Here is a 223,854-nt window from a genome sequence, read left to right as displayed (position 1 = left end):
CGAGTACGCCGCCGGCTCGACCCGCCACATCCGGTGCCGCTCCGGCCCGTAGAGCTCCCCGTCGGCGCTGCACCAGAACTCCGTGCCGCTGACCGTCACCGTCCGCGCCCGGAGCGTGACGACGTCGTCGTGCTCGCCGTGGGACCCGAACGGCAGGCGCGCGGCGTACGCCAGTCGCGCCGTCCGGCTCCTCGGGAACGCGATCATCAGGTCGATCTGGCCGTCCCCCGGGTCGGCGTCGGGCGTCAGCTCCAGTCCGCCGCCGACGGTCGCGCCGTTGCCGAGCGCCACCATCAGCACCGGGTGGTCGACGTCGGTGACGACCTCGCCGTCGGCCTCGACGCGCAGGCGGAGCACGGTCGGGTCGAGGGCGGAGAGGACGGCGCCGATCGGGTAGCCCAGCCGGCCGAGGTTGACCGGGCCGACCCCGATGCTGCCCAGGCGCTCCTTCCACGGCTTGCCCCGGCGGCCGGCCTCGGCGCCGGCGCCGAGGTGGACCTGGTTGACCACGATCTGGCCGACCTCGTCGATCAGCAGGTCCATCGGCCGGACGACACCGTCGACGAGCGCCTGAGCGGCCTCCACCGGGTCGAGCGGGATCCCGAGGGTGCGCGCGAAGTCGTTGCCGGTGCCGAGCGGGAGCAGCCCCAGCACCCGATCGGGTCCGAGCTCGTGCCGCCGGTGGAGGGCGGAGACGACCGCGTGCAGGCTGCCGTCGCCGCCGGCGACCACGACCCGGCGTGATCCGGCGCGGTGCAGCGCCCCGTCGAGCTCGCCGGGAGCCGAGGTCTGGCAGACCTCGACCGACGCCGCAGAGCGCAGAACACCGAGCGCGGCGAGCAGCGCCGTCTCGTCGGCGGTCCCGGCGTCGGCGTTGGTGATCACCAGGAGTGGCTCGGCTGTGGACACGTCCCCACCCTAGGTCTGCCCTGGAGTGGTTGGATCTCGGGCCATGGGGACGAGCCGACGACTGACCGCGCACGAGCTGATCGACCTGGTGCTCGACGACGGCTCCTACGAGTCGTGGGACGAGCCGGTCGACATCAGCAGCCACCCCGCGCCCTACCAGGACGAGCTCCGCGCCGCGGCGGAGAAGGCGGGGACCGACGAGTCGGTGCTCACCGGCCGCGGCACCGTCAACGGGCGGCCGGTGGCGCTGATCGTCAACGAGTTCCGGTTCCTCGCCGGGTCGATCGGCGTCGCCGCCGCCGAGCGGATCGCGGGCGCCGTACGCCGGGCGACCGATGCCGGCATCCCGGTCGTCGCCAGCACGGCCTCGGGCGGCACCCGCATGCAGGAGGGAACCCGCGCCTTCGTCCGGATGGTCGACATCTCGCGGGCGCTGATGGACCACCGTGCCGCCGGCCTGCCCTACATCGTCCACCTGCGGCACCCCACCACCGGCGGCGTCTTCGCCTCGTGGGGGTCGCTCGGGCACGTCACCGTCGCGGAGCCCGGAGCCCTGGTCGGGTTCCTCGGCCCGAAGGTCTACGAGGCGCTCAACGGCCACCCCTTCCCCGAGGGGGTGCAGTCGGCCGAGAACCTCGCTGCGAAGGGCGTCATCGACGCGGTCGCCGCGTCCGAGGACCTCCGCTGGCTCCTCGACCAGGCGCTCGCGGTGCTCGCCGACTCACCGTCCGAGGGCCGGCTGGAGCGTCGGTCGCCGCTGCCGGCCGGCACCGAGGCGCCCGCCGCCTGGGACTCGATCACGCGCACCCGCGCCGAGGGGAGGGTGAGCGTCCGCGACCTGCTCAAGTACGGCGCCGAGGGCACCCTCCGGCTCCGCGGCACCGACGAGGGCGAGCGCGACGAGACGGTGATCGTGGCCCTCACCCGGCTCGACGGCGTCCCGTGCGTCCTCGTCGGTCAGGACCACACCCGGCAGACGGCAGCCACCCCGATGGGGCCGGCCGCGCTGCGCGAGGCCCGGCGTGCGATGCGGCTCGCCGAGGAGCTACGGCTGCCCCTGGTGACGGTCGTCGACACCCCCGGCGCCGAGCTCTCGCAGCGCGCCGAGGAGGGCGCGATCGCCGGCGAGATCGCCCGCTGCATCGCCACCCTGGTGACGATGCAGGTCCCCACCGTGTCGGTGATCCTCGGCCAGGGCTGCGGCGGCGGCGCGCTCGCGCTCATGCCGGCGACGACAGTCCTCGCCACCCAGCACGCCTGGCTCTCGCCGCTGCCGCCGGAGGGCGCGAGCGTCATCGTCCACGGCACCGTCGACCGCGCAGCCGAGATGGCCACCGCCCAGGGGGTCCGCGCTCTCGACCTGCTCGCCGGGGGAGAGGTCCACGCCGTCGTACCCGAGCACGACGACGACACCCCCGCCGACCTCGCCCGTGCCGTCGCCGCCGAGATCGCCCACCACCTCCGCTCCTGAGGTCGCGGAGATGCCCGTCAGGGTCTGTTGTTTGGTAGCGTTGCGTCGCAAGAGCCCCGGTCTTGCACCGGGGTTTTTGCGTTGAGAACCGAGAGAAGTGGTGCGTCGAGCAGCCGGCTTGCCGGAGGGACTCCGTTCCCGTAGCGAAGGAGCACACAGATGCCAGCGATCGTGATCGTCGGCGCCCAGTGGGGCGACGAGGGCAAGGGCAAGGCGACCGACCACCTGGGCAGCCGGGTCGACTACGTGGTGAAGTTCAACGGCGGCAACAACGCGGGGCACACCGTCGTCATCGGTGACGAGAAGTACGCCCTCCACCTGCTGCCGAGCGGCATCCTCACCCCGGGCTGCACCCCGGTCATCGGCAACGGCGTCGTCGTCGACCTCGACGTTCTCTTCCACGAGATCGACGGGCTCGAGGCCCGAGGCACCGACACCAGCCGGCTCAAGGTCAGCGCCAACGCGCACGTCATCGCCGACTACAACCGCACCCTCGACAAGGTCGCCGAGCGGTTCCTCGGCAGCCGCAAGATCGGCACGACCGGGCGCGGCATCGGTCCGACGTACGCCGACAAGATGAACCGGATCGGCATCCGGATCCAGGACCTGTTCGACGAGAAGATCCTGGCCCAGAAGGTCGAGGGCGCCCTCGAGCTGAAGACCCAGATCCTCACCAAGGTCTACAACCGCCGCGCGCCCTCGGTCGACCAGACCGTCGAGGAGCTGCTGTCCCACGCCGACCGGCTGGCGCCGTACGTCTGCGACACGACGCTGCTGCTCGGCGAGGCCCTCGACCGAGGCGAGACCGTGCTGCTCGAGGCCGGCCAGGCGACGCTCCTCGACGTCGACCACGGCACCTATCCGTTCGTGACGTCCAGCAGCGCGACCGCCGGCGGCGCCTGCACCGGCTCCGGCATCCCGCCGACCCGGATCGACCAGGTGATCGCGATCGTGAAGGCCTACACGACCCGCGTCGGCGAGGGGCCGTTCCCGACCGAGCTGCACGACGAGTCCGGCGACTTCCTGCGCAACACCGGCGCCGAGTTCGGCACGACGACGGGCCGGCCGCGCCGCTGCGGTTGGTACGACGCCGTCATCGCCCGCTACGCCGCCCGCGTCAACGGCGTCACCGACTTCGTGCTGACCAAGCTCGACGTGCTCACCGGTCTCGAGCAGATCCCGGTCTGCGTCGCCTACGACGTCGACGGGGAGCGGTACGACGAGATGCCGGCCAACCAGAGCGCGTTCCACCACGCGGTGCCGGTCTACGAGTACTTCCCGGGCTGGTCCGAGGACATCAGCGGCGCCCGCGCGCTCGCCGACCTGCCGGCCAACGCCCAGGCCTACGTCAAGGCGCTCGAGGAGATCTCGGGGGCGCGGATGTCGGTCGTCGGGGTGGGTCCGGAGCGCGAGCAGGCGGTCGTGCTGCACCCGCTGCGCTGACACCGACGCCGACGCCGAGGGCGAGGGCGAGCGCGGCCAGCGTGTAGGCGTTGCCGGCCAGGTGGTCGGCGGCTCCCCAGCCGAGCTCGCGGCCCTCGCCCCACGGCGGCCACACCACCGGTCGGGCCACGAAGACGGCCGTCCAGGCGGTCGCCGCCCACCGGGTGCGCTCCCACAGCGCGACCGCCACCGGCACCGCCCACACCCAGTGGTGCGACCACGAGACGGGGGAGGCCAGCAGCATCGCCAGCGCGGCGAGGCAGGTGCCGAGCACGCGGTCGCCGCGGCGCCAGCAGAGAGCGCCGACGCCGAGCACGGCGAGGGCGAGAGGCGCCGCGACCGTCACCCACACCAGGGTCGACGGCGGGCCGTCGAGCAGCCGGGTGAGCGCCCCGAACAACGACTGGTTGTGGGCCAGGGCGGGCGGCCCGACCCGGCCGGCGTCGAGCAGGCCGTCGGTCCAGTACGACGTCGCGCCGGCCGGCATCGCGGCGTACCCGATTGCGACGGTCGCCGCGAACGCCAGCGCGGCGCGGCACGCCGCCGTCCGGCGGCCGACCAGGACGAGCAGCGCCACGAACACCAGCGGGGTGAGCTTGATGCCCGCCGCGATCCCGACCAGCACGCCCGACCACCGTCGCTCCGGACGGACGACGTCGACCAGGATCGCCAGCATCAGCACGGTGTTGACCTGGCCGAAGGACAGGCTCTGCCACACCGGCTCGAGGCCGAGGGCGACGAGCGCGAGCAGCGCCACCAGCCAGCCGGGAGCACGGCGACCGCTCGCCCGGAGGGCGACGAGGACGGACCCCGCGAGGCAGGCCGCGCTGGCGCCGGTCCACAGGCTGGCGGCGAGCCAGCCGGGGAGGAGCGCGAGGGGCACCATCAGGACCGCGGCGAAGGGCGGGTACGTGAACGGCAGGCCGGTGACCGGGTCGTCCGCGTCGTAGGCCGACGCACCGTCGAGGACGGCCTGCCCGGCGTACCGGTAGACGTGCAGGTCGGTGAACCCGCCCTCCCAGGCTCCGACCACCGCAGCGCCGACCGCCAGCGCGAGGACCCAGGCCACGTAGGATCGGCGCTCGTGTCCGGCGAACCCAGAGAGCCCAGACAGCCCCGGCAGATCAGCGTCCTCGTGATCGGCACCGGCGGGCGCGAGCACGCGCTCGCCCTCGCCCTGGCGAAGGACCCCGCGGTCTCGGCGCTGCATGCTGCGCCCGGCAATCCCGGCATGGCGGCCGTGGCGACCGTGCATGAGGTCGACCCTATGTCCGGCCCGGCGGTCGCGGACCTCGCCGAGCGGATCGGGGCCGACCTGGTCGTGGTCGGCCCGGAGGCGCCGCTGGTGGCAGGGGTCGCCGATGCGGTCCGGGAGCGCGGGATCGCCGTGTTCGGCCCGTCCGGCGCTGCCGCGCAGATCGAGGGCTCGAAGGCGTTCTCCAAGGAGGTCATGGCGGCGGCCGGCGTGCCGACCGCGCGCTCACAGACGTGCACCACGCCGGAGGAGGCCGAGGCGGCGCTCGACGAGCTCGGCGCGCCCTATGTCGTCAAGGACGACGCGCTCGCCGCCGGCAAGGGGGTCGTCGTCACCCGCGACCGCGCCGAGGCGCTGGCCCACGCCGCTGCCTGCGGCCGGGTGGTGGTCGAGGAGTTCCTCGACGGCCCGGAGGTCTCGCTGTTCGCCGTGTGCGACGGGCGTACGGCGTACCCGCTCCAGCCCGCGCAGGACTTCAAGCGGATCTTCGACGGCGGCCGCGGGCCCAACACCGGCGGTATGGGCTCCTACACGCCGCTGACCTGGGCGCAGCCCGACCTGGCGCAGGTCGTCATGGAGACCGTGGTGCAGCCGACCCTCGACGAGATGGTCCGCCGCGGGGCGCCGTTCGTCGGCTGTCTCTACGTCGGACTGGCGCTGACCGCCGCCGGCCCGCGGGTGATCGAGTTCAACTGCCGCTTCGGGGACCCCGACATCCAGCCGGTGCTCGCCGTCCTCGAGTCGCCGCTCGGCACGCTGCTCCACGCCGCTGCCGAGGGACGGCTGGGCGACGTACCTCCGCCGACCTTCCGCGACGCCGCCGCCGTGACGGTCGTGCTCGCCTCGGCCGGCTACCCCGAGTCCTCCTCGAAGGGTGACGTGATCCGCGGCGTCGGCGCGGCCAACGGCGTCAACGACGTCGACGTCATCCACGCCGGCACCGCGATCGTCGACGCGCCAGAGCCGGGCGACCCGGGGCACCGGCACCTGGTCACCGCCGGCGGCCGGGTGCTCGCCGTACGCGCCGTCGGCTACGACGTCGCCGACGCCCGCTCCCGCGCCTACGCCGCAGCCGACCTGATCAGCTTCGACGGCCTGCAGCGCCGCTCCGACATCGCTGCCGAGCCCCTGGGCGTCGTCGAGGGCGCCTCGCTCAAGGAGTCCTGACGCCCCCCACCGTTGAATCGGGACCTGTGGTGGGTCGAGTCCCCACCACAACCCCCGATGCGCGCCACCACGAGACCCGAATCAACGCCATGGGACAATCAGGGACGTGACTGTCCCGAACGTCCTCGCCACCCGGTACGCCGGCGCCGACCTCGCCGAGATCTGGTCGCCCGAGCACAAGATCGTGCTGGAGCGGCGGCTCTGGATCGCCGTGCTCAAGGCGCAGCGCGACCTGGGGATCGAGGTGCCGGACGGGGTCGTGGAGGCCTATGAGGACGTCGTCGAGAAGGTCGACCTGGCGTCCATCGCAGCGCGGGAGCGGGTGACCCGGCACGACGTGAAGGCGCGGATCGAGGAGTTCTCCGCGCTCGCCGGGCACGAGCACATCCACAAGGGGATGACCTCGCGCGACCTCACCGAGAACGTCGAGCAGCTGCAGGTGAAGCAGTCCCTCGAGCTGCTCCGCGACCGCACGGTGGCCACCCTCGCCCGGCTGGCCCGGCTCGCGGCCGAGCACGAGGCGACCGTGATGGCGGGCCGCTCCCACAACGTGGCGGCGCAGGCGACGACGCTGGGCAAGCGGTTCGCGACCGTCGCCGACGAGCTGCTCATCGCGCTCGACCGGGTCGAGGACCTCCAGGCGCGCTACCCCCTGCGCGGCATCAAGGGCCCGATGGGCACGGCCCAGGACATGCTCGACCTCCTCGGCGGCGAGGAGGGCAGGCTGGCCGACCTCGAGCAGCGGGTGGCGGGCCACCTCGGGTTCGAGCGGGTGCTGACCAGCGTCGGCCAGGTCTACCCCCGCAGCCTCGACTTCGACGTCCTGTCCGCCCTGGTCCAGCTGACCGCCGCCCCGTCCAACCTCGCCACCACGATCCGGCTGATGGCCGGCAACGAGCTGGTCACCGAGGGCTTCCAGGAGGGCCAGGTCGGCTCGTCCGCCATGCCCCACAAGATGAACACCCGGTCCTGCGAGCGGGTCAACGGGCTGGCCGTCGTCACCCGGGGCTACCTCTCGATGGTCGGCGAGCTCGCGGGCGACCAGTGGAACGAGGGCGACGTCTCCTGCTCCGTCGTACGACGCGTGGCCCTTCCCGACGCGTTCTTCGCCGTCGACGGCCTGTTCCAGACGTTCCTCACGGTGCTCGACGAGTTCGGGGCCTTCCCCGCGGTGATCCAGCGCGAGCTCGACCGCTATCTGCCGTTCCTCGCCACCACCAAGGTGCTGATGGCAGCGGTGCGCAACGGCGTCGGCCGCGAGACCGCGCACGAGGCGATCAAGGAGGCGGCCGTCGGCACCGCCCTGGCGATGCGCAAGGGCCAGGCCGACAACGACGTCTTCGCGAAGCTCGCCGCCGACGACCGGCTCGGCCTCACCGCCGACCAGCTGGCGACCCTCGTCGCCGACCCCATCACGTTCACCGGCGCCGCGGTCGCGCAGACCCAGGCGGTCTGCCGTCGCGTGGCCGAGGTCGTCGAGCGCTACCCGGCCGCGGCGTCGTACTCGCCGGGGGCGATCCTGTAGGACACTCGGGCCATGAGCGGGTACTTCGACGAACGCTCGATGGTCGTCCGGGCGCTGCGCCAGCGGGCCGTCGGCCTGACCTACGGTCAGCGCGCGCTGGTCGTCGGCGCCCTGCACCCGCGCCTGTTCGTCGGGACCGCGCAACACACGACCCACCGCGTCTCGCCGTACACCCGGCTCGGCCTCACCGCGCGGCTCTTCGAGGCCGTCTTCCTCGGCTCCATGGAGGAGGCGGACCGGGCGCTCGCGTTCGCCGCGAAGCGCCACGCCTCGGTGCGCGGCACCATGTCGGTCGACGGCGGCCGAGCGCATCCCGCGGGCTCGCCCTACAGCGCGGCTGACCCCGGGCTGATGTGGTGGACCGCCGCGTTCGCCCTCGACTCCGTCGAGTTCATGTACGACGCGCTCGTCCGCCGGCTGCGTGACCCCGAGCGCGAGGAGCTCTTCGAGGGGTTCGTCGCCTGGGCCGGGCTGTTCGGCATGCCGGAGTCCGGCGCGCCGTCGTCGTACGACGAGTTCCGCACGACCTTCGACACCTGGCTGGCCTCCGACGAGCCGCACCTGGTGCCGGAGGCGCGCATCGTCGGACGCCACATCGCGGGCGTCTCGGGCTACGGCCTCCCGCTGCGGCTCGTCACCTCGCCGGCCCTGGCCACCGTTGTCCAGGGCAGCCTGCCGCCGGTCGTGCGTCACCACTACGGGATCCCGTGGGGAATCCGCGAGGAGGCCGCCTGGCAGGCGACCAGCCGGGCCAGCCGGCTGGCCCACAGCCGGGTGCCACTGCTGGCGAGGACGCCGATCCTCCGGGGCCGCAGTGCGGAGTTCTACAAGGTCGTCCAGCGGGGCGAGAAGGCGCTGCTGGCCCGCGGCGGCGTGAGCATCCCGGGCGTCTCCGACGCCGACCCGCCGTACGGCCCGGTCCCGGCCTGAGGTGTGACGCTCGATGCCGAGGCGGACATGGAAGGGCATGACCCATGTCTGCGCGGCCGACGAGCACGACCCGGAGCAGCAGTTCCGGGCGCTGTACGACGGCAACTTCGCCGCCGTCCTCGGCTACACCCTGCGGCGGGTCGAGCAGCCGGCGGACGCGGCCGACGTCGTGAGCGAGGTCTTCCTCGTGGCGTGGCGACGGCTCGACGAGGCGCCGCCGGGGGACGGGAGGCCGTGGCTCTTCGGGATCGCGCGGAACGTCCTCGCGAACTACCACCGCGGCCTGCGGCGGCGGCACCGCCTCGGCAGCAGGCTGCGTGACAGCCTCACCCGCGACGTGGAGCCCGACCCGGCGGTCGGGGTCGCCGAGTGGGACCGGGTCAGGTCCGTGCTCCTGCGGCTCCGACCCGACGACCGGGAGCTGCTCATGCTGGTCGGCTGGGACGGGCTGACGCCGACCGAGGCGGCCCGCGTCGTCGGCATCGCTGCGGGCACCGCCCGCATGCGGCTGGCGCGCGCTCGGCAGCGGTTCCGCGAGCTCGCGGAGGCTGCGGGTGACGCTCCGGCGGCGGCCGGACATGTCCTGGCAGTCCCGTTCGAGCACGCGACCGGGGAGCGCCGATGACCGACTTCCATGCCGACCCGGGTCCCGACCCGCTGGCCGGGAGGGACCCGCACCCGCGGGAGCAGATCGACCTCTGGCCGCTCCACGACGCGCGCCAGGAGCTCCTGGAGGAGATCGTGTCCCAGCCCGGCCCCGGCAGCACTGCCGGTCGCACCAAGGTCCTGCTGTCCGTCGTCGGCATCGCCGCGGCCCTCGTCCTCGTGGTCGGAGGTGCCTGGGCGGTCACCCGCGACGACTCGGGCGGAAGTGACCGTGACGACCAGCTCGTCGCGTCGTCGGAGGAGCCGACGAGCGAGGCGACCACCGACTCCGCGGAGGAGCCGACGAAGGACCGTCAGCGCGACGAGCGACCCGACGTCCGTGTCAACGGCGTCGAGATCGGCAGCGTCGAGAGCCTCGACAGGTGCCTGCGCGTGCTGCGCCGGCTCGACGCCGAGGACCTCGAGTCCCTCCGGGTCCGCAAGGATGCCCGGCGCAAGCGTGGCGACTTCGTGGTCTACCTGGCCGAGAAGAACACGCGCTACATCGCCGTCGACCACCGGTGCCGGATCATGAAGGTCGGTCCGAGGGAGCGCAGGCCGCGCTGAAGGGCGGTCAGGCCGGCTTGACGTCCAGCACGACCTCGAACTCCAGCAGGTCGGCGCCGGTCGCGACCGGCTTCTTCTGCTCCTCGCCCGGCTTGGTGGCGTGGGCGGCCTTCCCGTCGCCCTCCCGCCAGGCGTCGAACGAGGCCTGGTCCTCCCAGTGGGTGACGACGAAGTAGCGGTCCTCACCGGCGACGGGCCGCAGCAGCTGGAAGCCGAGGAAGCCGGGCGAACCCTCGACCGCTCCCGCCCGGGCGGCGAACCGCTCCTCGAGGTGGGCGCCGGCGCCGGCGGGGACGTGGATGGCGTTGATCTTCACGACGGACATGACCCGAGCCTAGGAGACGGGGGTCAGCACGCGTGCTGAGGCGCTCAGGCCCGGGCGTCGCCGCCCCAGTTCGCGAGCTTGGTCGCGACGGTGTGCAGGTCCGCGCGCCACACGTCCGCGGACCCGGGCGGGATGATGTCGTTCCACTCGGCAGCGGGGGAGCCGAGCACGGGCATGAGGCCCTTCGTCCGTGCGAAGTACCAGACGTGGAAGTGCGACCCGCCGTCTCCCCAGCGGCTGACGTGGACCCGCCCGATGTTCGGGAGGTGCTCGATGATCCGCACCAGCCGGTTGCTGATCCGCCCGAACTGCGAGGCGAGCTCGTCGTCGAGCTGGCCGAAGTCCTCGTGCTCGCGGGTGTGCAGCATCAGCACGAGCGGCAGACCCGTCGGCGCGCCCGGGTGGGTGAGCACCCAGTGCTCGTCCTCCCACACGATCTTCTCCGGGTCGAGGCCTGTGCACTGGCCGCAGGGCTTCTCCGGGTCCTCGCCGTAGCGTCCCGGCTCGTCGCCCGGGGGCGGCACGACCTTCGGCGCGAGAGCACCGTCGACGACCTCCCACGGGAAGATGTCCCACTCGCCCGACGGCGGCATCGGCAGGCGGCCCCCGTCGCCCGTGGTGGCGATGATCCGCTGATAGACCTCTTCGGCAGACTCCGGCATGGCGGACACTGTGCCAGCCCGGTCACGCGCGGACCCGCTCACCCCCTCTCCTAGGCTGTCGCCCGTGACGCTCGCGAACATCCCGCCCGCCCCCGCGCTCCCCGGAGCACGCCACGTCCACTCGGGCAAGGTGCGCGACCTCTACGAGCTGACCGAGGGCCCGCACGCCGGGAAGCTGCTGATGGTCGCGAGCGACCGGCTGTCGATCTTCGACTTCGTGCTCGAGACGACGATCCCCGACAAGGGCGAGATCCTGACCCGGACGTCGCTGTGGTGGTTCGAGCAGCTGGCCGACCTGGTGCCGAACCACATCGTGTCGACCGACGTCCCCGCCGAGGTCGCCGGCCGGGCGGTGATCTGCGACAACCTCGCGATGTACCCCGTGGAGTGCGTCGCCCGGGGCTACCTGACCGGCTCCGGCCTGCTGGACTACAACCAGACGGGCCCCGACCACTCCGTGTGTGGCATCCCGCTGCCGCCCGGTCTCGTCGACGGGAGCCGGCTCCCCGAGCCGATCTTCACGCCGGCGACGAAGGCCGAGCTCGGCGACCACGACGAGAACGTCTCGTACGACGCCGTGGTGGCCACGGTCGGCGCCGACCTCGCCGCCCAGCTGCGCGACCTCACCCTCGCCGTCTACGGCCGGGCCGAGGAGATCGCCCGGGAGCGGGGGATCATCCTGGCCGACACGAAGCTCGAGTTCGGCGCCCGCGGGGAGACCCTCGTGCTCGCCGACGAGGTGCTCACGCCCGACTCCTCCCGCTACTGGCCCGCCGCCGAGTGGGAGCCCGGGCGCGCGCAGCCGTCGTACGACAAGCAGATCGTGCGCAACTGGGCGCTCTCGCCCGAGTCCGGCTGGGACCGGTCCTCCGGCGAGGCCCCGCCGCCGCTGCCGCCGGAGGTCGTCGAGCGCACCCGCAGCCGCTACATCGAGGCCTATGAGCTGCTGACCGGGGAGACCTTCTAGACTTCGGGCGTGGCCCGAGTCGTCGTAGCCGTCATGCCGAAGCCCGAGATCCTCGACCCGCAGGGGAAGGCGGTGCTGGGGGCTCTTCCCCGGCTCGGCTTCAGCGGCGTGAGCGACGTCCGCCAGGGCAAGCGCTTCGAGCTCGAGTTCGACGGTGAGGTCACGCCCGACGTCCTCGCCGAGGTCGAGAGGATGGCCGAGACGCTGCTCTCCAACCCGGTGATCGAGAACTACGCCGTGACGGTCGAGCAGTGAAGGTCGGCGTCGTCACCTTCCCCGGCTCCCTCGACGACGTCGACGCGCAGCGCGCGGTCCGGATCGGCGGCAACGAGGCCGTCGCCCTCTGGCACGCCGACGCCGACCTCAAGGGCGTCGACGCGGTGGTGCTCCCCGGCGGGTTCTCGTACGGCGACTACCTGCGTTGCGGTGCCATCTCCCGCTTCGCCCCCGTGATGGCGGAGGTGGTCCGCGCCGCCGGCAACGGCATGCCGGTGCTCGGCATCTGCAACGGCTTCCAGATCCTGTGCGAGTCCCACCTGCTGCCGGGCGCGCTGATCCGCAACGACCACCGCAAGTTCGTCTGCCGTGACCAGAAGCTGCGGATCGAGAACAACCGCACCCCGTGGACGGCCGCCTACGAGCAGGGCGCGGAGATCACGATCGTGCTGAAGAACGGCGAGGGCGGCTTCGTCGCCGACGCCGACACGCTGGCGCGGATCGAGGGGGAGGGGCAGGTCGTCGCCCGCTACCTCGAGGTCAACCCCAACGGGTCGCTCGACGACATCGCGGGCATCGCCAACGAGCGCGGCAACGTCGTCGGCCTGATGCCCCACCCCGAGCACGCGGTCGAGGAGCTCACCGGCTCCGGCACCGACGGGCTCGGGTTCTTCACCTCGCTCGCCGCGGCGACCTTCGCCTGACCGGCCGCATGACTCCCCGCAACGTCTTCCGCACGCTCGCCGTCGCCGAGGCCATCACCTGGCTCGGCCTGCTGGCCGGGATGTTCGTGAAGTACGTCGTCGGCACGACCGAGGTCGGCGTGCAGGTCGCCGGGCCGATCCACGGCGTCGCGTTCATCAGCTATTGCCTCGTGACCCTGGTGGTCGCCGTCGACCAGCAGTGGTCGCGCGGCCGGACCGTGCTCGGCCTGCTGTCGTCCGTGCCGCCGCTGATGACGGTGTGGTTCGACCGCCACGTCGAGAGCCGCGGCGGCCTCGACGACCACTGGCACTCCCGCCACGACAGCGAGACCGCCGGCCGGCGTGCGGTGTGCTGGCTGCTCCGCCATCACCGCCAGGCGATCGTCGGCTTCGTCGTCGCGGTCGCCGCGCTGACCGGGCTGGCGCTGGTGGCCGGTCCGCCGGTCGGCTGAGCCCGGGCGTCCTCAGCCGCGCCCGGCGCGGAGCTTCGCCCAGGTGGCCGGGTTGACGATGCCGGTGACCTTGAGGTCGACCCGCCGCTGGTAGGAGCGGACGTCCCGCTTGGTCCGGGAGCTGTAGATCCCGTTGATGGTCCGCTCGAGGTCGGGGTTCGCGGCGTTGAGCGCGCGCTGCACCCGGCGCACGTGGACGCCGGTCGAGCCGACCTTCTGCGCGTAGTCACGGCCTTGGGCGAACGCACCGATCCAGTTGGCCGGGCTCCAGGTCGTGCTCACCGGGTAGCCGCGGTCCGCCTGCCACGCCTGCACGGCCTCGATGGTCGCCGGGCTGTAGCTGCCGGACAGCTTGCCGTCGTACAGGCCGCGCTCCTGGAGCAGGCACTGGAGCGCCCGGACCTTGTTGGCCGGCGGGGCGTGGCTGCCGCTCGGCTCCCGCAGCGCCGGGTAGCGGGCGAAGTCGAGGTTGACGCCGCCGCAGTGCCGCTCCGGCGGGGCGTAGCGGCCGCGGCCGAGGTCGAGGAAGTTGCGGTCGATGTTGATCGTGACGCCGCCCCAGGTCTCGTTGTGACCGCCCTGGTACTGCTTCACCCGGCCGCCGGGAATCCAGCCGTCGGGACGGACGTACGACGTGGACGTGTTCGCGACGCCGTCCCAGCGCGCGATCCAGATCATGTCCGGCATCGTGTAGGCGCCCGGCCGCTGGACCCGGGCGTCGTCGAGCACCTTGATGCCGGAGCCTGCGCTCGAGTACACGCCGGAGACGTAGTCGAGGTCGTGGAGCTTGTTGGTCCAGGCACTGAGGAACGACAGCGCCGACTCCCGGCAGTGGCGGTTGGTGTGGTCGAAGGCCTCGAGGTCGTACCAGAGCGTGCTCCGCGGCACGATGCCGAGCGCCTTCGCGGCGTCGACGGCCTTGATGGCCTCGGCGCGCCCCTGGCGGCGCGCGGCGGGGTAGTTGTCGTTGCGGCCGGGACGCCCGTTGATCCGGGGATCGTCGTCGTAGCGCGGGAAGGCGTCGTTGCACGACGCCTGCGGTCCGAGCGTGATCGGGAGCAGCCGCCAGCCCTTGCGCAGCTGGGTGCCGATCCACCGCGGCGTCAGGTTCGGCTGGCTCCGGCACCAGCGCGAGTTGCCCGAGATGTAGATGCCGACCGCCAGGAACGGCGAGTGGTCGAGCCAGGTGTCCATGGCCCGCTGCGTCGGCGCGAGGCACTGGTCGAAGCCGTAGCCGCGGAAGTCGCCGGGCGTGACCGGGTTCGGCTCGGCGGCGGCGGGTCGGAACGGGACGAGGGCCATCGCGAACGCCAGGAAGGCGGCAGCGGCGGTGGACCGGGCAGACATTTCAGCTCCAGAGCGTTCTCGGGGTCGCCGGGGATGGGCCGGCGAGTCACGATAACCACAACTTTCACACCAGTTACAGGGATCACCTGGAACTACAGATCTGTAATTCACGAGCAGCCGCTACCGTCAGGACGTGCCCAGGGTCGTCGTTCCGCTCGTCGCGGCAGCGGCCGGCACCGCCTGGCTGATCGCCCTGTTCGTCCCCTGGACGGCGAGGGGCGCGCTCTCCTCGGCGTCGCTCCTGGACGCCGTCGAGCTGATCCGCCGTGGCGCCGTCGACGCGATCGTGCCGCCGGGCGCCGCCGTCCTGCTGCTGGTCCCCGCGATCGCCGGGATCGCGCTGATCGGACTGGTCGGGCTCACCGGCCGGGTGGCGGCCGTCGTACGCGTCGGCGCGCTCGTCCTCGGGACCGCCGGCACGCTCGGCCTGGCCGGGGTGCTGACCGGGTTCGACCCGGCCGCGGCGGGACCGGGCGTCTGGGTCGCGGCGGCCGGCGTCGTCGCCGCGCTCGTCGTCGCCGTGCTGGCGGTGAGCGGGCTCCGCCGGCCCTCCCCGATTACGCCCCCGGCGGGACATCCCCCGAACTAGGATGCGCTTCCACTGCCGCGAGGAATGGCTGTGTGGATCGCGGACCAAAGGGGTGGCTTGATGGGGTTCTGTACGTCGTGCGGAGCGCACCGGACGAGCGAGGCAGACCGCTTCTGCAGGTCCTGCGGCAACCCGCACGAGCCGGTCGCTCCTCCCGAGACCGCTCCCATCGCCGCCCTACCGCCGCATGGACCGCCGCCTACCGGACCGCCGCCCAGCGGACCGCCGCCGAGCTGGCGTCCGCCCCCGCCGCCCAGCTGGCCCCCGCCCCCGCCGCCGACCCGGTGGCAGGCGGGCCCGCCGTCAGTGCCGTACCCCGCTCCGTCCGCTGGGGGCGGGGCCCCGGTCGGCAGGATCCTGGCGGTCGTCGGCCTCGTTGTGGCCGTCATCGCGGCCGGCTTCGTCGCCTGGCACTTCTTCTGGCCGCGCGGCGGCGCCGGCTCGCCGGAGGCGGCTGCCGAGAACCTCGTGCTCGCCGCCGCCGAGCAGGACCCGGTGGGGATGCTCGACATGGTCAGCCCGGCGGAGGTGGAGGGCTTCGACGACGTCTACGACGCCGCGCTCGAGCGCGCCGAGGACGAGGACCTGGTCGAGGGCGACGAGGAGGGGATCACCGACGCGATCGAGGTCGAGCTGACCGACCTGGAGTTCGAGGTCGACGAGCTGGGTGACGACCTCGCCCGGGTCACCCTCACCGGCGGCAGGTACGACGTCAGCTGGGACCCGGACGAGCTGCCCGAGCGCCTGTCGTTCCTGGCCGAGGAGAGCGAGGCGGAGTCCGAGTCCGGCGACCTGGAGGACGCCTTCGACGGAGAGGAGCCGTCGGTCGTCGTCGTCAGGGAGGGCGGCCGGTGGTACGTCACCCTGGTCGGCACGATCGCCGACCACGCCTACCAGGAGGGCGAGCAGGACGCCGACGAGGACGGGTTCGAGCTGGAGGAGCCCGACTACGACCTCGCCTCCGAGGAGCTCGACCCGATCGTCGGCGACGACCCGGAGGAGGTGGTCGAGAACCTGGTCGAAGCCGTCAACGCCGGCGATGCGGAGGAGCTCCTCGCCAACCTGCCGGCGGACCTGGCCCGCCCGCTGCGTCCCTACGTGCCGGTCGTGGAGGGCCTCCAGGACGAGGCTGACTGGGGTGACGAGATCGGCCTGAGCGTCACTGTCGAGGACCTCGAGCTGTCGACCGAGGAGCTCGACGACGGCAAGGTCAAGGTCGCCGTCGAGGAGGGCACGTTCACCGCCAGCACGTGGGAGGACTACGACGACTTCGACTACGGCTCCGCCGAGGTCGACGGTGACTGCATCACCACCGACGAGGGCTTCGGCCCCGAGACCGCGTGCCTCAGCGAGGAGGAGACCGCGGCGGACCTCGGTCTCGACGAGATCTTCTTCGTGGTCTCGGAGGTCGATCACGGCTACCAGCTCGACCCGACGGCCACCTGGGTGGAGTACGCCTCGCTCGTGGTCGAGAACCTCGACGACGACGTCGTCGACGAGATCCTCGACAACATCGAGTCCGAGGTGAACGGCGAGTTCGACTACTGAACGGATCGACGATGAGCCAGTGCCCCCAGTGCGGAACCGCCGCCGTCGGCGACGACCAGCGGTTCTGCGCGCAGTGCGGCACCGAGCTGGTCGCCGGCGGCGCCCAGCAGGTCCCGCCGCCCGCGCCCGGCCCCGCGCCCGGCCCTGTCTCCGCCGTCGAGCCGCCGCCGGCCTACGGTCACCCGCCGCGGGTCACCGGGCCGCTGTTCGCCGACGACGCCCCGCCGACCGTCGCGACCCCGCCGGCCGCGCCGACGCCGGTCCACGCCCAGCCGCCCGTGCCCGGCCCCCGGCCGGCGGCGTACGACGACGGGAGCGGCCGGCGTCGTACGACGATCCTGCTGCTCGTGGTCGCCGCCGTGCTCGCCGCCCTCCTGGGCGCGGGCGGGGTGGTCCTCCTGCTCGGAAGCGAGGACGAGTCGCCCTCGGACACGACCGTGGACGACCGGCGTGACGACGTGGACACGACGCCGGACACCGGGGCCACCCCCACCACGACCTCGACGACGCCGACCACGAGCTCGTCGGAGACCGGGGCGACCGAGCAGCAGGCCGTCCAGTGCTGGGACGGCGAGTCCGTGGCGAGCCTCGACAGCTGCTCGCCTCCGAGTGGCGTGGAGGGGATGGCGTGGGTGTTCCCGTCGTCCACCGGCTCCAGCTGCTCCGCCGAACCGGGGGTGCAGCGCCTGACGGAGGCGGACTGCACGCCGACGGTCGCCGGCGAGACGGTGCGGATGCACTACAGCGAGTGGCGCAGCCGCACCGAGCTGGAGAGCTACTACGGAGGGCTCACGATCGGCACCCTCGACCCGCCGGACGGGCGCGACGACCTGGCCGCCCGCGAGGTGGTCTCGCGCGACCCCGACGTCGGCTACAAGGTCGCGATCTACTACACCTCCGCCTCGGGACTGTGGTCGGTCACGGTCTACGCCGCGGACGAGGCGCAGTACCTCGCAGCGCTCGGCGAGCTCGAGATCCGGCCGTTCGGCCAGCTCCAGGGTCGGCCGGGCTGAGGCCGCGAGCGCCTACTCGACGTCGAGTTCGTGGCCGGCGTCGAACTCGCTGCCGGGCACCGGCCCGAGGCCGAGCAGGTCGGTGACGAGGTTGGCGACGTCGCCGTTGCGGACCGGCGGCGGCTCGTCGTACGCCGGCTGCCCGGTGCCGGGGTCCTCGTAGTCGGGGTTGAGGGTGTACAGGTCGCCGGCCTGGATCCCGGGGCCCCAGACGACGAACGGGATCGTGTAATTCACCGGCCTCGACGTGTCGCTGTGGCCGGCGGTGCCCGGCAGGCCGCCGTGGTCGGCCGTGACGACGAGGACCACGTCCTCGGCGAGGTCGTCGTCGCCGAGGATCGCGGACACCACGCGCTCGACGTCGGCATCCGCGCGGGTGACCGCGTCGACGTACGACGGGCTGCCCCACCCGGAGTCGTGGCCCGCCGAGTCGGGGCCCGCCAGGTGCAGGAGGACGAGGTCGTGGTGGTCGTCGTTGCGCAGCTCTCGGATCGCGGCGGTGACGAGCGCCGGCTGGCGCTTCTTGATCACCAGCTCGTCGATGGCGCCGGGCCAAGCGCGGCCCCACATCTCGAACTTCGCCTTGCCCGCGAACACGGCGCTGGTGCCGTCCGCCTCGTCGATCACGGTGAACACCGACTCGGTGCCGGGGGCCACCGACCCGGACGACGTGTGGTTCCAGGTCACGCCGTGGCCGCCCGAGGCGGCGTCGACCCGCCGGCCGGTGACCATGCCCGTGTGGTTGGGGAGGGTCACCGTCTTCTCGACCGCCGTGCGGGCGTTCAGCGTGCCCGCGCCCTGGGCGAGCAGGGTGGCGAGCGTCGGCGTCGACTCCTGGCTGACCCACGGTGAGCCGAGCCCGTCGACCGAGATGACGACGACCCGCGGGTCGTCCGGGAAGTCCTGGGCCGCGATGTCCTCGGCACGTTCGCCGAGCGCGGCATCGGCCTCGGAGCCGTCGGTGCCGTCGCCCTCGGACCCTTCGCCCCCGGAGCGGTTGCCGTCCGAGCCGTCGCCGCGGCCGCCCTCCTCGTCGTCCGGGCGGCTGCCGTCCTGCCGGGGTTGCGAGACGCCACTCTTGCGGTCCTCGAAGACGGCGGTGGGACCGTCGTCCTGGCGCAGCCACCACAGCCCGCCGACGGCGACCGCGACGACCAGCGCGACCACGGCCAGCGTGGCCGTCGTCGTGCCCCGCCTGCCCGGCGACGTGTGCGACATGGTCGCAAACCTAGTCGCCGCGGGGTCGGGCCGGACCGCGGTCGCTCCGGCCGATAGCCGGCCGATAGATTGAGGCCGTGCTGGACACCGTCTCTGTCGCATCGTCCGACCCCGACCGCGAGCAGCCGTGGGCCGACCTCGGGCTCAAGGAGGACGAGTACCAGCGGATCCGCGAGATCCTCGGTCGCCGCCCGACGAGCTCGGAGCTCGCGATGTACTCCGTCATGTGGAGCGAGCACTGCTCCTACAAGTCGTCGAAGGTGCACCTGAAGCAGTTCGGCGAGATCCCGCAGGAGACGCCGGTCGGCAAGATGCTGGCGGGCATCGGCGAGAACGCCGGCGTCATCGACATCGGCCAGGGCTACGCCGTCACGTTCAAGGTCGAGTCGCACAACCACCCGTCGTACGTCGAGCCCTACCAGGGCGCCGCGACCGGTGTCGGCGGCATCGTCCGCGACATCCTCGCCATGGGCGCCCGACCGGTCGCCGTCATGGACCCGCTGCGGTTCGGCCCGCTCGACGCCGAGGACACCCACCGGGTGCTCCCGGGGATCGTCGCGGGCGTCGGCGGCTACGGCAACTGCCTCGGTCTCCCCAACATCGGCGGCGAGGCCGTCTTCGACCCGACCTACCTCGGCAACCCGCTCGTCAACGCCCTCTGCGTGGGCGTGCTCCGGCACGAGGACCTCCACCTGGCCAAGGCGTCCGGCACCGGCAACAAGGTGATCCTGTACGGCGCCCGCACCGGCGGCGACGGCATCGGCGGCGTCTCGGTGCTGGCCTCCGAGACGTTCCAATCAAGCACCGCGGATGGGCCGGCTGGTCCATCGAAACGCCCGAGCGTGCAGGTCGGCGACCCGTTCATGGAGAAGCTGCTCATCGAGTGCACGCTCGAGCTTTTCCAGGCCGGTGTGGTCGCCGGCATCCAGGACCTCGGTGGCGCGGGGCTGTCCTGCGCCACCTCCGAGCTCGCCTCGGCGGGTGACGGCGGCATGACCGTCGAGCTCGACCGGGTGCCGCTGCGCGACTCGACGCTCGCTCCCGAGGAGATCCTCATGAGCGAGAGCCAGGAGCGGATGATGGCGGTCGTCGAGCCCGGCGACGTCGACGCCTTCATGGAGATCTGCCGGAAGTGGGACGTCGAGGCCGTCGTCATCGGCGAGGTCACCGATAGCGGCCGGCTCGAGATCACCTGGCACGGCGAGCTCGTCGTCGACGTCCCCCCGCGGACCGTCGCGCACGACGGCCCCGTCTACGAGCGCCCCTACCAGCGGCCGGCCTGGCAGGACGCGCTCCAGGCCGACGCCGCCGAGGCGCTTCCGCGGCCGACCTCGGGCGACGAGCTGCGCAAGACACTGCTGACGCTGGTGGCCAGCCCGAACCTCTGCGACAAGTCCTGGATCACCGACCAGTACGACCGCTACGTGCAGGGCAACACCGTCCTCGCGCAGCCGGCCGACAGCGGCATGATCCGCGTCGACGAGGACACCCACCTCGGCGTCTCCGTCGCCACCGACTGCAACGGTCGCTTCGCCAAGCTCGACCCCTACGCCGGCGCCCAGCTCGCGCTCGCCGAGGCCTACCGCAACGTCGCCACGGGCGGCGCGCGGCCGCTCGCGGTCAGCGACTGCCTCAACTTCGGCTCTCCCGAGGACCCGGGCGTGATGTGGCAGTTCGCCGAGGCCTGCCGGGGCCTCAAGGACGCGTGCGTGGAGCTCGGCATCCCGGTGACCGGCGGCAACGTCAGCCTCTACAACCAGACCGGAGAGACGGCGATCCTGCCGACCCCGGTGGTCGCGGTGCTCGGCGTGGTCGACGACGTACGACGCCGTACCCCGTCGTCGTTCCCGGCGGCCGACGAGCGGATCGTGCTGCTCGGCGAGACCCGTGAGGAGCTGTCGGGCAGCGAGTGGGCGCACGTCGTGCACGGGCACCTCGGCGGACGCCCGCCGCAGGTCGACTTGGCCGCCGAGCGCGACCTGGCGCGGCTGCTCGCCGACCTGGTCGGCGTGGCGACCAGCGCTCACGACCTGTCCGACGGTGGCCTGGCCCAGGCGCTCGTCGAGGCCGGCCTGGTCGGAGGCGTCGGGGCGACGGTGGCGCTCTCGGACGTGGCGGACGACGCGTTCGTCGCCCTGTTCGCGGAGTCCGCCGCCCGCGCGATCGTCACGGTGCCGGACGCGGACCTCGACGAGCTGCATGCGCTCTGCGCCCGCCACGACGTGCCGATGACCGAGATCGGCACGACCGGGGGAGACGCGCTGGTCGTGGAGGGTGCGTTCGACGTACCCCTCGACGAGCTGCGGGCCGCCTGGCAGGCGACCCTTCCGGACGCCCTCGGGGCCTGAGCGAGCGCGGTCGCTCCTCCGGTCGGACGGCGCTCTAGTACCTACGGGCCAGGACCCTCGAATCCTTCGGTCGGACTTCGGTCCCGGGTCTCGTCAACTGGTTGAAATGCTCACAACATGGTTGCTGGCACCCGACCGGGTGCCGCGACTTTGCAAGGAGCATTCCCATGGGGCATCCCTCATCCCGGACCAGCCGGATCGCCGTCGCCGCAGCGACGCCGGTCGCGATCGTCGCGGCCGCTGCGATGATCTGGCAGTCCTCCAACGCTGCGTTCACGGGGTCGACCCGGAACTCCGGCAACAACTGGGCCGCCGGTGCGGTCGCGCTCACTGACGACGACAACGGATCGGCGCGGTTCCAGGTGCAGAACATGGTGCCGGGCCAGACCGACTCGAAGTGTCTCAAGGTCACGGCGAACGCCAGCGTGCCGGGCACGGTGAAGGGCTACGCGGTCAACCCCACGTCCTCCGTCCACGGCCTGGAGAGCCGCATCAAGATCGCGATCCAGGCGGGGACCGGCGGCGGCTTCGGCTCCTGCGACGGCTTCACGTCCGAGGAGACGCTGATCTCCGGGGTGACCCTCGGCCAGCTCGCGACGGTCGACACCTACGAGGAGGGCATCGGCGGCTGGGACGTCACGGCCGGCACGCACTCGCGCACCTACCGCGTCACCTGGACGTTCGACACCACGGGCATGACGCAGAACCAGATCGACCAGCTGCAGGGTGCCCAGACCGGCATCGACATGCAGTGGGAGCTGCGGAGCAACTGACCCGGTGACGACGGGGACGGTGGCCACAGCGACACCGGGACCGGCGGTGGGAACCGCGGGCTCCGGTGCGCGGGGTGCCCTCCTCGGGTGGGCCACCATCGTCGCCCTCGTCATCTGCCGTGCGGGCGTCGCCTTCTTCGGGACGCTCGTCGTCGCCGCGCTCCTGCCGGTGGCGACCAGCTGGCAGGGGTACGCCGTCACCAGCGGCTCGATGGAGCCCCACGTCTCCGTGGGTGACGTCGTGCTCGGACGCCCGATGGCGCCCGCCGACGACGTGGCCCTCGGTCGGGTGTTCGTCTTCGAGGACCCGGCCGACCCCAGCGCCAGCCGGCTGCTGGTGCACCGCGTGGTCGATCGTCATCAGGGGGGACGATGGGTCACTGCGGGCGACGCCAACGCCGACTTCGACGTGGAGCCGGCGCCCCGCGCTGCCTTCCTCGCCCGCGCCGTCGTGCTCGTGCCGCTGGTCGGGCACCCGGTCAACTGGTGGCGGGACGGACGGCTCGGGCCGCTCGTCGTGGGGGGCGTCGCGGGCGGGGTGGCGCTGGGGATCGCCCTCACCGTCCGTCCGCCCGGCACGGGCGGCGGCGGTGGGGGTTCCGTGCGCCATGGGCGTCGGCGTCGTACGACCTCGCTGCGGCGCAGCGCCGCCGCCCTGCCGATGGTCGCGCTGGCGGTCACCCTGGTGACCGCCCCGGCGCTGGCCACCGCCTCGAGCGCGTTCACCGCCAACACCCGCAACCCGGGGAACAGCTGGGCGGTCGGGGACGTCGGGCTGCAGCCCTACAACAGCGCCGTGGTCGCCGACACCCCGTACCTCTACTACTACCTCGACGAGGCGAGCGGGCCGGCGCTCGCAGACTCCTCGGGCAACGGCCGCCACGGCACGGCGGCCGCGGTGGCCGGCTACCGGCGGGCGGGTGCGCTCCCGAACAACCCGGGCTACTCGGTCGACCTGGCCGGTGGCGGCCGGGTCGTCTCCGGCGGAACCGCGTGGGCCAACCCGACGACCTTCAGCCTCGAGCTGTGGTTCCGGACCACGAGCACGGCCGGCGGCAAGCTGATCGGGTTCGAGTCGGGCACCGGCAGCAGCTCGGTGAGCTACGACCGGCACGTCACCATCAACACCGCTGGCCGGCTCGTGTTCGGCGACTGGACCGCGTCGCCGTACCGCACGATCACCAGCCCGAACCGCTACAACGACGGGGCGTGGCACCACCTGGTGCTGGCTGCCGTGCCGCAGGGCTCGTCGCAGCTCGGCGCCTCCATGTACGTCGACGGGCAGCTGGTCGCGTCGGGCGTGAGTAGCCGCGTGGCGTCGTACTCCGGCTGGTGGCGCGTGGGCCAGGGCAGGACCGCCTCGGGCCTCGTCACGGGCTTCCCCGGCGGGGTCGACCAGGTCGCCGTTTACAGCAGCGCGCTCCCGGCCGGCCGGGTGCAGGCGCACTACGCCGCCCGGTGACCGGGGGATACGTTGAGCCCCGTGCGGCACTCCTACGGTCCCGACGCGCACCAGCTCGGTGAGCTGCGGGTCCCCGACGGGGACGCCCGCGGCGTCGTCGTCGTGATCCACGGCGGCTTCTGGCGGGCGGCGTACGACCTCTCGCTCGGGACCCCGCTGGCCGTCGACCTCACCGCGCGGGGCTGGGTGACCTGGAACCTGGAGTACCGCCGGGTCGGGAACGGCGGCGGCGTGCCGGCCACGCTGGACGACGTGGCAGCCGGCGTCGACCACCTCGCCACCCTCGCTGACGACGGCCTGGTGCCTCCGGGGAGCCTCGACCGCGTCGTCGTCCTCGGCCACTCCGCCGGCGGCCACCTCGCGGCCTGGGCCGGCGGGAGGGGCAGTGCGCGGGTCCCGGTCACGCACGTCGTCGCGCAGGCCGGTGTGCTCGATCTCGACGGGGCACTCCGGGCACGGCTCGGCGACGGGGCGGTCGAGGCGTTCCTCGGCGGCTCCGGCCCGCCCGACGCCCGCGTCGACCCCTTGCAGCAGGTGCCCCTCGACGTCCCGGTGTGGTGCGTGCACGCTCCTGACGACGACACGGTCCCGATCGAGCAGTCGCGGGCGTATGTCGACCGCGCCACCGCCGTCGGCGGCACCGCCACCCTGGTCGAGGTCACCGGCGGCCACTTCGGCGTGGTCGACGTGGCCCACGACGCCTGGGCGCGGATCCGCGGGTTGGTGGAGGGGATACGGTGAGGCGGTGTCGAAGCAGGAGGGTTACCGGCCGCTCGAGCCGGGTGTGCGCACGGATTTCACGCAGGAGCTGGACTACGCCGGCTACCTGGACCTCGACACGCTGCTCTCGGCGCAGCACCCGCTGAGCGATCCGGAGCACCCCGACGAGCTGCTGTTCGTCATCCAGCACCAGACCACCGAGCTGTGGCTCAAGCTGATGGTGCACGAGCTGGTGGGCGCGCGCGGCTACCTCGACGTCGACGACCTCTCCCGCGCCCGCAAGAGCCTCGCCCGGGTCAAGCACATCCTGCGCACGATCACGGAGCAGTGGTCGGTGCTGGCGACGCTGACCCCGAGCGAGTACGCCGAGTTCCGGCACGTGCTGGGGCCGGCCTCCGGATTCCAGTCGGTGCAGTACCGCGCGGTGGAGTTCCTCCTCGGCAACAAGAACCCGCAGATGCTCAAGGTCTTCTCCGGCAACCCCAACGCCCACGCCTTCCTGTCGGAGGCGCTCGAGAGCCCGACCGTCTACGACGCGTTCCTCCGCCTCGTGGCGCGCCGTGGGCTGCCGGTGCCGGCCACGGTGCTCGGACGTGACGTCAGCCGGCCGTGGGTCGAGGAGCCCGGGCTGGTCCCGGTGTTCCGCGAGGTCTACGAGGACCCCACTCGCTACTGGGACCTCTACGAGACCTCGGAGGACCTGGTCGATGTGGAGGACGCGTTCCAACAGTGGCGGTTCCGCCACCTGCGGACCGTGCAGCGCACGATCGGGTTCAAGCACGGCACGGGCGGCTCGTCGGGGGTGGCGTTCCTGAAGCGCGCGCTCGACCTCACCTTCTTCCCCGAGCTGATCACCGTCCGCACGGAGATCGGGCAGTCGTGAGCGTCCTGGACGACGTCGCCTCCCGGGCGGCCGAGCTCGACGCCGCGGACCCGCTGGCGTCGTACCGCGACGAGTTCGTCACGACCGACGGCGTGGTCGCCTACCTCGACGGCAACTCGCTCGGCCGGCCGCTCCACGCGACCCGCGAGCGGCTCGCCGGGTTCGTCGACGACGCGTGGGGAGACCGGCTGATCCGGGCCTGGGACGAGCAGTGGATGCATGCGCCGACCGAGCTCGGCGACACCATCGCCAGGGCCTGCCTGGGCGCCGTACCCGGCCAGACGGTCGTCGCGGACTCCACGACGGTGCTGCTCTACAAGCTGGTCCGGGCGGCGGTCGACAGCCAGGCGGGGCGGACCGAGATCGTGGCGGACACCGACAACTTCCCGACCGACCGGTTCGTCGTCGAGGGGGTTGCGGCCGAGCGCGGCCTGGAGGTGCGGTGGATCCGGCCCGAGGCCGGCACCGGGGTGACCCCCGAGCAGGTGCGCGCCGCCGTGTCGGACCGCACCGCGCTGGTGCTGCTCAGCCACGTCGACTACCGCTCCGGCCGGATCGCCGACCTCCCGGCGATCACCGGGATCGTGCACGCCGCCGGCGCCCTCGTGCTCTGGGACCTCTGCCACTCGGCGGGCGCCGTCGAGCTCGCCGTCGACGACCACGAGGTCGACCTCGCCGTCGGCTGCACCTACAAGTACCTCAACGGCGGTCCCGGAGCGCCCGCCTTCGCCTACCTCGCGCGGCGCCACCACGGCCGGCTCCAGCAGCCGGTCCAGGGCTGGATGGGAGCGGCCGACCCGTTCGCGATGGGTGACCGCTACCAGCCGGCGGCCGGTGTGCGGCAGCTCGTCAGCGGCACCCCGCCGATCGTCGGCATGCTGCCGATGCGCGACATGCTGGCGCTCATCGAGAGAGCCGGCATGGCCGAGCTCCGCCGCAAGTCGACGGCGCTGACCGGCTTCGCGATCGAGGTCGCCGACGAGCTCCTGGCGCCGTACGACGTCCGCCTGGCCTCGCCTCGCGACGACCGGGTGCGGGGCAGTCACATCACGCTCGAGCACCCCGAGTTCCGGGCGGTGACGGCCGAGCTGTGGCGACGGGGCGTGATCCCCGACTTCCGCCCGCCGAACGGCCTGCGGATCGGGCTGTCGCCGCTGAGCACCTCGTTCGCCGAGGTCGCCGCCGGGCTGTCGGCCGTCGCGGAGCTGCTCAGTCCATCCAGATCTTGAGGGTCTCCTCCGCGCTGGCCCGCTGCCGCCTCGGCGGGTCCCAGTTGCCCCACGAGTTGTTGAGGACCAGCCGGTAGGTCACCTCGAGGTCCAGCGGTCCCTGCTCGGGGTCGTCCTCCGGCACCTCGAAGAGGAGGTGCTTGCTCCAGCCGCAGGTGTACTTCGACCTGATGGGGCAGACGTCGGCGTCGTCCTCGGTCGAGAGCTCGAGGTCGGGGCGCTCGCCGTCGATCTCCGGTCTCACCTTGACGTCGGTCGCCAGGTAGCGGGCGCCGGTGCCGAAGAGGTTGGTCTCGCCGTAGATCCGCATCTCGGTCGACAGGGTCACCGCCAGCCAGAGGCTGCCGTCCGGTGCCCACTCGCCTGCTGCGTACGGCGTCAGGACCGGGCCGATCAGGGCGCAGCTGAACTCGGCGCTGACGGTGCGGCTCTCGAACCAGGTCTCCTTGGAGCAGTCCTTCTTGCGGAGCCGTTCCTCGTCGATGTCGTAGAGGGCGGCCGCCCTGCCCTCCTCGCGGTCGCCGGTCACGAGGTCGAGCGTCTGGGTCTCGCCGTCGAAGTCGATCTCGAGCGAGCGCTCCTCCGCCTTGCCCGCCACGACGACGTAGAACGACTCGCCGCCCACGGCGTCCTGGTCGGGCGGCGGCAGGCGGTAGCGCCCGTCCTCGGTCACGAGGTCGACGTGGGGGGTGTCCCTGGTGTCGACGATCCCGCCCAAGCGGTCGGAGCCCCAGGTGTCCCACTGCCAGGTGATCGGCACCAGGACGCTGCCGGACGGGGCCGAGACGGCCTCCCGGCTGCGGGTCTCGTCGGCAGCCGCCTCGTCGACGGGCTTCGGGGCCCGGACGAGCAGCTGGCCGATCGGCAGCGTGATGGTCGTCCGCCGGCCGCTGGTGAACTGGTCGTCGGCGCGCGCCCTGACGACGTCGCCGTCGGCGATCTCCGCCGCCTCGTCGCCGCAGGCGGCGAGCGACGGCGTCAGCACGACGAGGATCGACGCGAGGGCGATGCGGGCGAGCATGGGCCTCATTGTGTCCGATGCGGGTTTGTAGGCTCGCCCCGTGCCCTCCCGACTCCGCCGCGCCGACCCGCACGCGGTCGAGGCGGCGCTCGCGCGGGTGACGGACGGCACCCGGGAGCAGGCGGACCTCCGGCTGCTCACGAAGCACTTCCTCGCCCTGCTCGAGGAGCAGGCGCCCGGCCGCTCGGTCGAGGTCCGGGTGCCGCCCTATGCGGCCGTCCAGGTGGTGGAGGGCGTGCGGCATACGCGCGGCACCCCTCCCGCCGTCATCGAGACCGACGCCGACACCTGGATCGCGCTCGCGACCGGTGAGGTCGGCTGGGCCGACGCCCTCGCCGGCGGCCGCGTGCACGCCAGTGGCGAGCGCACCGACCTGTCGCCGTACCTCCCGCTCGGGTGACGTAGGTTTCCTGCATGACGATGGCGAGTGAGGAGATCAAGGCCAGGATCGCGAGCGTGCTCCCGGGCGTCCGCAAGGACCTCGAGGACCTGGTCCGCATCCAGTCCGTGAGTGCCGACCCCGAGCGGCTGACCGAGGTCGAGCGCAGCGCCGAGGCGACCGCTGCGCTGTTCCGCGCCGAGGGTGTCGACGCCCGCATCGTCCGCGCGTACGACGGCGCCCCGCCCGCCGTGATCGGCGAGAAGCGCGGCCCCGAGGGTGCGCCCGTCGTGCTCCTCTACGCCCACCACGACGTGCAGCCCGAGAACGACCCCGCCGACTGGGACAGCCCGCCGTGGGAGCCGACCGAGCGGAACGGTCGTCTCTACGGCCGCGGCGCTGCCGACGACAAGGCCGGCATCATGACCCACGTCGCGGCGCTCCGGGTCTTCGGCGACGACCTCCCCGTGACGGTCCGGCTCTTCATCGAGGGCGAGGAGGAGGTCGCGAGCGCGACCCTCCCGCAGCTGCTGCAGCAGTACCTGGAAGACCTGCGCGCCGACGTCATCGTCATCGCCGACTCCGGCAACTGGGACATCGGCGTGCCGGCCCTGACCACGAGCCTGCGCGGCCTGGTGCGGGTCAACGTCGAGGTCCGCACCCTGACCCACGCCGTTCACCAGGGCATGTGGGGCGGTCTGGTGCCGGACGCGGTGATGACCCTCGCCCGGCTGATCGCCTCGCTCCACGACGACGACGGCAACCTCGCCGTCGAGGGCCTGGTCAGCGGCCCCGCCGCCGACGTCGACTACCCGGAGGACCGGCTGCGCGCGGAGTCCGGCGTCGCGCCCGGCGTCGAGTGGATCGGATCCGGCCCGAAGGTCGAGCGGCTCTGGACCCAGCCGGCGCTCTCGGTCATCGGCCTCGACGCGCCGAAGGTCGACGGCTCCTCCAACACACTGATCCCCGCCGCCCGCGCCCGGCTCGCGCTCCGCACCGCCCCCGGCGAGACGTCGGCCAACGCCGTGGCCTGCCTCCAGCAGCACCTCGAGAAGCACGTCCCGTGGGGCGCCCAGCTGTCGATCCACGTCGTCGACACCGGCGAGCCGATCGCGCTCGACGTCGCCGGCCCGGCCTACGACGCCGCCCGCTCGGCGTTCACCGAGGCCTGGGGCGGAACCGAGCCGGTCGACATGGGCGTCGGCGGCTCGATCCCGTTCATCGCCGAGTTCCTCGAGGCCATGCCGGGCGCCAGCGTGCTCGTGACCGGTGTCGAGGACCCCGACACCCGCGCCCATGGCGCCAACGAGGGGCTCCACCTGGCCGAGTTCGAGAAGGTCCTCGTCGCCGAGGCGCTCCTGCTGCGGAACCTCGGGGTCTGAGCGGCGGCGCGGCGGTGCTGTAACTACGTGTTATGGCACCTACCACGGTGGTCGACCACCCTGGTAGTAGCCATAACACGTAGTTACAGGTCCCGCCGGCCGCCCGTGGCCCATCCCACGCCCGCGCCGAATCAGGTCTGAGGCCCTCCGGCCGTTAGACTCGCACTCGTGTGCGGCGTATTCGGCGTCTGGGCCCCCGGTGAGGACGTCGCGAAGCTCACCTACTTCGGGCTCTACGCGCTCCAGCACCGGGGTCAGGAGTCGGCCGGCATCTCGGTGAGCAACGGCCGCCAGATCCTCGTCTACAAGGACATGGGCCTCGTCTCCCAGGTCTTCGACGAGACCACCCTCGACTCGTTCCAGGGTCACCTCGCCGTCGGTCACTGCCGCTACTCCACCACCGGCGCGAGCACCTGGCAGAACGCCCAGCCGACCTTCCGCCCGACCGCCCACGGCTCGATCGCGCTCGGCCACAACGGCAACCTCATCAACACCGCCGATCTCGCCGAGCTGGTCGCGGACCTGCCGAGCGACGAGGACGAGCTCGACATCCACGCCCGCAACCTCGAGGCCGAGACCAACGACACCGGGCTGGTCACCGCGCTCCTCGCCCACCACCCCGACCAGTCGCTGGAGGCTCGCGCGCTCGAGCTGCTGCCGCAGGTCAAGGGCGCCTTCTGCTTCGTCTTCATGAACGAGGACACGCTGTACGCCGCGCGCGACCCCGAGGGGATCCGGCCGCTGGTCCTCGGCCGTCTCGACCGCGGCTGGGTGGTCGCGAGCGAGAGCGCCGCGCTGGCCACGATCGGCGCCAGCGTCGTCCGCGAGGTCGAGCCGGGGGAGCTGCTCGTCATCGACGAGGGCGGGCTCCGCTCCCACAAGTTCTCCGAACCCAAGCGCAAGGGCTGCGTCTTCGAGTACGTCTACCTCGCCCGGCCCGACGCCAGCATCGCCGGCCGCAGCGTCCACGAGGCGCGCGTCGAGATGGGTCGCCGGCTGGCCCGTGAGTTCCCGGTCGAGGCCGACCTGGTGATCCCGGTGCCCGAGTCCGGCACCCCGGCCGCCTCCGGCTACGCGCTGGAGAGCGGCATCCCGTTCGGTCAGGGCTTCGTGAAGAACGCCTACGTCGGACGCACCTTCATCCAGCCCAGCCAGACGCTCCGCCAGCTCGGCATCCGGCTCAAGCTCAACGCGCTCGAGCACATGATCCGCGGCAAGCGGATCGTCGTCGTCGACGACTCGATCGTCCGCGGCAACACCCAGCGGGCGCAGATCCGGATGCTGCGCGAGGCCGGGGCGACCGAGGTCCACGTCCGGATCTCGAGCCCGCCGGTGAAGTGGCCGTGCTTCTACGGCATCGACTTCGCGACCCGCGCCGAGCTCATCGCCAACGGCCTCGAGGTCGACGAGATCGCCGCGAGCGTCGGCGCCGACAGCCTCGGCTACATCTCGCTCGAGGGCATGGTCGAGGCGACCGGGCAGCCGCAGACGAGCCTGTGCACCGCCTGCTTCACGGGCGACTACCCGATCCCGCTGCCCGATGAGAGCCTGCTCGGCAAGCACCTCCTGGAGGCGACGCTCACCTCGCCGGTCCACGGCGAGGCGCTGCCCGTCTTCAACAACCCCTAGAAGGAAGCGTCGCCTTGCCCGACCACGCCGATCAGTCCAGCGCCGATCCGTCCAGCCAGGGGGCCTACGCCCGCGCCGGCGTCGACATCGACGCCGCCGACAAGGCCGTCGACCTGATGAAGGTCTGGGTCGAGAAGGCCCGGCGGCCGGAGATGATCGGCGGGCTCGGCGGTTTCGCGGGGCTGTTCGACGCGAGCGCGCTGACGTCGTACAAGCGGCCGCTGCTCGCCACCTCCACCGACGGCGTCGGCACCAAGGTCGCCGTCGCGCAGATGATGGACAAGCACGACACGATCGGCTTCGACCTGGTCGGCATGGTCGTCGACGACCTGGTCGTGTGTGGGGCCGAGCCGCTGTTCATGACCGACTACATCGCGACCGGAAAGGTCGTGCCGGAGCGGATCGCCGCGATCGTCAAGGGCATCGCCGAGGCGTGCGTCGAGGCCGGCTGCGCGCTGGTCGGCGGCGAGACCGCCGAGCACCCCGGGCTGCTCGCCCCGGACGAGTACGACGTCGCGGGCGCCACCACCGGGGTGGTCGAGGCCGACGCGTTGCTCGGCCCGGGTCGGGTGCGACCGGGCGACGTCGTGATCGCAATGGCAGCCAGCGGCCTCCACTCCAACGGCTACTCGCTGGCGCGGCACGTGTTCTTCACGCAGGCCGGGTGGACCGTCGACCGCCAGGTCGAGGAGTTCGGCCGTACCCTCGGCGAGGAGCTCCTCGAGCCCACCCGGATCTACACCAAGGCCGGCCTGGCGCTCGCCCGCGAGACCCAGACCCACGCGATGGCCCACGTCACGGGCGGGGGACTCGCCAACAACCTCGCCCGGGTGATGCCGCCCGAGCTGCGGGCCACGCTCGACCGCGCCAGCTGGCAGCCGGCGCCGGTCTTCGACGTCGTCCGCCGGCTGGGCGACGTCTCCCAGCCCGACCTCGAGGCCACGCTCAACTGCGGCGTCGGCATGGTCGCGCTGACCCACCCCGACTCGGCCGACGCGGCGCTCGGCCGCCTCGCGGAGCTCGGCATCGACGCGTGGGTGGCCGGTGAGGTCGACGTCGATCCCGATCAGTTGGGCACGGTCCGACTCGTCGGCCAGCACCCCGGCTGGTGATCTCAGCGACTTTCGGCCCCGGAAGGGCATCTCGGTGTGCGGGAACACCCACCGAGCAGGTAGCGTTGGAGTCACGAGACTATGTATCAGTAGTCCGGGGCGCTTGGTCGCCCCGGCCAAGTGTGCGAGGGGGCTGGACCCTATGGGCCGCGGCCGAGCTAAAGCGAAGCAGACGAAGGTCGCGCGCGACCTCAAGTACCGCACTCACGAGACTGACCTCAGTGCCCTGGCGCGAGAGCTCCACGGTGATGAGGGCGAGTCCGACGTGGGCGTGGTCGAAGACCTCGACAAGTGGTCGGACTACGCCGACCCCCAGCGCGACTGACGCACTAGTCCCGCGCGAGCGTGTCGCACGTCGTGCGGCACCGCCCGGAGCCGAGCGAGCTCGGTCCGGGGGCACCCCACGAGTGCTCGGTCAGCGCAGCCAGATCCCGCGCAGCCGTCCGACCTCGAGCATCCGCTGCTCGGCCATCCGGTCGGCCGCGGTGGCGGTCGGGACACCGTCGCTCTTGGCGCGCTCGAGGACCAGCCGCGTGGTGTCGTAGATCCGTGCCGCCTGCCCCTTGGCGCGCTCGAAGTTGAAGCCCTCGAACTCGTCGGCGACCTGGATCAGCCCGCCCGCATTCACGACGTAGTCGGGTGCGTAGACGATCCCGCGGTCCTCGACGAGCTTCTCCACCCCGGGGTGGGCGAGCTGGTTGTTGGCGGCGCCACAGACGATGCGGGCCGTGAGCTCGCCGACGACCGTGTCGGTGAGTGCCCCTCCGAGCGCGCACGGCGCGTAGACGTCGAGCTCTCCGGCGACCAGCGCCTCGGTGGACTCCACGACGCGGACCGTCGGGTGCTCGTCGCGCACCCGGGCGACGGCGGCGGGGGAGACGTCGGTGATGACCACGTGGGCGCCTGCGTCGACCAGGTGGCGGACCAGGTGGCGGCCGACCTTGCCGACGCCGGCCACGCCCACGGTGCGGCCCGCGAGGACGGCGCCGGGGTCGGCGTCGCCCCAGACCGACTCCGCCGCAGCGCGGAGGCCGCAGAAGACGCCGTACGCCGTCAGCACGCTGCTGTCGCCCGCTCCGCCGTGCGCCTCGGTGCGTCCGGTGACGTGGGAGCACTCCCGGGCGACCAGGTCCATGTCCTCGCTGTAGGTCCCCACGTCGCACGCCGTGATGTAGCGGCCGCCGAGCGACTCGACGAACCGTCCGTAGGCGCGCAGCAGCGCCTCGGTCTTCTGCGTGGCCGGGTCCCCGATGATGACGGCCTTGCCGCCGCCCAGGTCGAGCCCGGCGAGCGACGCCTTGTAGGACATGCCGCGGGAGAGCGCGAGCACGTCCGCCAGCGCGGCCGCGGTGGACGGGTACGGGTGGAAGCGGGTGCCGCCGAGGGCCGGTCCGAGCGCCGTGGAGTGGATCGCGATGATCGCCCGGAGGCCGCTGGCGGGATCGTTGGCGACGACGACCTGCTCGTGCTCGAGGTCGTGCTCGAGGAGGTCGGTCGCGGATACGACGGGATCCGGACGGCTGCTGGTGTGCTCCGACATGGTGATGTCGCTTTCTGTTCAGCCACGGGGGTGGTGTGGCGTGGTGTGGCCGGCGCGCGGGGGTGGTGCGGCCGGTGATGTCCACGATAGGACGACGTGGCGGCGATCACCACGACCGGGCCACCTCACGGGGATCGGGGACGAAAGCCCGGGCCGGCACGCAACCGAAACGGGGTCGCCGGACGTCGTACTGTCGTGCGCTCGATCCGTCATCTCCTCGCCGTCGTGCTGACGGCTCTCGCCGCGTCGATCACCGTCTTCACCGGCGGGGTGGCCGCCACGGCGGACGTTCGGGGCGACGGCGCGTCCCCGGACGGGGACACCGCCGTGGTCGAGCCGGCTGAGCGGGCGGACGACTCGGCATCGGACCGGAACGTCCTCCTGGCGATCGCCGGGGGGTCCGGCGTCGTCATCCTCGGCGCTCTGGTCGTCGGCGCCGCGCGCGTCCGCCGCGCGTCCGGGACCCTCTGAGACAAGGGCCGGACGAGCCGCTCCCCCATGGCGCAGGCCCGTCCGGCCACCTGGACAACGAGTCCCGGGCGGAAGGGGTACGTCAGGCTCGGCGCAGCGTCGAGCGGACCCGGTCGTGGAGAAGCGCGGCGCGAGCGGCGTTGTTGCCGCACGCCCCGTGCACGCCGCCCCCGGGGTGGGCCGCGGACGACGCGAGGTAGAGGCCGGGCACGCCGGTCTCCGGCCGCCCGCGCAGCGCGGGGATCGGGCGGAAGACGAGCTGCTGCTGGAGCTGGCTGGTGCCGCCGCCGATCGCGCCGCCGATCAGGTTGGCGTTGCGGGACTCCAGCTCGAGCGGGCCGAGCACCCGCCGGGCGCGGACCAGCGCGCCGAAGCCGGGAGCGCGGCGCTCGAACTGCGCCTGGATCCGGTCCGCCATCCGCTCGAGGTCGTCGTGGTCCCACCGGCCGGCGATCTCCTCGCCCGCGTCGCCCACGAGGTCGCCGGGCTGCGGCACGTGCGTGTAGGCCCAGACGGACTCCGTGCCGGGAGGCGAGCGGGTCGGGTCGGCGGTCGTCATCCGGCCGGCGACGAGGAACGGCTTCGTCGGCACGACGCCGGCCGTGACCTGGTCGAACGCGATCGCCAGGTCCTCCAGCGAGTCGGCGAGGTGGATGGTTCCCGGTGCGACGACGGGTGGCTCCGCCCACGGGACCGGCCCCGCGAGTGCCCAGTCCACCTTGACGGTCCCCGGGTCCGGACGGAACCGCCGCATGCCGGCGTGCACCCGCGCCGGGACGTCCGCGGGCGCGAGCAGCCGCCCGAAGAGCGCCGGCGCCGAGACGTCGGCCAGCACGGCACGGCGTACGGCGATCCGCTCGCCGTCCGCCGTCCTGACCGCAGCCACCCGCCCGTCGGCGGTCTCGATGCCGACCACCTCGGTGTCGCAGCGGATCTCCCCGCCCGCGGCGGTCAGCCGCGCGGCGAGCGCGGCGCTCAGCCGGCCGGCGCCGCCCTCGGGCACGGGGAAGCCGACCGTCTGCCCCAGCATCGCCAGCATCACCCCGAGCAGCCCGGAGCCGGGGGCGGTGAGCGGGATGTCGGAGTGCGCGGCGTTGCCGGCGAGCAGCAGACGGGCGCGCGGCCCGGCGAAGCGTTCGCGGGCGAGCTCCAGGACCGGGCTGAGGAGCGTGCGCACGAGGTCGAGGCCTCCCGCCCGTGCGACGCGGGGCATCGCCCTGAGGCCGGTCCGGACCGGCGGGAACGGCGAGAGCACGGCGGACAGGACGTCGTCACCGATCCGGTCCCAGGTGGCCACGAGTTCGAGCCAGGCGGCCCCGTCGCCGCCGTGGGCCTCGTCCAGGAGGCGGGCCGTGAGCTCCCGGTCGCGGTGCAGGAGCGCCCAGCCGTCGTCGGTGGGGTGGCCGAGCGCCGCCGGCGCGTGCCGCCACCGCAGCCCGTGCCGCTCGAGCTGGAGAGCCCGGAGCGCCGGCGACGCGACGCCGAGGGGGTAGAACGCGCTGAAGGTGTCGTGGACGAACTGCGGGTCGAGCTCGCGGTCGCTGCGCACGGCGCCGCCCACCTCCGGCTGCGCCTCCAGGAGCAGCACCGACCACCCCGCGTCCGCGAGCCGGTTGGCAGCGACCAGCCCGTTCGGACCGGCGCCGACGACGACCGCGTCAGGAAGCGTCATGCCGTGGCGCGACCCTCCACCAGGAAGGCCAGCCGGCGCAGCGTCTCGGTGTTCCGCCACTTGAGCAGCGGGCTGCGCACGGGCTTGGGGATGAGCAGGGCCGGGCCCTTGGAGGCGTCCTCCTCGATCACCACGTCGGTGTCGGGGCCGTGCGGCTCGAGGCGGAACGTCACCCGCGCCTCGCCGGTCGGCCACGCGCGGGCGAGCAGGGTCAGCCGGGTCGGCGGGTCGCACTCCAGGACCGTGGTCCGGTCGTCGATCAGCGCCGGCCAGGTGCCCACGGAGTGGTGCAGCTCGGAGCCGGGCGCGGGCCAGTCGGCGTCGACGTCGCGCATCCGGGAGGCACCGACGACGAAGAGCGGGTAGAGCCAGCCGTCGCAGAGCACCTTCCAGACCTGGTCGGCGCTGGCGTGGACGGTACGTCGGTGGGTGCTCATCGGCGGCTCCTCGCTCGCGGGGGCGTCGGGCCGAGGGGGTACCCGTGCCCGGTGCTCACATACCGACGCTACCGGGCACTGGGCGACCGGACCCTGGGTACTGCCGGGAGCGTGATCTCGAGCGGTGACGTCGTCCTGGTGACCGGAGCCTCGGGCGGGATCGGGCGGGAGATCGTCCGGCCGGTCGCCGCCCGGGGAGCGGCCGTCGTACTGGTGGCCCGCGGCGAGCAGCGGCTCCGAGAGGTGGAGAGCGTCGCGCAGGACGCGGGGGCCCGGTCGACCTACGTGCTGCCGGCCGACGTCGGTGACCAGGCGGCGGTGACGGCCGTGGTCGAGGAGACGCTGGAGCGGTACGGCCGGATCGACGCAGTCGTCAACGCCGCCGGCGTCTTCGCCTGTGGTCCGGTGGCCCGGGTTCCCGCCGAGGTCTTCGACGCCGTGGTGCGGATCAACCTGCTCGGGTCCGCCAACGTGGCGCGCGCGACCCTGCCGGTCCTCGCGAGGCAGGAGCGCGGGTCGCTCCTGCTGTTCGGCTCGCTGCTGGGCCACGTGACCGCGCAGTACCTCGCGCCGTACGCCGTGAGCAAGTGGGGCGTGCGAGCGCTCGCCCGGACGCTGGAGGCGGAGTACGCCGACACTGCCGTCCGGATCGGCTATGTCGCTCCCAGCGGCGTGGACACCCCGATCTACCGGCGTGCGGCCAACTACGTCGGCCATCCGCTGCGTCCGCCGCCGCCCTTGGTGCCCCCCTCGTTCGTGGCGCGCGACGTCGTCGACTTCCTCGACGGGCGCCGAAGGGTCCGGCTGGCGAAGCCTGTGCCCCGGCTGTTCCACCGGGCCGCACGCGCCGGCTTTGCGCTGCTGCCGTCGCCGGCCTACGACGCGGTGGCCGGAACCATGGTGACCAGGGCTGGCATGGACCGCGAGCGGTCCGCCGACCCGGACCCGGGCGCCGTCTTCGAGCCCGTCAGCTGATCTCCATGTCGGCGTCGCTCCAGAACGCCCGCATGGTCGTGATCCGGCCGTCCTCGTCGAAGGTCATCACGTCGATCGGGGCGAGCGTGTAGGTCTGGTCGCCGACGCGGGTGACCAGCTCGAACTGGAAGGCGGCCTCCCCGGCGGCGACGCGGGCGGACACCAGCCTGCTCTCCTGCTCGAGGGGCTCGATCGAGGCGTAGAACTCGCGGATCGACTCGCGGGTGGTGCGCACGTCGGTGCCAACCGGGTCCTCGACGGTCGCCCCCTCGGCGTACAGCGCCAGGATCTCGTCGGCGGTGCCCTTGCCGACGAGGTCGACGTAGCGCTGGATGGTCTCGAGGATCTGGTCCCGCTCGGCCGCCATGGCTGCCCCTTCGGTCAAATGTAGAACGTGTTCTCGTTCTACTCAGGGTAGCTGCTGGGCCGGCTGCTCGGGAGTGAGGGAGGGGGCGGGAGCGAGCCCGACGGTGCCCGACCCGCTCAGCTGGACGACCGTGCGCGGCTGGACCGTGCGGAGCAGGGTGAACAGCGCCCCGACGACGAGCAGCAGGCCGACGATCTCGCAGGTCTCCTCGATCGTCAGCACGGTGAGGTACGGCGTGGACTTCCGCCCGCTCTCGACGGCGTACCCGCTGAGCATCTCGACGAAGATGGCCCCACCGAAGTAGACGGCCACCGCGGCGATCAGTCGCCGGTAGACGGCGGCCGGCAGCGAGAGGGCGACGGGAGCGAAGTACCAAGCGCAGAAGGCGAGGAACGCCACCGCGGGCAGCAGCCAGGCGAAGTAGAAGAGCCCGAAGTCGATCTCGAGGCCGCGCCGCAGCGGGCCGGTGAGCATGTCGTGGAGCTGGGCCGTCTCGTCGATCGCCATCACCCCGATCAGGCCCGCCAGCGCGACCCAGCGGTGGGCGAGGGGCGCGCCCTGCTCCCGGGCGTGGGCCGCGACGGCCAGCGTCATGAGGGCGCAGCAGAGCAGCAGGAACGACACGTACCAGGCGGCGAGGTTGCCCTCGGCGTTCAGGTCGAACTGGCGCGGGACGCTGATGTCACGCCGGACACCGAACTGCACGTCGAGGACGAGGGTCACGACGTGCCCGACCACGAGCACGGCCGCGCTCGTCCAGAGCCAGCGGAGGAGAGGGAACGACAACACAACGGGACGGTAAGTCCTCCGGCGGCCGGACTTCGCCGGATTTACCGATTTGGTACTCCCGCGGAGCGGTCAGGAGGCGGGCGACGTGGTGCTCACCACAGTGAGCCGGTAGCGCAGCACCATCGGCCGGACGCCCAACGCCTGGAACGAGAGGTACGGCCAGCTCCACGCCGGGTCCTTCTGGTCCGGCTGCAGCGCCGCCGTCACGCCGGTCGCGCCGGCTCCGTTGAAGCTGTCGCCGCTGCCCGCCGGGAGGATCTGCGCGATCGTCACCTCGGCCGCCAGCGCTGGCTCGTCGCCGGCACGGACCGCCTCGGCGTCCGGTGGCACGAACCCCATCGGGGTCGCGTCGATCTGGCTGGGGACGAACATGAAAATCCCGGAGTCCTGCACGATCGTGACCTCGCCGCTGTAGGTGCGCAGCCGCGCGGCCGACCCGTCCGGCGCGAACGCGGGCTGGTCCAGCACCGGGGACGGCGTGACGCCGGTGAGTCGCAGAGCCACGCCCGCCACGGTAGGTGGTCGGGTACCTTCGGCGCATCAGGAGACCGCCGACACCGGGGAGCGTGCATGACCGACGTGCGACCACGGCGATCCGGCCTGCGCGCCGTGCCCGCCGCGTTCGGCCGGGGCCGGGAGCGGCTGGCTGGTGTGTTCCAGCACCGCTACCCGACGGTGGCCGTCACCGGCATGACCGGCGTCGGCAAGACCGAGCTCGTCGACCACCTCAGCGGCCGTCCACGCCCCGGTGGCGTGCCCGAGTCCGGCTCCGCCGTCATGGAGCGGCGCGTACGACGCGACGCCCGCCTGCGGGGCTTCCGGTTCCGCGTGGTCCCGGGCGAGAACGCCGCGACCCGGCTCGGGGCGCTGGACCAGGTCTTCCACGACGACCCCGTCGACGGGGTGCTGCACGTGGTCGCCAACGGCTACGCGACCGGGCGCCGTACGGCGGGCACCACCGGCAACGTCGCCGCCGACCGCGAGGAGCAGCTACGCCGCGAGCTCGAGGACTGGACGGTCACGGCCCACCGGATCGCGTCGATGGCCGTGCGCCGGAGCCACCCGACCTGGCTGATCGTCGTCGTGACGAAGGTCGACCTCTACCCGGACGACGTCGACGAGGTGGTCCGCTCCTACTCCCCCGGCAGCGGGACGCCGTTCGGCGACCGGCTCGACGAGCTGCGCGCCCTGGCGGGCGGGGCCAAGCTCTCCGTCGACGTGCTGCCCGCCTGCAGCCACCTCGCGGACGGCACCCCGGTCAAGCCGCGGCAGCGCGACGCCTACCTGGCCGCGCTCGAAGCCCGGATGGCGCAGCTCGCCGGCCACGTCTGAGGGTCTGAGCGCCTGAGGGCCTGAGGGGCGTCAGGGCAGCTGGTTGCCCGGCAGCAGTGCCGACACGAACAGCACGCCGGAGGTGACCAGGCACCCCGCGAGAAGCCGGTCGACCTGACTGCCGACCTTCACGTCGGCGGCGACCAGCCGCCATGCCGTCATGCCGACGGCGACGGCCATCAGCAGGCCGGTGTAGAGCACCATGGTGGCGGCGTCCATGGTCTGTCCTCCTGGGGTGCGCAGGCGTGTCTTGGACTCCTAACGAGCCAGGGGTGCCGGGGGCACGCCCGGGTACAGACGAAGTCATGAGGAAATCCTTGGTGCTGGCACCGCTGGCAGCTCTCGGGGCGGTGGCGGCCCGGGACCTCCTGCAACGAGACCACGCGATCCTGCGCAACTTCCCCGTGGTCGGGCACGCTCGCTACCTGCTGGAGGCCGTCGGCCCGGAGCTGCGGCAGTACATCGTGGCCGGCAACGACGAGGAGCGTCCCTTCAGCAGGGACCAGCGGCGCTGGATCTACGCGTCGTCGAAGCTCCAGAACAACTACTTCGGGTTCGGCACCGACAACGACCTCGAGCGGGCCGCGGGCAACGTCATCGTCCACCACCGGACGTTCGGCGAGGAGTACCCCACGCACGGCGCCGTCGGCCAGGAGGCCCGGCTGCCTGCGGCGAAGGTGCTGGGTGGTCCGCGCGGACGACGGCACAGCTTCCGCCCGGGCTCGGTCGTGAACATCTCGGCGATGAGCTACGGATCGCTCTCCGGCCCGGCGGTGGAGGCCCTCAACCGTGGTGCGGCCGACGCCGGCTGCCTCCACAACACCGGTGAGGGGGCCGTCTCGCCGTACCACCGGCACGGCGGCGAGCTCGTCTTCCAGATCGGTACGGCGTACTTCGGCTGTCGCGACGAGCGGGGCCGGTTCAGCCTGCCCCGGCTCAAGGAGCTGGTCGACTCGGCGCCGATCCGGGCCCTGGAGATCAAGCTCAGCCAGGGCGCCAAGCCGGGGCTCGGCGGGGTGCTGCCGGCGGCAAAGGTGTCCCCGGAGATCGCCGAGACCCGCGGCGTCCCCATGGACCAGGACTGCCTCAGCCCCTCGCGGCACGCCGAGTTCGACGGCGTCGACTCGATGCTGGACTTCGTCGAGATGCTCGCCGAGGAGACCGGGCTGCCGGTCGGGATCAAGTCGGCGGTCGGCGACCTCGGGTTCTGGCAGCGGCTGACGGACGTGATGGCGCGCGAGGAGCGGGGCGTCGACTTCGTCACCATCGACGGCGGGGAGGGCGGCACCGGAGCGTCGCCGCTGATCTTCACCGACGCGGTGTCGTTGCCGTTCCGGGTCGGCTTCGCCCGCGCGTACGCCGAGTTCGCCCGTCGCGGTCTCCACGAGAAGGTGACGTTCATCGGCGCCGGCAAGCTGGGCCTGCCCGACAACGCGGTGGTCGCGTTCGCGCTCGGCGTCGACATGGTCAACGTCGCCCGGGAGGCGATGTTCGCCGTCGGCTGCATCCAGGCCCAGAAGTGCCACACCGGCGGCTGCCCGACCGGCGTCGCCACCCAGCACCCGTGGCTGACCCATGGCCTCGAGCCGGTGTCGAAGGGCGACCGGGTGGCCAACTACGTGCGGACGCTGCGCCGCGACCTCCTCAAGGTCGCGGAGACCTGCGGGGTCGCCCACCCCGGCCTGATCGGCCCGCGGTCGGTCGAGCTCGTCGACCACCTCTCGGGCGGTGGCCTGCTCGAGGACGTCTACGGCTACGAGCCGGGCTGGGGCTACCCCTCGGACGACGACTGCGCCGAGATCTCGCGGATCATGGCGGCGACCGAGGAGGAAGAGGTGGAGACCGAGGGTCCGCCCGAGACCGCCGAGGACGGCCCTCCGAGCGACGACCTCGAGGGGGACCTGCCCGAGACGGGCGACTAGCGCACGTCTTGCTCGCGGTGCGCGGGGGACGGAGGCACACGCAACGCCAGCAGCGCGAGGTCGTCGCTGGCGGGGCCCTCCTGGAACTCCTCGATGTCCCCGACCAGACCGTCGACCAGGCGTCGGGGCTCGCTGCCCCGGGCGCGGACCGACGCCAGCAGGCGGTGGTCGTCGAAGAAGTCCGACCCGCGGCGCGCGTCGGTCGCTCCGTCGGTGTAGAGCAGGAGACCCCGCCCCGGCTCGATCGTCAGGTGCGTCTCCGGGTAGTGGGCACCCTCGATCACCCCGATGAGTGGTCCTGCCTCGGTGACCGCCGCGACCTCACCGCTCCCGCCAAGCAGCAGCGGTGGCGGGTGTCCGCCCACGCTCAGCACCGCTCGCCAGGACGCGCCGTGCGGGCGTAGCCGGACGAGGACCGCGGTGCAGAAAAGCTCGGTCTCGTGGCTCCGGAGCAGCTCGTTGAGATTGGCGAGCGCGTGTGCCGTCCCCTCGGACTCGACGGCTGCAGCGCGCAGCGTCCAGCGGGCGAGCGCCGTGACCGTCGCCGCCTCCGCGTCCTTGCCGCAGACGTCGCCCAGGAGGACGCCCCACTCGTCGCGGCCGAGCTGGAACACGTCGTAGAAGTCTCCGCCGACGAGCAGCCCGTCGGCAGCCGGTCGATAGGCGGTCGCGAGCTCCAGCCCCGGGATCCGCGGCTCGGTGGGCGGCAGGAGCGTCTGCTGCAGAGTCCGCGCGAGGGTACGGGCGCGTGCCTCCGACGCCTCCGCCCGATCCTTCTCTGCCCGCAGCTCGCGCTCGTAGCGCCGTCGGTCACTCGCGTCGAACACGGCGACACGGATCAGCCGCGGTCGTCCTTCCTCGTCGCGCACGAGGGTCGCGTTGACCAGGACCGGGAGGCGGCCGCCGTCCGCGCGCACCAGGTCCAGAGCCAGCTCCCGGACCTTGTCGTGCATCTGCAGCAGGGGCGCGTAGTGCGTCTCGTGGTAGATACGACCACCTGGGGTCAGCAGGTCGACGAACGACCGTTGTCGGACCAGTCCCTCGCGGTCCGTGCCCAACCACCTGCAGAGGGTGGCGTTGGCCTTCACGATGACTCCCTCAGGGGTCGTCGACAGGAAGCCGCACGGCGCCTGCTCGTAGAGCTGGACCGGGTCGTCCTCGACCAGGGCGTCGAGGAAGGCTTCCTGGGCGGGCTCGGTCACGCCCCCGCCCCAACCCCTCCGACGAAGTCGGCGATCGCACGCACGGTGGACTCAGGCGCGCTCAGGTTGGGACAGTGGCCGGTGGCGTCGAGAAGCACCAGCTGACTGACGGGCAGCGACCGGTGGACGTACTCGCCAACCGCGACAGGTGCGATCGCGTCGTCGCGGCACTGCAGCACGAGGGTCGGGACGGTCACCCGCGCGAGATCCGGTCGGTTGTCGGACAGGAAGGTCACGCGAGCCCACTGCTGCGCGATCGAGGGGTCCATCCGGCAGAAGCTCTGGGTGAGCTCCTCGCCGAGCTCGGGTCGGTCGGCGTTGCCCATGATCGCGGGCGCCATCGCGGCCGACCAGCCGAGGTAGTTGCTCGACAGCGAGTCGAGAAGCTCCACGATGTCGGCCTCGCCGAAGCCTCCGGAGTACGCCGAGCCGGGGTCGTCGATGTAACGCGGCGACGGGCCGACCATGACGAGGCGGGCGAAGCGGTCCGGCTCGGCGGCGACCGCGAGAGCGCCGATCATCGACGAGACGGAGTGGCCGACGAACACCACGTCGCGCAGGTCCAGGTCGTGAACCAGGTCCAGCACATCGGCGGCGTACCCGTGCAGCGTCGAGTAGCGCTCGGCGTCCCACGCGGACGCCTCCGAGCCGCCACAACCGACGTAGTCGAAGAGCACGACGCGGAAGCGGTCCGCGAACGAGGGAGCGACGTGTCGCCACATCTCCTGGTCGCACCCGAAGCCGTGCGCGAAGACCATCGGCTGGCCGTCGGGCGGCCCGGTGACGGTCACGTTGAGCTTGGCAGCGGCGTCCACCGCTCGACTGTAGTCGAGGAGGACAGCCGCGCCGCGGCCGGTGAACCCGCCGCGTCTCAGGCCAGCTCGGCGAGCACGGCGGGCACCTGAGCGGGCAGCTCCCGCGCCAGGTAGCCCACCGGGCCGATCGTGGCGGCGAGGCGCTCTCCGCAGCGCGCGTGGATGTAGCCGGCCCAGGCCGCCGCCTGCGCAGGGGTGGCGCCGCGGGCGAGCAGACCCGCGACGATGCCCGCCTGGACGTCGCCCGATCCCGATGCGGCGAGGCCCGGCCCTCCGCCCTCCACCACCCAGGCCTCTCCCTCGGGCGTCACCAGGTGCTTGACGGTGCCGCCGCACAGGACGACGACGTGGCACTGCTCCGCCACCCGGGTAGCCACGCCCACCGGGTCGCGGGTCACGTCGTCCTCGCTGGCGCCGGCGACGTGGGCGAGCTCGCGGGGGTTCGCGGTCAGCACAGCGGGACCGTCGAGGTGCCACAGGCCTTCAGGATGCTCTGCGAGGTACGCCGAGCCGAGCGCGTCGAGCACGAGGGCGGCGTCGGTGTGGGGGAGGACCCGCTCGAGCAGCGAGACCGCGTGCTCCGCGTCGACGAGGCCGGAGCCGGCGAGAAGGACGTCGACACCGCTCACCTCGTCGACGATGCTCGCCGCCTGCTCGACGTCGATGGAGCCACCGGCAGTCGTGAGCGGCAGCAGGGCGGCCTCGGGCAGGAGCGGCGCCAGCCCGGCCGTCGCCGTCTCGACCGTCGCCAGCGTCACCTTCCCGGCACCGACCCGGAACGCCGCCTCGCCGGCCAGGCGGACGGCACCGGGAGACCGCGTCGACCCTCCGAGCACGAGCAGCCGACCGCTCGACTGCTTGTCTTCGCCCGGCTCCGGCAGCGGCCAGTCCCGCAGCAGCGTCGGCGTCACCACCCGGACGTCGCCCGGCGAGACGGGAGAGTCAGGCAACGTCGTCGCCCCGTCCGTGCGGTTCCTCGCGCGTCACCTCGACGTCGCGGCTGTCGACGGCGGAGGTGTCGGCGAAGGACTCGAGCTCGAGGAGGCTGCCCGACCGCCGGAACGTCGTCACCGAGGCGTTCGGGATCCGCACCTTCCGGTCGAGGTCGAGCAGGTCGGGCTCCGCGATCCCCTCGAGCACGTAGCGGAAGGACATGATCACAGCCTGGTGGGTGAAGAGCCACACCCGCTCCCCGTCGTACCCGAACCGCAGGTCGTGGAGGAACGTGCGCACGCGATGCGCCACCTCGGCCCAGCTCTCCCCGCTCGGGGGCTGGTAGTAGAACTTGCCCAGCTTGTCCCGGCGTTCGACCTCGTCGGGAAACCGGGCGCGGATGCCGACGCCGGTCAGGCCGTCGAGGACGCCGAGGTCACGCTCGCGCAGGCGCTCGTCGTGCTCGACCGGGACGCCCAGTCCCTCGAGGGCCAGTGCGGCGGTGTCGGCCGCGCGGCGGTACGGCGACGAGACCGCCACGGTGGGGCGCGCGTCCGGCTCGAGCTGGTCGGCCCAGCGGCGCAGGGACAGCGCCTGCTCCCGGCCGGTCTCCGAGAGCTCGACGTCGGCGTCGCGGGCGGTGAGGTCGAGCACCTCTGCCCCGGCGTCGCGCGCCGCCGTGTCGGCCTGGTTCCCGACGCTCTCCCCGTGTCGGACGAGCACCAGCTCGTCCGGGCCGTTGTCCCACCTCGGTCGCATCGCACCCCTTGTCGTCAGGCGGGTGGTACCCGGCCGCGGCGGGTCGATGCTCGGTTCTCGGGGTACTGCCTCGTCCTGCCCCTGCCGAAGGCACCGTCGCCGGGAGCGGTACCCGCGTGAGTCGGGACGGTGCCGGGTACTGCTGCGGCACCGACGACAAGGAGCTGGACATGCCACCGGAGACGATCGGCCGCCGCTACGAGGTGCTGCGCGAGATCGGCCGTGGCGGCATGGGAGCCGTCTACCTGTGCAACGACACACTGCTGGGACGGCAGGTGGCGGCCAAGCAGCTCGGCGGCCTGCCGGGGGAGTCGACACCGCACCTGGCGAGGGCGCTGCGCGAGGCGCGCACCTCGGCCGCGCTCAGCCACCCGAACGTCGTGTCGATCTACGACGCGGTCGAGGAGGGCCACCATGTCTGGTTGGTGATGGAGTACCTCCCGTCGCGCACGCTCTCCCAGCTCACCCGCGAGGACGGTCCGCTCCCGCCCGGCCGGGCGGCTCACGTCGGAGCCCAGGTCGCCGACGGGCTGGCCGCGGCACACAGTCGCGGGACGGTGCACCGGGACGTGAAGCCCGGCAACGTGCTCGTGGGAGACAACGACCACGCCAAGATCTCCGACTTCGGGATCGCCCGCTCGGTCGACGACGAGACCCTCACGCAGACCGGGATGGTGACCGGGACGCCGATGTACTTCTCCCCCCAGCTGGCGCGCGGTCTGACGGCGACGCCCGCCGACGACGTATGGGCGCTCGGTGCCACCCTCTTCTCCGCCGTCGAGGGCGAGGGGCCGTGGCCCCCGAAGGACAACTCGCTCGCCCTGCTGGTCCACATCGCCGAGAACCCGCCCCCCGAGCCACGCCGGGCAGGGGCACTGGGCCCGATCATCCGCCGGATGATGGCTGCAGACCCGGACGACCGTCCGTCGATGGCCGCCGTCGCCCACGAGCTCCGCGCCGTCGCCCTGGCCGCACAGAGCGACGAGCACGGCACGCTCGCGCTGCCGACGCCGGAGCTCCACGAGCCCACCCACGAGCCCACCCACGAGCCCACCCACGAGCCCACCCATGAGAGGACGCCCGTCCCGGCTGCCGCCGTGCCGGTCCGGCAGGCAGAGCCACGGCCGGCGCCTGCGGCGGCCTACGAGTCGGCGGCGGACCAGGGCTCCCGCCGGTGGGTGCTGCCGCTGCTGGGCATCGCGGTGGCCGTCCTGGTCGTCGTGGCCGCGGCGTTCGTCGTGGGGGACGTACTGGGAGGTGGCGGCAGCGACCCGACGGCTGAGACCTCGGAGAGCCCGGTCGACGGCGGAGCCTCGGACGCGAAGCGAGGCGCCTCCGAGTCCGTGCCCGAGGACGATCCCGCCACCAGCGCCGAGACCAGCCCCGAGACCAGCACCGAAACCAGCACCGAAAACAGCACCGACGCGGTTTCCACGACGTCGCCGGAGCAGTTCGTGAGCGACTACTACGCCCTCCTGCCGGCTGACACGGACTCGGCCTGGGCCCTGCTCTCGGACGAGATGCAGGCCGAGGTCGGGGGCTACGGCTCCTACCAGGGCTTCTGGCGCACCGTCGAGGCGGTGACCGTGGAGGACACCGTCGCGGAGTCGGCGGAGACCGTCGTCGTCGAGCTGATCTACAGCACCGCCGAGGGCACCGAGTCCGAGACCCGGTTGATCACCGTGGAGAACACCGGCGACGGCTTGCAGATCGTCGGTGACCAGGTGGTCTGAGCCGGACCGAGGAGAACGAGAACGACCCCTGACCAGCGCTACCGCTGGTCAGGGGCCGAACCCACTCGGTGGGCAGGGGCGGGGTCGAACCGCCGACCTTCCACTTTTCAGGCGGACGCTCGTACCAACTGAGCTACCTGCCCGAGCAGGGGCACACGATACCGGAGGTGCGCCCGCCGTACGAAAGCGGCGTCGACCGTGAGGCGACTCACGTCCGATCATTCACCGGAACGGCGTGGCGAATGGCAAGGTCTCCGTGTGATCACCCGCCGTACCAAGGTCCAGCTGCTGGTGTTCGCCGTCATCACACTCCTCGGCGTGTCGTACGTCGGCGCGCGCTACGCCCAGCTGGACCGCATGATCGTCGACCAGTCCTACACGGTGGTGGCGGAGTACCCGGAGTCCGGGGGCATCTTCGTCGGCGGCGAGGTGACCTACCGCGGCGTCGGGATCGGCAAGGTGACCGAGCTGGAGCTGACCGAGGCTGGCGTCGACGTCCATCTCGAGATCGACGACGAGTGGGACGAGATCCCTGCAGACACCAGGGCCCTGGTCGGCAACCGGTCGGCAGTGGGGGAGCAGTACGTCGAGCTGCAGCCGAACGTCGACGAGGGCCCCTACCTCGAGGACGGCTCGACCATCACCGACGTCGCCACGCCGATCCGCACGGAGAAGCTGCTCGGCGACATCGTCCGCACCGTCAACAGCGTGGACCAGGAGGCCCTGCGGGTCACCATCCAGGAGCTGGGCACGGCGTTCGCGGGCACCGGCGAGGACCTGCAGCAGATCATCGACACCGGCAACTCGTTCATCCAGACCGCCAACGAGAACTTCGACATCACGGCCGCCCTGATCCGCGACACCAACACCGTTCTGCAGGGGCAGCTCGACTCGTCCCGCTCCCTCCGCACGTTCGCCACGGGGCTGCGGACCTTCTCCCGCGCGCTGGCCGGCGCCGACGGCGACCTCCGCAGGGTGATCGACCACGGCTCGTCGACGGCCAACCAGCTGCGCACGTTCCTGGAGCAGAACGAGCCCGAGCTGGCCGCTCTCCTCAACAACCTGATCACCACCGGCCGGGTCGTGGTGGACAACCTGGACGGTCTCGAGATGCTGCTCGTCCGGTACCCCGACCTGCTGGAGGGCTCGTTCACGGTGATCGACAAGAACCCCCACACCGACGACTACGAGACCCACGTCGGTCTGATTCTCACCACCACGAAGCCGTGCTACGAGGGCTACGAGGGCACGGACACGCGCCCCCCGCAGAACGTCGAGGACCGCGAGCTGAACAAGGACGCCCGCTGCACCGAGCCGCCGACGCAGAGCAACGCGCGCGGCTACCAGAACCTGCCGCGCGTCCCCTTCGGTGCGGGCGGCCCCGACTTCGCGTCGTCGCCGGTGTTGGGCGAGGACTCGTGGAAGTGGTTCTACCTCGACCCCCTGCTCGACTCCCGCGGTTAGGCAGCAGGGGCACCCCCACGTCTATGCTGTGCGGGCTGCGCTGGCCTCGTCCGGCGCGGTGGGCCCCCGTCGTCTAGCGGCCCAGGACCCCGCCCTTTCACGGCGGTAGCGCCGGTTCGAATCCGGTCGGGGGTGCCGAGCTCGTCCTCTCCTGGCGAGTACCGGCCGCTCTCCTCCGTCACCCTTGTCCACACCGCTCGGGCCAGGGCTTGCGCATTTCCCTGGATTGTTCCATTTTGAACTCCCGGCGTCGCAGGATCCCCTGCGCAGGCGCCATCACCCGCTCGGGAGGTCAAGAAAAATGAAACGCACAGTCTTTGCCGCGGCATGCCTGTCGCTCGCGTCGCTCGCTCCGACGGCCGTGGTCAGCTCCGCCGAGGTCGCCCCGTCCTCGACGCGGGGTGCGGCCCAGGTCAGGTTCGGTCCCCTCTCCCAGGAGCTGCAGGCGGCCCGTGAGTGCCTGTCGGCGCCCGGCCTGCGCGCAGCGCGGCGCGACGTCTTCACGTGCAAGACCCTGTCGAGCGTTCCGCCGCGGATGTTCTACGGGCCCCACGTCGCCGTCCCGCGGCGCGGGACAGTGACCGGCACCACCACGGCCCAGTGGGGCGCGGCGACTGCGCTGATGGGCACGCTGATGGCACCCGCCGTCATCGACCGGATGAAGGACTTCGTCAAGGCCCAGGACGTGCCGTGGCCGAACAAGAGCTCCTCGACGGCCCGGAAGAACCGCCGGGTCCGCTACAACGTCTACCAGATCTGGTTCACCCGGCACTCCACCGGCAAGAAGGACGCCTGGAAGTACGGGATCACGAAGACCTCCGCCGGGGCCTCGAGGCCGCGGTCCCAGCTCTCGGCCTGCAACGGTCACGTCGTCACGGTCTGGCAGTCCTGCAAGTGGAAGTGGCTCCGGACCAAGGTGGTCGGCTGGTACCGGGCGCGGGCGATCGAGGCGACGTACTGCGCGCGCTACGTCGCCAAGAAGGGCAAGCGGCCGGTCGGGATGAGACGGTGTCTGTGAGGGCTCCCGCGGCGAGGAGAGGTATGGACCGGCCTGCGAACTCGATGCCGACCTTTGACGGGGTCGACGTGAAGTCGCGACATCTGGTCACGCGCCGAGTGGCCGACGCCTCGGAGGGTGACTTCGAGGCGTCGGCCGCTTGGCAGGACTACCTGTGGGAGGTCTACGGGCGCCGGCCACCGACCCTGCTCGTCCTCAAGGTCCGAGACGACGCCGAGGACTACACGTTCCAGGGCGGGCGGCAGAAGAACGGCAAGCTCGTCGCCACCGCGACCATCCCGTCCGCCTGGCTCGACGGCGCGAGCGCGGAGGAGAACGCCGAGGTCTACCGGCGGGTGAAGGAGCGGTTCTTCCACGACATGGCTGCCGCTGCCGCCCTCCCGCCGCCACCTCCGCTGCCGCCTCGCCTCCCGCCGCGTGAGGAGAAGGTCGCGCCCGGCGCCGGCATCGCCTGGCTCAGCGAACGCCGGGGCTTCCGGGCCCCGGCCACCGCTGAGAACGAGTGGTTCTTCGCCGACGCCTCCTGGCAGGACTACCTCCTGCGCACGCAGGGCGACCTGTTCTCCATCGTGTACGTCGTGGTGGACCGTGACTCGACACGCCGCTGGCACCGGCGCAAGGCCAATGGCGAGGTCCTCGTGTCCGTCGACATCCCCTCGCAGCTGTTCGTCGGCAACGCCGACCCGGAGCTGACGCTGGTGGAGATCGCGCGTGAGACGTTCGTGTGGGGGATGGAGAAGTTCGGCTGGCCGGAGCCGCCTCCCATCCCCGCGCGACCGCCCGGACACGAGCCGCCGCCGCGACCGATCAACACCGACGTGCGTTAGCTCGGCCCGAGCCCCGTCGATTGGGATCGCCGGGGCACGATGGGTTAGAGTTCCACCGCTTCACAAGGCCCCGTAGCGCAGTTGGTTAGCGCGCCGCCCTGTCACGGCGGAGGCCGCGGGTTCGAGTCCCGTCGGGGTCGCAGAAGCGTAAGGCCCCTGCCGATCCGGCAGGGGCCTCGCGCGTTCCTGGGTCAGGTGTTCGTGGGCACGCCGCGCTGTTGCTCGTCGGTGAGGCGTGCCTGCTCGGCGGCCTGCTGCTCGAGCGCCAGACGGACCCGGTTCCACTCCTCCGGCGAGGACGCGAGGGCCTTGGTGCCGCCCTGGATCCGCTGGATCGCGCGTCGTGCGTAGACCTGCTGCTCGGTGACGGTCCGCTCGGCCCGACCGCGGCCGAGGAAGCTCACGGCCCAGTGGCCGAGGGCGGTCATCCGGTTCTTGAAGCCGGTCAGGTAGACGAGGTGGAGGACCAGCCACATCAGCCAGGCCAGGAAGCCGGACACCCGGAGCTTCCCCACGAGCACCACGGCGCTGAACCGGGAGATGGTGGCCATCGAGCCCTTGTCGAAGTACTTGAACGGCTTGAGCGGGTCCTTGCCCTCGACCCGGCGGACGATCGTCTTGGCGGAGTACTTCGCGCCCTGGATGGCGACCTGCGCGACACCGGGGAGGTTGTCGAGCGCCATCATGTCGCCGATGACGAAGATCTCCGGGTAGCCGGGGAGCGTCAGGTCCGGGTTGACGCTGATCCGTCCGGCCCGGTCCAGGGGAGCGCCGGTCTGGGCGGAGAGGGTCTGGGTGAGGGGGTTCGCCTGCACACCGGCCGCCCACACCTTGCAGGCGCTCTCGACCCGCTGCGTCGTACCGTCCTTGAACGCGAGCGTCACCCCCCGCTCGTCGAGCTCGGTGACCATCGCGCCGAGCACGACCTCGACGCCGTGCTTCTCCAAGGACTTCTTCGCCACCTCGCCGAGCTTGGACCCGAACGGTGGCAGTACCTGCGGCGCCGCGTCGACGAGGAGCACCCGCGCCTCGCGGGTGTTGATGGCGCGGAAGTCATGACGCAGGACGCGCTGCGCGAGCTCGGCGATCTGGCCGGCCATCTCGACGCCGGTGGGCCCCGCGCCCACCACGACGAAGGTCAGGTGCCGGGTGACCTCCTCCTCGGTCTCCGCGAGCTCGGCGAGCTCGAACGCTCCGAAGATGCGGCCGCGCAGCTCGAGCGCGTCGTCGATGGTCTTCATGCCGGGGGCGAACTCGGCGAACCGGTCGTTCCCGAAGTAGGACTGCCCGGCGCCTGCGGCCACGACGAGGGAGTCGTACTTGGTGGTGGTCATCCGACCGCCGACGTGGGAGGTGACCGTCTGCGCGTTCACGTCGATCGCGTCGACGGTGCCGAGGATGACCCGCACGTTCTTCTGGCGGGCGAGTACCTCCCGCGTCGGCGGGGCGATCTCGCCCTGGGACAGGATCCCCGTCGCCACCTGGTAGAGCAGCGGCTGGAAGAGATGGTGAGTAGTCCGCGAGATCAAGGTGACGTCGACGTCGGCGCGCTTGAGCGCCTTCGCCGTGAACAGACCCCCGAATCCCGATCCGATGACGACGACGTGGTGCCTGGCCATGTGAGTCCTTCCGCCGGTGCCTCCGAGGCAGTCTGCCGAAACCGCGCGCCGAGCGGGGGTCGGTTCGGACTCTGGCGTGTTTCCTGTCAGGATCGGGGCGAGCCAGGGGGTTGACGGATGCCCGTGCAGATGAGCCCGGAGGAGTTCGACGCGATCGTCGAGGAGGCGCTCGACGCCATCCCCGACGAGATCGCGTCACTCGTCCGCAACGTCGTCGTGCTCGTCGAGGACGAGCCGCCGGAGGGCGAGCCGGACGACCTGCTCGGGCTCTACGACGGCGTCGCGCTCACCGAGCGCGACGCGTCCATGCTGCCCCAGCTGCCCGACCGGATCTTCCTGTACCGGGGGCCGTTGCTCGACATGTGCGACGACGAGGACGACCTGGTCGAGGAGATCCGGATCACCGTCGTGCACGAGGTCGCCCACCACTTCGGGATCGACGACGACCGGCTCCACGACCTCGGCTACGCCTGAGCCAGCCCGTAGCCCAGGACGGCCGCCGCGAGGCCCAGCCCGATCGTGAGGACGGCGTACGCCGTGCCGCCCCGGGGGCCGAGGTCCCGGGTCTGCACGGCGAACGAGGAGTAGGTCGACATGCCGCCGCAGAACCCGACACCGACCAGTGAGTACGCCGGCCCCTCGATCGACCAGCCGACGCAGAGCCCGAGCCCGAGCGATGCCACCACGTTGACGAGGAGCGTGCCCCACGGGAGGACGCCGTCGAGCCGCAGGCCGAGGAGGTAGCGGAGCGGCGCGCCGACGAGCGCGCCGAGGGCCACGCAGAGGGTGGCGGTCACAGCTCGTCCTCCGCGGGGAGTGGCGGCGCGTAGCGCCCGACGACGACCACCGCGAGCAGGCAGGCGCCGAGGGTGCCGAGGACGTAGGCGCCGGCGACCGTGGCGTCGCCGGCGGCGAGGAGGGAGCGCGCCTGCTCGCTGGTCGCCGAGAAGGTGGTGAACCCGCCGAGGACGCCCGGCCCGAGTCCGGCGGCCCAGGTGGCGGACCGCCGGGCCGGCGGCAGCAGCTCCAGGCCCGCGAGCAGCGCGCACCCCGCGACGTTGATCGCGAACGTCGTCCAGGGGAAGCCCGTGCCGTCGGGCGCCAGCTCACCCAGCAGGTGACGCAGCACGGCGCCCGCGGCTCCGCCGAGTGCCACCGCGGCGAGCGGCCGCGGGGCAGGTCGGGTCACGACCGGATCGTAGGACGCGTGGTGGAGGCGTCGGACCACGGCTGCGGTGAAGCGCCGGCCGCCTGGCGGCGGAACTCGCTGAGGAACCAGATCTGGAACGCGCGCTGCTCAGGGAGGCGCGGCGCGGTCAGTAGCCGCTCGGCCCGGCTGAAGTCGTCGGCCGCGTCGAGGAGGTCGATCAGCTCGCCGATCTGGCGCGCGACGTGGGGCGGCATCCGCAACCGCAGGTCGATGGTGTCCCGGCCGGCCTCCAGTGCGTCGTCGACCTGCTCGCGCCCCATGTTGGACCGCAGGGGCAGCTCGAGGGCGTTGAAGTGCTCCGACAGCACCTTGGCCAGGGGGTAGTCGTCCTCGTGGGAGAGGGCCAGCAGCCGGATCTCGCGCCGCAGGTCGCGGTAGTGCCGCTGGAAGAGCGCGAACGCGTGGACCGGGACGCCCATGATCTGGATGGCGACCTCACCCATCCGGGTGCGGGGCTCGCCGGTGTCCGGCGGCGACATCAGCTGGAAGTTGGCGCCGGCCCCGTCGGAGAAGCCCGCGGCCGGCTCGAACCAGACGGTCTTGCCGTCCTCCTCGATCACCGCGCCCCACGACGCGGCGGCGCGGGCGACGATGTCGAGGCCGCGGCCGAACCCGGGGAGGGCACTGACGTCGAACTCGTCGACGGCCGCGGAGTCGAAGGCGTCGAGGTCGAAGGCGTCGAGGTCGATGCCGCCGGCGACAGAGCCGGGCTGGGGCGGGACGACGGAGGCGTCGGCGACCTCGATCCGCGGGTGCTCGGTCGTGCCGCGGAGCTGAAGCCGGATCGGCGGATCGGCGTGGAGGAGCGCGTTCGTCACGAGCTCGGAGACGCCTAGCTCGGCGCACTCGGTGAGGTCCTGCCGGTCGATCGCCTGGCACGTCCGCACCGCCCAGCGACGTGCTTCTTGCACGCTACGAGGACCGGTGGTCAGGGTGAGGACCTGCCGGTGCGGCAACGTGAACCCCTTCCGTGTGGTCCAGCTCCCGAGTCGGTGTCGAGGTCGTCCTTGCAGGAATCCAGGGTTCCCTACCCCTGTCCCTCCGAGCCCAAACCTGACCTCTCGAGGAGATTGTGCCCGGTCGGACGCACCGTTGTCCGGTGTGACCGAAGAGACTTCGTCGCCCTTTTGGGCCGCGCTCGGCGAGCGCGGGATCATGGTTGCAGGCAGCGACGCGGACATGGCCCGACCGGCACCGCGCGTCGCGTCCGACGTCACAGGAGGCTCAATGACCGAGGAGACCCGCACACCCGAGCGAGCACTCGTCCCGCGCTCCCAGCGCCACCAGGTAGTCGTCATCGGATCCGGCTTCGGAGGCCTGTTCGGCACGAAGGCCCTCAAGGACGCCGACGTCGACGTGACCATGATCGCGAAGACCACGCACCACCTGTTCCAGCCCCTGCTCTACCAGGTGGCGACCGGCATCCTGTCCGAGGGCGAGATCGCCCCGCCGACCCGTGAGGTGCTGGCCCGGCAGAAGAACGCCCAGGTGCTGCTCGGCGAGGTCACCGACATCGACCTCGAGGCCAGGACCGTCACCTCGCAGGTCCTCGGTCGCGAGCTGACGACGCCGTACGACTCACTGATCGTCGCCGCCGGCGCGGGCCAGTCCTACTTCGGCAACGACCACTTCGCCGAGTTCGCCCCCGGCATGAAGAGCATCGACGACGCCCTCGAGCTGCGCGGCCGGATCTTCGGCGCGTTCGAGATGGCCGAGCTCGGCGCGGCCCGCGGTGAGAACGTCGACCACCTGCTGACCTTCGTGGTCGTCGGCGCCGGCCCGACCGGTGTCGAGATGGCGGGCCAGATCGCCGAGCTCGCGCACCGCACCCTGACCCGCGACTTCCGCGCGATCAGCAGCCACCACGCCCGGGTGATCCTCGTCGACGCGGCGCCGCAGGTGCTGCCGCCGTTCGGCGCCAAGCTCGGAGCCTGGACCCAGAAGAAGCTCGCCGACCTCGGTGTCGAGGTCATGCTGGGCGCGCTGGTCTCCGACGTCGACGAGCGCGGCCTCGTCGTGAAGTACAAGGACGGCACCGAGCAGCGCATCTCGGCGGTCACCAAGGTGTGGGCCGCCGGCGTCCAGGCGAGCCCGCTGGGCAAGACGCTGTCGGACCAGACCGGAGCGCCCCTCGACCGCGCCGGCCGGATCGCGGTCAACCCCGACCTGACGCTTCCCGGCTACCCCGAGGTCTTCGTGGTCGGCGACATGATCGCCCTCGACAACCTCCCGGGTGTCGCGCAGGTCGCGATCCAGGGTGCGAAGTACGCCGCGAAGACGATCGACGGCCGACTCAAGGGCAAGGCCCCGCAGAAGCCGTTCAAGTACTTCGACAAGGGCTCGATGGCCATCGTCAGCCGCTTCCGCGCCGTGGCCCTCGTCGGCAGGCTCCGGCTCACCGGGTTCATCGCCTGGCTGATGTGGCTCGCGGTCCACCTCTTCTACATCACCGGCTTCAAGAACCGGGTCACCGCCGTGCTGCACTGGCTGGTCTCGTTCCTCGGCCGCGGCCGCGCGGAGCGCACCTCGACCGAGCAGCAGATCTTCGCCCGGGTCGCCCTCCAGCGGCTCCGGCGGGGTGCCGCGGACCTGGTCTCCCAGCCGGGGGAGTACGACGCCGAGGCCGAGCGCCGTCGCCGCGAGGAGCTCGAGAACCAGGCCCTCGAGGAGGTCCGGCTCACCGACGAGCAGGCCCGCGGCGTAAAGGTCTGAGCGCGTCCCTGCGGTTCAGGCGCCCCGCAGGTCGTCGGTGGTCAGCTCCCGGTCGATGACGCTCCGGGCGACGGTCTTGATCGGCACGCGGTGGCTGCGGCTGTACTCGCGCATCAGCCGGAACGCCTGTTCGATGTCGAGGCCCGCGCTCGCGAACAGGACGCCCTTGGCCTGCTCGATCATGATGCGGCTGTTGAGCGCGGTCTGGAGCTGCTCGGCGAGCAGCCCGGACTGGCGCACCGCGCGCTCCTGAAGGAGCCCGATGGTGGCGATGTCGGCGAGGGCCTGCCCGACCGCGAGGTCCTCCTCGGAGAGGGGCGTGCTGCCGGCGCAGAAGAGGTTCATCGCGCCGATCACCGAGTCCCGGAGGCGCAGCGGGATCGCGTGCGTCGACTGGTAGCCCACCTCGGCCGCCCGGGCGCTGAAGCGCGGCCATCGCGTGCGCGCCTCCTCCAGGTCGACGTTGACCACCGCGCGACCGCTGTTGAAGCAGTCGAGGCACGGGCCCTCGTCGTTCTGGAGCTCGAACAGCTCCAGCACCTGCGCCGCGTCGCTCGTCGAGGCGACCACGTGCAGGCCCCCGCGCAGGTTGTTGAGGATCACGCCTGCCGCCTCGGCGCGAAGCAGCTCCACGCTGCGGTCGGTGAGCGTGGACAGGAAGTCCAGCGCGTCGAACTCGTCGACGAGGGTGTCGGCGAGCTCGACGAACACCTGGGTCAACCGCTGCTCAGTCGTCATGACGGCGGCCTCTTCGTGGGGTGACAGGTGGCGGGTACGGGTGGATCAATCATCCTCCCTCTCCGTGCTGACGAAAGGAATGCGGGTTCGTCCGGCCAGCACGTCCCGGGCCACCTCGACGAGGGACCGGTCGCTGGCGAACGCGTGGGCGCGGAGCAGCAGCAGCGCCTCGGTGAGACCGACCGACGCCTGGACCGACAGGAAGCCGGTGGCCTGGTGCACCTCGGCACGGTAGTCCAGCGGCTCCCGCAGCGTGGGATGAAGCGCAGACCCGGGCGACACCTGGGCATGGAGGAACAGCAGGACCGCGAGGGCAGCGTCGGCGTACGCGAGCGCGGTCGCCGTACCGTCCTCGTCCAGGTGGCCGGCGGTCGAGCGGTAGAGGCACAGGCTGCCCAGTCGGACGGCGCCGACCTGGAGTGGCAGCGCGAACACCGCCCGCACGCCCGCCGCCCACGCCGCGGGGCCGAACCCCGGCCACAGGGACATCTCGCCCGCGGTCAGCTCGGCGTGGAGCGCCGGGCCGTTGCGTCGGGACGCGTCCACGCTCGGACCCTCGCCGAGCTCGTACTGGAGGTCCTCCAGCCGGGTCGCGACCTCGCCGTACGTCCCGAGCACGCCTTGGTGGCCGGCATCGGTCATGAGCGCGATCCCGGCGCCGTCGAGCCCCAGGGTCGTCGTGCAGGCGACGCAGAGCTGCTCCGGCAGCGAACGTCCCGACCCACCGTCGACACCGAGAGCCGCGAGGATCTCGGTCCTGGTCCGCAAGCGCTCCACCCCTCAGGGGTAAGGGGGTAGCCTCGGTGGTGAGGCCACCTCAGACCCCGGCGGCGACAATAGCGAGCAGTCGGGAGTCTCCATGTCCCTCACCGGTCAGATCCGCCAACCCGTCGAGAGTGACTACGGCGAGCTGGTCCGGCAGATCAGGGTTCGAGGACTCCTCCAGCCTAGACCGCGCTACTACGTGGTGCTCGGCAGCCTCAACCTCGTGGCGCTGCTGCTGGCGGTGGCCGGCCTGGTGCTGCTGCGCGACTCGTGGTGGGCGGTCCTGCTGGCGCCGGTCTTCGCCGTCGTGTCCGGACAGATCGCGTTCTTCTCCCACGACGCCGCCCATCGGCAGATCTCCCGCAGCAGCCGGGTCAGCGCGATGCTCTGCCTGGTCCACGGCAACCTGCTGAACGGGCTCAGCTACGGCTGGTGGCTGGACAAGCACAACGCGCACCACGCCCACCCCAACGACCTGGAGTCCGACCCGGACGTCGCCGTGGGTGCCTTCGTCTTCGACGCGGAGCAGGCCGGCGAGAGGCGGGGCATGGCTGCGTGGCTGACGCGGCACCAGGCCGGCTTGTTCTTCCCGATGCTCACGCTGGAGGCCATCAACCTCCGCGTCTCGAGCGTGCGCGCCGTGCTCCGGCCCGGGCTCCGCTACCGGAGGACCGAGGCCGCGCTGCTGCTCGCGCACGGTGTCCTGTACGCCGCCCTGCTGGTCAGCACCCTGACCTGGGCGCAGGCCCTCGTCTTCCTCGCCGTCCACCAGGCGCTGTTCGGTGTCTACCTCGGCTGCTCGTTCGCTCCGGCGCACAAGGGGATGCCGACCCTGACGCCGGAGCAGGACTCGGACCCGCTGCTGCGCCAGGTGCTCACCGCGCGGAACGTCCCCGGCGGTCCGTTCCTCGGGCTCATGCTGGGCGGGCTCAACCTGCAGATCGAGCACCACCTGTTCCCAAGCATGCCGCGGCCCAACCTCCGGCGAGCCCGACCGATCGTGCGGCGCCACTGCCAGGTGCACGGGATCCCCTACCTGGAGACGACCCTGCTCGCCTCCTACGGCCTCGCGTTCCGGCACCTGCACGAGGTCGCCGGATCGGCGCCGCCGTCGGCGCGGTCCTGAGGCCCTGAGTCCGGCTACTCGAGGTCGAACCCGGCCTCGGACGCCTCGGCCGCGGCGCGGAACCGGTCGAGGTTGCGGGCCCACTTGGGCAGGATGAAGATGCCCTCCGCCTCGGCGGTCACCTCACCGTCGGCGTTCAGCATCCGGCCCTTGCCCCAGGTCTTGATCCCCTCCCGCCGGTCCACCCAGGCCTCGCAGCGCAGCCCGCCGAGTGGCGTGCCCTGGCGGTAGACGATCGTCAGCGTGCCGGTCATGCCGGGCCGGCCGCTGCTGCTCACCGCGTGCCCGAGGACCTGGTCGAGCAGCAGCGAGATCACGCCGCCGTGCACCAGGCCCGGCGGGCCCTCGTAGGCGGCCCCGAGGTGGAAGTCGCTCCAGGCCCGGCCCTCGCCGTCGGTGCGTACGTCGAGCGGCGGCGCGATCGGGTTGCGCAGGCCCATCACGGCGTTGCCCCAGTTGCGCCCCCGGCTGCCGTCCGGCCGGAACCGCACGCCGTACGCCCCGGGCATCTGCTTCTTCCGCAGCCGCTCGACGATGGCCTCGACCTCGACCTGCGCCGCCCGGACCTCGTCGGGCTCGACCTCGGTACGGATCGTCACGTCCACGAGCTCGCGCACGGCGTTCGTGAACGGCGCGTAGAGTGCCGCCTCCGCCGCGATCTCCTCGTCGGTGGCGGTCTCTTCCTGGAAGCGGCTCATGCGGCAAGGCTAGAACAGGTTCTCGCGTGATGGACGGGACGAAAACGTGATGCGACGAGTGTCACGCCCTGCTGGAATCGGGTCATGACAGCGCTCGTGCTCCCCGACCTCCGGTGGTTCCCCAGCTGGGCCGCAACCATCACGGACTTCGGCGACGAGGTCATGCACGGCGCGGGAGGGTGGAACCTCGACCACCCGCTGGAGCCGACCGAGGCGTCGTGCAAGGAGTTCATCGACGTGCTGGCCCAGAAGTCCTCGGGCGACCCCGCGGCCGGCCGGGTCGCGTCGACGTACTTCTGGATCACGGCGGGTGACGGCGGTCCGGACGACGAGGTGATCGGCTTCCTCAACCTCCGTCACGAGCTCAACGACTGGCTGCGGGAGGAGGGCGGCCACATCGGCTACTCGATCCGGCCCGCCCGCCGCCGGCAGGGCCACGCCACGCGCGCCCTCGTGCTGGGCGTACGCCGCGCGGGCGAGCTCGGCATCGACCGGGTGCTCGTCACCTGCGACACCGACAACGTCGCGTCGGCCCGCACGATCGAGGCCGGCGGCGGCGTCTTCGAGGACGTCCGCAAGGACAAGCGGCGCTACTGGATCACGGTGGCGGCGTAGCCTTGTCCTGGCGCAGGTCGGGGCGGATCCGCTGCAGCACCGCCTGGAAGTGGTGGGGGTCGACGATGCTCGCGTTGATCTCCAGGAGCGGTCGGTCATGGCGCTCGATCAGGACCCGCCAGCCGCGGCGCCCGGGCCGGCCCTCGACCAGCACCGGCGTGTAGGGGCTGGCCAGGTCGACGATCTCGAACGATCCGTCCCGGATCAGCTCGAGCTGGCCGCGGATGATCGCGAGCTCGGTGACCGAGGTGCTGGCGCGGATCGCCCAGACGAGCACCGCCAGCAGGGCCATCAGCGCGACCAGTCCGTAGCTGACCGTCGTCCGTTCCTGGACGGCGAGGTACGCCGCCCCGGCGACGGCGGCGACCGCCAGCACCATCAACGCGGTCATGGCGTTGTGGGCAGTGGTGCGCGGCTCGAAGACGGCGTTGGTGGAGCGGCTGGACGTCACCTCCCCCTCCTGCTCCGGGGTGGAGGCGTACGGCGACTTCCCGCTGGGGTCCTTGCCCGGCCGCGGCGGGGGAGTGGGGAACCGCTCGTCCGCTGCCGACGCCGGCGTCTCGACGGGGTCGGCCGGGGGCTCCGGCGCGTAGGGTGCCGGCCAGCTCTGGGCGATCGGCGGCTCAGGGGCGGCGAGGGCGTCGAGCACGTCCTGGCCGGCGGCGCGGGTGTTGGGCACGGTCAGGCTCTGCGGGTCGACGGTGGGGGGCGGGTCCCCGCGGTGCTTGCCGCCCCGGACCGGGTCGCCGCGCTCGCCGGCGTAGGACGCTCTCTTCGCGAGCCATCGTCGGATGGTGTCGCTGTCCGTGCCGAAGTCGATGTCGTCGAGCTCCCCCATGAGGCCTCCCTTCCTCCGTTCGGAATGTACGCCTGATCACGCTCCGGCGGAGCGGGTTCCGCCAGGTCGGGCGGTAGATTGAGACCGAGTTTCATTCCGACGAGGAGGCGACGCCGTGCCCGACCCCGCGACGACGCTGCGGCCGACCCGCCAGCGCCGCGCGATCACGGAGGCGCTGCAGGGCGCGGCCGACTTCCAGAGCGCGCAGGACATCCACGACTCGCTGCGGCACTCCGGCGAGAAGGTCGGGCTGGCCACCGTCTACCGCACGCTCCAGGCCATGGCGGAGGCCGGCGAGGTCGACGTCCTGCAGAGTCCCGGCGGCGAGTCCTCCTACCGCCGGTGCAGCACCGACCACCACCATCACCTGGTCTGCCGCTCGTGCGGCCGGACCGTCGAGGTCACCGGCCCGGCGGTGGAGAAGTGGACCGAGGCGGTGGCGCGCGAGCACGACTTCGCCGAGGTCAGCCACAGCCTCGAGCTCTTCGGGATCTGCGCGGACTGTCAGCAGTAGCGGTGCACGCCGTCGGGCGTGAGCGCGAGGTCGCGCAGCACGACCGACCACCGGTCGCCGTACCCCGCGCAGGTGCGGTCGAAGTCGCGCCGGCGGTACTCCACCGCAAGCACCTGGTCGTCGTACGACGCCGCGTAGCGGTGGCACTCGCGCCACCGCCCGCACTCCTCGGCCACGGCGAAGTCGAACCCGATCGTGGTGCCGTCGAACCCGGCCAGGTTCTTCTGCCCGACCGGCAGCCCCGCGCGGTGCGCGCGCCGGACCACCAGCCGTGCGTAGGCGAGGGCATGGCGCCGCTTGATCAGGCGGTGGCTGCGGGTGAACGAGTCGAGGTTGTCGAGCTCGACCGCATCGAAGCCGTCGGCGGCACACCGCTCGGTCCACCGCCCCACGATGCGGGCGAGCGCCCTGCGCTTCGCGCGGGTCCGGGTGTCGAGCAGCCACTCACCCCACACCTCGTCCACCACCGCCCGGCCGTCGTCCTTGAGCACGAGCCGCCAATGGTGGCGCCGCCAGAAGCGCCGCTCGTCCGGCTGGGTCTGGAACCCGTTGACGTAGCAGACGTTGAAGCGGCCCGCGAAGGGCTCGTCCTTGCGGTCCCGCACCACGATCCCGACCTCGTCGGGGATGTCGTCGTTGGCGCCGCCGAGCTGGTAGTCCACGTCCGACTCGGACGGCAGGGCGGGCTCGCCGCCGTACGCCGGTGCCGCGCCGCACGCCAGGACGGCCACGGTGATCGCGATCAGCCGGCGCATCCGGTCACGGTACGGCGCGTGGTAGGCCCCGTGGGACTCGAACCCACAACCTAAGGATTAAAAGTCCTCAGCTCTGCCAATTGAGCTAGGGGCCCGTGGCCACCCCCAGACGTTCGAGCGAGGTAACCGAGGTGAAGTATCGCAGGCCGGGTCAGCCTTCGAGCAGCGACTTCATCTGCTCGACCTGGGCGAGCTGCGCCTCCCGGACGGCTTCGGCGAGGTCGACGGCGGGGGAGTAGGTCCCGTCCTCGATCTCCTGGTCGGCGATCTCGATCGCGCCCTCGTGGTGGGTGATCATCAGCTCGAGCCAGCGCTGCTCGAACTCGTCGCCGCGGAGGGAGAGCAGCTCCGTCAGCTCGTCGGTGGACGGCATGCCGGGCAGGTCGCCGCCGGGGATCTCGCCGTCGAGCGACAGCGTGTTCCCCTGGTCCCCATGGTCCCCGTGGTCCCCGTGACCGGCGTTGGCGTGGTCGCGGATGGTCTCGGGCGCCGGGACGTCCCACACGGCGAGCCAGTCGGTCAGCGTCTCGATCTCCAGGCTCTCGGTGGCCAGGATGTCCTCCGCCAGGGCGGTCACCTCGGGTGAGACGTCAGCGCCGCGCGTCAGGTCGACCAGCACCAGCGCGAGCGCGTGGTGCTGCACCAGCCCGGTCGCGAAGTCCGCGTCGACGTCGTTGAAGACGTCGCCGTTGTCGGCGGTGTGGACCGCGGGCTCCGGTGCTGCATCGTCGTCGTCGGAGCAGGCGGCCAGTGCAGGGACCAGGGCGAGGACGAGGGCGGCGATCGGCAGCCGGGTGAGGAGCGTGGACATCCCGAGGAGTCTAGGCGCCCGGCCGGTGGCGGCGTTCAGCACCACGACACGCGGTGGTAGCGCAACCTTCACGCCGTCCACTGAGATCCCTCGTGTCCTCCATGCCCCTGGATGGACAGGCATTGGTAGTGTCATAGATGCAGCGGATGCAGTTCTCGAAGGTTCAACGCCTGCGGAGTCTGTGGCCGACGGCGTATCTGGTTTGTGGTGTACCCATCACGGGTCGGAGCGACGTGTCATCGCATCCGCTGCGGGTCGCCGAGGTGGCGGCTCTCGCCCCGACAATAGGAGTAACGAGCACAATGGCTCAGGGCACCGTGAAGTGGTTCAGCGCAGAGAAGGGTTTCGGATTCATCGAGCAGGAGGGCGGCGGCGACGACGTCTTCGTTCACTACTCGGCGATCCAGACCTCCGGATACAAGTCCCTCGAGGACAACCAGAAGGTCGAGTTCGACGTCACCCAGGGCCCCAAGGGTCCCCAGGCGGAGAACGTTCGCGCTCTCTGATTCGCAACAAACGCCCCGGGGCCTGAGGGCCCCGGGCGTCTCGGGAGACATCAGTCTTCAGGCGAGGCCCTGCCGGTCATCCGGCAGGGCCTCGTCAAAATTTTCCGTAACTTCAGGTTTCCGGGGTACATCCCTGGGCAGGATGGTTCGGAATGGCACGGTGGTGCCCCGAAGGCGAAGGAGTGGGGGACGACCAGTCGTCCACACTCGGGGAGGCGGGACAGTCGTGGCGGATCCCTTCGACGTGGCGCTCGAGGACTCCGACCTGCTCGTCGAGGTCGAGCTGACCACCAACCTCATCATCGCCGCCACCGCCTCCGACGGACCGCTCCCGCTCGACGAGATCGACCGGATCCTGGGCGTCGTCCCCGACGACGACGTGGCCTGAGCCGTCAGCAGGTCGCGAAGAGCACCGGGCCGTTGGCCAGGTCGGACAGGACGTACGTCGCCCGCCGCGGGTGCAGCTCCATCGTGACGACCTCGCCCTCGGCGACCACGTCACCGAGCTCGAACCGCTCCGGGAACGAGCCGCCCTGCCCGGGCGCGGGTCCTGCCGCCAGCTGCCGACGGGTGTCGGCGTTGGTCCTGGCCTGGTCCTCGGACTCGAACGACATCGCCACCCGTACGTCGCCACCGGGCAGCCCCGCGATGGCGAACCCGCGGAGCGGGTTGACCTCGCCCGCCTGCTCGAGCAGCTCGGCCGCGCGGACGCGGTCGGTGTCGTCGGCCTCCGTCATCGCGAGCGCGGCGCAGGCGTGCTCGCCGGTGTAGACGGCAGCCGACAGCGCACCCTCGACGGAGTCGAGGACACCCGTGAGTCCGTCCTCGACGTCGTCGCCCCGCTCGACGTCGCGCCAGGTCTCGACCGTCTCGATCTCGTCGCTCGACGCCAGGACGCGGCGCTCCCGGTCGATGGTGATGAAGGCGAGCTCCTGGGTCAGGGTGCCGAGCTGGGTCAGCAGGGCGTGGCCGCCCTCCCACACGCCGTCCGGCTCGTCCGGCTCCACGTAGCCGAGCTCCTCGAGCGCGTCCTCGATCTGGTCGATGTCGAGGGACTCCGGCAGGCCCATCAGGACGATCGCCCCCTCCTCGCTCTGGGAGAAGAGCTCCCAGTCGATGGTCGCGGGGGAGAAGCCGTAGCGCTCGTGGAGGAACGGCGCCGACGCGACCAGGGCGGAGACCGACGTCAGGTCGGCGTCGAAGCCGGCGGTGAGGAAGTCCTCGACGTCGGTCGTCGGCGACGTCTCCGACAGATCGCGGTCGAGCTCCTCCCGCACCCGGGACCAGTCCGTCCAGCCGAGCCGGGCGGCGTCCCCGGGCGCCATCGCGACCGCCGTCGCCAGCCGGCCCGCCTCGTCGTCGTCGCGCACCACGAACCACGCGACGACGCCCACGACGACCACGAGCACCACCGCACCGATGACGAGGATGCGGGGACGCGGGACCGACATCAAAGTGCTGTCTCCTCTCGGGGGCGGACAGGTGTGACACTAACGCCGTGACCAGGAGCAACCCGGCCTCGGCCCCGGGCATCCGCGCGGCGGGCGTCGTGACCTTCCGGCCCGGCCGCGAGGTCCTGCTCGTGCACCGGCCCAAGTACGACGACTGGTCCTTCCCCAAGGGCAAGCTCGAGCGGGGCGAGCATCCGACGGCGGCTGCGGTGCGCGAGGTCGCCGAGGAGACGGGTCTGCACGTGCGGCTCGGCCCGCCTCTCGCGCCTCAGCACTACCGGACCGCCCGGGGGATGAAGACCGTCGACTACTGGACCGGCCGCGCGGTCGGGTCCGACGACGTCAGCCTCTACCGGCCGAACCACGAGATCGACCAGGTCGCGTGGATGCGCATCGACAAGGCAGACGCGCTCCTCAGCTACGCCTACGACCGGGCGACCCTGGCCGAGGCGGTCAAGGTACGACGCAAGACCCATGCGGTCGTCGTACTCCGTCATGCGCAGGCGCGCTCGCGCCACACGTGGCGCGACGACGACCGGCTCCGCCCGCTGCTGAAGACGGGTGCGGCCACCGCAGACCGCCTGATCCCGGTGCTCGCCGCCTACGACGTGACCCGCGTCCTCTCGTCGTCGAGCACGCGCTGCGTGCAGACCGTCGCGCCGTACGCCTCGATGACCGGTTGGGACGTCCAGACCCGGCGCCGGCTCACCGAGGAGCACATGACGGAGAAGGGCATCCGGAAGATCATCGACGAGGTTGTCGACGGCGACGAGGGTGCCGTGCTCTGCACCCACCGCCCCGTCCTCCCGCACGTGTACGACGCCCTCGGCCTGCGTCCGGCGCAGCGCGGTGACGAGCTCGCGACCGCGGAGATGCTGGTCGTGCACGTGCGCAAGGGCAACGTGGTCGCCGTCGAGCGGCACCGCGTGCGCTGAGCGCTGCCGCGGCCGGTGTGACGCGGGTCGCCGCCCGGCTTGCACGCTTCCTTGCCTGTTCACCGTGCGTTCAGACGCGTCGGATTGTTGCGTTACCGGGCGTCCCTAGCGTCGCTGACGTCCGAGAACGAACTCCATGGGGGGCCGGCGTGGCATGCCCCTCAGTCCCGAGAGGCAGATCTCTTGAACGTCACTCCCCTTCGCCGGGCGCTCGTCCCCGGTGTGGCCGCTCTGGCCTTGTTCCTCACCGCCTGCGGTGGTGACAGCAGCGCCGAGGAAGACGGCAGTGGCGCCGGTGCGGGCGACCTCGACACCAGCGTGACCGGCGAGGTCGCCGTCGACGGCTCCTCCACCGTCTACCCGATGACCACGGCTGCGCAGGAGCTGATGACCCTGGACGGCTCGCCGATCCAGGTGTCCGTCGGTCAGTCCGGCACCGGCGGCGGCTTCGAGGTCTTCTGCGCCGGCGAGACGGACATCTCCAACGCGTCGCGTCCGATCAAGGACGACGAAGAGGTCCCGGTCTGCGAGGAGAACGGTGTCGAGTACACCGAGCTGCAGGTCGCGGTCGACGCGCTCACGGTCGTCGTGCACCCCGATCTGGCGGTCGACTGCCTCACCGTCGACGAGCTGATCGCTCTGTTCGGGCCGAAGTCGAAGGCCGAGAACTGGCAGGACATCAACCCGGAGTTCCCCGACCAGGAGATCACCGGCTTCATCCCGGGCGCCGACTCGGGCACCTACGACTACATGGCGGCCGACGTCGTCGCCGACGAGTCCGAGACCCTGCGCAACGACTTCGAGTCGTCGGAGGACGACAACGTCCTCGTCAACGGTGTCTCCGGCACCCCCGGTGCGGTCGGCTTCTTCGGCTACACCTACTTCGAGGAGAACGCCGACAAGCTGAAGGCGCTCGAGATCGACTCCGGTGACGGCTGTGTCGCCCCGTCGGCCGAGACCGCGCAGGACGGCAGCTACACGCCGCTGGCCCGCCCGCTCTTCATCTACGTGAGCAACAAGTCCTACACCGAGAAGCCGGCCGTCGCCGAGTTCGTCGACTACTACGTCGCGAACCTCGAGACCGTCGCCACCGGTGCCGGGTTCATCGCGCTCAACGAGACCGACTACGCCGCGACCAAGGACGCCCTCGCCGGCATCGGCGGCTGACGCAACCCAAGGAAGCCACCGGTTCTCATGACGGCACTGACTCAGCCGGGCCCGCCCTCCGGGGCGGGCCCGGCCCCCGTGCTCACGGCCAGGCCCCGCCCGGGCGAGGCGGTCATCAAGGCGTGCCTGATGACCGCCGCCGCGGCGTCGGTCCTGGTGACCGCGGGCATCCTCTTCGCCGTGGTCGAGCCGGCGCTCGAGTTCTTCAGCCGGGTACCGGCCGGGGAGTTCTTCACCTCCGACACCGACTCGCCGTACGCGGTGTATCCCCTCATCGTCGGCACCCTGCTGACCACGGCGATCGCGCTGACCGTCGCGGTCCCGATCGGGCTCGGCGCCGCGATGTACCTCTCGGAGTACGCCTCCAAGAGGGCCCGGAAGTGGCTCAAGCCCACCGTCGAGCTGCTGGCGGGCGTGCCCTCGGTCGTCTACGGCTTCTTCGGCGTCTTCTTCGTGATCCCGGTCGTCCTGCAGGGGTGGCTGGGCCTCGGCATCAGCGCCTACAACCCGCTGGGCGGCGGCCTCGTGCTCGGCGTCATGATCATCCCCACGGTCGCCTCGCTGGCGGAGGACTCGCTGTCGGCGGTGCCGCTCGCGCTGCGCCAGGGCTCCCTCGCGATGGGCGCGAACCGGATGCAGACCACGCTGCGCGTCGTGTTCCCCGCCGCCCTCTCCGGCATCGCCGCGTCCGCCGTGCTCGGCATCTCCCGCGCGGTCGGCGAGACGATGATCGTGCTCATGGTCTGCGGCTCGATCAAGAACATGTCGCTCAACCCGGGTGAGGGCCACGAGACGATGACCGGCACGATCGCCCGCACCGCGCTGGGTGAGTCGCCGGTGGAGTCGACCGAGTACAAGTACCTCTTCGCGGTGGCGCTGCTGCTCTTCGCGATCACGTTCGTCATGAACATGGTCAGCATCGCCATCGTCCGTCGCTTCAGGCAGGCCTACTGATGAGCAGCGCAGCCACGACCGCCGCCGCGGTCACCACGTCGACCCTCGCCAGCGGCCGGAGCCAGGACCGCGACCTCAGGTCGCTCGCTTTCCTGGGAGCGCTGTGGTTCTCGCTGTTCTTCGGCGTCGCCGTCCTGTTCGCGCTCATCGTCGACACGGCGATCTCGGGCGCCCCGAGGTTCGACAGCGCCCTGTTCACCCAGTACACCCAGACCTTCGACCCCGAGCGCGCCGAGGCGCTGGCCGCGACGGGCCGCGACCCCAAGGACCTGTCGGCGGCGTACACCGGCTTCCGGTCGGGCATCGTCGGCTCGATCATCCTGATGATCACGACGGCGCTGCTGGCGATCCCGCTCGGCGTCAGCGCAGCCGTCTACCTCGAGGAGTTCGCCAGCAAGACCTCGCGGTTCAGCAAGGTCGTCGAGGTCAACCTGCAGAACCTCGCCGCGGTGCCGGCCGTCATCTACGGCATGCTCGCAGCAACCCTGATGGCGGTGGTCGGGGTCCAGCGTGGGATCGCGATCGGCGGCGCCGTGGCGCTCGCGCTCCTGATCCTGCCGGTCGTCATCATCACCACCCGGGAGGCACTGCGCTCGGTGCCGGACGAGATCCGGCAGGGCTCGCTCGCCCTCGGGGCGACGGTCTGGCAGACCACCTGGCGGCAGACCCTGCCCTCGGCGGTCCCCGGCATCAGCACGGGCACCATCCTCGGCCTCTCCCGAGCGATCGGCGAGGCCGCGCCCCTGGTGATGATCGGCTTCGGCGCCATCAACTTCGCCCCCGAGTTCCCGTTCGTCACCAGCAAGATCGAGGCGTTCCCGCTCGAGATCTTCAACGCCGCGAGCGACTCCAAGGAGGTCGTGCAGCAGGCCGCATCGGCGGGCATCATCGTGCTGCTCGCCATGATCCTCGGCATGAACGCGGTCGCCATCATCATCCGCAACAAGTTCCAGCGATCCTGGTAGGAGTCCTCCATGTCCACCCAGCCTGCGACGGCCAACGCGACCTCCGAGGAGGAGCCGCTGAGCCTGGCGCTGTCCATCGACGAGGAGGCCGCCCACAGCGTCATCGGCGACGTGCCAGCCGAGTCCGTGATGGAGACGTTCCACCTCAACGTCTACTACGGGGGCTTCCACGCCGTCCACGACATCAACCTGACCTTCGGCAAGAACGAGATCACGGCGCTGATCGGCCCCTCCGGCTGCGGCAAGTCGACCGTGCTGCGCTGCCTCAACCGCATGAACGACCTGGTGCCGGGCGCGCGCGTCGAGGGCGAGATCAGCTACCACGGCCAGAACATCTACGCGAAGGGCGTCGACCCCATCGCGGTCCGCCAGCACATCGGCATGGTGTTCCAGAAGCCGAACCCGTTCCCGAAGTCGATCTACGACAACATCGCCTACGGCCCGCGGGTCATCGGCATGAAGGTCGACAACATGGACGACCTGGTCGAGGAGGCGCTCCGCGGCGCCGCGCTGTGGGACGAGGTCAAGGACAAGCTCAAGCAGTCGGCCTACGGACTCTCCGGTGGCCAGCAGCAGCGGCTCTGCATCGCCCGGACCATCGCGACCAAGCCGGACGTGATCCTCATGGACGAGCCGTGCTCGGCGCTCGACCCGATCGCCACGTCCAAGGTCGAGGACCTCATGCTGCAGCTGCGCGACGACTACACGATCATCGTCGTCACCCACAACATGCAGCAGGCGGCCCGCGTCTCGGACCGAACCGCGTTCTTCACCGCCAAGCCCGACGAGACCACGGGCAACCGCACCGGCCTCCTGGTGGAGTTCGACCGCACGAAGCGGCTGTTCTCCAACCCGGCCGACCAGCGCACCGAGGACTACATCTCGGGTCGCTTCGGCTGATCCGCGGATGGGCGCCCGCACCTACCTGCACCGCTGGGCCGAGACGGCGGGCGCACAGCTGCTCGTGGTCGACCCCGGCCGGGACGAGGCCGGCCTCACGGACGGGATGGCCGGCCGCGGCGTGCACGTCACCTGGGTCTCGTCCACCGTCGACGGGCTCGTCGAGTTCGGGCGGCTGGACCCGCACACCGTGGTGGTGTCGCCGGATGCGCCCGGCCTGCCCGCAGCCGACTTCGTCACCGCGATCCGCCGGCACGGTTCGCCGTACGTCGTCGCGGCGCTCGAGCACGACAACGCGGCGGACGTCGGGGTGCTGATGCTCGCCGGCGCGAGCGCCGTGGTGGCGCGTCCCTACTCCACCGACCACCTGTGGGAGCTGCTCAGCCACTCGCCGCGGTCACTCCGGGAGCACGCCCACGTGGTCGTCGGCCCGATCGAGCTCGACGCGGCGTCGTACCGCGTGCTCATCGACGGCGAGCGGATCGCGGACCTGCCGCTGAAGGAGTTCGAGCTGCTGCGAGCTCTCCTGCTGCGCGCGCCCGGTGTGGTCACCGACGACGAGCTCCGCGAGGCGCTGTGGGGCTCCGACGGCCTGCGGCCCAGCGGCAACACCATCGCCATGCACGTCACCCGGCTGCGCCACCGGCTCGGCGGAACCGCCGACGTGCGCCGCATCCGTGGCCGCGGCTACTCACTGACCGTGGAGCCGTCGACCGGTCAGTGACGGACTCCCGGAAAGCGGCGTCGCACCGGCGCCGCCAGGTCTACCTTCTGATCACGAGGAGGTGGTCGTGGTGGCCGAGCACCGGCGGTGGGTCGAGCTGCGGGTGCACGGTGTCTCCGGGACCCCGCCGGGATCGATGCTCGACCGCCCCCACGTGGAGCAGGTCGGGGGCGACGACGAGTCCCGCTTCTTCCGCTCGGTGGATGCGGCCGGAAAGGAGCTTCCCGGCAAGGAGGGGCAGGTGCTCGAGGCCTACCACTGGGGCCGGCTGACGTCCGGCAGCCGCGTGAACGCGCTGTGGCTGATCCTGCTGCCGTTCGGCATGGTCAACGCGGCGCACTACATGCTCCCGGCGCCGGCCAGGAATCCGTGGCGGCTGGGTCTGCACGCGACCTGCGACGCGTTGATGCGGTTGATCGGGCTGCTCGTGACCTCGATGTACGCCTTCGCTGCCGGGCTGATCCTCATCGACCTCATCGGCTGGCGCTGGGCCGCGCGCAGCGACCTGCTGACCATGCTGGACGCCCGGTGGGTGCTGCTCCCTGCGGTCCTGCTGAGCGCCGGTGTCGTCGTGCTGCTGGCCTACCTCGGCCGCGGCTACGGCCGGACCCGGGTCGCGCGCTGGCGGGCCGACGAGGAAGAAGGGGAGTCGGCCCGGCAACGTGCGGCTCAGGGACCTGCGGACGTCGGCGTGTCGACGCCGCTCGCGAACGACGAGTTCTACTCCGGCGACTCCCGCACTCCTGAGCTGAAGGACCTCCACATCGCCGCCGGCCTCCTGGTGATCGCGGCCATGGCGGTCTGGGTCGTCGAGCCCGACGCCTGGACCGCTGCCGGGACGGACGCCTCGGCCGCGACCTGGCTGGACGGCCCCAACACGCTGGTGGCTGCGGTCATCGGCTGGGGAGTGGTCGCGCTCGTCGTCCTGCTCTTCGGCGACCCCGAGGGCGGGACGCGCACGTGGTCCAGCGCGGGCCAGACCTGGATCGGCCGGAGCTGGAGCGGGGCGACCCGGCTGGTGGCGCCGCTGCTCCTGGTCGTCAGCAGCGCGATACTCGCCCTGGCAGCAGTGGCGGTCCTGCGGGCGACCGGCATCTCCCGCGCGGGGCAGGAACGTCCGACGTCGTTCGACCTGGTCGCCAACTACCTGTTGCTGATCGGCGTGGCCGCGCTGGTCGCACTGCTCGTGGCCAACCTGCTCCTGGTGATCCCCGGCGGGTTCGCCCGTCGGCCCCGCTCCGAGCCCGAGCGCTACTTCGCGCCGTACGCCGGGGGCCTGGCGGCAGCCACGGTGACCTTGATGGGGACCTTCATCGGCGTGGCGTTCGCGGCCGCGCTCACCACCGGCGTCTCGTCGTTGCTCCAGCTCGCCGAGCCTGCCGCGGACGCCGCCGCGACCGGTGGCGGGGAGGTCACGGTCGGGACGACGCCCATGCTCGACCGGGTCGCCTACGCGTGGGGCCTCAACGCGGTGGTCCTGGTCGCCCTCGTGGTCGGGGTGTGGGCCTGGCGGCTCCGGCGGAACGGCCCGATGAAGCGCCGCGTGGCCGCCGTCTACGGCGACACCCTGTCCCCGCGATGGCTGAAGAAGGTCCACCGTGCGGTTCGGCTCGCGCACATGAAGAACGCGATCGGGTTCTTCTTCGTGACCTTCGCCGTCGTCGGGCTGCTCTTCTCGTTCGTGGTCGCGTGGGAGCTGTCGGGATGCCTCAACGACAGCGCCGAGCCCTGCCTCCAGGCGCCGGGACCGCTCGACTGGCTGAGCGAGCCGAAGTACGTCCTCGGTGACGACGGAACCGCGCAGAAGAACGTCGTCGGCCTGGTCGGCGCCTGGCTCATCCTGGCCGCGGCGGGGGTCCTGCTGCTGCAAGGTCGCAAGGCGGTCCGGGCCGAGGACAAGCGGCGCACCCTGAACGTGATCTGGGACGTGCTGGCCTTCTGGCCGCACGCCGTCCACCCGTTCTCCCCGCGGCCGTACTCGAAGCGCTGCGTGCAGGACCTGTGCGACCGCATCTCGTGGCACCTGCGCGACGACGCCGCACCGCGTCCCGGGCGCGACCTCGTCCTGTGCGGGCACAGCCAGGGGAGCCTCATCAGCTTCGCAGCACTCCTGCGGCTCGAGCCGGAGAAGCGCGACCGGGTCGCCCTGATGACCTTCGGCTCACAGCTGCGGGTGATCTTCCCGCGGGCGTTCCCGGCGTACGTCAACTTCGCCGCGATCCGGCACCTGTACGAGGACCTCGGCGGCGCCTGGGTCAACCTCTACCGGTTGACCGACCCGCTCGCCGGTCCGGTGCTGTCGTGGGGGCACCGGGACGGTTCGTCGTACCACTTCCCGGGGCCGGCGGACGAAGTCGACCGCCTCCACGGCCACCACACGCTGCGCTGCGGCGCGGACTGGCAGCTCGCCGACCCGGTGCCGGCGGACCCACAGCTCCAGGAGGGTGCCGTGGCAGAGATCCTCGGCCACTCGTGGTTCGCCCGGAGCCCTGCGTGGTGCGAGGGTCTGGAGGCCGTCCGCAGCGTGCCGCCGTCCGGCGTCAGAGGCGGGTGATCAGGTGCAGGATCCAGTAGGACACCGCGGCGACCGCAGCGGCCGCGGGGAAGGTGAGCACCCACGCGGTGAGGATGGTCCGCGCGACACCCCAGCGGACGGCTGACAGCCGCTTGGTCGCACCGACGCCCATCACCGCGGAGGTGATGGTGTGGGTCGTCGAGATCGGCGCCTCGTAGACGTAGGCGGTCGTGTAGAGGACCGACGCGGCCACCGACTCGGCCGCGAAGCCCTGCGGCGGGTCCAGGTGGATGATCCGGCGGCCGAGGGTGCGCATGATCCGCCAGCCGCCCGCCCAGGTGCCGAGCGAGATCGCGGCGGCGGCGGAGAAGATGACCCAGAGCGGCAGTTCGCCGCCGGCCTCCTCCGAGGCGACGTAGCCGCCGGTCACCAGCGCCAGGAAGATCACGCCCATCGTCTTCTGCGCGTCCTGCAGACCGTGGCCGAGCGCCATCGCGGCGGCCGAGATGGTCTGGGCGATCCGGAAGCCGCGGTTGGCCCGGTGGGGGCTGGACCTCTTGAAGATCCACAGCACGGCCAGCATGGCCACGAAGCCCGCGGCGAACGCGAAGAACGGAGACAGGAACATCGGGATCACGACCTTCTCGAGGACCGTGCTCCAGGAGACCGTCACGCCGCCGGCGATGGCCGATCCGACCAGGCCGCCGATGAGGGCGTGCGAGGACGAGGACGGCAGGCCGAAGTACCAGGTGATCAGGTTCCACGTGATCGCGCCGAGGAGACCTGCCATCACGATCAGCAGGCCGTGGTTGTTCTGCGGTGGCGAGATCGTGTCGCTGACGGTGTGGGCGACCTTCTGGCCCAGGAACGCGCCGACGAAGTTCATGATCGCGGCGAGCGCGAGCGCGACCCTGGGGGTCAGCGCGCGGGTCGAGACCGAGGTCGCGATGGCGTTCGCCGCGTCGTGGAAGCCGTTCGTGTAGTCGAAGACGAGCGCGACGACGACGACCGCGATGACGATCGCGAGGGTTACGTCCACAGTGGGCGCCTTGTCAGCTTTCCTTGACGGCGATCTGCTCGACGATGTTGGCCACCTTCTCGAAGGCGTCGATGGCGCCCTCGAGGGACTCCTCGACGTCCTTGAGCTTGAGGACGTCGATCGTCTTGTACTCGCCCGAGAAGAGGTTCGCGAGCATCCGACGGTGGAGCTTGTCGCCGGTGTTCTCGAGCCGGTTGATCTCGATCCAGTAGTCCTCGAGCTCCTTCATCGACCGCAGCCGCGGCATCGCGTCCGCCGTGAGCTCGGCGCAGCGCTGGAGGACGCTGACCTGCTCCGACAGCTCGGCAGGAAGGAAGTCGACCTCGTAGAGGAGGATCAGGTCGACCGCCTCGTCCATCATGTCCATGACGTCGTCGAGGCCGGAACCGAGCGAGTAGATGTCCTCCCGGTCGAACGGCGTCACGAAGGTGCTGTTGACCTTGCGGACGATCTCGTGGGTCGTCTCGTCGGCTGCGTGCTCGGCCGCGCGCATGCGCTCGGCGACGTCGGCCTTGTCCGAGGTGTCGGACAGCATTTCGGCCAGCAGCTCGGCTCCGAGAACCAGGTGCTGTGCGGCTTGGGTGAAGAGGTCGTAGAACGAAGTGTCGACAGGACGCAGACGCAGACCCACAAGGACTCCCGTTGAGGCGGAGGCGAACGGCCTCATGCTAGGGGGTGAACGATGCTCGCTGCCAAACCGGTCCCGCCCGATCCGAGGGTGTCGTGAGGCACACCCGGCCGCCCGGGCTGAATCGTTCACCTGCTGTCCACCTGCCGTCCACCTGGACGACGCGTGGGCCGGTGCGTGGACGGCGGCTCAGGCGTGGCGGCGGGTGCGCTGCGCCGCGATCAGCGCCTCCTGGTGGTGCACCGCGCCCCGGTGTCGGGCCCACTCGCCGGCGGGACCGAGCACCCAGGAGTCGGTGTCCTCGGCGAACGCCTGGTCGAGCAGGCTGCTGACCTCGGCCACGCTGTCGGCGGTGGGGAGCCGGACCAGCACCTCGACCCGGCGGTCGAGGTTGCGGTGCATCATGTCCGCCGAGCCGATCCACGCCACCGGTGCGCCGGCACCGGCGAACCAGAAGATCCGGCTGTGCTCGAGGAAACGGCCGAGGACCGACCGGACCGTGATGTTCTCCGAGAGGCCGGGGACACCGGGCCGGAGCGCGCAGATCCCGCGCACCAGGAGCTCGACCGGCACGCCCTCGCGGGAGGCGAGATAGAGGCTGTCGATCAGCTGCTCGTCGACGATGGAGTTGACCTTCATCCGGATCCCGGCCGGCCGGCCGGCGCGGTGGTTCGCGATCTCGGCGTAGATGTGGTCGATGAGACCTGACCGCACGGAGTCGGGGGCGACCAGGAGCTCGCCGTACTTCGCCTTGCGGGACCAGCCGCTGAGGTTGTTGAAGAGGTGGGCGACGTCGTCGCCGATCGCCTCGTTGGTGGTGAGGAGTCCGAGGTCCTCGTACATCCGCGCGGTCTTGCCGTTGTAGTTGCCGGTGCCGATGTGGGTGTAGCGGCGGATGCCGTCCGGCTCGTCGCGCACGACCATCGCGAGCTTGCAGTGGGTCTTGAGCCCCACCAGCCCGTAGACGACGTGGCAGCCGGCCTGCTCGAGCTTGCGGGCCCAGCGGATGTTCGCCTGCTCGTCGAACCGGGCCTTGATCTCGACCAGGGCGAGGACCTGCTTGCCGGCGTCGGCGGCGTCGATGAGCGCGTCGATGATCGGCGATTCGCCCGACGTCCGGTAGACCGTCTGCTTGATCGCCAGCACGTGCGGGTCGGCGGCCGCCTGCTCGATGAACCGCTGCACGGACGTCGCGAACGAGTCGTACGGGTGGTGGAGGAGCACGTCGTGCCGGCGCAGCGCCTTGAACACGTCGACCGGGGCCGCCGACTCGACCTCGGCGAGGAGCGGGTGGGTGCTGGGCAAGAAGGCGGGGTACTTGAGGTCCTCGCGGCCGAGGTCGGCGATGCTGTGCAGGCCGCGGAGGTCGAGCGGCCCGGGCAACCGGACGACCTCGGCCATGCTGATGTCGAGCTCCGAGACCAGCAGCTCGAGGACCGCGCGGGAGATCGACTCCTCGACCTCGAGCCGCACCGGGGGTCCGAACTTGCGGCGCAGGAGCTCCTTCTCGAGGGCGGCCAGCAGGTTCTCGGCGTCGTCCTCCTCGACCTCGACGTCCTCGTTGCGGGTCACCCGGAAGGTGTGGGCCTCGAGCACGTCCATACCGGGGAACAGCCGGGCGAGGTGGGCGCCGATCACGTCCTCGAGAGGGACGAAGCGGTCCTTGCCGAGCGGGACGAACCGGTCGAAGTTCGACGGCACCTTGACCCGGGCGAAGTGCTGCTTGCCGGTCCGCGGGTTGCGTACGACGACGGCGAGGTTCAGCGACAGCCCCGAGATGTAGGGGAAGGGGTGCGCCGGGTCGACGGCCAGCGGCGTCAGCACCGGGAACACGCGCTCCTTGAAGAGCTTCTTGCAGGCGCGCTGCTCGTCGCGGTCGAGGTCGTCCCAGCGCAGCACCTCGATGCCCTCGGCCGTCAACGCGGGGGCCACCTCGTCACGGAAGACCGCCGCGTGCCGGTGGGCGAGCGCGCCGGTCTGTGCCCAGATGGCCTCCAGGATCTCGCGCGGCATCCGGCCCGACGCGGCGCGGACCGCCAGCCCGGTCGCGATCCGGCGCTTGAGGCCGGCGACCCGCACCATGAAGAACTCGTCGAGGTTGCTCGCGAAGATCGCCAGGTAGCGGGCCCGCTCGAGGAGCGGGAGCTCGGGGTCCTCGGCGAGCTCGAGCACCCGCTGGTTGAACCGCAGCCAGGAGAGCTCGCGATCCAGGAACCGGTCGTGGACAGCGCTGATCGCGTGGAGGTCGGCCTCGTCCGGCACGTACGCCGACACGTCGGTGACGGACGCACCCGTCCCGTTCTGCGGTGCGGTGTCGACCGACTCGGGCAGCAGCTCCTGGGACATGCTGTGAGTGTCGCACCGCCGGGTGAACGCAGGGTGATGTCCGCCTGGTGAGTATCGGCCTCCCCGCCCACTAGGGTCGCTGTCCGTGAGCCCGCGAACTGCTGTCGAGCACGGTGCCCTTCGAGCTGCGATGGCTGCGCCGGAGCGACTCCGGCGGCTCCTCGCCGGAGCACCCGTGGTCATCGACGGCCAGACGCTCGCGGGCGACATCCAGGTCCTCCTGCGGTTGCAGGCGATCGCCCGGCCGCGGCAGGAGGACGTGCCGGTCCCGGTGATGCGTGCGCGGATGGTCGGCGAGACGGCCACGGTCGGCGGCCGGCAGCGCATCGGCGAGGTGCGGGACCTGTCGGTCGCCGGCCGGCCCGCCCGGCACTACCTGCCGAGCACACCGGCCCCGGCCGGCCCGGGACCACTGCTCGTCTACTTCCACGGCGGCGGCTGGATCGAGGGCGGGCTCGACACCCACGACGCGCCGTGCCGCCTGCTCGCCGAGCGGTCGGGCGTGCCCGTGCTCGCGCTGACCTACCGGCTCGGGCCCGAGCATCCCTTCCCGGCGGCGCACGACGACGCCGACGAGGGCTTCCGCTGGGTGGTGGACCACGCCGTCGAGCTCGGCGCGGATCCCGGCCGGATCGCGGTCGGCGGCGACTCGGCAGGTGCGAACCTGGCGACCTCGGTGTCGCTGGCGGCGGCGCGGGACGGCGTACCCGTCGCCTGGCAGATGCTCGTCTACCCCTGCACCGATGCGGAGCGGGACACCCGCAGCCTCCACCTGTTCGGGGACGGCTTCTACCTCACCCGTGAGTTCATGGACCGCGCCAACAAGTGCTACCTCCCGCGGCCGGAGGACCTGCGGGACCCGCGGGCGTCGATGATCCACGCCGACATCCCGAGCGGCCTCGCCCCGGCGTACGTCGCCACCGCCGGCTTCGACCCGCTCCGCGACGAGGGGGAGGCCTACGCGCGCAAGCTCGAGGACGCCGGCGTGAAGGTCGAGCTGGAGCGGTTCAGCGACCTGATCCACGGGTTCTTCAACATCGTCGGCGTGGGCAGCACGGCGCGGGCCGCGGTCGAGCGCATCGCGGACCGCCTGCGGGCGGCGGTGGCCTGACCTGCTGGAGAAGGACCCGCGTCAGAGCTCGGGGCGGTACTCGCGCAGCTGACGGGCGAACTCGCGGGCGTCGACCATGCTGGCGTCGACGACGAAGTCGTCCATGCCCTTGCGGTGGAAGTACACGGCCCACGAGGAGTCGCCCGGCTGGCCGACCATGTCGACCTGGGTGCCCGGGTTGCGGACGTCGAAGCGGTACGACGTCTCGCCCTTCCTGATGGAGACGACACCGTGGGTGACGCTGACCTCGACGCTCGGGACGCGGGTCTTGGTCGCGGCGTACGCCAGCACCAGCGTGGCCAGGATCATGGCGAAGCCGAAGGGCGTGAAGAGGTTGCCGTTGACCAGGGCGAGGAGGGCGACCATCCCGGCCACCACGGACGTGGCGGCGAGGATGATCGAGAGCACGCGCGGGTCGCTGCCGTCGCCGGACAGCCCGGAGTCGGCGGATCCCGTCTCGCCGGCGCCGTCGAAGATCGAGATCCGCGCCGCAGCGGCTTCTTCGAGCTCGGCGATCCGTGCGTTCGCCTGCGCCAGCGCGGCCTCCAGTTCGGTGACCTGCTGCTCGGCACGAGCGCAGCGCTCGGCCAGGGCATCGCGCGCTGCCTGCGCCTGCTCCATCTCCGCGTCTCCTAGAGGTTCGGTCGCCATTGACGTAGGGCCTCGACGAACGTGCGGGGGTCGACGGACTTGCTGTCGATCTCGACCGGCGCCATGCTCCGGCGGAGGATCAGGATCTTCCAGCCGCGCTGCCCGGGGGTGCCGACCTGCTCGAGCTGCGTGCTCGGGCTGGTCAGGTCGAAGCGGCTGCTGAAGTCGCCGATGACGACCTTGAGGACGCCGTGGTCGTCGAGGTGCACGGTGCGGGTGTTGCCGATGGCCCGGAGGGCGTACATCAGCAGGATGAACGAGGCGGCACTCAGCGACGCGTTCAACGGGATGTCGTCGCGAAGCGTGCCGTCCAGCGCGAACTTCCCGACGACGGCCGCGCAGGCGAGCGCCGCGGCGATCGCCACCAGCGGCATGATGCCGCTGCCGCGCTTCGAGTGGTACGGCGTGTGCTTGCCGGCCGCGACCGGCTCGGGCTCCGGCTTCGGCTCCGGCTCCGGCTCGGGCTCCTCCTCGACCAGATCCTCGGCGAGGTCGTCCTGGTCGGCCTCGGGCTCCTCGACCAGGTCCTCGGCCGCTTCGACCTCGTCCTCCACCAGGTCCTCGTCGACCAGGTCCTCGCCCGCTTTGTCCTCGTCCTCGTCCTCGACCAGGTCCTCGGCCTCAACCAGGTCCTCGTCCTCGACCAGGTCCTCGTCCTCGACCAGGTCCTCGGCCGCCACGTCGTGTGCGACGAGCTCGTCCTCGTCGGCCGCCAAGTCCTCGTCGAAGTCGAAGACCTCGCCCTCTTCCTCCTCCTCGACCGTGACGAGCGGCTCGGCGTAGACCGGGCTGGTCAGCGGGTCGTGGTCCTCGTGCAGGGCCACGACCTCGTCGGCCGGCTCGGGCTCAGGGGGCTCGGTCGTCTCCGGGAACGGACGTGCGCCGGTCCACGAGCCGGCCCACCGGTCGAGGAGCGACTCACCGTCGGCGACCGGCTCCGCGGAGGCCGCCTCGTCCGGGGTCTCGTCGGCGGTCGTCTCCGCCAGGGTCTCGTCAGCCCCCTCCGGCTCGGCCCGGCGCGCACCGTCCGGCGTCGCGGCAGGCGCCGTGAGGGCGGTCCAGCGGTCGAGGAGGCTCTCGACGTCCATGCCGCCGGTCGCTGTCGGTGCGTCGACCTCGTCCTCTGCCTGCACCTCCGGCTCCGGCTCCGGCTCGGGCACGACGAGAGCCTCGGGCTCCACCTCGGCCGCCGCGAGCGCCGCAGCGGCGGAAGCGGCGGCGGCACGCTCCTCGGCCTCGCGCCGGGCTTCGGCTGCGGCACGCTCCTCGAACTCGCGCCGCGCCTCGGCGGCGGCCTGCATCTCCTCCTCGGCGCGGGCGTGGGCCGCAGCGGTCTCGGCCTCGAGGGAGACGGCGCGGGCGCGCGCCTGCTCGATCTCGTGCGCGAGCGCGGCTGCGCGGGTCTCGGCCTCGGCCCGCGCCTGGGCCTGCTCGGCGGCGAGCTGCTCGGCGGCGACCCGTGCCTGGGCGTGCTCGAGGGCCTGCTGCTCGGCACGCAGCAGGTCTGCCTGGACGTTCGCGATCGCGGTCTGCTGCGCGACCAGGGACCGCTCGAGCTCGGAGAGGGCCTCACTCGCGCGGTTCTCGGCGTCGGCCCGGGCGCGGTTGGCCTCGGTCGCGATGCGTTCGGCCTCGAGGAGCGCCTCGGTCGCGGCCGTCTTCTCGTCGGCGAGCGCGGCTGCGGACTGGTGGGCGGCCGCGGCCGCGGCCTGGGCCTCGCGGGCGAGCTCGACCTGCTCGCGGGCGGCCTCCTCGGCGAGCCGGCGGGCCTCGTGGGCATCGGCCGCGGCCCGCGCCTGCTGGGCGGCGGACTCGTCGGCGGCGAGCCGGGCCTCGACCTGCTCCTCCGCCCGGGCGGCCGCCGCCTGGGCCCGCATCTCGGCGGCCTCGGCGGTCTCGAGCGCGATCCGGGCCAGCTCGGCCTGCTCCTGAGCGGCGATCTCGGCGGCCTCGCGCGCCTGGTGGGCCTCCGCGGCCAGGCGCGCGTGGTCCGCCGCGGCCGCCTCGGCGATCGCGCGCTGCTCGACGGCCTCCTGGGCTCGTGCGCCGTGCTGGGCGGCGCTGGCGGCTGCCTCCTCGGCGGCCTGGCGCGCCCGCTCCTGGGCGGCCTCGGCCGCCAGGAAGGCCTGCTCGGCGAGCGCCGCCTGCTGGCGGGCCGACTCCTCGGCCGCAGCCCGCGCTGTCGCGATCTCGGCCGAGCTGCGCTCGGTCGCCTCGCGCTCCTCGAGCATCCGGCGCGCGAACTCGGCGTGCTCGGCGGCTGCCGCGGCCGCCGCCTCGGCCACTGCCCGGGCGCGGTCCTCGGCGGCTGCGCGTTCCTCGTGGGCACGGCGGGCGAACACGGCGAACTCCTCGGCCGCCGTCTCGGCCTCCTGCCGGGCGGTGGCCGCCTCGGCGGCGAGCGCCGCCTGCTGGCGGGCGAACTCTTCCGCCTCGACCCGCTCGGCGTGTGCGGCAGCGGCACGCGCTGCCTGCTCCTCGGCGTGGCGCTCGGCCTCCTCGCGTCGCGCGAACTCGGCGTCGGCGAGCTCCGCCCGCTCGCGGGCCGCGGCCTCCGCGGCCTCGCGGGCGATCGCCTCCTGCCGCGCGACCTCCTCGGCCTCCGCCCGGGCGCGACTGGCCTGCGCCGCGAGGTCGGCCTGCTCCTCCGCGAGCCGGTCGGCCTCCTCGCGAGCCCGTGCGGCCCGCTCGGCTGCTTCCTCCGCCGCGATCCGCTCGGCCGCCTGCTCGGCGGCGGCCATCTCGGCGTCGCGTCGCAGCTGGGCAGCGAGGGCGGCGACCGCCTCGGTGTGCGCGGCGTCGACCGGCGGCGCCTCCGCGCCGTCGTCGTCCGGCGTCTCGGCACGGGGGACCACGACGTCACCGCGCCGCCGAGGCCACAGCTTGCGATGCGGGGGCTCGCCGGGCAGCGGCTCGGCGAACCCGATGTCGAGCGCGTCGGCGATGACCTTCCGGGCGGCGTCGATGTCGGGCTCGGACGCCGGCTCCACGTCGGACGGGGTGCTCTCGGCGTGCTGCGACACGACGGCGGCGGACCAGTCGACGTCGGCATCGCCCTCGGGCGCGAACTCGGCGTACTCCCGCGGCTCCTCGCGGCCGCGGCTCGCCACGCGGGCCGCGATGTCGCCGGTCAGCCCTTCCGGCTCCTCGTCGGGCTCGTTGTGCTCATCGGGCTTGTAGGCCCCGTCCACCTCGTCGGTCTCGTCAGCCGTGGGAGCCTTGTCGTCCGGGGACGAGTCCTCGTCCTCGTCGTGCTCGACCGCCGCGCTGCGCCGGATGAAGGCCTCGACGTCCTCGGGGTCGAGCTCGGCGACCTCCGGTGCGTCCTCGTCGCGTCGGCGCCAGGGCAGGCCACGACGACCGCGTCCGCGGCGCGGCTCATCGAGCCCGCTGCCGTCCGGCGCAGGCTCGTCGTCGGTGACCGAGCTCATAGGGATCGATGCTATCCGGACGAAGGGGTTTCAGGTGCCGGTTGCGACCCATGGGACGGGCGCCGGTACTGCACGTGCGTGTCCGGGGCCGCATGGGTGAATCCGAGGCCCGAGTAGAGCGCGAGCGCCGGCCGGTTGTCGGACTCGACGTAGAGATGGACCTCGGCCACACCGCGGCTCGCGAGGTGGTGGAGCCCGGCGATGGTCAGCATCCGCCCGATGCCGCGGCCGTGTGCCGCGGGCGCGACGCCGATCACGTAGACCTCGCCGTGGTCCCGGTCGTGCCGCTTCGTCCAGTGGAAGCCGAGGAGCTCACCCTCGGGACCGACCGCGAGCAGCAGGCCGGCCGGGTCGAACCACGGCTCGGCCATCCGCTCGGCGAGGTCGGCCCGCGACATGGATCCCTGCTCGGGGTGCGCGGCGAAGGCGGCCGCGTTGACGGCGAGCAGCGCGTCCGCGTCGGCCGCGCCGTAGTCGCGGATCGTCACGCCGGGCGGGGTCTCCGCCGACGGCAGGGGTACGACGGACGCCCGCCGCATCACCCACAGCTCTCGCGTGCGGGCAAACCCCAGGCGCGCGGCGAGCACCCGGGCCGCCGGGTGGTCGCCGTGCGACCACGCCGTCAGCTCGCCGGGCTCGGCCGCCGCCAGGCCGGCCAGCCGGCTGCCCGTGCCGCGACCGCGGGCCTCCGGTGCCACCGCGAGGTCGAGCGCCGTCCCGTGCCGGAGCGCGAAGCCGTCGGTCTCCACCCAGGCCGCGGTGTCCGCGAGCCCGTGGTTCTTGAGCCGCAGGTGCACAGCCTCGTCGACCGGGTCGTGCCCGTCGACGGACCTGCAGGCGCGTCGTACGTCCTCGATCGCGGCGAGCTGGTCCGGGGGAGTCATCCCCGAAACCCTAGGTCAGGCGTCGGCCGACTCGTTCGCCCGGTCGGCGGCGGTGTTGTCGGAGGCGGCCTTGTCCCTCGGGCCGTCCTTGGTCGGCAGCACGAAGCGGTAGCCGACGTTGCGGACGGTGCCGATGAGGGTCTCGTTCTCGGGGCCGAGCTTGGCGCGCAGCCGGCGCACGTGCACGTCGACGGTGCGGGTGCCGCCGAAGTAGTCGTACCCCCACACCTCCTGGAGCAGCTGCTGGCGTGAGAACACCCGACCGGGGTGCTGGGCCAGGAACTTCAGCAGCTCGAACTCCTTGAAGGTGAGGTCGAGCACGCGGCCGCCCACCTTCGCGGTGTAGGTCGCGTCGTCGACGACGACCTCGCCGGAGCGGATCACGTGTGCGTCGGGGTCGGCCGCCTCGCGGGCCGCGGCCAGCCGGCCGATGGCCAGCTTGATCCGCGCCTCGAGCTCGGCGGGTCCGCAGGTGTGGAGCACGACGTCGTCCATGCCCCAGTCGTGGGACACGACGGCGAGGCCGCCCTCGGTCGCGACCAGGATGACCGGGACGTCGGTGCCGGTCGTGCGGATCAGCCGGCAGAGGTCACGGGAGCCGGCGAGGTCCTGGCGGCCGTCGACCAGCACCAGGTCGGACTCGGGCGCCTCGAGCAGCGCGCTGCCCTCGGCAGGCAGGATCTTCACCTGGTGGCCGAGGAGCGCGAGTCCGGGCAGTACCTCGGCTGAGGGTTGCAGGGCGCTGGTCAGGAGCAGAAGAGTGCTCATCCGGGTCTCCTCCTGGCACGTTGTGCCGTAGAGAGACCGAAACGCAACACTGGGCCTCGGCCGGTTTTCCTTTCGGGGACGATACAGAAACCAACGGGTCACGGGGAAGGGAAGCGACGGTGAGTGAGACGCAGGTCATCCGGGTGCGCTACTGGGCCGCTGCGCGGTCTGCAGCCGGTGTGGCGGAGGACACGGTCGACGTCGCGGGCCCGATCACCCTGGCCGAGCTCCGCGCCGAGGTCGTACGACGCCACGCCGGGTCGCGGCTCGAGGACGTGCTCGGGGTGTGCTCGGTCCTCGTCGGCGACCAGCCCGTGGCGACCCAGGACCCGGGCTCTGTCGACGTACCCCCTGGAGCGACGGTCGAGTTCCTGCCGCCGTTCGCCGGAGGCTGATCTAGACTCCGGGCGACGCGTCCGGCGGGAGGAACCAGGTGAGACCGAATCGTGGCGTCCTGCTGACGATCGGTGCCGCCGTCCTCGTCGCGGGCCTCTCCGCGGTCGCCACCCAGGGCCTCGCCTACGCCGGGGCGGCCGTCGTGGCCGCCCTCTACCTCGCCTTCGTGGTCACCTTCGGCGCTCGTACGACCGGCATCGCCTGCATGATGGCCGCGTTCGCCTTCGCACCGATGTACCGCGGCTTCGAGAACCTCACGGGCGGGATCCCGCCCACGGACGTGTTCGTCATCGCCGGGATCATCCACCTCCTGCCCACCGTCATCCAGCACCGGCTGCAGGTGCCCACCACCTACCTGGTCGGCCTCCTCCTCGTCGCGATCACCAGCCTGGTGGCCGTCATGGTCACGGGCGACCTGTTCACCAACGCGTTCTACGCCATCCAGTGGCTCTTCTTCATCGGCGTGCTGCCGCTGTTCTTCGCGTGGTGGCGCCCGCGGGTGTCGACCGTCTGCCTGCTCCTGTGGGCCTACCTGGTGGGGCACACGATCAGCACAGCCAAGGCGGTGGTGGAGGGCGCGGCCTTCGCCGACAGGTACGACGGCTTCACCCATCACCCCAACGCGTTCGGCCTGGCCGGCCTCGCCACGATCGCCGCCGTCCTGTTCCTGCTCCGGCAGTACGAGAACGTCGCCCCCCGCGTGGTCCTGCTGGGGTTCGCCGCGCTCGGCGTGGTGTCCATCAGCATGAGCGGCAGTCGGGCGGCGATCGTGGTGCTCGGCGCGCTGATCCTGCTGATCCCGCTGGTCGAGCGCTCCGCTCTGATGGGGGTGGGCCTGGCCGCCGTGGGAGCCTGCGGAGTCCTGAGCATCCCCTTCCTGGTCGACGTGAGCGGGGAGGAGTCGGCGATCGGCCGGTTGCGGGGCGGAGGGACCGCCACCGGCTCGGACCGGATCCGGGAGGACGCGCTGGCGGATGGTCTCGAACGCTTCTGGCAGTCGCCGATCCTGGGGACGGGCTTCCGTGAGATCGAGCTGATCCACAACGTCTTCCTCGAGGCGGCGGTCGCCATCGGGATCTTCGGGCTGCTCGGCTACCTGGTCGTGCTGTTCACCCTCGCCCGACCGCTGTTCTCCCTGCACCCGATGCGCAGGCTGAGCTATCTCATCTGGGCCTTCATCGGCGTCGCGCCGACGTTCCCGGGCCTGTGGGACCGGACGGTGTGGGTGCCGGCAGCGCTGGCCGGGCTGCTGCTGGTGCGCCATGAAATGCACGATGCGCCGGCCGACCCCGAGGTCGAACCGGCGCACACGCCGCAGGAGCCGGTCAGCCCAGGTCGCGCTTGACCTGGTCGTAGACCCAGGCGTAGGTCTTCGCCAGGCCGTCGGCCAGGCTGATCGAGGGCTCCCAGCCGAAGGCCTCCTTGATCACCGTGTTGTCGGAGTTGCGGCCGCGGACGCCCTGCGGGGCGTCGAGCTTGTAGTTGCGCTCGCACCTGATGCCGGCGATGCGCTCGACGATGTCGACGAGCTGGTTGATCGAGACCAGCTCGGAGCTGCCGAGGTTGATCGGCTCGAGGTGGTCGGAGGCGAGGATCATCTGGGAGCCGCGGACGCAGTCGTCGATGTACATGAAGCTGCGGGTCTGCTCGCCGTCGCCCCAGATCTCGATGCTGTGGTCGCCGGTGAGCGCAGCGGTCGCGATCTTGCGGCAGACCGCGGCCGGTGCCTTCTCGCGGCCACCGGACCACGTGCCCTCCGGGCCGTAGACGTTGTGGTAGCGGGCGACCCGGGTCTCGAGGCCGAAGTCCTCACGGAAGTGGCGGCACATCCGCTCGGTGAAGAGCTTCTCCCAGCCGTAGCCGTCCTCGGGCATGGCCGGGTAGGCGTCCTCCTCGCGGAGCGCGGTGACGGCGGTGTCGGTCTGCTTGCCGGCGGCGTAGACGCATGCTGACGAGGAGTAGAAGAACCGCTCGACGCCCTGCTCCTGCGCGGCCTGCAGCATGTGGGTGCTGGTCAGGACGGAGAGCATGCAGAGGGCCTTGTTGTTCTCGATGAACCCCATGCCGCCCATGTCGGCCGCCAGCATGTAGACCTCGCCGGCGCCCTCGGACGCAGCGAACGCGTTCTCGCGCAGCGACAGGTCGAGCTGGACGTTCTCGGCGTCGGGGTGCACCTGGTACCACTCGTCGCTCGGCTTGACGTCCACCGAGCGCACCGTCTTCCCCTGCGCGAGCAGGTCGGCCACCAGGTGGCCGCCGATGAAGCCGCCACCACCGGCGACGACTACGTCGACTGGTCGAACTGACATGTATGCATCTCCTACAGATCCAGGTCCCCGGGAAACACGGGGACAATGGGCCCAACTCTTCCACCTGGCCCCTCGAGATGTAGCAAAAACCCACATCGTGAACACGGTGTCGCAGATAATGTGTGCCCGAGCCGGGCCCTAGGCTGACGCCCGTGCACGACGAGCCGGGGCCGACCGTCCTCATCACGGGTGTCACCGGTCAGGACGGGGTCTACCTCTCCCGCCTCCTCCGCCGCCGCGGCGCGCGGGTGGTCGGCGTCGCTCCGCCGGGTGCCGTCCCGCCCGACCTGTGCGCCGCCTACCTGGCCGAGGTCGAGGTGGTCACCCTCGACATCTGCGAGGCGGACGACGTCCGCGGGCTGGTCGACGCGGTCCGGCCCGACGAGGTCTACAACCTCGCGGCGGTCAGCTCGGTCGCGCGGAGCTGGGCCGAGCCGGACCTGACGTTCGCGGTCAACCACCGGGCCGTCGAGACGTTGGTGTTCGCGCTCCTCGAGCTGCGCGACCGGACCGGTCACGAGGCGCGGTTCTTCCAGGCATCCTCGGCCGAGGTCACCGGCTCCGCAGCCCACAGCCCCTACGCCGAGGCCAAGGCGGCCGCCGAGGAGGTCGTCCGGCAGGCGCGGGACCGCCGGGGCCTCCACGCCTGCTCGGCACGCCTCTACAACCACGAGAGCCCGCTGCGAACCGAGACGTTCGTCACCGGCAAGATCACCCGCGGTGCCGCCGAGATCGCGGCCGGAGCCCGCACAGAGCTGCGGCTCGGCAACCTGGACGTCAGCCGCGACTGGGGCTTCGCCGGCGACTACGTCGACGCGATCGCCCGGATGGTCGGGCTCGACGAGCCGCAGGACCTCGCGATCGGCACCGGCACCGTGCACCGGCTGGCCGACCTGCTCGAGGTCGCGTTCGCCGCGGCCGGCATCGACGATCCGTCGGCGTACGTCGTCACCGATCCCGAGCTCGTGAGACCGGCCGACACGGCCGTGCTCGTCGCCGACCCCGAACCGGCCGCGGCCGCGCTCGGCTGGCGAGCGACCACGTCGTTCGAGGACCTCGTGCGGCACATGGTCGCCGTCGACCAGGAGCGGATCCGCACCGGCGTGGAGCACGACCTCCGCTACCTCGACGGGTCAGCGCGCCTCGAGCAGTGACGCCCGCACGACGTCGGCCGTACGCCGCCACGCGAACCCGTCGGTGAACCGCCGGGCGGCCTCGAGGTGGGCCGGCGGGTAGGCGAGCGCCTCGGTGATCGCCGCGGCGAGGTCCACGGGCGTCGTGGTCCGCGCCACCGCGGCGTGCCCACCGGTCACCTCGGCCAGTGCGGGGTCGTCGGAGACGACCACAGGGATGCCCAGGCGCATCGCCTCGATGGCCGGCAGCCCGAAGCCCTCGAAGTCCGACGGGAAGATCACGAGGCCGGCGCCGGCGAAGACGTCCTGGAACGCAGCGTCGTCCAGCCACGGCATCAGCTCCACCCGGTCGGCGACGCCGAGCGCCGCCACCCGGTCGCTCGCCGCGGCGAGGTCGGCAGAGCCCATCCCGACCAGCCGCAGTCGCCAGCGGTCGTCGGTCGTGCAGAACCGCGCCCAACCCTCGATCACGGAGTCGGCGTTCTTGTTGGCGAAGTGCCCGAACGCCAGTGCGTACGGCGCCTCCTGGCTCGTGTCGACGGCCGGCCAGCCATCCACATGGTCGGCGCCGAGCTGTGCGGCGACGCCGTTGCGGGCGAGGCGGGGGTGGCGGTCGCGGAGGTCGTCCAGCGTGCGCTCGGAGATCGTGTAGATCCCGTCGGCGCGGCTCATCGTCCAGCCCCACGAGAGCCGGCGGGAGAGGCGGGTCCGCCACGAGAACTGGTGCGGCCGCAGCTCGTGGCGCAGGTCGTAGAGGATCAGGCCCCGGGGGCAGCCATACCCGACCAGACCGGTGGCCGGCACCGCAGCGAGCACGGCGTCGGGATGCAGGGCGCGGGCGGCGCGTCGTACACCGAAGGAGCGGAGCCAGGCCGCCCCCGCCGGACCGCCGACCGGGGGCCGGACGGTGACCACCGGATAGCCCTCCGGTACGGCGAACACGGGTCCCGCCTCGTCGACCAGCACGGTCACCCGGTCGTCCGGCGCCGCCTCGGTCCAACCGCGGAGCAGGTGCTCGATGACGATCGCGGAGCTGCCGGCACGGACGACGACCGCGTCCACGACCAGGTGCATCGAGAGATCCTTCCCGTTCTTGCGGACTCGGAGCGCGTGCACCCTATCCGCCATATACGGTGACCCGCGTGACGAAGCGCGCATTCATCACCGGGATCACCGGTCAGGACGGCTCGTACCTCGCGGAGCTGCTGCTGGGCAAGGGCTACGAGGTGCACGGGCTGGTGCGGCGGGCGTCCACCCTCAACCGCAGCCGGATCGACCACCTGCACAACGAGTCGAGCCTCCACCTGCACTACGGCGACCTCACCGACGGTGTCAGCCTCGTCAACCTGATCCGGGAGATCACGCCCCACGAGGTCTACAACCTCGGCGCGCAGAGCCACGTGAAGGTCTCGTTCGAGATGCCGGAGTACACCGCCTCGACCGACGCCACCGGCACCCTGCGGCTGTTGGAGGCGATCCGCGCCGCCAAGATCGACTGCCGCTTCTACCAGGCGTCGACGTCGGAGATGTTCGGCGCCACCCCGCCACCGCAGAACGAGAACACCGCGTTCTACCCGCGCTCGCCGTACGGCGCCGCCAAGCTCTACGCGCACTGGGTGACGATCAACTACCGCGAGGCCTACGACCTCTTCGCCGTCTCGGGGATCCTGTTCAACCACGAGTCGCCGCGGCGCGGCGAGAGCTTCGTGACGCGCAAGATCACGCTGGGCGTGGCGGCGATCAAGCTCGGCGTCACGGACCACCTGACGCTCGGCAACCTCGACGCGGTGCGCGACTGGGGCTACGCCAAGGAGTACGTCGAGGGCATGTGGCGGATGCTGCAGCACGACGAGCCGCAGGACTACGTCCTCGCGACCGGCGTCGGCACCACGGTGCGCGAGTTCCTCGAGTACTCCTTCGCGCACGCCGGGCTGAACTGGCAGGACCACGTCCGCTACAACGAGGCCTACGAGCGGCCTACCGAGGTCGACGCCCTGATCGGCGACGCGAGCAAGGCCCGCGAGGTGCTCGGCTGGAAGCCGGAGACCGAGGCCGCGGGCCTGGCGCGGCTGATGGTCGACGCCGACCTCGAGCAGATGTCGCGACTCCTCGAGCGTTCATGACCGTTCTCGCCCGGTTCGCACGGGAGGGCCGCGACGAGCTGGTCTCGATGCAGTGCGACCTGTGCGTGCCGCCGGTGCTCTCGGCGAGCACGACGGTGGAGATGCAGAAGCTCGGCTGGCTGCTCGCCGACGACGGCCACGACCTCGACGTCTGCCCGGGCTGTGCGCTCAGCGTCCCGGAGCGGTCCCGACGTCGCCGGGGGGACGCGACGCCCGTGACACCCGATCCCGAACGGCTGCCCAACCTGGTGGTGATCGGCGCGGCGAAGGCCGGGTCGACCAGCCTCCACAACTACCTGGACCTCCACCCCGAGATCTCGATGTCGCACGACAAGGAGGTCCGGTACTTCACCGACCCCGACTGCCTGTCCTGGGTCGGCCGCTACCAGAGCTACTTCCCGGCCGGCACCCGCTACCGCGGTGAGTCCACGCCGCAGTACACCAAGTTCCCGCTGTACCCCGGCGTCGTCGACCGGATGGCCGACCTCACGCCCGACGCCCGTCTCGTCTACCTGGTCCGCGACCCGGTGGAGCGCGCGATCGCGGAGTACGTCGAGGAGGTGACCTGGGGCGTGATCGGCGCCAGCATCGACGAGGAGCTGCGGGACGCGGATGCCGTGCACAACGTGCTGGTCGCCCCCAGTCGCTACGCGACCCAGCTCCGGGAGTTCCACCGCCGGTTCGACCCGTCGCAGATCCTGGTCGTCGACCTCGCCGAGCTCGCGGAGCACCCGGCGGTCGTCGTCGCGCGGGTCTTCGACTTCCTCGGCCTCGAGCGGATCGACCTCGACGACGAGGCGCTGCGGCCGCGCAACGCGTACGGCGACAAGGGCGCGCTCCCCGGCTGGTACCGGGTCTTCCGGCGACCGGCGCTCGTCCGCCTGGCCCACAAGCTCCCGAAGGAGCAGCTCACCCGGATGCAGTACTTCTTCACGGCCCGGCTGACCAAGCCGGTCGAGCGTCCGCAGCCGACCGAGGAGACGCTGGCCCGGTTGCGCGCGGTCCTCGCCCCCGAGGCGGCGGAGCTGCGCGAGATGACCGGCCAGGCGTTCGCCGGCTGGTCGGTCTGAGTGACGTGGGGGAGCGCCGTTAAATTGCAGCCCGTGCCGAGACTTCGTGACCTGCCGTCCCATGTCCGCCACCACATCGGGTGGTGGGTGCGGGACCGGTTCCCGAACCGCAAGGTGGTCCGCGAGGTCCAGGGAGTGAAGATGGTCCTCCCGTGGCCGCACCGGCTGCCCGACTACGCGGGCGACGGCCCGTACGGCCAGAACCTCGTGCAGCTCGCCTCCGCGCTGGCGAAGGAGTCGTCGCCGGTCACGGTGCTCGACGTCGGCGCGAACGTCGGTGACTCCGCGCTGCAGATCCTCGACGCGACCGACGCCCAGATCCTCTGCGTCGAGGCCGACCCCTACTTCCTCGAGTACCTCCACCTCAACGTCGACGCCGACCCGCGCGTCGCCGTGGTCGAGGCGCTGCTGACCCCGGACCCGACCACGGAGGCGACGACCGCCGTACGCACCGGAGGCACGACGCGGTTCGCGGAGGGCGACGTCGGCGACGCCCTACCCACCGTCACCCCGGACGAGCTGCGCACCCGCCACCCGTCGTTCGCCGACCTGCGGCTGGTGAAGTCGGACACCGACGGCTACGACGTCGCCCTGGTGCCCGCCATCGCCGAGGCCTGGGGGAGCGCCCACCCGGTGCTGTTCTTCGAGTACGACCACCGCCTGTCCCGCGTCGCCGGCAACGACCCGCTCGCCGTCTGGCCCCGGCTGAAGGAGCTGGGCTACCGCGACGTCGCGGTCTGGGACAACGGCGGACAGCCCCTCGGCCGCACGACCGTCGACGACATCGGCGCCCGCACCGCCCCGCTCGAGGAGAAAGCCGGGATCCGCGCCCAGACCTACTGGGACGTCGCCGTCGTCCACCAGGACGACGCCGCCGGCCTCGCTGCCGTCGAGCAGCTGGTCCCCGCCTCCCAGCGTCTCTGAGGCCAGTCGCGGCAGATACGCGCGGACGGGACGGTCACAACACGGAGAAGCCAGCCGGAAGCCCCTGCCTGCCGGTGGCGGCGAGCAGGAGCGGCGCGGCGAGGCCCTCGGCAACGGCGAGCCGAGCAGCCAGCTCGAGTGCTTGCGTCGCAGGGGTCGCCGGCGCTTCGGGCGACACACCGAGCGCCGTCGCCAGGTCTGCGGTGTGGACGACGAGCTCGAACGTGCGGGTCGGCAGGTAGTCCCGGAGTCGCATCCCGCCCACGATCGTGGTGATCACCTCGCTGCCATCCCGGGCGGTGACCAGCGGAAGCACGCGAGCGGCGATATCCGCCACCGCGGCAGCCGGGTCCGGACCCAGCGCGTCGCCGGCTTCGCGTCCTCGTGCGGCGACGTCCGGGCTGCCGGCGATGGCCTTCGTGGCCTGGTAGTACTCGACCGCCGACTCGACCTCGACGGACTCGGCGGGACGAGTCAGGTAGGTCTCCACCGTCAGAAGTGCACGGCTCGTGTGGCCGACCAGGCTGCGGATGTCCCACTCGCCCAGGCCCGGCTGGGTCCACCGGTCGTCGACCAGGGCGGCTGTGCTGACGAACCAGTCCGCGGCCTCGGCGAACGCGCGGCAGGAGTTGTCCCAGGAGAGATCCATGTACCGGAGGCTAGACAATGTCCACCGCGGGCCGCTGATGGAGCCGCCTGATCCACGTAGCACCGAACGCCGAGCCATGGCGCCCACTGGTGCCTACTAGACGATTCCCGTAGGGCCGGCGTCTGGCCAGACTCGGTCCAGGTGTTCGGCGGGGTGCTCTCTTTGCGGCTGCCCACCCGTCTTGGGTGTGGCTCGTTTTCGGTCTGCGTCCCCGTCGTCCACCGTGTCGAGGTGTGGCTCAAGAGGGGACTGCCCGGCTCTCAGTAGCAGTGCCCGCCTCGCGTCCCAATTGATGTCGCGAGATGAGGCGGACTGAAGATGGCGAGGGTGTTTATCGGGGTCGATCCCCACAAGCTGTCGGCGACGATCGAGGTCGTCGACTCCCAGGAAAGAGTGCTAGCCACGGGCCGGTTCGACACGAACAAGGCCGGGTACGCGCAGATGCGCAAGCAGGTCGCGAGGTGGCCGGACCGAGTCTGGGCGGTCGAAGGCAGCGGTGGCGCGGGCCGGCCCCTGGCACAGCGGCTGCTCGCGGATGGCGAGAACGTCGTCGATGTCCCACCGAAGCTGTCGGCTCGGGTGCGGCTCTTCGACACCGGCCACAACCGCAAGACCGACGCCCACGACGCTCACGCCGTGGCTGCGGTGGCGGTGCGCACCAAGAATCTGCGAGTGCTGGGCTACAACGAAGAGCTCGAGGCCCTGCGGATGTTGTCCGAGCGGCGCGCTGAGCTCATCAGCCATCGAGTGCAGGTCGTGAATCGGTTGCAGCGGCTGTTGTCGGAGCTGCTCCCCGGCCAGGCCAAGCCGAACCTCACAGCCCCGCAGGCCAAGGTGATTCTCTCTTCGCGTCGGCCTCGCGACTTGGCCAACAAGACCCGCAAACGGATGGCGCTGGAGCAGGTCGAGGACCTGGTGGTTGTCGATGCCCGGATCAAGGCCATCAACAAGGAGCTGAAGGCGATGGTCCTCGCGACCGGGTCGCACCTGATGGACCTGCCCGGCATCGGACCCATCGGTGCCGCACGGATCCTTGCCGACGTTGGGGACGTCACCCGGTTCGCTGATCGCAACAGGTTCGCCTCCTGGACCGGCACCGCGCCACTGGATGCGTCGTCGGGTGAGCAGGTCCGGCACCGGTTGTCGCGAGCCGGTAACCGCAAGATCAACCACATGCTGCACATGGCAGCGACGAGTCAGATCAGGCTCGACACCGAGGGCCGCGCGTACTACCGACGCAAGCGCGCCGCCGGGAAGACCCACCTCGAGGCAATGCGCTGCCTGAAACGACGGATCTCAGACGCGGTCTACCGCCAGTTGCTCTCGGATGCCGACCCGGCAGCGGCATCGGCTCCTGGCGAGGAACTGCAGGCGAGCCCGGGAGGGCACTGCGGGGCGACTCAAGAATCCAGCGCGGTCGACCTGCCCCCGCACATCGACACTTCGGATCAGCCACTCCCGGACCCGCAACCGCGACGCTACGGCGCCACGACCTCACGCCGGAAGAACGAGACCCAAGATGTGCTGCTGCGCACCGGTTGACAACAGAGGGGTGCCGGAATGACGCAGCTCTCGTCCGGGCCCGTCCCAATTTCGTGGCGTGATGCAAGCAGGCTTCTCCCCTGGTCGTTTGCGCGGCCGCAGATCTACGGTGCATCGAACGTCATCGGCCACACGGCGCGGCTTAGGGTGAGGGCGTGCATCGACTCAAGCGCGGCGAAGAGGTGCCTGATGCGCTCGCCCCTTACCTGGACGTCGACCGGTCTCGCCCTATGCACGAGTGCTGGGTGACCGGGCACATGGTCGCTGGGCTCGATGGCACGGCTTCGGTGGGCGGTCGAGTCGGTGCCTTGTCCACGAGTCCCGACCAGGCGTTGTTCCGCAGAATGCGGCAGGTCGCGGACATCGTGCTGGTGGGTGCTGAGACGGTTCGCCGCGAGGGGTACGGGCCTGTCCGGCTTGCCGAGGGGGCCCAGGAATGGCGCCGGCTACAGGGATTGGCGCCCACTCCGCCTCTGGCCGTCGTCAGCCGGTCGCTCGCTTTCGACTGGAGCGCCACGGTGTTCAGGGACGCGCCCGTGGACGCGCGTACCCACCTGATTACCTGCGCGGCGGCGGATCCGAAGCGGAAGGCCGAGGCAGAAAAGTTCGCAACCGTCGTCGTGGCCGGGGACGAGCGCGTCGAGCCCGCGGAAGCGATGAGGGCCCTGGCTGAGCTCGGCCGACGGGTAGTCCTCTGCGAGGGCGGCCCCACGTGGCTCGGTGAACTGGTCGCGGCGGATCGGCTCGACGAGCTGTGCCTCTCGATCTCGCCGCTCATGGGCGGCGACCCGCTACCGGTTTCCGTGACCCCACCCGGCTCGGGTCTGGCAGAGTTCGATCTGAAGGGCGCGATGGCGGAGGACAACACTCTCTTTCTCCGCTACGAGCGGCGGAGAGGCAACCACCATGACCGATGACGCCTTCGGCACGTTGATGGCCTCTGCCGACTCGTCGCTGATCGTGCTCACCACCGCAGCCGAGAACGAACGGGCGGGATGCCTGGTCGGCTTTCACGCGCAGTCGAGCATCACGCCTCAGCACTACTGCGTGTGGTTGTCGAAGGCCAACCACACCTACCGCGTGGGTTTGCGAGCAGCACACTTCGCGGTGCACTTCCTGACCGCCGATGACTTCGCGATCGCGGAGCGGTTCGGCACCCTCTCAGGAGAGGATACGGACAAGTTCGCCGGCCTCGACTTCGATCTCGACCCGCACGGAGTTCCGCTCCTCGAGGCATGTCCCAACCGGATGTCGCTCGAACGCATCGCCGCGCTCGACGACGGCAGCGACCATGTATGCCTCACCACCCGGGTGAGCTCGGCCGCCGCCAACGGAAGCTTCGTGCCCCTGCGGCTCTCGAGTGCCGCCCACCTTGACCCGGGTCACAGCAGCGACGAACGAGCGATCCACCCGTAACGGGTCTCAGCGCTAGCTGTGCTGACCACGGACGTTAGGCACGGCGTGCCTGCTGGACGATGACGAAGACCTCCGGGTGAGGTGTGAAGCGACCAAGCATTCGCATCTCACAACCGGAGGTCTTCGTGTCACGCTAACGCTCAACTGACTCCTGCTGGTCGACTGCGTCTTGCCCAGCTCGTGGTGGACAAGGGCTGGACACTGCGGCGTGCCGCAGAGCGGTGGAACTGCTCGGTCACCACCGCCAGGCGCTGGGCCGACCGCTACCGCGCCCTTGGCCGGGACGGCATGGTCGACCGGTCCTCCCGCCCGAAGACTTCACCGCGCCGCACCCCGTCGCGGGTCGAGCGGCGCGTGGTGGGCCTGCGGGTCTCACGTCGATGGGGACCAGCCCGGATCGCGTATCGACTCAAGATGGCGGTATCGACCGTGCACAAGATCCTGTACCGGTACGGCTGCCCACCGCTGGCCTGGACCGACCCAGCCACCGGAGTGCGCATCAAGTGGTCACGAAAGAAGGCCAACTCCTACGTTCACGACGCACCCGGCGACCTGGTCCACGTCGACATCAAGAAGCTTGGCCGGATCCCCGACGGCGGCGGCTGGCGTGTCGTCGGGAAGCAGGCCGGACGCCGGCACAGAGGCAGCAACGGTCAGGGCTACTGGTACATCCACAACGCCGTCGACGACCACACCCGGCTCGGCTACAGCGAGCTCCTCGGCGACGAGCGTCAAGAGACCGCAGCCGCGTTCTGGCAGCGCGCGCACGCCTACTTCGAGGCAGCCGGCATCGTCGTGAAACGAGTGCTCACCGACAATGGCTCCTGCTACCGCTCCCGGCTCTTCGCCGATGTGTGACTGACAGAGGCCTATGACAGTGGGTCGGCGGCCTTCTGTCGGAGTCGTTCGTAAGGGGTCTGCCCGCCGAGTGCTCCGTGGGGGCGATCGTAGTTGTAGTAGTCCTCCCACTCTTGGAGTCGCACCTCGAAGAGCCGGGCGTCGTCGATGACCTCGCCTTCGAGGAGTCGGTAGAACTCCTCGGAGTCGATGCGGTGGCTGCGCTCTACCTTGCCGTCGAGTCGAGGCGTTCGCGGCTTGATTCGGACGTGGCCGATGCCCTTGTCGATGAGATGCCAGTGGAAAACTGACCCGAACTCTTGACCGTTGTCGGTCTGGACCTGGTCGACCTTGAAGGGAAGTTTCGACAGCACGTGATCAACGAAGGCGATCGCGGTCTTCTGGTCGTTACGGGGGTAGGCCCGCAGCACCCGCAGGCGAGTGCAGTCGTCGATCGCTGTGTACTGGTAGTAGCGCTTCTTGCGGCCCTTCTGGCCCAATGGCTCGATGAACTTCACGTCGACCTGGAGCTGGTGGCCTGGGCGTTGCTTCTCGTAGCGCTTCCAGCGGGTCTCGCGTCGCTTGTAGCGCTGCGAGGCCGGCAGCCGGTTGACGCCGGCCTTGTACAGGAGCCGCCACACGCCCGATGGGCTGATCTTCACCTGGTGGTAGCGCTCGAGATACATCGAGATCTTGCCGGGTCCGAAGTGGTACTGCTGGCGCAGCCAAAGGATCTTCTCAACGACACCGGCGCTGGTGGCCGTGGGCGAGTTGTGCGGAGCGCTGGAGCGGTCCTTGAGACCCTCGAAGCCTTCCTCCTCGTACCGCTTGAGCCAGCGGTAGTAGCAGGTGCGCGTGATTCCGTAGTACCGGCAGGTCGCGGAGACGTTCCCGCTGACCTCCTCGACATGTTTAAGCACCGCCAGCTTGTGCTTGGCACGGCGCTCGAGTTCTCGTTCAGTCACGAGGGTCTCCTAGTTTCAGGACCCTGGACTGTCAACAACCTCTGTCAGTTTTAGAGCTAGCGCACCTAAAGCGGCGGTAAGACGCGCTGTCTTCCGCGCGGACCGCGGCAGAACCGGGCGAAGGTAGCCACCCTCAGCGCGGCAGATCCGGACATTCGACGGTGTGTCAGCGCGCGTGGCCGCCATGCTCGAACCGCACTCCGTAGGTGGACGCAGTCCCTGTATCGCGGTCGGACGAGTATTCGGCAACGGCAATGCACTTGGCGCCGACCGCGGCTACCTACGATCTGTGACGTGAGTGCCACTTGGGATCTGAAGGTTGGACGCCGCACGCTGATGTGGGGCAAGCGCTTTGTCCCTGATCAGATCATGGTCGTGTTCTACGACGAGGACCTGCGTGTCAATCGCGACTTGATCGGGCGGGAGGAAGTCGGCGATTCAGAGGGCGAGGAACTGTCCGGCGCCGACGTCATCGACGACAGTTCGACACCAGCGTTCTTCTACCGGTCCACGGTGCATGCGATTCGGTCCCGCCTTGCGCTGCAGGGGTTCGGTTCCGACCGTGTAAGGCAGAGCGCGGTGACGTATCTCGACGGCGAACGCGACCAGCCCGATCGCTACCTCCCTGAGACGTGGGTGCCGCTTGTGGAGAAGTTTCGTTCCAGCGAGCAGCTACTGGACGCGATGCTTGCCTGGGAGGCGGACTCGCTCAGGGGCCGTCGACTGGGCGGCTCGTTCCACTCCGAGGATCGGTTCCTTGAAAGCCAGTGGGAAGACCTGATCGAGGCCTTCGACGATCCCAGGTTCATGCTCGCGCTGAAGTTGCGACGCGCGAGGGGTTCAACTGAGCTCGTTCTCGACATGACGGACCTGCTCTTCGGGGGCTACTTCGAAGCTGACGAACTCCCGCATCGCACAGCTAGGCAGCGGTACTCCCACGAGATCAGATCCAGCGGCCCCGTTATCGTTGTGACCGAGGGACGCACGGATGCTAGATGGTTGACCAGAGCTCTCGAACTGGCCGCACCCGAACTGGCCGGCGCCTTCTCATTCCTCGACTTCGAGGGCAACTCCGCTCCGGGTGGCGTTGACAGAGTCGTCAGCCTAACTCGTGGGATGGCAGCGGCCGGCGTAATGAATCGTGTGATCGCCGTGCTAGATAACGATGCGGCGGGTCTCGCGGCTGAGCAGCAACTGCGACGCAGTGCTCTGCCATCACACATTACCGTCGTGCGCCTACCAGACATCGAGTACGGAAACTCCTATCCCACGATTGGGCCGAACGGCGCACAACTAGCCAACGTCAACGGACAGGCGGTCACGACCGAGTTCATGTTCGGGACAGGGGTGCTCGCCACCACGTCCGGTACCGACCTGCTCCCAGTCAGGTGGGGTGGCTACAACCCCAGCGTTCAGGCGTACCAGGGAGCCATCGAGAACAAGAGTGAGGTCAACGGTCGGATCGACCGTGCCTTGTCCGTGTCGGAACTCGATGATCTCGACCCTCTGGTTGCTGAGGGCTGTCACCGCCTCGTAGGCATGCTCGTCCAAGGCGCAGCGGAGGCGATTCCTTCAATGGCCTCTCAGTATTCGCCCCTGCTCTGGGGGCGTGCTCGAGAGGACTAAACGCCGGCACACCACGACACGCGAACTCTGCAAAGTTTTCGTTCAAGGCGACGCTGCCCGAGCAACTTCAGAGGACAGCGATGCTGAGGTACGGGCGTAGGAGCAACACTCGCTCATCGGTTCCGTGCGTCCGACAGGCGGCGATAAGACGCACTCATCGCGAGTAGCACAATCCGCCTCGCGATCCCTACTCGCTGCACGACCGAGGACGAGTGTGCATGGCGAAGGCGCGCGGCTGTCACCCTGTTAGGGATGGCAGGCGCGCACCGGTGAGCTCGGGTGCGGCAGTCTCCGTGTCTGGCGCGGGACAAGCAGCGATGCCGGACTCGAGCAGCGCCCCCAGCCGTCGGTCACAGTCGGGGCTGCCGCTCGCGATGACGCCGTCCACGGCGCATCGGACCATCGCCGGCGCGCAGCGCTTGGCAAAGGTGTTTGCGTCGATCCGGCTTCGCACCCCAAGTCGATCGGCCCAGGCGGCCGCGCCAGGAACCATCCCGAGTGCGAGCTGAGCCTCCCGTCGGGTGGCGGCCAGATCGGGCCCGGCATCCGCACACAAGCGCTCAGCTTGCAGAAGACCAGCGGCCAGCGCGCGCTGGGTCCCCTCGGGGACATCGAGGACGACCTGCGCTGCTACCGCAACCGCGACCGCGAGCCAGGTCCGGTCGTTCCCGCGCCGGTCCACGACCGAGGGGATCAGTGGAGCCAGTTTCTGGCGTCCCTCGTCGCTGGTGTGGTCGTTCACCTGCCTTGCCAGATACGCGAGTAGGGGATGAGTACAGGAGGGGTGATCGCTCCACCGCTCACCGGCGAGCACCGAGGCGAGCTCCATGAAGCACGCGCCGCGTCGTGGCGTTCGATGCCGGCCACGTGACAGAACCGGGATGCCGTCGGGAAGGTTTGAGGGCTTCATCGCAACCTCCTACGGCGAGCATGCGCCGACGCTCCCGCTCGATCAACCCTCGGTACTCATGAAGAACGCGCAGCGGAAACGTGATCTCTGCCGATGACGGGATTGGGAGGAGGTCGCACTGGTATTAGAGACTTCCTCGCGGGATTGGGCCTTACCGGAGGAGTAGCAGGCCAGCGTCGGGCGCGAGATCGACGACCTGCGATCCGAGTCCACGGCTGGCCTTGCGCAGGACCCGGTGCAGCCATTTCGCGCGTCCTCCTTCCGTCGCGCACCGCAAGTGCATGTGCCGCGACTGCCAGAGGGCACCATCCGCAGCTCGACCGGGCGAGCAATCCTGGCGGTACAGCGGTCGCTGATCGGTGGCATGGCGTGGCAAGTGAGCACCGCCGCGACTACCGTGCGTCCCATGGCAGACGTCGTGCTCCGTGTGCGGTTCACGAGCGGTGACCACACCGACGTCACGTATCAGGACCGGGATGCGACCAATGAAGACGAGCTGATCGAACACGTCGTCTCAACGCTGGCTTCCGACTCCGGTGTCCTTCGTTGCCATCACGGTGATCGGCTACTCGTAATATTCGCGCGCGGCGTTGCCACCATCGAACTAGCACCGCGCGGCGCAATCCTGTAACCGGACCTGATGGTGAGGGACCCGGGCACTGGCGGCGCTATGACGCACGTAGCGGACGCATCACCGACCTGTCACGCCGCCGCGTGGCGGGAGGAGACGATTTGCTGACTTACGCTTTATCGGGGAGCGCACGCCAGGTCGCTAAACGCGTGTCCGCATAGTCGACGACAGAGCCTGCCAGCGCTACTGCGGCCGACAGGCTATCGGCTCGCGTCGGCACGTCCGTTCGTGGATCAATGTCGACGAGCACGGGGTAGACGCCGGCGAGCGCGCGCAATAGTCCAGACTGTGCCATTCCAAGGCGAGCGTGCATCGGCAGGATGTCTTCAACTGGGACGCCTGCCGGATACGTAATCCTTGCCGTTCCGGGACTCCGTTCGACAACGGCGTGTCTTCCAAGTTCATCCTGCAGCATGACCAACTTGTTCAGTATCGCCCGCGCTTCAATCTGATCGCGCTCATTCGCTGCATTCTCTCTGAGGTCCGACAGGCTTGTCAGAGTAACATTCGATCGAGTGGCGGCTCGTATGGCCCCCGCTTGGAATCCGTTCTCACAAACCAAGATACCTCGATCTGCGCCCACGTCTTGAACGATTTGAGCGAGCGTCATGACCTTGTCCTTGCTAACACCATCCCGCCCGAGACGCTTGCATTCAACGATCCAAAGCTGCCGGAGTCCAGCCCGGCCGCCACGTACGGCGACGTCCACGTTGTGCTTGCCGCGAGCACCCTCGACCGCAACATTGGTCTCCGCTTCCAAACCGATGCCGCGGAAGAAGGCAGCGGCTTCTTCCTGGTATTGCTTCCATGGTGGTTCGCTCTTCACGCGCCGATTGAACCACTGCTGCGTCCGCGCCCTGGGTCAAGGAGGACGAGTCAGACCTCAAACGGGACTGCACCGACTAGCTGTGATGTCCAGCCAGGTTGTCCAAAGAGACGTCCTTCAGGCCGGCATTCGCGACCTCGTCGGTCGGCACCGCGAGGTGCTCATCAGCCAGGCCGCGCAGCCCGGCCGGTCGGCAAACGCAGCACCAACAAGGCCCGCCGACAACCCGAGTTCGGGCTCATCGAAGCCGGTCGAGGTCCCGGCCACGAGTGAGAGAGGGTCGCACCTACGAGATGCTCTTCGCCTCACGGTCGGATCGTCGCCTGACGAACTCCGATTCTCCCGGCCCGAAAGGGCGTTCACTACACGGCGCGCTCACCCCCTCATCGGTGGATCCGGGCTTAGCGAGAGCTGGCATCGCGTAAGTTGGCCGCTATGCCTCAGTCCCGCCTACCGGTTCCCGCGGATGATGAAGTTTCCGTCGCGCAGAACGTGTTCCAACAGTGGCAGAACGGCAACCAGGAGCCTGCGATTGAGCACCTGCGTCCCCACGCGGACGCCGGTCGTCCTTGGGCCATAGCTCTGACGTGTTGGTTAGCGATGCAGCGCGGAGCAGCTGGGATTGAAGTAGGGCTGCCCTATGCTCGAAAAGCTTCGACTCTTGGAATGCCGTGGGCCGCAACCCACTACTTCAACAACTTAGTCGGGAACCTCTCTGCAAGGCCGGACCTTCTAGACGACGCGCTCGAGTTGCTCGCTGACCTAGGTCCCTTCTGGAGCGGAATCGATCCTGTTGGACAGGGATGGAACCTGATGTCCCAGGGCCACTTCGCGCAGGCCGTGCGGATGATGTCCTTCACCACGCATTACCCCATCATCGACAGCCAGTGGGAGTCGCTCGCCTCCAAGGCGCAGGAGCGACTTAGCGAACTCGAGTCGCTGACCTCGGAAGCTCGCAATCAGCGTGATCGATTTCGAGCGGACGCAGAAGAGGGCGTCGCGGTAATCGAGCGGGAGCGTTCTGATCTCGAAACAGCAGCCCGACAGGCCGGCCTACTCGTTGCAGCAGTCGTGTCCGATGCCACCGCGTCGTTGTTCAAGGAGGATGCTGCGAGAAATGAAAAGGAGTCGAAATCTGCTTGGACTTGGGGCCTTGTCGTTTTGGCGATGGCCGCTGTCGTAGCGTTGACGCCGCTTGGCCTGCACTATCTTGGAGAAGGTCCCGCGTACTCGGGACCCGCTCTTTTAGCGGCACACGCGGGCTCGACAGCGGCGCTGGCGACTGTCGCCGGAGTCCTGCTTGCTCGGGCCCGATCAAGAGACATTGCGCGGCAACGCGCCAACGACCTTTCAACGGCAATGGGAACGATGATCGCCTACAGCAACCAGATTCAAGACCCTACGGAGAAGCAGCGATTCATGATGACAATGGGACAATTGGTCCTGCAGGCGCATCTGACCGTCGGAACGAATGGTCATGGGAATGACGACTCGATGACGGGGCTAGTTGCACTCGCCAATCTGATGCGTTCGCCTGCAAGTCCTGAGCCCGCTAGTAGTTGATCGATCCGACGACGAACAACGGCGCACTTGAAGGGATCGCCAAACCATATTCGCGGTCACGTCTTAGTGGGCGGTGTGACACGGTGAGGGGAGGTTCAGCCCTCTGCCACGCCGCCGCGGATGACCTTGTTCTCCTTCATCTCCAGTTCCTGGACGACCTGGATGCTGCGGGGCTGCCAGGGGCGGGGGAGGTCGGCGCAGGCGGTGCGGACGGCTGACTTGAGCTCGCGCTCGTCGACGCCCTCGTCCGTCACCACGTCGACGGCGACGACGGCGCCGACGAGGGGGTTGGCGCGGCCGTAGACGCGGGCGATCCGGACGCCGGGTACGGCGGCGACCCGCTCCTCGACGGGGAGGGGGTGGACCTTGACGCCGCCGACGTTGATGACGTCGGTCTTGCGGCCGCGGAAGGCGATCCGGTCGCCGACGACCTCCACCAGGTCGCCGGTGGGCCACCACTCGCCGGCCGGGCGGTCGTCCTCGCCGTGGTAGCCGAGCATGCCGGCGGTCGAGCGCACCCAGAGCTCGCCGTCGACGATCTTCAGGCTGACCTCGGCGTCGTCGCTCTCCTCGAGCAGGCTGGCCGGCAGGCCGTCGACGCCGTCGCGCACGGACCCGGTGGACCCGAACTCGGACCCGGCGTAGATGTGGGAGACCCGCGCGGCGGGGAAGGTCGCGCGGAGCTCTTCGAGGAGCGAGCCGGGCGCGGCCTCGCCGCCGAGGGTGATCTGCCTCAGCTCCGGCACCGGCCGGTCGTCGGCGCGGAACTCGGCGAGCAGGAACCGCCAGAACGTCGGCGTGGCGCTGATGTGGTCGACCCGGTGCTCGTGGATGAGGTCGAGCACGGCCTGCGGGCGGCGTACCGACGGCGCGACTAGGGTCGCACCGGTGCCGAGGACGTGGATCAGCACCTGCAGCCCCGCAAACTGCTGCGGGCCGTAGGCGAGCAGCCAGACCTGGCCCGAGCCGTCCCGCGCGCTCTCCATCCGCGCGAGCTGGCGCGACCACTCGTGGCGCACGCCCTTCGGCGTGCCCGTGCTTCCGGTGGTGAGGACGAGGAGCGGCCGCCGCTCGGGGAGTACGTCGAGGGCCGGGCCGGCCTTGCGCAGGTCGGCCGGCCGGACGACGGCCACCGACGGGTCACCGAGGTCGGTGCGGTCCGAGACCACCACGTCGTGCGCGAACGCCGCGGCCTGCCGGTCCAGCTCCGCGGGGGAGATGTCCGGCGCGTAGACGCACGCCTCCGCGCCGACCAGTGACGAGGCCGCGAGCAGCGCCACCACCAGCGGGATGTCGTTCGACACGATCGCGAACCGCTCGAGCCCGGCGTCCTGCAGGCCGTGCGCCAGCGTCTCGGCTTCGTCGGCGAGGGCGGCGTAGGTCCAGGTGCCGTTCTCGGCGATCATCGCGACGCTCGCGGAGTCGCGCTCAGCGGCGCGGCGGAGCAGCTCGATCACGGGAGGCCCCTACGGAGCAGGCTTGGCAGCGGCGATGAGGCCGTAGCCGAACGTGCCGTCCCGCCACAGCGACTCGAGGATGTCGGCGCTGCGGACGAAGGCCTCGTGCCCGCGCTCGCCCAGCGCCTCGACCACCGCGTCGCGGTGTCGAGCCGCGTTGTCGCGCCACGCCTGGAACGTCGGCAGCGTCGCCTCCGTGAGGTCGTCGGCCTGCTCGACGGTGAGCCCGGCCTCCTCGAACCACCGCACGTAGTCGGCGAGCGGCTCCATCCGCGCGTCCCCGAAGGCCTCGCGCAGCGTGGCGAACTCGTCGCGCCGGTCGCGCACCTCCAGGAACGGGATCACCCGGTGCCGCACGATGTCGCACCACACCAGCCGGCCGCCCGGCCTCAGGACGCGGGTGGCCTCGGACACCAGCGCCTCCCGGTCGCGCATCAGGTGGGAGGACTCGAGGATCCACACCCGGTCGAAGCTGTCGTCGGGAAACTCGTTGGCCGTCGCGTCGCGCTGCTCGAAGGAGACCTGGTCGCTGAGCCCGGCGGCCTCGGTCAGCTCCCGGGCGGTCGCGACACCGACCGGGCTCGTCGTGATGCCGACGACGTCGACGCCGTGGGTCGTCGCCAGGTGGCGTGCCTGCGCACCCGTGCCGCACCCCACGTCGAGCACCCGCAGGCCCTTCTCGAACCGCGCGCCCTCCTCCATCCGCTCGGTCAGCCGGTGAGTGGCGCGGTCCAGCTCCTCGTCCGGCGTCGCGAAGACGCCGTAGTGGAGCTCGGCGCCGAGGAGCAGGCCCCAGGCGTGGGTGACCCGGTCGTAGTGGTCGGCCGGCTCGTAGGACTCGTCGGTCACTTCGGTCACCTCAGCAGGTCAGGCCGCCGTCGACGACCAGCACCTGGCCGGTGAGCCAGTCGTTGCGCTCGTCGACGAGGAACTGGATCGCACGGGCGATGTCGTCCGGGTCGCCGAGGCGGCCGGCAGGAGTACGACGCACGATCTGGTCGAGCTGCGCCTCGTCGAGGCCGTGGCTCATCTCGGTCTTCAAGTAGCCGGGCGCGACGCTGTTGACGGTGATCTTCCGCGACCCGAGCTCACGTGCGAGCGCGCGGGTGAAGCCGTCGAGGGCGGCCTTGGTGGCGCCGTAGACGGTGAGGCCGCGGTAGCCGGTCAGGCCCACGATCGAGGAGATGTTGACGATCCGGCCCGAGCGGTGCGCGAGCATGTTGCGCACGACCTGCCGGGTGAGGTGGATGGTCGCCTTCAGGTTGAGGTCGATCACCGTGTCGGAGTCCTCGTCGGTGAACAGCGCGAGGATGCCGTCACGCGCGACACCTGCGTTGTTGACGAGCACGTCGATCGCGCCCCACTCGTCGATGACCGCCTGGACGAACTGCGTCGACTGCTCGCGGTCGGCGATGTCGGCGGCGCGGAACAGGAAGCGCCCGGCGTAGTCGGGGTTCGTCTCCCACTCCTTGACGGCCTGGGTCTCGGAGCGCGAGCAGGTCGCCACCCGGTCGCCGGAGTCGAGGAACGACTGGACGATGCCGGCGCCGAGACCCCGGCTGCCGCCCGTGACGATGACGGTGCGCGGCGACCCGGAGCCGATAGACGTCGTCATGCCGGGACGGACGCGTTGGACCCGTCGCCCTCGATGTAGTAGTCCGCGATCTCGGCGACGGTCTCCGGCATCAGGCCGGCGCCGAACGGGTCCGTGCCGAACTCGTCCTCGAGGATCGCGGAGAGCTCAGCGGTCTCGAGCGAGTCGAGGCCGAGGCCGTCGCCGTGGATCGGGGAGTCCAGGGAGACCTGGATGTCGCTCTTGTTGCTCCGTTCGAGGAGCTGCTCGATCACGGTCACAATCGTGCTCTGCACGTCGTTCATCTTTGTGTGGGCCTCCATCGAAGAATGGGCGCGAAAACTATCAGAGGGTCTTCTGCCCGCCGTAGCGGTGCCGGTTGTAGACCCAGTCGGAGATGTCGATCGCCGACAGGCGCCTGGCCGGCACGCCGCCGTACAGGCTGCCACCTGCGAGCTCCTGGCGGGTCCAAAGCGTCGAACCTGCCGCCAGCAGGGCGCCCTCGCCGATCACGGTGCCCGGCAGCATCGTGCAGGAGGTCGACACGACCGCCCCCTGCTTCAGCTCGACCGGCTCCAGGATCATGCCGCCCTCGTGCGGGTCGAACGCGTGGCTCAGCACCGTGCTCCGGATGCCGGTCAGCCAGCTCTCGTCGGCCATCAGCAGCCCGCCGCCGCAGTCGAGGAAGTGGAAGCTGATGATGTGGGCGTGGTCGCCCATCTGCAGGGTGCGGCGTACGCCGCGCTCGTCCTCGGGCAGCCCGGGCTCGAGGCCCGAGCCGCCGAGGATCCAGTTGAACATCGCGATCCGGCACCCGACGCCCATCCGGACGCGGGCGAGGAAGCGGAACGCGTTGAAGTTGCCGATGATCGAGCCCTCGCCGACCTCGAACCGCTCGACCCGCTCGACCCAGCAGATGCCGATCCTGGCCGTCGGGTGGATCCGGTGGCCCAGCCGGTTCAGGAGGCGGATCTTGAGGCCGCTGGACGGCAGCAGGAAGACGAGGGTCGTCAGGTGAGCACGCACTCCGGAGATGCTAGTCCTCCCGCTCAGCACGGAACGCCGATCACCGACGGAGGAGACGGTAGAGCGAGGAGCGGGACCTGCGGGCGGCGCCCGACACCTTCGGCGAGAGCAGCGCTCGGGTGCGGACGTCGATGCTCCCGCGGTGGAAGAGGTGCCAGTTCGAGCCGTTGCTCGTGAGCTCGTAGTCGAGGTGCTCGGCGAGCCTGCGCAGGGAGTCGACGGTGTGGAAGGTGATGTGTTGGCCGACGGCCGGCATGTAGTACCACCAGTCCCCGACCCGGGGCGGGGGATCCGGCAGCGTCTCGGTCGTGAACAGCAACCGGTCGGTGCGCGCGGCCACCGACTTCAGCTCGCTGCGCGGGTCGAAGAGGTGCTCCATCACCTCGAACGCCGTCACCAGGTCGTAGCGCCCCTCGCCGGTGTCCTGGTAGTCCCGGGCGAACACCGGGGTGGCGAAGTCGTCGTGGTGCCAGGTGTCGTAGCCCTGATCGCGCATCAGCTGCGTGAACACGCCGTAGCCGCCGGCCCAGTCCAGGAACCGCCCGTCCTTGAGGCCCTCGAACCGGATCACCGCCGCGGCGAGCCGCTGGTAGCGGCGCGCCCGGCGGAGCAGACCGGCGTCGGCGTCGTGGATCGCGCTCGTGTAGGCCTCCTCGAGCCACGGCGTCTCCCGGGTCGCGACCAGGCCACACGTGCCGCAGCGGTGGTACGTCGCGTCGTGCTTGCCGAGGACCACCGCCTCGTCGAAGTGCGCCATCGCGCCTTCGCAGACCGGGCAGTTCACCGCCATGTCTGCCTCACGACCGCCGTGACGTCGTCGGCGATCTTGGACCGGCCGGTGAAGGAGTAGTGCTCGGTGGCGTTCTGGCTGTCCTCGAAGTCCTCGTCGACCAGGTCGGACTCGACGACGGTCAGTCCCTCGGCCTCGGCGGTCAGGGTCTTCCGGACCAGCTCCCAGTTGGCCCGCACGTGGTCCGTGAACTCCCCGGGGTAGTGGCGCTCACCGCGCTCGAGCGGCGGCAGCGTCCAGTAGGCGACGGCCGGGACGCCGTACTCGTTGAGCCGGGTGCCGAACTCCGTGAGCTGGGGCAGGTCCTTGTCGTCCGGCTCGATGACCTCGCCGTGGAAGTAGTCGAAGAGGACCCGCTCCGTCTCGTCGGGCCAGGGCGGCTTGCCCATCCCCTTCAGCTGGTTCCGGAACCCGTCGATCGTGGTCTCGCCGCTCCAGCGGGAGCGGACGGGAAGCCTCCCGAACGCGGCGTAGTCCTCCGGTGTGGGGTCGTAGCCCCGGCCGATCGCGCGGATGCGGTGCCGGGCCGAGCGGGTGGCCGCCAGCGCCTGGTGCGTCGTCGGGTAGCTGTACCTCGGGTGGTGCCGGATGTGCACCATCGTGTTGGTGCGGATGGGGCAGGAGAACACCACTGCCTTCGGGCGCTGGTCCAGCGTGCCGAGTACGCGGAGCATCTCGCCGAACAGGAAGCCCGAGAACCCGGGGCCTGCCACGGTCGCCACCCGGGCACCGTCGAGGCGCTCGCTGATGAGCTCGGGGATCATCCGGAGGTCGGTGTCGCGGGGTGACGGCGTCGTGAAGCTGCTGTCGCCGAGCGCGAGGACGTCGACCTCGCCCCGCTGCAGCTGGCGGCGTACGGCCTCGAGTCGCTGGAGCTCCAGGTTCACCCAGCGGTTGCGGAGCTTGCGCGCGCGAGCGCGTAACTCGAGGGACACCTGGCTACCACCTTCGGGTCTGAGATCGGTGCGGGTGCCGGACACCCTGCTACGTGCAGAATCTAGTGGAGCCTTCGGGGATCCGGGCGACGTCCGCCAAACGAAACCGCCGTCGGTGCCGGCCGCCCGTCGGCTGGACGCAATTGCCACGGCTGGTGGGGTCTGAAATCATGCGCGGCGTGACGACACGATCTGGTCCGGCGTCGCCGGCCCGTGACGACCGGGGTGTGTCTCCGCGGAACCACCGCGGATGAGCCCGCGCGCGACATCGGGGACCGTCAGCCTGACCAGCGTCAGCCAGGGGCTGTCGAGCATCACCAACGTGGCTGCGGTCATCGCCGCGGCGCACAGCCTCACGCCGGCCAACTTCGGCTGGTTCAGCCTGTTGCTGATGGTCTACACGGTCGGGCTCGGCGTCCTGCACGCGCTGATCTCCGTGCCCGCGGTGGCGCACCCCGAGGAGGCCGACGCCCATCCCTGGCGGATCCTCGGCAGCGCGCTCGCCGTGACGATGTGGGGGGCCGGCCCGTGCATCGCCGGTGCGGCACTGGCGATGGCCCTCGGCTCGCCGATCGGCACCGCCCTCATGGCGCTCGCCGTCTCCGCTCCGCTGCTGCTGCTGCAGAGCATCGGCCGCTACGTCGCCTTCGCCCGCGCACAGCCGAGGAAAGCCGTGGCCCTGGACGCGCTCTGGCTCGTCCTGTTCGCGGTGGCGCTCACGGTGTGCCTCGTCCAGGACTGGACCGGGCTGTTCGACATCACGCTGGCGTGGGCTGGGACCGGCGCGCTGGCGGCCCTTCTCCTTCTCGTCCAGTACGGATGGCCGTCGGAGCGGCCCTCGCTCGCCTGGCTCAAGATGCGCTGGGAGTTCTCCTGGCGCTCGCTGGTCGGCAACGTCTCTGCCACCGGTGGCGCCCTGGTGGGCTCGATCGCCGTGGCCTTCGTCAGCAACCCGGTCGCCGTGGCTGCCGTACGCGCGTCGATGCTGTTGAGGCGACCCGGCCAGGTCATCCAGTCGGCGATCTCGACGTCGGTGGCGAACGACGTCGCGCGGCAGCAACCCGACGCCGCAGGGCTCAAGCGCCACCAGCGCAGGGCGATGGCGCTCTCCTCCGGCGCGGCGCTCCTCAACCTCCTGGTGCTGATCTACCTGCCGGACCCGGTCGGGCGGGCGATCCTCGGCGCGGTCTGGCCGCTGATCGACCCGCTCCGCCTGCCGGTCGGCCTCGTCGTGCTGGCGCTCGCGTCGCAGGCAGGCGTGCGCGCGGCCCTGCTGGGATGCCGCCAGATCCAGACGATCATGGTGGCCGAGATCGTTGGGACCGTGCTGACCATCGTGGCGCTGGTCGTCGGCGCCGCGATCGCCGACGCGGAGGGAGCCATCTGGGGGCTGGTCGTCGGCACTGCCGGCATCAGCCTGACCTGGTGGATAGCATTCGTGCGCTTCCTGCGCTCGATCGACGTCGCCGACGACACGATCGCCGCGGAGTCGCCGTGAGATCGAGAGCAACCATGCCAAGACCCCGCAACACCGCCTTCTGGGCGACCGCCCCGTTCCGGAAGCTGACCGCGGCGCGCCGCAAGACCGCGGACATCGTCATCTGCGGCGCGCAGAAGTCCGGGACGACCTACCTCGCCGAGCTGCTGGCCTCCCAGCCGGGCTTCTACGAGCCTCCGATCAAGGAGGTGTTCTTCTTCAACGCGCACTGGCAGCGGGGCACGGCGTGGTACGCCTCCCACTTCCAGCTGCAGTCGTCGGACGCGCTCCAGATCGACGCGAGCCCGGCGTACATGATCCATCCCGCCGTCCCGGCGCGGATCCGTGAGGTCAACCCCGAGGCACGGCTCGTCTTCATCCTCCGCGATCCCGTGGCGCGGGCCTACTCCCACTATCAGCACAACCGTCGCGCCGGGCTGGAGGACCTCGACTTCGCCGACGCGTTGGCGGCCGAGGAGAGCCGGATTGCCGCGGACCTCGAGGCGATGGAGGCCGACCCGGACGTCGTCGGTGTCGACTTCGCGCTCTACTCCTATCGCACCCGCGGGACCTATGCGCGCTACCTGCGGCGGTTCTACGAGGAGTTCCAGCCGGCGAGCATCCTGGTCCTCGACTCGGAGCGCGTCTTCAACCACGACCCGACGGAGATGGGGCTGCTCGAGGCCTTCGTCGGCCGCACGATCGAGCTGGACTCGACCAAGCGGCTGAGCACGAACGCCGGGAAGTACGCGCGCGAGCCGAGCGAGACCGACCGCGAGCTGCGGGCGTTCTACGAGCCCTGGGACGCCGAGCTCGTCGAGCTCACGGGCCGGCAGTTCAGCTGGACGGAGCCGGGGGGCTCCTGACCCTGGGTCAGAGGGACTCGACCCAGCTCCGGTCGTCGGCGTAGCCGAACTCGACGAGGTCGTCGCCGGCGTAGGAGTCGAAGACCTCGGCGGCCTCCCGCGTGAAGTGGTTGCGCCAGTCGCCGGACGCGCCCTTGCGCCGGAACGCCCGGCGGTCCTCCTCGCCCGAGCTGCGGCCGGCGCTGTTGGAGAAGTCGTGCCGCTGCACCGCGAGCTCGACCAGGTCGCGTCGTGGCTCCTCGCCGGAGGCCGCCCGCAGTGCCTGGACCATCTCGTCGACCGGGTTGCTGAGCAGCCCCTCGAAGGTCACGTGACCGACGTCCGGGCGGTCCCACCAGTCGCGGACGTGGGCGTGCCACGGGACGCCGATCGTCGTGGGGGCCACGGTCATCTGGTACTCGATGAACCGCGGGAGGTTGCCCTGCACGTCGGCCGGGTCGAACGACGGGCCGTAGAGCTCGTCGAAGATCTCGCGGATCCCCCGGGAGAACCGGGGGTTCTTGTTCATCTGTGTCGCGCGGGTCCAGTAGAAGTAGAACGACGTCATCACGTCGCGGCCGTCGCGCCGGATGTAGATCGCCCGCGGGAAGCGCGGGTTGTAGGTGTAGTGCGAGTGCACCACGGCCTTGAACATGATCGGCAGCTGGTAGTCGACCGGGACGGGAAGGCCGAGGGTCGTCCCCATCAGCTCGCACAGCCAGTTCGTGCCCGACTTGGGGAAGCCGACGCCCATCCACATGCCGAGCGAACGGCCGCGCCGCGCCAGGATCCGGTGGGTCGTCGCCGCGGAGTACCGACGGAGCCGTTCCTCCGCCCAGAGGGTCGCCCGCGACCTCTCGTCGTCGCCGACGACGTTCGTCACGAAGCGGAGTCCTTGCGCCGGAACAGGTGGAAGGTGTCGTGCAGGTCGATCAGGGCGCGCAGCTCGTCGTTCTCGAAGACCGGGCGCTCGTCCACCTGCTCGTAGCCCGCCGCCGCGACGAGCGGGGCGAAGTCCTTCATCGACCCGTCGAGCTCGGTGCTCAGCAGCTGGTGGGGCGTGTTCGGCACGATCAGCAGCCACTCGATGTTGCGCTCGGCGATCCGGTCGAGCCACCACTCGATGGCCTCGAGCGAGCACTCGGAGAAGCTGTGGATGTTGACGGCGAGGTCGTAGTCGTCGCTGAGCTTCTCGTACTCGGGAAGAGGTACGACGCGCACCGAGTCCGGCACGTTGCGGTAGTCGAGGTAGTAGTCGCACAGGAACGTCGAGGTCGCGACGCCGTCGATACAGTCGTAGGCGGCCAGGTTGGGCAGCGCGGCCGACATCCGGTGCGCCACCCGGCCGTAGCCGGCGCCGATGTCGAGCACCTTCAGGTCGTCGATGCTGCTGAGGCCCATCTGGGCGTCGAGGTAGCTGATCTCGTTGACGCTGTCGAGCAGGTCGCGGCTGACCGGGGGGCGGTTGCCGTAGGTGAACGTCCAGGCGCCGAACAGGCCGTCCTCCTCGAGCCGCTTGAGCAGGCCGAGCCGGTCACGGGACTCGACGTCGAGGAGGGTGAGGTACATCCGCGCCTCCGCGGCGTTGCGCAGCTGGCGGAACTGCCAGACGTAGGCGTTGTCGCCGCGGAACCACGCCAGCGAGAGGTTGCGCTTGAGGAAGCCCTGGCGCCACTGGGTGTGCGCGGTCGCCGGGATGTCCAGCGCGTCGTACGCCGCCTGGAGCTCGGCCAGCCTCGGGTTGTCCTGGCGCAGCGTCTCCTCGGCGCCCGGCGGCAGCGCGACCGCGTCGTTGTGGGAGACGCGGGCGTAGCGCTGGGCCTCGCCGTCCAGCTTCGTCACCAGGTAGCCGCTGCGGGCGGCGGCGGCCTTCGCCTGGCGCTTGGCCCAGGACCGGACCAGGGACGGGTTGGCGCGCTTCAGCTTGGCGAGGACCTGGCTCTCAGAAGGGGGCACAGTGGGCAACCTTAAGACAGGAATCCAGGTCTGGTGGAATGTTCCAACTCCTGACCGGAAGGATGCTGCTTCGTGCTCCCGACTCCCGTCGTGCTGATCGCGTTCAACCGCCCCCACCTGGCACGGCGCACCCTTGCCGCGATCCGGGAGGCCGCGCCCGAGCGGGTGTTCCTCATCGCCGACGGGCCTCGCGCGGACCGGCCGGACGACGCGGCGCTCTGCGCGGAGACGCGGGCGGTCTTCGACGAGATCGACTGGCCCTGCCAGGTCGAGCGCAAGCTCTCCGACGTCAACCTCGGCGTCGAGGGGAACGTCGAGCTCGGGCTCGACTGGGTGTTCTCGCAGGTGCCCGAGGCGCTGGTCTTCGAGGACGACTGCACGCCGGACCCGACCTTCTTCCCCTTCGCGCAGGAGCTGCTCGACCGCTATCGGGACGACCGCCGGGTATGGCAGATCGCGGGCAACCGGCACGGTGTGCCCCGTCGGCTCTACGGCGACGACAGCTACGCGTTCAGCACGTGGGCGAGCGTCTGGGGCTGGGCGACGTGGGCCGACCGCTGGCAGCGGCACCGGGCGGTCTTCCCCCGTGACCACGTACGCCGCTCGGCGACCGACGCGGGAGACGCACCGGTGCGCACGAAGCCCGCCGTGCCCGCCCCGGGCACGCTGGTGACCCGTGCCGGGCAGCGGCACTTCGCCGAGGCCGCGAGCTCTGACGACGTCGTCACCCACGGCTGGGACAAGCACTGGTGGCTGACGATCATGACCGAGGGCGGCCTCTGCATCGCGCCCTCGGGCAACCTGGTGGTCAACAGCGGGTTCGGCGCGGACGCGACGCACGGCTACGCGCCCGGTCGCGAGGACGACCCGGCGGAGCCGATGGAGTTCCCGCTCAAGCACCCTCCTGAGGTGGCGCTGAACGTCGAGGTCGAGCGGGAGCTCGAGCTCCACCTCAACCGGGTCGGAGGGCCCGCTGCCCGGCTGGCTCGCAAGGTGATCAAGTCGCCTAGACTGCGCCGCGCCGCTCGGGCGGCGGTCAACAGTCGTCCCGCGAAGGGTGCCGCGCGGGTTGCCTCACGGATGGCCCAGAGGAGCTGATCGTGCACACACCGGTCGTCCTGATCGCCTTCCGGCGACCCGACGTCACGAAGCGCAACCTCGACGTGCTGCGGCAGGTACGACCCGAGCGGCTGTTCATCGTCGCCGACGGGCCGCGACCCGGCCGGCCGGACGAGGCGGAGCAGTGCGCGGCGGTGCGCGCGCTCTTCGACGACATCGACTGGCCGGTCAAGGTCGAGCGCAAGCTCGCCGAGCGCAACCTCGGGCTCGAGGCCAATGTCGAGCTCGGCCTCGACTGGGTGTTCTCGCAGGTCGACCGGGCGATCGTGCTCGAGGACGACTGCATCCCGGACCCGTCGTTCTTCCGGTACGCCGACGAGCTCCTCGAGCGCTACGCCGACGACAAGCGGATCTGGCAGATCGGCGGCGACACCCACCTGGTCCCGCAGGAGATGTTCGGCGGGCACAGCTACGGGTTCAGCACCTGGGCAAGCGTCTGGGGCTGGGCGACCTGGGCCGACCGCTGGCACGACCACCGGTCCGAGTTCGATCGCGACCATGCCGGCGCCGAGGACCGCGTGGACGAGGTCCCGCGCACCGCGCCGGCCCGGCGGACGAAGGTCGCCGTACCCCACCCCGACGCCCTGGTCACCGAGGCCGCGCGGCGGCACTTCACGTTCGTGTCGACCGAGGAGGACGGCGACCGCTACGGCTGGGACCACCACTGGTGGGTCACGATCATGTCGCGGCAGGGCCTGTCGATCATGCCGTGCGTCAACCTCGTCGAGCACGACGGGTACGGCGAGGGCGCGACCCACACCCGGGCCGCCAAGGACCCCGAGCCTGCCCGGTCGCTGGACTTCCCGCTGTCCCACCCGCCGGTGGTCGAGCTCAACCGCGCCATCGAGGGCGAGCTCGAGCTCGTGCTCCTCCGCACGGACGGCCGGCTCTCGCGGCTCGCCCGGCGGCTGATCCGGCCGCTCTGGATGCGGGCCATGGTGCGGCGGTTCATCGAGATCCCGGTCGTGTGGCGCGTCGTCCGACGGCTGGTCAACAAGTGAGCCGACTGCCCGCCCGGCTGCAGCCCGCATGGCCGCTCCTCAAGCGGCTCCACCGGCTCCTCGCGGTGCTCGCCGGCGTCCTGTTCCGTCCGTTCGGACGGCTCATCGGCGACCGCGGCCTGCCGCTGACCGCGACCGCGGCCTCGGCGACGACCGCGGAGCGCGAGCCGGAGGCCGTCGTACTCCACCCGGGCGGAGCGGCCGAGCTGCTCGAGCGCGGCCCGGCCGAGGGCGACCCGCCCCGGCACTGGGTGTTCGAGAAGGGCCGGCGGGCCGAGATCCCGGCCCGTTACGTGCTCGACGTCCGCGACGGCCGTCTGGTCGGCGACTACGCCGCGACCGTGACCCCGGGCGGGATCCTCGACTACCAGACCAGCGGCTACTTCGGGCTCTCCGGCTGGCGGGAGCACCCGCTCTTCCTGCGTCCGCGGCTGCCACAGGTCGAGCACGTGCCCGGCACGGTCCTCAGCCTCACGACGCGCGGCACGGCGGTGAACTACTACCACTTCCTCTACGACGCGGTCGCCCGCTACGGGATCTTCGAGGAGAGCCTGCCGGGCGAGCACGTCGACGCGATCGTGGTCCCGCACCAGAGCGGCTACCAGCGTCAGATCCTGGAGCTCGCGGGCATCTCCGGCACCTTCATCCAGCCCCGGGCCGACCGCACGATCCGGGCCGATCGGCTGCTGGTCCCGAGCACGCCGAACCAGGACCTCGACGCGCCGCCGTCGGCGACCGAGTGGCTGCGCAAGCGGCTGCCGCCGAGCGGGCGCACCGACACGCCGACCCGGCTCTACCTCTCCCGCGGCCAGCAGCCCGGTGCGCGCCGCTACCTCCAGGAGACCGAGCTGTGGCCGCGCCTCGAGCGCCGCGGCTTCGTCACCCTCGACCCCGGCACGCTGAGCGTGCAGGAGCAGATCGACGTCTTCCACAACGCGGAGGTGATCGTCTCGCCGCACGGCGCGGCGCTCACCAACATCACCTGGAGCCGTCCCGGCGTTCGCGTGCTGGAGATGTTCGCCGGGACCTACGTCCACCTCGGCCTCTGGACGATCGCCGAGGCCATCGGCGGGATGCACTACCGCTACCTCGTCGGTGCCGGCTCCTGGCCGGAGGGCAAGGAGATGACCGGCATCGTCGACGACATCGACATCCCGGCCGACCGCGTCGAGGCCGCGCTGGACGACCTGCTCGCGGCTCGCTGAGCCGGACCGGCTCGGCCGTCGGTCCTCAGTCCTGGGCGGCGGTCGCGCGGGAGGGGTCCTGCTCGTAGGGCACGAGCCGGCGGATCACGCGCGCCGGCGCCCCTGCCACGACGACGTTGTCCGGCACGTCGCCACGGACCACGGAATTGGCGCCGACCACGGAGCCGTCACCGACCCGGAGCGGCCCGAGGACCACCGCGTGGGCGCCGAGGGTCACGTGGTCGCCGAGCACGGGGAAGTCGTAGTCGCCCTTGCTGCCCCGACCCGGCTCACCGAGCACGACCCCCGGGTTGATCCGGCAGTCGACGCCGCCGCGGACACCGCCCCCGATGACGACACCGTTCGAGTGCACGAGCGCCAGGCCAGGGCCGAACTGCGCGTCCGGGTGGATCTCGGCGCCGCTCCAGACCAGGCCGATCGAGCGGAGCAGGAGCGCGACCGGCCGCAGCGGGGTGCGGGCGAGGACGGACGCGAACCGGTAGAGCACGACGGCATGCACCTGGGGCGCGAAGAGCGCCTTGCCGGCGACCCAGGCCCAGAAGGCGATCCCGGTGCGCTGGGTCGGGTCGACGTTGGCCCGCAGGTCGGCCTCGATGGTGCTGCGCAGGCCGCGGGACCTCACCAGGGTGTCCACGCCGCCCTACGCCGGGGGTGTCTCGTCGTCGCCGACCTCCGGCACGGAGGCCCTGCGCCGGCCGCCACTCAACTTGCTCTTGGAGGGCTTGTCCGGCTTCGGGGACTTCGCCGGCTTGACGGTCTTGGCCGGCTTGGGGGAGCGACCGTCCTTAACCGGGGACGTCTCCTCGTAGTAGTAGTAGTAATAGCTGCCGATCGCGCGCTTCGCGACCATGTTGACGACGACGCCGTAGAGGCGGCCGCCCACCTGGGAGAGCCGGTTGACGGCCTCGGTGACCTGGTCCCGCGTGGTCTGACCGTGCCGGACGACGAGGATCGCGCCGTCGGCGAGCGTCGAGAGGACGGACGCGTCCGCGACCGGCAGCAGCGGCGGGGCGTCGACGATGATCATGTCGTAGGACTGCCGCAGGCGCCGGATCAGGTCGTGGGTGACCCGGGACTGCAGGATCTCGGTCGGGTTCGGCGGCTTCGCCCCGCTCGCGAGGACGTGGAGGCCGCTGGGCCCGTGGACCTGGATCGCGTCCTCGATCTGCGCCTTGCCGACCAGCGCCGTGGTGAGGCCGATCGCGGGGTCGACGCCGAGCATGGTCGCGACCCGCGGCCGGCGCAGGTCGGCGTCGACGATGAGCACCGTGCGGCCGGTCTGGGCCAGGGCCACGGCGAGGTTGGTCGACGTCATCGTCTTGCCCTCGCCGGGGACGGCGCTGGTGACCACGAGCACCCGGGCCCGGTGGTCGAGGTCGATGAACTGGAGGTTCGTGCGCAGCAGGCGGAACGCCTCGGTCCGGGCCGCGAAGCCGCCGAGGTCGGTGAGGAGTGGCGCCGACCGGATCTCGTTGTCGAAGCCGATGCTGGCGAGGACCGGCGCGTCGGTGACCTCCGAGATGTGCTCGGCCGTGCGGACGGTGCGGTCGAGCAGCTCGCGGGCGACGGCGAGCGCCAGGCCCAGCAGCAGGCCGATCAGCCCGCCTGCGAGGAGGTTGAGCACCCAGTCCGGCCGGACCGGGTCGGGCTGGTACTCGGGCGGGTCGGTGACGTTCACCTTGATCTGCGACTCGGAGGCGTCGCCCGCGGTCTCGAGCTCCTCGGTGTAGGCCTGGAACTCGCTGGTGACCACGTCAGCGATCGTCTGCGCGCGCTGCGGGTCGGTGTCGGTGACGGTGATCGTGATGGCCGACGTCTCCTCGACGACCTCGGAGGAGATCCGGCCCGAGAGGTCGGCCGCGGTCATGTCGAGGTCGAGCACGTCGATGACCCGGCCTGCCAGCTCGGAGCTGTGGGCGAGGTCGGCGTAGGACTGGGCGCGGGAGTTCAGGAAGATCGTGACGGCGTACGCGTCGGTCGCGCTCCGGGCGTCGACCGAGAGGAACACCTTCGCCGTCGACTCGTACTCCGGCGTGATGGCGTAGGAGACGCCGGCGCCGACGCCGAGCCCGAGCAGGAACATCGCGACGATGGCGCGCCACCGACGACGCAGGACCAGCAGGAGCTGCTTGAAATCCACGGCACCTCAATCTTCGACCACACGCTGGGTACGCAAGTGGAGAACGTAGCGACCGCGCATCGGTCACGCGGACCCTCCCTGACCACTCCGCATCCTACGAGATGGACGGCACGTCGGGCGCAGGACCGGTGACGCGGTGGCATGCTGTGCCGCGTGTCTCCCGTGGTCCGACGTCGTCGCCGTCCGTACGGGTGGCGCGGAGCGGTCCGCTGGGTGCGGGAGAAACCCGCCCGCGGGGTCGCGCTCGGAGGCCTCGCGGTGGTCCTCCTGGCCGTCGCCTGGATCGGGTGGACCGCGTGGTCGGCCGCCGGGGACCTCCGGCAGGTGGAGCGGAGCGCCCTCCTGCTGCGACAGGAGCTCGAGGAGGGCGACGCCGACGGCGCCCGCCGCGCGCTGGAGAGCTACCAGGAGCGGACCGGGTCGGCGAGCGCCCGGACCGACGGCCCGACCTGGTGGGTGCTGGAGCAGACGCCCGGCGTCGGCGACGACGCGGAGGCGGTCGCCACCGCGGCGGCGGTTCTCGACGACCTCGGCGAGAACGGCCTGCCTCAGCTGGTCGACGCCGCCGAGCTGGTCGCCGCGCGCTCGTTCAACCCCCGCGACCACCGGTTCCCGCTCGAGACGATCGCGTCCGTGCGCGAGCCCGCGCGGGAGAGCGAGGAGGCGTTCGACGACGCCGCCACTGCGCTCGACGGTGTCGACGACACCGGCCTGACCGGTCCCGTCGGGCAGCGGTACGGCGACCTCCGCGACATCGTGCTCGACGCCCGCGCCACGCTCGGGTCGGCCTACCGCGCGGCCGAGCTGATGCCGAGCCTGCTCGGGGCCGACGGCGCGCGCGAGCACCTGCTGGTTTTCGAGAACAACGCCGAGCTCCGGAGCCTCGGCGGCCTGGCGGGGTCGATCTCGCTGATCCGCGCCGAGGAGGGGGAGGTCCACATCGTCGCCCAGGAGGGCACCTCCCAGTACGGCGGGCTCGAGCGGCCCGTCGTACCCCTCACCGAGGGGGAGGAGCGGGTGTTCGGCGAGACCCTCGGCCAGTGGTTCATGAACGCCAGCATGACCCCCGATGTGCCGCGTGCGGCCCTGCTCGCGAGCACCCGCTGGGAGCGGGAGCTCGGCGGCAGCGTCGACGGCGTCTTCTTCGTGGACCCGGTCGCGGTCTCCTACCTGCTCACCGCGACCGGTCCGGTCGACGTGCCCGGCTACGGGCCGGTGACGTCGGCCGACGTGGTCCGGAAGGTCGAGAACGAGATCTACCTGACCGCTGCCAACCGGGCAGAGCAGGAGGACTACCAGAACGCCGTCGCGGAGGCGGTCTTCGACGCGTTCGCGGCCGGTCGCGGCGACCCCGTGCAAGTGATCCGGATGCTCGCCACCGGCGTCGCCGAGGGCAGGATCCGGATGCACAGCTTCGTCGGGTCCGAGCAGGCACAGATCACCGGCACCGAGATCGCGGGCGAGCTCTCGGCCACGGACCAGGAGGCGCACGTGGGGATCTACCTCAACGACGCCCTCGAGTCGAAGATGACCTACTACCTCCAGTACGAGGCCGAGGTCGTCGCCCGCTCCTGCTCCGGCTACGCCCAGGAGGTCGCCGGCTCCCTCCAGCTCACCAACACAGCTCCTGCGACCGGCCTGCCCGAGACCGTGACCGGCATCTTCCGGGGAGGCCGGTTCTACGGCGAGATCGAGCCCGGGCAGCAGCGGATCGCCGTCTACCTGACCGCGCCGGCCGGCGGCAGCATCGACGGGCTCTCGCTCGACGAGCGCGCGTTCGACCCCGTCGCGACCGTCGACTACGGGGGCCGGCCACTGGCCCAGGTCGTCACCGTCCTGGACCCCGGTGAGACCCAGCGCATCGACTTCGAGCTGCGCACCGGACCCGGCCAGACCGGGCAGGTCGAGCTCGACGTGACCCCCGGTGCATTCCCCGGATCGTCCGCGACCGTCGTCCGCAGCGCGTGCTGACACCCGGTTCGTGGCTTGTAGCCTGACGCCGTGCGCCGGATGCTGAGGTCGATGCGGAACGGGCTGTGGCGCATGGTCGTGACCGAGCGACATCGCGCGCAGTTCCGCCGCGACGACGTCCAGGTCCCGCGCGGCTCCTATATCGCGCGCAACGTCGTGATCGGCCGCCGCACCAAGATCAACGCGCCCTCCCACCTCGACCCGTGCGAGATCGGGTCCTACTGCGCCATCGCCGGCCGGCTGGTGGTGCGCCCGGCGAACCACCACACGCAGTACCTCGGCATCCAGAACGAGGCCCAGGTCCGGGTCATCGGTGGGCGGCCGCTGCTCGCGGAAGCGCGGCCGGTGAAGATCGGGCACGGCGTGTGGATCGGCGACTCGGTGGTGATCCTCGGCGGGGTGACGGTGGGCAACGGTGCTGTCGTCGGCGCCGGCTCGGTCGTCACCAAGCCGGTCCCCGCGTACGCGATCGCAGCGGGCAACCCGGCGAAGGTGCTGGGTTGGCGCTACCCGGAGGACGTCCGGGCGGTCCTCGAGGGCGTCGAGTGGTGGACGTGGGACGACGAGCGGCTGCGGCGCAACCGCGACCTCTTCGAGCTCGACCTCACCGCGGTCGATCCCGCCGAGCTCGCGCAGCGCCTCCGCGAGGCGTGACTGTCCGCCATCTGGACGACCGTCTCGGCATTCGAGAGCCGCGTGCCGGTGCCGGGGGTCGCCGCCGTACTGTTGCCCGCATGTCGACGACCTGGCTGACCAAGCGGCGCGCGGTGGACAACTGCCGCGTCAGCTCGGCGCTGTGTCGAATGCGCTGAGCGGGGTCCATCCCGGCGGTCCGCACCGCCACGGCTGACACCCGGCGCACGTCTCCTGGCACCCAGTCCAGCTCGGTTGCCGGCTGCGCTCACGGCTTTCCCGCGTCGTGCCTCTCGTCAGCCTCTTTCGCTCCTCTCCACGAAGAACCTATTTCAGAAGGAACACATCAGAAATGAGCCGCGAGAACTCCCTCGTCTCCGCCCAGTGGGTGGAGGAGAACCTCGACAACCCCAAGGTCGTGCTGATCGAGGTGGACGAGGACACGACCGCCTACGACAAGGGCCACATCAAGGGGGCCATCAAGCTCGACTGGACCACGGACCTCCAGGACCAGGTCCGCCGCGACTTCGTCAACAAGGAGCAGTTCGAGGCGCTGCTGTCCGAGCGGGGCGTCGCCAACGACGACACCGTCGTCCTGTACGGCGGCAACAACAACTGGTTCGCGGCCTACGCCTACTGGTACTTCAAGCTCTACGGCCACGAGGACGTCAAGCTGCTCGACGGGGGTCGCAAGAAGTGGGAGCTGGACTCCCGCGAGCTGGTCGGCGAGCTGCCCGACCGGCCCGCGACGACGTACACCGCGCAGGAGCAGGACCTCTCGATCCGCGCGTTCCGTGACGAGGTCGTCGCCGCCATCGGCACCCAGAACCTGGTCGACGTCCGGTCGCCCGACGAGTTCGCGGGCCGTCTCCTCGCCCCGGCCCACCTCCCGCAGGAGCAGGCGCAGCGGGCCGGCCACATCCCGACCGCGGCGAACGTCCCGTGGAGCAAGGCGGCCAACGACGACGGCACCTTCCGCTCCGACGAGGAGCTGAAGGAGATCTACACCGAGGCCGGCGTCGACTGGTCCAAGGACACGATCGCCTACTGCCGGATCGGCGAGCGGTCGAGCCACACCTGGTTCGTGCTCAAGGAGATCCTCGGCGAGGAGAACGTCAAGAACTACGACGGCTCGTGGACCGAGTACGGCTCGCTCGTGGGTGTTCCGATCGCCCTCGGCGACGAGCCCGGGGAGGCCTGAGCATGTGCGGCGCGACTGAGGGCGGCCTGTCGCTCAACGGCATCAACACCGACATCGAGGCCATCGTCCAGGGTCAGGTGACCAAGGGCGGCGAGCCGGTCAGCACCGGCTACGTCCGCCTGCTCGACCGGACCGGCGAGTTCACCGCCGAGGTCCCCGTGTCCGCGACTGGCCACTTCCGGTTCTTCGCGGGCGACGGCGAGTGGACCCTCCGCACCCTGGTCCCCGGCGCCGAGCCGGTGGACCGCAAGGTGCAGGCGGCGGTGGGCAGCATCGCCGAGGTCGAGATCGCGGTCTGACGTGACCATCGTGACGGCGGCTCCCGGAATCCCGGGGGCCGCCGTTCGCGTTCAACCGACATGACCGGCCTCCTCGTCCTCTCCCTGGCTGCGCTCGCCGCGGTCGGCTTCGGCCTCTACCGCCGCCACGTCGACGGCCGGTTCGTGGCGCACGCCGACGCGGCGCCGACGGCGTGGGACCACGTCGCCGCCGCCTCGACGGGCGCGGTGCCCGGGGATCGCGCCACGCTGGTGCAGTTCTCGTCGGCGTTCTGCGCGCCGTGCCGCACCGCCCGGGTCGTCCTCGCCGACGTGGCCGACCAGGAGGACGGCGTCCACCATGTCGAGATCGACGCCGAGAAGCACCTCGACCTGGTCCGTGCCCTCGACGTACGACGCACGCCGACGACCCTGGTCCTCGACGCGGCCGGTCACGAGGTGCTGCGCGCCGCGGGCGCTCCGCAGAAGCAGCAGGTGCTCGCGGCGCTCGCCCACGCCGAGGGAGGCAGCCGATGAGCGGCATCGACCCGCGCGGGCCGCGGTTCACCGCGTCGGTGACCGCGGTGCTGCTCGCCGTCACCCTGCTCCTCCCCGACCCGGCGGCGACGGCGCTGATCGCCGTCCAGGGCGTCTTCTTCGCGATGGGCGTGGTGCTCGGGGTCCAGAACACGCCGACCGGCCTGGTCTTCCGCAGCCTGGTCCGGCCTCGGCTCTCGCCACCCGCCGCGCTCGAGGACCCCGCGCCGCCTCGCTTCGCCCAGGCCGTCGGGCTGGCGTTCGCCCTGGTCGCTCTCGTCTGCTACCTGACCGGCGCGGTGCTCGCGGCCCAGGTCGCGGTCGGGCTCGCGTTGGTCGCGGCGCTGCTGAACGCCGTGTTCGGGCTCTGCCTCGGCTGCGAGCTCTACCTGGTCGGCCTGCGGGCTGCCGGCCGCGCGTGAGCCGGCTCGTCCCGGATCAGCGACAGGACTCGACGGACCGGTCCCGCAGCACCCGGACCGGCGCCGGAACGCTGCGGACGCCGTCCCGGATCGCCTGCACGCCGATCACCCACGAGGTGGCGGGCGGGAGGTCCTGGACGACGGCCGACGGCCGGTCCGGGCGGGCGAGGACCCGCCATCCGTCGTCCTGGCGCAGGAGGACGCGATAGGCGGACGCGCCGACGGGGGCCGTCCAGGAGAGCCGGGCGCAGCTGCGGCCGCCCTCGGCTCGCAGCCAGGCCGGCGCCGGGGGCCGCGGAGTCGCCGCCACCACGTTGGAGAACACCTCGCCCTCCGGCTCGTCGTCCCCCTTCACCGGCTGGGTCCGGAACTGGTAGCGGTGCCCGTTGTCGAGCGAGTCGAGGGTCGACGACGTGCCGGTGACCTGCGCCGGCATGCGGTCCCACGGACCGTCGAGCGTCCGGTCGCGGACCCAGACGTACTGCCCGGTGGCGCCGGGGGAGCCGGTCCAGCGCAGGTCGACGGAGCCGTCGCCCGCGCGGACCGTCAGCTGGGCGGCGGTGCGCGGCCCGACCGGCGGAGGCGGGGGCGGGTGCTCCACCCCCGGGCCGACCCCGAGCACGTGCAGGCTGTCGGCGACGGCGGCGGCGATCCGCACCTCGCCGCGGGCGTTCGGGTGCGAGCCGTCCCACGTGTGGGCGGCCGCGTCGTAGCCGGTCGCCGTGTCGGCGACGACGACGGTCGACTCGGGGGTCGACAGCCGGCCCGCCACGCCGTCGAGCGCTGTGTTGAAGGCCGGCACACCCGGCAACCAGTGCTGGGTCGCCTCGGCGACCACGACGTCCACCGTCGGCTTCACCGCCCGGGCGTCCCTGACGAGCTCGGCCACCTCGTAGGCGACCGCGCCGTGCCACACGCCGTGGGCCAGGTCGTTGACGCCGAGCATCTCGACCACGATGTCCGGGTCGTAGGTGGCGACGAGGTCGCCGATCGGGTACTTGATCCGGCTGATCCACATGCCCCACTTGGCAGCGTGGTCGGTGTCGAAGGCCGGGTCGGCGTACGCGAAGGACCCGGCGGTGCCGGCGACGTTGTCGTACAGGTCGTTGCTCGGTCCCACGAAGTCGAAGTCGACCCCGGCAGCCGTGAGGTGCTGGTGGAGCCGGTGCCGCCAGGTCCAGTCACCCGCCGACCCGTGGGTCACGGAGTCGCCCACCAGCAGGATGCGCAGGGCGGCAGCGTCGCCTGCGCCTGCGGTCTCGCTGTGCGCGGCGGTCGGCGCCATTGCTGCCATGACCGCGAGCGCCACGGCGACCGCGGCGTGCCGGAGTGCGCGTGTGACCATCACCCCTCAAGGTGACCACCGAGGAGCCGCGGTCACCACGGGCGAACGTCCGAAGCCGGGGGGTCATTTGGTGTCAGAGGTCTCCGGCGGTCGCTCCAGAAGGACGGTGAACGGGCCGTCGTTGACGGAGCGCACCTGCATCATCGCGCCGAAGACGCCGCGCTCGACGGGGGTGCCGAGCCGCTCGAGCTCGGCGCAGACCGCGTCGTAGACCGGCTCGCTGAGCGGCCCGGGCGCGGCCGCCGTCCAGGAGGGCCGTCGGCCCTTGCGGGCGTCGCCGTAGAGCGTGAACTGGCTGACGACCAGGGCCGGTGCGCCGACGTCCGCGGCCGACTCCTCGTCGCGCAGGATCCGCAGCTCACGGATCTTGCGGGCCATCCACGCGACCTCTGCATGGCCGTCGGCGTGGGTGACGCCGAGGTAGACGAGGAGGCCAGGCCGGTCCAGCTCGCCGACCACCTCGTCGTCGACGGTGACCGACGCCGACAGGACCCGTTGGACGACTGCGCGCATGCGGCCATTCTTGCGGCCCTTGTGTCGCGCTCCTGTGTCCCTTCTGGGGTGCCGCCGGTGCGACAGATCCTCCGGCTGTCTGCCACGATGGCGGGATGGAGCAGAGTCGAGACGTCGTCGACCCGCAAGCATTGCTGATCACCGTCGCCCCGACCGGTGCCGAGACCGCGAAGGCCGACTTCCCCCAGCTGCCGACCACCCTCGCCGAGCTGGTGCGGACCGCCCAGGACTGCGAGGCCGCGGGCGCGGCCATGATCCACGTCCACATCCGCGACGACGAGCACCGGCCGACGCTCGACCTCGCCCGGCTGACCGACACCGTCCAGGCGCTGCGCGAGTCCACCGACCTCGTCGTCCAGCTGTCCACCGGCGGGTCGGTGCACGACCCCCTCGAGCACCGGCTCCGGGTCCTCGACGCGGCGCCCGACTCCTGCAGCCTCACGATGGGGACGACCAACTTCGGCGACGACGTCTTCAGCAACCCGTGGCCGTTCGTGTGCGAGCTCTACCAGCTCAGCCAGGAGCGCCGGGTGGTGCCCGAGTTCGAGCTGTTCGACCTCGGCCAGGTCGCCGCGCTCCACCGGCTGCTGGACCGCTACGGCCTTCCGTACGGCGGTCGAGTCCACTGCGACCTCGTCATGGGCGTGCCCGGAGGCATGCCCGGCACCGCCGACGCCCTCGTCGCCGCCGTCGCGGCACTGCCGCCGCAGGTCACCAGCTGGTCGGCCACGGGCATCGGCCGGACCACGCTGCCGGTCGCGCTGGCCGCGCTGAGCAAGGGCGGCCACCTGCGGGTCGGCATGGAGGACGTGCTCACGATCCGGAAGGGGGAGCCCGTCGAGAGCAACCGGCAGCTGGTCGAGCGCGCCGTGGCGCTCGCTGATCTCGCCCAGCGGCGCCCGATGACGACCACGGAAGCACGGGCCCTCCTCGGGTTGACGCTCGCCGAGGTGTGACTTCCGCCAAACCGCCTCGTTGTCCGGTCAGGGGAGGCTAGGGTCAGGGGTCCTAATCTCAGGGAGGGGTCGGTTTCTGGTGCGTGTCCTCGTTCACGACTACAGCGGTCACCCGTTCCAGGTCGAGCTCAGCGCCGAGCTGGCGCGGCGCGGCCACGACGTGACCCACTCGTGGTGCGAGGCCCACGTCTCCGGCAAGGGCAACCTCGGCGGCCACGCTGACGTGCACTTCGAGCCCATCGGCGCGGGCGAGGTGGTCGAGAAGCTCAGCTTCAAGCGCCGGCTCGTGCAGGAGCTGCGGTACGGCGTCCAGCTGGCCCGCCAGATCCGCCGCCGCCGGCCCGACGTGGTCCTCATGGGCAACGTGCCGGTCCCGATGATGGTCGTCGTCACCCTGTTCCTCCTCGTCACCCGGCGCGCGTGGGTGTCCTGGCAGCAGGACGTCCAGGGCGTGGCCATGCGCTCCTTCGCCGGCAGCAAGCTCAGCCGCGGCTTCGCCGTCGTCGCGGCCGTCGCCGGGTGGGCCGAGCGGTGGTGCAACCGCCGGGCCGATGCGATCGTCGTCATCTCCGACGCCTTCCTCGACGTCCACCGTGCCTGGGGCACCGCGGACAAGACGACGGTGATCCCCAACTGGGCGCCGCTGGACGAGATCGTCCCGACCCCCCGCGACAACGCCTGGGCGCGCGAGCACGACGTCGACGGCGTACCCAACCTCGTCTACTCGGGCACCCTCGGGCTCAAGCACAACCCGCGACTGCTCGTGCAGGTCGCACGTGCGGTGCGTGACCGGGGCGCGCCCGTCCACCTCACTGTGATCACCGAGGGCAGTGCGGTCGAGGAGCTGGCCGACGAGGCCCGCAAGCTCGACCAGCCGATCACGCTGCTGCCGTTCCAGCCCTACGAGCGCCTCCCTGAGGTGCTCGGGTCGGGGGACATCCTGCTGGTCGTGCTCGACAAGTCGGCGGGTGCGTTCTCGGTGCCGTCGAAGACCCTGTCCTACCTGTGCGCCGCGCGCCCGATCCTCGGCCTGATGCCCGACGAGAACCTCGCCGCCCACCTCATCGACGCCGCCGGCGGCCAGGTGCTGCCCCCGCACAGCAGCTCCGTCCCCGAGGCTGCCGACTGGGTCACCGAGGTGCTCGGTGACGCCGACGAGTGGGAGAAGCTCGGCCGACGCTCGCGGGAGCTCGCGGAGCGGGAGTTCGAGCTCACCCACTGCGCCACGAGGTTCGAGCAGATCCTGCGCGGCGCTGCGCGCTGACCCGGGCTACTCCAGCTCGGCCAGGACCAGCTCGGCGACGGCCTGCGACTCCTCGGGGAACGGGTGCCAGCGGGTCGCGTCCCGCCGCTTCGGCTTGTCACCGGCGATCCACGGCACCTCGCCGCAGATGTCATGGCCCTCGCTCACCGGGAACATGTCGATGAACGTCACGCCGACCTGCTCCGCGGCAGCTTCCAGCGCCTCGTTGAGCCCCACGTTGATCCGGCGCGCGTAGGGGTAGTCGCCGGGCTTCAACGGCAGCTGGTCGCAGGTGCCTTCCGCCGGCACGATCTGCGGGTACCCGACGACGATGACCGTCGCCTGCGGCGCGCGATCGACGACGGAGCGGAGCGCCCTGACCAGGTTCTGCTCGAGGTCTTCGAGCCGTTCCTCCGCGCTGCCGGAGCCTGCGTCCTCGTCGAGGTCGGTGCACGGGCTGGGGCTGCTTCCCTCGCCGATCCGCGACTGGGCGCACAGGATGATCCGGCCGACGAACCCGTAGTCGTTGGCTCCCAGCCGGAACGTCACGAGGTCGGTGTCCGCGCCCAGCCCCTCGAGCTGGGGTGGGTTCTGGTCGAACCGGGTCTGCTGCGGCTCGGTGAGGTGCCGGGTGTTCGCGCCGCTGCAGCTGTTGTCGATCAGCTCGGCCCCGGTCGCCTTCGCCACCAGGTGCGGGTAGTTGACCTGGGTCCGTCCGCAGCCGTTGAGGCCGGCGAGGGGTCCGGTGAGGGGGGCCGCGGTGTAGGAGTCGCCCAGCGCGACGTACCGGTCGCCCTTGCCCACGACGTAGGGCTCACCGCTCGGGTCGGTGGCGGAATCGGGCCGGCACGCGCCCAGCGCCAGGACGAGGAGGATGGCGGCGAGGCCGAGCATCGGAGGTCGAAGCACCACGGGCCCGAGCCTACGGACGTGATCAGTAGACGAGCGCCTGCGCCCCGTCCCGCAGCGCCTCCTCGACGAACACCGACGCCCCGGCGACCCGGACCCCCGGTAGCAGGTCGGACTCGGTGAGCTCGCGGCGTGCCGCGCACTGCCCGCACACGGTGACCGAGCCGAGCTCGAGCACGGTGGCCAGCAGGTCGGGCAGCGGGGTGGCGAGGGGGAGGACGAGCTCCTCCGCGCGACCGGGTACGGCGAGCCACGCCGCCTCGCCCGTCAGCCAGAGCGACACCGGCACACCGGAGGCCGCCGCGGTCGCCGCGACCGTGAATCCCTGGTTGGCCCGCTCCGGCGCGTCGAGCCCGCACGTCACCTTCACCACGAGCTCTCGCGTCATGCACCCCACCCTAGGCGGCGGGCGCCTCCTAGGATGAGTGACCGTGGCCTTCCAGATTCCCGAGAACCTCCACCCGGACTGCGGACCGATCGCCTGGATGCTCGGCACCTGGCGCGGCAACGGCCATGGCGACTACCCGACGATCGAGCGGTTCCAGTTCGGCCAGGAGCTCATCTTCCAGCAGGACGGGCGCCCGTTCTTCCACTACCTCGCGCGCTCGTGGATCGTCGACGACGAGGGCAACAAGGTGCGCGACGCCGCGCAGGAGACCGGGTTCATCCGCGCCCGGCCCGAGGGCAAGGTCGAGGTGCTGCTCGCGCACATGACCGGCTTCGTCGAGATCTGGCACGGCGAGGCGAGCGGCGGCAAGCTCGAGATCGTCACCGACGCCGTGGCCCGCACCGAGTCGGCGAAGGAGTACACCGGCGGCAAGCGGCTCTACGGCAACGTCGAGGGCGACCTGCTCTACGCCTACGACATGGCGGCCATGGGGCAGCAGCTGCAACCTCATCTGTGGGCGAGGCTGCAACGTGTCTGAGACGGCCGACTGGCGGCAGGCCCTCCGCGAGAAGGGCTACCGCCTCACGCCGCAGCGGGAGATGATCCTCGCCGCCGTGGACGAGCTCGGCCACGCGACGCCGGACGAGGTGCTCGCCCACGTCCAGCAGCGAGCGTCGACCGTCAACGCCTCGACGGTCTACCGCACACTGGAGGTGCTGGAGGAGCTCGGGCTCGTGCGGCACGCCCACCTGAGCGACCGCGCTCCGACGTACCACTCCACCCGCGGGCACGAGCACTTCCACCTCGTCTGCCGTGGCTGCCACAAGGTCGTCTCGGTCGAATCCGAGGAAGCCGCCCCGTTTGTGGAATCCCTGACCACCCGCCACGCGTTCTCCCCAGACCTGGGGCACCTGACCGTGTTCGGCCGGTGCCACGACTGCGAGGAGAACCAGAACCGATGACGACGGCGAGTCCATTGCTCAGGCTGAGCGGAGCGGTCGCCGGCGACGGTGTCGACGCCCCGGTCGCAGCGCACTACGGCTCGCTGTACGGCGAGCAGCGCACCCTCGCCGCGGGTGACGGGTTCGTCGACCTGTCCCACCGCGACGTCCTGCGCATCAGCGGCCCGGACCGGCTGACCTGGCTGCACTCGCTGACCACCCAGGTCTTCGAGGGCCTCGAGCCGGGCACCTGGACCCAGGCCCTGGTCCTCAGCCCGCAGGGCCACGTCGAGCACGCGTTCGCCGGCTATGACAACGGAGAGGCGTTCACCGCCCACACCGAGCCGGGTGCGGCGGCTGCGCTCATCGAGTTCCTCGAGCGAATGCGGTTCCTCATGCAGGTCGAGGTCACCCACGTCACCGACCAGGTGGCCGTCGCGTGGCGCGCCAACGGCAAGTACGACCTCGTGCCCCGCGACCAGCTGGAGAAGTACGCCGAGGCGGCCGGCCCGGCTGCCGGCCTGTGGGCGTTCGAGGCGCTGCGGATCGCCCGTGGCGAGCCCCGGTTCACCGTGGACACCGACCATCGCACGATCCCCAACGAGGTCGGCTGGATCGGCCCGGCCGTGCACCTCGACAAGGGCTGCTACCGCGGCCAGGAGACGGTCGCCCGGGTCCACAACCTCGGCCGCCCGCCGCGCCGGCTGACCCTGCTCCACCTCGACGGCTCGGAGAACCGGCTGCCCATCGTCGGTGCCGACGTCACCGACGCCAACGGCAAGGTCGTCGGCCGGGTGGGGTCCTCCGGCCGGCACCACGAGCTCGGCCCGATCGCCCTCGCCCTCCTCAAGCGCAACGTGCCGACCGACGCGCCCCTGGTCGTCGACAGCCTGCCCGCTGCCCAGGAGGTCGTGGTCGACCCCGAGGTGGGGCTGCACTTCCGGCCTCGGTGAGGGGGGCGCGGGATACCCGGTCGACCGGGTATCCCACGGGTTGTCAGCCACTGCAGAAGAGGACAACCCGCGGAAAGGGCGGACAACCCCAGCCAGACAACTGACGACAACCGCACAGCAGTGCGGCAGCGGCCCTAGAGGACCTCGCCCTTCTTCGGGAGGAAGTCGACGGGGTTGTCCTTGCGGTACTCCTCGAACTCGTCCTTCGAGATCGCCTCGAACAGCTCCCGGGCGCGCTCGACGTCGAGGTTGACGATGCTCTGACCGTCCGCGGAGGTGCCGGTCCCGTCGGTGGGGACCGTCATCCAGTCGATCTCGCCGGCGCCCTTGCGGACGATCTCGAGACCGAGGCTGCGGATCTCGCCGTCGTCGAAGTCGTCGTCGAGGAGCAGGAGCTTGCTGAGGTCGCCGATCAGGTTCGTCATGGTGACCGGGTTGGAGCGGGTGCCGGTGCGGGTGATGTCCCACAGCACCTGGCGCAGGAAGTTCTGCTGGCGGTTGATGCGGTCGAAGTCGCCGCGGGGGAGGGACTTGCGCTCCCGGACGTAGGCCAGCGCCTCCTCGCCCTCGAGGTTCTCGGTGGAGCCGTCGGCCATCTCGATCTCGACGCCGCCGAGCGTCTCGGTGATGTCGCGGAAGCCCTCGAAGTCCACGATCGCGACGTGGTCGATGTAGATGTCGAGGGTGTCCTCGAGCGTCTCCACGAGGAGCTCCGGACCGCCCCAGGAGAACGCGGCGTTGATCTTGGCCTGGCCATGGCCTGGTACGTCGACCCACGAGTCACGCGGCACCGACACGACCTGGCTGGTCTGGTGGTCCTCGGAGAGGTGCCAGATCATCATCGTGTCGCTGAGGATCCCGGTCTCGCCGTCCTGGATCCGCTCGCGCACGTCGTCGCCGCGGCCGTCGACGCCGACGAGCAGCACGTTGAGCGCGCCCGCCGGCTGCACCCGCTCCGGGCGGTCCTCGCGGTCGAAGTCGGCCTCGAACCGCGGGATGTCGCCGATCCGGTTGTTGAGGACGAAGAGCCACGAGCCCACGCCGATCACCAGCACGAGGGCGAGCAGGCAGAGCACGGTGAGCGCCGGGTGGCGCCGGACCAGGCCGGGAACGGCGGCGCGGTGGCTCTTGGCGGTCGTCGGCTGCTCGGCCGGGGCGTCGTCGCGCAGGTCCACCTGGTGTCTCTCCCGGGTCTGAATGGAGGAAGCGCCCGGGCTGCCGGACGCCGCCCCTATAGTGTCATGTCGGTCAGAGTCAGCAGCGGGGAGACAGATGCAACGCGATGACTTCGAGGTGAAGCGCTTCCCCGGGATCGAGTCCGTGGGACTGAGCGACTCCCCGAGCCGGCTCCGCGTCGCCATCGTCACCGAGGAGATCATCGGCCCGGTGCGCAACGGCGGCATCGCGTCGACCTACTACCACCTCGCCAAGGGCCTGGCCGCCAAGGGCCACGAGGTCCACGTCCTCTTCCTCAAGGGGGCGGTCGTCCAGGACGAGACGCCGGAGTTCTGGGTGGAGAGGTACGCCGAGTTCGGCATCACGCTCCACTACCTCGAGGTGCCGGAGTCGCCCGTCTGGGCCGCGTCGCCGAACTGGCAGCGACGGTGGGCCGCGGCCTACGAATGGCTGCGCGACCAGGACCCGTTCGACGTCGTCCACACCTCGGAGTGGCGCGGCGGCCTGGTCTACGCGCTGATGGCGAAGCGCCTGGGGCTCGCCTTCCGCGACACGCTCTTCCTGGTGAAGACGTCGTCGCCGCACATCTGGAACCGCCACTACCAGATGCTGCCGATCACCGACACGAACCTGGTGACGGCGGCGTACGCCGAGCAGCAGTGCGTCGAGCTCGCCGACGTCGTGATCGGCGGGTCTGCCCATCTCCTCTCCTTCATGGACCGGATCGGCTACCGGCTGCCGGAGACCAATGTCTTCGTGCAGCCGAACATCGTCGACTTCTCCAACGTCCCGGTCACCGACTCCCGGCCCGGCCCGCCGCGGCAGCACGGCGACGTCGTCCGGAGCCGGGACCTGGTGTTCTTCGGTCGGCTCGAGGCGCGCAAGGGGATCGAGATCTTCTGTAGCGCCGTCGACCTCCTCCACGAGCGTGGCGAGATCCCGGACTCCGTCACCTTCCTCGGCAAGTACGGCGGCAAGCTGGCGGCGCAGGGCGGGCTGAGCCCCGAGCAGTACCTCCAGGAGAAGGCCGAGTCCTGGGACTGCCCGGTCGTCACCGTGACCGACAAGAACCAGCCGGAGGCGCTGAGCTTTCTGGCCGAGCGCGACCGCATCGCGGTGATGCCGTCGCTCATCGAGAACTCCACGATGGCGGTCTACGAGACGCTCGAGAAGCGGATCCCGTTCATCGCGACCGGCGTCGGCGGCACGCCGGAGCTGGTCGCCGAGGCGGACCACGCCGCCTGCCTGGTCGAGCCGACCGCCCAGGCGCTCGCCGACCGGCTGTCGGCGGCGCTGCGGGACGGCCAGCTCATCGCCCACCCGCGGTTCTCCAACGACGCCAACCTCGACGTCTGGTACGGCTTCCACGCTCACCTCGGCGACCTGATCGAGCAGCACGGCGCCACCGCGGCGGTCGCGAGCCTGGTCGACGGCGTGGACCGGCCGGGACCGCCGGTCGGCTCCATGAGCCACGTGGTGCTGGTCCGCCGGGGCGACTCGCTGGAGGACCTGGTCAAGGCGTGCCACGACGAGGCCCCGGACGAGCTGGTCCTCGGCTACACCGACCGCAACGTCCGGACCGCCATCCAGGGCGTCCGCGGCCTCCTCGACGAGGCGTGCCCCCGGGTCCAGGTCGTCAACTGCATCGGGCAGACCTCGGGCACCGCGCTCAACACGCTCGTCGCCGGCCAGACCTGCGACGCCGTGCTCGTCGCCGACGGGCTCGGCACGCTGCCGGAGTCGGGCTTCTTCGCCGCCGCGCGCCAGGCGCTCACCCACCGGCCGCGCAGCCTCTTCACGACCTTCTTCTCGACCGGCGACGGGGCGGTCGGCGTACCCCTCGGGAGCGACGTCGCGTCCCACGTGCTGACCTCCCGGGCCTACGGTCCGGAGGTCTTCGCGGCGCGCGCCGACACGCTCGCGGCGATCGGCGACTTCGAGCCGTACGACGCCCGCCACGGCACCGTGCACGAGTACGTCACCCGGGCGGCCGGGAACGGGCACGACCTGCTCGTGCTGCCCGAGCCGCTGCTGAGCTGGCCGGCCGCCGACGAGGACGCCGACGAGCTGCGGGGAGACCAGCTCTACGCCTACCTCAAGGCCAAGCCGCTCATCGACACGACGCCGCTCGCGCAGCGCAAGATCCTGCTCGCGGCGCTGAGCGGCGCGGCCGGACGCCCGGTCGGCACGGTCGACGAGTGGCTGCTGCGCACCGACTCCGTCGACCCGGACGACACCCAGTGGCTGATCCCGTCCACCTGGGGGCCGGAGTCGATGCGGGCGGCCCGCGAGCGCAAGGTCGCCTTCGGCCTCAACACGGCGCAGAGCGAGATCTGGCTCTACGCCCGCGGACCGGGGGAGCGCAGGTTCCACGTCCGCGGGGAGGAGGTCCCGGTCGAGCTCTTCGCCACCCGCGGCACGGAGGGCACCGAGGACTACCTGACGGTGTCGGTCTTCCGGCTGCCGCCGACCTGGACCCCGGCGACGTCGTACCCCCTGATGTGGGGCCTGTACGACGGTGCGGAGAAGCTGCGCACCGTCTTCCTGCGCGTCAACAAGGTCGGCGCCCGGACCTTCGCGCTCTCCGGCCGCGTCCCCGCCCTCTCGACGAAGCTGCTGGCCGAGCTCGTCGAGAAGCACCCGGACCTCAAGGGCGTCCCCGCTGCGGAGTGGGTGGTCGAGAACGCACCGACCGACCCCGCCGAGGTCGTCGAGCGGAGCCGCGAGCTGCTCGACTCCGAGCCCGATGGCGCACCGGTCTCACCACGCTCGGGGCTCAAGGCGCCGGCCCGGGGCGACGGCTGGTCCCTCGGCGACTGGCTGACCGGATGGGCCTGGGACCGCGACGTCGAGGACCGCGTGTTGCACGTCGCCGTCGTGCGCGACGGCGAGCCGGTCCTGGTGGTGCCGGCGGACGTGGTGGACCGCTCGCTGGAGGCGGTCGCGGGCCGCGGTCTCCACGGCTACCGGGTGCCCGTGACCGCCGAGCTCCTCGCCGGGGGCGAGCTGCACCTGCAGGTCTGGGAGGACGCCAGTCCCGTGTACCGTGGCGGGCTCTACGTCGACCGGGACGGCCCGGAGCCCGTCCTCCGCCGGCTGCCCGACGAGGACGAGAAGCAGCCCGCAGCCCAGGACGCACCGACGCTCGAGGCCGGACACCCGTCGGTGGGGGCGGCGGCCAGGAAGAAGAGGACGTGGTGGGGAACCCGATGACGAAGACTCCTCGCGAGACCGTCGTCGCCGCGCGCGAACGAGCCGCTGCCAAGGACTGGGAAGCCGTCCGGGAGCTGCTCACGCCGACGGTGGCGCAGAAACGGCGCGGACTGCCCCTGTTCCTCCTGGCGAAGGCGGAGTACGAGCTCGGGAACCCCGCGGCGGCGGAGCCGTTGGTCGACGAGTTCCGCGAGCAGCGGCCCGGGCACGTCGCCGCGCACCTGCTGACCGCGCGGGTCAAGCTCGCGCAGGGCGACCTGGAGGAGGCCGAGTCGGCCGCCCAGATCGGGGCCGCGCTGGCGAGCAACGACCGGCCCTACCAGCGCATCCTCGACCGGATCGCGTCGGTGCGCGGCGCTTCGGCGAGCTCGGTGGACGCGGTGGTCCCGGAAGACGTGGCGGACGACCTCGCGATCATCGACGCCGGCCACCTCGCCGCCCGCGAGGCCGGGCCGAGCGAGGAGATGATCGAGGCGGCCACCCGGCTCGCCGCCCGCGAGCCCGGCAACGGCTGGGCGCGCGACCTGACCCAGGCGAAGATCGCCCACTTCGCCCACGCGACGGACCTCCGCGCCGCCCTGCGCAACTACGACCCGCACCTGATCGACGTGTCGGCCCGGTTCGGCTACATCACCTGGCCGCGGCGCATCCAGGAGCACGTGCGCGGCAAGAAGGTGCTCGACGTCGGCTGCGGCTTCGGTGGTTTCGGGATGGGCTTCCTGGTCGCAGGGGCGTCGTCGTACGTCGGGCTCGACCCGGCCATGGACCTCGACAGCACCCGGGCGAAGGACAAGCACACCCGCCAGTGGGACGACATGGGCATCACGCCCCGGCAGATCGCAGCGGCGCTGCCGGCGATCCGCCTGCTCCAGAGCACCTCGGAGGACCAGGACCTCGACGAGACGTTCGACACCATCGCGCTCCACAACGTCACCGAGCACCTCGCCCACCTCGACGACGTCATCGCCGGGCTGACGAGGCTGTGCCACAGCGACACCGCCCTCGTCCTCCACCACCACAGCTTCTACAGCTGGAACGGCCACCACCAGGCGCCGGTCCGGCCCGACCAGCTCGACGAGAGCGACCCGCGCCACCAGCAGCTCTACGACTGGCGCCACATCAACCTGGTGCCGCAGCTGCCCGAGGACCACTACATCCGCACCAACCTCAACCGGGTCCGGCTCGACGACCTGCGGGCCTCGATCGAGCGCCACTTCGAGATCGAGCGGTGGGACGAGCTGCCGTCCACACCGGCGGCGGTCCAGCGGCTCACCCCGGAGATCGTCGAGCGGGTCCGCGAGGTCGTTCCCGACATCACGGAGCGGGACCTGACCATCAACACCGTCCTGTGCGTGGCACGCCCCAAGCCCTGACCTGATCCACGAACGCCCTTTCAACCAGTTGGGAGAGTTGATGATCGAGCACATGACGTGGAGGCGTGGTCTCGCGGCAGCAGGAGCTTCCCTGCTGCTCGCCGTGTCCGCCTGCAGTGAGTCGGGGGGTTCGTCCGACGCGGCCGACGACGCCTCGACGAGCGACAGCCCGATGACCGAGAGCACCGAGGAGTCGACCGGGACCACCGCGCCGCCGTCGCCCACCGGCGACCCGTCCAAGGAGGGTGGCTGGAAGTTCCTCCCCGACTGCGCCGAGCTCGCCGAGTCGATCGTCCCGGGTGAGGAGCTCGTCGAGGGCGAGGCCTCCGAGGGCCGCTCGTGCCGCTTCACGCTCGGCAGCGAGGACGACCCGCTCGGCACCCAGTTCGTGTGGATCACCCGCGGTGGCGGGGAGTACCCGAAGAAGTTCAAGAAGGCCGAGGTGACCGAGGCCCTCTCGGAGGCCGGCCAGGACGACCGCGAGTGGGTGTCGTCGGTCGAGGAGATCGACGCGCCGGGCTGGGCCTACGGCGTGCGCCACGACGAGACGCTCGGCAAGTCCGAGCGGTCGTCGTACCGGCTCTTCGCGTTCTCGAGGAACGGCGACCTGCTCAACTGCTACACGAGCATCGACGAGGAGCACCTCGACGCGTTCCTCAGCTGGTGCGACGACGTCAAGGCGGCGGTCAGCCCGTGACCACGGCAGACCAGTTCGAGGTGCTGCACCACGCGGTCATCGCCAGCCAGTTCGTCAAGGACCTCGGCATCATCGAGACGGCACCCGCGCTCCGGAAGGCCGACCGCATCGCCCCCGGCATGCTCTCGTTCCTCGAGCGGGCGATGCTCACCAACCTCGTGGCCCGGACCTGGCGTGGCGACGGTGCCATCGTCGACGGCGGCAGCTTCCTGGGGTCCTCGATCGCGGCCTCGGGCGAGGGCGTCCGGGCGAGCACAGTGTTCGACGGCCGGACGGACCGCTTCCCCGAGGGCAAGCCGATCCACGGCTACGAGCTCGGCTACCTCCCCCTCCCCAAGAACAAGAAGGAGCAGGTAGGGGTCTGGAACGGCGTCGAGTACAAGTACGGCGAGAGCTTCGTGCCGATCCTGGAGGAGGCGGTGGCCCCCTACCGCGACCTGGTCGAGCTCCACATCGGCGACCTGAACGACGAGAGGTGGTACGACGCACCGATCGAGATCGCCTTCATCGACGTCTGCAAGACCTCGCGACTCAACGCCCACGTGTCTCGGGAGTTCTACCCCGCCCTGATCCCGGGGGCGTCGACCCTGATCAACCAGGACTTCTTCTTCGACCGGCTCCCGTGGATCAAGGTCACCATGGGCTACCTGAAGGACTACTTCACCTGGGAGGGGCAGGTCGCCTCCAGCTCGATCTACCGGAACGTCAAGGCGGTGCCTGCCGACGTCGCCGCGTTCGACCCGTTCCTCGAGGCCGGCTACGAGGACTGCCTCGCGCTGCACGACGCGGTCGAGTTCCCCGGGCTGGACCGCAAGTTCGAGTTCCGGATGTGCCTCTCCCGTGCCTACCTCATGGCGTCGAAGGGTGCGAAGGACGACGCTCTCGACACCCTGAAGACCGTCGAGTCGACGTACGCCGACATCCTGGGTGACGTGGAGGCCGACCGGGGCTTCCAGTACCGCCTCGACCGGGCGACGAGGCAGATCACCAGCGGCAACATCTCCGGGGCGTTCTGAGCCCGGCGACCGAGACGCAGAGAGCCCCGCACCGACCGGTGCGGGGCTCTCGCGTTCGAGCAGGTGTCAGCCGTTGATCATGCCGGCGCCGACGGTCACGCCGGTCGCCTCGTCGATCAGGATGAACGAGCCGGTCCAGCGGTTCTTGGCGTAGGGGTCGCTCAGCAGCGGCACCGTCGTGCGCAGCTGCACACGGCCGATCTCGTTGACGCCGAGCTCCTTCGTCTCCTGGTCGCGGTGCAGCGTGTTGACGTCCAGGCGGTACTGGATGTCCTTGACCAGGGCCCGGCCGGTGCGGGTGGTGTGCTTGATGGCGAGCTTCTGCCGCGGCTTGAGCGGCGTCGTCGTCATCCAGCACACCATCGCGTCGATGTCCTGCCGCGGCTCCGGGGCGTTCTTGACGCGGGCGATCATGTCGCCGCGCGACACGTCGACGTCGTCCTCGAGGTGGACGGTCACCGACATCGGCGGGAACGCCTCGGTGATCTCCTGGTCGAACAGGTCGATCTTGGAGATCCGCGACGTCATGCCGGACGGGAGGACGACGACCTCGTCACCCGGCTTGAGCACGCCGCCCGCGACCTGGCCCGCGTAGCCGCGGTAGTCGTGGAACTCGTCCGACTTCGGCCGGATGACGTACTGCACCGGGAAACGTACGTCGACCAGGTCCCGGTCGGACGCGACGTGCACGTGCTCGAGGTGGTGCATGAGCGTGGGACCGGAGTACCAGTCCATGTGCTCGGACCGGTTGACGACGTTGTCGCCGTTGAGCGCCGAGATCGGGATGACCTCGAGGTCCGGGATGTTGAGCTTGGTCGCGAACTGCGTGAACTCGCTGTGGATCTTCTCGTAGATCTCCTGGGAGTAGTCGACGAGGTCCATCTTGTTGACCGCGAGCACGAGGTGCGGGACGCGGAGCAGCGAGAGGATCACGGCGTGCCGGCGCGACTGCTCGGTGAGGCCCTGACGGGCGTCGACGAGCACCAGGCCGAGGTCGGCGGTCGAGGCGCCGGTCACCATGTTGCGGGTGTACTGCACGTGGCCCGGGGTGTCGGCGATGATGAACTTGCGGTTGGGCGTCGCGAAGTAGCGGTAGGCCACGTCGATGGTGATGCCCTGCTCCCGCTCCGAGCGCAGACCGTCGGTCAGCAGCGCCAGGTCGGTGTAGTCGTAGCCCTTCGACGAGCTCGTCGCCTCGACGGCCTCGAGCTGGTCCTCGAAGATCGACTTCGAGTCGAGCAGCAGCCGGCCGATCAGGGTGGACTTGCCGTCGTCGACGGAGCCCGCGGTGGCGAACCGGAGAAGGTCCATGCCCATACCTCGGTTGGTGGCGGTCATCAGAAGTAGCCCTCCTTCTTGCGGTCCTCCATGGCAGCCTCGGAGAACCGGTCGTCACCACGGGTCGCGCCGCGCTCGGTGACGGTGGCGATCGCGACCTCGGCGATGATCTCGTCGATCGTGGACGCGGTGCTCTCGACGCACCCGGTCAGGGTCAGGTCACCGACCGTGCGGAACCGGACGGTCCGCTCCTCGACGACCTCGCCCTCGCGGCACGGGTTGTGCTCGCTCTCGGAGAGCAGCATGCCGTCGCGCTCGAACACCCGGCGCTGGTGGGAGAAGTAGATCGAGGGGATCTCGATGCCCTCGCGGCCGATGTAGTCCCAGATGTCCAGCTCGGTCCAGTTGGAGATCGGGAAGATCCTCATGTGCTCGCCCTCGTGGAGGCGGCCGTTGTAGAGGCTCCAGAGCTCGGGGCGCTGGTTCTTCGGGTCCCACTGGCCGAACTCGTCGCGGTGGGAGTAGACCCGCTCCTTCGCGCGCGCCTTCTCCTCGTCGCGGCGGCCGCCGCCGAAAGCGGCGGTGAAGCCGTTCTCCTCGATCGCGTTGAGCAGCGTCCCGATCTGGAGCCGGTTGCGGCTGGTCTTGCCGTCGTCGACGACGATGCCGTCCGCGATGGCCTGCTCGACGGAGGCGACGATCAGCCGGACACCGAGCCGGTTGACCCAGTTGTCACGGGTTGCCAGCACCTCGGGGAAGTCGTAGCCGGTGTCGACCTGCAGGACGGGGAACGGGATCTTCGCCGGGTAGAAGGCCTTCTCGGCCAAGCGCATCATCACGATGGAGTCCTTGCCGCCGCTGAACATCAGCACCGGCTTCTCGAACTCCGCCGCGACCTCGCGGAAGATGTGGATTGACTCGGCTTCTAGTTGGTCGAGCTGGCTCAACCGATAGTCGCTGTGGGTCTGGGACATGCGGAGCATCGTGCCATGCAGCGCCTTGCAACGCGGCATCCCCGCGAAGCGTGTAGACAAATCTACGAGTTTGGCCTCCGCGGGCCTACGCTGAGGCCGTGGCCGCCGACTTCGTAGCCCGGCTCGGGTCCCGCGCGTCGGTGCCGGACGAGGTGCGTTCCGGCTGGGGCGTCCCTGAGTACGTCGGTCTCATGGCCCGCCAGGAGGGCATCGACGAGGAGCTCCGCCGGCTGGCGTACGGCGCCGCCCGGTCCCTGCGCCGGCTCGACCCCGAGCGACTGCTGGCGCTGGTCACGGCCATGGCCCGGCCACCGTCGGCCGAGCTCAACAAGGCCCGGCTCGCCGACGCCGCCGGGATCCCGGCGACCACCGTCTCGCCGTACGTCGATGTCATCGAGCGGCTGGGCGTGGTGCGGATGCTGCCCGGGTCCCGGGCGCTGGTGACGCGGCGGGCGGTCGCCCGCCCGCGCGTCGTCTTCGCCGACCCGGCTGTCGCCCGCCACCTCGGCGGCCACAGCCCGCAGGAGCTCGCCGAGCTCGCCGGGCGTCGCCGGCTCGCGCCGCTGCTGGAGGGCGTCGTCATCACCGAGCTGCTCCGGCAGCGCTCGACCAGCGCGGTGGAGTACCAGGTCGGCCACCTCCGCGAGCGCAACGGGCTGGAGGTCGACCTCCTCGTCGAGCTCCCCGACGACACGGTCTACGGGATCGAGATCCGGACCGCCGCCGGCTTCCGGCCCCACCAGTTCCGCGCGCTCGAGGCGCTCGCCGTGCGGGCCGGGTCGCGGTTCCGCGGGGGGATCGTGCTCAACACGGCGTCCGTCGGGTTCAAGTACCGCCCCGGCATGTGGGGCCTTCCCATCTCGGCGCTGTGGGAGTGGGACGCCCAGGATCGACGTCCCTCCGCAACCTGACGTTCGCGCAGGCGTCCTTGGCGCGACGCATCGGCTGGCCACGGTCGAGACATGAAGATCGCCGTTGTCGGCACGGGCTACGTCGGCCTGTCGAACGCCGTGGTCCTGGCCCAGCACCACCAGGTGGTCGCCGTCGACATCGACCCGCACCGGGTCGACCTCGTCAACGACCGGGTGTCACCGATCGAGGACCCCGAGCTCGAGGACCACCTCCGCAACCACCCGCTCGACCTCAAGGCCACGCTCGACCCGGGCCTGGCCTACGCCGGCGCCGACTTCGTCGTGGTCGCCACGCCGACCGACTACGACGTGCGCACCCACTACTTCGACACCTCGACGGTCGAGAAGGTGGTCAGCGAGGTCCTCGAGATCGACCGCGACACCCCGGTCGTCATCAAGTCCACCGTGCCTGTGGGGTTCACCGAGCGGATGCGCCGCGAGCACCCCGGCGCCACGATCATCTTCTCCCCGGAGTTCCTCCGTGAGGGCCGCGCCCTCCACGACAACCTGCACCCGTCCCGCATCGTCATCGGCGCCTCCACCCGCTCGCCCGCCGCGGTGACGCTGGGCAGGCGGTTCGCCGACCTGCTCGCCGAAGGTGCGATCGACGACGACGTACCGGTCCTCGTCACCGAGCCTTCGGAGGCCGAGGCGATCAAGCTGTTCGCCAACACCTACCTCGCACTGCGGGTCGCGTACTTCAACGAGCTCGACACCTACGCCGCGACGCACGGCCTCGACACCCGGCAGATCATCGAGGGGGTCGGCCTCGACCCCCGGATCGGGGTGCACTACAACAACCCGTCGTTCGGGTACGGCGGCTACTGCCTGCCGAAGGACACCCGCCAGCTGCAGGCCAACTACCGCGAAGTCCCGCAGAACCTGATCAGCGCGATCGTGGAGGCCAACACCACCCGCAAGGACTTCGTGGCCGCCGACGTCCTGCGCCGCAAGCCGGCCGTGGTCGGCGTGCACCGGCTGATCATGAAGTCCGGCTCCGACAACTTCCGGATGTCGTCGGTCCAGGGCGTCATGAAGCGGATCAAGGCCAAGGGCGTCGAGGTGATCGTCTACGAGCCGGAGCTCGACGAGGCGTCGTTCTACGGCTCGGAGGTGGTGCGCGACCTCGCCGACTTCAAGGCGCGCGCCGACGTGATCATCGCCAACCGGCGTACGGACCTGCTCGCCGACGTGGTCGAGAAGGTCTACACCCGCGACATCTACGGCCGCGACTGACGAGGACTATCAGGTCCGGGCCTTCGCGGCCTTCCGCGACTTACGGTCGCCCGGCAGCTTCTCCAGCTCGGCGACGGTGGGGGCGCCGAACATCGGCAGGCCGTGCTGCTTGCGGAGCAGCCCCCACACGACCGGGACCAGCACCAGCATCACGATGCCCACAAGCGCGACGACGATCGCCTCGAGCGTCTCCTGGCCCTCGCCGAACGGGTGCAGCCCGGCCTTGAAGAGGAGGGCTACGCCGGACATCGTCAGCACGACGACGATGCCGCGGCGGATGACGGACTGCGGGACCCGCGGCGCGATCCGGCTGCCGATCAGGGTGCCGGGCACCGAGCCGATCACCAGCGGGATCAGCAGCGCCCAATCGAGGCCGTGGATCAGGATGTTGGCGATCGCGGCGCTGAGGACGAGCGGCACCGCCTGGACGAGGTCGGTGCCGACCAGCTTCACCGCCGACAGGCCCGGGTAGAGCATGAGCAGCGCGATCATGATGACCGAGCCGGAGCCGACGCTGGTGATGCCGACCAGCAGGCCGCCCAGCATGCCGACGAGCAGCGTCGGGATCGGCCGGATCGGCGGGTTCTCGGACGGCGTCGCCGCGCCGCTGCGCACCCGGCGCAGGTTGATGTAGAGACGCAGGGCGTAGGTCGACGCCGCGAACAGCAGCGCGATGCCGATGCAGAGCTTGAGGGTCTGCTCCAGCTGCTCGGTGTCGTCGGTGAGGGCGCTGACGAGGTAGGGCCCGATGAACGCCATCGGCACCGAGCCTGCGATCAGCCACCCGGCGAGCCGCAGGTTGGGCGAGCCCTCCCGCGCGTGGGTGATGGCGCCGCCCGTCTTGTAGATCGCAGCCGCGGTCAGGTCCGCGGTGACGATCGACGCCGTGTGGCCGACCCCGAGGAAGATCAGGGCGGGCGTCATGAGCGCGCCGCCGCCCATGCCGGTGAGGCCGACGACGATGCCGACGAAGAATCCGGCGGCGACGATCGAGAGCGCCGTGAGGGTGAGCAGCTCGCTCATGGTGTGGTCCTTCCCGGTCCCGCCAGGCGGGGCATGACGACCTTCAGGAGTCCGTCGATCTGGTCGGCGCACAGCTCGGCCGCTGCCCGCCCGCGGTTGAAGGGGTCGCTGATCTCGTGCGCAGCGCTGGCGTCCGCCCGCCGGTGGCCGGCGTGGGCGATCAGCTCGGCCCCGACCAGGGTCGGGTCGAGGCGGGAGGCCGTGTCGGCGAACTGACCGAGGGTGAACACCTTGCGGAAGGACCCGGGCGCCTCCTCCAGCACGAACTCCCGGTGGGTGGTCTCGGCGGTCAGCACCAGGTCGGCGGCCTCGACCAGCTCGCGGGTCAGGCGGCGGCTGCGGAACGCCGCGATCCGCTCGTCGCTGATGCCGCGGCTGCTGAGGACGTCGGCCATGGTCGCGTCGACGCCCCGGTCGCGGAAGCCGTGGGTGCCGGCGCTGGCGAACTCGATCGGGCCGGCCGCGTCGCCGAGGACGGTGCTCGCCCGCAGCTCCATGTAGGGCGAGCGGCAGATGTTCGCCGTACACACGAACAGGATGCTGACCCCGCCGGTCGAGGCGGCGCGCGCGGGTGCGGTGGTCTCGAGGCTCGGCGCCGGGGCGCCCCGCACCTCGACCGCCGGGGGGCTCACGCGGCCGGCGGCGGGTGCGTCGTGGTCGACGAGGTCGAGGTAGCCCGCGTCGCGGAGAGCGACCAGCACGTCGTCGAGCGCGTCGTCGATCGTGCGCCCGGTCGTGTCGACCCGGACGTCCGCGTCCTGCGGCTCCTCGTAGGGCGAGGAGATGCCGGTGAACTCGGGGATCTCGCCGCGGCGGGCCTTGGCGTAGAGGCCCTTGCGGTCGCGTCGCTCGCACTCCTCCAGCGGCGTGGCGACGTGGACGAGGAAGAAGGCGCCACCGGCGTCGGCGACGTACTGCCGCACCTGCTGGCGGGTCTCGTCGAACGGCGCGATGGGGCTGCACACGGCGACGCCGCCGTGCCGGGAGATCTCCGCGGCGACCCAGCCGATCCGGCGGATGTTCGTCTCGCGGTCCTGCTTGGAGAAGGTCAGGCCGGCCGACAGGTTCCGCCGGACGACGTCGCCGTCGAGGCTGGTCAGCGTGCGGCCGCCGTGCTCGAGCAGCCGGTCCATGAGGGCCTGGGCGAGGGTGGACTTGCCGCTGCCCGAAAGGCCGGTGAAGAAGATGACGAGGCCCTGCTCGGCCGGCTCCGGCCGGTCGGCCCGGACGACGTCGGCCACCGCGGCGGCGGGCGTGCCACCCGGTGCCAGGTCGAGCACCGGGTCCGGCCCGGCGTAGTTGGCGACGACCTGGGCCCGCAGGGCCGCGTCGGCCGTCGCGTCGCCGTGCGTCGCGAGGGGTACGGCGACCACGTCGACCGCCGTGCCGTCGGCGGCCACGAGGTCGGCGATGCGGAGCGTCGCCCGGAGCAGGCCGACCGGGGAGAGGGCAGGCGTGCCGCGGCCGACGAGGGCCAGCAGCGTGACGTCACCGACGTCCCGCAGCTGCGCGACCTGCTCGTCGCTGATCGCGTCGGCGACGGTCACGAAGGTGCGCCCGGCGTACTGCTCCCGCACGGCGGAGGGGGCGAGGTAGAGCCGCCGGAACGGCCCGTACTGGGCGTGGGTCAGCGGGGTGACCGCCCATCCGGCAGGACCGCCGGTCAGCGTGGCGAGCGGAAGGCCCTCCGGGTCGACGAGCTCGACGGCACCGCCCGCCTCCACCTCGGACGCGAGCGCGTCCGGCAGCGCGATCGTGACCGGGCTCCCCGGCTCGTTGAAGCCGACCGTCGGCGCCATCGCCCCGACCGCCAGCAGCTCGAGGTCGTCCAGCTCGCGCGGCGACGGGCAGTGCTGGGGCAGGGGAGGACGCGACACCCTGCGCATCCTGCCAAACCCGCGCAAGACCATAGGAATTACCGACAAGGTGGGTGTGGCGGCCCGCTCCGTGTGAACCAGTTCACTTCCGTGGCGCTTGCAAAGTGCTAACTATTGCTAGCACACTGGCCCCATGGTGAAGGCGACGGTGAGCGGGACGGTGGGCGCTCTCGGTGACTACCTCAAGGAGCAGCGCACACAGTCGCGCCTCTCCCTGCGGCAGCTCGCCGAGCAGGCCGGCGTCTCGAACCCCTACCTGAGCCAGATCGAGCGCGGGCTCCGCAAGCCCTCGGCAGAGGTGCTGCAGCAGATCGCGAAGGCGCTGCGCATCTCCGCGGAGCAGCTCTACATCCGGGCCGGGATCCTCAGCCCGGATGACGGCGTGGGTGGGTCGGTCGAGCTCGCCGTTCTCGGCGACACCGGCCTCACTGAGCGGCAGAAGCAGTCGCTCCTCGATGTCTACGCGTCGTTCCTGGCGCTCAACGCTGCCGACGAGGCCCTGGCGCCTGCGGACAGCGACGAGCCCGGTGAGGCCGACGTGTCGACCGCCCTGTCCGACCAGTAAGCACGTCCCCCAACAAACACGAAGGGTGTTTTCTGCATGCCTAAGATCGAGCTCCCGAAGATCGAGGTTCCCAAGGTCGACCTCAAGAAGGTCGACCTCGGGTCGATCGAGGTCCCCGAGGTCGCCGCGAAGCCGCTGTACGCCGGTGTCGGTGCCACCGACCTTGCCGTCGAGAAGGTCAAGGGCTACGTGACCGACGTCCAGACCAAGGTCAACGCCCGCGTCGCCGACGTCCAGAAGTCCGTCAAGGAGTTCGAGGTTCCGCAGCCGAAGAGCCTCCAGGACAAGGCTGTCGCTCAGATCAACGACAACCGCTCGAAGTTCGAGGCCAAGCTCGCCGAGCTCCAGGCCGACGCCAAGGCGCTGCCGACCAACGTCAAGAGCAAGTACGACGAGAACGTCGCCATCGTGACCCGGCAGTACGCCGACCTCGCCAAGCGCGGCGAGTCTGTCGTCACCAAGCTCCGCAAGGGTGACGACGTGAAGGCCCCGGCCTCGGTGCCCGGCTCCGTCGCCAAGAAGGCCCCGGCGAAGAAGACCCCCGCCAAGAAGGCCCCGGCCAAGAAGGCTGCCGCCAAGAAGGCTCCGGCCCAGAAGGCTCCGGCTCAGAAGGCTCCGGCCAAGAAGGCCGCCGCCAACAGCTGATCCGTCAGCCGCCTGATCGGAACAGGGCCCCGGGGGTTGAACCCTCGGGGTCATGTTCATTTCGACGGATAGGATCGCCGCACCATGGATGTCTTCCTGATCGAGGATTACGTGCAGCTCGTCGTGTTCTTCGTGCTGCTCGCCGTCAAGATCTTCGCGTTCGCCAGCTCGCTGCTCTACTCGGCCGAGTCCTACGTCGCCGCCGACAAGCTCAACAAGGCGACGTGGTGCAGCATCCTGGGCATCGCCGTGCTGCTGCAGCTGATCCCGATCCTCTTCCTGATCAACCTGGCCGCGACCGTCGCGGCCCTGGTCTACCTCGCGGACGTGCGGCCCGCTCTCGCCGGCCTGCGCCGTCGTTGACGTACTGCAGAATTTCGTCAACAAAAGTTCTCCGAATCCGTACCCCCGGTATGCACGCGGTCGTTACCGTGGGGGAGCCGGCTGCCGTGGGAGCGTCCGGGGAGGCACGAGAAGGCTGTGGGAGTGGATCTGTGATCGGTGACAGTGCAGTTCGACCGTGGGGTTCCTGGCAGGTCCTGGACGAGGGCGACGGCTTCAAGGTGAAGCGGATCGTCGTCGAGCCCGGCGCGCGGCTCTCCTACCAGACCCACGAGCACCGGGCCGAGCACTGGACGGTCGTCTCCGGCACCGCTACCTGCGTGATCGACGGCAACGTGCTCGTGCTCGAGGTGGCCGACTCGGTCAACGTCGCGATCGGCGAGCCCCACCGGATCACCAACGAGCACGACGTGCCCCTGGTGATCATCGAGGTCCAGCACGGCACCTACACCGGCGAGGACGACATCTGCCGGCTCGAGGACGACTACGGCCGCGTAGAAGTCTGAGTCACTGGCCCTTGGCGGCGTAGGCCGCCTCGGTCGCCGCCTTGTGCGGACGCCACCAGTCCTCGTGGTCGGTGTACCACGCGATGGTCTGCGCCAGGCCGGCCTCGAGGTCGCCGTACGTCGGGAGCCAGCCGAGCGCGTTGCGCAGGTGGCCCGTCTCGATGGCGTAGCGGACGTCGTGGCCGGCGCGGTCGGCCACGTGGTCGAAGTCGTCGGGGTCGCGTCCCATCAGGCGCAGGATCAGCTGCACCATCTCGAGGTTCGAGCGCTCGCCGTCGGCGCCGACCAGATAGGTCTCGCCGATCCGGCCGCGCTCGAGGATCGTGAGCAGCGCCGAGCTGTGGTCGTCGACGTGGATCCAGTCGCGGATGTTGTCGCCGGCCCCGTAGAGCCGGGGTCGCCGGCCGTCGAGGAGGTTGGTGATCTGCCGCGGGACGAACTTCTCGACGTGCTGCCACGGCCCGTAGTTGTTGGAGCAGCACGAGATCGTCGCCCGGACGCCGAAGCTGCGGACCCACGCCCGCACCAGGTGGTCGGAGCCCGCCTTCGTCGCGGAGTAGGGGCTGCTCGGGTCGTACGGCGTGTCCTCGGTGAACCGCTGGGGGTCGTCGAGCGCGAGGTCGCCGTACACCTCGTCGGTGGAGACGTGGTGGAGGCGGACGTCGGCCTTCCGTACCGCCTCCAGGACGGTGAACGTGCCGACCAGGTTGGTGTGGACGAAGGGCGCCGGGTCGCGCAGCGCGTTGTCGTTGTGTGACTCCGCGGCGAGGTGCACGACGGCGTCGTGCTCGGCCACCAGCGGGTCGACGACCGACGCGTCGGCCACGTCGCCGACGACCAGTCGGAGACGGTCCTCGGGGAGCCCCTCGAGAGCAGGGGGGCTGGCGGCGTAGGTCAGCTTGTCGAGCACGGTCACGGCCGCGTCGGTGTGGGCGAGCAGGTGGCGCACGAAGTTGCAGCCGATGAACCCCGCGCCGCCCGTCACCAGGATCCGCTGATGCACATCCGGCACACTAGCCGGATGCGGGGGATCATCCTGGCGGGCGGCACGGGCAACCGGCTCCTGCCGATCACCCAGGCGATCAGCAAGCAGCTCATGCCGATCTACGACAAGCCGATGGTCTACTACCCGCTGTCGACGCTCATGCTGGCAGGGATCCGCGAGATCCTGGTGATCACGACGCCGCGCGAGACCGACCTCTTCCGGCGACTGCTCGGTGACGGTTCGCAGCTCGGCATCGAGGTGTCGTACGCCGTACAGCCCTCACCGGACGGGCTGGCGCAGGCGTTCGTCATCGGCGAGCAGCACATCGCGGATGGATCGTCGGCGCTGATCCTCGGCGACAACATCCTCTACGGCCCTGGCCTCGGGGGGCAGCTGCGGCAGTTCGACCACGTCGACGGCGCCGCGGTCTTCGCCTACCCGGTCGCCAACCCGGAGGACTACGGCGTGGTCGAGCTCGACGCCGACGGCCGTCCGGTCGCGCTCGTCGAGAAGCCGGAGCGGTCCCGCAGCAACCTCGCCGTGCCCGGGCTCTACTTCTACGGCCCCGACGTCGTCGAGCGGGCCAAGCGGCTCCGGCCGTCGCCACGCGGCGAGCTGGAGATCACCGACCTCAACCGCGGCTACCTCGAGGAGGGCCGGCTCTCCGTGCAGGTGCTGCCGCGCGGCTCCGCCTGGCTGGACTCCGGCACCTTCGATGCGCTCAACGACGCCAGCAACTACGTCCGGACGCTCGAGGCGCGCCAGGGCACCAAGGTCGCTGCTCCCGAGGAGGTCGCCTGGCGGATGGGCTACATCGGCGACGACGAGCTGCGGGCGCTGGGGGAGAGGCTGCTCGCCAGCGGGTACGGCGACTACCTGCTCGGCCTGCTCGGGGACGATCGCCGCGGCCCGTCGTGAGAAGTTCAAAGATTCCTGCGAATCGCCTCGGCGCGACGAGCGCCGTGCGACCGTGGGACGATCCCAGGCTCGGGCGGGCACCTATTTTCTGCGCTCTGGAAGACGGTGGTTGCCATGGGGGCAACGCACAGGCCGCGACGACTCGCACAGGCGATGGCAGCGGCCTTGATCGGGGCGGCTCTGGCCGGACCCGGGGTGGGGCCGCCGGCGGCAGCCGAGCGGTCGGACCCGCGCGCGCCGGAGGTCACGGCGGGCACGAACGGCGCGATCGCGTGGACGAAGATCATCCGCGACGCGTCCGGCGCCGCGACCGACGGCTATCTCTCCTCCTCCACGGGAGACACCTACTTCCACCTCGCCGACACCGGCGCCATTCCTCGGGACCCGGAATGGTCGCCGGACGGCACGCGGATCGTGTACTGGTCCTACGGTTCCGCCTCCGCTGATGGCCTCTGGGTCGTCGCCCACCCGTTCGGGGAGACCTCCTACCCCTACCGGCTGACTGAGGGCGGCTTCGACTCCGACCCGACCTGGTCGCCGGACGGCAGTCGGATCGCCTTCGTCAGGACCCAGGCCGGCGTCAACGGCATCTTCGTCGTTCCCATCTGGGGCGGCACGCCGGTCCAGGTGCTGAGGGACAGCAGGTTCTTCGGTGAGGACCTCACCTGGTCGCCCGACGGCACGAAGATCGCCTTCGCCGACTACTCCGGCGACCCGTTCACCTCCCCCCTGCACATCTACGTGATGGATGCCGACGGCGGGACGCCGGTCGACCTCGGCGTCGGCCTGTCGCCGTCGTGGTCGCCGGACGGAACGAAAATCGTCTTCGAGTACGTGTACTCCAGCGCCGACCACGACATCTACTGGATGAACCCGGACGGCACCGGGCGGGTGGGCCTCCTCACGAGCAGCACCAATGAGTGGGAGCCCGCCTGGTCGCCCGACGGCACCAGGATCGCCTTCCACACGGCGGCGGGGATCCACGCCTACACGCCGGGGACGGGTGGCGTGGTCAGCGTGGCGAGCGGGTCCGACCTCGAGTCGACCACGTGGGGAGCCGACCAGCCGGTCTGCCAGGGTCGTGCGGTCACTGTCGGCGGCACCGCGGGCAACGACACGCTGCGCGGCTCGACCGGGGTCGACGTGATCCACGGGCTCGCGGGCAACGACACGATCCTCGGGCTCCAGGGCCAGGACGTCGTCTGCGGCGGCGCCGGGACCGACACGGTCAGCTATGCCGGTCAGACCGCGCCCGCGCGAGCGGTGATCGGCGAGACCGACCCGTCCGCCGACGTCAGTGACCTGATCGCGGCCGACGTCGAGAACCTCACCGGCGGTGCCGGGCCCGACACGCTGTTCGGCGACGACAGCGCGAACCTGATCCAGGGCGGCCGCGGCGACGACACGGTGCTGGCTGCGGGCGGTGTCGACACGGTCTCCGGCGGCGGTGGCGAGGACACCCTGGTCGGTGACGACGGCGACGACCAGCTCTCCGGCGAGGGCGGTGACGACGTCCTGCGCGGAGGCGACGGGGGCGACACCATGACCGGCGGCGACGACGCCGACCAGATCGCGGGCGGTCCCGGCACCGACACCGTCGACTACACGGGCCGTGCCCAGCCGGTGGACGTGACCGTCGGCAGCGGCCCGGGCAACGACGGAGGCAAGGTCGACGGCGCCGCCGGCGACCGGGACACCGTCCGGGGGTCGGTGGAGAACGTCACCGGCGGCAATGGTGCCGACACCCTGGTGGGCAACGACCTCAACAACCAGCTGCGCGGCAACCTCGGGGCCGACACGCTCCGGGGCGGTGAGGGGCGTGACCTGCTGCGCGCCCAGGACGGCGTGCGGGACCTGGTCATCGACTGCGGCGCCGACGTCGACGCCGAGGCGGTCCGCGACGGTGTCGATCCGGCGCCGATCAGCTGTCCCTGACCCCGTAGGCTCCTTCCTCGTGAAGGTTCTCGTCACCGGCGGCGCCGGCTACCTGGGTTCGATCACGTCGAAGGCGCTCGAGCAGGCCGGTCACACGCCAGTCCTCCTCGACTCCCTGCTGGTCGGACCGAAGGCGTTCACCGAGGGCCGGGTGTTCTACGAGGGCGACATCGCCGACCGGGCACTGGTGGCGCGGATCGTGGAGGAGCACCCAGAGATCGAGGCGACCATCCACATGGCCGCGCGCATCGTCGTACCGGAGTCCGTGGCGCTGCCCTACGAGTACTACCGCGACAACGTCGCGAAGTCGCTCGAGCTCTTCGACCAGCTCGAGCAGCTCGGGAAGCCGCGGATCCTGTTCTCGTCCACGGCCTCGCTCTACGCGCTGCAGCCGGCGTTCGAGGTCCGGGAGACCGACCCGGTCGACCCGACCTCGCCGTACGCCCGCACCAAGCGGATGATGGAGATGTGCCTGGAGGACATCGCCAAGGCCACCTCGCTGCGCGCGATCATCCTGCGCTACTTCAACCCGATCGGCACCGACCCGGACCTCGAGACCGGCTACCACCTCAAGGACGCGACCCACGTGGTGCCGCTGCTGGCGCAGACCGCGCTGGGCTACCGCGACTCGTTCACGATCACCGGCACCGACCTGCCGACCCGCGACGGCACGGGCATCCGCGACTACATCCACGCCTGGGACCTGGCGAAGGCGCACGTCCGGGCGGTCGAGAGGTTCGATGACGTGATCGCGGCCGAGGGCGCGCCGTACTCCTACCTCAACATCGGCGGAGGCGACGGGGTGACCGTCAAGGAGCTGATCGCCGCCGTCGAGCGCGTCGTCGGGAAGCCGGTACCGGTCACCGAGGCGCCGCCGCGGCCCGGTGACGCCGTCGGTGCGTTCGCCAACGCCGACAAGGCCGCCGAGCTGCTCGGCTGGCGGACCGAGGCCACCCTCGACGAGGCGATCGCGTCCGCGCTGGCCTGGGGCGAGAAGCGGAAGTCGGTCCTCGGCTACGAGTAGCCTCACCGCCGCGGGTCCTCGGCGGCTTGGCGCGTTCCGGCGCGCCCCCGGTCGGCCGCGGCTACCGTTGTCGACACGGATCCGGGTTGCCGACGGAGCTCCTTCCGGCGGCGAACGCCCCGGAGTGTGGGGTGCGTGCCATGCGTCGAACGGTGCTTGTCCTCGCCGCGTTGCTGCCGTTGACACTGCTGCCCGCGGCGGCGCGCGGATACGAGCCGGACGGCGGCGTCACCTTCAACACTCCACGCCTGTGGGGCAAGCCGGCAGAGCGGGAGAGGATCGTCCTCAAGGTCGAGGAGGCGATCCGCCACATCAGGCCGACAGCCCGCGACCCGCATCCCCGGCTGATCCTCGCCGCCTACCTGTTCGACCGGCCCGAGAGCGCGAAGGCGATCATCGGCGCCTGCCGGCGCGGTGTCTCCGTCCGGGTGATCATCGACCGTGACGTGAGGTCGAAGCCGTTCCGCCGGATCGTCACGGCACTCAACGCCGACAACGTGCGCGACGCCGACAACGACGGCACCGCTGACAGCGACCCCCGTGCCGGCCGCTGCAACCGCGCCCTTCCGGCCGACAACGGGGGGCTACGGCAGGAGCGCCACGGGATCCCGCTGATGAGCTCGCGGCAGGTCACGCGAAGCCTGCGGCAGCCGACGGCCAACGACGTCACCTGGGGCAAGGACGGCAGCTACGTCCTCCAGTGCTCCGGCAGCTGCCGTGGGGCCGCCGAGGCCGCCATGCACGCGAAGATCTACGCGTTCTCGAGCGTCGGCACTGCGGACAACGTGGTGATGCTCGCGTCGACGAACCTCAACTCCGGCGGTGTCAACGCAGGCTGGAACGACCTCGTCGTGATCAAGGAGCGGCCGAGGACGTTCGAGTTCGTCGCGGACATGCACCGGCTCATGACCGCGCAGAGGCGCGCGGGCTCCGAGCTGGTGGAGCTCGTGGACGGCCCGTACACCACTCGGTTCTTCCCCATGTCCGTCGGCCGGCGTCGCGACCCGCTCATGGTCGACCTCCGCAAGATCCGGTGCCGGAGCGAGTTCGGGGCGACGCACCTCTACATCCAGCAGTTCTGGTGGGACGGGCCGCGCGGCGTGTACCTCTGGGAGAAGATCCGCAGCCTGGCCGTCGACGGCTGCAAGGTGCACATCATCTTCGGTGCCGTGGACCGCCGCCTCCTGGCGCGGATGCGCGATGCCCGTCGGGCCGGACTGATCGACCTGTGGGACAGCCGCCACGACACCGACGACGACGGCGAGGTCAACATCCGCACGCACATGAAGGCGCTCGCGATCCGCGGCACCTACGACGGCAACCGGCGCTACGCCGGCGTGTGGACCGGATCGGCGAACTGGACCGACGGCGCCCTGCGGAGGGGCGACGAGGTCACGGTCAACATCACCAGTGCCGCCCTCTACCGGAGGTACGTCGACCGCTGGCACGTCGTCCGACGGCACTCCCGGCGCGAGTAGCCGCTGGCAAGGTGCCTCAGTACGCGCCGCGGCCGAGGACGACGACGCCGAGCGTGCGCCAGAGGATGTGCAGGTCCTGCAGCATCGACCAGTGGTCGACGTAGTAGAGGTCGAGCCGGATCGCGGCCTCCCACGACAGGTCCGAGCGGCCGGAGACCTGCCAGAGGCCGGTCATGCCGGGGCGGACGTGGAGGCGGCGGCGAGCCGCGTTGTCGTACTGCGCGACCTCGTGCGGGAGGGGCGGCCGGGGGCCGACCAGGCTCATGTCGCCGCGGACGACGTTCCACAGCTGGGGGAGCTCGTCGAGCGAGAACCGCCGCAGCCACCGGCCCGGGCGGGTGATCCGCGGGTCGTCCTCCATCTTGAAGAGGCCGCCGTCGTACCCGGTGGACACGTGGAGCGCAGCGAGGAGGTCCTCCGCGTTGGGGACCATCGTGCGGAACTTCGCGCAGTGGAACGGGACGCTCTGGCGTCCGACGCGGGTCTGCTTGAAGAGCACCGGTCCGCCGTCGTGCAGCTTGATCCGCAGCGCGATGAAGAGGAAGAGCGGGCTGAGGAAAGCCAGCAGGGCCAGCGCTCCGACCACGTCGAAAGTGCGCTTGCTGAGTCGGGTCGCCTGTGCCCAGGCCGGGGTGTCGAGGTGCATCAGCGGCAACCCGCCGACGGGGCGGTAAGAAACCCGGTTGCTGGTGATGCCGGTGGCGCCCTGGGTGACCACGACGCCGATGCCGCGCTCCTCGAGCTCCCAGACCTTCTCCTGGAGGTCCTGGGCGGAGACCGACGACCCGCCGGCGAAGAGGATGACCTGCGCGTCGGCGTGCAGGGCGGCGGTCGTCACGTCGTCGGTCGAGCCGACGACCGGGACGCTGCTGAGCCCCGGCGTGGTGTCGCCGGCGGGGGTGATCGCGCCGACGACGCGGTAGCCGAGCCAACGGGCACGGTCGAGCACGGCGTGGACCTCGTCGACGTGGCGCGGGGAGCCGGCGATGAGGACGGGCACGCCGAGGCGGCCGGCCTGGCGGGCCCGGTGGAGCGCGTAGCGCGCAGTCCACCGGGAGAGGAGCAGGGTGGGGAGGCCGATCGCGAACAGCAGGACGAAGAACGCGCGGGAGACCTCAGCCTGCGCGAGGAACAGGACGAGGGCCAGCAGCCCGGTGTAGGTCAGGCTCGCGTTGAGGACGCGCTTGTACTCGTCGCTGCCGCCCCCCAGGACCTGGCTCCGGTAGCCGCCGCCGAGAGCGATGACGAGGAGCCAGCCCGCCACGAGCAGGGTGCCGGCCGCCTGGTCGGCGATGGTGAGCCCGACCTGGGGGTCGAGGTACGGCATCCCGTGGGCGAAGTACGCCGCGGCGCCGGTCACGAAGGCGATCAGGACTGCATCGAGGACGAACAGGCTGGGCGGGAGGAAGCGCAGCGTGCGGCCGGAGGGCCGGGCGAGAGCGCGCGTCGGCGCGGCGTGCCCGATCAGCACTGTCACTCGATCACCCTCAATGCTGGAACGTCAGGACCCCGGGGTCTCGGGGGGCCTGGTCCGGCAGGGGACACCCACGGGTGTCGAGGTTCCCTGATCCGGCACGCCGGTCTAACGACGTGATAAGGGGCGGGTTACACATTGACCGGTTTTGTCTAGACCGGCCCGGCACGGTGCCACGCCCTAGGCTCGGATGTCTCATGCGCACCGCCCCCGCCACGACCCGGTCAGCCGTCCTGCTGGTGGTCGTCCTGCTCGCGGTCGCCGGCTGCGCCCGCTCCGGCGACGCGCCGGAACCGGGCGCGACGAGGCCGGCGTCGTCGCCCCCGTCCGCGGCGACTTCGCGGGCCCCGGTCACGCCGCGCTCGACCGCGGCGGCGCCGACGATCCGTCCCGAGCCACCGCTGGCGGGCGCGGTCGTCGTGCTCGACCCCGGGCACCAGCTCGGCAACGCCGCGCACCCGGCCGAGACGAGCCGGCCGGTCGACGCCGGTGGCTTCACGAAGCCGTGCAACACCACAGGGACGGCGACCGAGGGTGGCTACCCGGAGGCGACGTTCACCTGGGAGGTGGCGCTGGAGACCCGGCGGGTGCTGCGCCAGCTGGGTGCGCGGGTGCTGCTGACCAGGGTGCGGAACTCGGCCGAGGCGTGGGGACCGTGCGTCGACGAGCGCGGCCGGGCCGGCAACCCGGACGAGCCCGGACCGACCGCCGACGTGAAGATCAGCATCCACGCAGACGGCTCGGTGTCCGCGGGCGCACACGGGTTCCACGTGATCGCACCGGAGGAGAGGGCACCGTGGACCACCGACATCGCCGCGCCGTCACTGCGGCTGGCGGAGGTGGTGCGGGGCGCGCTGGTGGACGAGGGACTCGCCACGTCGACGTACACCGGCAACGACGGGATCGACGTCCGCGGGGACCTGGGGACCCTCAACCTGGCCGACATCCCGACCGTGCTGGTCGAGCTCGGCAACATGCGGGACCCGGGCGATGCGGCGCTGATGACGAGCGAGGAAGGTCGGCGCGCCTACGCGTCGGCGTTGGCCTCGGCGGTGGAGCGCTTCCTCGCCTTGTGAGTCGGCTTGGGCTGTGGCTTGGGCTCGGCAGGATGGGTCGGGACGACTGCAGCGGACATGCGATTGCGCCGCTTGCCGCCGTAGTGGCCACCGTGCGGGCAGGCCCTGCCGTACTTCGCCCGACACCGGGCCTTCCTCATCCATCTGCGGAGAGCTCGCATCCGGACCCCGGATCTTTCTCCCCCCAGAGAATCCGTTGGTCGTCCCGAGAGCTCCCAGTCTGCACGCTGACACCCCCGGCCGTCTGCGGTTCCGGCCAACGGTGCGTGGCGGGCGACCCCGAGTCGATCGGTAGGGTCGCAGCATGTCCGTCGACTCGTCCGGGTGCGGAGTCCGCACCGCGCACTGGAACGACTGGACCCTCGACGAGCTGATCGCTGCCAAGGGTGACACCCGGGTGAGCCTGGTCGTGCCCGCGCACAACGAGGCCGGCACGGTCGGCGGCGTCGTGTCGCGCGTCCGCGAGCGGCTGGTCGACACTGTGTCGCTCGTCGACGAGATCGTGGTCATCGACAGCGACTCGACCGACGCGACGTACGACGTCGCCGTTTCAGCCGGCGCCGACGTGCACCGTGCCTCGCAGATCCGCCCCGACCTCGGCACCCATCCGGGCAAGGGCGAGGCGATGTGGAAGTCGCTGTTCGTGACCGACGGTGACGTGGTCGTGTTCATGGACGCCGACCTCACCGACTGGGACACCCACTTCGTGCCCGGCCTGCTCGGCCCGCTGCTGACCTGGCCCGAGGTCCAGCTGGTGAAGGGCTACTACGAGCGACCCGGGGAGGACGGCCCGCTGGACGGGGGCCGGGTCACCGAGCTCGTCGCCCGCCCGCTGATCTCCCTGTTCTTCCCCGCGCTGCGGGACCTCGTGCAGCCGCTCGCCGGCGAGTGGGCCGTGCGCCGGTCCCACTTCGCGTCGCTGTCGGTGCCGACCGGCTACGCCGTCGAGCTCGCCTCCCTCGTCGACACCGTCGCGAAGCACGGCACGAGCGCGCTCGCGCAGGTCGACCTCGGCACCCGCGCCCACGGGCACCAGCCGCTGCTGGACCTCGGCAGCATGGCCGTCCAGATCCTCGCGATGGCGCTGCAGCGCAAGCAGGACGGAAGCCTGCCCCCGTCGGACCTCGCCGTGCTCCGGCAGTTCCTGCCGGGGCCGGTGCCCCTGGACCGCGTGATCGAGACCGTCGAGCGGCCGCCGGCCGAGGGCTACCTGTGACGCTCCGGCTGGGTCGCCGCTCCTTCGCCGACGACGCCACGCTGATGATGGCGATCGTCAACCGCACGCCCGACTCCTTCTACGACCGGGGCGCCACCTGGGCCGAGGACGCCGCGTTCGAGCGGGTCGCCGCGGTCGTGGAGCAGGGCGCCGAGATCGTCGACATCGGCGGCATCAAGGCGGCGCCGGGCGAGGAGATCTCGGCCGGGGAGGAGAAGGACCGGGTCGTCGACTTCGTGGCGCGGGTGCGGGCGTCGTACCCCTCGCTGGTGATCTCGGTCGACACCTGGCGCGCGGAGGTCGGCGCGGCCGCCTGTGCGGCGGGCGCCGACGTGCTCAACGACGCGTGGGGCGGCGCCGACCCGGAGCTGGTCGACGTGGCTGCCGAGCACGACGCGGCGATCGTGTGCACCCACACCGGCGGCGTGACCCCGCGGACCCGCCCGTTCCGGGTGGAGTACGACGACGTGGTCGCCGCCGCGATCGGCGACACGGTCGCCTACGCCGAGCGCGCGCTGGCGGCCGGTGTCGCGCGCGAGTCGATCGTCATCGACCCGGCCCACGACTTCGGCAAGAACACCTTCCACTCCCTCGAGGTCACCCGCCGGCTGGGCGAGATGGTCGCCACCGGCTGGCCGGTGCTGGTGTCGCTCTCCAACAAGGACTTCGTCGGCGAGACCCTCGGGCTCCCGGTCGGTGAGCGGCTGGTCGGCACCCTGGCGGCGACGGCGGTGTGCGCCCTCGCCGGAGCGCGGATCTACCGCGTGCACGAGGTGGTCGAGGCGCGCCAGGCCGTCGACATGGTGTGGTCGATCGCCGGCCGGCGGCCCCCGCGCCGCGCGATCCGGGGCCTCGCATGACATGTGCCCTGGTGCCGGGCGTGCCGGCCCTGCTGCCGGCGTACGCCTCGATCGAGGACCCGGTCGCCGACCTGCGCGCCGCCTGCCTCGCCGTCGTCGGCGCGCTCGGACCGAAGGTGCGGGTGGTGGCGTTCTCGGAGTCCGGCGCCCGGGTGGCGCGTCACCTGCTGGACGCCGTCGGGGCGGAGGAGGTCACGGACGGGCAGGCACCGGTGCTCGTCGTCGCCAACGGCTCGGCGAAGAGGGCGCCCACAGCGCCCGGCCACTTCGACGAGCGGGCCGAGGCGTTCGACGACGACCTGCGACGAGCCCTGCTCGAGCCGCTGCCCACCGCCCTCGGCGCCATCGACGCGCAGCTGGCTGACGAGATGTGGGCCGACGTCGCGGCGATCCGGACGCTCGGCGACCTGCTGGCGCCCGGTGATCGCGCCGAGGTCGGCTACGACGACGCGCCGTACGGCGTGCAGTACTGGGTCGTCCGCTGGGTGTGACGCCGACGAGCGGACCGTTCGGGACTCCTGTGACCCACGGGACTCAGGAGGCGCGCCGACACGTGGGGCACAGCTGGTTGGTCCGTTCTTCGACTGCCGCGACGAGCACCGCGCGAACGTCGTCGGGGTGGAGCATGACGTCCTCCCAGCTGAACCGGAGGACCAGCCACCCGTTGACGACGAACGCGTTGTAACGGCGGGCATCGGAGCGCAGGGCGGCGCGGTCGCCGTGCCACTCGAAGGAGTCCGCCTCGACGACGATCCGCAGCTCCTCGTCGACGAGGTCCGGACGTCCGAGGAACTGACCGCCTCCCACGACCAGCCGATCCGGTCGGTGGAGTGACACCTGCGGGCGGACCGCCAGTCCGGGGACCGTGACGGCGACCGCGCGGAGCACGGACTCGAACGGGTTGGCCGCGTCGGCCGTCGCGAGCTCGGCGATGGACCGCATGCGAGCAGCGCCCGGGCCTCGAGCATCCCGGACGAGCGCGAGGAGCCGCTGTCTGCGGTAGCCGCTGCGCAGGGCCGAGTCGGCGATGGCCAGGGCCTCGTCGAACGGCAGGGCGCGCAAGCAGTCGAGGAGGGTGCGGTCCGGAGTGGTCACGCCGTCCTGCACGTCGTCGGGTCCGAGCCGCAACCGCTTCACCTCGACCCTGGTGGTCGACCCGGGCGCGCGGATGCGGTTGCGTGGGAGCGCGACCTGCGGCAGGTCGGGCGGACGTTTGACCGCCCAGCCGTGCTCGAGCGCGGCGCTCGTCAGGCACAGGGTGCCGGACACCGCGTGAGCCGCGGCCTTCGCCACATCCGCCTCTGGAAGGGCGTAACGCCCTCGCGCCGAGCGGACGACAGCCCCGCGATCGACGGCCTTCGCCAGCTGGTGCGGGGTGCACACGGTCAGGAGCTGCCGTCGCGTGGCGACGCCCCCGAGCCTTCGCAGGTGCTCCGCAACGGCCATGCGGGACAGGGTGCCGCGCCGGAGCCCGACGTGCCGTCGCCCTCCACAGGCACAATGGGGGCCGTGGAGATCAGAGGCCGCGAGGTCCCGGCCTGGCAGCAGGCCGCGCTGGGGGTCGTCGCGTTCACGGCGCTGCTGTGGCTGATCGAGGTCGTCGACGTGGCGATGAGCCACCGGCTCGACCGGTACGGCGTGCAGCCCCGCTCCGACGAGGGGCTGCTCGGCATCGTGCTCGCGCCGTTCCTGCACGGCGGGTGGGACCACGTCTCCGCCAACACCGGGCCGGTGCTGGTGCTCGGCTTCCTCACCCTCGCGACCGGCCTGCTCCGCGGGCTGGCCGCGACCGCCGTGGTCTGGACGGTCGGCGGCGTCGGTGTGTGGCTGGTCGCGGGCAGCAACACCAACCACATCGGCGCGTCCGGCCTGATCTTCGGGTGGATCGTCTACCTCGCGATCCGCGGTGTCGTGAACAGGAAGCTCTGGGAGATCGTCTTGGGTGTCGTCGTGCTGTTCCTGTACGGCGGCGCCCTGTGGGGTGTCCTCCCCGGCCAGCCCGGCGTGTCCTGGGAGGGCCACCTCTTCGGCGCGATCGCCGGCGGCCTCGCCGCGCTGCTCCTCACGAACGACCGGCTGGCCGGGATGTCCGGCGCCGGAGCCCGGTTCCGCCGCTGACCCCGCGGACGCCGTACGGTTGCGGGTCGTGAGCGACCTGCTGATCGAGCGCCGCGACGGCGTCCTGGACATCACCTTCAACCGGCCGCACCGCCGCAACGCCTTCACCCGCGCGATGTACGGCGAGCTCCGCCAGCTCTGGACCGACACTGCTGCCGACCCTGCGGTGCGTGTCGTCGTCCTGCGCGGTGCCGGCGGGCAGGCCTTCGCGGCGGGCAACGAGATCTCGGACTTCGTGGAGACCGAGGACGTCGTCGAGTACGAGACCTGGATCCGGGAGATGCTGGACGGGCTGTTCACCCTGCCGCAGGTGACGATCGCTGCGGTCGACGGCGTGTGCGTGGGTGGCGGCCTCGCCGTCGCCACCAGCTGCGACCTCCGCGTCGCGACAGTCGCCAGCCGGTTCGGCTACCCGATCGCCCGTACTCTCGGCAACGCCCTGTCGTCGCCGGTGCTCTACCGCTGCGCCGCGGTGTTCGGGGAGTCGCTGACGCGGGAGATGCTGCTGGCCTCGCGCCTGGTCGGCGCGGACCGCGCGTACGCCGCCGGCGCGGTCCTCGCCTGCGTCGACGACCGGGAGGCCCTCGATGCGGAGGTGGCCGGGCTGGTGGACGGCATCCGCCGGGCCTCGCCGGTGACGCTGCGGGTCACCAAGGAGCAGCTGCGCGCGCGTGCGCTGGTCACCGAGACCGCCCCGCCCGACGAGGAGCAGCTGCTGCGGGAGGTCTACGGCGGACCCGACTTCGCCGAGGGAGTCCGGGCGTTCCTGGCGAAGGAGAAGCCGTCGTTCGGGAAGGGCTGACCGGCCCAGGCGACAACACCTAGCCGCTGTCCCGGACCACCAGCGACGGGGGGAAGATCACCCGGATCGGCTGCGGCGGTCGCCCACCCTCGACCTGCTCGAGCAGCAGCCGGGTGGCGTGCTCGGCCATCTCGCCGATCGGGTTGCGGACGGTGGTCAGGGGCGGGCTCGTGCGCTCGGCGACGCCGAGGTCGTCGTAGCCCGTGACGGCGATGTCCTCGGGCACCCGTCGCCCGGCCTCGGCGAGCACGCGCAGCGCCCCGATGGCCATGAGGTCGGACGCCGCGACCAGGCCGTCGATGTCGGGGTGCTCCGCGAGGAGCTCGGCGGCAGCGTCCTGTCCACCGACCTCGGTGAAGTTGCCATAGGCGACGGCGTCGTCGGGCAGCCCCGCGTCGCGGAGCGCGGAACGCCAGCCCTCGAGCCGGTCGATGCCGGCGGCCATGTCCACCGGACCGGCGATGGTCGCGATCCGCCGGCGGCCGCTGTCGATCAGGCGCTGGGTCACCATCCGGGCGCCGGCGGCGTTGTCGGTGTCGACGTAGGCCACCTTGTCGGCGCCGGTCCACGGCCTGCCGACGAACGCGCACGGCAGCGCCAGCGACGCCAGGTGCTCGGCGAGCCGGTCCTCGGAGTGGTGGGAAACGACGATCGCGCCGTCGATGTGGCGGCGGCGCAGGTAGCGCAGCATCCGCCGCTCCTCCTCGCCCGGCCGGGCGAGCAGCAGCACCAGCTGGAGGTCACGCGGCATGAGCACGCGGTTGACCGACCGCAGGGTGTGGACGAAGAACGGGTCGGTGAACACCCGCTCGTCCGGCTCCGGCACCACGAGCGCGACCGAGTCGGTACGCCGCGTGACCAGGCTCCGGGCGGCGGGGTTCGGCGTGTAGCCGAGGGCCTGGACCGCGGCCTCCACCGCCGCGCGCGCAGCGGGGGAGACCCGGTTGCCGCCGTTGATCGCTCGTGAGGCGGTCGCGCGGGACACGCCCGCCAGACGCGCGACCTGGTCGAGCGTCGGGGCGTCTCCCGGCGCACTCCCCGGGTCGCTCGGCGGCTGGCTCACGCTGGGCACGCTATCGGTCGACCCCGGCGGAGCCGGCGCTGCCGGCCTCGTCCTCCGCGGGTGGCAACGCGGACGTCGCCGCGACCTCTGCGTAGCGCAGTGCGCTGGTCTTCGGCGTACGACGCTGGGTCTCGTAGTCGACGTGGACGATCCCGAACCGCTGCCCGTAGCCGTAGGCCCACTCGAAGTTGTCGAGGAGCGACCAGACGAAGTAGCCCCGCACGTCCACCCCGGCGGCCATGGCGGCGTGCACGGCCCGGAGGTGGGCCGCGATGTAGTCCCACCGGTCGGGGTCGTGCACGGAGCCGTCGGGCCTGACCCGGTCGTCGTACGCCGCACCGTTCTCGGTGATGTACATCGGCGGTGCGTCGTACTCCTCCCGCAGCCGGAGGAGCAACCGGGTCAGGCCTTCCGGCTGGACCTCCCAGTCCAGGCCGGTCACCGGATAGCCGCGGCGGGGGAAGGTCAGGTCGTCCCCGCCCGGGAACATCGAGGTCGTGGGCCGGGTCGGGTGCTCGACCCGTGAGCCCAGCAGCTGGTCGGGGGCGTGCGGGCGGCCGGAGGCGCCGTCGCCGTGGTAGTAGTTCACGCCCAGCACGTCGATCGGGGTGCTGATGAGCGCGAGGTCCCCGTCCCGGACGAACTCCTCCCAGGCCTTGCCCTGCCACGTCATCCCGGCGGTGATCGTGTGCAGCTCGTCCGCGTAGCTGCCGCGGAGGACGGGGTCCAGGAACATCCGGTTCCACAGGTGGTCGACGCGAAGCGCGGCGTCGACGTCGGCCGGCTCCGACGGGTCGAACGGCTCGGCGACGGTGAGGTTGAGGGTGATGCCGAGCTCGGCGTCGGTGCCCCGCCGGCGGAGCTCGTCGACGACGAGCCCGTGGCCCAGCATCAGGTGGTGCGCCGCGACGACGCCGGCTACGCCCTCCTGGCGTCCGGGTGCGTGCTGGCCGCCGGTGTAGCCGAGGAACGCCGAGCACCACGGCTCGTTCATGGTGGTCCAGTACGGCACCCGTTCGCCGAGCGCGTCGTACAGCGTGAATGCGTAGTCGGCGAACCGGTAGGCGGTGTCGCGGTTGGTCCAGCCGCCGGCGTCCTCGACGGCCTGCGGCAGGTCCCAGTGGTAGAGCGTCGCCCACGGCGTGATGCCGGCGTCGAGCAGTCGGTCGACGAGCCGCGCGTAGAAGTCGATCCCGGCCTGGTTGGGGGCTCCGGCGTCCGGACGCACGCGCGGCCACGCCGCGGAGAACCGGTAGGCGCCGAGGTTCAGCGACGCCATCAGCTCCACGTCCTGGGGCATCCGGTGGTAGTGGTCGCACGCCACGTCGGCGACGTCGCCGCCGACGACGGCGCCGGGCACCCGCGAGAACTCGTCCCAGATCGACGGGCTGCGGCCGTCGGCGGCGACGGCGCCCTCGATCTGGTACGCCGCCGTGGCGGCTCCCCAGAGGAAGCCGGTCGGGAACCGGACGTTTCCGTGCCGGACGGCGGCGGTCGTCGTGCGGTCGTCGGTCGTCGTCATCCCTTGACGGCTCCTTGCATGATGCCGGCCACCAGCTGACGGCCGGACAGGGCGAACAGGATCAGGAGGGGGACGGTGGCCATCCCCGCACCGGCCAGGACCAGGGCGTAGTCGGTGGTCTGACCCTGACCCGTCAGCGCCAGCCGGTCGAGCGCGATCTGGAGGGTCTCGGTCTCCTGCAGGGCCACCAGCGGCCACATGTAGTCCGTCCAGACCATCATGAACGTGAAGAGGAACAGGATCGCCATCGCCGGTCGGGCGGCGGGTACCGCGACGGTCCAGAACGTCCGGATCATCGTGCAGCCGTCCATGCGTGCCGCCTCGATCAACTCGTCCGGGACCGCGTCCACGAGGTACTGCCGCATGAAGAAGACGCCGAAGGCGGTGACCAGGGTCGGCAGCGCGACGGCGACCAGCGTGTCGAGCAGGCCGTAGTCCCGCATCAGGATGAACAGCGGGACGATCGCGAGCTGGGTGGGGACCGCCATGGTCATCACGACGAACCCCATCAGCACGTTGCTGCCGCGGAACCGCAGCTTCGCGAAGGCGTAGCCGGCGAGCGTCGAGACGAACATGACCGACGCCGCGCAGGCGCTGGAGACGATCAGGCTGTTGAGCATCGCCGACCAGAAGTCGGTGGTGTCGAGCACCCGGCGGGCGTTGTCGAGGAAGTGGCCGCCGGGCACCAACGGCGGCGGGACCTGGTTGGCCTCCTCCTTCGTGTGCGACCCGATGACGAAGGACCAGTAGAGGGGGAGCGCGGAGCCGATCACGAAGGCGGCGAGCAGGCCGTAGACGACGAACCCGGGACGGCGGTTCATGCGTGCCTCCGGGTGAGGAGGCGGGTGATCCCGAAGTTCAGCAGCGCGATGCCGATGATGATGAGGAACAGCACCCACGCCGCGGCCGAAGCACGGCCGTAGAACTGGTCCTCGATCCCCTTCACGTAGATGTAGAGCGTCGAGGTCATGTACTGGTGGTTGGGCCCGCCCTCGCGCTGAGGGGTGTCGTCGAAGAGCCGCGGCTCGGTGAAGATCTGGAGGCCGCCGATCGTGCTCGTGACGATGACGAAGATCATCGTCGGCCGGATCATCGGCAGGGTCACGGAGAAGAACTGGCGGATCCGGCCGGCCCCGTCGAGGGCAGCGGACTCGTAGAGGTCGCGCGGCACGGCCTGCATCGCCGCCAGGAAGATGAGCGCGTTGTAGCCGGTCCAGCGCCAGTTGACCATGCCGGCGATCGCGAAGTGGCTCCACCAGCGTTCGACGTGCCACCGGATCGGCTCGAGGCCGACGCCGTCGAGGATCGCGTTGACGACGCCGTACTTGTCGGCGAAGAGGCTGCCGAAGATCAGCACCGCCGCGGTCGGCGCGACGACGAACGGCAGCAGCACGCTCATCCGCCAGAACGTCCGGCCGTGGAGGTGGTTGTCCAGCAGCGCCGCCACCGCGACCGCGACGATCACCTGCGGCACCGAGGACATCAGGAAGATGCTGAACGTGTTGACGAGCGACTTGAGGAACACCGGGTCGGTGAGCACGAACCGGTAGTTCTCGAGGCCGATGAACTCGCCGCGCTGGTAGTACAGCCGCTCCCAGTCGTGGAGCGACAGGTAGCCGGTGTAGATCAGCGGGAACAGGCCGACCAGCCCGAACAGGATGAAGAACGGCGAGATGTAGAGGTACGGCGAGAGCTTCACGTCCCAGCGGGAGAGCCGCTGTCGTCGTACGAGTCGGGCGCGATCGACCGTCGGGGCCGCGGTGACCGCGGCCCCGACGGGAGGATCGAGACGAGTGCTCACTGCAGCGCTTCGACCTCGGTCACGAACGTCTCCCACGACTTGTCCGGGTCCTCACCCTGGTCGACCCGGGTGATCGCCTCCTGGAACTTGCCCAGGATGTCGGAGTAGAGCGGGCCGTGGTACGGCTGGACCGTGATCGCGCTCGCCCGGTTCGAGAAGATCTGGCCGACCGGCGCATCGTTGAAGTACGGGTCCACCGACTCGAGCAGGGTCGGGTCCTCGAGCGCCTCGACCTGCGACGGGAAGTTGCCGTACTGCTCGAAGATCTGGATCTGCTGCTCCGGTGCGGTGATCCAGGCCGCGAACTCCTTGGCCTGCTCCTGGTGCGCGGAGGCCTTCGGGACGGCCAGGTAGGACCCGCCCCAGTTGCCGCCCCCGCCGGGGAAGACGTCGGCGACGTCCCAGACGACGCCCTTCGGAGCCGGGTCGCCGGTGTTGTCGCGGATGTTGCTGCGCATCCAGCCCGGGCACGGGATGGTCGCGAAGCCGTCGTTCTGGAAGCCCGCCGTCCAGTCGTCGCTCCACTGCGCGACGCCGGGGGACAGCGACTCGGAGTAGCCGGTGACCGTGTCGTAGACCGCGCGGAGCTCGTCGTTCTCGACGTCGACGGTGTTGTCGGCCTGCTCGAACGGGTGCTCGACCTGGTTCAGCATCGCCTGGGCGACCGAGCCGGAGGCGTCGTACCACTTGGCGTCGCTCTTGGAGACGAACTCCTCGCCCAGGGCGAAGTAGTCCTCCCAGGTCGTCATCAGCGCGGCGACCTCGTCTCGGTCGGTCGGCAGGCCGGCCTCCTCGAAGAGATCGGCGCGGTAGCAGATGGCCTCGGGGCCGGCGTCGGTCGCGTAGCCGAGAAGCTGGCCGTCGGAGGTCGTGGCTGCTTCGGACTTGAACTCGAGCCAGCGGCCTTCCACCTCCTCGCTGGAGAGGTCGACCCAGCGCTCGGGCGCCGCCACGAGCGCGGGCATGAAGTCACCCTCGATCGCCACGATGTCGGGAAGTCCCTCGTTGGCCTGGAGCAGGGTGTTGAGCTCGTTCTTCCAATCGTCCCAAAGGGAGACCTTGGTCTGCTCGACCCGAAGCTCGGGGTGCTCCTCGTTCCACTGCGCGATGAGCTCGTCGTAGCCGAACTCGCCGAAGGTGGTGATGGTGAGCGCCTCCCCCTCGGCCAGCTCCTGCTGCTCTGCGGACTCGGTGGGGTCGCTGTCGCCGCCGCAGGCGGCGGTCAGCCCGAGCACGAGGGCGGCGACGGCGCCGAGGGCGAGACGCCCCCGGTGGCGGGGTGGCCGGCGGCCCGGCCCGGTGGTGGTGGTGCGCACGATGACTCCTGCCCGTAGTGCTTCTGGTGGACGTCGGGGTTCGGGATGAAGCGGTGGAACAGTGTGAGAGCGCTTCCATTCGCTACGACTCGATACCATGACATGCGTCACACCGTGTGTCAATGGGCGCCTTGAATCCGGTGGTCTGGCTCGCCGGTGGCTGTCGGAGACTGTGGGAGCGCTTCCACTAGACGGGCAGTGGAGACCCGTCGTACGGTGCTGGCTCAGCAGTCCGTGGGCGCCGCAGGTCGCCCGGAGAGGAGCCGACATGGCCCAGGTGCGGTTCGAGCACGCCGAGCACATCTACCCGGGGACCCCGCGGCCCGCCGTCTCCGATCTCGAGCTGACGATCGAGGACGGCGAGTTCATGGTGCTGGTCGGTCCGTCCGGCTGCGGGAAGTCCACCTCGCTGCGGATGCTCGCCGGGCTCGAGCAGGTGGCGTCGGGCTCGGTGTGGATCGGCGACCACGACGTGACCGAGGTGGCACCCAAGGACCGCGACATCGCGATGGTCTTCCAGAACTACGCCCTCTACCCCCACCTGACTGTGGCCGAGAACATGGCGTTCGCGCTGAAGATCGCGCGGGTCAGCAAGGCCGAGCGGAGCTCCCGGGTCGACGAGGCGGCGAGGCTGCTCGACCTCCAGGAGGAGCTCGATCGCAAGCCCAAGGCGCTCTCGGGCGGGCAACGACAACGGGTCGCGATGGGCCGGGCGATCGTGCGCCAGCCACAGGTGTTCTGCATGGACGAGCCGCTCTCCAACCTCGACGCCAAGCTGCGGGTCTCGACCCGCACCCAGATCGCCGCCCTCCAGCGCCGGCTCGGCGTGACGACCGTCTACGTCACCCACGACCAGGTCGAGGCGATGACGATGGGCGACCGGGTCGCGGTCATGAAGGACGGCGTGCTCCAGCAGGTCGACAGCCCGCTCGCGCTCTACGACCGGCCGGCCAACCTGTTCGTCGCCGGCTTCATCGGCTCGCCCGCGATGAACCTGCTCGCCGCCACGACCACCGGCGACGGGACGGCCATCGTCGACGGCACCGAGATCCCGATCGACCGCACCGCAGCGGCAGCCTCTTCCGGCGCGGTCACCCTCGGCATCCGGCCGGAGTCCTGGCGGGTGGCCGGTGCCGGAGAGACCGGTTACCCGGTCACCGTGGCCGTCGTCGAGGAGCTCGGCGCCGACGCGTTCGTCTACGCCACGCCCGCCGGGGTCGGCTCCGTCATCGAGCACGCCGGCGACATGCTGCCCCAGGTCGTCGCCCGCGTCGAGGGCCGGCAACAGCTGCGCCGGGGCCAGCAGATCCGCCTGATCGCCGACCCCCGGGCGATCCACGTGTTCGACACCGAGACGGGGGAGCGGCTGTCGCGGGCGGCGTGAGGGGCGGGCGCGTCGGGTCGGGCGTGGGATACCCGGTCGACCGGGTATTCCACGGGTTGTCAGCCACTGCAGAAGCGGACAACCCGTGGGAGAAGCGGACAACCCTGCGGTTCAGACCGGGGACTTCGACCCCAGCAGGTTGCGGACGCGCTGCACCATCACGTGCGGACGCGCGAGGTCGGTCCAGGTGATCCGGATGCACCGCCAACCAGTGAGGGCGCAGACCAGGTCTTCGCGGTGCTTCTCGCGCAGGACGACGTCGGTGATGGTCTCGCCCTCGCGGAGAGGCTTGACGTACTTCTGGATGCCGTCGAACTCGAGAAAGAGCTTGTGCTCGGGCCACGCGAAGTCCAGCCGCGCGACGAGTACGCCGTTCTCGTCGTACACCTCGAACTGTGGCTCGGCGTAAGGAAGGCCTTCGCGCCAGATCAGGTAGGCGGTGCGCGTCTCTCCCACTGATTCGTGGCGCCCGTCTGCGAGGCGGATCACCAGGTCCGTCGTCAGTGTGGCCGGCCACGTCGTCATCAACGCATAACGCGAGGCGAGCTGCTCGGGTGTCGTGAGCTTGCGACGGAGGAAGTCGTCGGCCACGCACAGGCTCGCCTCGACGGGGGCGAGCGTGGTCACTTCCAGAGCCGCACGCGTCGGCGAGATGACCGGGCGCCCGTCGACGTCGACGACGTCGCCGTCGAGCAGCGTGCCGCGGTGCTGCTGGACGCCGGCCGCCTTCCGGCCGGTCCTGCCGTCGGTCCGGGTGAGGTGCGCGACCGAGGTGTCGAGGCCCCACAGCGGTCCCCCATGAAAGCCGACAGCCGAGGTGTGAGAGGCGATCACCTCGGTCTTCGACTGTCGGGCGGCCGCCAGGCAGAAGAGGCGGTACTGCTCCGACGGGTCCGAGGCGCGCCAGGTCTCGCCGAAGACGTAGGCACCTCGTCGTACGCGGTGCCAGATCCTCGCTTCGACGAGCTTCTTGATCGTCTCGTCCCGGTACCCGAGGTCGTTGGCCCCACGGCGAAGGAACACCCCGTGAACGGCACAGATGGAGAGGAGGCGCGGATCCATGGCGAGACGATCCACCAGGACGACGGTCGGTGACAGCCCCTGATCTGCGACCTGTGGATTAGTCGCTCGGGCTCATCGTCGCCGGCTCCGGTCACTCGCCGGGCGGCCGCCACATCTGCCGGGGGTTGTCCGCCTGTCCCACGGGTTGTCCGCTGTTGCAGTGGCTGACAACCCGCGGAATACCCGGTCGACCGGGTGTTCCACGCGAAGGACGAACCCGCGCCGACCCAGCCCCGACCAGACCTAGCGCGTGCCCTTACGAGCCCGCGACGCCATCTTGGCCCGCTCGTTCTGGTCGAGGACGACCTTGCGGATCCGCACCGTCTCCGGGGTGATCTCGACGCACTCGTCCTCGCGGCAGAACTCCAGGCACTGCTCGAGCGAGAGGCGCTTCGGGGGGATGAGCTTCTCGAAGTTGTCGGAGGTCGCGGACCGGATGTTGGTCTGCTGCTTCTCCTTGGTGATGTTGACGTCCATGTCGTCGGCGCGGGAGTTCTCGCCGACGATCATGCCCTCGTACACCTCGGTGGCCGGCTCGACGAACAGGATGCCGCGCTCCTGCAGCGAGGTCATGGCGTACGCCGTCGCGACCCCTGCGCGGTCGGCGACGAGCGAGCCGGACGCCCGCGAGCGGATCTCGCCGGCCCAGGGGAAGTAGCCCTCGGAGATGTGGTGGGCGATGCCGGTGCCGCGGGTCTCGGTCAGGAAGTCGGTGCGGAAGCCGATCAGGCCGCGGGCGGGGACGACGAACTCCATCCGCACCCAGCCGGTGCCGTGGTTCGTCATGCCCTCCATCCGGCCCTTCCGGGCGGCGAGCAGCTCGGTGATGGTGCCGAGGAACTCCTCCGGCGCGTCGATGGTCAGCCGCTCGAACGGCTCGTGGAGCTTGCCGTCGATCTCGCGGGTGACCACCTGCGGCTTGCCGACGGTGAGCTCGTAGCCCTCGCGCCGCATCTGCTCGACCAGGATCGCCAGCGCCAGCTCGCCGCGGCCCTGGACCTCCCACGCGTCGGGACGCTCGGTCGGGAGGACCCGCAGCGACACGTTGCCGATCAGCTCGGCGTCGAGCCGGTCCTTGACCAGCCGGGCGGTGACCTTGTGGCCCTTCCCGCCCTTGCCGACCAGCGGGCTGGTGTTGGTGCCGATCGTCATCGAGATCGCGGGCTCGTCGACGTGGATGAGCGGCAGCGCGATCGGGTTGTCGGCGTCGGCGAGGGTCTCGCCGATGGTGATGTCCGGGATGCCGGCGACCGCGACGATGTCGCCCGGGCCGGCGCTCTCACCCGGCTTGCGCTCGAGGCCCTCGGTGACGAGCAGCTCGGTGATCTTGACGTTCTTGACCGAGCCGTCGCGGCGCATCCACGCCACCTGCTGGCCCTTGCGGATCTCGCCCTGCTTGATCCGCAGCAGCGCCAGTCGGCCGAGGAACGGCGAGGCGTCGAGGTTGGTGACGTGGGCCTGGAGGGGCGCGCCCTCGTCGTACACCGGCGCCGGGATGGTCTCGAGGATGGTGCGGAACAGCGGCTCCAGGTCGGTGCCGGCCGGCATGGAGCCGTCGACCGGCTGCTCGAGCGACGCGATGCCGGCCTTGCCAGAGGCGTAGACGACGGGGAAGTCGAGGGCGTCCTGCGAGTGCGAGTCGTCGAGCAGGTCCATGAAGAGCTCGTAGGTCTCGTCGACGACCTCGCTGATCCGGGCGTCGGGCCGGTCGACCTTGTTGACGACCAGCACGACCGGCATGTCGGCGTTGAGCGCCTTGCGCAGCACGAACCGGGTCTGGGGGAGGGGGCCCTCGGACGCGTCGACGAGCAGCACGATGCCGTCGACCATCGACAGGCCGCGCTCGACCTCGCCACCGAAGTCGGCGTGGCCCGGGGTGTCGATGATGTTGATCGTCATGTCGCCGTTGGCGAGCTCCTGGGCCGAAGGACCGCGGTAGTGCACCGCGGTGTTCTTCGCGAGGATCGTGATCCCCTTCTCCCGCTCGAGGTCGCCGGAGTCCATGACCCGGTCGGCGACACCCTCCGCCTGATGTGCGGTGAACGCGCCCGCCTGGTGGAGCATCGCGTCGACCAGCGTGGTCTTGCCGTGGTCGACGTGGGCCACGATGGCGACGTTGCGGAGGTCGGTTCGCTTGAGCTGGGACACGAGGGGACAGCCTATCTGCGCAACCCGGTCCGCCCTGCATCGTGAGAGACTGCACGGATGCAGACGATCGGACTCGTCGGGGGCATGAGCTGGGAGAGCAGCGCTGCCTACTACGAACTGCTCAACCGCGGGGTCGAGGACCGCCTGGGCGGGCTCCACTCCGCGAAGACGGTGATGGCGTCGGTCGAGTTCGCCGAGGTCACCGCGCTGCAGGAGGCCGAGAACTGGGACGGCGTCGCCGAGGTCCTGGTCGCCGCTGCGCAGTCGGTCGAGCGGGCGGGCGCGGACTTCCTCATGCTCTGCACGACGACGTTCCACCGGGTGGCCGAGCAGGTCGAGCGGGCGGTCGACATCCCGTTGCTGCACCTGGCGGACGTGGTCGCCGAGGCCGCGAAGGCCGAGAGCGTGGAGGTGCTGGCGCTGCTCGGCACGAAGTTCGCGATGACCCGGACGTTCTTCACCGAGCAGATCGCGCGGCACGGGCTCGAGGTCGTCGTACCCGACGCATCGCACCACGACGAGCTCAACCGGATCATCTACGACGAGCTGGTCCACGGGAAGGTCGTCGACGACTCGCGGAAGTACGTCGTCTCCCTGATCGACGAGCTCTGGGACGCCGGTGCCGGCGGGGTCATCCTGGGCTGCTCCGAGCTCGAGCTGCTCGTCAAGCAGGCCGACTCCGACCTGCCGGTCTTCCCCTGCACCACCCTCCACGTCGCCGCGGCGCTGGACCGCGCGCTCGACTGACGGATCACGACCCGCTCGACCAGCATCCGGACACCCGGGGAATGCCCGGCGTCGTTCGCTGGTTGAAGCGCAACGGATCCGGTCCGACTGTCGAGGAGGCGTGCATGACGAAGATCCGCCGGATGGCGATGATCAGTCTGCACACCTCCCCCCTCGACCAGCCGGGGACGGGCGACGCCGGCGGCATGAACGTCTACGTCGTCGAGGTCGCGCGGCGGCTCGCCGCGCGGGGGATCGAGGTCGACATCTTCACGCGGGCGACCAGCAGCCTGCTCGACCCGGTCGTCCGGCTCGCCGACGGCGTCCAGGTCACCAACGTGCACGCCGGCCCGTTCGAGGGACTCACCAAGGACCAGCTGCCGGGCCAGCTGTGCGTGTTCGCCCGCGAGGTCCTGCGGGCCGAGGCCGCCCAGCCGCTCGGCCACTACGACATCGTCCACTCGCACTACTGGCTGTCGGGCCAGGTCGGCGCGCTCGCGCGTGATCGCTGGGGCGTGCCCCTCGTGCACACGATGCACACGATGGCGAAGGTCAAGAACGCCGCGCTCGCGGTCGGGGACACCCCCGAGCCCGAGGCCCGCCTGATCGGCGAGGAGCAGGTCGTCGAGGCCTCCGACGTGCTGCTCGCCAACACCGGCCTCGAGGCGCAGCAGCTGATCGACCTGTACGACGCAGACCCCGGCCGGGTCGAGGTCGTCCACCCCGGTGTCGACACCACCGTCTTCCTGCCGCAGGACCGGGCGGCGGCCCGCGCCGCCCGCGGCATCCCCGAGGACGCGATCGTCCTCTTGTTCGCCGGCCGGATCCAGCCGCTGAAGGCGCCCGACGTGCTGCTCCACGCCACCGCCGAGCTCCTGCGCCTCCGCCCGGAGCTGCGCCGCCGGTTGGTGGTGCCGATCGTCGGCGGCCCGTCCGGCACCGGCCTGGAGCGCCCGACCGCGCTCGCCAACCTCGCCGCCGAGCTGGGCATCACCGACGTCGTCCGTTTCGTGCCGCCGGTCCCGCAGGGCGAGCTCGCCGGCTGGTACTCCGCCGCCACCCTCGTCGCCGTGCCGTCCTACAACGAGTCGTTCGGCCTGGTCGCCGTCGAGGCCCAGGCCGCCGGTGCTCCCGTCGTCGCCGCGGCCGTCGGCGGCCTCACCACCGTCGTGCGGCACGGCCGCAGCGGCCTGCTCGTCGACACCCACGACCCGATCGACTGGGCGCGCGCCCTCGAGCCGGTCGTCATCGACCGCGCCTACCGCGACCGGCTCGCGGCCGGCGCGCTGCGGCAGGCCGAGCGCTTCTCCTGGGACGCCACCGCCGAGCAGACGCTCGAGGTCTACCAGCGGGCTTCGCTGATGCGGGAGGCCCTGGCAGGGTGAGTCCTGTGGACCAGCCAGCCGACGTCGTACGCCAGCACCTCGCCACCGCGGAGATCGAGTACGACGAGCCGAGGCCCGGCGTCTTCACCTTCGCGCTGCCGGGCGAGCGCAAGCAGCAGACGCCGGTACGGCTCGACATCGGCCCGCACGCGCTGGGCGTGCACGCGTTCGTGTGCCGGCGCCCTGACGAGGAGTTCGAGCGGGTCTACCGCTGGCTGCTCGAGCGCAACATGCGGATGTACGCCGTCGCCTTCGCGCTCGACCAGCACGGTGACATCTACCTCGACGCCCGGCTGCCGCTCTCGATGGTGAACCCCGACGAGCTCGACCGCCTCCTCGGCTCGGTGCTGACCTACTCCGACGAGTCGTTCAACTCGATCCTCGAGCTCGGCTTCGAGTCGTCCATCCGCAAGGAGTGGGAATGGCGGGTCTCGCGCGGCGAGTCGACCCGCAACCTCGAGGCGTTCCGCGGCTGGCTGGAGGCCGACGCCTAGGCAGGCGTCGGCTCCTTCTCGACCGCGTCAGCGACCCTGCGCTTGGGAGCCCGCCGAGCGATGGCCACACCGATGAGGGCCAGCCCCCCTCCGACGTACGCCACCGTCGGCGGCGTCTCGCCGAGGAGGACCAGCGCCATCACGATCGTGATCGGCGGGACCAGGTAGGTCGTCACCCCGAGGGAGGACGCCGTCATGTGCTGCAACGCATAGGCGTACGTCGTGAACGCGACCGCCGTGGGGAAGACACCGAGGTAGACCACCCACCACAGCGAGGAGGCGGGCGCGGCGGCGACCTCGGACGCCAGCGCCGGCGCGAACGGCAGGCAGGTCACTGCGCCGATGACGCAGGCCAGCCAGGTGACGTGGATCGCCGAGAGGTCGGCGACGAGCGGCTTCTGGAGGATGAGGCTCACGGAGTAGGTGACCGCCGAGACCAGGCAGAGCAGTGCGCCGAGCACGACCTTGCCGGAGTCGACGCCGTCGTTGCCCGAGCCGGAGAGGCCGATGAGAGCGACGCCCGCGAACGCGACGAGCAGGCCGACGACGAGCGGTGTGGTGAACCGCTCGCCGAGGAACATCGCGGCGAGCACCGCCACGAGCACCGGCGAGACCTGCAGCAGCATCGAGGCCGTGCCGGCGTCGACCCAGACCTCGCCCTGGTTGAGCGCGAGGTGGTAGACGGCGAACCACAGGACGCCGATGACGACCAGCGAGCGCCACTGCGCCGCCGTCGGCCGCGGCAGCCCGGAGCGGAGGGCGAACGCACCCAGGGCGAGCGCCGCGACGCCTTGGCGGGCGAGCGTCAGCGGGCCGGCCGAGAAGTCGTGGCCGAGGTGGCGGATGGCGACGAATGCCGACGCCCAGAAGACGAGGGTGACCCCGACCGCGATCAACGGGAGGGCCGGACGAGGCTGCACGCTTCGACGCTACGGGCCGTGACCGACACCCGTCGCGCGGTTTTCGGTCACCTCACCGCGAGATGCGGTCAAGCCGAACGGTCAGGTGGTTTTGGGGAGGGGTTGTCCGCCTTTCCCGCGGGTTGTCCGCCTCTGCAATGGCTGACAACCCGCGGAATACCCGGTCAGCCGGGTATTCCACGCCCCCCGCGCCCCCGCCTCAGACATCCAACTTGTAGCCCAGCCCCCGCACCGTGACGAGGTACTTCGGCTCGCTCGGCTCGGGCTCGAGCTTGGCGCGCAGCCGCTTGACGTGCACGTCGAGGGTCTTGGTGTCGCCGACGTAGTCGGAGCCCCAGACCCGGTCGATGAGCTGTCCACGGGTGAGGACGCGGCCGGGGTTGCGCAGGAACATCTCGAGGAGCTCGAACTCCTTGAGGGGCAGCCGCTGCTCCTCGCCGTCGACGGTCACCACGTGCCGCTCGACGTCCATCCGGACCGGTCCGGCCTCGAGGGTGTCGGGCAGCAGGTCGGTCTCGGTGCCGCGCCGCAGCACGGCGCGGATCCGGGCGACCAGCTCGCGCGGGGAGTAGGGCTTGGTGACGTAGTCGTCGGCACCGAGCTCGAGGCCGACCACCTTGTCGACCTCGTCGTCCTTCGCGCTCACCATGATCACGGGCACGTTCGACGTCTGCCGGATGGTGCGGCACACCTCGGTGCCGGGGATGCCCGGCAGCATGAGGTCGAGCAGCACGATGTCGGCGCCGTTGCGGTCGAACTCGGTCAACGCCGCGTTGCCGTCGGCGGCGATCGCGACCTCGAAGCCTTCCTTGCGGAGCATGTAGGCGAGGGCGTCGCTGTAGCTCTCTTCGTCCTCGACGACGAGTACTCGGGTCACTGGCTCTTCTCCTGGTTTCGTGGGCGGCCCGCGGGTCCGGCGGAGTGCGCCAGCGCGGGGGCCGTCGCGGTGACGGGAGCCGCGGCCGGCGCCTCGTCGTACGCATGGTGCGGGAGGGTGAGGGTGAACGTCGACCCCTGGCCCTCCACCGACCACACCCGGACGTCGCCCCCGTGGGTGGCGGCGACGTGCTTGACGATCGACAGGCCCAGTCCGGTGCCGCCCGTCGAGCGGTGGCGGGCCGGGTCGACGCGGTAGAACCGCTCGAAGATCCGGTCGATCTCGTCCTTGGGGATGCCAATGCCCTGGTCGACCACCGAGATCTCCACGAACCCGTCGACCGTCCGCGTCGAGACGAGGACCTTCGAGCCGGGGTCGGAGTAGTGGACGGCGTTGGCGACCAGGTTGGCGACGGCGGCGGCGACCTGCTCGAGGTTGCCGAGCACGGTGATCCCGGACTCGCCCTCGACCAGCACCCGGATGTCCTTGGCGTCGGCGTCCATCGCACTCGTGTCGACGGCCACGGCGATCACCTCGTCGATGTCGACGGGCTCCGGCGACTCCAACGGCTCGTCGCCCTGGAGACGGGAGAGCTCGATGACCTGCTGCACCAGGTGGGCGAGCCGGTCGCTCTCGGTCAGCATCCGGCTGGCGAAGCGGTGCACCGCCTCCGGGTCGTCGGCGGCGTCCTGGACGGCCTCGGCGAGCAGCTTGATCGCGCCGACGGGCGTCTTCAGCTCGTGGCTCACGTTGGCCACGAAGTCGCGCCGGACCGCCTCGATCCGGCGCTCCCGGGTGCGGTCCTCCACCAGGGTGAGCACGAGGCGCGAGCCGAGCGGGGCGACCCGGGCGCTGACGTGGCGCGGCGGGCCGGACTGCCGGTTCACGATCAGCTCGGTCTCCCGGATCTGCCCGTCGCGGCGTACCTCCTGGACGAGCGAGTGCAGCTCCTCCGACACCAGGCTGGTGCCCCGGACGAACCCCATCGCGTACGCCGGCGCGGACGCCTTCACCACCACGTCACGGTCGTCGACCACGACGGCGCTGCTGCGCAGGACCGAGAGGACGGTCGCCACCCCGGGCGGCACCATCGGCTCCTCCTCGGGCGGCTGCCGGTGCTGCTGGCGGTCGGAGATGTGCCAGGCGAGCACGGCGCCGCCCGCCACGAGGGAACCGAGCACCCCGGCGAGGAGCGCCTGCGTCGTCGGATCCACGCTTCGATGGTACGGCGACGGCGCCTCCCGGCTCCGAATCGCGGACGCCGGGCTTCTGACTGTTCATTCCCCGTTCACCGCGGCCCTCCGAATGGACAACTCGCGGTCCTACGCTCCCCCCATGCGTGAGGCCTACCACGACCAGCTCGACTCGATCTTCGACGACCTCGCCGGCATCTGCCGCCGGGTCGAGACCGCGGTGTCCCTGGCGACCCATGCCCTGATGAACGGGGACGCGGCCGTCGCCGAGCGGGTGATCAGCGGCGACGTCGAGATCGACGTCGCTCGCGAGCAGGTCGAGGAGACCGCTTTCGACCTGCTGACGCTGCAGCAGCCCGTCGCCACCGACCTGCGGACCATCGTCGCGGCGCTGCGGATGGTCAGCGAGCTCGAGCGGATGGGCGACCTGTCGGTGCACGTGGCGAAGGTGGCGCGGCTGCGGGTCCCCGACGTCGCGGTGCCCGACGAGATCCGCCCGACGATCGAGCGGATGGCCGCCGTGGCCGAGGACATGGTGGGCCGCGTCTGCGAGGTCATCATCAGCCGGGACGTCGAGGCCGCGATCGCGCTCGGCCGGGACGACGAGGAGATGGACGGCCTGCGCCGCCGGAGCTTCGCCGAGCTGCTGTCGGACGACTGGACCCACGGGGTCGAGGCCGCCGTCGACGTCGCGCTGCTGGGTCGCTACTACGAGCGGATCGCCGACCACGCGGTGTCGATCGCCAACCGGGTCATCTTCGTCGTCACCGGGCACCACCCCGCGGCGCTGGCGGAGCAGTAGCCGGAGAAGGCCGGCGGAGCAGCTAGCGGCCCTGGTTGGCCACGGCCGCCGCGGCGGCGGCGGCTGCCTCCGGGTCGAGGTAGGTGCCGCCCTTGGTGACCGGCTCGAGGGTGTCCTCGGCGAGCTCGTAGACGAGCGGCATGCCGGTCGGGATGTTGAGGCCGGCGATGTCCTCGTCGCTGATCTGGTCGAGGTGCTTCACGATCGCCCGCAGGCTGTTGCCGTGCGCGGCCACCAGGACCGTGTGCCCGGCCCGCAGGTCGGGGACGATTCCGCCCTCCCAGTAGGGGAGGAGCCGGGCGATGACGTCCTTGAGGCACTCGGTGCGCGGCATCTCGTCGCCGAGGTCGGCGTAGCGCGGATCGCCCACCTGGGAGTACTCGTCGTCGTCGGGGAGCGGCGGCGGGGGCACGTCGAACGACCGGCGCCAGAGCATGAACTGCTCCTCGCCGTACTGCTCCAGCGTCTGCTTCTTGTCCTTGCCCTGGAGCGCTCCGTAGTGGCGCTCGTTGAGTCGCCAGGACCGCCGCACCGGGATCCAGTGGCGCTCCGCCGCGTCCAGCGCGAGCCCGGCGGTGTTGATCGCCCGCCGCTGCAGGCTGGTGTGGACCACCGTCGGGAGCAGGCCGGCCTCGACCAGCTGCTCGCCGCCGCGGACCGCCTCTGCCCTGCCCTTCTCGGTGAGGGCCACGTCGACCCAGCCGGTGAACAGGTTCTTCGCGTTCCACTCGCTCTCGCCGTGGCGGAGCAGGATCAGCGTGTAGGTCATGGCGTCGTGCGGGCTCAGTGCCCGCCCTCCTCCTCGGGAGCCTCGGTCGGGTGCTCGCAGAGGAAGGTCGCGTCCGCCTCCTCGGTGTGCTCGTCGCCGGCGTGCTCCTCCTCGGCGTGCTCGTCCTCGGCAGCGTCGGTCGCGTCGAACCCGGGGTCCGCGATGTGCTCGTACTGACCGCAGTGCTTCACCACGGGTACGTCGGCCTCCACGACCTCGCCGGTGCTGAACTCGTAGGACAGCGTGATCACGTCACCGGCGGTGAAGTCGCCGGTCACCTGGATCGGCTCGGCGTCGGCGTCGTCGGCCAGGTTGATCCGCCCGTTGGGGGCGACCTCGACGTTGGTGACGACGACCTCGACGCCCTCGCCCTCGACCTTCACCAGCTGGGCGGGCTCCTCGGCCGTGTTCTCGTTGTAGACCAACGTGCCGATCAGCCGGCCCTGGCCCTCGGCGAAGGCGACCACCCGGGCGCCGAGCACGTCGACGGACGCGTCGCGGTTGTTGACACCGGCCGCGATCGTGTTGACACGGTCGGTGGGGTAGTCGAAGCCGCAGGACGTCAGCGCGGCGGCCAGGGGCAGCAGCACCGCCACGAGAGCGGTCGAGCGTCGGTGGAGCATTCGGCGGGCCTCCGCACGGGATCTGAGGACACGGTCAGGTGCTCACAGGAGCGGGGTCACTCTAGTGGGCGGCAACCGGGCGACGCTCACCCGGACCGCCCGCCGGTCATTGCGACAGGCCTTCCCGGTAGCCGAAGAAGACGAGCAGGGCGACGATGACGACGGTGTAGAACGTCGACAGTGCGAGCAACCGCGTCGCCCCGAGCCTCAGCCCCAGCTTGAGCGGGAGGTAGGTCCAGCCGTCCTCGTGGTCGGCCACGAGTCCCCAGACCGCCCGCATGAAGTGGACGCCGATGCCGAGCAGCGCCGCCAGGACGGTGATCGCCGTCTCCGGTGGGTCGCCGACCGCCTGGCCGCCCCAGCCGCCGTACGACAGGTAGGCGGGCAGCATGCCGAAGGAGACGGCCCACGAGACCCACGAGAAGAAGCCGGTCCGGAGCACGACGTTGCCGAGCATCCCGACGCACACGGAGACCAGGTAGATCGCGCCGGCGGTGATGCCCGTCGTGATCGACAGCGGCACCAGGACGAGCGCGGCGACGACGATGGCGTACCACACCGCACCGGGGTCGAGCCGGCCGTCGGCCACCGGCTTGCCGGGCGTGCGGTGCGCTGCGTCGCGCTCCTTGTCGACGATGTCGTTGTGCCAGCCCAGGATGGTCTGGCCGACCAGCACGGTCACCAGGATCACGCCGCACTCGCGCGGCGGGCGCTGGGCGGCGACCGCGGCCGCCCCCATGGCGAGGGCCATCAGGATCGCCTGCTTGGCGTGGGCGGCCTGGAACAGCAGCAGAGGAGTCCACTGGAGGTTGCCGAACCGGCGGCCGGCCTGGGGTTCCTCGTCGTCGTACGCCGCGTCCTCGTCGGCTTCGTCGAGGCCGTCGTCAGGGTCGTCGTCAGGGTCGTCGCCCGGGTTGTCGTCAGGGCCGTCGACGGTCAGGTCCTCCTCGACCGGATCGGTCTCGTCCGGGTCGGTCTCGTCCGGGTGGACCGTGGTCGCGACGTCCTCCAGCGAGGCGTCTCCCTCCCCGGCTGAGCTGCGCCGCCAGCGCTGCAGTGCCATGGCGAGCAGTATTGACCAACCACGCGTGCCGCGCAGGCGGGACGGGCGAGTGTCGGTCCCTGATCGCGGCCGGCGGTGGCTGATGTGAGGTTGCCCACCACAACGATCCGCGTCTGTCAAGCCTGCGATTACGGCCCTGACCTGCGCAAACGCTTTCTGAGGTGAGCCTGGGCCGTGATAAGATGGCCGCCTAGGAAGGGGTTCAGCACATATGACTTTCACCGTCGGCGAAACCGTCGTCTATCCCAATCACGGGGCCGCAGTCATCGAGGACATCGAGATGCGGACAATCAAAGGGGAGGAGCGGCAGTACCTCGTACTTCGGATCGTAGCCCAGCAGGACCTGGTGGTTCGGGTCCCGGCCTGCAACCTGGATCTGGTCGGAGTTCGCGACGTCGTCGACAAGGAGGGGCTGGACCGCGTGTTCGGCGTCCTCCGCGCCGAGCACGTCGAGGAGCCCACCAACTGGTCCCGTCGCTACAAGGCCAACCTGGAGAAGCTGCACAGCGGCGACGTCATGAAGGTGGCCGAGGTCGTTCGCGACCTGTGGCGCCGGGAGCGTGACCGCGGCCTCTCCGCCGGCGAGAAGCGGATGCTCGCCAAGGCTCGGCAGATCCTGGTCTCGGAGCTCGCCCTGGCCGAGCACACCAACGAGGACAAGGCAGAGACCATCCTCGACGAGGTCCTCGCCAGCTGAGGCACTGACCAACCAACAGCCACGGTGCCCCCGCCCAGCAGGGCGGGGGCACCGCTGCATTTCGAGAGGTTCTACCGTGAACGCCGTGACCCCCGAGCCGTACGACGCCGACATCGACGCCCCCGAGCGAGCGGTCGGCTTCGTCGTCGACGAGGACCGGGGCTCGCTGCCGTACCACCTGGTCCACGGCGAGGCGCTGGTCGCCGCCGCCGCCTGGGCGATGGGCGAGGCCGGCGTCGACCTGGTCGACGTGACCGTCCCCTGGTCGATCGTCGCCGACCAGGGCCGCCCGCTGGTCCTGCACGACCCGCTCTGCCCGATGACGCCGCCCGAGTTCATCGCGGAGTGCGTGCGTGTGGCCGCGGTGCGCGACGTCGTCGTCGCCGCGGTGCGGCCGGTGACCGACACCGTCAAGGAGGTGGCCGACGGGCAGCTCGGCCGGACCGTCGACCGCGACGGCCTGGTCGCACTGGTGTCGCCGGTGGTGCTGCCGGCGAAGGTCGTGGCCGCGCTGCCGGGCCTGCCCGCGACCGACTTCGTCGAGCTCGTGACCAGCCTCCGGGCGTCGTACGACGTCGAGCTGGTCGAAGCGCCCCCGGCCGCGCGCCGGGTGGCCTCCGACGCGGACCTCCGCGTCCTGGAGGCCCTCACCCAGCCGAGCTGAGGCGGCTCGCCGCCTCCAGGTCCTCGGGGTAGGTGACCTTGAGGTTCGCGGGACCGGCCGGCACGGCCCTGATCGCCAGCTCCGGCTGGTACCGCTCCAGGCAGGCCGCGGTGTCCGTGCCGTCGAACCCGTCGCGCGCAGCGGCGCGGTAGGCATCGAGCAGCGGCGCTGCCCGGAACGCCTGCGGCGTCTGCACGCCCACGAGCCTGCCGCGCGGCGGAGCGGCAGTGGGGTCCCGGGTCAGCAGGCCCGCCAGCTCCACGGTGGGTACGGCGCCACCGGCCTCCCGGGCGGTGTCCACCACCTGCTCGAACAGGCCTGCGGGGGCCAGGGCGCGGGCGCCGTCGTGGATGACGACGACGTCCACCTCGCCCTGCTCGATCCGCGGGGTGAGCACCGCGAGCGCCGCCTGCTCAGAACCGTGCCGGGTCGTCCCGCCGGGCACGAGCAGCACGTCGCGTGCGCCGAGGTGGGGCGTGAGCGCCGTACCGACCTCGGACTCCTCGCCGGGTCGGCAGACGACGACCACTGGGTCGAGGCCGGGCACGGTCAGGACCGTGCGCACGGAGTGGGCGAGCACCGGCAGGCCGTCGAGCGGAAGCAGCACCTTGTTGACCTCGGCGCCGACCCGGGACCCGCTCCCGGCTGCGAGGATCACCACCGCGGCAGTCATGGGCGGAGCGTAGCGACTCGGGCCCGACCGGGTGAGCAAGCGTTTTCATGCCTGTTACACAGCACACCTCTGATGTGAAACAGGTCGCTCCTACGGTCGCGTCATGGCTCCGCGGTCCGACGACGAGTGGCAGCCGGTGTGCCGGATCGTCGAGCTCGAGGTCGATCGCGGCGTCACCGCGCTGGTCCACGGGCAGGCCATCGCGATCTTCCGGACCGGCGACGACATGGTCTACGCCCTCGGCAACCACGACCCGTTCGCCCGGGCGACCGGCGGTGGGATCTCCAAGGGCATCGTCGGCCGGCGCGACGAGGTCCCGTTCGTCGCCTCACCGGCCCACAGGCACGCCTTCGACCTGCGCTCGGGGCGCTGTCTCGACGACACCCACGTCTCGGTCCCGGCCTACGCCGTCAAGGTCGTCGACGGCGTGGTCATGATCGGCCACCGGAAGGTCGACGCGGCCTAGCTCTGCGCCTGGTTCTGGGCAGCGGTCTGCCCGGCGCCCTTGAGGGCGCCGTCGATGAGGACGCAGAGCTCGTCGGTGACCAGGGTCGGCCGCTCGAACGGCAGGTAGTGGCCCGCGTCCGGCGCGACCAGCAGCCGTGCGCCGTGGATGCCCTGGACCAGCTTGGCCGCGTGGTCGGGCGGGGTGAGCTTGTCGCGGGTGCCGACGAGGACGGTGGTCGGGACGTCGTCGAAGGCGCTCAGGTTGCCGACCCGGTCGTGGAGCATCATGTCCTTGAAGAACCCGGACATGGTCTCCGGCGAGCAGTTGATGAGCTGGTCGACGACGTGGCCCACGTCGCGGGGCCGCTGGGGGCGGCCCAGGAGGATGCGGCGGACGACCTGCCTCTCGATGACGGGGAAGCGCTGGCGCTTCGTCCGGCTGAGCAGCCGCGCCCGGGTGGCGAGGACGAAGGGCAGCCGGTCCCGCAGGTAGGGCCCCATCTCGGGCAGGCCGAGCGTCACCGTGCGCAGGTCGCCGCCGGAGGTCGAGACCAGCAGCAGGCCCGCGATCCGGGGCATGAGGTCCGGCCGCTCCTCCGGGATGGCGGTGATCGCCATGCCGCCCACCGAGTGGCCCGCGACGACGATCGGTCCGCTCGGGGCGACCGCGTCGACCACGGTCCCGAAGTCCCGGGTCACGTGGGGGATCGTGCAGTCCGCCTCGACGGCCGGGTCGGACTGGCCGTGCCCGCGGTGGTCCCAGGTGACGATGCGGATCCGGTGGCCGTAGTGGGAGAGCAGGTCGCGCACCTGGTAGTGCCAGTCGGACTCGTCGGCCGTCCAGCAGTGCGACAGCAGCACCGACACCGGGGCGTCGTCCGGACCGTGGGTCGTGACGTGCAGGTTGAGCCCGTCCTCGGTGGTCACGGTGTGGTGGGTCATCGGCCCGCCTCGTCGAGGGGTACGGCGTGCACGAGCGCGGTCGCGATCGCCGCGACACCTTCTCCGCGGCCGGTCAGCCCGAGGCCGTCGGTCGTGGTCGCGGACACCGACACCGGGGCCCCGGCGGCGGCGGAGAGGGCGGACTCGGCCTCGGCGCGGCGGGGGCCGAGCCGCGGCCGGTTGCCGATCACCTGGACGGCGACGTTGCCGACCGCGAAGCCCGCAGCCTGGACCCTGCGCACGGTCTCGCCGAGGAGGGCGACCCCGGCCGCGCCTGCCCAGGCCGGGTCCGACGTACCGAAGTTGCTGCCGAGGTCGCCGAGCCCGGCGGCGGACAGCAGCGCGTCGCACGCCGCGTGGGCGGCGACGTCGGCGTCGGAGTGGCCCTCCAGCCGCTGCTCCTCGTCAGGCCAGGCCAGTCCCGCCAGGCACAGCGGGGGGTCGTCCGGAGACCGGGGGACGAGTCGGTGCACATCGGTGCCGATGCCGGTCCGGATCGAGCCCCGCTGAGGCGCTTGGTTCACGCGCCGATCATGCCTGAGTCACAATCAGGGTGTGAGGGTGTCCCGCGGTTGGTGGTGGCTGTCCGGCGTCGTCGTCGGCGCGATCGGCCTCGCCGTCAGCTATCTGGTCGCGGGAGTCCTCGGCGTGCGGTCCTCGCCGGTGGTCGCGGTGGCGGAGAGCATCCGGGACCTAGCTCCTACGGGGCTCGTCGAGTGGGCGAAGGAGACGTTCGGCACCGCCGACAAGGCGGTCCCCGTCATCGGGATCTTCGTCTTCCTGGTCATCGCCTTCGGCGCTCTCGGTCGGCTCGCCCGCACCCAGTGGTGGGGCGCCATCGCCGGCTATGCGGCGCTGGGGGTCATCGCCGCCGTCGCCGTGATGACCAGGCCCGACTTCATCACCCGGCACCTGGCGCCGGTCGTGGTCGGCTTCCTGGCCTGGCTGGTCGCCTTGGCCGTGCTGGCCGCCTGGCTGCGCAAGTGGGAGCTGGCCGACGGGTCGTCGCCCAGCGCCGACGAGCCCCCGGGTCAGGACCGGCGTGGTTTCTTCCTGGCCGCAGGCGCGGTGGGCGGCGTCTCGCTGCTGGCGGTCGTCCTCGGCAAGGTCTTCGGCGACAAGCGCGACGCGGTCGAGCGGGACCGCGAGACGCTGCGGGTGGACCGGGTCACCAAGCCCGTGCTGCCGCGCGGGACGAAGGTCGACGTGGAAGGCGTGCGGCCGTGGCAGACCCCGGTCGAGGACTTCTACCTGATCGACACGACCATCCTGTCCAGGCCGGCGATCCGGCTCCGGGACTGGGAGCTGCGGATCCACGGCATGGTCGAGCGCGAGCTGGTCATCAACTATGCGGACCTCGTCTCGCGCGGCATCACCCAGGACTGGATCACCCTCAACTGCGTCTCCAACGAGGTCGGCGGCGACCTGATCGGCAACGCCTGGTGGAGCGGTTTCCGGCTGGCCGGCATCCTCGCGGAGGCCGGTCCCGAGGTGGGCGCCGACGCCGTGCTGCAGACGTCCGAGGACGGGTGGAACTGCGCCACGCCGCTGGCCGCGCTCACCGACGACCGCAACGCGATGCTGGCGGTCTACATGAACGGCGAGCCGCTCACGGTCGAGCACGGCTTCCCGGTGCGGACGATCGTGCCCGGGCTCTACGGCTACGTCTCGGCGTGCAAGTGGGTGGTCGACATGGAGGTGACCACGTTCGACGCCGTCGAGGCGTACTGGACGTCGCGGGGCTGGTCGGAGGAGGGCCCGGTCAAGATCTCCTCGCGGATCGACGTCCCGAACGACGGTGACGACGTGCCGGCCGGCACGCTCGTGTGCGCCGGCACCGCCTGGAAGCAGCACACCGGCATCGAGGGCGTGGAGGTGTCGCTCGACGGCGGCGCCTGGACCGCGGCCGAGCTCGCCCGGGTGCCCAACGCGGACACCTGGGTGCAGTGGCGGGCGGAGATCGACGTCCCCGAGGGGGACCACAAGCTGCGGGTGCGGGCGATCGGGAAGGACGACGACGTGCAGACCGGTGTGGAGAGGGACGTGCTGCCGGACGGTTCCACCGGGTGGCACTCGATCGAGTTCTCGGCCTCCGCATGACGGCGGACTTCGCGGGACTCCCCGGAGGGGCCCTGGTCGTGGGTGGCTCCGGAGGCATCGGCCGGTGCGTCGCGGAGATGCTGCTCGAGCGCGGCGCCCGGGTCGCGGTGACGCACCGGACCCGGCCGTCGCAGGTGGGTGAGGCGTCGTACGCCGTCGACCTGAACGACCGCCGCGAGGTCGGCCGGGTGGTCGACCAGGCGGTTGCCGACCTCCGCGGGCTGCACACGGTCGTGCACGCCGCCGGCCCGCACGTCCCGATGGTGCACCTGTCGCGGGTCGACCCTGACGCGATGGCCGACCAGCTCGCCGGCGACGCGGCGGGGTTCTTCGCCGTCGCCCACGCCGCACTGCCCGCGCTGCGCGCCTCCGCCGGCTCGCTGGTCGCGGTGACCACGGCGGCGACGGCGCGGTTCCCGGTGCGCGACGGGCTCTCGTCGGCACCCAAGGCAGCGGTCGAGGCGATGGTCCGCGCGCTCGCCGTCGAGGAGGGGCGGTTCGGCGTGCGCGTCAACGCGGTCGGCCCCGGCATGCTCACCGACGGCATGGCCGAGCGACTGATCTCCACGGGTGAGCTCGACGAGGAGGCGCTCGAGATCACCCGGCGCAACATCCCGCTCCGGCGGTTCGGCTCCGCGACCGACATCGCCGAGGCCGTCTGCTTCCTCGCCTCCCCGCGGGCCCGCTTCATCTCCGGCCAGAAGCTCGACGTCGACGGCGGCTACTCGGCCTGACGGGCTACCAGTTCGTCGCGGGTCCCTCGGGGAGGGGATGGGCGGGGTCGGTGATCACGTACGCCAGGCCGCCCGAGGCCTCGAGCCACAGGCGCTCGAGCTGGCCTCGGTCATAGGTACGACGGACGTGCCGCCGCGTGTCCGCAGCAGGGTCGTTGACGACGACGTTGCCGTTGTCGCGGACGCCGACGACGACCAGGAGGTGGCCGTTCGACGAGCTGATCGGCGCGCCGTCGAGCTGGCCGGGGCCGAACGCGAGCGAGATGACCACCGGGATGCCGGCGGCGAGGAACCGCTCGGCCTCGCGCACCGACCGGAGCCGGGTCACGAACGCCTTCCCGGCCAACGGTGCGGCGTACGCGGTGTTGAAGGGCCAGTTGCCCGTGCCGTCGTAGGCGTGGTCGTAGGTCATCCGCGCGGCGTGGTCGACCCACGGGTCGACGTGGCCGTCCGGCACCCAGCGGTAGCGGCGCGGCGGGGGCAGCCGGTCGTAGTAGCCGAGCACCATCGACGTCGACGTCGGCGAGCACCACGCCTCACCGCCGCCGCCCCAGCGCGGGTAGTGGCCGCTGTGGACCATCTGCGAGTACCGCGGCACCTGCAGCACGGTCCCGCGCGCCGGGCCGGCCGCGGAGGTGGGCCCGGCGGAGGAGGGAAGGCGCGACGCCATCGCGGTGGCCAGGTCCAGGCTCGGCTGGTACGACGCGCCGGCTCGCCGCCCGAGGGAGAGGCGGACCTGGTAGCCGACCAGCCCCGATGCGCGCCAGGTGTCGACCGCGACGGTGGTGCCGTCGTCGGACTGGCCCGAGCCGGTCGTCCGCAGCAGGTGGCGGTCGCCGGAGGTCCAGCGCGCGATCGTGTCCCAGGTGGTCCGGTCGCCGCTGCCGTGGCGGCCGCGGACCTTGACCTCGACCCAGCTGTCCTTCGGGGTCTGGGTCGACCACGACGCGATCAGCTCCGTGAACGCGTAGCCGGGCTCGACCCAGGGGGAGGTCCAGCGGGCGACGTCGTACGACCGGCCGCCGACGCTCGCGGTCGCGACCGGCTGGTCGAACGCCAGCCGCCCGTCGCGCACCGCAGTGCCGGCGCGCTCGCCGCGTCGCCACTGCCGGGTGCTGTCCCAGCGGGTCAGCGTGATCAGACGTTCACCGCCGGCCGCACCTGCCACGACCGCCGAGCGGTCTGGCTCCGCGGACGCGGTGGACGCGGTCATGCCGGTCACGGCGAGGAGCAGGATGAGCCCGGAGACGATCTGACGCATGCAACGACGGTAGGTCACACCCGTCACTTCTGTCACACGACCGCCCGTTTGCCGATGCGGGTGCGCGGGCCGCTCCTCCCTAGACTGGCCCGGTGACGTTCAGGCTCTATGACACCGCGACCCGCGAAGTCCGTGACTTCGTGCCCCTCGAGGAGGGCAAAGTGGGTCTCTACGTCTGTGGCCTGACCGTGCAGAGCGAGCCCCACGTCGGGCACGTCCGCTCCGGGGTCAACTTCGACGTGCTGCAGCGGTGGCTGCGCCACCTCGGCTACGACGTGACGTTCATCCGCAACATCACCGACATCGACGACAAGATCCTGATCAAGTCGGCCGAGCACGGGCGCCCCTGGTACAACCTTGCCTACGCGATGCACCGCGAGCTCGACAAGGCCTACGACGCGCTCAACGTCGCACCGCCGACCTACGAGCCCGCGGCCACCGGGCACGTCCCAGAGATGGTCGAGCTGATCACCGAGCTCATCGGGCGCGGCCACGCCTACCCGGCGGAGGACGGCAGCGGCGACGTCTACTTCGACGTCCGGTCGTGGCCGTCGTACGGCGAGCTGACCCACCAGGGTGTCGACGACATGGAGCCCGCGGCCGATGCCGACCCGCGGGGCAAGCGCGACCCGCGCGACTTCGCCCTGTGGAAGGGGTGGAAGAAGGAGACCGAGCCTGAAACCGCGGCGTGGCCCAGCCCTTGGGGGCCCGGCCGGCCCGGCTGGCACATCGAGTGCTCGGCGATGGCCGGCAAGTACCTCGGCCCGGCGTTCGACATCCACGGCGGCGGCGTCGACCTCCGCTTCCCGCACCACGAGAACGAGCAGGCACAATCCCGCGCGGCCGGCCGGCCGTTCGCGACGTACTGGATGCACAACGCGTGGATCACCACCGCCGGCGAGAAGATGAGCAAGTCGCTCGGCAACTCGCTGACGATCCCGGCCGTGCTGGAGAAGTACCGCGGCATCGACCTCCGCTTCTACCTGGTGGCGGCGCACTACCGCAGCCACGTGGAGTTCTCGTTCGAGGCGCTCGAGGAGGCGGCGGCAGGCTTCGCCCGGATCGAGAGCTTCCTCCAGCGCGCGGGGGCCGACGAGACCGCGGACGGCCAGCTGCCGCAGGCGTTCGTGGACGCGATGAACGACGACCTCGGCACGCCGGCGGCGGTCGCCGTCCTCTACGACGCGGTGCGGGAGGGCAACCGGCTCCTCGCCGCTGGGGACGACGCCACGGCCGTCGCCGCCTCGGTCGACGCCATGCTCGACGTCCTCGGCCTCCACCCGGCCGACCCTGCCTGGGCGGGAAGCGGCTCGTCCGCCCAGGACGGCAAGCTCAGGTCCGCCGTCGACGTCCTCGTCGCAGGACTGCTCGCGGAGCGGGCAGCTGCCCGCAAGGCCAAGGACTGGGCGCGCGCGGACGCGATCCGCGACCAGATCAAGGAGGCCGGCATCGAGGTGGAGGACACCCCTGCCGGCCCGAAATGGAGCATTGACTGATGCCTGGCAACTCTGCCCGCCGCGGCGCGATCCGCAAGTCGAGCAAGAAGCCGACCGCCGGATCCGGTGGTCGGGTCAAGCGCGGCCTGGAGGGGAAGGGCCCGACCCCGCGCGCGGAGGACCGGCCCTACCACAAGGCGCACAAGGCCAAGCAGGCCAAGGAGTCCGCCGCCCGCAAGCCCGGAGGCTCACGTGGCGGCCGCGGTTCTCGTCGGGGTACCTCCGACGCGGAGTGGATCGCCGGCCGCAACTCCGTCGTCGAGGCGCTGCGCGAGCGGGTCCCGGTGACCTCGGTCTACGTGGCCGAGGGGGCCGAGCGCGACGGCCGGCTGCGCGAGGTGTTCCGGCTCGCGGCCGAGCACGGTGTCGGCCTGCTCGAGGTCAGCAAGGGCGAGCTCGACCGGCTGACCGACGGTGCGGTCCACCAGGGCCTGGCGGCGAAGATCCCGGCCTACGAATACGCCCACCCGGACGACCTCCTCGACGCCGCAGCGGAGTCGGGGGAGAAGCCGCTGATCGTAGCGCTCGACGCGATCACCGACCCGCGCAACCTGGGCGCGATCGTCCGCAGTGCGGCCGGCTTCGGCGCCCACGGCGTCGTGATCCCGGAGCGGCGGGCGGCCTCGATGACCGCGTCGGCGTGGAAGACGTCGGCCGGCGCCGCGGCCCGGATCCCGGTCGCGCAGACGGTCAACATGACCCGCCAGCTCAAGGCCTACCAGGAAGCCGGCTGCTTCGTCGTCGGCCTGGCCGCCGACGGCGACCTCACGCTGCCGGAGCTCGTCGCCGACGCCGACCTCGCGGGCGGCCCGCTCGTCGTGGTGATCGGCTCGGAGGGCGACGGCCTGCACCGCCTCGTCGCCGAGACCTGCGACCGCCTGGTCTCGATCCCGATGGCGGGTGTCCTGGAGTCGCTCAACGCCGGAGTCGCCGCGTCGGTTGCCCTCTACGCGATCGCCGAGTCCCGCACGCGGCTGTAGTCCGAGGCGGTAGGCAGACAGCATGACCCGGCTTCGCGCCTGGCTTCCGGCGGCGGCGTACGTCGTCGTGTGGCTGGTCCTGTCCTCGCTCGCCGCGGCCGGCTTCTTCCTCACCAGCGAGCGCACCGTCGACGTGGCGAGCCACGAGGCACGGGTCACGGCCGACTTCAGCGGCGAGGTCGTGGTCCGGACCGGCCCGGTCCTGCCGGACGTGCGGACCGACTCGGGCTCGCCGTTCGGGGTGCAGATCGAGCTCGGCAAGACCGACGTGCGGTCGCTGGAGGACCTCACGGCGCGCTACGCCGCGATCGGCAGCAACCCCGACGCGCAGGTCGACAAGGTCGGCGACGCCGTGCGGGAGATGCTCATCGACTCCGTCGCGCGGGGGCTGGCGCTGGGCCTCGTGCCGCTCCTGGTGTGGCGGCTGCTCGGCGAGGCCCGCCGGCGCGAGATCGTCGACCACCTGCCGACCCGGCGCGGCGTGGCGTTCCTGCTCGTCGTCGCGATGGTCGTGATCGGGCTGACCACGCCGTGGCGCGGCGACCAGAGGAGGCAGCCCGAGCGCTGGACGCCGCTCGCGGACTTCGTCGGTCCGGAGGTCGACCTGCCCGAGGAGCTCGACGACGTCGAGGTGCTCGGCCCCGCGGGGGGCGGGGTCCAGCGGCTGGTGGCGAGCGCGATCGACTCCTACGGCCAGGGCCGGGAGTTCTACGCGGACGCCGCCGAGGCCGCTGCCGAGCTTCCGCTCCGACAGCCGCGGGAGGGGGAGACGGTCGTCCTCCTCCTGTCGGACCGGCACGACAACGTCGGCATGGACCAGGTCGCCCTGGCGATCGCCGAGCGGGGCGGCGCCGAGGCCGTGTTCGACGCGGGCGACGACACCTCGACCGGCGAGGAGTGGGAGGCCTTCTCGCTCGACTCGCTCAACGAGGCCTTCGGCGACTACGACCGGTGGGCGGTCGCCGGCAACCACGACCACGGGTCCTTCGTGCGGTCCTACCTCAGCGACCTCGGCTGGACCTACTTCGAGGACGAGGTGGTCGACGGGCCGGGCGGCACCCGGATCCTCGGCGCCGACGACCCGCGCTCGAGCGGCCTCGGCAACTGGCGCGACGAGTCCGGGCTGAGCTTCGACGAGGTCCGGTCGCGCATCGCCGACACCGCATGCCAGGCCGACGAGGACGGTGAGCGCGTCGACACGCTCCTCGTGCACGATGCCAACCTCGGCGACGACGCGCTCGCGCGCGGCTGCGTCGACCTGGTCGTCGGCGGCCACACCCACGTCCAGGCCGGTCCGCGACCGGTCGCCGGTGACAACGGCGACCTCGGCTACACCTACACCGTCGGCACGGCGGGCGGGGCGGCGTACGCCATCGCGATCGGGACCAAGCTCCGCCGGGCCGCAGGTCTCGCCCTCATCACCTACCGCGACGGGCAGGTCGCCGGCATCCAGTCGGTCACCCTCGAGACCACCGGCCGCTTCGAGGTCGACCCCTACGAAGAGCTGCGGTACTGAGTCCTAGGGTGGACCCGTGGGAACGAGTGTGGAGCGGCTGCTGCCCAGCGACGAGGCGCGCGAGCTGCTGGAGCTGACCCGGGAGATCGCCGCCAAGGAGCTCGCGCCGCAGGTGCAGGCGGCCGAGGAGGCCGCGGAGTTCCCGGCGGCGGCGTACCGCGTGCTCGGCGACGCCGGGCTGCTCAGCCTCCCGTTCCCCGTGGAGTACGGCGGCGGTGGCCAGCCGTACGAGGTCTACCTCCAGGTCGTCGAGGAGATCGGCAGGGCCTGGCCGAGCGTCGGCGTCGGCACCAGCGTCCACAGCCTGACGGCGACGGTCGTCGAGGCCAACGGCTCCGACGCGCTCAAGCAGGAGTGGCTGCCGCGGATGCTCAGCGGGGACTGGCTCGGCGCCTACTGCCTGTCCGAGCCGCAGGCCGGCTCCGACGTGAGCGCCATCCGCACGTCAGCGGTCCGCGACGGCGACGAGTACGTCGTGACCGGCACGAAGCAGTGGATCTCCAACGGGTCGTGCGCCGACTACTACATCCTCTTCGCCCGGACGGCGCCCGACCCGAAGCACGGTCTGAGCGCCTTCGTGGTGCCGGACGGAACGGCCGGGATGGGCTTCGGTGCGCCGGAGAAGAAGATGGGCCTGGCGAGCGACGTCACCACGCAGGTGCTCTTCGACCACGCCCGGGTCCCGGCCGAGCAGCTGATCGGCGAGGAGGGCCGCGGGATGCACGTCGCGCTGTCCGCCCTCGACGCGGGCCGGCTCGGCATCGCGGCCGTCGCGACCGGCATCGCCCAGGCAGCGCTGGAGTGTGCCGTGGAGTACTCCAAGGAGCGGACCCAGCTCGGGAGCCCGATCAGCGACAACCAGGGCCTGCAGTTCATGCTCGCCGACATGGCGGCGGAGGTGGAGCGGTCGCGGGCGTCGTACCTCCACGCCGCGCGGCTCAAGGACGCCGGCCGGCCCTTCTCGCGGCAGGCGTCGGTCGCGAAGGTCACCGCCACCGACGCCGCGATGAAAGTGACCACCGACGCCGTCCAGGTGCTCGGCGGCAACGGCTACACGCGGGAGTACCCCGTCGAGCGGCTGTTCCGCGACGCCAAGGTCACCCAGATCTTCGAAGGCACCAACCAGATCCAGCGGATGGTCATCGCCCGCGACCTGCTGCGCTGACGCCGCGCACTACTCCTCGATGACGAGGACTGCCCGCTCGTAGTCGACTGCGAGTAGGTGGCCCATCCGCAGCAGCTGCTCGGCGTTCCGCTCGAAGTCGGCGCGGGACAGCTGGCCGGCGCGAACGGCCTGCGCCCACGACATCACCGCCATCTGGCTGTTGCCCCGGATCTTCGCGACGGTCGCGGGCTTGGTCGTCTGCTCGAACCGGGCGCCGATCGCGTCCCACTGGTTCTCGATCTCGAGCCGCTTCGTCTGTCGCATCCGTCCGGGCAGGGCGAGGTAGGCCTCCCAGTCGATCGCGACGTCCTCGGGCTCGGGGCCGGTGACGGTCAACGGCACCTGCGCGCCCTTCTGGACTCGGTGCTCGGAGCCGAAGTAGGAACCTTCGACCTTGGCGGGAATCCGCTCCCGCCGCTCCAGGCGGTACGGCGCGATGCCGGGCCGGTACACCTCCAGCACGAACCGGTAGGGAATGCCGCGGGCGCGGTCGATCAGATCGTGCCCGGGGGCCTGGTTGTCGCCGGTCGCCTGGTTGAGCCACTCGGACTCGACCAGCACCCCCATGGGCTGGCTGTCGTCCCACGGCAGCCGCGCGTCCTCGGCAGGAGGGAGAGGATCGGCGAACGCCTTCTCCGCCGCAGCTCTGACCTTGTCGAAGAGTCCCACCCGAGGAGTATGAGCAACCCGCCGGGAACTCGAGGCGGATTCCCCGGTCAGGTATGTCGCCTCTAACCTTGGAGCGCATTCCCCGGTTGGTCTGCCGGCAGGGCCCGCCTGACTTTGAATCAGGACTAGCGACGTAGGTTCGACTCCTACCCGGGGAGCGGGATCACCGTTCGGCAGTCCAGGGGGCACCAGTGACGAGCATCGTCGAGCACAGCGTCGAGATCGCCGCGCCGGTCAGTGAGGTCTTCGCGTACGTCGACGACTACTCCACGACGAAGGACTGGATGTACGGCCTCCACACGATGGAGCCGGTCACCGAGCACACGAGCGGCGTGGGGGCGACGTACGACGGCGTCATGAAGATCGGGGTCGCGCTCACCTCCCGGATCCAGTGCACGGGGTGGGAGCAGGACCGGCTGATCGAGATCTCGTCGATCAAGGGCATCAGGAACACCCAGCGGTGGACCTTCACCGACCTCGGCGGCGACCGGACCCGGGTCGACGCGTGGATCAGCTACAGCCTGCCGGGAGGCCCGGCCGGCAGGGCGATGGCCGCAGCGGTGAAGCCGCTGATCGGTGTCGCCATCAGGCAGACGAGCGAGGCGCTCGTGCGCAACATCGAGAGCCGCTGAGTCAGGCGGTCCGGCCCGACCGCAGGAACAGCACTCCCGACGCGGCGAAGCCGGCGGCGAACATCGCGTGCAGGCCGAGCAGCTCGGCGACCGAGGTCGCCGGTCGTTCGTGCACCCCGCCGATGAGCGCGAGAACGCCGACGGCCACCACCGCGACGGCGGCGGCGAGCATCGTCTGCGCGAGGGCCGGGGCGCGCAGGCGGGAGACGAGGATCCCGCCGAGGACGGAGGCCAGCACGCCGGCGTACGCGAGGTCGCCGCGGTAGCCGGACTCGGCCATCACGCCCACGGCGGCGATCAGGTAGACGAGGAACAGGGCGGTGCCGACGCCCGCCACGGCGGCGAGCCGGTAGGCAGCGCGGTCGCCGAACAGGGGCTTCTCGTGGGTCACAGCGGTCATGCTCCCGACGGTATGCCCGCGGCGGGGCGGGAGGGGTGGACGACTTGTGCAGGTTTCGTGCAGGCGAGCGAAACAGGTGACGGACAGCCCCGGGACAGGGCGACGGCCCAACGTGGTGCGCATGGACGGCATCTTCATCAGGAGCAAGCTCTCGGCGCCGGTCCCGGTGGTGTGGCAGGCGCTCAGGGACATGTCGGCGTACGACACAGGACTGACCGCGGGAGTGACCGAGGTGCTGGGAGGACAGCCGCCGACGTACCTGTCGTTCCGGCTGCTGAGTGGCGCCCCTGTTCGCAGGAACGTGGTCTCCGTCCAGCTGTTCCCGGGTGCGCCAGGCTCGACCGAGGTGTTCGTGGACGGTGCCTTCCAGCCTTCCCTGGCGGGAGCGGGTGGCTTGGCCCGGCGCCGGGTACGTCGACTTCTCGTCGAGCTGACCGAGCGACTCGAAGCCGCGGTTCGCGCCGGCGAGCACCCGAGCTCGCGGGTGGACCTGGACGCTGCGGCGGTTTCCTGACCCGTCCGGGGGACAGGTCCTGGACAGTCACCCGACAGCGGCTGGGGCCACGGTGAGCCATCGAAAGGGGAACACCATGAACGAGGTATCCGCCATCTGCCCCGTGTGCGAGACCACCGCCGTCCTGCCGGCCGACGAGATGGTCCTCGTCGCCGACAAGTTCGTCGACGACGCCTCGCTGGCCGGCTGGGCGATGTGGGCGTGCGAGACCTGCAGCGACTGGTCCGCCGTGGCCGTGGGTCGGCGCGAGTTCGCGGCGCTCGAGGCGCTCGGTGGCCATCTGGACGGTGTCGGTCATGCGGCCTGGCCGCCGGCGAGGCCGGAGCAGCGTCCGGCCGCCCGGCCGCTGTGCGTCGACGACCTGATCGAGTTCCACCGGCTGCTCGAGCAGCCGGACTGGTTCGCGGAGCTTCTGCGGTTCGCCGACGCGGCAGGTGACGCGGAATGACGGCACGCGGGTGCGGCGAGCGCCGCAGCTAGTCACGGCCCGCAGCAGGCGCGCTCACCACCCGCGCCGCGATGCGGTCGCGCAGCTGGGCCACCTCCCTGGCCTCGAAGCCGAGACGCTGGACGTACGCCGCCGCCCGCAACCGGTCCGCCTCGTCGAGCGCCGCCCAGGCCCCTGGGTGATCGCCGCGTGCCACGGCAAGGTGCGCGCGCGCCTCGTGTGCCCAGGCGTGGACCAGGGAGTCGTCGAGGCGGGTGGCGATCTCGTGCACCTCGTCGATGACTGCCTCGGCCTCGTCGGGGCGCTGCTGCTCGAGGAGGCACCGAGCGACTCCGCCCAGGGCCGACGCCACCGGTACGGGAGTGCCGAGCCGTCGGTAGCCGTGGACAGCAACCCGGTAGTGCTCGAACGCGTCGTCGAACTCGCCCCGGGCGCGGGCCACCAGGCCCCGCCCGAGAGCGGCGTGCACGTCGCCGGCACCGTCTCCGACCTCGCTGCGCACGCGGGCGGCCGACCGGAAGAACTCGCTCGCCCTGGGGAGCTGGTCCTGCGCGACCGCCGCGATTCCGGCGGCCGACAGGGCCCACTGCACGGTGCTGTGGAGGCCGAGCGGCGCTGCGATGTCGATGGCCTCCTGGAAGGTCTCGATGGCCTCCTCGTAGAGGCCGAACTGGCGCAGTCCGAGGCCGAGGTGGAAGAGAGCCGCCGACAGCCCCCACCCGTCGTCGAGCTCGCGGAACAGCTCAGTCGCGACCGTGCCGTGGTGACGAGCGCCCTCGGGGCGACCGTGCTTGATCTCGATGGTCAGCCTGACGAACGCCACCAATGCGTGGCCCCAGCGGTCGTCCCGCCGTTCGAACTCCGCTGACGCCTCGCCCAGCAGCTCGAGCGCCCGCTCGGTCGGCATCGAGGCCACGCCCTCGACCGCCAGCAGGCACCTGGAGAGCGCTGCTCGGTACGCGTCGCCGTCGAAGAGCTCGAGGCTCTCCGCGGCGGCGGTCGCGCACCTCGGCGAGGGATGGACGAGACAGGCGCGCGGTCGTTCCACGATGGACTGCGCCTGGAGCGCGCGCGCCCGCGCGTGGGCGGTGCCGCCGCTGACCTCGATGACCCGTCGCAGGACCTCGCGGCCCTCGACGTGACGGCCGAGGTGGAAGAACCAGCCGAGCGAGCCGCCGAGCCGCAGCGCGAGGTCGGGCTCGGTGCCGGCGGCGTCGAGCGCCCACTGCAGGGCGGCCCTGATGTTGTCGGTCTCCCGGCCCATCAGGGCCAGCCACTCACGCTGCTCGCGGCCGCGCAGTCGGAGCTCGGACTCCTCGGCGAGGTCGGTGACCCATTCCGCGTGCCGCCGCGCGTAGGTGTCGTGCTCTCCTGCCTCCCTGAGCTTCTCCGCGGCATAGGCTTGCACCGTCTCCAGCAGCAGGAACCGCGTGTGGTCGCCCGGCACGGGGACGACCAGCGAGCGCTGCACGAGCCTGTGCAGCGCGTCCAGCACCGAGTCGCGCTCGATGCCGTCCCCGGAGACGACCTGCTCGGCTCCCTGCAGGGGCCAGCCACCGCGGAACACCGACAACCGACGCAGCAGGCTGCGCTCGGTCGCGGTGAGCAGCTCGAAGCTCCAGTCCACCGTCGCCTTGAGGGTCCGCTGTCGTTCCTCCGCGGTGCGGGGACCCTGGGTGAGCAAGGCGAAGCGGTCGGTCAACCTCGTGGCGATCTCGTTCAGGCTCAAGGACGTCGTCCGTGCGGCGGCGAGCTCGATCGCGAGTGGCATGCCGTCGAGTGCCCGGCAGATGGCGGTGATCGTCCGCTCGTCGTCCTCGGTCGGGGTGAGCGTGGGCTGGACGGCCGCCATCCGGTCGAGGAACAGCTGGGTGGCGCCGAAGTCGCGGATGCGGCTCGGCTGGTCGTCCTTCTCCGGCAGGTCCAGCGGCTGCACCCGGAACTGCACCTCGCCGGAGATCGCGAGCGCCTCCCGGCTGGTGGTGAGGACCTTGGCGTCGACGGACCGCTGCAGAACCTGCTCGACGACCGTGGCTGCCGGTTCGCTCAGGTGCTCGCAGTTGTCGACCACCAGCAGCATCCTCTTGTCCTCGACGTAGTCGAGGACCGAGTCCAGGGAGCCGCGCGACTCGCCGGCTCCCTCGGCGGGCACCCCCAGCCCGTCGGCGAACGCCTGCGGGAGGAACGCGGCGTCGGTGACGCCGGCGAGCTGGACGAGGCGGATGCCATCGGGAAACCGGGCCTGGACGCTACGGGCCGCCTCGACCCCCAGCGACGTCTTGCCCGCCCCGCCCGGGCCGACCAGGCTGACCAGGCGGAACCGGTCGAGGAGGTCGGCGACGACCGCCAGGTCGGCATCGCGGCCGACGAACGAGTTGAGCCGGTGGGGGAGGGAGGTGCCCCGGGGTGCCCGCACCCGCGCGGAAGTCCCTGGGTCCGACCGGCCGGGTGCCGGTGCCTGGCGTGGCGTGCTGGCGGCGACGGGGAGCTGGCTGTGGGCGCCCTGCGGCTCGCCGAGGGCTGGGTCCTGACGCAGGATCTGCGACTCGAGGACGCGAAGGTGCGCCGACGGTTCGAGGCCGAGCTCGTCGTCGAGGACCTGGCGGAGGCGGTGGTACGCGTCGAGCGCGTCGGCCTGCCGCCCGGACAGGTACAGCGCGCGCATCAGGAGCGCGGTCAGGCCTTCGTGCGTCGGCTGGTCGTCGACGAGGCTCCGGATCGGGTCGATGACCTCCCGCGCCCGGCCGGCCGCGATGGCGAGGCTCAGCCGTTCCTCGGCGGCGCTGACGCGCAGGTCGTCGAGCCGCCGCGCCTCCGGCTCCGTCCAGGGCGCGTTCTCCAGGCCGCTGAAGGCAGGGCCCCGCCACAGCCCCAGCGCCTGCTCGAGAGCGTGCTCGGCCTCGGCCGGTGACTCCACGACCCGATGACGCGCCTCGGCGACGAGGTCGCTGAAGCGGTGCACGTCGACAGCGGCCCGGGGTACGTCGAGCCGGTAGCCCCCCGGGGTGGTCGTGAGCCGGGGAGCATCACCGGGGAGCTGGGCGAGCGTGCGCCGTACCTTGGACACGCGGGTCTGCAGGGCGTTCGCCGGGTCCCTGGGGATCTGCTCCTCCTCCCACAGGAGGTGGATGATGCGGGAGGACGGCAGGACCTTCCCGGGGTTGAGCAGGAGGAGCGCGAGCAGGCTGCGTTCGGCCCGGCCGACCGAGACCACTGCACCGTCCGCCGCGACGACCTCGAAGGGTCCCAGCAGGCGGAAGTCGAGGGCGCACGGCGACGGTGCCGAGGACTTCTCGCTCACGCTTCAAGGTAGCCCGGACGATCCGCGGGCGAGAGCGTTTCCGTACTTGTGCTGCCCTGACGGACGGGTCTCGTGCGCGTCGGTGCGAACAGGTCGTTGACAGAGCGCGGACAGGTGCCCTGCCTAGCGTCGCCTTCTCGTCCAGCCACAGAAGAGAGAGCGAACGACCATGACCTTCGAGCCGCTGACCCCCGACACCGCCTCCGGACGGTCCCAGGACATCCTCACCGAGCTGACCCGACGACACGGCGAGCCGGGAGCGATGGTGAGCACCATGGCGCACTCTCCAGCGGTGCTGGAGGGCTACCTCGGCCTGAGCAAGGCGATGAGACGCTCGAGGTTGAGCCGCGCAGTCAGCGAGCGGGTCTCGCTCGCCATCCAGCAACGCCAGGGCTGCGAGATGTGCCTCGGCTTCCACACCACCGCGGCAGCAGCCGCCGGGGTGTCCGACGAGGAGATCCTCGCGGCGCGGCTCGGGACGTCGCAAGACCCCGCCGCTGCCGAGGCCATCCGCTTCGGCCTGCAGATCTACACCGCGCCCTGGAGCATCAGCGACGACGACGTCGACCAGCTGATCAAGCTGGGCTACTCCGAGCGCGACATCGCCGACATCGTCGGCCTCGTGGCCCTGAACGTCCTGACCGGCGCTTTCAACCTCGCCACCGGCGTGGGCGTCGCCCGACGTCAGTCCTGAGTCTTGCCCTCGCCGCTCCGGCGTGCCGGCGCACCTGTTCACGCGCTGTCGAGCGCGGGTCGAGCCGAACAGCGCGACATCAGGGGCTCGACAGCCAGGCGGACGACGCTCCTCGGTAGTCCGACGAAGGAGTCGGCGTGCAGGACTCCGTTCACATTCGCAAGCAGGAGACAACCATCATGAGCTTCTACAACTCGACCGCCCGTCAGCGCGACACCCGCGTCGCCGTCATCTACTACAGCTCCACGGGCGGCACGCACGCCGTGGCCAACGCCGTCGCCGAGGGAGCGGAGAAGGCCGGCGCCGAGGTCCGGGTGCGTCGCGTCCCGGAGCTGGCCCCCGACGAGGCGATCAACAGCAACGAGGCGTGGGCAGCCCACGTCCGGGACACCGCCCACGTGGCCGTGGCCACCCACGACGACCTGCTGTGGGCCGACGCGGTGATTCTTGGCTCGCCGACCCGGTTCGGCCTGCCGAGCTCCCAGCTCAAGCAGTTCATCGACACCACTGGTGGTCTGTGGCAGAAGGGGCTGCTGGCCAACAAGGTCTACGCCTCGTTCACCTCGACCGCCACTGCCCACGGAGGCGTCGAGGCGACCGTCCTGGCGCTGAACAACACCTTCTACCACTGGGGCGGCTACATCGTTCCCCCGGGCTACACCGCCGAGGTGCAGTTCGCTCACGGGAACCCGTACGGCGCCAGCCACATGGCCGGCGGGGGCGCTCCCAGCGAGACCACGCTGGGCTCGGCGGTCCACCTCGGGTCGAGGGTGGTCTCGGTCGCGACCGCGACGCAGGGTCTTCGCGACGTCGCCTGACCCGCTCGTGGACGTCACCAGAGGGCACGGAGACTCCTCCGTGCCCTCTGCCGTCCTCCGGTGCCAGGAGTGCGGCGGGTGGCGTCCCGGGCAGGGGCAGCCGGCAGACAGGTCCTGGAAAGCCTGCGTCGGCAGGCTCGGGTGCATGGAAGGCTTCTCGGGACCTCAGCAGTGCTCCCCGCGGCACCTCTCGGTGCACGTCGCCGGCATGGGCTGCCGTAGCTGTGTCCGCCTCGTCACGGGACGGCTCCGTGACGTGTCCGGGGTCCGCATCCTCATGGCCGACGCGGACACGTGCACGGTCGATCTCTACGGGACCATGACCGGCCGCGAGGTGAAGGCGGCTCTGGCCGATCTCGACTTCGACGTCGAGGTCCTCACCGAGTAGGCACTCCCCGTCCTCAGCGAGTCCGTCGGCGTCGGCGGGCCGTAGGCTCGGGCCATGGCCGACCAGCTGACCGTGATCGTCCTCGCCGCCGGTGGCGGCACCCGGATGAAGTCCAAGACGATGAAGGTGCTTCACCGGATCGGAGGGCGCAGCATGATCGGCCACGTCCTCGGCGCGGTCGGCGGGCTCGGGCCTACCCGGGTGTGTGCGGTCGTGGGCCACCAGCGCGAGCAGGTCGGGCCCCACATCCTCGAGTCGCTTCCCGACGCGGTGCTGGCGGTGCAGGAGGAGCAGCTCGGCACCGGCCACGCCGTCCGGGTGGCGCTGGACGCCCTGGCCGAGGAGGGCCGGGCGATCGACGGCGGCACCGTGCTGATCGCGTACGGCGACACCCCGCTCCTCGAGGGCGCGACGCTGCGCTGGTTCGCCGCCGAGCACGAGGCCGCGCAGGCGGCGGTCAGCATCCTGTCCGGCGTCGTCGAGGAGCCGAGGGGCTACGGCCGCATCGTCCGCGACAGCGAGGGCGACGTGCTCGCGATCGTCGAGGAGAAGGACGCGACCGACGAGCAGCGGCAGATCCGCGAGATCAACTCCGGCATCCTCGCCTTCGACGCGGGTTTCCTGGTCGACGCCATCGGCCGGGTCGGCAACGACAACGCCAAGGGTGAGTACTACCTGACCGACACCGTCCAGATCGCGCGCGACTCCGGCCTCACCGTGACCGCCTTCCCGGTCGACGACGTGTGGCAGACCGAGGGCGCCAACGACCGCGCCCAGCTCGCGGTGCTGGGTCGCGAGCTGAACCGCCGGATCGTCACCCGCTGGATGAAGGACGGGGTGACGGTGCTGGACCCCGAGACCACCTGGATCGACGCCGACGTCGTGCTCGCGGCCGACGTCACGCTCCTGCCGGGGACCCAGCTGCTCGGAACGACCGTCGTCGCCGAGGACGCGGTGATCGGGCCGGACACCACGCTGGAGGACTGCGAGGTCGGCGAGGGGGCGCGCGTCGTACGCACGCACGGGCAGCAGGCGGTGATCGGCGCCGGCGCCAACGTGGGCCCGTTCTCCTACCTCCGGCCCGGCACCACCCTCGGGGCCGGCGGCAAGATCGGCGCGTTCGTCGAGACGAAGAACGCCCAGATCGGCGACGGCGCGAAGGTCCCGCACCTGTCGTACGTCGGTGACGCCGAGATCGGCGAGGGCACCAACATCGGCGCCGGCACGATCTTCGCCAACTACGACGGGGTCGACAAGCACCGCACGAAGGTCGGGAAGCACGCCCGCACGGCGTCCAACAACACCTTCGTCGCGCCGGTCACGATCGGCGACGGGGCGGCCACCGGCGCGGGCACCGTCGTCCGCAAGGACGTGCCGCCGGGCGCGCTCGCCGTCAGCATGGGACAGCAGCGCAACCTCGAGGGCTGGGCGCAGCGGAAGCGTGCGGGGACCGCGCAGGCCGCGGCAGCCGAGGCCGCCACGGCCGCCACCGCCGAGGGGGACGACCGCTAGACGTTGGGCACGACGCAGATCAGCTGGTCACGGGTCTTGTTCGCCCGGGCCAGCTGGTTCTTCTTCGCGCACGTGCGGGAGGCGCCGTCCTCCACGGAGACCACCTTGACCACGTCGGTGTCCCCCTTGGCCGACGCGCAGTCGACCTTGTCGTCCTTGTCGGTCCCGACCTTCACGCAGTCGCCGGGCTCGACCTCCCACTCCAGGCACAGGTCGACGGCGTCCTTGCCGCTGACCGACACCGTGTAGTTGACCTCGATGACGTCGCACGCACCGTCGTCGGCCACCACCTTGTAGAGGACGTCGTCACCGCCGCACTCGGCCTCCTCGACCTCCGCGTCGGTCGTGCTGCCGCCCACGGTGACGCACTCGCCCACCTCGGGCGCACCGGAGCTCGCCCGGAAGCTGCCGAAAGCCCACCAGCCGAGCGCGATCGCGATCGCGACCCCGATGCCGATGAACCGGCGGAGCATGCCGCCACCAAGACTGGTTGCCACGTGAGGCTCCCTTCGAAGGACGCCAGGGGAGCGTCCGAACGGCCCCCGTCGGATAAGGCGTCAACCTAGGCCACCCTCGGACGGGGTGCCAACAGGGCCCGCGCGTCGTACGTCGGACATGAACAGTCCCAAAACACGCGTCGACTTGGGGCTGGCCTCCGGGACGGGGCAGAATCAGTGGTGCCTGCCGGCGGCGACCAAAGGAGCCTTAGTGGCTGGAATCCAGCGGACCACCGAGAAGAACCTGATGGTCTTCAGTGGTCGGGCACACCCGGAGCTCTCCGAGGAGGTCGCCGAGATCCTCGGGATCTCGCTCGTGCCGACCCAGGCCTACGAGTTCGCGAACGGCGAGATCTACGTCCGGTTCGAGGAGAGCGTCCGCGGCTGCGACGCCTTCGTGCTCCAGAGCCACACCGCTCCGATCAACGAGTGGATCATGGAGCAGCTGATCATGGTCGACGCGCTCAAGCGCGCGTCCGCCAAGCGGATCACCGTGGTCATGCCGTTCTGGGGCTACAGCCGCCAGGACAAGAAGCACCGCGGCCGCGAGCCGATCTCCGCCCGGCTGATCGCGGACCTGCTCAAGACCGCCGGCGCCGACCGGATAATCACCGTCGACCTGCACGCCGACCAGCTGCAGGGGTTCTTCAACGGCCCGGTCGACCACCTGATGGCGCTGCCGATCCTCACCGACCACATCAAGTCGAAGTACGGCGGGCAGCCGCTCGCCGTCGTCTCCCCGGACGCCGGCCGGATCAAGGTCGCCGAGCGCTGGTCCGCCCGGCTCGGCGGCGTACCGCTGGCCTTCATCCACAAGACCCGGCGCACCGACCGCCCGAACGAGACGATGGCCAACCGGGTCGTCGGTGACGTCAAGGGCCGGATCTGCGTCCTCACCGACGACATGATCGACACCGGCGGCACGATCGTGCAGGCGGCCGAGGCGCTCGTCGCCGAGGGGGCCGCCGGCGTCGTCATCGCCGCCACCCACGCGATCCTGTCCGAGCCCGCGGTCGACCGGCTCAAGAACTGCAGCGCGGTCGAGATCGTCGTGACCAACACCCTCCCGGTCGGGCCCGAGAAGCAGTTCGACAAGCTCACCACGCTCTCGATCGCCCCGATGGTCGCCCGTGCGATCCGCGAGGTCTTCGAGGACGGCTCGGTGACCTCGATGTTCGACGGCCACGCCTGAGGCACAAATGAGCGGCGCCCGGCCGAGCTGATCACCTAGCCTCGGCCGGGTGACTGCCGTCGAGGCTCGGGACCTGCGCCGTACCTTCCGCACCCGCACGGGGGTGCTGCGCCGTACCGCCAAGGAGGTCGAGGCGGTCCGCGGGGTGAGCTTCGACATCCAGCGTGGCGAGCTCTTCGGCCTGCTCGGCCCCAACGGCGCGGGCAAGACGACGACGATCAAGATGCTGATCACCCTGCTCCTGCCGACCGCCGGCTCGGCACGGGTGCTCGGGCACGACGTCGTCGACGACGTGCGCGAGGTGCGCCGCCGGATCGGCTACGTCTTCGGTGGCGACCGCGGCCTCTACGAGCGACTGTCCGCCCTCGACAACCTCCGCTACTTCTCCGAGCTCTACGGGGTGCCGCCGCGCGAGCAGAAGGCACGGATCGGCGAGCTCCTCGAGCTGGTCGGGCTCACCGGGCGCGAGCGCGAGCGGGTCGAGGGCTACTCCCGCGGGATGCGGCAGCGCCTCCACATCGCCCGCGGCCTGCTCCACGACCCGGAGGTGCTCTTCCTGGACGAGCCGTCGATCGGCATCGACCCGGTCGGCGCACGCGAGCTCCGGGCGACGATCGCCTCGCTCATCGACGTCGGCAAGACGGTGCTGCTCACCACGCACTACATGTTCGAGGCCGACGAGCTGTGCGACAGGATCGCGGTGATCCGGGCCGGCGAGATCGTCGCCGAGGGGACGCCTCAGCACCTCAAGCGTCTCGTCTCCGTCGGCAGCGTGGTCGAGATCGAGACGTACGGCGTCGGGGAGCCCGCCGTCGAGGCCCTCTCCGCGGTCGCCGGCGTGCAGTCGGTCGCCGTCGAGGAGCGAGGCCAGATGCAGGTGCTGATCCTCCACTGCGAGACCGACGCCCAGGTGACCCAGGCCGCGCTGGCCCGGCTGGACGGGGTCCGGGTCGGCCGGGTGGACACCCGCGAGCCGACCCTCGAGGACGCGTACGTCGAGCTGGTGAGCCGGGCGTGAGGCAGCTGCTGCGCCAGCAGGCCGTGTGCTACTGGCTCCAGCTGAAGGTGATCTCGACGTCGTGGTTCGACGGCGCGCTGGCGGTGTTCTTCCCGCTGATGTTCGCGACCGCGACGCTGCTGATCTACCGCCTGCAGGACCACCCCCGAGGCGATGCAGTTCGCCGGGCTGGGGGCGGCGGTCATGGGGATGTGGACCTGCCAGGGCGTGATCGCCTCGTCGCTGCTGACCCGGGAGCGCTGGGCAGGCACCCTGGAGCTCGTCGTCGCGGCGCCGACGTCGATGGGCCGGGTGCTCGTGCCGACGACCCTGGCGCTGTCGACGATCGGCCTCTACACCGTGATCGCCACCATCCTCTGGGAGCGCTGGGTCTTCGGGCTCGAGCTCCGCATCGAGAGCTGGCCGCTGTTCGTGACGAGCGTCCTGGCCGCCGCCCTCACCCTCGCCCAGTTCGGGTTCTTCCTCGCTGTCACGGCTGTCCGGTACCGCTCCTCGTGGTCGCTCGGCGCCTCGCTCGAGTATCCCGGCTGGTTGCTGTGCGGGTTCGTCATCCCCGTCGCCACCCTGCCCGACTGGCTGCACCCGCTGTCGTGGTCGATCCCGACGACCTGGGCGATGGAGGCGGTGCGCGAGTCGGCGGACGGCGGCAGCCCGTGGCGCGACCTCCTGCTCTGCCTGCTCATCGGTTCGGCGTACGCCGTCCTCGCGTCGTTCCTCGGGCGGCAGCTGGTCGACAGCGCCCGTCGCCACGCCACGCTGGCACTGACGTGAGGACCGCGCGATGACCACGCTGCGGATCCTCGTCGTCGGCGGGCTGATGAGCTACCGCGCCATGTTCAACTGGCTCAGCCCGTGGATCCTGGTGCCGTCCCTGATCGTGTCGCCGATCTGCCAGATCCTGCTGTTCGCCTACATCGGCCGCAGCGCCGGCGTCGGAAACGACGAGTTCTACGTCATGGGCAACGCCCTCAACTACGCGGCGATCCCGTGCCTGTTCGCCATGAGCGCGACCATCGAGGGGGAGCGCGAGGGCCGCACCCTCAGCGTGGTGCTCACGACGCCCGCGGCCCGAATCCCGTTGTTCCTGGGACGCGCCCTGCCCGTCATCGTCAACGGCTGGGCGGTCGCGATGGTGGGTGTCCTGTTCGGGCTGCTGGTGCTCGACGTGCACATCCCGGGCGGCTCCTGGCCGGCGCTGCTGCTGGTCATCGCCGTCGCCTCGGCGTCCTGCACCGGACTCGGCCTCGCGATGGGGGCCGTGGCGCTGCGGGTCCGTGAGGGCGCGGTCCTCGGCAACGTCCTCTTCTGCCTGCTGCTGGTGTTCTCGGGGGTCAGCGTCGCGGTCGACGACCTCCCGGGCTGGATGGCCACCGTCTCGCCCTGGCTTCCGCTGACCCACGCGATCGAGGCCGCGCGGCGGGTCGCCGACGGTGCGGCGATCAGCGACGTCGGCGGTCTGGTCGTCCGGGAGGTCGGAGTCGGAGCGCTGTACGCCGCGCTCGGGCTGCTGCTGCTGAGCTGGCTCGAGCAGCAGAGCCGTCGGCACGCGACCCTGGAGCGCGTGTAGACCTGCTCCTCGTCGAGGCAGGGCCCCAGACCTCACGAGAACAGCGGTCCGCCACCGGTCGAGCGCGGCAATCGTGGTGCCCTGTCGCCACCTGGCACCTGGCACCTATCGTCGTGAGTGTGAGGCCATCGAGGAGGGTGGGATTCCTGACAGTCATCTGGCTGGTCTGCGTGGTTGCAGCCACTGCCGTCATGGCCCGAGGGCAGGCTCAGGAGCGCGAGCGTCTGGTCGAGCGCTTCGAGAGCCGGGCGGACACAGGGGCCAGTTTTGTCGGCTCCTACGTCGAGGAGGTCTTCGAGACCGAAGAGAGGCTGGTTCCCCGGCTGGTGTCGGACCTGTCCCGCCCAGGGGAGTTCGAGCGCACGCTGAGTCTGATGGGCTTTTCCGCGGCCGTCCTCCTGGACCGGCAAGGGCGGGCTCTGGCCCTGGCACCTGCGGCTCCGGATCTGGTCGGTCAAGATCTGGCAGGACGGTATCCCCATCTGGCGGGGGCCCTCGCCGGTCGTCGCACCGTCTCCGACGTGGTCCCCTCCGCCGTGGAGGGCGAATCGATCGTTGCCTTCGCCCTGCCCGTCACGCGGTCGCGGGTGGGTGTCTTCTCAGCCGGGTTCAGCCTCGAGGACAGTCCCCTCAAGCCATTTCTCGAACGCCAGCCGATCCCGGGCACCCGCGGCTACGTCCTGGACTCCACCGGGGCGGTGATCGTCGCTGCGGGAGAGGGCTCGGCGTCGGGGCACGCCGACCAGTCCGTCGAACCCGGGGATCCGGTGGATGGCCGCCTGATCGCTACTGCGCCGATCCCCGGGACGCCTTGGACCTATGTGCTGGATGCGCCCGAGGACACCGTGCTCGCGCCGGTGGCCGAAGGCGAAAAGGGTGAGTGGGCGCTACTGATCGGCCTCGCCGCCTTGGGTCTGGCCGGCATGCTCACGGCCGGCGCGGCCTTGAGCGCGCGTGCTCGGGCGCGTCGGGAGACGGCGGCAGCGGACCATCGTCTGCGCCTGACGGTCGAGAACGCGCCGATCGGCATGACGATCGTCAGTCTCGACCATCGGTTCGTCGAACCCAACAAGCGGCTGTGCGACATGCTCGGCTACACCGACGGCGAGCTGACCACGATGACGTTCGAGCAGGTGACTCATCCGGAGGACATCGAGGTCGACCTGGCCATGCTCGGCGAGCTGACCGCTGGGACCAACGATCACTACGAGCTGGAGAAGCGGTACATCCGCCGCGACGGGACTCCCCTCATCGGTCGTCTGGCCGTCAGCGTCGTGCGCGACGACAACGGCCAGCCGGCGTACTTCGTCAGCCAGATCGAGGACATCACGGAGTTCCATGCAGCCCGCGCGCAGCTCGAGTATCGAGCCCACTACGACCCGCTCACCGGCCTCGCGAACCGCAGCCTGCTCATGGACCGGCTCACGCACGCGCTCGACGACTCCAGTCAGCCCGTTTCCATCGCACTCTGCTTCTGCGACATCGACAACTTCAAGCAGATCAACGACGCCTACGGACACGATGCAGGTGACGCCGTTCTGGCCGAGGTGGCCGCACGCCTTCAGGCCGCCGTGCGTCCCGGTGACACGGTCGCGAGAATCGGTGGAGATGAGTTCGTCATCATGCTCACGGGGGTGGAGTCGGCGTCCGTGGCTCAGGTCGTGCTCGACCGCGTGCTGGCAGGACTCCGCCAGCCGGTCGAGACGGGTGCGGGTGGCGAGGCCCTCATGATCGGCCTCAGCGGGGGACTCGCCATGAGCGAGACCGGCGACACCGCAGACATGATCCTCCGCCGGGCCGACCAGGCGCTGTACCGCGCCAAGCAGATGGGCCGCGGTCGCATCGAGACTCACGACGCCAGCGAGCCGGTTCCGGGCAGTGGACCGTGACCCCGCCCGCCGGAAGCACAGCTGCCCGTGGCCGCCGCTCGCCCACGCGACGCTGGATCTGAGGCCTACTCCTCGTCGAGGCGGCGGACGAAGTCGCCGAAGCCGGGCAGGGTGAACCGCACGAGCCCGTGGCCGACCGGCTCGATGACGCCCTTCTCGATCAGGCGCTCGCGGGGAACGCTGATCGCTCGGGACTCGCGGCCCATCCGCTCCGCGATCTCGGCCCGGGTGACGTTGTCCCGCCCCGCCGTGGCCATAGCCGCGAGGAACGCCTGCTCCAGGGGTGTGGCCGCTCCCCAGCGGGCGCGATGCATCGCGGTCAGCTGGTCCCGCGCGGCGGGCAGGCCCTTGCGGACGTCGGCCAGGGTCAGCTTGTCCCCGCGGTCGGGGCCGGCGGCGTCCCAGGTGCTGCTGCCGATCAGCTGCAGCAGGTAGGGGTAGCCGCGGGCCTCGGCGACGATGGCGTCGAGCGCGCCGCTGGTCCAGGTGACCCCCTCGGCCTCGGCGGGGGCGGTCAGCACGCTGCGGGCGTCCTGGTCGTTGAGCACGTCCAGCGAGACGAACGAGCTGCGCTCGCCGAACGTCGCGGCGCGGGTCAGCGCCTCGGGCGTTACCGGAAGGCCGGCGGCGACGACCGCCAGCGGGTTGTCGGCGCGGTCCCCGTCGAGGTTCTGCAGGGTGTTGAGGAGCACCGACATGTCGTCGGGAGACGCTGTGTGGAGCTCGTCGAGGAACAGCAGCAGCCCGGCACCGCCGCGGCGGCGTACGAGCGTCGCGGTGTCGTGGAGCAGCGCCTGCAGCGCACCGATGGGGGCGCCCGCCACGGGCTCCTCCGCCTTCTCGGGCGGCGCGGCGATCTCCGCCTGCACCTTCGCCCCCGGCACGCCCACCTCGATGGTCACGGTGTCCAACCGCTTGCGCCACCGGCTTCCCGCGCCACCGGTGGGCAGGGCGTCGGCGTCCTCCAGGGACCGGCGCACGGCGTGCACCACCTCCGGCAGCACCGGCCGCTCGCGGGAGCAGGCCACCCAGGCCGAGATGAACCCGAGCTCCGCCGCGCGGCGCTGGGCGATGCGCAGCAGCGACGTCTTGCCGATCCCGCGCGGGGCGTGGAACACCAGGAGCGGGCCGCCGAGCTCGCCGAACGTCGCCACCCGGGCCAGGCGGTCCTCGATCCGCCGCAGCTCTTCGACCCGACCGGCCAGGATGCGGGGGACCTGGCCGGGGGTGTAGGGATTCGGAGCCACGAGACCTCCCGAGAAGACACTTTCTTATACTCCGACGAAGTATATGCAGGTATCACCGCCCCGGGAGCCGGACGCGTGTGCGGCCGATTTCACTCCAAGCCTCCGACACCGTTAGCATCGTGCGGTTGCCTCGGCGAGGGAGCACCCGCTTCTGTGACTCCGTGATCGACTGGGCCGGTTCGTTCTGTACGACGCCGCGCGCCCACCGGTCACCGGGTGAGGGAAGCGCGGCGTTCCGCTTTCCGGGGCCCCGATACCGACGACGAGGAGACCCTGATGAGCGAGAAGATCACCGCGGAGCTGCGCACCGAGTTCGGCAAGGGCGCCGCCCGCCGCATCCGCCGCGCCGACAAGGTGCCGGCGGTCGTCTACGGCCACGGCAACGACACGATCCACCTGACCCTGCCGGGCCACGACACCATGATGGCGATCAAGCACGGCGGCGCCAACGCGCTGCTCGAGCTGGAGATCGAGGGCAAGTCCCAGCTCGCGCTGACCAAGCAGGTCCAGGTCGACCCGATCCGCCGCGTGCTCGAGCACGTCGACTTCGTCGCCGTGCGGCGGGGCGAGAAGGTCACCGTCGACGTCCCCGTCCTCGTCGTCGGCGAGGCCGCGTCGGAGACCCTGGTCGTCACCGAGAACACCACCGTCCAGGTCGAGGCCGAGGCCACGCACATCCCCGAGTCCTTCGAGGTCGACATCACCGGTGCCGAGGCCGGCACCCAGTTCCTCGCCGGCTCGCTCGACCTGCCCTCGGGCACCACCCTGCTCACCGACCCCGAGACCCTCGTGGTCAACGTGACCGCCGCCCAGACCGCCGAGCAGCTCGAGGCGGACCTCGAGGAGGCCGAGGCCGAGGCCGGCATCGAGCGCGACGAGCCCGAGCTCGTCGACGAGGCCTCCGACGAGGCGCCGGCCGAGGGTGGCGACGAGGAGTGACGTTCACTCGGCTCAGGTGGTTCCTGGGCCGACTGATCTCCCCGGTGCGCAGCGCCGTGCCGGGGACCACGCCCTCCGACGACGGGCGTACGACGACCAGCGCCGATGCCGCGGAGGAGCCGATGAGCGACCGTGCCGACGAGGCCGACGGAGGGGCCGCTTCCGGGGTCTGGCTGGTCGTCGGGCTCGGCAACCCCGGTCCGTCGTACGCCGGACACCGGCACAACGTCGGCTACCTCGTGGTCGAGGAGCTCGCGCGCCGGATGGGCAGCAGCTTCCGCGCCCACAAGTCAGGCCGCGCCGACGTCGTCGAGGGGCGGCTGGGCGCGCCCGGCGCTCCCGGCCCGCGGGTCGTGCTCGCCAGGGCGCGCTGCTACATGAACGAGTCCGGCGGCGCGGTCAAGGCGCTGACGACGTTCTACAAGGTCCCGCCCGCGCGGGTCATCGCGATCCACGACGAGCTCGACATCCCGTTCGGCACGCTGCGGGTGAAGCTCGGCGGCGGTGACAACGGGCACAACGGGCTCAAGTCGCTGCGGTCGTCCTTCGGCACCGGCGACTTCTACCGCATCCGCTCCGGCATCGGCCGTCCCCCGGGCCGGCAGGAGGTCGCCGACTTCGTGCTGTCGAACTACTCGCCGGCGGAGCGCAAGGAGCTGCCGTTCGAGGTCGACCGCGCCGCCGACGCGGTCGAGTCGCTGATCCTCGACGGTCTCGAGAAGACCCAGCAGACGTTCAACTCCTGACCGGCCACTACCCTGACCGCGTGACTTTCGACGCCGGTATCCCCGCTCCCGAGGTCGTCGCGGACGACCACCTCTTCTCCGCCTGGCTGGCCGAGGCCGCCGGCCGGCGGTTGCTCGAGGTGCGCGCCGAGGGGCTGGAGGGCAAGGAGCTCAAGGACGCCGGCGACCGGGCCGCCCACGAGCTGCTGATGACCCTGCTGGCGGAGCACCGCCCCGGGGACGCCGTCCTGTCCGAGGAGGCGCTCGAGAGCGCCGTCGACAAGGACGCCCGGCTGCGCGCCCCGAAGGTCTGGATCATCGACCCGCTCGACGGCACCCGCGAGTTCAGCGAGGTCCCGCGTGACGACTGGGCCGTGCACGTGGCGGTCTGGGAGGGCGGCACGCTCACCGCGGGCGCCGTGGCCCAGCCCGCGCTCGGCGAGACGTTCAACACCGGCCAGCCGCCCGTCGTACCCCCGCGGACGTCGGACAAGCCCCGCATCGCGGTCAGCCGCAGCCGCCCGCCGGCCTTCGTCGCGGCCCTCGCCGAGAAGCTCGACGCCGAGCTGGTGCCGATGGGCTCCGCGGGCGTCAAGATGATGTCGGTCGTGCGCGACGTCGCCGACGCCTACGTCCACGCCGGTGGCCAGTACGAATGGGACTCCGCCGCGCCGGTCGCGGTCGCGCGGGCCGCCGGCCTGTTCACCAGCCGGGTCGACGGCAGCGAGCTCCTCTACAACCAGGACGACGTCTACCTGCCAGACGTGATCGTCTGCCGGCCGGAGCTGGCCGACGACATCCTCGCGTTCATCGCCGAGCACGGCACCGACTGACGCCGACTGACGATGCCCGGCGTGGAAACGGGTTGAGCCCGTCCGGGTCTCCACGCGAGAGTGACGGCGTGACGTCGTACATCTCGCACACCACGGTCGACTGCCACGACGCCTATGCGCTCTCGGAGTGGTGGAAGCCGGTCCTCGGCTACACCGACGCGCCGGACGACCCCAACGAGCCGGGCCACGAGGAGTGCCTCATCCTCGACCCCGAGACGGGGCACTCGGTGCTCTTCATCGAGACGCCCGACGCGAAGACGGTCAAGAACCGCATCCACTTCGACCTCCGGCCGCGCGAGGGCACCCGCGACGCCGAGGTGGCGCGCCTCCTCGCCCACGGCGCGACGCAGGTCGCGGACCTCCGCGGCACCTACGGCCCCGGCACCGGCTGGGTCGTGCTGGCCGACCCGGAGGGCAACGAGTTCTGCGTGCTCCGGTCGAACGAAGAGGTCGCGAGCGGTCTCCCGGGGTGACTGCTCACGCTCCGACGTCGCTCAGAACACGTTGAGCGGCCGGAACTGCACGGAGAGCCGCGGGCCGGCCGACGCCACCTTGGGCACGGCGTGCTCCCAGGTGCGCTGGCAGCTGCCGCCCATGACCAGCAGGTCGCCGTGGCCCATCTCGAACGACAGCGACCCGGAGCCGTCGACCCGGTCACGCGGGCGCAGCGCCAGCCGGCGCGGGTCTCCGACGGAGACGATCGCGACCATCGTGTCGTCGGTGGAGCCGCGGCCGATCGTGTCGCCGTGCCAGGCGACGCTGTCGCGGCCGTCGCGGTAGTAGCAGCAGCCGGCCGTGCGGAACGGCTCGCCGAGCTCCGGGAGGTAGTGGTCGGAGAGGGCCTCCCGGGCGGCGGTGAGCGCCGGGTGGGGGAGGTCCTCGCCGATCATGTAGGTGTAGACGAGGCGCGGGACGTCGACGACGCGGTCGTACATCCGGCGCCGCTCAGCCCGCCACGGCACCTCCTCGACCATCGTGGAGAACACCTGGTCGGCCTCGGGGAGCCAGCCGCGGGCGACGTCGACCCACGCACCGGCGCTCAGCTCGTGCCGCTCGACGGCGTCGAACCCGAGGGCTGCGGCCGCCGACGCACCGAACAGCGTGCTCTGGAAGTCCACAGGTCGATCATACTCCAGAGTTCGAACACGCGTTCGAACTCGCGGCGTGTCGGCGATTTCCGTGTTCCCGGGACGGGCGTCCCAGGGGCGCCCTACCCTTCCCATGTGGAGACAGTCGACAGGGGAACGGCTGACCGCCGAGCGCTGAAGCACGTGGCGATCCGGGAGTACGTGCGCGACCTCGTCACAGGGTCTGCGCCCGGCACGGTCGCCCCATCAGAGCGAGACCTGGTCGAGCGGTTCGGGGTGGCGCGAATGACCGTGCGCCAAGCACTGGACGCGCTGGTCGCCGAGGGCGTCCTGCAACGGTTCCCCGGCCGCGGGACCTTCGTCGCCGAACCCCGCCGGCAACCGAGCCGGATCGCCAGCTTCACCGAGGACATGGCCGGCCGCGGCACTGTCGCGGAGAGCCGCACCCTCGCCGCCGACCGGGTCAAGCCACCTGCCGGCGTCGCCCGGGCCCTGGGCCTGGGGCCGCGCGAGCCGGTCCTGCGCTGGCGCCGACTGCGGCTCGCCGACGGCAACCCCGTCTGCCTGTCCGACGCCTACATCAATGCCGCGCTCGTGCCCGGGCTGTTCGACGGCCCCGACCTCCCCGACAGCCTGTACGACGAGCTCACCGCCCGCGGACGGCGTCCCACCTGGGCCGAGGACTCGCTCTCGGCCGGGGTCGCCACCCCCGAGGAGGCAGGGCTGCTGGAGTGCGAGGAGGGTGACGTCGTCATCCGGCTCACCCGCCGGGCCCTCTGGGAGGACCGGCCGATCGAGGTCTCGCGCAGCGTCTACCGCGCCGACCTGCACACCGTCTCGTTCCAGCTCGGCGGCTGACCGGCCTCACGTCGTACGCGACAGTCGGCCGAGGTCGGCGACGACCGTCCCGCTCTCCTCGCACACCCACGTCGGGTCGGGGCCGCCGAGGTCGGGCTCGATGTGGAGGGAGTGCACCGGACCCTTGCCGCAGGCCCGGCAGCGCGGCCACAGCCCGGCGTCGCCGATCCGCCCGTGCGAGTCGACGAGGGAGTCCTGCACGTCCTGGGCGATGAGACCCGCCACGTAGGCGGCACCCTCCGGCCACTGCTCCACCCACCACCGGCGCTGCGAGCAGGCCTCGTCGAGCGCCGAGACCGTGGCGGCCGTCGCCACGCCGCGGGCCTCCAGGTCGGCCAGCACCAGCGCACGGGCCTCGAAGATCACGCGGTCGTCCACAGGCTCATTGTGCTGCGGTTTGGCAAACCTGCGCCCGCGGGCACCCGAGAGCCGACCCTGCTGCGGGAGCAGGGTCGCGAGAAGGGAGCAGCTGTGAGCGACACCGCGGACGCCGTGATCGACGACCTGGTCGACGACGGAGACATCGACATCACGTCCTGGACCGACCTCGACGGCCTGCCGGACGACATCGACGTGCTGGCGGCGCAGGCGCACGAGATCTTCGAGCACGCCCGCACCTGGGTGTGCCAGCGCGCCGGGTTCCGGCCCAGCCCGATCTGCCTGCTGGCGCCCCTGGCCGAGCTGATGGACGTCCTCGCTGCCGGCTTCACCGAGGTCGAGGAGCGGGCGGTCGCGGACTGGCGGTCGATCCGGGACGCGGTGGTCGCGACCACCGCCGACCTCAAGGCCGTCGACCAGATGGTCGCCGACTGGCTGCCGGTGGTGGCGTGATGGGCGGGTCCTTCCTGGAGCAGGTCACCGGCCGCGCCGGGCTCCTCGACGCCAGCCCGCTCGACCTGGTCGACCCCGACCTGGGCGGCCACACGCGCGACCACGACGACGGGTTCGAGGCGCTCGACGCGGCGCTGTGCGGGATCCGGGACACGATCAACCTGGGGATCGACGCCCTCAACCAGGCGGGCCTCGGGCTGCGGAAGCTGCCCGAGGGCAGCCTCGAGGAGCTGCTGGTGATGCCACTGACGGGCGACTACCGCCGGATCCGGCAGAACGCCATCGCCACCGGGCAGTTCCGCGACGCCCTCGGCACCTACGCCGACAACGCGACCGTGCTCTCGATCGCCGTCGAGCCGCGGTGGGGTGGGCTCGCGGCCGCGTCCTTCCTGCTGCGGGTCAACGGCCACGCGCTCGTCGCCCGGGGTCTCGGGATGCTGGTCGCGGAGGCAGCGCCGCTCTTCGAGCTGGTCGCCGACCACAGCGAGCGGCTGGCGATCGAGGTCGAGGAGCTCGTCATGGAGCTGCTCGAGCGCGGCGAGCGGGTGGTGCGCAAGCTGCTCAGCCGGGTCGCCGGGCCGGCCGGCTGGGCGGCGTTCGCCGCCGAGCTCGCGATCAAGGGCTTCGACGCGGTCACCGACATCGTCGACGACATCGAGCGCGTGCTCTGGATCATCGACCGGCTCCTGGAGATGAAGGGAGAGGTCACCGCTTGGGTCGAGGAGCAGCGTCAGCGGCTCACGCTCCTCCTGGACCTCGTCGACCTGGTCCGCCGGGACCTCGACGGGGGTGGCGGGGGCGGCTCCGGTTGATCCTCTAGCCTCCGAGGGGTGATCCTGATCGACCCGCCGAACGCGCCCGGCCACGGCCGGTTGTGGTCGCACCTCGCCAGCGACGAGTCGTACGACGAGCTCCACCACTTCGCCCGGCGCGCCGGCATCCCGGAGCGCGGGTTCGACCGAGACCACTACGACGTCCCGTCCGAGCGCTACGACGACGTGGTCGCCCTCGGCGCCCACCCGGTCAGCTCGCGCGAACTCGTCGCGCGGCTGCGGCGGGCCGGGCTGCGGCGGCGGAGGTCACGCAGGGAGCAGTGAGAGCTCGCGCTCCATGTTGCGCCGGGCCGGGTCCTCCCAGTGGGCGAGCCCGTGGGCCGTGTGGAAGAGGCGCGGCTTGGCCATCAGCTCGCGCAGCACCTCGGCACGCCCGGCGGTGAACACGTCGTCGCTGAGGTGGGCGTACTCCGCCCGCACGGCGGCGGCGTAGTCGTCGTACCTCTCCTCGGGCGCGGCGAGGATCCCGAGGTCCGCGTCGGACAGCGCGCAGCCGTTCGGATCGTTGTCCTCGGGGCGGTGCGACTCGGTCAGGCGCACCAGGCGCGCGACCTCGGCGACGGTCGCGTCGTCCACCAGGCCGGGCAGCGCGTCCTCCGCCCACGCAGCCGAGCGCTCCTCGGCATCGCGCTCCCCGTCGTACACCGCGTCGTGGAACCACGCGGCCAGCAGCACCGGCGTCCGGTCGTACGTCGCTCCCGCCGCCGCCAGCTCGTCGAGCCGGTCGATCACCTCGGCCAGGTGGCGGACGTCGTGGTAGCCACGAGCCGGGTCGGCGTACGCCGCGTGCAGCGCGTCGCGCAGGTCGGGCGCGTCGGGGAGCGGCCACGTCAGGGTGGGCTCCCCGGGAGGTCTGTCGTCCATCGTCCCTGATTGTGACCCATGCGCCCTCCCCGCGGGAGGGGTCGGACAGGATGGGTCCCGTGACCCCCGACGAGGCGCGCCAGGAACTGCTCCGACTGCGTGCGAGCATCGACAACCTCGATGCCGCACTCGTCCACCTGCTCGCGGAACGGTTCAAGTGCACCGAGCAGGTGGGCCGGCTCAAGGCTCATGCCGGGATGCCGCCGGCCGACCCGGCGCGGGAGGCCGTGCAGATCGCGCGGCTGCGCGCGCTCTCGGAGACGTCGGGCCTCGACCCGCACTTCGCGGAGAAGTTCCTCAACGTGATCATCGCCGAGGTGATCCAGAACCACCGGCAGTTCCTGGACGAGTGACGGTCGCGCGATGACGGGAGTCGACGACGCCGAGACGCTGCGCCGGTTCTTCGCGCCGGACGGCCGGCTGCACACGATGCCGACCCGGCACCTGAAGCGGCGGTTCGTGCTCGACCACATCGCCCAGCGGTTCGAGCCCGGCCGGACCTACTCCGAGCGCGAGGTCGACGCCGTGCTCAAGCAGGTGCACGACGACCACGCGGCGCTGCGGCGCTACCTCGTCGACGACGGGTTCCTCACCCGCGAGAACGGTGTCTACTGGCGGTCGGGCGGGACGGTCGAGGTCTAGTCGGCCGCCGCGATCTGGTCGGCGTCGATGATCCGGTAGGAGTAGCCCTGCTCGGCGAGGAAGCGCTGGCGGTTCTGGGCGAACTCCGCGTCGACCGTGTCGCGGGAGACGAGGGTGTAGAACCGGGCGACCTTGCGCTCGCCGTCCGGGCCGGGCTCGCCGGGCCGGAGCAGCCGGCCGAGCCGCTGCGCCTCCTCCTGGCGGGAGCCGAACGAACCGGACACCTGGATCGCGACCTCGGCCGACGGCAGGTCGATCGAGAAGTTCGCGACCTTGGAGACGACGAGGAGGTCGATCTCGCCGTGGCGGAACGCCTCGTAGAGGCGCTGCCGCTCGCGCACGGTCGTGGCGCCGGTGATGACCGGGGCGTCCAGCTCCTCGGCGAGCTCCTCGAGCTGCTCGAGGTACTGCCCGATCACCAAGGTGGGCTGACCGCGGTGCCGGGTCACCAGCTCCCGGGTGACGGCCACCTTCTCCCGGGTGCAGGAGGCGAGCCGGTAGCGCTCCTCGGGCTCCGCGGTCGCGTAGGCGAGCCGCACCGCGTCGGGCAGCGTGACCCGCACCTCGACGCAGTCGGCCGGCGCGATCCAGCCCTGCGCCTCGATGTCCTTCCACGGGGCGTCGTAGCGCTTGGGACCGATCAGCGAGAACACGTCGCCCTCGCGGCCGTCCTCGCGCACCAGCGTCGCGGTGAGCCCGATCCGGCGCCGGGCCTGGAGGTCGGCGGTCATCCGGAAGATCGGGGCGGGCAGCAGATGGACCTCGTCGTAGACGATGAGGCCCCAGTCGCGCGCGTCGAACAGCTCGAGGTGCGGGTAGACGCCCTTCCGCCTGGTCGTCATCACCTGGTAGGTCGCGATGGTGACCGGCCGGATCTCCTTGACCGCTCCGGAGTACTCGCCGATCTCCTCGGGCGTCAGGGACGTGCGGCGTACGAGCTCGTCCTTCCACTGCCGCGCGCTCACGGTGTTGGTGACCAGGATCAGCGTGGTCGCCCCGGCGTGTGCCATCGCGGCCGCGCCGACGATGGTCTTGCCCGCGCCGCAGGGGAGTACGACGACGCCGGAGCCGCCGTGCCAGAACGACTCGGCAGCCTCCTCCTGGTAGGCCCGCAGCTCCCAACCGTCCTCGGCCAGGGCGATCGGGTGCGCCTCGCCGTCGACGTAGCCGGCGAAGTCCTCCGCCGGCCAGCCGAGCTTGAGCAGCGCCTGCTTGAGGTTGCCGCGCTCGGAGGGGTGCACGGCGACCGTGTCGTCGTCGATCCGGTCGCCGAACATCCCGGAGACCTTCTTGGCGCGGAGCACCTCCTCGAGCACCGGGCGGTCGGTGCTCACCAGCACGAGGCCGTGGACGGGGTGCTTCTCGAGCCGGAGCCGGCCGTAGCGCGCCATCGTCTCCGCGACGTCGACGAGCAGGTTGTGGGGCACCGCGTAGCGGCTGTAGGTCAGCAGCGTGTCGACGACCTGCTCGGCGTCGTGCCCGGCCGCGCGCGCGTTCCACAGGCCGAGCGGGGTGAGCCGGTAGGTGTGGATGTGCTCGGGGCTCCGCTCCAGCTCCGCGAACGGCGCGATCGCGCGCCGGCACTCCGCCGCCAGCTCGTGGTCCACCTCGAGCAGCAGCGACTTGTCGGACTGCACGATGAGGGGGCCGTCGGTCACCGCACGAGTTTACGGGGCTGATGACCCTGCGGCCTCACCCGACCGGGGTGACCCGCTGGATCCGGTGTACGGCGAAGGTCCGTACGTCGTCGGCGGTGCGGTCGTGCGCGGTGAGCTGGCCGCCCTCCACGGCGATCGGGTCGACGACCCGCTCGCCGACCACGCCCTGGTTGTCGGTGAAGCCGATGACGACCGCCGCTCGGCGCTCGATGGCGTCGCGGAGTGCGGAGAGGGCACCGGCGGGGGAGACGGCGACGGCCGGCCGCACCCGGGCGGCCGCGTCGCCGGCGCGCAGCGAGCGGACGGCGGCAGCCACCTGGACGGCGTGCCGCACATCGTCGTGCGCCGGACGGCGGGACTTCGGGGTGCGCGCCCGCATCTCGTCGATCCGCCCGACCCGGACCGTGCCGTCCGGTCCCTCGACGACGGGGGAGACGCCGAGCTCGCGCAGTCGGACGAGCAGCAGGTCGACAGGAGTGGTGCTCACCAGCACCGTCGGCGCGAGCAGCCGCAGGCCGAGCGCGGGAGCCTTCGGGTGGTGGGCGAGTGCGGCAAGGGCGGCCTCGTCGTCGGAGCGGACGAAGGCCTCGGCGTACCCGACCCGCAGCTGACCGAACGTCCGCACCGCGTCGTCGACGAGATAGCTCAGCGGTTGCGGGACGGGCGTGCGCGACACCGACGCCAGGAAGGCGTGGACCTCGGCAGCGGTCCAGCCGGCATCGAGCGCGCGTCGTACGGACTGCGCGCTGAAGCGGTAGACCGTTGCCGCGCCGCGGGACTCGACGTCGGCGAGCAGCTGCAACGACCGCGCGATGCCGGACTCGAGCGGGCCGGGCGCCACCGCGGTGAGGTCGGCCTGGATCAGCACGTGGTCGACGGGCTCGGGCAGGAGTGCGGCCAGGACCGGCGTGGGGTCGTCACCGGCGATGAGCGCCCGGCCGTACGGCGACAGCGCGTCCAGCCCGGTCACCCCGAGCGCCCGCGCCTCGGCGATGGTCCACGCCACCTGGTCGGCACGTGAGCGCGGCCGGCGCGGGCGCAGCCACGCCAGCCGCCCCACCAGGGACGGCAGGCCGGTCCCCGACGCCAAGGCGTGACCGGGCGGCACCTCCGCCAGCACGGCGAGGGTCATCGCGCGGGTCTCCGGCATGAGCGCGGACGCCAGCTCCGGGGTCAGCGCGTTCCAGGGCTTGTCGTCGGCGGCCCGCTGGCCCACCAGGCCGGGCAGCCGCGGGCTGGCGAGCCATGCCCGCGCCAGCGTGACCCAGCGCGACGCGAGGTCGGCGGCCAGCCAGGTGTCGAAGGCGTCCGTCGGCACCCAGACCGGGTTGCCGTCGCCGTCCGCCCGCGTCGCGATCAGCCCTGCCGCCGACGCGGTCTCGACCAGGAGGGCCGTGTCCGGCTCGGAGAGGTGGAGGTGGACCGCCGCCGCCTTCAGCTCGCGGACGCCGAGGCCGCCCGTCCGCAGCGCGGCGGCGGGACGGGTGCTCCACCACTCGAGCAACAGCTCGGTGCGGCGGCAGAACTCCGCGGCGGCGCCGGCCGCGGCGCCCTCGGTCAGCCGCGCCGGCCGCTCCGCGGTCGCGAGCGACGGCGGCTGGTCCACGCGCTCGGTCGTCGTACGTCCGCCCCGGAACGCCAGACCCACCTCGCCGGGGACGACCAGCAGCTCGTCGCGGGCAGGGACCAGGAGTCCGCGCGACAGCAGTTCCTCGACGGGCGTCGCGGCGTCCTCCGGGCGGATGTTGCGGCGGACGGTGCCGGCAGTCGCCTCCCCGCCGTGCTCGACGACGTGGTCGAGCATCGCGCGCGCGACGTCGGAGAGCTCGTCCAGGCGCGCCGCGACCACCGCCGGCGGCGGCGCGTCCGGCGTCCGGGGTCGCAGCCCGCTCACGCCGGCCTCGGGCCCGCCGGTGAGGCAGTCGGCCACCCCGGTCAGCGCGCGGAGGCCCTCCGGCGAGTCCCAGGCGAGGGCGAGGGCGCGGAGCCGGGCGAGCGCCGCGACGACGTACTCCTCATCCGCGTGCACGATCGTCGCGATCTCCGCGTCACCGGTTTGGCCGGCGACGACCAGGGCATCAAGCACCGAGAGCTCGCCCCGGGTGAGCGAGTCCAGCGCGCGGGCGATCGAGCTCCTGATCGCGGCGCGCGACGCCAGCTGAGAGAAGTCGTGAGGGGCGGGAGTGGCCAGGTCCGGGCGCGAGGTGAGCAGGAAGCTCACCTGCTCGTCGGTCCAGGACCGGAGCTGGTCGGCAAGCGACCGATGCCCCGCTGTCCCTGACGCTCCGCTGCCCACCCGACCCACGCTACCGACGTGGGTGGTGCGGTGACGCGGGTCGACCTGCGGTACGGCGCCGCGACCGATGTCGGACTGGTCCGCGAGGTCAACGAGGACGCCCACCTGGCGGCGCCTCCGGTGTTCGTCGTGGCCGACGGCATGGGCGGCCACGACCACGGGGAGGTGGCGAGCGCCTACGTCGTGGAGGAGTTCGCGCGGCTCGCCGAGGAGGGGTTCGACGCCGACTCAGCGGCCGACGCCGTCGCCGAGACGCTCGCCGCCGTCCACACCCGGATCGACGCGTACGACGCCGCCCACCATGCCGCGGGCGAGCTGCTCTTCGGGTCCGGCACCACGGCGGTCGTCGCGGTCCTCGTGAGCGACGTCGCGGAACCGTACTGGCTGCTGGCGAACCTCGGCGACTCCCGCGGCTACCGGTTCGCGGGGTCCGAGCTCACCCAGGTCACCGTCGACCACAGCCTGGTGCAGGAGCTGGTCGACGACGGGACCATCGACGCCGCGGACGCGGCCACGCACCCGGACAGCCACATCGTCACCCGTGCGCTCGGCGGCCCGGTGCGCTACCGGCCCGATCTCTTCGTCGTCCCAGCGGAGGTTTCCGGGCGGATCCTGTTGTGCTCGGACGGGGTGAGCGGAATGCTCGCGCACGACGACATCGCTCGGATCCTGGGCGAGCACCAGGAGCCGGGGGCCGCCGCCGACGCGGTGGTCGCGGCAGCGGTCGCGGCGGGCGGCCGTGACAACGCGACCGCGGTGATCGTCGATGTGGTGGGATTGGCCAGGCAGACGAGTTCGAGGCAGGAGACGGGGGCACACCCATGAGTGCGATGAGCGCAACCGGCGCAGCAGGTGCTTGGTCCTACCGCACCGGCCCGTGGTTCGCGGCGTTCGGGCCGCGCGTCACGGTGCTGTTGCCCGAGTCGCAGCGCGACCAGGTGATCGGCGTCTGGTCCCTCGTCGACGGCGGCGCCGCGTTCGACGAGGTCCTCGACGCACTGCTCGCCTCCGGTCTGAGCCGCCTGCCCGCCTTCGTGCTGGTGAGCACCGACGAGGGGCCGACGCGGGTGCTGCTGCGCGGCTCCGGCGTCAGCGCGACCCTCGCCACCGACGGCGAGGACGTCACGATCGATGGCAACGCCAGCGGGACCTGGGTCGAGCGGAGCGTCGACGGCGTGACCGCCCTGTCCGTCGAGCTCGCCGAGGCCGACGCCGACGTCGAGCACGCCGGCACCGACTTCGGCATCGTCACCGGACTGGTGCGGGTCGCGCGGATCGACCGGCCGCCGTACGCACCGCCCGCCGAGCCCGAGCAGGAGCCCGCCGCCGATGCCGCTCCGGAGGTGGAGGAGGCCGAGGAGGCCAAGGAGGCCAAGGAGGCCAAGGAGGTCGGCCTCGGGACCGAAGCCGCGGAGGCCGATGCCGGGGGCGTGGTCGTCGCCGGTGCGTTCGGTGCAGCCGCGGCCGGGGCGACGGCTGACGAGGCGTTGGCTGACGAGGCTCTGGCCGAGGAGGCGTGCGACGACGCCGAGCCCGTGGACGGGGCCTTGGTGGACGAGTCGGCGATGGCGGAGGCGTCTCCTTCGGACGAGGCGATGGACGCGATGGCCGAGGCGCCCGCGCCGCTCGACGAGCCCGCCCCGCTCGACGAGCCCGCCCCCTTCGACGAGCCGGCAGCCGAGGGAGCTGCCGACGATCAGGAAGTGGTGATGCCGGCGGGCGGCGACCCGCTCACCGACCCGCTGCCCCCTGCCCCGGCGCCGTCGGGATGGGTGACCCCCTGGGACACCCCGCCCCCGCCGGCAGGGACCCCGCCGAGGGGCACCCCCGAGGCGTCCGAACAGTCCGTCGCCGAGGCGGGCCCGGAGACCGAGCTGATGGACGTGCCGGACTTCTCCGAGGACGAGCCGACCGACGTCGAGCCGACCGACGTCGAGCCGACCGACGACGAGTCCGCGCCGCTGACGGAGGGCGCGCCGCCGTCCGACGCGCCGGCCGCCGCGATGACCGAGGTCGCGCCGCCGCCGTACGCCCCGCCGCCGCCGGCCCCGGACGCACCGGCGGTCGACCTGCCGCCCCCGCCGCTGCCGGTGGGGTCATGGGAGCCGATCGGAGGGACGCCGCCCCCGCCGCCGGCTCCCGCCCCGCCGCCGGCCCCGGGGCCCGCCGGGGAAGAGGCCGTCGCCAAGCTGATGATCAGCGACGGCCAGCAGGTGCTCGTCGACCGGGTGATCCTGATCGGCCGCGCGCCCGAGGCGCGCCGGTTCACGTCGACCGAGCAGCCCCACCTGGTCACCGTGCCGAGCCGCCTGCACGAGATCTCCTCGACCCACATCGAGGTCCGGCCCGGCACCGGCGCCGACCAGGGGAGCGCGGTCGTCACCGACATGGGGTCGACCAACGGCACCGTCCTGGTCCAGCCGGGCCTCGGCCCCGAGGACCTCAAGCCGGGCATCGCGGTCCAGCTCGTGCCGGGCGCGATCATCAACCTCGGCGACGGCGTCACGATCCAGGTCACCCGCTCCTGACGGAGCTCACCCCTGCGGCCACTCCTCCCGGAGCAGGCCGTAGGTCACCGTGTCCGTCCAGCTGCCGTCGGGCTCGGGGAAGTCGCGACGCAGGTGGGCCTCGCGGGTCATCCCGAGCCGCTCGCAGAGCGCGGCCGACCGCTCGTTGCGGGGGTCGAGGCTGGCGTAGATCCGGTGCAGGGGGTAATAGTCGAAC

Annotated in this window: 227 protein-coding genes, 5 tRNA genes and 1 pseudogene (2 of these 233 cut by a window edge); 138 read left to right on the top strand and 95 right to left on the bottom strand. The window is 71.3% G+C overall.

Annotated elements, in window-relative coordinates:
- Positions 1-909, bottom strand: partial view of a diacylglycerol/lipid kinase family protein gene (locus F0U47_RS08950; protein ID WP_246159533.1) — the 5' portion only. The gene continues 21 nt to the left of window position 1, outside the view; only the first 909 of its 930 coding nucleotides appear in the window; its start codon is at positions 907-909; the stop codon falls past the left edge of the window.
- A 43-nt stretch (positions 910-952) separates the two neighbouring features.
- On the opposite strand from F0U47_RS08950, the gene F0U47_RS08945 reads away from it, so the two are divergent.
- Positions 953-2,380, top strand: coding sequence for a carboxyl transferase domain-containing protein (locus F0U47_RS08945; RefSeq protein ID WP_149749938.1), 1,428 nt, complete (start codon positions 953-955; stop codon positions 2,378-2,380).
- 159 nt (positions 2,381-2,539) lie between these two features.
- The gene (locus tag F0U47_RS08940; RefSeq protein ID WP_149749937.1) at positions 2,540-3,823 is read left to right on the top strand and encodes an adenylosuccinate synthase; all 1,284 of its coding nucleotides are present in this window, start codon (positions 2,540-2,542) and stop codon (positions 3,821-3,823) included.
- Here the strand turns inward: F0U47_RS08940 and F0U47_RS08935 are convergent.
- The gene (locus F0U47_RS08935; protein ID WP_188111237.1) at positions 3,729-4,892 is read right to left on the bottom strand and encodes a glycosyltransferase 87 family protein; all 1,164 of its coding nucleotides are present in this window, start codon (positions 4,890-4,892) and stop codon (positions 3,729-3,731) included. The genes F0U47_RS08940 and F0U47_RS08935 overlap by 95 nt on opposite strands.
- A gap of 54 nt (positions 4,893-4,946) precedes the next feature.
- Between F0U47_RS08935 and purD the strand changes: the two genes are divergently transcribed.
- The 5 genes from purD to F0U47_RS08910 all read left to right on the top strand — a co-directional run bounded on the left by purD (position 4,947) and on the right by F0U47_RS08910 (position 9,912).
- The gene (purD, locus tag F0U47_RS08930; RefSeq protein WP_149750554.1) at positions 4,947-6,245 is read left to right on the top strand and encodes a phosphoribosylamine--glycine ligase; all 1,299 of its coding nucleotides are present in this window, start codon (positions 4,947-4,949) and stop codon (positions 6,243-6,245) included.
- A 106-nt stretch (positions 6,246-6,351) separates the two neighbouring features.
- On the top strand, positions 6,352-7,770 hold the full coding sequence (gene purB, locus F0U47_RS08925; RefSeq protein ID WP_149749935.1) for an adenylosuccinate lyase: 1,419 nt from the start codon (positions 6,352-6,354) through the stop codon (positions 7,768-7,770).
- Between the two features lie 12 nt (positions 7,771-7,782).
- Positions 7,783-8,700 (top strand): oxygenase MpaB family protein, encoded by a 918-nt coding sequence (locus F0U47_RS08920; protein WP_149749934.1) that lies wholly within the window; start codon positions 7,783-7,785, stop codon positions 8,698-8,700.
- Between the two features lie 37 nt (positions 8,701-8,737).
- Positions 8,738-9,325: an RNA polymerase sigma factor gene (locus tag F0U47_RS08915; protein WP_149749933.1), complete on the top strand. Its 588-nt coding sequence runs from the start codon at positions 8,738-8,740 to the stop codon at positions 9,323-9,325.
- Positions 9,322-9,912: a hypothetical protein gene (locus tag F0U47_RS08910; RefSeq protein ID WP_149749932.1), complete on the top strand. Its 591-nt coding sequence runs from the start codon at positions 9,322-9,324 to the stop codon at positions 9,910-9,912. The genes F0U47_RS08915 and F0U47_RS08910 overlap by 4 nt, the downstream gene beginning before the upstream one ends.
- A gap of 7 nt (positions 9,913-9,919) precedes the next feature.
- Here the strand turns inward: F0U47_RS08910 and F0U47_RS08905 are convergent, their stop codons facing one another.
- Positions 9,920-10,237 (bottom strand): antibiotic biosynthesis monooxygenase family protein, encoded by a 318-nt coding sequence (locus F0U47_RS08905; protein ID WP_149749931.1) that lies wholly within the window; start codon positions 10,235-10,237, stop codon positions 9,920-9,922.
- A gap of 44 nt (positions 10,238-10,281) precedes the next feature.
- Positions 10,282-10,899 carry an HIT family protein gene (locus tag F0U47_RS08900; RefSeq protein WP_149749930.1) on the bottom strand — a complete coding sequence of 206 codons (618 nt, stop codon included), beginning with the start codon at positions 10,897-10,899 and terminating at the stop codon, positions 10,282-10,284.
- Positions 10,900-10,963: 64 nt separating this feature from the next.
- Between F0U47_RS08900 and F0U47_RS08895 the strand changes: the two genes are divergently transcribed.
- Genes F0U47_RS08895 through F0U47_RS08880 form a run of 4 tightly spaced genes read left to right on the top strand, consistent with a single transcriptional unit; the run spans position 10,964 to position 13,238 of the window.
- Positions 10,964-11,866 (top strand): phosphoribosylaminoimidazolesuccinocarboxamide synthase, encoded by a 903-nt coding sequence (locus F0U47_RS08895; RefSeq protein ID WP_246159532.1) that lies wholly within the window; start codon positions 10,964-10,966, stop codon positions 11,864-11,866.
- A gap of 9 nt (positions 11,867-11,875) precedes the next feature.
- Positions 11,876-12,121: a phosphoribosylformylglycinamidine synthase subunit PurS gene (gene purS / locus F0U47_RS08890; RefSeq protein WP_149749928.1), complete on the top strand. Its 246-nt coding sequence runs from the start codon at positions 11,876-11,878 to the stop codon at positions 12,119-12,121.
- On the top strand, positions 12,118-12,786 hold the full coding sequence (gene purQ / locus F0U47_RS08885; protein ID WP_149749927.1) for a phosphoribosylformylglycinamidine synthase subunit PurQ: 669 nt from the start codon (positions 12,118-12,120) through the stop codon (positions 12,784-12,786). The genes purS and purQ overlap by 4 nt, the downstream gene beginning before the upstream one ends.
- Positions 12,787-12,794: 8 nt before the next feature.
- The gene (locus F0U47_RS08880) at positions 12,795-13,238 is read left to right on the top strand and encodes a DUF3817 domain-containing protein (RefSeq protein WP_149749926.1); all 444 of its coding nucleotides are present in this window, start codon (positions 12,795-12,797) and stop codon (positions 13,236-13,238) included.
- A gap of 12 nt (positions 13,239-13,250) precedes the next feature.
- Here F0U47_RS08880 and F0U47_RS08875 read toward each other — a convergent pair whose 3' ends face one another.
- Positions 13,251-14,585: a glycoside hydrolase domain-containing protein gene (locus tag F0U47_RS08875; protein ID WP_149749925.1), complete on the bottom strand. Its 1,335-nt coding sequence runs from the start codon at positions 14,583-14,585 to the stop codon at positions 13,251-13,253.
- A gap of 133 nt (positions 14,586-14,718) precedes the next feature.
- Between F0U47_RS08875 and F0U47_RS08870 the strand changes: the two genes are divergently transcribed.
- The 3 genes from F0U47_RS08870 (at position 14,719) to F0U47_RS08860 (ending at position 17,735) form a co-directional block, all read left to right on the top strand.
- On the top strand, positions 14,719-15,174 hold the full coding sequence (locus F0U47_RS08870; RefSeq protein ID WP_149749924.1) for a hypothetical protein: 456 nt from the start codon (positions 14,719-14,721) through the stop codon (positions 15,172-15,174).
- A gap of 306 nt (positions 15,175-15,480) precedes the next feature.
- Entirely contained in the window at positions 15,481-16,722 is a 1,242-nt protein-coding gene (locus F0U47_RS21080; RefSeq protein WP_188111236.1) for a hypothetical protein, read from the top strand.
- 11 nt (positions 16,723-16,733) lie between these two features.
- A complete protein-coding gene (locus F0U47_RS08860; protein WP_149749923.1) occupies positions 16,734-17,735 on the top strand; it encodes a zinc ribbon domain-containing protein in 1,002 nt (333 codons plus the stop codon).
- Positions 17,736-17,747: 12 nt separating this feature from the next.
- Here F0U47_RS08860 and F0U47_RS08855 read toward each other — a convergent pair whose 3' ends face one another.
- Complete coding sequence (locus F0U47_RS08855) at positions 17,748-18,953, bottom strand: alkaline phosphatase family protein (protein WP_149749922.1); 1,206 nt, start codon at positions 18,951-18,953, stop codon at positions 17,748-17,750.
- A gap of 77 nt (positions 18,954-19,030) precedes the next feature.
- Here F0U47_RS08855 and purL point away from each other — a divergent pair, with 77 nt between their 5' ends.
- The 6 genes from purL (at position 19,031) to F0U47_RS08825 (ending at position 26,368) form a co-directional block, all read left to right on the top strand.
- Positions 19,031-21,301 carry a phosphoribosylformylglycinamidine synthase subunit PurL gene (gene purL / locus F0U47_RS08850; RefSeq protein WP_149749921.1) on the top strand — a complete coding sequence of 757 codons (2,271 nt, stop codon included), beginning with the start codon at positions 19,031-19,033 and terminating at the stop codon, positions 21,299-21,301.
- Positions 21,302-21,468: 167 nt separating this feature from the next.
- Positions 21,469-22,074: a hypothetical protein gene (locus F0U47_RS08845; RefSeq protein ID WP_149749920.1), complete on the top strand. Its 606-nt coding sequence runs from the start codon at positions 21,469-21,471 to the stop codon at positions 22,072-22,074.
- Positions 22,075-22,093: 19 nt separating this feature from the next.
- Positions 22,094-23,536: a LamG-like jellyroll fold domain-containing protein gene (locus F0U47_RS08840; protein WP_149749919.1), complete on the top strand. Its 1,443-nt coding sequence runs from the start codon at positions 22,094-22,096 to the stop codon at positions 23,534-23,536.
- A 21-nt stretch (positions 23,537-23,557) separates the two neighbouring features.
- Positions 23,558-24,277, top strand: a complete 720-nt coding sequence (locus F0U47_RS08835) for an alpha/beta hydrolase family protein (protein ID WP_246159531.1) — start codon at positions 23,558-23,560, stop codon at positions 24,275-24,277.
- A 4-nt stretch (positions 24,278-24,281) separates the two neighbouring features.
- Positions 24,282-25,139 carry a tryptophan 2,3-dioxygenase gene (locus F0U47_RS08830; RefSeq protein WP_149749917.1) on the top strand — a complete coding sequence of 286 codons (858 nt, stop codon included), beginning with the start codon at positions 24,282-24,284 and terminating at the stop codon, positions 25,137-25,139.
- On the top strand, positions 25,136-26,368 hold the full coding sequence (locus tag F0U47_RS08825; protein WP_149749916.1) for a kynureninase: 1,233 nt from the start codon (positions 25,136-25,138) through the stop codon (positions 26,366-26,368). The genes F0U47_RS08830 and F0U47_RS08825 overlap by 4 nt, the downstream gene beginning before the upstream one ends.
- Here F0U47_RS08825 and F0U47_RS08820 read toward each other — a convergent pair.
- Entirely contained in the window at positions 26,349-27,389 is a 1,041-nt protein-coding gene (locus F0U47_RS08820; protein ID WP_149749915.1) for a hypothetical protein, read from the bottom strand. The genes F0U47_RS08825 and F0U47_RS08820 overlap by 20 nt on opposite strands.
- Positions 27,390-27,429: 40 nt before the next feature.
- Here F0U47_RS08820 and F0U47_RS08815 point away from each other — a divergent pair, with 40 nt between their 5' ends.
- The 5 genes from F0U47_RS08815 to F0U47_RS08795 all read left to right on the top strand — a co-directional run bounded on the left by F0U47_RS08815 (position 27,430) and on the right by F0U47_RS08795 (position 32,216).
- A complete protein-coding gene (locus F0U47_RS08815) occupies positions 27,430-27,789 on the top strand; it encodes a sterol carrier family protein (RefSeq protein ID WP_149749914.1) in 360 nt (119 codons plus the stop codon).
- 14 nt (positions 27,790-27,803) lie between these two features.
- Positions 27,804-29,150 (top strand): dipeptidase, encoded by a 1,347-nt coding sequence (locus F0U47_RS08810; protein WP_223162700.1) that lies wholly within the window; start codon positions 27,804-27,806, stop codon positions 29,148-29,150.
- A 168-nt stretch (positions 29,151-29,318) separates the two neighbouring features.
- The gene (purF, locus tag F0U47_RS08805) at positions 29,319-30,779 is read left to right on the top strand and encodes an amidophosphoribosyltransferase (RefSeq protein WP_149749913.1); all 1,461 of its coding nucleotides are present in this window, start codon (positions 29,319-29,321) and stop codon (positions 30,777-30,779) included.
- A 14-nt stretch (positions 30,780-30,793) separates the two neighbouring features.
- Entirely contained in the window at positions 30,794-31,891 is a 1,098-nt protein-coding gene (gene purM / locus F0U47_RS08800; protein WP_149749912.1) for a phosphoribosylformylglycinamidine cyclo-ligase, read from the top strand.
- 142 nt (positions 31,892-32,033) lie between these two features.
- Positions 32,034-32,216, top strand: coding sequence for a DUF3073 domain-containing protein (locus F0U47_RS08795; RefSeq protein ID WP_149749911.1), 183 nt, complete (start codon positions 32,034-32,036; stop codon positions 32,214-32,216).
- A gap of 90 nt (positions 32,217-32,306) precedes the next feature.
- Here the strand turns inward: F0U47_RS08795 and F0U47_RS08790 are convergent, their stop codons facing one another.
- A complete protein-coding gene (locus tag F0U47_RS08790) occupies positions 32,307-33,431 on the bottom strand; it encodes a Glu/Leu/Phe/Val family dehydrogenase (protein WP_149749910.1) in 1,125 nt (374 codons plus the stop codon).
- 195 nt (positions 33,432-33,626) lie between these two features.
- Here F0U47_RS08790 and F0U47_RS08785 point away from each other — a divergent pair, with 195 nt between their 5' ends.
- The gene (locus F0U47_RS08785) at positions 33,627-33,902 is read left to right on the top strand and encodes a hypothetical protein (protein WP_149749909.1); all 276 of its coding nucleotides are present in this window, start codon (positions 33,627-33,629) and stop codon (positions 33,900-33,902) included.
- Positions 33,903-33,984: 82 nt separating this feature from the next.
- Here F0U47_RS08785 and F0U47_RS08780 read toward each other — a convergent pair whose 3' ends face one another.
- Together F0U47_RS08780 and F0U47_RS08775 are read right to left on the bottom strand one after the other, a co-directional pair.
- On the bottom strand, positions 33,985-35,574 hold the full coding sequence (locus tag F0U47_RS08780) for a phytoene desaturase family protein (protein WP_149749908.1): 1,590 nt from the start codon (positions 35,572-35,574) through the stop codon (positions 33,985-33,987).
- Positions 35,571-36,011: an SRPBCC family protein gene (locus F0U47_RS08775; protein WP_149749907.1), complete on the bottom strand. Its 441-nt coding sequence runs from the start codon at positions 36,009-36,011 to the stop codon at positions 35,571-35,573. Before F0U47_RS08775 ends, F0U47_RS08780 begins: the two co-directional genes overlap by 4 nt.
- A 51-nt stretch (positions 36,012-36,062) precedes the next feature.
- On the opposite strand from F0U47_RS08775, the gene F0U47_RS08770 reads away from it, so the two are divergent.
- Positions 36,063-36,986 carry an SDR family NAD(P)-dependent oxidoreductase gene (locus tag F0U47_RS08770; protein WP_188111235.1) on the top strand — a complete coding sequence of 308 codons (924 nt, stop codon included), beginning with the start codon at positions 36,063-36,065 and terminating at the stop codon, positions 36,984-36,986.
- Here F0U47_RS08770 and F0U47_RS08765 read toward each other — a convergent pair.
- The 3 genes from F0U47_RS08765 to F0U47_RS08755 form a co-directional block, all read right to left on the bottom strand.
- Positions 36,979-37,353 (bottom strand): nuclear transport factor 2 family protein, encoded by a 375-nt coding sequence (locus F0U47_RS08765; protein WP_149749905.1) that lies wholly within the window; start codon positions 37,351-37,353, stop codon positions 36,979-36,981. The genes F0U47_RS08770 and F0U47_RS08765 overlap by 8 nt on opposite strands.
- A gap of 42 nt (positions 37,354-37,395) precedes the next feature.
- Entirely contained in the window at positions 37,396-38,142 is a 747-nt protein-coding gene (locus tag F0U47_RS08760) for a DUF8692 domain-containing protein (protein WP_149749904.1), read from the bottom strand.
- Positions 38,143-38,211: 69 nt separating this feature from the next.
- A complete protein-coding gene (locus F0U47_RS08755; RefSeq protein ID WP_149749903.1) occupies positions 38,212-38,646 on the bottom strand; it encodes a hypothetical protein in 435 nt (144 codons plus the stop codon).
- Between the two features lie 66 nt (positions 38,647-38,712).
- Between F0U47_RS08755 and F0U47_RS08750 the strand changes: the two genes are divergently transcribed.
- A complete protein-coding gene (locus tag F0U47_RS08750; RefSeq protein WP_223162699.1) occupies positions 38,713-39,474 on the top strand; it encodes a GTPase domain-containing protein in 762 nt (253 codons plus the stop codon).
- 30 nt (positions 39,475-39,504) lie between these two features.
- Here F0U47_RS08750 and F0U47_RS08745 read toward each other — a convergent pair whose 3' ends face one another.
- Entirely contained in the window at positions 39,505-39,693 is a 189-nt protein-coding gene (locus F0U47_RS08745) for a hypothetical protein (RefSeq protein WP_149749902.1), read from the bottom strand.
- Between the two features lie 86 nt (positions 39,694-39,779).
- Between F0U47_RS08745 and F0U47_RS08740 the strand changes: the two genes are divergently transcribed.
- Positions 39,780-41,396: an FMN-binding glutamate synthase family protein gene (locus tag F0U47_RS08740; RefSeq protein WP_149749901.1), complete on the top strand. Its 1,617-nt coding sequence runs from the start codon at positions 39,780-39,782 to the stop codon at positions 41,394-41,396.
- Here F0U47_RS08740 and F0U47_RS08735 read toward each other — a convergent pair.
- Genes F0U47_RS08735 through F0U47_RS08720 form a run of 4 tightly spaced genes read right to left on the bottom strand, consistent with a single transcriptional unit; the run spans position 41,393 to position 45,105 of the window.
- Positions 41,393-42,598, bottom strand: coding sequence for a SpoIIE family protein phosphatase (locus F0U47_RS08735; protein WP_149749900.1), 1,206 nt, complete (start codon positions 42,596-42,598; stop codon positions 41,393-41,395). The two genes, F0U47_RS08740 and F0U47_RS08735, sit on opposite strands and share 4 nt — an antisense overlap.
- Positions 42,595-43,413 carry an alpha/beta fold hydrolase gene (locus F0U47_RS08730; RefSeq protein WP_149749899.1) on the bottom strand — a complete coding sequence of 273 codons (819 nt, stop codon included), beginning with the start codon at positions 43,411-43,413 and terminating at the stop codon, positions 42,595-42,597. The genes F0U47_RS08735 and F0U47_RS08730 overlap by 4 nt, the downstream gene beginning before the upstream one ends.
- Positions 43,414-43,469: 56 nt before the next feature.
- Positions 43,470-44,363 (bottom strand): NAD(P)H-hydrate dehydratase, encoded by an 894-nt coding sequence (locus tag F0U47_RS08725; RefSeq protein ID WP_149749898.1) that lies wholly within the window; start codon positions 44,361-44,363, stop codon positions 43,470-43,472.
- On the bottom strand, positions 44,356-45,105 hold the full coding sequence (locus F0U47_RS08720) for a histidine phosphatase family protein (RefSeq protein WP_149749897.1): 750 nt from the start codon (positions 45,103-45,105) through the stop codon (positions 44,356-44,358). The genes F0U47_RS08725 and F0U47_RS08720 overlap by 8 nt, the downstream gene beginning before the upstream one ends.
- Before the next feature lie 116 nt (positions 45,106-45,221).
- Between F0U47_RS08720 and F0U47_RS08715 the strand changes: the two genes are divergently transcribed.
- Positions 45,222-46,838, top strand: coding sequence for a serine/threonine-protein kinase (locus F0U47_RS08715; protein WP_149749896.1), 1,617 nt, complete (start codon positions 45,222-45,224; stop codon positions 46,836-46,838).
- Between the two features lie 69 nt (positions 46,839-46,907).
- Here F0U47_RS08715 and F0U47_RS08710 read toward each other — a convergent pair.
- Positions 46,908-46,981: transfer RNA gene (locus tag F0U47_RS08710), tRNA-Phe, on the bottom strand.
- 115 nt (positions 46,982-47,096) lie between these two features.
- Between F0U47_RS08710 and F0U47_RS08705 the strand changes: the two genes are divergently transcribed.
- The 5 genes from F0U47_RS08705 (at position 47,097) to F0U47_RS08685 (ending at position 50,287) form a co-directional block, all read left to right on the top strand.
- Positions 47,097-48,302 (top strand): MCE family protein, encoded by a 1,206-nt coding sequence (locus F0U47_RS08705; protein WP_149749895.1) that lies wholly within the window; start codon positions 47,097-47,099, stop codon positions 48,300-48,302.
- Positions 48,303-48,364: 62 nt separating this feature from the next.
- Positions 48,365-48,437 (top strand) — tRNA-Glu (locus F0U47_RS08700).
- Between the two features lie 166 nt (positions 48,438-48,603).
- Entirely contained in the window at positions 48,604-49,320 is a 717-nt protein-coding gene (locus F0U47_RS08695; protein ID WP_149749894.1) for a hypothetical protein, read from the top strand.
- A 68-nt stretch (positions 49,321-49,388) separates the two neighbouring features.
- Positions 49,389-50,147, top strand: a complete 759-nt coding sequence (locus F0U47_RS08690) for a hypothetical protein (RefSeq protein WP_149749893.1) — start codon at positions 49,389-49,391, stop codon at positions 50,145-50,147.
- A 66-nt stretch (positions 50,148-50,213) separates the two neighbouring features.
- A tRNA-Asp gene (locus F0U47_RS08685) sits at positions 50,214-50,287 on the top strand.
- Positions 50,288-50,338: 51 nt separating this feature from the next.
- On the opposite strand, the gene F0U47_RS08680 is transcribed toward F0U47_RS08685, so the two are convergent.
- Complete coding sequence (locus F0U47_RS08680) at positions 50,339-51,766, bottom strand: NAD(P)/FAD-dependent oxidoreductase (RefSeq protein ID WP_149749892.1); 1,428 nt, start codon at positions 51,764-51,766, stop codon at positions 50,339-50,341.
- 117 nt (positions 51,767-51,883) lie between these two features.
- Here F0U47_RS08680 and F0U47_RS08675 point away from each other — a divergent pair, with 117 nt between their 5' ends.
- Entirely contained in the window at positions 51,884-52,240 is a 357-nt protein-coding gene (locus F0U47_RS08675; protein ID WP_149749891.1) for a metallopeptidase family protein, read from the top strand.
- Here the strand turns inward: F0U47_RS08675 and F0U47_RS08670 are convergent.
- From F0U47_RS08670 to F0U47_RS08660, 3 genes are read right to left on the bottom strand one after another with little or no spacing between them, the layout of a single operon-like run.
- Positions 52,231-52,563: a fluoride efflux transporter FluC gene (locus F0U47_RS08670; RefSeq protein WP_149749890.1), complete on the bottom strand. Its 333-nt coding sequence runs from the start codon at positions 52,561-52,563 to the stop codon at positions 52,231-52,233. The genes F0U47_RS08675 and F0U47_RS08670 overlap by 10 nt on opposite strands.
- On the bottom strand, positions 52,560-52,955 hold the full coding sequence (locus F0U47_RS08665; protein WP_149749889.1) for a fluoride efflux transporter FluC: 396 nt from the start codon (positions 52,953-52,955) through the stop codon (positions 52,560-52,562). The genes F0U47_RS08670 and F0U47_RS08665 overlap by 4 nt, the downstream gene beginning before the upstream one ends.
- Positions 52,952-53,887 carry an ATP-binding protein gene (locus F0U47_RS08660; protein ID WP_246159530.1) on the bottom strand — a complete coding sequence of 312 codons (936 nt, stop codon included), beginning with the start codon at positions 53,885-53,887 and terminating at the stop codon, positions 52,952-52,954. The genes F0U47_RS08665 and F0U47_RS08660 overlap by 4 nt, the downstream gene beginning before the upstream one ends.
- A gap of 316 nt (positions 53,888-54,203) precedes the next feature.
- Between F0U47_RS08660 and F0U47_RS08655 the strand changes: the two genes are divergently transcribed.
- A complete protein-coding gene (locus F0U47_RS08655) occupies positions 54,204-55,688 on the top strand; it encodes an NAD(P)/FAD-dependent oxidoreductase (protein WP_149749887.1) in 1,485 nt (494 codons plus the stop codon).
- 15 nt (positions 55,689-55,703) lie between these two features.
- Here the strand turns inward: F0U47_RS08655 and F0U47_RS08650 are convergent, their stop codons facing one another.
- On the bottom strand, positions 55,704-56,426 hold the full coding sequence (locus F0U47_RS08650) for a GAF and ANTAR domain-containing protein (RefSeq protein ID WP_149749886.1): 723 nt from the start codon (positions 56,424-56,426) through the stop codon (positions 55,704-55,706).
- Between the two features lie 45 nt (positions 56,427-56,471).
- Entirely contained in the window at positions 56,472-57,194 is a 723-nt protein-coding gene (locus tag F0U47_RS08645; protein ID WP_149749885.1) for a GAF and ANTAR domain-containing protein, read from the bottom strand.
- 91 nt (positions 57,195-57,285) lie between these two features.
- On the opposite strand from F0U47_RS08645, the gene F0U47_RS08640 reads away from it, so the two are divergent.
- Positions 57,286-58,317, top strand: a complete 1,032-nt coding sequence (locus tag F0U47_RS08640) for a fatty acid desaturase family protein (RefSeq protein ID WP_149749884.1) — start codon at positions 57,286-57,288, stop codon at positions 58,315-58,317.
- 14 nt (positions 58,318-58,331) lie between these two features.
- On the opposite strand, the gene F0U47_RS08635 is transcribed toward F0U47_RS08640, so the two are convergent.
- A complete protein-coding gene (locus F0U47_RS08635; RefSeq protein WP_149749883.1) occupies positions 58,332-59,015 on the bottom strand; it encodes a PaaI family thioesterase in 684 nt (227 codons plus the stop codon).
- Positions 59,016-59,099: 84 nt separating this feature from the next.
- Between F0U47_RS08635 and F0U47_RS08630 the strand changes: the two genes are divergently transcribed.
- The gene (locus F0U47_RS08630) at positions 59,100-59,630 is read left to right on the top strand and encodes a GNAT family N-acetyltransferase (protein WP_223162698.1); all 531 of its coding nucleotides are present in this window, start codon (positions 59,100-59,102) and stop codon (positions 59,628-59,630) included.
- Here F0U47_RS08630 and F0U47_RS08625 read toward each other — a convergent pair.
- Complete coding sequence (locus tag F0U47_RS08625) at positions 59,614-60,468, bottom strand: hypothetical protein (RefSeq protein ID WP_149749882.1); 855 nt, start codon at positions 60,466-60,468, stop codon at positions 59,614-59,616. The two genes, F0U47_RS08630 and F0U47_RS08625, sit on opposite strands and share 17 nt — an antisense overlap.
- A gap of 115 nt (positions 60,469-60,583) precedes the next feature.
- Here F0U47_RS08625 and F0U47_RS08620 point away from each other — a divergent pair, with 115 nt between their 5' ends.
- Positions 60,584-60,982 carry a Fur family transcriptional regulator gene (locus tag F0U47_RS08620; protein WP_149749881.1) on the top strand — a complete coding sequence of 133 codons (399 nt, stop codon included), beginning with the start codon at positions 60,584-60,586 and terminating at the stop codon, positions 60,980-60,982.
- Here F0U47_RS08620 and F0U47_RS08615 read toward each other — a convergent pair.
- The 3 genes from F0U47_RS08615 to F0U47_RS08605 form a co-directional block, all read right to left on the bottom strand.
- Positions 60,973-61,737 carry an endo alpha-1,4 polygalactosaminidase gene (locus F0U47_RS08615; protein ID WP_149749880.1) on the bottom strand — a complete coding sequence of 255 codons (765 nt, stop codon included), beginning with the start codon at positions 61,735-61,737 and terminating at the stop codon, positions 60,973-60,975. The genes F0U47_RS08620 and F0U47_RS08615 overlap by 10 nt on opposite strands.
- Positions 61,738-61,756: 19 nt before the next feature.
- Positions 61,757-61,832, bottom strand: a tRNA-Lys gene (locus tag F0U47_RS08610).
- 56 nt (positions 61,833-61,888) lie between these two features.
- Entirely contained in the window at positions 61,889-62,548 is a 660-nt protein-coding gene (locus tag F0U47_RS08605) for a DUF305 domain-containing protein (protein WP_188111234.1), read from the bottom strand.
- Positions 62,549-62,850: 302 nt separating this feature from the next.
- Here F0U47_RS08605 and F0U47_RS08600 point away from each other — a divergent pair, with 302 nt between their 5' ends.
- Both F0U47_RS08600 and F0U47_RS21075 read left to right on the top strand, forming a co-directional pair.
- Positions 62,851-63,054 carry a cold-shock protein gene (locus tag F0U47_RS08600; protein ID WP_118928839.1) on the top strand — a complete coding sequence of 68 codons (204 nt, stop codon included), beginning with the start codon at positions 62,851-62,853 and terminating at the stop codon, positions 63,052-63,054.
- Between the two features lie 226 nt (positions 63,055-63,280).
- Entirely contained in the window at positions 63,281-63,442 is a 162-nt protein-coding gene (locus tag F0U47_RS21075) for a hypothetical protein (RefSeq protein ID WP_188111233.1), read from the top strand.
- Between the two features lie 4 nt (positions 63,443-63,446).
- Here F0U47_RS21075 and F0U47_RS08595 read toward each other — a convergent pair whose 3' ends face one another.
- Positions 63,447-64,505 (bottom strand): hypothetical protein, encoded by a 1,059-nt coding sequence (locus F0U47_RS08595; protein WP_149749878.1) that lies wholly within the window; start codon positions 64,503-64,505, stop codon positions 63,447-63,449.
- A 47-nt stretch (positions 64,506-64,552) separates the two neighbouring features.
- Between F0U47_RS08595 and F0U47_RS08590 the strand changes: the two genes are divergently transcribed.
- From F0U47_RS08590 to F0U47_RS08560, 7 genes are all read left to right on the top strand, one after another.
- The gene (locus tag F0U47_RS08590; protein ID WP_149749877.1) at positions 64,553-65,440 is read left to right on the top strand and encodes an NUDIX hydrolase; all 888 of its coding nucleotides are present in this window, start codon (positions 64,553-64,555) and stop codon (positions 65,438-65,440) included.
- A gap of 183 nt (positions 65,441-65,623) precedes the next feature.
- A complete protein-coding gene (locus F0U47_RS08585) occupies positions 65,624-66,607 on the top strand; it encodes a PstS family phosphate ABC transporter substrate-binding protein (RefSeq protein ID WP_149749876.1) in 984 nt (327 codons plus the stop codon).
- A 27-nt stretch (positions 66,608-66,634) separates the two neighbouring features.
- Complete coding sequence (gene pstC, locus F0U47_RS08580; protein WP_149749875.1) at positions 66,635-67,561, top strand: phosphate ABC transporter permease subunit PstC; 927 nt, start codon at positions 66,635-66,637, stop codon at positions 67,559-67,561.
- Positions 67,561-68,526, top strand: coding sequence for a phosphate ABC transporter permease PstA (gene pstA, locus F0U47_RS08575; RefSeq protein ID WP_149749874.1), 966 nt, complete (start codon positions 67,561-67,563; stop codon positions 68,524-68,526). The genes pstC and pstA overlap by 1 nt, the downstream gene beginning before the upstream one ends.
- A gap of 129 nt (positions 68,527-68,655) precedes the next feature.
- On the top strand, positions 68,656-69,426 hold the full coding sequence (gene pstB, locus F0U47_RS08570) for a phosphate ABC transporter ATP-binding protein PstB (RefSeq protein WP_149750550.1): 771 nt from the start codon (positions 68,656-68,658) through the stop codon (positions 69,424-69,426).
- A 7-nt stretch (positions 69,427-69,433) separates the two neighbouring features.
- Complete coding sequence (locus F0U47_RS08565) at positions 69,434-70,150, top strand: response regulator transcription factor (RefSeq protein WP_149749873.1); 717 nt, start codon at positions 69,434-69,436, stop codon at positions 70,148-70,150.
- Positions 70,151-70,217: 67 nt separating this feature from the next.
- Positions 70,218-72,704 (top strand): hypothetical protein, encoded by a 2,487-nt coding sequence (locus F0U47_RS08560; RefSeq protein ID WP_149749872.1) that lies wholly within the window; start codon positions 70,218-70,220, stop codon positions 72,702-72,704.
- Here the strand turns inward: F0U47_RS08560 and F0U47_RS08555 are convergent.
- The 3 genes from F0U47_RS08555 to F0U47_RS08545 form a co-directional block, all read right to left on the bottom strand.
- Entirely contained in the window at positions 72,691-73,704 is a 1,014-nt protein-coding gene (locus F0U47_RS08555) for an inorganic phosphate transporter (protein WP_149749871.1), read from the bottom strand. The two genes, F0U47_RS08560 and F0U47_RS08555, sit on opposite strands and share 14 nt — an antisense overlap.
- A gap of 13 nt (positions 73,705-73,717) precedes the next feature.
- Positions 73,718-74,335 carry a DUF47 domain-containing protein gene (locus F0U47_RS08550; RefSeq protein WP_149749870.1) on the bottom strand — a complete coding sequence of 206 codons (618 nt, stop codon included), beginning with the start codon at positions 74,333-74,335 and terminating at the stop codon, positions 73,718-73,720.
- Between the two features lie 186 nt (positions 74,336-74,521).
- Positions 74,522-76,678: an RNA degradosome polyphosphate kinase gene (locus F0U47_RS08545; protein ID WP_149749869.1), complete on the bottom strand. Its 2,157-nt coding sequence runs from the start codon at positions 76,676-76,678 to the stop codon at positions 74,522-74,524.
- A gap of 85 nt (positions 76,679-76,763) precedes the next feature.
- Here F0U47_RS08545 and F0U47_RS08540 point away from each other — a divergent pair, with 85 nt between their 5' ends.
- A complete protein-coding gene (locus F0U47_RS08540) occupies positions 76,764-77,789 on the top strand; it encodes an alpha/beta hydrolase (protein ID WP_246159529.1) in 1,026 nt (341 codons plus the stop codon).
- A 21-nt stretch (positions 77,790-77,810) separates the two neighbouring features.
- Here the strand turns inward: F0U47_RS08540 and F0U47_RS08535 are convergent, their stop codons facing one another.
- The 4 genes from F0U47_RS08535 to F0U47_RS08525 are packed head-to-tail and all read right to left on the bottom strand — an operon-like array spanning position 77,811 to position 83,523.
- A complete protein-coding gene (locus F0U47_RS08535) occupies positions 77,811-78,410 on the bottom strand; it encodes a hypothetical protein (protein ID WP_149749868.1) in 600 nt (199 codons plus the stop codon).
- A gap of 11 nt (positions 78,411-78,421) precedes the next feature.
- Positions 78,422-81,871 (bottom strand): hypothetical protein, encoded by a 3,450-nt coding sequence (locus F0U47_RS21070; RefSeq protein WP_188111231.1) that lies wholly within the window; start codon positions 81,869-81,871, stop codon positions 78,422-78,424.
- Positions 81,872-81,882: 11 nt separating this feature from the next.
- A complete protein-coding gene (mshD, locus tag F0U47_RS08530; protein ID WP_149749867.1) occupies positions 81,883-82,755 on the bottom strand; it encodes a mycothiol synthase in 873 nt (290 codons plus the stop codon).
- Between the two features lie 15 nt (positions 82,756-82,770).
- On the bottom strand, positions 82,771-83,523 hold the full coding sequence (locus tag F0U47_RS08525) for a response regulator transcription factor (protein WP_149749866.1): 753 nt from the start codon (positions 83,521-83,523) through the stop codon (positions 82,771-82,773).
- Between the two features lie 119 nt (positions 83,524-83,642).
- Between F0U47_RS08525 and F0U47_RS08520 the strand changes: the two genes are divergently transcribed.
- Both F0U47_RS08520 and F0U47_RS08515 read left to right on the top strand, forming a co-directional pair.
- A complete protein-coding gene (locus F0U47_RS08520) occupies positions 83,643-83,918 on the top strand; it encodes a MoaD/ThiS family protein (protein ID WP_149749865.1) in 276 nt (91 codons plus the stop codon).
- 38 nt (positions 83,919-83,956) lie between these two features.
- Positions 83,957-85,264: an O-antigen ligase family protein gene (locus tag F0U47_RS08515; protein WP_149749864.1), complete on the top strand. Its 1,308-nt coding sequence runs from the start codon at positions 83,957-83,959 to the stop codon at positions 85,262-85,264.
- Here the strand turns inward: F0U47_RS08515 and F0U47_RS08510 are convergent.
- Positions 85,245-86,228: an NAD-dependent epimerase/dehydratase family protein gene (locus tag F0U47_RS08510; protein WP_149749863.1), complete on the bottom strand. Its 984-nt coding sequence runs from the start codon at positions 86,226-86,228 to the stop codon at positions 85,245-85,247. The genes F0U47_RS08515 and F0U47_RS08510 overlap by 20 nt on opposite strands.
- Positions 86,229-86,380: 152 nt before the next feature.
- On the opposite strand from F0U47_RS08510, the gene F0U47_RS08505 reads away from it, so the two are divergent.
- Positions 86,381-87,382 carry a GDP-mannose 4,6-dehydratase gene (locus F0U47_RS08505; RefSeq protein ID WP_188111230.1) on the top strand — a complete coding sequence of 334 codons (1,002 nt, stop codon included), beginning with the start codon at positions 86,381-86,383 and terminating at the stop codon, positions 87,380-87,382.
- Here F0U47_RS08505 and F0U47_RS08500 read toward each other — a convergent pair.
- Positions 87,362-88,435, bottom strand: coding sequence for a glycosyltransferase family 4 protein (locus tag F0U47_RS08500; protein ID WP_188111229.1), 1,074 nt, complete (start codon positions 88,433-88,435; stop codon positions 87,362-87,364). The two genes, F0U47_RS08505 and F0U47_RS08500, sit on opposite strands and share 21 nt — an antisense overlap.
- Positions 88,436-88,503: 68 nt before the next feature.
- Here F0U47_RS08500 and gmd point away from each other — a divergent pair, with 68 nt between their 5' ends.
- From gmd to F0U47_RS08485, 3 genes are read left to right on the top strand one after another with little or no spacing between them, the layout of a single operon-like run.
- Positions 88,504-89,484: a GDP-mannose 4,6-dehydratase gene (gene gmd / locus F0U47_RS08495; RefSeq protein WP_149749860.1), complete on the top strand. Its 981-nt coding sequence runs from the start codon at positions 88,504-88,506 to the stop codon at positions 89,482-89,484.
- Complete coding sequence (locus tag F0U47_RS08490) at positions 89,481-90,554, top strand: sulfotransferase family protein (protein ID WP_149749859.1); 1,074 nt, start codon at positions 89,481-89,483, stop codon at positions 90,552-90,554. The genes gmd and F0U47_RS08490 overlap by 4 nt, the downstream gene beginning before the upstream one ends.
- Before the next feature lie 33 nt (positions 90,555-90,587).
- Complete coding sequence (locus F0U47_RS08485; protein WP_149749858.1) at positions 90,588-91,478, top strand: FkbM family methyltransferase; 891 nt, start codon at positions 90,588-90,590, stop codon at positions 91,476-91,478.
- A 34-nt stretch (positions 91,479-91,512) separates the two neighbouring features.
- On the opposite strand, the gene F0U47_RS08480 is transcribed toward F0U47_RS08485, so the two are convergent.
- Positions 91,513-92,127 carry a maleylpyruvate isomerase N-terminal domain-containing protein gene (locus F0U47_RS08480; RefSeq protein WP_149749857.1) on the bottom strand — a complete coding sequence of 205 codons (615 nt, stop codon included), beginning with the start codon at positions 92,125-92,127 and terminating at the stop codon, positions 91,513-91,515.
- Between the two features lie 327 nt (positions 92,128-92,454).
- Between F0U47_RS08480 and F0U47_RS08475 the strand changes: the two genes are divergently transcribed.
- The 4 genes and pseudogenes from F0U47_RS08475 to F0U47_RS08460 form a co-directional block, all read left to right on the top strand.
- On the top strand, positions 92,455-93,669 hold the full coding sequence (locus tag F0U47_RS08475; protein ID WP_223162697.1) for an IS110 family RNA-guided transposase: 1,215 nt from the start codon (positions 92,455-92,457) through the stop codon (positions 93,667-93,669).
- A gap of 155 nt (positions 93,670-93,824) precedes the next feature.
- Positions 93,825-94,586: a pyrimidine reductase family protein gene (locus tag F0U47_RS08470; RefSeq protein WP_223162696.1), complete on the top strand. Its 762-nt coding sequence runs from the start codon at positions 93,825-93,827 to the stop codon at positions 94,584-94,586.
- Positions 94,576-95,085: a flavin reductase family protein gene (locus tag F0U47_RS08465; RefSeq protein ID WP_149749855.1), complete on the top strand. Its 510-nt coding sequence runs from the start codon at positions 94,576-94,578 to the stop codon at positions 95,083-95,085. The genes F0U47_RS08470 and F0U47_RS08465 overlap by 11 nt, the downstream gene beginning before the upstream one ends.
- Positions 95,086-95,214: 129 nt before the next feature.
- Positions 95,215-95,937: pseudogene (locus F0U47_RS08460) on the top strand (leucine zipper domain-containing protein); the annotation flags it as partial.
- A 17-nt stretch (positions 95,938-95,954) separates the two neighbouring features.
- Here F0U47_RS08460 and F0U47_RS08455 read toward each other — a convergent pair.
- Entirely contained in the window at positions 95,955-96,887 is a 933-nt protein-coding gene (locus F0U47_RS08455) for an IS481 family transposase (RefSeq protein ID WP_149749854.1), read from the bottom strand.
- A gap of 294 nt (positions 96,888-97,181) precedes the next feature.
- On the opposite strand from F0U47_RS08455, the gene F0U47_RS08450 reads away from it, so the two are divergent.
- Positions 97,182-98,513: a HEPN/Toprim-associated domain-containing protein gene (locus F0U47_RS08450; protein WP_149749853.1), complete on the top strand. Its 1,332-nt coding sequence runs from the start codon at positions 97,182-97,184 to the stop codon at positions 98,511-98,513.
- A 238-nt stretch (positions 98,514-98,751) separates the two neighbouring features.
- On the opposite strand, the gene F0U47_RS21065 is transcribed toward F0U47_RS08450, so the two are convergent.
- Positions 98,752-99,423 carry a hypothetical protein gene (locus F0U47_RS21065; protein ID WP_188111228.1) on the bottom strand — a complete coding sequence of 224 codons (672 nt, stop codon included), beginning with the start codon at positions 99,421-99,423 and terminating at the stop codon, positions 98,752-98,754.
- Positions 99,424-99,829: 406 nt separating this feature from the next.
- Here F0U47_RS21065 and F0U47_RS08440 point away from each other — a divergent pair, with 406 nt between their 5' ends.
- A complete protein-coding gene (locus F0U47_RS08440) occupies positions 99,830-100,054 on the top strand; it encodes a hypothetical protein (protein WP_149749852.1) in 225 nt (74 codons plus the stop codon).
- 109 nt (positions 100,055-100,163) lie between these two features.
- On the opposite strand, the gene F0U47_RS08435 is transcribed toward F0U47_RS08440, so the two are convergent.
- Positions 100,164-100,880, bottom strand: coding sequence for a restriction endonuclease (locus tag F0U47_RS08435; RefSeq protein ID WP_149749851.1), 717 nt, complete (start codon positions 100,878-100,880; stop codon positions 100,164-100,166).
- A 666-nt stretch (positions 100,881-101,546) separates the two neighbouring features.
- Here F0U47_RS08435 and F0U47_RS08430 point away from each other — a divergent pair.
- Positions 101,547-102,443, top strand: a complete 897-nt coding sequence (locus tag F0U47_RS08430; RefSeq protein WP_149749850.1) for a hypothetical protein — start codon at positions 101,547-101,549, stop codon at positions 102,441-102,443.
- Positions 102,444-102,538: 95 nt separating this feature from the next.
- Here the strand turns inward: F0U47_RS08430 and F0U47_RS08425 are convergent, their stop codons facing one another.
- The 7 genes from F0U47_RS08425 to F0U47_RS08395 are packed head-to-tail and all read right to left on the bottom strand — an operon-like array spanning position 102,539 to position 108,224.
- On the bottom strand, positions 102,539-103,900 hold the full coding sequence (locus F0U47_RS08425; protein WP_149749849.1) for a class I adenylate-forming enzyme family protein: 1,362 nt from the start codon (positions 103,898-103,900) through the stop codon (positions 102,539-102,541).
- A 9-nt stretch (positions 103,901-103,909) separates the two neighbouring features.
- Positions 103,910-104,758, bottom strand: coding sequence for a class I SAM-dependent methyltransferase (locus F0U47_RS08420; RefSeq protein ID WP_149749848.1), 849 nt, complete (start codon positions 104,756-104,758; stop codon positions 103,910-103,912).
- A 1-nt stretch (position 104,759) separates the two neighbouring features.
- Complete coding sequence (fabG, locus tag F0U47_RS08415) at positions 104,760-105,515, bottom strand: 3-oxoacyl-ACP reductase FabG (protein ID WP_149749847.1); 756 nt, start codon at positions 105,513-105,515, stop codon at positions 104,760-104,762.
- Positions 105,512-105,769, bottom strand: a complete 258-nt coding sequence (locus F0U47_RS08410; protein WP_188111227.1) for a phosphopantetheine-binding protein — start codon at positions 105,767-105,769, stop codon at positions 105,512-105,514. The genes fabG and F0U47_RS08410 overlap by 4 nt, the downstream gene beginning before the upstream one ends.
- A gap of 49 nt (positions 105,770-105,818) precedes the next feature.
- The gene (locus tag F0U47_RS08405; protein WP_149749845.1) at positions 105,819-106,499 is read right to left on the bottom strand and encodes an acyltransferase; all 681 of its coding nucleotides are present in this window, start codon (positions 106,497-106,499) and stop codon (positions 105,819-105,821) included.
- A 40-nt stretch (positions 106,500-106,539) separates the two neighbouring features.
- Complete coding sequence (locus F0U47_RS08400; RefSeq protein WP_149749844.1) at positions 106,540-107,289, bottom strand: class I SAM-dependent methyltransferase; 750 nt, start codon at positions 107,287-107,289, stop codon at positions 106,540-106,542.
- Positions 107,280-108,224 (bottom strand): hypothetical protein, encoded by a 945-nt coding sequence (locus tag F0U47_RS08395; RefSeq protein ID WP_149749843.1) that lies wholly within the window; start codon positions 108,222-108,224, stop codon positions 107,280-107,282. The genes F0U47_RS08400 and F0U47_RS08395 overlap by 10 nt, the downstream gene beginning before the upstream one ends.
- A gap of 250 nt (positions 108,225-108,474) precedes the next feature.
- On the opposite strand from F0U47_RS08395, the gene F0U47_RS08390 reads away from it, so the two are divergent.
- Both F0U47_RS08390 and F0U47_RS08385 read left to right on the top strand, forming a co-directional pair.
- Positions 108,475-109,722 carry an oligosaccharide flippase family protein gene (locus F0U47_RS08390; RefSeq protein WP_149749842.1) on the top strand — a complete coding sequence of 416 codons (1,248 nt, stop codon included), beginning with the start codon at positions 108,475-108,477 and terminating at the stop codon, positions 109,720-109,722.
- Positions 109,723-109,736: 14 nt separating this feature from the next.
- Complete coding sequence (locus tag F0U47_RS08385) at positions 109,737-110,567, top strand: sulfotransferase family protein (protein ID WP_188111226.1); 831 nt, start codon at positions 109,737-109,739, stop codon at positions 110,565-110,567.
- A gap of 7 nt (positions 110,568-110,574) precedes the next feature.
- On the opposite strand, the gene F0U47_RS08380 is transcribed toward F0U47_RS08385, so the two are convergent.
- Both F0U47_RS08380 and F0U47_RS08375 read right to left on the bottom strand, forming a co-directional pair.
- Positions 110,575-111,429, bottom strand: coding sequence for a sulfotransferase domain-containing protein (locus tag F0U47_RS08380; RefSeq protein WP_149749840.1), 855 nt, complete (start codon positions 111,427-111,429; stop codon positions 110,575-110,577).
- Positions 111,426-112,502, bottom strand: coding sequence for a putative sugar O-methyltransferase (locus F0U47_RS08375; protein WP_149749839.1), 1,077 nt, complete (start codon positions 112,500-112,502; stop codon positions 111,426-111,428). Before F0U47_RS08375 ends, F0U47_RS08380 begins: the two co-directional genes overlap by 4 nt.
- Positions 112,503-112,574: 72 nt before the next feature.
- Between F0U47_RS08375 and F0U47_RS08370 the strand changes: the two genes are divergently transcribed.
- From F0U47_RS08370 to F0U47_RS21055, 3 genes are read left to right on the top strand one after another with little or no spacing between them, the layout of a single operon-like run.
- Entirely contained in the window at positions 112,575-113,600 is a 1,026-nt protein-coding gene (locus F0U47_RS08370; RefSeq protein ID WP_149749838.1) for a glycosyltransferase family protein, read from the top strand.
- 2 nt (positions 113,601-113,602) lie between these two features.
- A complete protein-coding gene (locus F0U47_RS21060) occupies positions 113,603-114,622 on the top strand; it encodes a glycosyltransferase family 2 protein (RefSeq protein WP_188111225.1) in 1,020 nt (339 codons plus the stop codon).
- Positions 114,619-115,827 carry a glycosyltransferase family 61 protein gene (locus F0U47_RS21055; protein ID WP_188111224.1) on the top strand — a complete coding sequence of 403 codons (1,209 nt, stop codon included), beginning with the start codon at positions 114,619-114,621 and terminating at the stop codon, positions 115,825-115,827. Before F0U47_RS21060 ends, F0U47_RS21055 begins: the two co-directional genes overlap by 4 nt.
- Before the next feature lie 25 nt (positions 115,828-115,852).
- Here F0U47_RS21055 and F0U47_RS08360 read toward each other — a convergent pair whose 3' ends face one another.
- Positions 115,853-116,461: a serine O-acetyltransferase gene (locus F0U47_RS08360; RefSeq protein ID WP_149749837.1), complete on the bottom strand. Its 609-nt coding sequence runs from the start codon at positions 116,459-116,461 to the stop codon at positions 115,853-115,855.
- A 6-nt stretch (positions 116,462-116,467) separates the two neighbouring features.
- Positions 116,468-117,967: a tyrosine-protein kinase domain-containing protein gene (locus F0U47_RS08355; RefSeq protein WP_149749836.1), complete on the bottom strand. Its 1,500-nt coding sequence runs from the start codon at positions 117,965-117,967 to the stop codon at positions 116,468-116,470.
- A 153-nt stretch (positions 117,968-118,120) separates the two neighbouring features.
- Here F0U47_RS08355 and F0U47_RS08350 point away from each other — a divergent pair, with 153 nt between their 5' ends.
- From F0U47_RS08350 to F0U47_RS08325, 6 genes are all read left to right on the top strand, one after another.
- A complete protein-coding gene (locus F0U47_RS08350; protein WP_188111223.1) occupies positions 118,121-119,938 on the top strand; it encodes a DUF4012 domain-containing protein in 1,818 nt (605 codons plus the stop codon).
- Between the two features lie 39 nt (positions 119,939-119,977).
- Positions 119,978-120,592 carry a CatB-related O-acetyltransferase gene (locus F0U47_RS21995; protein WP_188111289.1) on the top strand — a complete coding sequence of 205 codons (615 nt, stop codon included), beginning with the start codon at positions 119,978-119,980 and terminating at the stop codon, positions 120,590-120,592.
- Between the two features lie 331 nt (positions 120,593-120,923).
- Complete coding sequence (locus F0U47_RS08340) at positions 120,924-121,772, top strand: sulfurtransferase (protein ID WP_149749834.1); 849 nt, start codon at positions 120,924-120,926, stop codon at positions 121,770-121,772.
- Positions 121,773-121,774: 2 nt separating this feature from the next.
- Entirely contained in the window at positions 121,775-122,071 is a 297-nt protein-coding gene (locus tag F0U47_RS08335; protein WP_118921430.1) for a DUF1416 domain-containing protein, read from the top strand.
- 60 nt (positions 122,072-122,131) lie between these two features.
- Positions 122,132-122,566 (top strand): thioredoxin family protein, encoded by a 435-nt coding sequence (locus tag F0U47_RS08330; RefSeq protein ID WP_149749833.1) that lies wholly within the window; start codon positions 122,132-122,134, stop codon positions 122,564-122,566.
- On the top strand, positions 122,563-122,988 hold the full coding sequence (locus F0U47_RS08325) for a DUF4395 domain-containing protein (protein ID WP_149749832.1): 426 nt from the start codon (positions 122,563-122,565) through the stop codon (positions 122,986-122,988). Before F0U47_RS08330 ends, F0U47_RS08325 begins: the two co-directional genes overlap by 4 nt.
- A gap of 16 nt (positions 122,989-123,004) precedes the next feature.
- Here F0U47_RS08325 and F0U47_RS08320 read toward each other — a convergent pair whose 3' ends face one another.
- Complete coding sequence (locus F0U47_RS08320; RefSeq protein ID WP_149749831.1) at positions 123,005-124,333, bottom strand: GDSL-type esterase/lipase family protein; 1,329 nt, start codon at positions 124,331-124,333, stop codon at positions 123,005-123,007.
- A gap of 63 nt (positions 124,334-124,396) precedes the next feature.
- The gene (dtd, locus tag F0U47_RS08315; protein ID WP_149749830.1) at positions 124,397-124,846 is read right to left on the bottom strand and encodes a D-aminoacyl-tRNA deacylase; all 450 of its coding nucleotides are present in this window, start codon (positions 124,844-124,846) and stop codon (positions 124,397-124,399) included.
- A 95-nt stretch (positions 124,847-124,941) separates the two neighbouring features.
- On the opposite strand from dtd, the gene F0U47_RS08310 reads away from it, so the two are divergent.
- Both F0U47_RS08310 and F0U47_RS08305 read left to right on the top strand, forming a co-directional pair.
- Complete coding sequence (locus tag F0U47_RS08310) at positions 124,942-125,802, top strand: beta-keto acid cleavage family enzyme (protein WP_149749829.1); 861 nt, start codon at positions 124,942-124,944, stop codon at positions 125,800-125,802.
- Positions 125,803-125,881: 79 nt separating this feature from the next.
- Positions 125,882-127,066, top strand: a complete 1,185-nt coding sequence (locus F0U47_RS08305; protein ID WP_149749828.1) for a glycosyltransferase family 4 protein — start codon at positions 125,882-125,884, stop codon at positions 127,064-127,066.
- 6 nt (positions 127,067-127,072) lie between these two features.
- On the opposite strand, the gene F0U47_RS08300 is transcribed toward F0U47_RS08305, so the two are convergent.
- Together F0U47_RS08300 and F0U47_RS08295 are read right to left on the bottom strand one after the other, a co-directional pair.
- Positions 127,073-127,957, bottom strand: coding sequence for an SGNH/GDSL hydrolase family protein (locus F0U47_RS08300; RefSeq protein WP_149749827.1), 885 nt, complete (start codon positions 127,955-127,957; stop codon positions 127,073-127,075).
- Positions 127,958-127,979: 22 nt separating this feature from the next.
- The gene (locus F0U47_RS08295) at positions 127,980-128,342 is read right to left on the bottom strand and encodes a DsrE family protein (RefSeq protein ID WP_149749826.1); all 363 of its coding nucleotides are present in this window, start codon (positions 128,340-128,342) and stop codon (positions 127,980-127,982) included.
- A gap of 43 nt (positions 128,343-128,385) precedes the next feature.
- On the opposite strand from F0U47_RS08295, the gene F0U47_RS08290 reads away from it, so the two are divergent.
- Genes F0U47_RS08290 through ygfZ form a run of 3 tightly spaced genes read left to right on the top strand, consistent with a single transcriptional unit; the run spans position 128,386 to position 130,236 of the window.
- On the top strand, positions 128,386-128,880 hold the full coding sequence (locus F0U47_RS08290) for a heme-binding beta-barrel domain-containing protein (RefSeq protein WP_149749825.1): 495 nt from the start codon (positions 128,386-128,388) through the stop codon (positions 128,878-128,880).
- Entirely contained in the window at positions 128,873-129,304 is a 432-nt protein-coding gene (locus F0U47_RS08285; protein WP_149749824.1) for a Fur family transcriptional regulator, read from the top strand. The genes F0U47_RS08290 and F0U47_RS08285 overlap by 8 nt, the downstream gene beginning before the upstream one ends.
- Positions 129,301-130,236, top strand: coding sequence for a CAF17-like 4Fe-4S cluster assembly/insertion protein YgfZ (gene ygfZ / locus F0U47_RS08280; RefSeq protein ID WP_149749823.1), 936 nt, complete (start codon positions 129,301-129,303; stop codon positions 130,234-130,236). Before F0U47_RS08285 ends, ygfZ begins: the two co-directional genes overlap by 4 nt.
- Before the next feature lie 134 nt (positions 130,237-130,370).
- On the opposite strand, the gene F0U47_RS08275 is transcribed toward ygfZ, so the two are convergent.
- Positions 130,371-131,411: an LCP family protein gene (locus tag F0U47_RS08275; RefSeq protein WP_188111222.1), complete on the bottom strand. Its 1,041-nt coding sequence runs from the start codon at positions 131,409-131,411 to the stop codon at positions 130,371-130,373.
- A gap of 97 nt (positions 131,412-131,508) precedes the next feature.
- Here F0U47_RS08275 and F0U47_RS08270 point away from each other — a divergent pair, with 97 nt between their 5' ends.
- The 4 genes from F0U47_RS08270 to F0U47_RS08255 are packed head-to-tail and all read left to right on the top strand — an operon-like array spanning position 131,509 to position 137,711.
- Positions 131,509-134,625, top strand: a complete 3,117-nt coding sequence (locus tag F0U47_RS08270; protein WP_188111221.1) for a glycosyltransferase family 4 protein — start codon at positions 131,509-131,511, stop codon at positions 134,623-134,625.
- Positions 134,622-135,998 carry a methyltransferase gene (locus F0U47_RS08265; protein ID WP_149749820.1) on the top strand — a complete coding sequence of 459 codons (1,377 nt, stop codon included), beginning with the start codon at positions 134,622-134,624 and terminating at the stop codon, positions 135,996-135,998. Before F0U47_RS08270 ends, F0U47_RS08265 begins: the two co-directional genes overlap by 4 nt.
- Positions 135,999-136,050: 52 nt before the next feature.
- Positions 136,051-136,695 carry a hypothetical protein gene (locus tag F0U47_RS08260; RefSeq protein ID WP_149749819.1) on the top strand — a complete coding sequence of 215 codons (645 nt, stop codon included), beginning with the start codon at positions 136,051-136,053 and terminating at the stop codon, positions 136,693-136,695.
- The gene (locus F0U47_RS08255; RefSeq protein WP_149749818.1) at positions 136,692-137,711 is read left to right on the top strand and encodes a hypothetical protein; all 1,020 of its coding nucleotides are present in this window, start codon (positions 136,692-136,694) and stop codon (positions 137,709-137,711) included. Before F0U47_RS08260 ends, F0U47_RS08255 begins: the two co-directional genes overlap by 4 nt.
- A 66-nt stretch (positions 137,712-137,777) precedes the next feature.
- On the opposite strand, the gene F0U47_RS08250 is transcribed toward F0U47_RS08255, so the two are convergent.
- Positions 137,778-139,049, bottom strand: a complete 1,272-nt coding sequence (locus tag F0U47_RS08250; protein WP_246159528.1) for a sulfate adenylyltransferase subunit 1 — start codon at positions 139,047-139,049, stop codon at positions 137,778-137,780.
- Positions 139,049-139,963 (bottom strand): sulfate adenylyltransferase subunit CysD, encoded by a 915-nt coding sequence (gene cysD / locus F0U47_RS08245; protein ID WP_149749817.1) that lies wholly within the window; start codon positions 139,961-139,963, stop codon positions 139,049-139,051. The genes F0U47_RS08250 and cysD overlap by 1 nt, the downstream gene beginning before the upstream one ends.
- A 98-nt stretch (positions 139,964-140,061) precedes the next feature.
- Here cysD and F0U47_RS08240 point away from each other — a divergent pair, with 98 nt between their 5' ends.
- Both F0U47_RS08240 and F0U47_RS08235 read left to right on the top strand, forming a co-directional pair.
- On the top strand, positions 140,062-140,874 hold the full coding sequence (locus F0U47_RS08240; protein WP_149749816.1) for a DUF4143 domain-containing protein: 813 nt from the start codon (positions 140,062-140,064) through the stop codon (positions 140,872-140,874).
- A 51-nt stretch (positions 140,875-140,925) separates the two neighbouring features.
- On the top strand, positions 140,926-142,110 hold the full coding sequence (locus F0U47_RS08235) for a nucleotide sugar dehydrogenase (protein ID WP_149749815.1): 1,185 nt from the start codon (positions 140,926-140,928) through the stop codon (positions 142,108-142,110).
- Between the two features lie 9 nt (positions 142,111-142,119).
- Here F0U47_RS08235 and F0U47_RS08230 read toward each other — a convergent pair whose 3' ends face one another.
- On the bottom strand, positions 142,120-143,133 hold the full coding sequence (locus tag F0U47_RS08230) for a sulfite exporter TauE/SafE family protein (protein ID WP_149749814.1): 1,014 nt from the start codon (positions 143,131-143,133) through the stop codon (positions 142,120-142,122).
- Positions 143,130-145,010 carry an adenylyl-sulfate kinase gene (cysC, locus tag F0U47_RS08225; RefSeq protein WP_246159527.1) on the bottom strand — a complete coding sequence of 627 codons (1,881 nt, stop codon included), beginning with the start codon at positions 145,008-145,010 and terminating at the stop codon, positions 143,130-143,132. The genes F0U47_RS08230 and cysC overlap by 4 nt, the downstream gene beginning before the upstream one ends.
- A gap of 133 nt (positions 145,011-145,143) precedes the next feature.
- Between cysC and F0U47_RS08220 the strand changes: the two genes are divergently transcribed.
- The 4 genes from F0U47_RS08220 to F0U47_RS08205 all read left to right on the top strand — a co-directional run bounded on the left by F0U47_RS08220 (position 145,144) and on the right by F0U47_RS08205 (position 147,068).
- The gene (locus F0U47_RS08220; RefSeq protein WP_149749812.1) at positions 145,144-145,575 is read left to right on the top strand and encodes a helix-turn-helix domain-containing protein; all 432 of its coding nucleotides are present in this window, start codon (positions 145,144-145,146) and stop codon (positions 145,573-145,575) included.
- A gap of 36 nt (positions 145,576-145,611) precedes the next feature.
- Positions 145,612-146,220 (top strand): hypothetical protein, encoded by a 609-nt coding sequence (locus F0U47_RS08215; RefSeq protein ID WP_149749811.1) that lies wholly within the window; start codon positions 145,612-145,614, stop codon positions 146,218-146,220.
- 84 nt (positions 146,221-146,304) lie between these two features.
- Complete coding sequence (locus F0U47_RS08210) at positions 146,305-146,583, top strand: DUF2516 family protein (protein WP_149749810.1); 279 nt, start codon at positions 146,305-146,307, stop codon at positions 146,581-146,583.
- A gap of 131 nt (positions 146,584-146,714) precedes the next feature.
- On the top strand, positions 146,715-147,068 hold the full coding sequence (locus F0U47_RS08205) for a phosphomannose isomerase type II C-terminal cupin domain (protein ID WP_149749809.1): 354 nt from the start codon (positions 146,715-146,717) through the stop codon (positions 147,066-147,068).
- A 1-nt stretch (position 147,069) separates the two neighbouring features.
- Here the strand turns inward: F0U47_RS08205 and rfbB are convergent, their stop codons facing one another.
- The gene (gene rfbB, locus F0U47_RS08200; RefSeq protein ID WP_149749808.1) at positions 147,070-148,071 is read right to left on the bottom strand and encodes a dTDP-glucose 4,6-dehydratase; all 1,002 of its coding nucleotides are present in this window, start codon (positions 148,069-148,071) and stop codon (positions 147,070-147,072) included.
- A gap of 18 nt (positions 148,072-148,089) precedes the next feature.
- On the opposite strand from rfbB, the gene rfbA reads away from it, so the two are divergent.
- The 4 genes from rfbA to F0U47_RS08180 all read left to right on the top strand — a co-directional run bounded on the left by rfbA (position 148,090) and on the right by F0U47_RS08180 (position 153,408).
- Positions 148,090-148,971, top strand: coding sequence for a glucose-1-phosphate thymidylyltransferase RfbA (rfbA, locus tag F0U47_RS08195; RefSeq protein ID WP_149749807.1), 882 nt, complete (start codon positions 148,090-148,092; stop codon positions 148,969-148,971).
- 153 nt (positions 148,972-149,124) lie between these two features.
- Positions 149,125-150,906, top strand: coding sequence for a PD40 domain-containing protein (locus F0U47_RS08190; RefSeq protein WP_188111220.1), 1,782 nt, complete (start codon positions 149,125-149,127; stop codon positions 150,904-150,906).
- A gap of 19 nt (positions 150,907-150,925) precedes the next feature.
- Positions 150,926-151,930, top strand: coding sequence for a UDP-glucose 4-epimerase GalE (gene galE, locus F0U47_RS08185; protein ID WP_149749805.1), 1,005 nt, complete (start codon positions 150,926-150,928; stop codon positions 151,928-151,930).
- A 140-nt stretch (positions 151,931-152,070) separates the two neighbouring features.
- Positions 152,071-153,408, top strand: a complete 1,338-nt coding sequence (locus F0U47_RS08180; RefSeq protein ID WP_149749804.1) for a phospholipase D-like domain-containing protein — start codon at positions 152,071-152,073, stop codon at positions 153,406-153,408.
- Between the two features lie 16 nt (positions 153,409-153,424).
- Here F0U47_RS08180 and F0U47_RS08175 read toward each other — a convergent pair whose 3' ends face one another.
- Entirely contained in the window at positions 153,425-154,885 is a 1,461-nt protein-coding gene (locus tag F0U47_RS08175) for a sugar transferase (RefSeq protein ID WP_188111219.1), read from the bottom strand.
- A 194-nt stretch (positions 154,886-155,079) separates the two neighbouring features.
- On the opposite strand from F0U47_RS08175, the gene F0U47_RS08165 reads away from it, so the two are divergent.
- From F0U47_RS08165 to F0U47_RS08150, 4 genes are all read left to right on the top strand, one after another.
- Positions 155,080-155,958 carry an N-acetylmuramoyl-L-alanine amidase family protein gene (locus F0U47_RS08165; RefSeq protein ID WP_188111218.1) on the top strand — a complete coding sequence of 293 codons (879 nt, stop codon included), beginning with the start codon at positions 155,080-155,082 and terminating at the stop codon, positions 155,956-155,958.
- 304 nt (positions 155,959-156,262) lie between these two features.
- A complete protein-coding gene (locus tag F0U47_RS08160; RefSeq protein WP_149749802.1) occupies positions 156,263-157,174 on the top strand; it encodes a glucosyl-3-phosphoglycerate synthase in 912 nt (303 codons plus the stop codon).
- Positions 157,171-158,034: a dihydropteroate synthase gene (gene folP, locus F0U47_RS08155; RefSeq protein WP_223162695.1), complete on the top strand. Its 864-nt coding sequence runs from the start codon at positions 157,171-157,173 to the stop codon at positions 158,032-158,034. The genes F0U47_RS08160 and folP overlap by 4 nt, the downstream gene beginning before the upstream one ends.
- Entirely contained in the window at positions 158,031-158,525 is a 495-nt protein-coding gene (locus tag F0U47_RS08150; RefSeq protein WP_149749801.1) for a class III extradiol ring-cleavage dioxygenase family protein, read from the top strand. The genes folP and F0U47_RS08150 overlap by 4 nt, the downstream gene beginning before the upstream one ends.
- Before the next feature lie 43 nt (positions 158,526-158,568).
- Here the strand turns inward: F0U47_RS08150 and F0U47_RS08145 are convergent, their stop codons facing one another.
- Positions 158,569-159,480 (bottom strand): DUF559 domain-containing protein, encoded by a 912-nt coding sequence (locus F0U47_RS08145; RefSeq protein ID WP_149749800.1) that lies wholly within the window; start codon positions 159,478-159,480, stop codon positions 158,569-158,571.
- 63 nt (positions 159,481-159,543) lie between these two features.
- Between F0U47_RS08145 and F0U47_RS08140 the strand changes: the two genes are divergently transcribed.
- Both F0U47_RS08140 and F0U47_RS08135 read left to right on the top strand, forming a co-directional pair.
- The gene (locus tag F0U47_RS08140) at positions 159,544-160,152 is read left to right on the top strand and encodes a rhomboid family intramembrane serine protease (protein ID WP_246159526.1); all 609 of its coding nucleotides are present in this window, start codon (positions 159,544-159,546) and stop codon (positions 160,150-160,152) included.
- A gap of 28 nt (positions 160,153-160,180) precedes the next feature.
- Entirely contained in the window at positions 160,181-160,954 is a 774-nt protein-coding gene (locus tag F0U47_RS08135) for an enoyl-CoA hydratase-related protein (RefSeq protein WP_246159525.1), read from the top strand.
- Between the two features lie 19 nt (positions 160,955-160,973).
- Here the strand turns inward: F0U47_RS08135 and F0U47_RS08130 are convergent, their stop codons facing one another.
- The 5 genes from F0U47_RS08130 to F0U47_RS08110 are packed head-to-tail and all read right to left on the bottom strand — an operon-like array spanning position 160,974 to position 166,656.
- Positions 160,974-162,017, bottom strand: a complete 1,044-nt coding sequence (locus tag F0U47_RS08130) for a LacI family DNA-binding transcriptional regulator (protein WP_149749797.1) — start codon at positions 162,015-162,017, stop codon at positions 160,974-160,976.
- Positions 162,018-162,027: 10 nt separating this feature from the next.
- Entirely contained in the window at positions 162,028-163,539 is a 1,512-nt protein-coding gene (locus F0U47_RS08125; protein WP_149749796.1) for a GH1 family beta-glucosidase, read from the bottom strand.
- Positions 163,536-164,360: a carbohydrate ABC transporter permease gene (locus F0U47_RS08120; RefSeq protein WP_149749795.1), complete on the bottom strand. Its 825-nt coding sequence runs from the start codon at positions 164,358-164,360 to the stop codon at positions 163,536-163,538. Before F0U47_RS08120 ends, F0U47_RS08125 begins: the two co-directional genes overlap by 4 nt.
- The gene (locus F0U47_RS08115) at positions 164,357-165,340 is read right to left on the bottom strand and encodes a carbohydrate ABC transporter permease (RefSeq protein WP_149749794.1); all 984 of its coding nucleotides are present in this window, start codon (positions 165,338-165,340) and stop codon (positions 164,357-164,359) included. Before F0U47_RS08115 ends, F0U47_RS08120 begins: the two co-directional genes overlap by 4 nt.
- Positions 165,337-166,656 carry an ABC transporter substrate-binding protein gene (locus F0U47_RS08110; RefSeq protein WP_246159524.1) on the bottom strand — a complete coding sequence of 440 codons (1,320 nt, stop codon included), beginning with the start codon at positions 166,654-166,656 and terminating at the stop codon, positions 165,337-165,339. Before F0U47_RS08110 ends, F0U47_RS08115 begins: the two co-directional genes overlap by 4 nt.
- 268 nt (positions 166,657-166,924) lie before the next feature.
- Here F0U47_RS08110 and F0U47_RS08105 point away from each other — a divergent pair, with 268 nt between their 5' ends.
- Positions 166,925-168,040 carry an ABC transporter ATP-binding protein gene (locus F0U47_RS08105; RefSeq protein ID WP_149749792.1) on the top strand — a complete coding sequence of 372 codons (1,116 nt, stop codon included), beginning with the start codon at positions 166,925-166,927 and terminating at the stop codon, positions 168,038-168,040.
- A 111-nt stretch (positions 168,041-168,151) separates the two neighbouring features.
- Here the strand turns inward: F0U47_RS08105 and F0U47_RS08100 are convergent, their stop codons facing one another.
- Together F0U47_RS08100 and typA are read right to left on the bottom strand one after the other, a co-directional pair.
- Positions 168,152-169,102, bottom strand: coding sequence for a hypothetical protein (locus tag F0U47_RS08100; protein WP_149749791.1), 951 nt, complete (start codon positions 169,100-169,102; stop codon positions 168,152-168,154).
- 243 nt (positions 169,103-169,345) lie between these two features.
- Entirely contained in the window at positions 169,346-171,250 is a 1,905-nt protein-coding gene (typA, locus tag F0U47_RS08095) for a translational GTPase TypA (RefSeq protein ID WP_149749790.1), read from the bottom strand.
- 57 nt (positions 171,251-171,307) lie between these two features.
- Between typA and F0U47_RS08090 the strand changes: the two genes are divergently transcribed.
- The 3 genes from F0U47_RS08090 to F0U47_RS08080 all read left to right on the top strand — a co-directional run bounded on the left by F0U47_RS08090 (position 171,308) and on the right by F0U47_RS08080 (position 173,855).
- Positions 171,308-171,997, top strand: a complete 690-nt coding sequence (locus tag F0U47_RS08090; protein WP_149749789.1) for an aspartate/glutamate racemase family protein — start codon at positions 171,308-171,310, stop codon at positions 171,995-171,997.
- A 104-nt stretch (positions 171,998-172,101) separates the two neighbouring features.
- Complete coding sequence (mshA, locus tag F0U47_RS08085; RefSeq protein ID WP_246159523.1) at positions 172,102-173,361, top strand: D-inositol-3-phosphate glycosyltransferase; 1,260 nt, start codon at positions 172,102-172,104, stop codon at positions 173,359-173,361.
- 5 nt (positions 173,362-173,366) lie between these two features.
- Positions 173,367-173,855, top strand: coding sequence for a type III secretion system chaperone family protein (locus tag F0U47_RS08080; protein ID WP_149749787.1), 489 nt, complete (start codon positions 173,367-173,369; stop codon positions 173,853-173,855).
- On the opposite strand, the gene F0U47_RS08075 is transcribed toward F0U47_RS08080, so the two are convergent.
- From F0U47_RS08075 to F0U47_RS08065, 3 genes are all read right to left on the bottom strand, one after another.
- Positions 173,852-174,775, bottom strand: a complete 924-nt coding sequence (locus F0U47_RS08075) for a DMT family transporter (RefSeq protein WP_246159522.1) — start codon at positions 174,773-174,775, stop codon at positions 173,852-173,854. The two genes, F0U47_RS08080 and F0U47_RS08075, sit on opposite strands and share 4 nt — an antisense overlap.
- Positions 174,776-174,974: 199 nt before the next feature.
- On the bottom strand, positions 174,975-175,652 hold the full coding sequence (locus F0U47_RS08070; protein ID WP_149749786.1) for a response regulator: 678 nt from the start codon (positions 175,650-175,652) through the stop codon (positions 174,975-174,977).
- Positions 175,649-176,866 (bottom strand): sensor histidine kinase, encoded by a 1,218-nt coding sequence (locus tag F0U47_RS08065; RefSeq protein ID WP_149749785.1) that lies wholly within the window; start codon positions 176,864-176,866, stop codon positions 175,649-175,651. The genes F0U47_RS08070 and F0U47_RS08065 overlap by 4 nt, the downstream gene beginning before the upstream one ends.
- 121 nt (positions 176,867-176,987) lie before the next feature.
- Between F0U47_RS08065 and phoU the strand changes: the two genes are divergently transcribed.
- Positions 176,988-177,647, top strand: coding sequence for a phosphate signaling complex protein PhoU (gene phoU, locus F0U47_RS08060; RefSeq protein WP_149749784.1), 660 nt, complete (start codon positions 176,988-176,990; stop codon positions 177,645-177,647).
- Between the two features lie 22 nt (positions 177,648-177,669).
- Here the strand turns inward: phoU and F0U47_RS08055 are convergent, their stop codons facing one another.
- The 3 genes from F0U47_RS08055 to F0U47_RS08045 all read right to left on the bottom strand — a co-directional run bounded on the left by F0U47_RS08055 (position 177,670) and on the right by F0U47_RS08045 (position 180,102).
- Positions 177,670-178,416 carry a phosphoglyceromutase gene (locus F0U47_RS08055; protein ID WP_149749783.1) on the bottom strand — a complete coding sequence of 249 codons (747 nt, stop codon included), beginning with the start codon at positions 178,414-178,416 and terminating at the stop codon, positions 177,670-177,672.
- 14 nt (positions 178,417-178,430) lie between these two features.
- Complete coding sequence (locus tag F0U47_RS08050) at positions 178,431-179,039, bottom strand: hypothetical protein (RefSeq protein WP_149749782.1); 609 nt, start codon at positions 179,037-179,039, stop codon at positions 178,431-178,433.
- Between the two features lie 106 nt (positions 179,040-179,145).
- Positions 179,146-180,102, bottom strand: coding sequence for a UbiA family prenyltransferase (locus F0U47_RS08045; RefSeq protein ID WP_223162694.1), 957 nt, complete (start codon positions 180,100-180,102; stop codon positions 179,146-179,148).
- A gap of 211 nt (positions 180,103-180,313) precedes the next feature.
- Here F0U47_RS08045 and F0U47_RS08040 point away from each other — a divergent pair, with 211 nt between their 5' ends.
- Together F0U47_RS08040 and F0U47_RS08035 are read left to right on the top strand one after the other, a co-directional pair.
- Entirely contained in the window at positions 180,314-180,799 is a 486-nt protein-coding gene (locus F0U47_RS08040) for a CarD family transcriptional regulator (protein ID WP_109692364.1), read from the top strand.
- An 85-nt stretch (positions 180,800-180,884) separates the two neighbouring features.
- Positions 180,885-181,463, top strand: a complete 579-nt coding sequence (locus F0U47_RS08035) for a 2-C-methyl-D-erythritol 4-phosphate cytidylyltransferase (protein WP_149749781.1) — start codon at positions 180,885-180,887, stop codon at positions 181,461-181,463.
- Here F0U47_RS08035 and F0U47_RS08030 read toward each other — a convergent pair.
- Positions 181,447-182,136, bottom strand: a complete 690-nt coding sequence (locus F0U47_RS08030; RefSeq protein ID WP_149749780.1) for an IspD/TarI family cytidylyltransferase — start codon at positions 182,134-182,136, stop codon at positions 181,447-181,449. The genes F0U47_RS08035 and F0U47_RS08030 overlap by 17 nt on opposite strands.
- A gap of 103 nt (positions 182,137-182,239) precedes the next feature.
- Here F0U47_RS08030 and nirD point away from each other — a divergent pair, with 103 nt between their 5' ends.
- Entirely contained in the window at positions 182,240-182,602 is a 363-nt protein-coding gene (gene nirD, locus F0U47_RS08025) for a nitrite reductase small subunit NirD (protein WP_149749779.1), read from the top strand.
- Here the strand turns inward: nirD and F0U47_RS08020 are convergent.
- The gene (locus F0U47_RS08020; RefSeq protein ID WP_149749778.1) at positions 182,599-183,525 is read right to left on the bottom strand and encodes an alpha/beta fold hydrolase; all 927 of its coding nucleotides are present in this window, start codon (positions 183,523-183,525) and stop codon (positions 182,599-182,601) included. The genes nirD and F0U47_RS08020 overlap by 4 nt on opposite strands.
- Complete coding sequence (ispF, locus tag F0U47_RS08015; RefSeq protein WP_246159521.1) at positions 183,522-184,049, bottom strand: 2-C-methyl-D-erythritol 2,4-cyclodiphosphate synthase; 528 nt, start codon at positions 184,047-184,049, stop codon at positions 183,522-183,524. Before ispF ends, F0U47_RS08020 begins: the two co-directional genes overlap by 4 nt.
- A 31-nt stretch (positions 184,050-184,080) precedes the next feature.
- Here ispF and F0U47_RS08010 point away from each other — a divergent pair, with 31 nt between their 5' ends.
- Together F0U47_RS08010 and F0U47_RS08005 are read left to right on the top strand one after the other, a co-directional pair.
- Positions 184,081-185,625, top strand: coding sequence for a molybdopterin-dependent oxidoreductase (locus F0U47_RS08010; protein ID WP_149749777.1), 1,545 nt, complete (start codon positions 184,081-184,083; stop codon positions 185,623-185,625).
- Positions 185,592-186,359, top strand: coding sequence for an SDR family NAD(P)-dependent oxidoreductase (locus F0U47_RS08005; protein ID WP_246159520.1), 768 nt, complete (start codon positions 185,592-185,594; stop codon positions 186,357-186,359). The genes F0U47_RS08010 and F0U47_RS08005 overlap by 34 nt, the downstream gene beginning before the upstream one ends.
- A gap of 4 nt (positions 186,360-186,363) precedes the next feature.
- On the opposite strand, the gene F0U47_RS08000 is transcribed toward F0U47_RS08005, so the two are convergent.
- Complete coding sequence (locus F0U47_RS08000) at positions 186,364-187,620, bottom strand: C39 family peptidase (RefSeq protein WP_149749776.1); 1,257 nt, start codon at positions 187,618-187,620, stop codon at positions 186,364-186,366.
- A 92-nt stretch (positions 187,621-187,712) separates the two neighbouring features.
- Between F0U47_RS08000 and cysS the strand changes: the two genes are divergently transcribed.
- Genes cysS through F0U47_RS07980 form a run of 4 tightly spaced genes read left to right on the top strand, consistent with a single transcriptional unit; the run spans position 187,713 to position 192,777 of the window.
- On the top strand, positions 187,713-189,116 hold the full coding sequence (gene cysS, locus F0U47_RS07995) for a cysteine--tRNA ligase (RefSeq protein WP_149749775.1): 1,404 nt from the start codon (positions 187,713-187,715) through the stop codon (positions 189,114-189,116).
- Positions 189,116-190,096, top strand: coding sequence for a 23S rRNA (guanosine(2251)-2'-O)-methyltransferase RlmB (rlmB, locus tag F0U47_RS07990; protein WP_149749774.1), 981 nt, complete (start codon positions 189,116-189,118; stop codon positions 190,094-190,096). The genes cysS and rlmB overlap by 1 nt, the downstream gene beginning before the upstream one ends.
- Positions 190,097-190,118: 22 nt before the next feature.
- Positions 190,119-191,612, top strand: a complete 1,494-nt coding sequence (locus F0U47_RS07985) for a metallophosphoesterase family protein (protein ID WP_149749773.1) — start codon at positions 190,119-190,121, stop codon at positions 191,610-191,612.
- Positions 191,613-191,628: 16 nt separating this feature from the next.
- Positions 191,629-192,777, top strand: a complete 1,149-nt coding sequence (locus F0U47_RS07980) for an acyl-CoA dehydrogenase family protein (RefSeq protein WP_149749772.1) — start codon at positions 191,629-191,631, stop codon at positions 192,775-192,777.
- A gap of 9 nt (positions 192,778-192,786) precedes the next feature.
- Here F0U47_RS07980 and F0U47_RS07975 read toward each other — a convergent pair whose 3' ends face one another.
- Positions 192,787-193,446 (bottom strand): hypothetical protein, encoded by a 660-nt coding sequence (locus F0U47_RS07975; protein ID WP_149749771.1) that lies wholly within the window; start codon positions 193,444-193,446, stop codon positions 192,787-192,789.
- A 79-nt stretch (positions 193,447-193,525) separates the two neighbouring features.
- On the opposite strand from F0U47_RS07975, the gene F0U47_RS07970 reads away from it, so the two are divergent.
- Together F0U47_RS07970 and F0U47_RS07965 are read left to right on the top strand one after the other, a co-directional pair.
- A tRNA-Gln gene (locus F0U47_RS07970) sits at positions 193,526-193,604 on the top strand.
- 33 nt (positions 193,605-193,637) lie between these two features.
- The gene (locus F0U47_RS07965; RefSeq protein WP_223162693.1) at positions 193,638-194,078 is read left to right on the top strand and encodes an SRPBCC family protein; all 441 of its coding nucleotides are present in this window, start codon (positions 193,638-193,640) and stop codon (positions 194,076-194,078) included.
- A 1-nt stretch (position 194,079) separates the two neighbouring features.
- On the opposite strand, the gene F0U47_RS07960 is transcribed toward F0U47_RS07965, so the two are convergent.
- Positions 194,080-194,478, bottom strand: coding sequence for a hypothetical protein (locus F0U47_RS07960; protein ID WP_149749770.1), 399 nt, complete (start codon positions 194,476-194,478; stop codon positions 194,080-194,082).
- A 121-nt stretch (positions 194,479-194,599) separates the two neighbouring features.
- Between F0U47_RS07960 and F0U47_RS07955 the strand changes: the two genes are divergently transcribed.
- Positions 194,600-194,992, top strand: a complete 393-nt coding sequence (locus F0U47_RS07955; RefSeq protein WP_149749769.1) for a hypothetical protein — start codon at positions 194,600-194,602, stop codon at positions 194,990-194,992.
- Between the two features lie 76 nt (positions 194,993-195,068).
- Entirely contained in the window at positions 195,069-195,440 is a 372-nt protein-coding gene (locus tag F0U47_RS07950) for a hypothetical protein (RefSeq protein WP_149749768.1), read from the top strand.
- Positions 195,441-195,468: 28 nt separating this feature from the next.
- Here F0U47_RS07950 and F0U47_RS07945 read toward each other — a convergent pair whose 3' ends face one another.
- On the bottom strand, positions 195,469-198,741 hold the full coding sequence (locus F0U47_RS07945; RefSeq protein ID WP_149749767.1) for an AfsR/SARP family transcriptional regulator: 3,273 nt from the start codon (positions 198,739-198,741) through the stop codon (positions 195,469-195,471).
- 169 nt (positions 198,742-198,910) lie between these two features.
- Between F0U47_RS07945 and F0U47_RS07940 the strand changes: the two genes are divergently transcribed.
- From F0U47_RS07940 to glmU, 4 genes are all read left to right on the top strand, one after another.
- A complete protein-coding gene (locus F0U47_RS07940) occupies positions 198,911-199,435 on the top strand; it encodes a carboxymuconolactone decarboxylase family protein (RefSeq protein WP_149749766.1) in 525 nt (174 codons plus the stop codon).
- A gap of 179 nt (positions 199,436-199,614) precedes the next feature.
- Positions 199,615-200,253, top strand: a complete 639-nt coding sequence (gene wrbA / locus F0U47_RS07935; RefSeq protein WP_149749765.1) for an NAD(P)H:quinone oxidoreductase — start codon at positions 199,615-199,617, stop codon at positions 200,251-200,253.
- A 145-nt stretch (positions 200,254-200,398) separates the two neighbouring features.
- Entirely contained in the window at positions 200,399-200,641 is a 243-nt protein-coding gene (locus F0U47_RS07930; RefSeq protein WP_149749764.1) for a heavy-metal-associated domain-containing protein, read from the top strand.
- Positions 200,642-200,695: 54 nt separating this feature from the next.
- Positions 200,696-202,153, top strand: a complete 1,458-nt coding sequence (gene glmU, locus F0U47_RS07925) for a bifunctional UDP-N-acetylglucosamine diphosphorylase/glucosamine-1-phosphate N-acetyltransferase GlmU (protein ID WP_149749763.1) — start codon at positions 200,696-200,698, stop codon at positions 202,151-202,153.
- On the opposite strand, the gene F0U47_RS07920 is transcribed toward glmU, so the two are convergent.
- Positions 202,150-202,650 carry an LppU/SCO3897 family protein gene (locus F0U47_RS07920; RefSeq protein WP_149749762.1) on the bottom strand — a complete coding sequence of 167 codons (501 nt, stop codon included), beginning with the start codon at positions 202,648-202,650 and terminating at the stop codon, positions 202,150-202,152. The genes glmU and F0U47_RS07920 overlap by 4 nt on opposite strands.
- Before the next feature lie 211 nt (positions 202,651-202,861).
- Here F0U47_RS07920 and F0U47_RS07915 point away from each other — a divergent pair, with 211 nt between their 5' ends.
- The 5 genes from F0U47_RS07915 to F0U47_RS07895 all read left to right on the top strand — a co-directional run bounded on the left by F0U47_RS07915 (position 202,862) and on the right by F0U47_RS07895 (position 208,316).
- Positions 202,862-203,842, top strand: coding sequence for a ribose-phosphate diphosphokinase (locus tag F0U47_RS07915; RefSeq protein ID WP_281290965.1), 981 nt, complete (start codon positions 202,862-202,864; stop codon positions 203,840-203,842).
- A gap of 49 nt (positions 203,843-203,891) precedes the next feature.
- Positions 203,892-204,860, top strand: coding sequence for an ABC transporter ATP-binding protein (locus F0U47_RS07910; RefSeq protein WP_149749760.1), 969 nt, complete (start codon positions 203,892-203,894; stop codon positions 204,858-204,860).
- A gap of 153 nt (positions 204,861-205,013) precedes the next feature.
- The gene (locus F0U47_RS07905; RefSeq protein ID WP_149749759.1) at positions 205,014-205,631 is read left to right on the top strand and encodes an ABC transporter permease; all 618 of its coding nucleotides are present in this window, start codon (positions 205,014-205,016) and stop codon (positions 205,629-205,631) included.
- Between the two features lie 10 nt (positions 205,632-205,641).
- Positions 205,642-206,427 carry an ABC transporter permease gene (locus tag F0U47_RS07900; RefSeq protein WP_149749758.1) on the top strand — a complete coding sequence of 262 codons (786 nt, stop codon included), beginning with the start codon at positions 205,642-205,644 and terminating at the stop codon, positions 206,425-206,427.
- 137 nt (positions 206,428-206,564) lie between these two features.
- Positions 206,565-208,316, top strand: coding sequence for a diguanylate cyclase domain-containing protein (locus tag F0U47_RS07895; RefSeq protein ID WP_149749757.1), 1,752 nt, complete (start codon positions 206,565-206,567; stop codon positions 208,314-208,316).
- A gap of 65 nt (positions 208,317-208,381) precedes the next feature.
- Here the strand turns inward: F0U47_RS07895 and F0U47_RS07890 are convergent, their stop codons facing one another.
- A complete protein-coding gene (locus tag F0U47_RS07890; protein WP_149749756.1) occupies positions 208,382-209,563 on the bottom strand; it encodes a DUF8462 domain-containing protein in 1,182 nt (393 codons plus the stop codon).
- Between the two features lie 276 nt (positions 209,564-209,839).
- Between F0U47_RS07890 and F0U47_RS07885 the strand changes: the two genes are divergently transcribed.
- The 4 genes from F0U47_RS07885 to F0U47_RS07870 all read left to right on the top strand — a co-directional run bounded on the left by F0U47_RS07885 (position 209,840) and on the right by F0U47_RS07870 (position 212,533).
- A complete protein-coding gene (locus F0U47_RS07885) occupies positions 209,840-210,502 on the top strand; it encodes a 50S ribosomal protein L25/general stress protein Ctc (protein WP_149749755.1) in 663 nt (220 codons plus the stop codon).
- Between the two features lie 122 nt (positions 210,503-210,624).
- Positions 210,625-211,248, top strand: a complete 624-nt coding sequence (gene pth, locus F0U47_RS07880) for an aminoacyl-tRNA hydrolase (RefSeq protein ID WP_149750536.1) — start codon at positions 210,625-210,627, stop codon at positions 211,246-211,248.
- Between the two features lie 20 nt (positions 211,249-211,268).
- Positions 211,269-212,060: a 3'(2'),5'-bisphosphate nucleotidase CysQ gene (locus tag F0U47_RS07875; RefSeq protein ID WP_246159519.1), complete on the top strand. Its 792-nt coding sequence runs from the start codon at positions 211,269-211,271 to the stop codon at positions 212,058-212,060.
- Between the two features lie 68 nt (positions 212,061-212,128).
- Positions 212,129-212,533: a VOC family protein gene (locus F0U47_RS07870; RefSeq protein WP_149749754.1), complete on the top strand. Its 405-nt coding sequence runs from the start codon at positions 212,129-212,131 to the stop codon at positions 212,531-212,533.
- Positions 212,534-212,554: 21 nt separating this feature from the next.
- On the opposite strand, the gene F0U47_RS07865 is transcribed toward F0U47_RS07870, so the two are convergent.
- On the bottom strand, positions 212,555-213,178 hold the full coding sequence (locus tag F0U47_RS07865; RefSeq protein ID WP_246159518.1) for an alpha-ketoglutarate-dependent dioxygenase AlkB: 624 nt from the start codon (positions 213,176-213,178) through the stop codon (positions 212,555-212,557).
- Positions 213,179-213,283: 105 nt separating this feature from the next.
- On the opposite strand from F0U47_RS07865, the gene F0U47_RS07860 reads away from it, so the two are divergent.
- On the top strand, positions 213,284-214,006 hold the full coding sequence (locus F0U47_RS07860; RefSeq protein ID WP_246159517.1) for a GntR family transcriptional regulator: 723 nt from the start codon (positions 213,284-213,286) through the stop codon (positions 214,004-214,006).
- A gap of 6 nt (positions 214,007-214,012) precedes the next feature.
- Here the strand turns inward: F0U47_RS07860 and F0U47_RS07855 are convergent, their stop codons facing one another.
- Positions 214,013-214,384 (bottom strand): DUF8819 family protein, encoded by a 372-nt coding sequence (locus F0U47_RS07855; protein ID WP_149749752.1) that lies wholly within the window; start codon positions 214,382-214,384, stop codon positions 214,013-214,015.
- Between the two features lie 93 nt (positions 214,385-214,477).
- On the opposite strand from F0U47_RS07855, the gene F0U47_RS07850 reads away from it, so the two are divergent.
- From F0U47_RS07850 to F0U47_RS07840, 3 genes are read left to right on the top strand one after another with little or no spacing between them, the layout of a single operon-like run.
- Positions 214,478-214,837: a hypothetical protein gene (locus tag F0U47_RS07850; RefSeq protein WP_149749751.1), complete on the top strand. Its 360-nt coding sequence runs from the start codon at positions 214,478-214,480 to the stop codon at positions 214,835-214,837.
- Positions 214,837-215,649, top strand: a complete 813-nt coding sequence (locus F0U47_RS07845; protein WP_149749750.1) for a hypothetical protein — start codon at positions 214,837-214,839, stop codon at positions 215,647-215,649. Before F0U47_RS07850 ends, F0U47_RS07845 begins: the two co-directional genes overlap by 1 nt.
- Positions 215,650-215,667: 18 nt before the next feature.
- Complete coding sequence (locus tag F0U47_RS07840; protein WP_149749749.1) at positions 215,668-215,934, top strand: DUF4031 domain-containing protein; 267 nt, start codon at positions 215,668-215,670, stop codon at positions 215,932-215,934.
- Here the strand turns inward: F0U47_RS07840 and F0U47_RS07835 are convergent.
- Positions 215,917-216,534, bottom strand: coding sequence for an HD domain-containing protein (locus F0U47_RS07835; RefSeq protein ID WP_149749748.1), 618 nt, complete (start codon positions 216,532-216,534; stop codon positions 215,917-215,919). The two genes, F0U47_RS07840 and F0U47_RS07835, sit on opposite strands and share 18 nt — an antisense overlap.
- Before the next feature lie 50 nt (positions 216,535-216,584).
- Between F0U47_RS07835 and F0U47_RS07830 the strand changes: the two genes are divergently transcribed.
- Positions 216,585-216,887: a chorismate mutase gene (locus tag F0U47_RS07830; RefSeq protein ID WP_149749747.1), complete on the top strand. Its 303-nt coding sequence runs from the start codon at positions 216,585-216,587 to the stop codon at positions 216,885-216,887.
- Between the two features lie 10 nt (positions 216,888-216,897).
- Positions 216,898-217,176, top strand: a complete 279-nt coding sequence (locus F0U47_RS07825) for a DUF2087 domain-containing protein (protein WP_149749746.1) — start codon at positions 216,898-216,900, stop codon at positions 217,174-217,176.
- Here the strand turns inward: F0U47_RS07825 and F0U47_RS07820 are convergent.
- Positions 217,173-218,834, bottom strand: a complete 1,662-nt coding sequence (locus tag F0U47_RS07820; protein ID WP_149749745.1) for a DNA repair helicase XPB — start codon at positions 218,832-218,834, stop codon at positions 217,173-217,175. The two genes, F0U47_RS07825 and F0U47_RS07820, sit on opposite strands and share 4 nt — an antisense overlap.
- A gap of 34 nt (positions 218,835-218,868) precedes the next feature.
- Positions 218,869-221,130: a helicase-associated domain-containing protein gene (locus tag F0U47_RS07815; RefSeq protein ID WP_149749744.1), complete on the bottom strand. Its 2,262-nt coding sequence runs from the start codon at positions 221,128-221,130 to the stop codon at positions 218,869-218,871.
- Between the two features lie 18 nt (positions 221,131-221,148).
- Here F0U47_RS07815 and F0U47_RS07810 point away from each other — a divergent pair, with 18 nt between their 5' ends.
- Together F0U47_RS07810 and F0U47_RS07805 are read left to right on the top strand one after the other, a co-directional pair.
- Positions 221,149-221,955 (top strand): PP2C family protein-serine/threonine phosphatase, encoded by an 807-nt coding sequence (locus tag F0U47_RS07810; protein WP_149749743.1) that lies wholly within the window; start codon positions 221,149-221,151, stop codon positions 221,953-221,955.
- A gap of 5 nt (positions 221,956-221,960) precedes the next feature.
- The gene (locus F0U47_RS07805) at positions 221,961-223,658 is read left to right on the top strand and encodes an FHA domain-containing protein (RefSeq protein ID WP_149749742.1); all 1,698 of its coding nucleotides are present in this window, start codon (positions 221,961-221,963) and stop codon (positions 223,656-223,658) included.
- Between the two features lie 6 nt (positions 223,659-223,664).
- Here F0U47_RS07805 and F0U47_RS07800 read toward each other — a convergent pair whose 3' ends face one another.
- Positions 223,665-223,854: the 3' portion of a GNAT family N-acetyltransferase gene (locus F0U47_RS07800; protein WP_149749741.1), read on the bottom strand. The gene runs 401 nt beyond the window's last position; only the last 190 of its 591 coding nucleotides appear in the window; its start codon lies off the right edge, out of view; it ends in the stop codon at positions 223,665-223,667.

The organism is Nocardioides antri, assembly GCF_008373765.1.
Classification (GTDB): Bacteria; Actinomycetota; Actinomycetes; order Propionibacteriales; family Nocardioidaceae; genus Nocardioides; species Nocardioides antri.
This window is presented reverse-complemented; position numbering and strand designations above follow the sequence as displayed.

What these genes read in the sequence shown, in the direction of transcription:
- F0U47_RS08500 (WP_188111229.1), bottom strand. Translation starts at nt 88,435, where the DNA reads ATGCACCTGGTCGTGGACGCGGTCGTCGTCCGTGCCGGCAGCTCCGCG.
- F0U47_RS08400 (WP_149749844.1), bottom strand. Translation starts at nt 107,289, where the DNA reads ATGGCGGTGAACTGCCCGGTCTGCGAAGGCGCGATGGCGCACTTCGAC.
- F0U47_RS08845 (WP_149749920.1), top strand. Translation starts at nt 21,469, where the DNA reads ATGGGGCATCCCTCATCCCGGACCAGCCGGATCGCCGTCGCCGCAGCG.
- F0U47_RS08165 (WP_188111218.1), top strand. Translation starts at nt 155,080, where the DNA reads ATGCGCACCGCCCCCGCCACGACCCGGTCAGCCGTCCTGCTGGTGGTC.
- F0U47_RS08875 (WP_149749925.1), bottom strand. Translation starts at nt 14,585, where the DNA reads ATGTCTGCCCGGTCCACCGCCGCTGCCGCCTTCCTGGCGTTCGCGATG.
- F0U47_RS08150 (WP_149749801.1), top strand. Translation starts at nt 158,031, where the DNA reads ATGACATGTGCCCTGGTGCCGGGCGTGCCGGCCCTGCTGCCGGCGTAC.
- F0U47_RS08340 (WP_149749834.1), top strand. Translation starts at nt 120,924, where the DNA reads ATGAGCCGCGAGAACTCCCTCGTCTCCGCCCAGTGGGTGGAGGAGAAC.
- F0U47_RS08235 (WP_149749815.1), top strand. Translation starts at nt 140,926, where the DNA reads ATGAAGATCGCCGTTGTCGGCACGGGCTACGTCGGCCTGTCGAACGCC.
- F0U47_RS08055 (WP_149749783.1), bottom strand. Translation starts at nt 178,416, where the DNA reads ATGACCTACACGCTGATCCTGCTCCGCCACGGCGAGAGCGAGTGGAAC.
- F0U47_RS08260 (WP_149749819.1), top strand. Translation starts at nt 136,051, where the DNA reads ATGACGTGGAGGCGTGGTCTCGCGGCAGCAGGAGCTTCCCTGCTGCTC.
- rlmB (WP_149749774.1), top strand. Translation starts at nt 189,116, where the DNA reads ATGCCTGGCAACTCTGCCCGCCGCGGCGCGATCCGCAAGTCGAGCAAG.
- F0U47_RS08615 (WP_149749880.1), bottom strand. Translation starts at nt 61,737, where the DNA reads ATGCGCCGGCTGATCGCGATCACCGTGGCCGTCCTGGCGTGCGGCGCG.
- F0U47_RS08675 (WP_149749891.1), top strand. Translation starts at nt 51,884, where the DNA reads ATGCCCGTGCAGATGAGCCCGGAGGAGTTCGACGCGATCGTCGAGGAG.
- F0U47_RS08635 (WP_149749883.1), bottom strand. Translation starts at nt 59,015, where the DNA reads ATGAGCCGCTTCCAGGAAGAGACCGCCACCGACGAGGAGATCGCGGCG.
- mshA (WP_246159523.1), top strand. Translation starts at nt 172,102, where the DNA reads ATGACGAAGATCCGCCGGATGGCGATGATCAGTCTGCACACCTCCCCC.
- F0U47_RS08440 (WP_149749852.1), top strand. Translation starts at nt 99,830, where the DNA reads ATGGCAGACGTCGTGCTCCGTGTGCGGTTCACGAGCGGTGACCACACC.
- F0U47_RS08535 (WP_149749868.1), bottom strand. Translation starts at nt 78,410, where the DNA reads ATGGAGCAGGCGCAGGCAGCGCGCGATGCCCTGGCCGAGCGCTGCGCT.
- F0U47_RS08915 (WP_149749933.1), top strand. Translation starts at nt 8,738, where the DNA reads ATGACCCATGTCTGCGCGGCCGACGAGCACGACCCGGAGCAGCAGTTC.
- F0U47_RS07940 (WP_149749766.1), top strand. Translation starts at nt 198,911, where the DNA reads ATGACCTTCGAGCCGCTGACCCCCGACACCGCCTCCGGACGGTCCCAG.
- F0U47_RS07885 (WP_149749755.1), top strand. Translation starts at nt 209,840, where the DNA reads ATGAGCGAGAAGATCACCGCGGAGCTGCGCACCGAGTTCGGCAAGGGC.
- F0U47_RS08695 (WP_149749894.1), top strand. Translation starts at nt 48,604, where the DNA reads ATGAAACGCACAGTCTTTGCCGCGGCATGCCTGTCGCTCGCGTCGCTC.
- F0U47_RS08105 (WP_149749792.1), top strand. Translation starts at nt 166,925, where the DNA reads ATGGCCCAGGTGCGGTTCGAGCACGCCGAGCACATCTACCCGGGGACC.
- F0U47_RS08265 (WP_149749820.1), top strand. Translation starts at nt 134,622, where the DNA reads ATGACGAAGACTCCTCGCGAGACCGTCGTCGCCGCGCGCGAACGAGCC.
- cysD (WP_149749817.1), bottom strand. Translation starts at nt 139,963, where the DNA reads ATGTCCCAGACCCACAGCGACTATCGGTTGAGCCAGCTCGACCAACTA.
- phoU (WP_149749784.1), top strand. Translation starts at nt 176,988, where the DNA reads ATGCGTGAGGCCTACCACGACCAGCTCGACTCGATCTTCGACGACCTC.
- F0U47_RS08040 (WP_109692364.1), top strand. Translation starts at nt 180,314, where the DNA reads ATGACTTTCACCGTCGGCGAAACCGTCGTCTATCCCAATCACGGGGCC.
- glmU (WP_149749763.1), top strand. Translation starts at nt 200,696, where the DNA reads ATGGCCGACCAGCTGACCGTGATCGTCCTCGCCGCCGGTGGCGGCACC.
- F0U47_RS07835 (WP_149749748.1), bottom strand. Translation starts at nt 216,534, where the DNA reads ATGGACGACAGACCTCCCGGGGAGCCCACCCTGACGTGGCCGCTCCCC.
- F0U47_RS08100 (WP_149749791.1), bottom strand. Translation starts at nt 169,102, where the DNA reads ATGGATCCGCGCCTCCTCTCCATCTGTGCCGTTCACGGGGTGTTCCTT.
- F0U47_RS08330 (WP_149749833.1), top strand. Translation starts at nt 122,132, where the DNA reads ATGACCGGCCTCCTCGTCCTCTCCCTGGCTGCGCTCGCCGCGGTCGGC.
- F0U47_RS08650 (WP_149749886.1), bottom strand. Translation starts at nt 56,426, where the DNA reads ATGACGACTGAGCAGCGGTTGACCCAGGTGTTCGTCGAGCTCGCCGAC.
- F0U47_RS21065 (WP_188111228.1), bottom strand. Translation starts at nt 99,423, where the DNA reads ATGAAGCCCTCAAACCTTCCCGACGGCATCCCGGTTCTGTCACGTGGC.
- F0U47_RS07955 (WP_149749769.1), top strand. Translation starts at nt 194,600, where the DNA reads ATGGACGGCATCTTCATCAGGAGCAAGCTCTCGGCGCCGGTCCCGGTG.
- F0U47_RS08465 (WP_149749855.1), top strand. Translation starts at nt 94,576, where the DNA reads ATGACCGATGACGCCTTCGGCACGTTGATGGCCTCTGCCGACTCGTCG.
- F0U47_RS08945 (WP_149749938.1), top strand. Translation starts at nt 953, where the DNA reads ATGGGGACGAGCCGACGACTGACCGCGCACGAGCTGATCGACCTGGTG.
- F0U47_RS08295 (WP_149749826.1), bottom strand. Translation starts at nt 128,342, where the DNA reads ATGACGCGAGAGCTCGTGGTGAAGGTGACGTGCGGGCTCGACGCGCCG.
- F0U47_RS08625 (WP_149749882.1), bottom strand. Translation starts at nt 60,468, where the DNA reads ATGGGGGAGCTCGACGACATCGACTTCGGCACGGACAGCGACACCATC.
- F0U47_RS21070 (WP_188111231.1), bottom strand. Translation starts at nt 81,871, where the DNA reads ATGAGCTCGGTCACCGACGACGAGCCTGCGCCGGACGGCAGCGGGCTC.
- F0U47_RS08600 (WP_118928839.1), top strand. Translation starts at nt 62,851, where the DNA reads ATGGCTCAGGGCACCGTGAAGTGGTTCAGCGCAGAGAAGGGTTTCGGA.
- F0U47_RS08765 (WP_149749905.1), bottom strand. Translation starts at nt 37,353, where the DNA reads ATGGCGGCCGAGCGGGACCAGATCCTCGAGACCATCCAGCGCTACGTC.
- F0U47_RS08090 (WP_149749789.1), top strand. Translation starts at nt 171,308, where the DNA reads ATGCAGACGATCGGACTCGTCGGGGGCATGAGCTGGGAGAGCAGCGCT.
- F0U47_RS08655 (WP_149749887.1), top strand. Translation starts at nt 54,204, where the DNA reads ATGACCGAGGAGACCCGCACACCCGAGCGAGCACTCGTCCCGCGCTCC.
- rfbA (WP_149749807.1), top strand. Translation starts at nt 148,090, where the DNA reads ATGCGGGGGATCATCCTGGCGGGCGGCACGGGCAACCGGCTCCTGCCG.
- F0U47_RS08910 (WP_149749932.1), top strand. Translation starts at nt 9,322, where the DNA reads ATGACCGACTTCCATGCCGACCCGGGTCCCGACCCGCTGGCCGGGAGG.
- F0U47_RS08820 (WP_149749915.1), bottom strand. Translation starts at nt 27,389, where the DNA reads ATGCTCGCCCGCATCGCCCTCGCGTCGATCCTCGTCGTGCTGACGCCG.
- F0U47_RS08595 (WP_149749878.1), bottom strand. Translation starts at nt 64,505, where the DNA reads ATGTCGGTCCCGCGTCCCCGCATCCTCGTCATCGGTGCGGTGGTGCTC.
- F0U47_RS08510 (WP_149749863.1), bottom strand. Translation starts at nt 86,228, where the DNA reads ATGTCAGTTCGACCAGTCGACGTAGTCGTCGCCGGTGGTGGCGGCTTC.
- F0U47_RS08920 (WP_149749934.1), top strand. Translation starts at nt 7,783, where the DNA reads ATGAGCGGGTACTTCGACGAACGCTCGATGGTCGTCCGGGCGCTGCGC.
- F0U47_RS08900 (WP_149749930.1), bottom strand. Translation starts at nt 10,899, where the DNA reads ATGCCGGAGTCTGCCGAAGAGGTCTATCAGCGGATCATCGCCACCACG.
- F0U47_RS08045 (WP_223162694.1), bottom strand. Translation starts at nt 180,102, where the DNA reads ATGGCACTGCAGCGCTGGCGGCGCAGCTCAGCCGGGGAGGGAGACGCC.
- F0U47_RS08740 (WP_149749901.1), top strand. Translation starts at nt 39,780, where the DNA reads ATGAGGAAATCCTTGGTGCTGGCACCGCTGGCAGCTCTCGGGGCGGTG.
- F0U47_RS07845 (WP_149749750.1), top strand. Translation starts at nt 214,837, where the DNA reads ATGGGCGGGTCCTTCCTGGAGCAGGTCACCGGCCGCGCCGGGCTCCTC.
- F0U47_RS08270 (WP_188111221.1), top strand. Translation starts at nt 131,509, where the DNA reads ATGCAACGCGATGACTTCGAGGTGAAGCGCTTCCCCGGGATCGAGTCC.
- F0U47_RS08325 (WP_149749832.1), top strand. Translation starts at nt 122,563, where the DNA reads ATGAGCGGCATCGACCCGCGCGGGCCGCGGTTCACCGCGTCGGTGACC.
- F0U47_RS08160 (WP_149749802.1), top strand. Translation starts at nt 156,263, where the DNA reads ATGTCCGTCGACTCGTCCGGGTGCGGAGTCCGCACCGCGCACTGGAAC.
- F0U47_RS08855 (WP_149749922.1), bottom strand. Translation starts at nt 18,953, where the DNA reads ATGTCGCACACGTCGCCGGGCAGGCGGGGCACGACGACGGCCACGCTG.
- F0U47_RS07905 (WP_149749759.1), top strand. Translation starts at nt 205,014, where the DNA reads ATGCAGTTCGCCGGGCTGGGGGCGGCGGTCATGGGGATGTGGACCTGC.
- F0U47_RS08310 (WP_149749829.1), top strand. Translation starts at nt 124,942, where the DNA reads ATGGAGCAGAGTCGAGACGTCGTCGACCCGCAAGCATTGCTGATCACC.
- F0U47_RS07950 (WP_149749768.1), top strand. Translation starts at nt 195,069, where the DNA reads ATGAACGAGGTATCCGCCATCTGCCCCGTGTGCGAGACCACCGCCGTC.
- F0U47_RS08860 (WP_149749923.1), top strand. Translation starts at nt 16,734, where the DNA reads ATGAGCCAGTGCCCCCAGTGCGGAACCGCCGCCGTCGGCGACGACCAG.
- F0U47_RS08000 (WP_149749776.1), bottom strand. Translation starts at nt 187,620, where the DNA reads ATGCGTCAGATCGTCTCCGGGCTCATCCTGCTCCTCGCCGTGACCGGC.
- F0U47_RS08190 (WP_188111220.1), top strand. Translation starts at nt 149,125, where the DNA reads ATGGCAGCGGCCTTGATCGGGGCGGCTCTGGCCGGACCCGGGGTGGGG.
- F0U47_RS08230 (WP_149749814.1), bottom strand. Translation starts at nt 143,133, where the DNA reads ATGAGCGAGCTGCTCACCCTCACGGCGCTCTCGATCGTCGCCGCCGGA.
- F0U47_RS07930 (WP_149749764.1), top strand. Translation starts at nt 200,399, where the DNA reads ATGGAAGGCTTCTCGGGACCTCAGCAGTGCTCCCCGCGGCACCTCTCG.
- F0U47_RS07830 (WP_149749747.1), top strand. Translation starts at nt 216,585, where the DNA reads ATGGGTCCCGTGACCCCCGACGAGGCGCGCCAGGAACTGCTCCGACTG.
- F0U47_RS08780 (WP_149749908.1), bottom strand. Translation starts at nt 35,574, where the DNA reads ATGACGCTTCCTGACGCGGTCGTCGTCGGCGCCGGTCCGAACGGGCTG.
- F0U47_RS07805 (WP_149749742.1), top strand. Translation starts at nt 221,961, where the DNA reads ATGAGCGCAACCGGCGCAGCAGGTGCTTGGTCCTACCGCACCGGCCCG.
- F0U47_RS07985 (WP_149749773.1), top strand. Translation starts at nt 190,119, where the DNA reads ATGACCCGGCTTCGCGCCTGGCTTCCGGCGGCGGCGTACGTCGTCGTG.
- F0U47_RS08775 (WP_149749907.1), bottom strand. Translation starts at nt 36,011, where the DNA reads ATGAGCACCCACCGACGTACCGTCCACGCCAGCGCCGACCAGGTCTGG.
- F0U47_RS08120 (WP_149749795.1), bottom strand. Translation starts at nt 164,360, where the DNA reads ATGAACCGCCGTCCCGGGTTCGTCGTCTACGGCCTGCTCGCCGCCTTC.
- F0U47_RS08745 (WP_149749902.1), bottom strand. Translation starts at nt 39,693, where the DNA reads ATGGACGCCGCCACCATGGTGCTCTACACCGGCCTGCTGATGGCCGTC.
- F0U47_RS08810 (WP_223162700.1), top strand. Translation starts at nt 27,804, where the DNA reads ATGACGATGGCGAGTGAGGAGATCAAGGCCAGGATCGCGAGCGTGCTC.
- F0U47_RS08020 (WP_149749778.1), bottom strand. Translation starts at nt 183,525, where the DNA reads ATGACCCACCACACCGTGACCACCGAGGACGGGCTCAACCTGCACGTC.
- dtd (WP_149749830.1), bottom strand. Translation starts at nt 124,846, where the DNA reads ATGCGCGCAGTCGTCCAACGGGTCCTGTCGGCGTCGGTCACCGTCGAC.
- F0U47_RS08525 (WP_149749866.1), bottom strand. Translation starts at nt 83,523, where the DNA reads ATGAGCACTCTTCTGCTCCTGACCAGCGCCCTGCAACCCTCAGCCGAG.
- F0U47_RS08630 (WP_223162698.1), top strand. Translation starts at nt 59,100, where the DNA reads ATGACAGCGCTCGTGCTCCCCGACCTCCGGTGGTTCCCCAGCTGGGCC.
- F0U47_RS08720 (WP_149749897.1), bottom strand. Translation starts at nt 45,105, where the DNA reads ATGCGACCGAGGTGGGACAACGGCCCGGACGAGCTGGTGCTCGTCCGA.
- ygfZ (WP_149749823.1), top strand. Translation starts at nt 129,301, where the DNA reads ATGACGACGGCGAGTCCATTGCTCAGGCTGAGCGGAGCGGTCGCCGGC.
- pstC (WP_149749875.1), top strand. Translation starts at nt 66,635, where the DNA reads ATGACGGCACTGACTCAGCCGGGCCCGCCCTCCGGGGCGGGCCCGGCC.
- F0U47_RS21995 (WP_188111289.1), top strand. Translation starts at nt 119,978, where the DNA reads ATGCTGAGGTCGATGCGGAACGGGCTGTGGCGCATGGTCGTGACCGAG.
- wrbA (WP_149749765.1), top strand. Translation starts at nt 199,615, where the DNA reads ATGAGCTTCTACAACTCGACCGCCCGTCAGCGCGACACCCGCGTCGCC.
- F0U47_RS08180 (WP_149749804.1), top strand. Translation starts at nt 152,071, where the DNA reads ATGCGTCGAACGGTGCTTGTCCTCGCCGCGTTGCTGCCGTTGACACTG.
- F0U47_RS08250 (WP_246159528.1), bottom strand. Translation starts at nt 139,049, where the DNA reads ATGACCGCCACCAACCGAGGTATGGGCATGGACCTTCTCCGGTTCGCC.
- F0U47_RS08605 (WP_188111234.1), bottom strand. Translation starts at nt 62,548, where the DNA reads ATGTCCACGCTCCTCACCCGGCTGCCGATCGCCGCCCTCGTCCTCGCC.
- F0U47_RS08545 (WP_149749869.1), bottom strand. Translation starts at nt 76,678, where the DNA reads ATGTCCCAGGAGCTGCTGCCCGAGTCGGTCGACACCGCACCGCAGAAC.
- F0U47_RS08880 (WP_149749926.1), top strand. Translation starts at nt 12,795, where the DNA reads ATGACTCCCCGCAACGTCTTCCGCACGCTCGCCGTCGCCGAGGCCATC.
- F0U47_RS08940 (WP_149749937.1), top strand. Translation starts at nt 2,540, where the DNA reads ATGCCAGCGATCGTGATCGTCGGCGCCCAGTGGGGCGACGAGGGCAAG.
- F0U47_RS08210 (WP_149749810.1), top strand. Translation starts at nt 146,305, where the DNA reads ATGGATGTCTTCCTGATCGAGGATTACGTGCAGCTCGTCGTGTTCTTC.
- F0U47_RS08640 (WP_149749884.1), top strand. Translation starts at nt 57,286, where the DNA reads ATGTCCCTCACCGGTCAGATCCGCCAACCCGTCGAGAGTGACTACGGC.
- F0U47_RS07825 (WP_149749746.1), top strand. Translation starts at nt 216,898, where the DNA reads ATGACGGGAGTCGACGACGCCGAGACGCTGCGCCGGTTCTTCGCGCCG.
- fabG (WP_149749847.1), bottom strand. Translation starts at nt 105,515, where the DNA reads ATGACGACGTCTATCGGCTCCGGGTCGCCGCGCACCGTCATCGTCACG.
- F0U47_RS08905 (WP_149749931.1), bottom strand. Translation starts at nt 10,237, where the DNA reads ATGTCCGTCGTGAAGATCAACGCCATCCACGTCCCCGCCGGCGCCGGC.
- pstB (WP_149750550.1), top strand. Translation starts at nt 68,656, where the DNA reads ATGGAGACGTTCCACCTCAACGTCTACTACGGGGGCTTCCACGCCGTC.
- F0U47_RS08385 (WP_188111226.1), top strand. Translation starts at nt 109,737, where the DNA reads ATGCCAAGACCCCGCAACACCGCCTTCTGGGCGACCGCCCCGTTCCGG.
- F0U47_RS08335 (WP_118921430.1), top strand. Translation starts at nt 121,775, where the DNA reads ATGTGCGGCGCGACTGAGGGCGGCCTGTCGCTCAACGGCATCAACACC.
- F0U47_RS08215 (WP_149749811.1), top strand. Translation starts at nt 145,612, where the DNA reads ATGCCTAAGATCGAGCTCCCGAAGATCGAGGTTCCCAAGGTCGACCTC.
- F0U47_RS08030 (WP_149749780.1), bottom strand. Translation starts at nt 182,136, where the DNA reads ATGACTGCCGCGGTGGTGATCCTCGCAGCCGGGAGCGGGTCCCGGGTC.
- F0U47_RS08480 (WP_149749857.1), bottom strand. Translation starts at nt 92,127, where the DNA reads ATGGATCTCTCCTGGGACAACTCCTGCCGCGCGTTCGCCGAGGCCGCG.
- F0U47_RS08680 (WP_149749892.1), bottom strand. Translation starts at nt 51,766, where the DNA reads ATGGCCAGGCACCACGTCGTCGTCATCGGATCGGGATTCGGGGGTCTG.
- F0U47_RS08320 (WP_149749831.1), bottom strand. Translation starts at nt 124,333, where the DNA reads ATGGTCACACGCGCACTCCGGCACGCCGCGGTCGCCGTGGCGCTCGCG.
- F0U47_RS08390 (WP_149749842.1), top strand. Translation starts at nt 108,475, where the DNA reads ATGAGCCCGCGCGCGACATCGGGGACCGTCAGCCTGACCAGCGTCAGC.
- F0U47_RS07900 (WP_149749758.1), top strand. Translation starts at nt 205,642, where the DNA reads ATGACCACGCTGCGGATCCTCGTCGTCGGCGGGCTGATGAGCTACCGC.
- F0U47_RS08145 (WP_149749800.1), bottom strand. Translation starts at nt 159,480, where the DNA reads ATGGCCGTTGCGGAGCACCTGCGAAGGCTCGGGGGCGTCGCCACGCGA.
- F0U47_RS08220 (WP_149749812.1), top strand. Translation starts at nt 145,144, where the DNA reads ATGGTGAAGGCGACGGTGAGCGGGACGGTGGGCGCTCTCGGTGACTAC.
- nirD (WP_149749779.1), top strand. Translation starts at nt 182,240, where the DNA reads ATGGCTCCGCGGTCCGACGACGAGTGGCAGCCGGTGTGCCGGATCGTC.
- F0U47_RS08565 (WP_149749873.1), top strand. Translation starts at nt 69,434, where the DNA reads ATGGGCGCCCGCACCTACCTGCACCGCTGGGCCGAGACGGCGGGCGCA.
- F0U47_RS07960 (WP_149749770.1), bottom strand. Translation starts at nt 194,478, where the DNA reads ATGACCGCTGTGACCCACGAGAAGCCCCTGTTCGGCGACCGCGCTGCC.
- F0U47_RS08125 (WP_149749796.1), bottom strand. Translation starts at nt 163,539, where the DNA reads ATGACGACGACCGACGACCGCACGACGACCGCCGCCGTCCGGCACGGA.
- F0U47_RS08430 (WP_149749850.1), top strand. Translation starts at nt 101,547, where the DNA reads ATGCCGTGGGCCGCAACCCACTACTTCAACAACTTAGTCGGGAACCTC.
- F0U47_RS08050 (WP_149749782.1), bottom strand. Translation starts at nt 179,039, where the DNA reads ATGCTCCACCGACGCTCGACCGCTCTCGTGGCGGTGCTGCTGCCCCTG.
- mshD (WP_149749867.1), bottom strand. Translation starts at nt 82,755, where the DNA reads ATGACTCCCCCGGACCAGCTCGCCGCGATCGAGGACGTACGACGCGCC.
- pstA (WP_149749874.1), top strand. Translation starts at nt 67,561, where the DNA reads ATGAGCAGCGCAGCCACGACCGCCGCCGCGGTCACCACGTCGACCCTC.
- F0U47_RS08490 (WP_149749859.1), top strand. Translation starts at nt 89,481, where the DNA reads ATGACCGTTCTCGCCCGGTTCGCACGGGAGGGCCGCGACGAGCTGGTC.
- F0U47_RS08750 (WP_223162699.1), top strand. Translation starts at nt 38,713, where the DNA reads ATGACCGACGTGCGACCACGGCGATCCGGCCTGCGCGCCGTGCCCGCC.
- F0U47_RS08790 (WP_149749910.1), bottom strand. Translation starts at nt 33,431, where the DNA reads ATGTCGGAGCACACCAGCAGCCGTCCGGATCCCGTCGTATCCGCGACC.
- pth (WP_149750536.1), top strand. Translation starts at nt 210,625, where the DNA reads ATGAGCGACCGTGCCGACGAGGCCGACGGAGGGGCCGCTTCCGGGGTC.
- F0U47_RS08795 (WP_149749911.1), top strand. Translation starts at nt 32,034, where the DNA reads ATGGGCCGCGGCCGAGCTAAAGCGAAGCAGACGAAGGTCGCGCGCGAC.